At 64.1% G+C, this 206,468-nt stretch carries 195 protein-coding genes, 1 tRNA gene, 2 rRNA genes and 5 pseudogenes (2 of these 203 running past the window's edge); 77 read left to right on the top strand and 126 right to left on the bottom strand.

Annotation, left to right across the window (positions count from 1 at the left end):
- On the top strand, positions 1-128 hold the final stretch of the coding sequence (locus IPF76_RS02040; protein ID WP_293838949.1) for an acetyl-CoA acetyltransferase. The gene continues 1,375 nt to the left of window position 1, outside the view; only the last 128 of its 1,503 coding nucleotides appear in the window; its start codon lies off the left edge, out of view; the stop codon is at positions 126-128.
- Between the two features lie 68 nt (positions 129-196).
- A complete protein-coding gene (locus tag IPF76_RS02045; RefSeq protein ID WP_293838952.1) occupies positions 197-2,320 on the top strand; it encodes a beta-propeller domain-containing protein in 2,124 nt (707 codons plus the stop codon).
- 9 nt (positions 2,321-2,329) lie between these two features.
- On the opposite strand, the gene IPF76_RS02050 is transcribed toward IPF76_RS02045, so the two are convergent.
- Positions 2,330-3,832, bottom strand: coding sequence for an aldehyde dehydrogenase family protein (locus IPF76_RS02050; protein WP_293838955.1), 1,503 nt, complete (start codon positions 3,830-3,832; stop codon positions 2,330-2,332).
- Between the two features lie 97 nt (positions 3,833-3,929).
- On the opposite strand from IPF76_RS02050, the gene acs reads away from it, so the two are divergent.
- Positions 3,930-5,894: an acetate--CoA ligase gene (acs, locus tag IPF76_RS02055; RefSeq protein WP_293838958.1), complete on the top strand. Its 1,965-nt coding sequence runs from the start codon at positions 3,930-3,932 to the stop codon at positions 5,892-5,894.
- Between the two features lie 114 nt (positions 5,895-6,008).
- Here acs and IPF76_RS02060 read toward each other — a convergent pair whose 3' ends face one another.
- From IPF76_RS02060 to IPF76_RS02100, 9 genes and pseudogenes are all read right to left on the bottom strand, one after another.
- Entirely contained in the window at positions 6,009-6,740 is a 732-nt protein-coding gene (locus IPF76_RS02060) for a peptidase (protein WP_293838961.1), read from the bottom strand.
- A gap of 47 nt (positions 6,741-6,787) precedes the next feature.
- Positions 6,788-7,591 carry a transglutaminase family protein gene (locus IPF76_RS02065; protein ID WP_293838963.1) on the bottom strand — a complete coding sequence of 268 codons (804 nt, stop codon included), beginning with the start codon at positions 7,589-7,591 and terminating at the stop codon, positions 6,788-6,790.
- Positions 7,588-8,529 (bottom strand): annotated as a pseudogene (locus IPF76_RS02070) (alpha-E domain-containing protein). The gene IPF76_RS02065 and the pseudogene IPF76_RS02070 overlap by 4 nt, the downstream one beginning before the upstream one ends.
- Positions 8,529-9,926 (bottom strand): circularly permuted type 2 ATP-grasp protein, encoded by a 1,398-nt coding sequence (locus tag IPF76_RS02075; RefSeq protein WP_293838966.1) that lies wholly within the window; start codon positions 9,924-9,926, stop codon positions 8,529-8,531. Before IPF76_RS02075 ends, IPF76_RS02070 begins: the two are co-directional and overlap by 1 nt.
- 186 nt (positions 9,927-10,112) lie before the next feature.
- On the bottom strand, positions 10,113-10,847 hold the full coding sequence (locus IPF76_RS02080; RefSeq protein WP_293838969.1) for a sulfite exporter TauE/SafE family protein: 735 nt from the start codon (positions 10,845-10,847) through the stop codon (positions 10,113-10,115).
- A gap of 15 nt (positions 10,848-10,862) precedes the next feature.
- Positions 10,863-13,598 (bottom strand): preprotein translocase subunit SecA, encoded by a 2,736-nt coding sequence (gene secA, locus IPF76_RS02085; RefSeq protein ID WP_293838972.1) that lies wholly within the window; start codon positions 13,596-13,598, stop codon positions 10,863-10,865.
- A gap of 106 nt (positions 13,599-13,704) precedes the next feature.
- Positions 13,705-13,974 carry a hypothetical protein gene (locus IPF76_RS02090; protein WP_293838975.1) on the bottom strand — a complete coding sequence of 90 codons (270 nt, stop codon included), beginning with the start codon at positions 13,972-13,974 and terminating at the stop codon, positions 13,705-13,707.
- A gap of 90 nt (positions 13,975-14,064) precedes the next feature.
- On the bottom strand, positions 14,065-15,072 hold the full coding sequence (locus tag IPF76_RS02095; RefSeq protein ID WP_293838978.1) for an energy transducer TonB: 1,008 nt from the start codon (positions 15,070-15,072) through the stop codon (positions 14,065-14,067).
- Positions 15,073-15,082: 10 nt separating this feature from the next.
- Positions 15,083-15,598, bottom strand: coding sequence for a hypothetical protein (locus IPF76_RS02100; protein WP_293838981.1), 516 nt, complete (start codon positions 15,596-15,598; stop codon positions 15,083-15,085).
- 109 nt (positions 15,599-15,707) lie between these two features.
- Between IPF76_RS02100 and IPF76_RS02105 the strand changes: the two genes are divergently transcribed.
- On the top strand, positions 15,708-16,511 hold the full coding sequence (locus tag IPF76_RS02105) for an SDR family oxidoreductase (RefSeq protein WP_293838984.1): 804 nt from the start codon (positions 15,708-15,710) through the stop codon (positions 16,509-16,511).
- Between the two features lie 120 nt (positions 16,512-16,631).
- On the opposite strand, the gene IPF76_RS02110 is transcribed toward IPF76_RS02105, so the two are convergent.
- The 8 genes from IPF76_RS02110 to IPF76_RS02145 all read right to left on the bottom strand — a co-directional run bounded on the left by IPF76_RS02110 (position 16,632) and on the right by IPF76_RS02145 (position 21,703).
- A complete protein-coding gene (locus IPF76_RS02110) occupies positions 16,632-17,345 on the bottom strand; it encodes a head GIN domain-containing protein (protein ID WP_293838987.1) in 714 nt (237 codons plus the stop codon).
- Between the two features lie 43 nt (positions 17,346-17,388).
- Positions 17,389-18,156 (bottom strand): head GIN domain-containing protein, encoded by a 768-nt coding sequence (locus tag IPF76_RS02115; RefSeq protein WP_293838990.1) that lies wholly within the window; start codon positions 18,154-18,156, stop codon positions 17,389-17,391.
- A gap of 61 nt (positions 18,157-18,217) precedes the next feature.
- On the bottom strand, positions 18,218-18,868 hold the full coding sequence (locus tag IPF76_RS02120) for a DUF1109 domain-containing protein (protein WP_293838993.1): 651 nt from the start codon (positions 18,866-18,868) through the stop codon (positions 18,218-18,220).
- A 1-nt stretch (position 18,869) separates the two neighbouring features.
- Entirely contained in the window at positions 18,870-19,391 is a 522-nt protein-coding gene (locus tag IPF76_RS02125) for a sigma-70 family RNA polymerase sigma factor (protein ID WP_293838995.1), read from the bottom strand.
- Positions 19,388-19,846 (bottom strand): DoxX family protein, encoded by a 459-nt coding sequence (locus IPF76_RS02130; RefSeq protein WP_293838997.1) that lies wholly within the window; start codon positions 19,844-19,846, stop codon positions 19,388-19,390. The genes IPF76_RS02125 and IPF76_RS02130 overlap by 4 nt, the downstream gene beginning before the upstream one ends.
- A 3-nt stretch (positions 19,847-19,849) precedes the next feature.
- Positions 19,850-20,545 carry a putative DNA-binding domain-containing protein gene (locus IPF76_RS02135; protein ID WP_293839000.1) on the bottom strand — a complete coding sequence of 232 codons (696 nt, stop codon included), beginning with the start codon at positions 20,543-20,545 and terminating at the stop codon, positions 19,850-19,852.
- Complete coding sequence (locus IPF76_RS02140) at positions 20,538-21,404, bottom strand: DUF692 domain-containing protein (protein ID WP_293839003.1); 867 nt, start codon at positions 21,402-21,404, stop codon at positions 20,538-20,540. The genes IPF76_RS02135 and IPF76_RS02140 overlap by 8 nt, the downstream gene beginning before the upstream one ends.
- Positions 21,405-21,409: 5 nt before the next feature.
- Positions 21,410-21,703: a DUF2282 domain-containing protein gene (locus IPF76_RS02145; protein ID WP_293839006.1), complete on the bottom strand. Its 294-nt coding sequence runs from the start codon at positions 21,701-21,703 to the stop codon at positions 21,410-21,412.
- Positions 21,704-21,865: 162 nt separating this feature from the next.
- On the opposite strand from IPF76_RS02145, the gene IPF76_RS02150 reads away from it, so the two are divergent.
- The 5 genes and pseudogenes from IPF76_RS02150 to IPF76_RS02170 all read left to right on the top strand — a co-directional run bounded on the left by IPF76_RS02150 (position 21,866) and on the right by IPF76_RS02170 (position 26,796).
- Positions 21,866-22,342 (top strand): GreA/GreB family elongation factor, encoded by a 477-nt coding sequence (locus tag IPF76_RS02150; protein WP_293839009.1) that lies wholly within the window; start codon positions 21,866-21,868, stop codon positions 22,340-22,342.
- A complete protein-coding gene (locus tag IPF76_RS02155; RefSeq protein WP_293839011.1) occupies positions 22,339-22,518 on the top strand; it encodes a hypothetical protein in 180 nt (59 codons plus the stop codon). The genes IPF76_RS02150 and IPF76_RS02155 overlap by 4 nt, the downstream gene beginning before the upstream one ends.
- Before the next feature lie 6 nt (positions 22,519-22,524).
- Positions 22,525-23,702 (top strand): annotated as a pseudogene (locus IPF76_RS02160) (NAD(P)/FAD-dependent oxidoreductase).
- 66 nt (positions 23,703-23,768) lie between these two features.
- On the top strand, positions 23,769-25,625 hold the full coding sequence (locus IPF76_RS02165; RefSeq protein WP_293839014.1) for a DEAD/DEAH box helicase: 1,857 nt from the start codon (positions 23,769-23,771) through the stop codon (positions 25,623-25,625).
- 184 nt (positions 25,626-25,809) lie between these two features.
- The gene (locus IPF76_RS02170) at positions 25,810-26,796 is read left to right on the top strand and encodes a quinone oxidoreductase (RefSeq protein ID WP_293839017.1); all 987 of its coding nucleotides are present in this window, start codon (positions 25,810-25,812) and stop codon (positions 26,794-26,796) included.
- Positions 26,797-26,823: 27 nt separating this feature from the next.
- Here IPF76_RS02170 and fghA read toward each other — a convergent pair whose 3' ends face one another.
- Positions 26,824-27,672, bottom strand: a complete 849-nt coding sequence (gene fghA / locus IPF76_RS02175; RefSeq protein ID WP_293839020.1) for an S-formylglutathione hydrolase — start codon at positions 27,670-27,672, stop codon at positions 26,824-26,826.
- Between the two features lie 71 nt (positions 27,673-27,743).
- On the opposite strand from fghA, the gene IPF76_RS02180 reads away from it, so the two are divergent.
- Positions 27,744-28,874 (top strand): serine hydrolase domain-containing protein, encoded by a 1,131-nt coding sequence (locus IPF76_RS02180; protein WP_293839023.1) that lies wholly within the window; start codon positions 27,744-27,746, stop codon positions 28,872-28,874.
- On the opposite strand, the gene IPF76_RS02185 is transcribed toward IPF76_RS02180, so the two are convergent.
- The 4 genes from IPF76_RS02185 to IPF76_RS02200 form a co-directional block, all read right to left on the bottom strand.
- A complete protein-coding gene (locus IPF76_RS02185; RefSeq protein WP_293839026.1) occupies positions 28,871-29,368 on the bottom strand; it encodes a prolyl-tRNA synthetase associated domain-containing protein in 498 nt (165 codons plus the stop codon). The genes IPF76_RS02180 and IPF76_RS02185 overlap by 4 nt on opposite strands.
- A gap of 16 nt (positions 29,369-29,384) precedes the next feature.
- The gene (locus IPF76_RS02190) at positions 29,385-29,762 is read right to left on the bottom strand and encodes a VOC family protein (protein WP_293839029.1); all 378 of its coding nucleotides are present in this window, start codon (positions 29,760-29,762) and stop codon (positions 29,385-29,387) included.
- A 51-nt stretch (positions 29,763-29,813) separates the two neighbouring features.
- Positions 29,814-30,674 (bottom strand): formyltetrahydrofolate deformylase, encoded by an 861-nt coding sequence (purU, locus tag IPF76_RS02195; protein ID WP_293839031.1) that lies wholly within the window; start codon positions 30,672-30,674, stop codon positions 29,814-29,816.
- Between the two features lie 129 nt (positions 30,675-30,803).
- Complete coding sequence (locus tag IPF76_RS02200) at positions 30,804-31,916, bottom strand: S-(hydroxymethyl)glutathione dehydrogenase/class III alcohol dehydrogenase (RefSeq protein WP_293839034.1); 1,113 nt, start codon at positions 31,914-31,916, stop codon at positions 30,804-30,806.
- Between the two features lie 98 nt (positions 31,917-32,014).
- Between IPF76_RS02200 and IPF76_RS02205 the strand changes: the two genes are divergently transcribed.
- Entirely contained in the window at positions 32,015-32,914 is a 900-nt protein-coding gene (locus IPF76_RS02205) for a LysR family transcriptional regulator (protein WP_293839037.1), read from the top strand.
- A gap of 76 nt (positions 32,915-32,990) precedes the next feature.
- On the opposite strand, the gene IPF76_RS02210 is transcribed toward IPF76_RS02205, so the two are convergent.
- From IPF76_RS02210 to IPF76_RS02240, 7 genes are all read right to left on the bottom strand, one after another.
- A complete protein-coding gene (locus tag IPF76_RS02210; RefSeq protein ID WP_293839040.1) occupies positions 32,991-34,370 on the bottom strand; it encodes an L-serine ammonia-lyase in 1,380 nt (459 codons plus the stop codon).
- 61 nt (positions 34,371-34,431) lie between these two features.
- The gene (locus tag IPF76_RS02215) at positions 34,432-35,046 is read right to left on the bottom strand and encodes a superoxide dismutase (RefSeq protein ID WP_293839043.1); all 615 of its coding nucleotides are present in this window, start codon (positions 35,044-35,046) and stop codon (positions 34,432-34,434) included.
- Positions 35,047-35,174: 128 nt separating this feature from the next.
- Entirely contained in the window at positions 35,175-36,743 is a 1,569-nt protein-coding gene (locus IPF76_RS02220; protein ID WP_293839046.1) for a cisplatin damage response ATP-dependent DNA ligase, read from the bottom strand.
- Positions 36,740-37,753, bottom strand: coding sequence for a ligase-associated DNA damage response exonuclease (locus IPF76_RS02225; protein ID WP_293839049.1), 1,014 nt, complete (start codon positions 37,751-37,753; stop codon positions 36,740-36,742). The genes IPF76_RS02220 and IPF76_RS02225 overlap by 4 nt, the downstream gene beginning before the upstream one ends.
- On the bottom strand, positions 37,753-39,168 hold the full coding sequence (locus tag IPF76_RS02230; RefSeq protein ID WP_366498968.1) for a UdgX family uracil-DNA binding protein: 1,416 nt from the start codon (positions 39,166-39,168) through the stop codon (positions 37,753-37,755). The genes IPF76_RS02225 and IPF76_RS02230 overlap by 1 nt, the downstream gene beginning before the upstream one ends.
- An 8-nt stretch (positions 39,169-39,176) precedes the next feature.
- Positions 39,177-40,427: a putative DNA modification/repair radical SAM protein gene (locus tag IPF76_RS02235; RefSeq protein ID WP_293839054.1), complete on the bottom strand. Its 1,251-nt coding sequence runs from the start codon at positions 40,425-40,427 to the stop codon at positions 39,177-39,179.
- 50 nt (positions 40,428-40,477) lie between these two features.
- Positions 40,478-41,953 carry a GAF domain-containing protein gene (locus IPF76_RS02240; RefSeq protein WP_293839057.1) on the bottom strand — a complete coding sequence of 492 codons (1,476 nt, stop codon included), beginning with the start codon at positions 41,951-41,953 and terminating at the stop codon, positions 40,478-40,480.
- Between the two features lie 254 nt (positions 41,954-42,207).
- On the opposite strand from IPF76_RS02240, the gene IPF76_RS02245 reads away from it, so the two are divergent.
- Entirely contained in the window at positions 42,208-43,002 is a 795-nt protein-coding gene (locus IPF76_RS02245) for a response regulator (protein ID WP_293839060.1), read from the top strand.
- 6 nt (positions 43,003-43,008) lie between these two features.
- On the opposite strand, the gene IPF76_RS02250 is transcribed toward IPF76_RS02245, so the two are convergent.
- Positions 43,009-43,677 (bottom strand): sigma-70 family RNA polymerase sigma factor, encoded by a 669-nt coding sequence (locus IPF76_RS02250; protein WP_366499283.1) that lies wholly within the window; start codon positions 43,675-43,677, stop codon positions 43,009-43,011.
- Between the two features lie 73 nt (positions 43,678-43,750).
- Positions 43,751-44,344 carry a BLUF domain-containing protein gene (locus tag IPF76_RS20700; protein WP_366498971.1) on the bottom strand — a complete coding sequence of 198 codons (594 nt, stop codon included), beginning with the start codon at positions 44,342-44,344 and terminating at the stop codon, positions 43,751-43,753.
- Here IPF76_RS20700 and IPF76_RS02260 point away from each other — a divergent pair.
- The 4 genes from IPF76_RS02260 (at position 44,343) to IPF76_RS02275 (ending at position 47,345) form a co-directional block, all read left to right on the top strand.
- Entirely contained in the window at positions 44,343-44,597 is a 255-nt protein-coding gene (locus tag IPF76_RS02260; RefSeq protein WP_293839066.1) for a NepR family anti-sigma factor, read from the top strand. The two genes, IPF76_RS20700 and IPF76_RS02260, sit on opposite strands and share 2 nt — an antisense overlap.
- Positions 44,597-45,226 (top strand): sigma-70 family RNA polymerase sigma factor, encoded by a 630-nt coding sequence (locus tag IPF76_RS02265; RefSeq protein WP_293839069.1) that lies wholly within the window; start codon positions 44,597-44,599, stop codon positions 45,224-45,226. Before IPF76_RS02260 ends, IPF76_RS02265 begins: the two co-directional genes overlap by 1 nt.
- A gap of 82 nt (positions 45,227-45,308) precedes the next feature.
- A complete protein-coding gene (locus IPF76_RS02270) occupies positions 45,309-46,481 on the top strand; it encodes a PQQ-dependent sugar dehydrogenase (protein ID WP_293839072.1) in 1,173 nt (390 codons plus the stop codon).
- Positions 46,482-46,604: 123 nt separating this feature from the next.
- Entirely contained in the window at positions 46,605-47,345 is a 741-nt protein-coding gene (locus tag IPF76_RS02275; protein ID WP_293839075.1) for an alpha/beta fold hydrolase, read from the top strand.
- Between the two features lie 60 nt (positions 47,346-47,405).
- Here IPF76_RS02275 and IPF76_RS02280 read toward each other — a convergent pair whose 3' ends face one another.
- Positions 47,406-47,798 carry an acyl-CoA thioesterase gene (locus IPF76_RS02280; protein ID WP_293839078.1) on the bottom strand — a complete coding sequence of 131 codons (393 nt, stop codon included), beginning with the start codon at positions 47,796-47,798 and terminating at the stop codon, positions 47,406-47,408.
- Positions 47,795-49,045, bottom strand: a complete 1,251-nt coding sequence (locus IPF76_RS02285) for a threonine ammonia-lyase (protein ID WP_293839081.1) — start codon at positions 49,043-49,045, stop codon at positions 47,795-47,797. Before IPF76_RS02285 ends, IPF76_RS02280 begins: the two co-directional genes overlap by 4 nt.
- Before the next feature lie 59 nt (positions 49,046-49,104).
- Between IPF76_RS02285 and IPF76_RS02290 the strand changes: the two genes are divergently transcribed.
- From IPF76_RS02290 to IPF76_RS02305, 4 genes are all read left to right on the top strand, one after another.
- A complete protein-coding gene (locus tag IPF76_RS02290) occupies positions 49,105-49,983 on the top strand; it encodes an NAD(P)-dependent oxidoreductase (RefSeq protein WP_293839084.1) in 879 nt (292 codons plus the stop codon).
- Positions 49,980-51,644 (top strand): amidohydrolase, encoded by a 1,665-nt coding sequence (locus IPF76_RS02295; protein WP_293839087.1) that lies wholly within the window; start codon positions 49,980-49,982, stop codon positions 51,642-51,644. The genes IPF76_RS02290 and IPF76_RS02295 overlap by 4 nt, the downstream gene beginning before the upstream one ends.
- 1 nt (position 51,645) lies before the next feature.
- On the top strand, positions 51,646-52,902 hold the full coding sequence (locus tag IPF76_RS02300) for an FAD-dependent oxidoreductase (protein ID WP_293839090.1): 1,257 nt from the start codon (positions 51,646-51,648) through the stop codon (positions 52,900-52,902).
- 128 nt (positions 52,903-53,030) lie between these two features.
- Entirely contained in the window at positions 53,031-54,179 is a 1,149-nt protein-coding gene (locus IPF76_RS02305; protein ID WP_293841852.1) for an alpha-hydroxy acid oxidase, read from the top strand.
- Positions 54,180-54,350: 171 nt separating this feature from the next.
- Here IPF76_RS02305 and creD read toward each other — a convergent pair whose 3' ends face one another.
- The 3 genes from creD to IPF76_RS02320 form a co-directional block, all read right to left on the bottom strand.
- Positions 54,351-55,829 (bottom strand): cell envelope integrity protein CreD, encoded by a 1,479-nt coding sequence (gene creD / locus IPF76_RS02310; RefSeq protein ID WP_293839093.1) that lies wholly within the window; start codon positions 55,827-55,829, stop codon positions 54,351-54,353.
- A gap of 174 nt (positions 55,830-56,003) precedes the next feature.
- On the bottom strand, positions 56,004-56,735 hold the full coding sequence (locus tag IPF76_RS02315; protein WP_293839096.1) for a TorF family putative porin: 732 nt from the start codon (positions 56,733-56,735) through the stop codon (positions 56,004-56,006).
- Positions 56,736-57,109: 374 nt separating this feature from the next.
- On the bottom strand, positions 57,110-57,859 hold the full coding sequence (locus IPF76_RS02320) for a TorF family putative porin (RefSeq protein WP_293839099.1): 750 nt from the start codon (positions 57,857-57,859) through the stop codon (positions 57,110-57,112).
- 263 nt (positions 57,860-58,122) lie between these two features.
- On the opposite strand from IPF76_RS02320, the gene ispG reads away from it, so the two are divergent.
- A complete protein-coding gene (gene ispG, locus IPF76_RS02325) occupies positions 58,123-59,274 on the top strand; it encodes a flavodoxin-dependent (E)-4-hydroxy-3-methylbut-2-enyl-diphosphate synthase (protein ID WP_293839102.1) in 1,152 nt (383 codons plus the stop codon).
- 15 nt (positions 59,275-59,289) lie between these two features.
- On the opposite strand, the gene pip is transcribed toward ispG, so the two are convergent.
- Positions 59,290-60,384, bottom strand: coding sequence for a prolyl aminopeptidase (gene pip, locus IPF76_RS02330; protein ID WP_293839105.1), 1,095 nt, complete (start codon positions 60,382-60,384; stop codon positions 59,290-59,292).
- A gap of 78 nt (positions 60,385-60,462) precedes the next feature.
- Positions 60,463-61,179 carry a 2OG-Fe(II) oxygenase gene (locus tag IPF76_RS02335; protein WP_293841855.1) on the bottom strand — a complete coding sequence of 239 codons (717 nt, stop codon included), beginning with the start codon at positions 61,177-61,179 and terminating at the stop codon, positions 60,463-60,465.
- Between the two features lie 153 nt (positions 61,180-61,332).
- Here IPF76_RS02335 and IPF76_RS02340 point away from each other — a divergent pair, with 153 nt between their 5' ends.
- Entirely contained in the window at positions 61,333-62,991 is a 1,659-nt protein-coding gene (locus tag IPF76_RS02340) for a M20/M25/M40 family metallo-hydrolase (RefSeq protein WP_293839108.1), read from the top strand.
- Between the two features lie 76 nt (positions 62,992-63,067).
- On the opposite strand, the gene pnp is transcribed toward IPF76_RS02340, so the two are convergent.
- The 6 genes from pnp to IPF76_RS02370 all read right to left on the bottom strand — a co-directional run bounded on the left by pnp (position 63,068) and on the right by IPF76_RS02370 (position 68,520).
- A complete protein-coding gene (gene pnp, locus IPF76_RS02345) occupies positions 63,068-65,422 on the bottom strand; it encodes a polyribonucleotide nucleotidyltransferase (protein ID WP_293839111.1) in 2,355 nt (784 codons plus the stop codon).
- 193 nt (positions 65,423-65,615) lie between these two features.
- Positions 65,616-65,885 carry a 30S ribosomal protein S15 gene (rpsO, locus tag IPF76_RS02350; RefSeq protein WP_293839114.1) on the bottom strand — a complete coding sequence of 90 codons (270 nt, stop codon included), beginning with the start codon at positions 65,883-65,885 and terminating at the stop codon, positions 65,616-65,618.
- 23 nt (positions 65,886-65,908) lie between these two features.
- Entirely contained in the window at positions 65,909-66,865 is a 957-nt protein-coding gene (gene truB, locus IPF76_RS02355; protein WP_293839117.1) for a tRNA pseudouridine(55) synthase TruB, read from the bottom strand.
- 32 nt (positions 66,866-66,897) lie between these two features.
- Positions 66,898-67,314: a DUF6491 family protein gene (locus IPF76_RS02360; RefSeq protein WP_293839120.1), complete on the bottom strand. Its 417-nt coding sequence runs from the start codon at positions 67,312-67,314 to the stop codon at positions 66,898-66,900.
- Positions 67,315-67,388: 74 nt separating this feature from the next.
- Entirely contained in the window at positions 67,389-67,925 is a 537-nt protein-coding gene (locus IPF76_RS02365; RefSeq protein WP_293839123.1) for a GNAT family protein, read from the bottom strand.
- Entirely contained in the window at positions 67,918-68,520 is a 603-nt protein-coding gene (locus tag IPF76_RS02370) for a thymidine kinase (protein ID WP_293839126.1), read from the bottom strand. Before IPF76_RS02370 ends, IPF76_RS02365 begins: the two co-directional genes overlap by 8 nt.
- A 153-nt stretch (positions 68,521-68,673) precedes the next feature.
- Between IPF76_RS02370 and IPF76_RS02375 the strand changes: the two genes are divergently transcribed.
- From IPF76_RS02375 to IPF76_RS02385, 3 genes are all read left to right on the top strand, one after another.
- Positions 68,674-70,086, top strand: a complete 1,413-nt coding sequence (locus IPF76_RS02375) for a wax ester/triacylglycerol synthase family O-acyltransferase (protein ID WP_293839129.1) — start codon at positions 68,674-68,676, stop codon at positions 70,084-70,086.
- Positions 70,087-70,221: 135 nt separating this feature from the next.
- On the top strand, positions 70,222-70,704 hold the full coding sequence (locus tag IPF76_RS02380; RefSeq protein WP_293839132.1) for a GNAT family N-acetyltransferase: 483 nt from the start codon (positions 70,222-70,224) through the stop codon (positions 70,702-70,704).
- Positions 70,705-70,847: 143 nt separating this feature from the next.
- Positions 70,848-71,318 carry a nuclear transport factor 2 family protein gene (locus tag IPF76_RS02385; RefSeq protein ID WP_293839135.1) on the top strand — a complete coding sequence of 157 codons (471 nt, stop codon included), beginning with the start codon at positions 70,848-70,850 and terminating at the stop codon, positions 71,316-71,318.
- A gap of 51 nt (positions 71,319-71,369) precedes the next feature.
- On the opposite strand, the gene IPF76_RS02390 is transcribed toward IPF76_RS02385, so the two are convergent.
- From IPF76_RS02390 to IPF76_RS02405, 4 genes are all read right to left on the bottom strand, one after another.
- Positions 71,370-72,488: a S41 family peptidase gene (locus IPF76_RS02390; protein ID WP_293839138.1), complete on the bottom strand. Its 1,119-nt coding sequence runs from the start codon at positions 72,486-72,488 to the stop codon at positions 71,370-71,372.
- Between the two features lie 79 nt (positions 72,489-72,567).
- Complete coding sequence (locus IPF76_RS02395; protein WP_088440462.1) at positions 72,568-72,765, bottom strand: hypothetical protein; 198 nt, start codon at positions 72,763-72,765, stop codon at positions 72,568-72,570.
- A gap of 13 nt (positions 72,766-72,778) precedes the next feature.
- A complete protein-coding gene (locus IPF76_RS02400; RefSeq protein ID WP_293839141.1) occupies positions 72,779-73,912 on the bottom strand; it encodes an acyltransferase family protein in 1,134 nt (377 codons plus the stop codon).
- Positions 73,913-74,035: 123 nt separating this feature from the next.
- The gene (locus IPF76_RS02405) at positions 74,036-75,553 is read right to left on the bottom strand and encodes a carboxyl transferase domain-containing protein (protein WP_293839144.1); all 1,518 of its coding nucleotides are present in this window, start codon (positions 75,551-75,553) and stop codon (positions 74,036-74,038) included.
- 56 nt (positions 75,554-75,609) lie between these two features.
- On the opposite strand from IPF76_RS02405, the gene IPF76_RS02410 reads away from it, so the two are divergent.
- The 3 genes from IPF76_RS02410 to IPF76_RS02420 are packed head-to-tail and all read left to right on the top strand — an operon-like array spanning position 75,610 to position 77,797.
- Entirely contained in the window at positions 75,610-76,095 is a 486-nt protein-coding gene (locus IPF76_RS02410) for a thioredoxin family protein (protein ID WP_293839147.1), read from the top strand.
- Between the two features lie 10 nt (positions 76,096-76,105).
- Entirely contained in the window at positions 76,106-76,885 is a 780-nt protein-coding gene (locus IPF76_RS02415) for an SDR family oxidoreductase (RefSeq protein WP_293839150.1), read from the top strand.
- 9 nt (positions 76,886-76,894) lie between these two features.
- Positions 76,895-77,797 carry a DMT family transporter gene (locus IPF76_RS02420; protein ID WP_293839153.1) on the top strand — a complete coding sequence of 301 codons (903 nt, stop codon included), beginning with the start codon at positions 76,895-76,897 and terminating at the stop codon, positions 77,795-77,797.
- A 30-nt stretch (positions 77,798-77,827) separates the two neighbouring features.
- Here IPF76_RS02420 and IPF76_RS02425 read toward each other — a convergent pair whose 3' ends face one another.
- Positions 77,828-78,763: an L-threonylcarbamoyladenylate synthase gene (locus tag IPF76_RS02425; protein WP_293839156.1), complete on the bottom strand. Its 936-nt coding sequence runs from the start codon at positions 78,761-78,763 to the stop codon at positions 77,828-77,830.
- Positions 78,764-78,837: 74 nt separating this feature from the next.
- On the opposite strand from IPF76_RS02425, the gene IPF76_RS02430 reads away from it, so the two are divergent.
- The 5 genes from IPF76_RS02430 to IPF76_RS02450 all read left to right on the top strand — a co-directional run bounded on the left by IPF76_RS02430 (position 78,838) and on the right by IPF76_RS02450 (position 87,177).
- On the top strand, positions 78,838-80,580 hold the full coding sequence (locus IPF76_RS02430) for an acyl-CoA dehydrogenase (protein WP_293839159.1): 1,743 nt from the start codon (positions 78,838-78,840) through the stop codon (positions 80,578-80,580).
- A 115-nt stretch (positions 80,581-80,695) separates the two neighbouring features.
- Complete coding sequence (locus IPF76_RS02435) at positions 80,696-82,987, top strand: EAL domain-containing protein (RefSeq protein ID WP_293839162.1); 2,292 nt, start codon at positions 80,696-80,698, stop codon at positions 82,985-82,987.
- A gap of 708 nt (positions 82,988-83,695) precedes the next feature.
- On the top strand, positions 83,696-85,636 hold the full coding sequence (locus IPF76_RS02440; protein ID WP_293839165.1) for a ribonucleoside-diphosphate reductase subunit alpha: 1,941 nt from the start codon (positions 83,696-83,698) through the stop codon (positions 85,634-85,636).
- Between the two features lie 122 nt (positions 85,637-85,758).
- Positions 85,759-86,823 carry a ribonucleotide-diphosphate reductase subunit beta gene (locus IPF76_RS02445; protein ID WP_293839168.1) on the top strand — a complete coding sequence of 355 codons (1,065 nt, stop codon included), beginning with the start codon at positions 85,759-85,761 and terminating at the stop codon, positions 86,821-86,823.
- Positions 86,824-86,952: 129 nt separating this feature from the next.
- Entirely contained in the window at positions 86,953-87,177 is a 225-nt protein-coding gene (locus IPF76_RS02450; RefSeq protein WP_293839171.1) for a hypothetical protein, read from the top strand.
- Positions 87,178-87,436: 259 nt separating this feature from the next.
- Here the strand turns inward: IPF76_RS02450 and IPF76_RS02455 are convergent, their stop codons facing one another.
- Positions 87,437-88,030 (bottom strand): hypothetical protein, encoded by a 594-nt coding sequence (locus tag IPF76_RS02455; protein WP_293839174.1) that lies wholly within the window; start codon positions 88,028-88,030, stop codon positions 87,437-87,439.
- Positions 88,031-88,099: 69 nt separating this feature from the next.
- Here IPF76_RS02455 and IPF76_RS02460 point away from each other — a divergent pair, with 69 nt between their 5' ends.
- The gene (locus tag IPF76_RS02460; protein ID WP_293839177.1) at positions 88,100-88,546 is read left to right on the top strand and encodes a hypothetical protein; all 447 of its coding nucleotides are present in this window, start codon (positions 88,100-88,102) and stop codon (positions 88,544-88,546) included.
- Between the two features lie 212 nt (positions 88,547-88,758).
- Here the strand turns inward: IPF76_RS02460 and IPF76_RS02465 are convergent, their stop codons facing one another.
- The 5 genes from IPF76_RS02465 to mnmA all read right to left on the bottom strand — a co-directional run bounded on the left by IPF76_RS02465 (position 88,759) and on the right by mnmA (position 92,514).
- On the bottom strand, positions 88,759-88,998 hold the full coding sequence (locus tag IPF76_RS02465) for a DUF2171 domain-containing protein (RefSeq protein WP_293839180.1): 240 nt from the start codon (positions 88,996-88,998) through the stop codon (positions 88,759-88,761).
- A 531-nt stretch (positions 88,999-89,529) separates the two neighbouring features.
- Positions 89,530-89,841: a hypothetical protein gene (locus IPF76_RS02470; protein WP_293839183.1), complete on the bottom strand. Its 312-nt coding sequence runs from the start codon at positions 89,839-89,841 to the stop codon at positions 89,530-89,532.
- A gap of 73 nt (positions 89,842-89,914) precedes the next feature.
- The gene (locus IPF76_RS02475; protein ID WP_293839186.1) at positions 89,915-90,607 is read right to left on the bottom strand and encodes a DsbA family oxidoreductase; all 693 of its coding nucleotides are present in this window, start codon (positions 90,605-90,607) and stop codon (positions 89,915-89,917) included.
- Positions 90,608-90,879: 272 nt separating this feature from the next.
- A complete protein-coding gene (locus tag IPF76_RS02480; RefSeq protein WP_293839189.1) occupies positions 90,880-91,344 on the bottom strand; it encodes a hypothetical protein in 465 nt (154 codons plus the stop codon).
- Between the two features lie 39 nt (positions 91,345-91,383).
- Positions 91,384-92,514 carry a tRNA 2-thiouridine(34) synthase MnmA gene (mnmA, locus tag IPF76_RS02485; RefSeq protein WP_293841858.1) on the bottom strand — a complete coding sequence of 377 codons (1,131 nt, stop codon included), beginning with the start codon at positions 92,512-92,514 and terminating at the stop codon, positions 91,384-91,386.
- A gap of 153 nt (positions 92,515-92,667) precedes the next feature.
- Between mnmA and IPF76_RS02490 the strand changes: the two genes are divergently transcribed.
- The 3 genes from IPF76_RS02490 (at position 92,668) to IPF76_RS02500 (ending at position 93,800) form a co-directional block, all read left to right on the top strand.
- Positions 92,668-93,048 carry a hypothetical protein gene (locus tag IPF76_RS02490; protein ID WP_293839192.1) on the top strand — a complete coding sequence of 127 codons (381 nt, stop codon included), beginning with the start codon at positions 92,668-92,670 and terminating at the stop codon, positions 93,046-93,048.
- Positions 93,049-93,050: 2 nt separating this feature from the next.
- Positions 93,051-93,350, top strand: coding sequence for a DUF1153 domain-containing protein (locus IPF76_RS02495; protein WP_088442398.1), 300 nt, complete (start codon positions 93,051-93,053; stop codon positions 93,348-93,350).
- A 174-nt stretch (positions 93,351-93,524) separates the two neighbouring features.
- Entirely contained in the window at positions 93,525-93,800 is a 276-nt protein-coding gene (locus IPF76_RS02500; RefSeq protein ID WP_293839195.1) for a hypothetical protein, read from the top strand.
- A gap of 223 nt (positions 93,801-94,023) precedes the next feature.
- On the opposite strand, the gene IPF76_RS02505 is transcribed toward IPF76_RS02500, so the two are convergent.
- From IPF76_RS02505 to argH, 8 genes are all read right to left on the bottom strand, one after another.
- Complete coding sequence (locus IPF76_RS02505) at positions 94,024-94,671, bottom strand: GNAT family N-acetyltransferase (RefSeq protein WP_293839198.1); 648 nt, start codon at positions 94,669-94,671, stop codon at positions 94,024-94,026.
- 275 nt (positions 94,672-94,946) lie between these two features.
- On the bottom strand, positions 94,947-95,615 hold the full coding sequence (locus tag IPF76_RS02510; RefSeq protein WP_293839201.1) for an alpha/beta hydrolase: 669 nt from the start codon (positions 95,613-95,615) through the stop codon (positions 94,947-94,949).
- Positions 95,602-95,793 carry a hypothetical protein gene (locus tag IPF76_RS02515; RefSeq protein WP_293839204.1) on the bottom strand — a complete coding sequence of 64 codons (192 nt, stop codon included), beginning with the start codon at positions 95,791-95,793 and terminating at the stop codon, positions 95,602-95,604. The genes IPF76_RS02510 and IPF76_RS02515 overlap by 14 nt, the downstream gene beginning before the upstream one ends.
- A 92-nt stretch (positions 95,794-95,885) precedes the next feature.
- On the bottom strand, positions 95,886-97,709 hold the full coding sequence (gene lepA, locus IPF76_RS02520; RefSeq protein ID WP_293839207.1) for a translation elongation factor 4: 1,824 nt from the start codon (positions 97,707-97,709) through the stop codon (positions 95,886-95,888).
- A gap of 390 nt (positions 97,710-98,099) precedes the next feature.
- Positions 98,100-98,888 carry a bifunctional precorrin-2 dehydrogenase/sirohydrochlorin ferrochelatase gene (locus IPF76_RS02525; RefSeq protein ID WP_293839210.1) on the bottom strand — a complete coding sequence of 263 codons (789 nt, stop codon included), beginning with the start codon at positions 98,886-98,888 and terminating at the stop codon, positions 98,100-98,102.
- A gap of 132 nt (positions 98,889-99,020) precedes the next feature.
- Complete coding sequence (gene lysA, locus IPF76_RS02530) at positions 99,021-100,280, bottom strand: diaminopimelate decarboxylase (protein WP_293839213.1); 1,260 nt, start codon at positions 100,278-100,280, stop codon at positions 99,021-99,023.
- A 17-nt stretch (positions 100,281-100,297) separates the two neighbouring features.
- A complete protein-coding gene (locus IPF76_RS02535; protein WP_293839216.1) occupies positions 100,298-100,549 on the bottom strand; it encodes a hypothetical protein in 252 nt (83 codons plus the stop codon).
- Complete coding sequence (gene argH, locus IPF76_RS02540) at positions 100,549-101,952, bottom strand: argininosuccinate lyase (protein WP_293839219.1); 1,404 nt, start codon at positions 101,950-101,952, stop codon at positions 100,549-100,551. The genes IPF76_RS02535 and argH overlap by 1 nt, the downstream gene beginning before the upstream one ends.
- Here argH and IPF76_RS02545 point away from each other — a divergent pair.
- On the top strand, positions 101,924-102,547 hold the full coding sequence (locus tag IPF76_RS02545) for a TlpA disulfide reductase family protein (RefSeq protein ID WP_293839222.1): 624 nt from the start codon (positions 101,924-101,926) through the stop codon (positions 102,545-102,547). The genes argH and IPF76_RS02545 overlap by 29 nt on opposite strands.
- Positions 102,548-102,713: 166 nt before the next feature.
- On the opposite strand, the gene IPF76_RS02550 is transcribed toward IPF76_RS02545, so the two are convergent.
- The 11 genes from IPF76_RS02550 to zwf form a co-directional block, all read right to left on the bottom strand.
- Positions 102,714-103,052, bottom strand: a complete 339-nt coding sequence (locus tag IPF76_RS02550) for a hypothetical protein (RefSeq protein ID WP_293839224.1) — start codon at positions 103,050-103,052, stop codon at positions 102,714-102,716.
- A gap of 123 nt (positions 103,053-103,175) precedes the next feature.
- A complete protein-coding gene (locus IPF76_RS02555) occupies positions 103,176-104,177 on the bottom strand; it encodes an NAD(P)H-dependent glycerol-3-phosphate dehydrogenase (RefSeq protein WP_293839227.1) in 1,002 nt (333 codons plus the stop codon).
- A gap of 334 nt (positions 104,178-104,511) precedes the next feature.
- Positions 104,512-105,444, bottom strand: coding sequence for an alpha/beta hydrolase (locus IPF76_RS02560; protein WP_293839231.1), 933 nt, complete (start codon positions 105,442-105,444; stop codon positions 104,512-104,514).
- Positions 105,445-105,482: 38 nt separating this feature from the next.
- Positions 105,483-106,331, bottom strand: coding sequence for an alpha/beta hydrolase (locus IPF76_RS02565; protein WP_293839234.1), 849 nt, complete (start codon positions 106,329-106,331; stop codon positions 105,483-105,485).
- 1 nt (position 106,332) lies between these two features.
- Positions 106,333-107,784: a DUF3336 domain-containing protein gene (locus IPF76_RS02570; RefSeq protein ID WP_293839237.1), complete on the bottom strand. Its 1,452-nt coding sequence runs from the start codon at positions 107,782-107,784 to the stop codon at positions 106,333-106,335.
- Positions 107,785-107,806: 22 nt separating this feature from the next.
- On the bottom strand, positions 107,807-109,384 hold the full coding sequence (locus tag IPF76_RS02575; protein ID WP_293839240.1) for a wax ester/triacylglycerol synthase family O-acyltransferase: 1,578 nt from the start codon (positions 109,382-109,384) through the stop codon (positions 107,807-107,809).
- A gap of 123 nt (positions 109,385-109,507) precedes the next feature.
- Positions 109,508-111,847 carry a glycerol-3-phosphate 1-O-acyltransferase gene (locus IPF76_RS02580; protein WP_293839243.1) on the bottom strand — a complete coding sequence of 780 codons (2,340 nt, stop codon included), beginning with the start codon at positions 111,845-111,847 and terminating at the stop codon, positions 109,508-109,510.
- A gap of 105 nt (positions 111,848-111,952) precedes the next feature.
- Entirely contained in the window at positions 111,953-113,539 is a 1,587-nt protein-coding gene (locus IPF76_RS02585) for an HAD-IB family hydrolase (protein WP_293839246.1), read from the bottom strand.
- Between the two features lie 89 nt (positions 113,540-113,628).
- Positions 113,629-114,252, bottom strand: coding sequence for a bifunctional 4-hydroxy-2-oxoglutarate aldolase/2-dehydro-3-deoxy-phosphogluconate aldolase (locus IPF76_RS02590; protein WP_293839249.1), 624 nt, complete (start codon positions 114,250-114,252; stop codon positions 113,629-113,631).
- Between the two features lie 94 nt (positions 114,253-114,346).
- Positions 114,347-116,188 carry a phosphogluconate dehydratase gene (gene edd / locus IPF76_RS02595; RefSeq protein WP_293839252.1) on the bottom strand — a complete coding sequence of 614 codons (1,842 nt, stop codon included), beginning with the start codon at positions 116,186-116,188 and terminating at the stop codon, positions 114,347-114,349.
- Positions 116,181-117,584: a glucose-6-phosphate dehydrogenase gene (gene zwf / locus IPF76_RS02600; protein WP_293841861.1), complete on the bottom strand. Its 1,404-nt coding sequence runs from the start codon at positions 117,582-117,584 to the stop codon at positions 116,181-116,183. The genes edd and zwf overlap by 8 nt, the downstream gene beginning before the upstream one ends.
- A gap of 290 nt (positions 117,585-117,874) precedes the next feature.
- Here zwf and glpD point away from each other — a divergent pair, with 290 nt between their 5' ends.
- Positions 117,875-119,383: a glycerol-3-phosphate dehydrogenase gene (gene glpD / locus IPF76_RS02605; RefSeq protein WP_293839255.1), complete on the top strand. Its 1,509-nt coding sequence runs from the start codon at positions 117,875-117,877 to the stop codon at positions 119,381-119,383.
- Here the strand turns inward: glpD and IPF76_RS02610 are convergent.
- Complete coding sequence (locus tag IPF76_RS02610) at positions 119,380-120,045, bottom strand: MOSC domain-containing protein (RefSeq protein WP_293839258.1); 666 nt, start codon at positions 120,043-120,045, stop codon at positions 119,380-119,382. The two genes, glpD and IPF76_RS02610, sit on opposite strands and share 4 nt — an antisense overlap.
- 6 nt (positions 120,046-120,051) lie before the next feature.
- Between IPF76_RS02610 and fdhD the strand changes: the two genes are divergently transcribed.
- Positions 120,052-120,948: a formate dehydrogenase accessory sulfurtransferase FdhD gene (gene fdhD, locus IPF76_RS02615; protein ID WP_366498991.1), complete on the top strand. Its 897-nt coding sequence runs from the start codon at positions 120,052-120,054 to the stop codon at positions 120,946-120,948.
- Positions 120,945-121,454: a molybdenum cofactor guanylyltransferase gene (locus IPF76_RS02620; RefSeq protein ID WP_293839261.1), complete on the top strand. Its 510-nt coding sequence runs from the start codon at positions 120,945-120,947 to the stop codon at positions 121,452-121,454. The genes fdhD and IPF76_RS02620 overlap by 4 nt, the downstream gene beginning before the upstream one ends.
- On the opposite strand, the gene IPF76_RS02625 is transcribed toward IPF76_RS02620, so the two are convergent.
- Together IPF76_RS02625 and IPF76_RS02630 are read right to left on the bottom strand one after the other, a co-directional pair.
- Positions 121,449-122,099, bottom strand: coding sequence for a DUF1345 domain-containing protein (locus IPF76_RS02625; RefSeq protein ID WP_293839264.1), 651 nt, complete (start codon positions 122,097-122,099; stop codon positions 121,449-121,451). The two genes, IPF76_RS02620 and IPF76_RS02625, sit on opposite strands and share 6 nt — an antisense overlap.
- Positions 122,092-124,371: an FdhF/YdeP family oxidoreductase gene (locus tag IPF76_RS02630; RefSeq protein ID WP_293839267.1), complete on the bottom strand. Its 2,280-nt coding sequence runs from the start codon at positions 124,369-124,371 to the stop codon at positions 122,092-122,094. Before IPF76_RS02630 ends, IPF76_RS02625 begins: the two co-directional genes overlap by 8 nt.
- Positions 124,372-124,634: 263 nt before the next feature.
- Here IPF76_RS02630 and IPF76_RS02635 point away from each other — a divergent pair, with 263 nt between their 5' ends.
- Both IPF76_RS02635 and IPF76_RS02640 read left to right on the top strand, forming a co-directional pair.
- A complete protein-coding gene (locus IPF76_RS02635; protein WP_293839270.1) occupies positions 124,635-125,159 on the top strand; it encodes a S41 family peptidase in 525 nt (174 codons plus the stop codon).
- 66 nt (positions 125,160-125,225) lie between these two features.
- Positions 125,226-125,690: a pyridoxamine 5'-phosphate oxidase family protein gene (locus IPF76_RS02640; RefSeq protein ID WP_293839273.1), complete on the top strand. Its 465-nt coding sequence runs from the start codon at positions 125,226-125,228 to the stop codon at positions 125,688-125,690.
- A gap of 146 nt (positions 125,691-125,836) precedes the next feature.
- On the opposite strand, the pseudogene IPF76_RS02645 reads toward IPF76_RS02640, so the two are convergent.
- Positions 125,837-126,828: pseudogene (locus IPF76_RS02645) on the bottom strand (dipeptide epimerase).
- Between the two features lie 24 nt (positions 126,829-126,852).
- Here IPF76_RS02645 and IPF76_RS02650 point away from each other — a divergent pair.
- Positions 126,853-127,248 (top strand): YkvA family protein, encoded by a 396-nt coding sequence (locus tag IPF76_RS02650; protein ID WP_293839276.1) that lies wholly within the window; start codon positions 126,853-126,855, stop codon positions 127,246-127,248.
- A 167-nt stretch (positions 127,249-127,415) separates the two neighbouring features.
- Here the strand turns inward: IPF76_RS02650 and phaZ are convergent, their stop codons facing one another.
- Positions 127,416-128,636, bottom strand: coding sequence for a polyhydroxyalkanoate depolymerase (phaZ, locus tag IPF76_RS02655; protein ID WP_293839279.1), 1,221 nt, complete (start codon positions 128,634-128,636; stop codon positions 127,416-127,418).
- A 221-nt stretch (positions 128,637-128,857) separates the two neighbouring features.
- Between phaZ and IPF76_RS02660 the strand changes: the two genes are divergently transcribed.
- Positions 128,858-130,657, top strand: coding sequence for an ABC transporter transmembrane domain-containing protein (locus IPF76_RS02660; protein ID WP_293839283.1), 1,800 nt, complete (start codon positions 128,858-128,860; stop codon positions 130,655-130,657).
- A 25-nt stretch (positions 130,658-130,682) separates the two neighbouring features.
- Complete coding sequence (locus tag IPF76_RS02665; protein WP_366498995.1) at positions 130,683-131,219, top strand: DUF1993 domain-containing protein; 537 nt, start codon at positions 130,683-130,685, stop codon at positions 131,217-131,219.
- 24 nt (positions 131,220-131,243) lie between these two features.
- Here IPF76_RS02665 and IPF76_RS02670 read toward each other — a convergent pair whose 3' ends face one another.
- The 5 genes and pseudogenes from IPF76_RS02670 to IPF76_RS02690 form a co-directional block, all read right to left on the bottom strand.
- Positions 131,244-131,684 carry a biopolymer transporter ExbD gene (locus tag IPF76_RS02670; RefSeq protein ID WP_293839289.1) on the bottom strand — a complete coding sequence of 147 codons (441 nt, stop codon included), beginning with the start codon at positions 131,682-131,684 and terminating at the stop codon, positions 131,244-131,246.
- A gap of 259 nt (positions 131,685-131,943) precedes the next feature.
- Positions 131,944-133,059, bottom strand: coding sequence for an OmpA family protein (locus IPF76_RS02675; protein WP_293841866.1), 1,116 nt, complete (start codon positions 133,057-133,059; stop codon positions 131,944-131,946).
- Between the two features lie 130 nt (positions 133,060-133,189).
- Positions 133,190-133,423 carry a hypothetical protein gene (locus IPF76_RS02680; RefSeq protein ID WP_293842017.1) on the bottom strand — a complete coding sequence of 78 codons (234 nt, stop codon included), beginning with the start codon at positions 133,421-133,423 and terminating at the stop codon, positions 133,190-133,192.
- Positions 133,398-133,631: a DUF2793 domain-containing protein gene (locus IPF76_RS02685; RefSeq protein WP_293839292.1), complete on the bottom strand. Its 234-nt coding sequence runs from the start codon at positions 133,629-133,631 to the stop codon at positions 133,398-133,400. Before IPF76_RS02685 ends, IPF76_RS02680 begins: the two co-directional genes overlap by 26 nt.
- Before the next feature lie 660 nt (positions 133,632-134,291).
- Positions 134,292-134,618: pseudogene (locus IPF76_RS02690) on the bottom strand (phage tail tube protein); the annotation flags it as partial.
- Positions 134,619-134,667: 49 nt separating this feature from the next.
- Here IPF76_RS02690 and IPF76_RS02695 point away from each other — a divergent pair.
- Positions 134,668-135,003, top strand: a complete 336-nt coding sequence (locus IPF76_RS02695; protein WP_293839295.1) for a hypothetical protein — start codon at positions 134,668-134,670, stop codon at positions 135,001-135,003.
- A gap of 325 nt (positions 135,004-135,328) precedes the next feature.
- Here IPF76_RS02695 and IPF76_RS02700 read toward each other — a convergent pair.
- The 8 genes and pseudogenes from IPF76_RS02700 to IPF76_RS02735 all read right to left on the bottom strand — a co-directional run.
- A pseudogene (locus IPF76_RS02700) lies at positions 135,329-135,460 on the bottom strand (phage major capsid protein); the annotation flags it as partial.
- Between the two features lie 33 nt (positions 135,461-135,493).
- Positions 135,494-135,892: a 30S ribosome-binding factor RbfA gene (rbfA, locus tag IPF76_RS02705; protein ID WP_293839298.1), complete on the bottom strand. Its 399-nt coding sequence runs from the start codon at positions 135,890-135,892 to the stop codon at positions 135,494-135,496.
- The gene (locus IPF76_RS02710) at positions 135,889-136,446 is read right to left on the bottom strand and encodes a DUF1697 domain-containing protein (RefSeq protein WP_293839301.1); all 558 of its coding nucleotides are present in this window, start codon (positions 136,444-136,446) and stop codon (positions 135,889-135,891) included. Before IPF76_RS02710 ends, rbfA begins: the two co-directional genes overlap by 4 nt.
- A gap of 36 nt (positions 136,447-136,482) precedes the next feature.
- The gene (infB, locus tag IPF76_RS02715) at positions 136,483-139,017 is read right to left on the bottom strand and encodes a translation initiation factor IF-2 (RefSeq protein ID WP_293839304.1); all 2,535 of its coding nucleotides are present in this window, start codon (positions 139,015-139,017) and stop codon (positions 136,483-136,485) included.
- A 17-nt stretch (positions 139,018-139,034) separates the two neighbouring features.
- Positions 139,035-139,805: a DUF448 domain-containing protein gene (locus tag IPF76_RS02720; protein ID WP_293839307.1), complete on the bottom strand. Its 771-nt coding sequence runs from the start codon at positions 139,803-139,805 to the stop codon at positions 139,035-139,037.
- Positions 139,786-141,447 carry a transcription termination factor NusA gene (gene nusA, locus IPF76_RS02725; RefSeq protein ID WP_293839310.1) on the bottom strand — a complete coding sequence of 554 codons (1,662 nt, stop codon included), beginning with the start codon at positions 141,445-141,447 and terminating at the stop codon, positions 139,786-139,788. Before nusA ends, IPF76_RS02720 begins: the two co-directional genes overlap by 20 nt.
- Positions 141,447-141,992 (bottom strand): ribosome maturation protein RimP, encoded by a 546-nt coding sequence (gene rimP / locus IPF76_RS02730; RefSeq protein ID WP_293839313.1) that lies wholly within the window; start codon positions 141,990-141,992, stop codon positions 141,447-141,449. Before rimP ends, nusA begins: the two co-directional genes overlap by 1 nt.
- Before the next feature lie 166 nt (positions 141,993-142,158).
- The gene (locus IPF76_RS02735) at positions 142,159-142,695 is read right to left on the bottom strand and encodes a hypothetical protein (protein ID WP_293839316.1); all 537 of its coding nucleotides are present in this window, start codon (positions 142,693-142,695) and stop codon (positions 142,159-142,161) included.
- 414 nt (positions 142,696-143,109) lie between these two features.
- Between IPF76_RS02735 and IPF76_RS02740 the strand changes: the two genes are divergently transcribed.
- Positions 143,110-143,316: a cold-shock protein gene (locus IPF76_RS02740; RefSeq protein ID WP_088442721.1), complete on the top strand. Its 207-nt coding sequence runs from the start codon at positions 143,110-143,112 to the stop codon at positions 143,314-143,316.
- Positions 143,317-143,413: 97 nt separating this feature from the next.
- The gene (locus tag IPF76_RS02745) at positions 143,414-143,617 is read left to right on the top strand and encodes a hypothetical protein (protein WP_293839319.1); all 204 of its coding nucleotides are present in this window, start codon (positions 143,414-143,416) and stop codon (positions 143,615-143,617) included.
- Here IPF76_RS02745 and IPF76_RS02750 read toward each other — a convergent pair.
- Positions 143,614-144,120, bottom strand: a complete 507-nt coding sequence (locus IPF76_RS02750) for a hypothetical protein (RefSeq protein WP_293839322.1) — start codon at positions 144,118-144,120, stop codon at positions 143,614-143,616. The two genes, IPF76_RS02745 and IPF76_RS02750, sit on opposite strands and share 4 nt — an antisense overlap.
- A 177-nt stretch (positions 144,121-144,297) precedes the next feature.
- On the opposite strand from IPF76_RS02750, the gene IPF76_RS02755 reads away from it, so the two are divergent.
- Together IPF76_RS02755 and IPF76_RS02760 are read left to right on the top strand one after the other, a co-directional pair.
- Entirely contained in the window at positions 144,298-145,443 is a 1,146-nt protein-coding gene (locus IPF76_RS02755; RefSeq protein ID WP_293839325.1) for a cell wall hydrolase, read from the top strand.
- 43 nt (positions 145,444-145,486) lie between these two features.
- Complete coding sequence (locus tag IPF76_RS02760) at positions 145,487-145,873, top strand: VOC family protein (RefSeq protein WP_293839328.1); 387 nt, start codon at positions 145,487-145,489, stop codon at positions 145,871-145,873.
- A gap of 108 nt (positions 145,874-145,981) precedes the next feature.
- Here IPF76_RS02760 and IPF76_RS02765 read toward each other — a convergent pair whose 3' ends face one another.
- From IPF76_RS02765 to IPF76_RS02780, 4 genes are all read right to left on the bottom strand, one after another.
- Complete coding sequence (locus IPF76_RS02765) at positions 145,982-147,571, bottom strand: DUF87 domain-containing protein (protein WP_293841869.1); 1,590 nt, start codon at positions 147,569-147,571, stop codon at positions 145,982-145,984.
- 210 nt (positions 147,572-147,781) lie between these two features.
- Complete coding sequence (locus IPF76_RS02770; RefSeq protein WP_293841872.1) at positions 147,782-148,552, bottom strand: TIGR02186 family protein; 771 nt, start codon at positions 148,550-148,552, stop codon at positions 147,782-147,784.
- A complete protein-coding gene (locus IPF76_RS02775) occupies positions 148,552-149,460 on the bottom strand; it encodes a sulfite exporter TauE/SafE family protein (protein ID WP_293839331.1) in 909 nt (302 codons plus the stop codon). The genes IPF76_RS02770 and IPF76_RS02775 overlap by 1 nt, the downstream gene beginning before the upstream one ends.
- A 105-nt stretch (positions 149,461-149,565) precedes the next feature.
- Positions 149,566-149,781 (bottom strand): hypothetical protein, encoded by a 216-nt coding sequence (locus tag IPF76_RS02780; RefSeq protein WP_293839333.1) that lies wholly within the window; start codon positions 149,779-149,781, stop codon positions 149,566-149,568.
- 199 nt (positions 149,782-149,980) lie between these two features.
- Between IPF76_RS02780 and IPF76_RS02785 the strand changes: the two genes are divergently transcribed.
- The 4 genes from IPF76_RS02785 to IPF76_RS02800 all read left to right on the top strand — a co-directional run bounded on the left by IPF76_RS02785 (position 149,981) and on the right by IPF76_RS02800 (position 154,078).
- Complete coding sequence (locus IPF76_RS02785) at positions 149,981-150,376, top strand: hypothetical protein (RefSeq protein WP_293839336.1); 396 nt, start codon at positions 149,981-149,983, stop codon at positions 150,374-150,376.
- Positions 150,377-150,548: 172 nt separating this feature from the next.
- A complete protein-coding gene (nhaA, locus tag IPF76_RS02790; RefSeq protein WP_293839338.1) occupies positions 150,549-151,835 on the top strand; it encodes a Na+/H+ antiporter NhaA in 1,287 nt (428 codons plus the stop codon).
- Positions 151,832-153,187 (top strand): hypothetical protein, encoded by a 1,356-nt coding sequence (locus IPF76_RS02795; protein WP_293839341.1) that lies wholly within the window; start codon positions 151,832-151,834, stop codon positions 153,185-153,187. Before nhaA ends, IPF76_RS02795 begins: the two co-directional genes overlap by 4 nt.
- 126 nt (positions 153,188-153,313) lie before the next feature.
- Positions 153,314-154,078 carry a tryptophan 2,3-dioxygenase family protein gene (locus tag IPF76_RS02800; RefSeq protein ID WP_293839344.1) on the top strand — a complete coding sequence of 255 codons (765 nt, stop codon included), beginning with the start codon at positions 153,314-153,316 and terminating at the stop codon, positions 154,076-154,078.
- 97 nt (positions 154,079-154,175) lie between these two features.
- On the opposite strand, the gene IPF76_RS02805 is transcribed toward IPF76_RS02800, so the two are convergent.
- Both IPF76_RS02805 and IPF76_RS02810 read right to left on the bottom strand, forming a co-directional pair.
- Positions 154,176-155,183 (bottom strand): NAD(P)-dependent alcohol dehydrogenase, encoded by a 1,008-nt coding sequence (locus IPF76_RS02805; protein ID WP_293839347.1) that lies wholly within the window; start codon positions 155,181-155,183, stop codon positions 154,176-154,178.
- Positions 155,183-156,922: a D-aminoacylase gene (locus IPF76_RS02810; protein ID WP_293839350.1), complete on the bottom strand. Its 1,740-nt coding sequence runs from the start codon at positions 156,920-156,922 to the stop codon at positions 155,183-155,185. Before IPF76_RS02810 ends, IPF76_RS02805 begins: the two co-directional genes overlap by 1 nt.
- Before the next feature lie 124 nt (positions 156,923-157,046).
- Here IPF76_RS02810 and IPF76_RS02815 point away from each other — a divergent pair, with 124 nt between their 5' ends.
- A complete protein-coding gene (locus IPF76_RS02815) occupies positions 157,047-157,796 on the top strand; it encodes a methyltransferase (RefSeq protein ID WP_293839353.1) in 750 nt (249 codons plus the stop codon).
- 7 nt (positions 157,797-157,803) lie between these two features.
- The gene (locus IPF76_RS02820; protein ID WP_293839356.1) at positions 157,804-158,109 is read left to right on the top strand and encodes an alkylphosphonate utilization protein; all 306 of its coding nucleotides are present in this window, start codon (positions 157,804-157,806) and stop codon (positions 158,107-158,109) included.
- A gap of 205 nt (positions 158,110-158,314) precedes the next feature.
- Here IPF76_RS02820 and IPF76_RS02825 read toward each other — a convergent pair whose 3' ends face one another.
- From IPF76_RS02825 to IPF76_RS02890, 14 genes are all read right to left on the bottom strand, one after another.
- Positions 158,315-159,604 (bottom strand): acyl-CoA dehydrogenase family protein, encoded by a 1,290-nt coding sequence (locus tag IPF76_RS02825; protein ID WP_293839359.1) that lies wholly within the window; start codon positions 159,602-159,604, stop codon positions 158,315-158,317.
- Positions 159,605-159,623: 19 nt separating this feature from the next.
- A complete protein-coding gene (locus IPF76_RS02830) occupies positions 159,624-160,955 on the bottom strand; it encodes a phosphotransferase family protein (protein WP_293839362.1) in 1,332 nt (443 codons plus the stop codon).
- A 72-nt stretch (positions 160,956-161,027) separates the two neighbouring features.
- On the bottom strand, positions 161,028-161,909 hold the full coding sequence (locus tag IPF76_RS02835; RefSeq protein ID WP_293839365.1) for a TonB family protein: 882 nt from the start codon (positions 161,907-161,909) through the stop codon (positions 161,028-161,030).
- A 62-nt stretch (positions 161,910-161,971) separates the two neighbouring features.
- The gene (locus tag IPF76_RS02840; protein WP_293839368.1) at positions 161,972-162,616 is read right to left on the bottom strand and encodes a hypothetical protein; all 645 of its coding nucleotides are present in this window, start codon (positions 162,614-162,616) and stop codon (positions 161,972-161,974) included.
- A 95-nt stretch (positions 162,617-162,711) separates the two neighbouring features.
- Positions 162,712-164,049: a DUF389 domain-containing protein gene (locus tag IPF76_RS02845; protein ID WP_293839370.1), complete on the bottom strand. Its 1,338-nt coding sequence runs from the start codon at positions 164,047-164,049 to the stop codon at positions 162,712-162,714.
- A gap of 13 nt (positions 164,050-164,062) precedes the next feature.
- Positions 164,063-164,992, bottom strand: a complete 930-nt coding sequence (locus IPF76_RS02850) for an electron transfer flavoprotein subunit alpha/FixB family protein (protein ID WP_293839373.1) — start codon at positions 164,990-164,992, stop codon at positions 164,063-164,065.
- Entirely contained in the window at positions 164,989-165,738 is a 750-nt protein-coding gene (locus IPF76_RS02855; RefSeq protein WP_293839377.1) for an electron transfer flavoprotein subunit beta/FixA family protein, read from the bottom strand. Before IPF76_RS02855 ends, IPF76_RS02850 begins: the two co-directional genes overlap by 4 nt.
- A 100-nt stretch (positions 165,739-165,838) precedes the next feature.
- A complete protein-coding gene (sucC, locus tag IPF76_RS02860; protein ID WP_293839380.1) occupies positions 165,839-167,044 on the bottom strand; it encodes an ADP-forming succinate--CoA ligase subunit beta in 1,206 nt (401 codons plus the stop codon).
- A gap of 102 nt (positions 167,045-167,146) precedes the next feature.
- The gene (locus IPF76_RS02865; protein ID WP_293839383.1) at positions 167,147-167,452 is read right to left on the bottom strand and encodes a hypothetical protein; all 306 of its coding nucleotides are present in this window, start codon (positions 167,450-167,452) and stop codon (positions 167,147-167,149) included.
- Between the two features lie 6 nt (positions 167,453-167,458).
- On the bottom strand, positions 167,459-168,598 hold the full coding sequence (locus IPF76_RS02870; RefSeq protein ID WP_293839386.1) for a serine hydrolase: 1,140 nt from the start codon (positions 168,596-168,598) through the stop codon (positions 167,459-167,461).
- A gap of 127 nt (positions 168,599-168,725) precedes the next feature.
- A complete protein-coding gene (msrA, locus tag IPF76_RS02875; protein WP_293839388.1) occupies positions 168,726-169,415 on the bottom strand; it encodes a peptide-methionine (S)-S-oxide reductase MsrA in 690 nt (229 codons plus the stop codon).
- Positions 169,416-169,789: 374 nt separating this feature from the next.
- A complete protein-coding gene (locus IPF76_RS02880; RefSeq protein ID WP_293839390.1) occupies positions 169,790-171,001 on the bottom strand; it encodes a pyridoxal phosphate-dependent aminotransferase in 1,212 nt (403 codons plus the stop codon).
- Positions 171,002-171,134: 133 nt separating this feature from the next.
- Positions 171,135-172,964, bottom strand: a complete 1,830-nt coding sequence (gene pabB / locus IPF76_RS02885) for an aminodeoxychorismate synthase component I (protein WP_293839392.1) — start codon at positions 172,962-172,964, stop codon at positions 171,135-171,137.
- Positions 172,965-172,999: 35 nt separating this feature from the next.
- Positions 173,000-173,548, bottom strand: a complete 549-nt coding sequence (locus tag IPF76_RS02890) for a hypothetical protein (protein ID WP_293839394.1) — start codon at positions 173,546-173,548, stop codon at positions 173,000-173,002.
- 132 nt (positions 173,549-173,680) lie between these two features.
- Here IPF76_RS02890 and IPF76_RS02895 point away from each other — a divergent pair, with 132 nt between their 5' ends.
- The 5 genes from IPF76_RS02895 (at position 173,681) to IPF76_RS02915 (ending at position 178,935) form a co-directional block, all read left to right on the top strand.
- Positions 173,681-175,351: an AMP-binding protein gene (locus IPF76_RS02895; RefSeq protein WP_293841875.1), complete on the top strand. Its 1,671-nt coding sequence runs from the start codon at positions 173,681-173,683 to the stop codon at positions 175,349-175,351.
- Between the two features lie 177 nt (positions 175,352-175,528).
- The gene (locus tag IPF76_RS02900; protein WP_293839396.1) at positions 175,529-175,963 is read left to right on the top strand and encodes a MerC domain-containing protein; all 435 of its coding nucleotides are present in this window, start codon (positions 175,529-175,531) and stop codon (positions 175,961-175,963) included.
- Positions 175,964-176,069: 106 nt separating this feature from the next.
- On the top strand, positions 176,070-176,534 hold the full coding sequence (locus IPF76_RS02905) for a transcriptional repressor (protein WP_293839398.1): 465 nt from the start codon (positions 176,070-176,072) through the stop codon (positions 176,532-176,534).
- 34 nt (positions 176,535-176,568) lie between these two features.
- Positions 176,569-177,339 (top strand): hypothetical protein, encoded by a 771-nt coding sequence (locus tag IPF76_RS02910; protein WP_293839401.1) that lies wholly within the window; start codon positions 176,569-176,571, stop codon positions 177,337-177,339.
- Positions 177,340-177,411: 72 nt separating this feature from the next.
- Positions 177,412-178,935 (top strand): fumarate hydratase, encoded by a 1,524-nt coding sequence (locus IPF76_RS02915; protein WP_293839404.1) that lies wholly within the window; start codon positions 177,412-177,414, stop codon positions 178,933-178,935.
- A 10-nt stretch (positions 178,936-178,945) separates the two neighbouring features.
- Here the strand turns inward: IPF76_RS02915 and IPF76_RS02920 are convergent, their stop codons facing one another.
- On the bottom strand, positions 178,946-179,788 hold the full coding sequence (locus tag IPF76_RS02920) for an SDR family NAD(P)-dependent oxidoreductase (RefSeq protein WP_293839407.1): 843 nt from the start codon (positions 179,786-179,788) through the stop codon (positions 178,946-178,948).
- A gap of 154 nt (positions 179,789-179,942) precedes the next feature.
- Here IPF76_RS02920 and IPF76_RS02925 point away from each other — a divergent pair, with 154 nt between their 5' ends.
- Positions 179,943-181,421 (top strand): M20/M25/M40 family metallo-hydrolase, encoded by a 1,479-nt coding sequence (locus IPF76_RS02925; RefSeq protein WP_293841878.1) that lies wholly within the window; start codon positions 179,943-179,945, stop codon positions 181,419-181,421.
- 10 nt (positions 181,422-181,431) lie between these two features.
- A complete protein-coding gene (locus IPF76_RS02930; protein ID WP_293839410.1) occupies positions 181,432-181,893 on the top strand; it encodes a VOC family protein in 462 nt (153 codons plus the stop codon).
- A gap of 138 nt (positions 181,894-182,031) precedes the next feature.
- Here IPF76_RS02930 and IPF76_RS02935 read toward each other — a convergent pair whose 3' ends face one another.
- Positions 182,032-183,210 (bottom strand): DUF481 domain-containing protein, encoded by a 1,179-nt coding sequence (locus IPF76_RS02935; protein WP_293839413.1) that lies wholly within the window; start codon positions 183,208-183,210, stop codon positions 182,032-182,034.
- A gap of 131 nt (positions 183,211-183,341) precedes the next feature.
- Here IPF76_RS02935 and IPF76_RS02940 point away from each other — a divergent pair, with 131 nt between their 5' ends.
- The 6 genes from IPF76_RS02940 (at position 183,342) to IPF76_RS02965 (ending at position 188,049) form a co-directional block, all read left to right on the top strand.
- Positions 183,342-183,617 (top strand): hypothetical protein, encoded by a 276-nt coding sequence (locus tag IPF76_RS02940; RefSeq protein WP_293839416.1) that lies wholly within the window; start codon positions 183,342-183,344, stop codon positions 183,615-183,617.
- 298 nt (positions 183,618-183,915) lie between these two features.
- Complete coding sequence (locus tag IPF76_RS02945; RefSeq protein WP_293839419.1) at positions 183,916-184,818, top strand: SPFH domain-containing protein; 903 nt, start codon at positions 183,916-183,918, stop codon at positions 184,816-184,818.
- Positions 184,819-184,925: 107 nt separating this feature from the next.
- The gene (locus tag IPF76_RS02950; protein WP_293839422.1) at positions 184,926-185,135 is read left to right on the top strand and encodes a toxin-antitoxin system HicB family antitoxin; all 210 of its coding nucleotides are present in this window, start codon (positions 184,926-184,928) and stop codon (positions 185,133-185,135) included.
- Positions 185,132-185,374 carry a hypothetical protein gene (locus tag IPF76_RS02955; protein ID WP_293839425.1) on the top strand — a complete coding sequence of 81 codons (243 nt, stop codon included), beginning with the start codon at positions 185,132-185,134 and terminating at the stop codon, positions 185,372-185,374. The genes IPF76_RS02950 and IPF76_RS02955 overlap by 4 nt, the downstream gene beginning before the upstream one ends.
- Positions 185,375-185,595: 221 nt before the next feature.
- Positions 185,596-186,267, top strand: coding sequence for a ribulose-phosphate 3-epimerase (gene rpe / locus IPF76_RS02960; protein WP_293839428.1), 672 nt, complete (start codon positions 185,596-185,598; stop codon positions 186,265-186,267).
- 3 nt (positions 186,268-186,270) lie between these two features.
- Positions 186,271-188,049 (top strand): heparinase II/III family protein, encoded by a 1,779-nt coding sequence (locus IPF76_RS02965; protein ID WP_293839431.1) that lies wholly within the window; start codon positions 186,271-186,273, stop codon positions 188,047-188,049.
- Positions 188,050-188,190: 141 nt separating this feature from the next.
- Here IPF76_RS02965 and IPF76_RS02970 read toward each other — a convergent pair whose 3' ends face one another.
- Complete coding sequence (locus IPF76_RS02970) at positions 188,191-190,557, bottom strand: TonB-dependent receptor (RefSeq protein WP_293839434.1); 2,367 nt, start codon at positions 190,555-190,557, stop codon at positions 188,191-188,193.
- 184 nt (positions 190,558-190,741) lie between these two features.
- Here IPF76_RS02970 and IPF76_RS02975 point away from each other — a divergent pair, with 184 nt between their 5' ends.
- From IPF76_RS02975 to IPF76_RS02995, 5 genes are all read left to right on the top strand, one after another.
- Entirely contained in the window at positions 190,742-191,767 is a 1,026-nt protein-coding gene (locus tag IPF76_RS02975; protein ID WP_293839437.1) for a phytase, read from the top strand.
- Positions 191,768-191,868: 101 nt separating this feature from the next.
- Positions 191,869-193,461: a bifunctional phosphoribosylaminoimidazolecarboxamide formyltransferase/IMP cyclohydrolase gene (gene purH, locus IPF76_RS02980; RefSeq protein ID WP_293839440.1), complete on the top strand. Its 1,593-nt coding sequence runs from the start codon at positions 191,869-191,871 to the stop codon at positions 193,459-193,461.
- Between the two features lie 165 nt (positions 193,462-193,626).
- Entirely contained in the window at positions 193,627-194,280 is a 654-nt protein-coding gene (locus tag IPF76_RS02985; RefSeq protein ID WP_293841881.1) for a YqaA family protein, read from the top strand.
- A gap of 72 nt (positions 194,281-194,352) precedes the next feature.
- The gene (locus IPF76_RS02990; protein WP_293839443.1) at positions 194,353-195,294 is read left to right on the top strand and encodes an FAD-dependent oxidoreductase; all 942 of its coding nucleotides are present in this window, start codon (positions 194,353-194,355) and stop codon (positions 195,292-195,294) included.
- On the top strand, positions 195,272-195,607 hold the full coding sequence (locus IPF76_RS02995) for an FAD-binding oxidoreductase (protein WP_293839446.1): 336 nt from the start codon (positions 195,272-195,274) through the stop codon (positions 195,605-195,607). Before IPF76_RS02990 ends, IPF76_RS02995 begins: the two co-directional genes overlap by 23 nt.
- Positions 195,608-195,617: 10 nt before the next feature.
- On the opposite strand, the gene IPF76_RS03000 is transcribed toward IPF76_RS02995, so the two are convergent.
- The 3 genes from IPF76_RS03000 to IPF76_RS03010 all read right to left on the bottom strand — a co-directional run bounded on the left by IPF76_RS03000 (position 195,618) and on the right by IPF76_RS03010 (position 199,342).
- On the bottom strand, positions 195,618-196,163 hold the full coding sequence (locus tag IPF76_RS03000) for a VOC family protein (RefSeq protein ID WP_248458466.1): 546 nt from the start codon (positions 196,161-196,163) through the stop codon (positions 195,618-195,620).
- A complete protein-coding gene (hppD, locus tag IPF76_RS03005) occupies positions 196,160-197,248 on the bottom strand; it encodes a 4-hydroxyphenylpyruvate dioxygenase (RefSeq protein ID WP_293839453.1) in 1,089 nt (362 codons plus the stop codon). Before hppD ends, IPF76_RS03000 begins: the two co-directional genes overlap by 4 nt.
- Before the next feature lie 219 nt (positions 197,249-197,467).
- Positions 197,468-199,342, bottom strand: a complete 1,875-nt coding sequence (locus IPF76_RS03010; RefSeq protein ID WP_293839456.1) for an ABC-F family ATP-binding cassette domain-containing protein — start codon at positions 199,340-199,342, stop codon at positions 197,468-197,470.
- Between the two features lie 80 nt (positions 199,343-199,422).
- Between IPF76_RS03010 and IPF76_RS03015 the strand changes: the two genes are divergently transcribed.
- Positions 199,423-199,848, top strand: a complete 426-nt coding sequence (locus IPF76_RS03015) for a VOC family protein (protein WP_293839459.1) — start codon at positions 199,423-199,425, stop codon at positions 199,846-199,848.
- A gap of 17 nt (positions 199,849-199,865) precedes the next feature.
- Here the strand turns inward: IPF76_RS03015 and IPF76_RS03020 are convergent, their stop codons facing one another.
- Genes IPF76_RS03020 through IPF76_RS03030 form a run of 3 tightly spaced genes read right to left on the bottom strand, consistent with a single transcriptional unit; the run spans position 199,866 to position 203,995 of the window.
- Entirely contained in the window at positions 199,866-201,416 is a 1,551-nt protein-coding gene (locus IPF76_RS03020; RefSeq protein WP_293839462.1) for a DHA2 family efflux MFS transporter permease subunit, read from the bottom strand.
- A 3-nt stretch (positions 201,417-201,419) separates the two neighbouring features.
- Entirely contained in the window at positions 201,420-202,571 is a 1,152-nt protein-coding gene (locus IPF76_RS03025) for an HlyD family efflux transporter periplasmic adaptor subunit (protein WP_293839465.1), read from the bottom strand.
- Positions 202,568-203,995, bottom strand: a complete 1,428-nt coding sequence (locus IPF76_RS03030) for an efflux transporter outer membrane subunit (protein WP_293839468.1) — start codon at positions 203,993-203,995, stop codon at positions 202,568-202,570. The genes IPF76_RS03025 and IPF76_RS03030 overlap by 4 nt, the downstream gene beginning before the upstream one ends.
- Before the next feature lie 65 nt (positions 203,996-204,060).
- On the opposite strand from IPF76_RS03030, the gene IPF76_RS03035 reads away from it, so the two are divergent.
- Positions 204,061-204,699, top strand: a complete 639-nt coding sequence (locus IPF76_RS03035; protein ID WP_293839471.1) for a TetR/AcrR family transcriptional regulator — start codon at positions 204,061-204,063, stop codon at positions 204,697-204,699.
- A gap of 137 nt (positions 204,700-204,836) precedes the next feature.
- Here the strand turns inward: IPF76_RS03035 and IPF76_RS03040 are convergent.
- The 3 genes from IPF76_RS03040 to IPF76_RS03050 all read right to left on the bottom strand — a co-directional run.
- Positions 204,837-204,913: transfer RNA gene (locus IPF76_RS03040), tRNA-Met, on the bottom strand.
- 116 nt (positions 204,914-205,029) lie between these two features.
- A 5S ribosomal RNA gene (gene rrf / locus IPF76_RS03045) occupies positions 205,030-205,144 on the bottom strand.
- Positions 205,145-205,263: 119 nt separating this feature from the next.
- Positions 205,264-206,468, bottom strand: a 23S ribosomal RNA gene (locus IPF76_RS03050); it runs 1,587 nt beyond the window's last position.

Raw genomic sequence — 206,468 nt, forward strand, 5'->3', positions numbered from 1 at the left:
CGCTCGCGCATGTCGATGTCGCCGATGCCGCCATGCTCGCCTTCCTTACTGACGGCACCAGCGAACCCGTCGGCACGGCGGGGCAGATTGTCGCGCTCGATACCGGCTATGGATGGCGCGCCGCCTGACCCGCGCAATGCGCTAACTCTCGCTAGGCATTCATGATATTCCTTTTCCAAAAGGGAGGGGCGAATCAATGCGGGGATATTGGCTGGCGGGGATGATGGTATCGCTCGCGGGTTGCGCGGCAACATCGGGCGAGGTCACAAACATGGCCGCGCAGGTTCCGGCATTCGAAGACCGATCGTTCGACGCCATCACCGAAAAGGAACTCGTCCGCTTTTCGGGCGAAGGCGAGTTTCGCCGCTATCTCAAGACGCTGGATCGGCTCAAGGACCGCCGCGACCATGCTGACGCGGGAGCGGAAACCGAGATCGTCATCGCGGCATTCACGCAGGAAGATGTGCCCGTCTGCGAAGATCCCGAACTCTGCCCGACCGAGGACAGCGCCGCGGACGTCGTGGTGACCGGATCGAAAGTTTCGGCGCCGACCTCGATCACCAATGTCCAGACCGCCGGGGTCGACGAAGGCGATATCGTCAAGCAGATCGGCGACTATCTGCTCGTGCTGCAGGATGGCCGCATCTTTGCGATCAACGTGAAAACGATGCAACTCACCGACCGCACCGACGTCTATCGGCGCCTGCCCGCGGACCGCGTCAAGACATATCAATGGGAGGACGATTTCGAGGGTGCTGACTGGCATGACGAGATGCTGGTTCAGGGCGACCATGTCATCATCACCGCCTATAGCTATGAAGACGACGCGAGCGAAATGTCGATCTTCAAGCTCGACCAGGAAAGCGGCAAGGTTAAGAGCGAAGGCGTCTTCCTGATCACGTCCGACGATTACTACGATATCGACAATTATGCGACGCGCATCGTCGGCGATCGGCTGATCGTCTACACGCCCTATTCGCTCGAACAATTTGAGAAGCTTGAGGATCGTCCCGTGCTACGGCGCTGGGTGCCCGAGGCGGAGCGCAAGAAGCGGCAGGCCGAAGGCACCCCGCTGCTCGACGTGCGCACAATCTACAAGCCGGTGCTGCGTACGACCGACCCGACCATCCATGCGATTTCGGTGTGTCCACTCGGCGATTTCGACCGTAAGCGCAGCCTCGACTGTCGCACGACCGGCTTCGTCGGACCCGCAGCTGCCGAAATGTTCGTGTCACCCGAAACGATCTATTTGTGGAACGCGTCGGGTGGCTACGACGACTTGGGGGACGCGGACGAATGCGTGAAGGATTGGAATTATGACCGGCCCTATCCCGACCTGCCGCGTGCTGAACGGCGCGACGTTGTACCGGGCGCGCTCTATCGCCTGCCGATCGACGAGCGCGACGCCAGCGTCGCGGGCGTCTCGGGCGTGCCTTATGACCATCTGTCGATGGATGAACGCGATGGAGAGTTTCGTGCTCTGGTCGACTGGCGCACCTTCCGCTGCGAAGGCGCTTATCGCGCCCCGGCCGAAAACAGCTTTCTGAAAATCCGGACCAGCAGCTTCGGCACGCTTTTCGAACCCGTTCCCGACGGCGCTTTCACGCCGCTGCCCTCGACCGGCAAACGGGTTATCGAAAATCGCTTCGCCGACGACTGGCTGGTTTTCGGCGGGCGCGACCGGTGGGGCGGCTATCCGCCCGATGCGAAGGACGGCCCGCAGGCGTCGAAAGTGGTCGCCGTTCCCGTCCAACGCCCCCGCAATGCGGTGGTGATCGACATCCCGCACAATATCGTCCGCACCGAACGCGTCGGAAGCGACATCATCGTCAACGGCTATCGCGACGAAAAGGGGTTGAATCTGACGCTGATCGGTCTGGCCAAAAGCCCGCATATCCTGTCGTCGACCTTCCTTCCCCGCCGCTACGAAAGCGAAGGGCGCAGCCATGCGTTCAACAGCGTCGTCGATGCCGGCGGCAACGGCCTCATCGGCGTGCCGACGGTCGAGATCAAAGATGACACCGGTCGCTGGTGGTGGCGGTCGCTCAGCAGCGATTTGAGCTTTCTGACCAAATCGCCCGCAGGACAGCTCGCCGACGCCGGAGCGCTAATCGCGGTGCCCGCCGACGATGTCGAAACGCACCCCGATTACGACTGCGAAGTCTCCTGCATCGATTGGTACGGCAATTCGCGCCCGGTGTTCCTCGCGGGCCGCATCTTCGGCCTGATGGGCACCAGTCTGGTCGAAGCGCGTATCGACGCCGGCCAGATCAAGGAAATCGCGCGGATCGACCTGACTGCACCGCTGCAGCAGCGCTAATCGCGCAGCCTAGTCGATTTCGAACAACACCCCCTGCGCCAGCGGCAGCGCGTTCGAATAATTGATCGTATTGGTCGCGCGCCGCATATATTGGCGCCACGAATCGGACCCGCTTTCGCGCCCGCCGCCGGTTTCCTTCTCCCCGCCGAACGCCCCTCCGATCTCGGCCCCGCTCGTGCCCAGATTGACGTTGGCGATCCCGCAATCGCTCGCTACCAGGAACCGCTCGGCCTCGCGCACGTCAGTGGTGAAAATCGCCGACGACAGTCCCGCCGCGACGTCGTTATGAAGATCGATCACCGCATCCAGATCATCGTAGCGCATGACATACAGGATCGGCGCAAAAGTCTCATCGCGCACCGGCCCGACCTGCCCCGGCATCTCCACCAGCGCGGGCTTCACATAAAAGCTCCCTCCGTCACCGACACGCTCGCCGCCATGCACGATGCCGCCGACAGCGGCCGCCGCCCCCAGCGCGCCCTGCATCGCGTCATACGCCGCACGGTCAATCAACGGCCCGACAAGGACCTCGCTCTCCAGCGGATTGCCGACGCCAACGGTCGCATAGGCGGCCTTCAGCTTGGCGACAAAGCCGTCATAGATGCTGTCGTGCAGGAACAGTCGCCGCGTCGTCGTACAGCGCTGCCCCGCAGTCCCCATGGCGCCGAACGCCACGCCGCGCAGCGCCAGATCGAGGTCGGCTGATGGGGCTACGATCGCGCCATTGTTGCCGCCGAGCTCGAGGATCGCGCGCGCGAATCGGCCCGCGAGCCGTGGCGCCACGCTGCGACCCATCCGCGTCGATCCGGTTGCCGACACCAGCGCGACGCGCCGATCATCGACGAGCGCCTCACCCAACTCACGCCCACCGATTAGCAATTGCGAGAGGCCTTCAGGCGCATCGCCAAACCGCGCTTCGGCGCGGCCAAACACCGCTTGCACGGCCAGCGCGGTGAGCGGCGTCTTTTCGGACGGTTTCCACAGCACGCTGTTGCCGCACACCAGCGCCAGCGCAGCGTTCCACGCCCATACCGCGACCGGGAAGTTGAAAGCCGAAATCACCCCGACAACACCCAGCGGATGCCAGACCTCCATCATCCGGTGCCCCCGCCGCTCGGTTGCGATCGTCAAGCCGTAGAGCTGGCGCGACAGCCCGACCGCGAAGTCGCAGATATCGATCATCTCCTGCACTTCGCCCGCGCCCTCTGACGGGATCTTGCCCGCCTCGATCGTCACCAGCCTGGCCAGATCGTCCTTTGCTGCGCGCAATTCCTCGCCCCACAACCGCACCAGCTCGCCCCGGCGCGGAGCCGGCACGCGGCGCCAGACACGGAACGCCGCGGTTGCGGCGTCAAGGCGGTTGTCGATCGCGGCAGCATCGACGACCTGCACCATGCCCAGTCGCTCGCCGGTCAGAGGGGTTGCCGATGGCATCGACCCTTCGGTCCAAAGCGTTCGGTCCACCCCCAGCCTGTCGAGCAGCGCCCCTGTCTCCTGGCCCAGTTGAACCATCGTCTGTCCCTTCATTAATGTCTTCGCGCCTTGCAACTTGTGGCTCGCGGGTTATCGCAGCGGGCGAACAATGCAAACCCGAATGGGAGAGTCGCCTGTGTCCGAGTTGCCGCCGTCCGAGCCCTTCGTTCCCGTTCCGGCGGATGCCGCGGCCAACACCCATTGCAGCGCAGCCGATTACGACCGGCTTTATGCCCAAAGCATCACCGATCCCGACGCCTTCTGGGCGCAGCAGGCCAAACGCATCGACTGGATGAACGCGCCCACCAGGATTGGGAACTGGTCCTATGACCCGGTCGAAATCAAATGGTATCAGGATGGCGTCCTCAACCGCTGTCACAACGCGGTCGACCGCCCTGTCGCCGCGGGTCATGGTGACCGCACCGCGATCATTTTCGAACCCGACGCGCCCGACGGAGAGACGCGCACGATCAGCTATTCGGCGCTGCTCGCCGATGTCGTCCGCTTCGCCAATACGCTGAAAAAAATGGGCGTCCAGAAGGGCGACCGCGTCACCATCTATATGCCGATGATCCCCGAAGGCGCGGCCGCGATGCTGGCCTGTGCGCGCATTGGCGCGGTACACAGCGTTGTCTTCGGCGGCTTCTCGCCCGAGGCGATCCACGGCCGCATCGAGGATTGTTCAAGCGACTGGGTGATCTGCGCCGACGAGGGACTGCGCGGCGGCAAGACGGTGCCGCTCAAGGCCAATGTGGACAAGGCGCTCGAACGCGTCAATGTGAAAGCCGTGCTCGTCATCGCGCACACCGGCGGCGATATCGCGATGAAGGAAGGCCGCGACCATTGGTATGACGCACTGTCGGCCGATGTTCCGGGCGACTGCCCGTGCGAGCCGATGAATGCAGAGGACCCGCTCTTCATCCTCTATACCTCGGGCTCGACCGGCAAGCCCAAGGGTGTGCTCCACACCGTCGGCGGCTATAGTGTTTGGACCTCCAGCACCTTCCACTACGGCTTCGACTATCGCGCGCACGAAATCTTCTGGTGTACCGCCGACATCGGCTGGGTCACCGGCCACTCCTATGTCGTTTACGGCCCGCTGCAGAATGGCGCGACGACGCTGATGTTCGAGGGCGTACCAAACTATCCGGATCACGACCGATTCTGGCAGGTGGTCGACAAGCACAAGGTGAACATCCTCTACACCGCACCGACCGCGATCCGCGCACTGATGCGCGAGGGCGACGATTATGTGACACGCCATGACCTCGGCTCGCTCCGCCTGCTCGGCAGCGTCGGCGAGCCGATCAATCCCGAGGCCTGGCGCTGGTATCACCAGATCGTTGGCAAGGGCCGCGTGCCGGTGATCGACACCTGGTGGCAGACCGAGACCGGCGGCATCATGATCACCACCCTGCCCGGCGCGCATCCGATGCAACCGGGGAGCGCGGGCAAGCCCTTTTTCGGCATCCGCCCGCAACTCGTTGATGCCGAGGGCGGCGTGCTCGTCGATGAGCAGACCGGCGGCGCGGCCGAAGGCAATCTGTGCATCACGCACAGCTGGCCGGGGCAGGCGCGCACGATCTTTGGCGATCACGGACGCTTCGCCGAGACCTATTTCTCGACCTACAAAGGCAAATATTTCACCGGCGACGGCTGCCGTCGTGACGCCGACGGTTATTGGCGCATCACCGGCCGCGTCGACGATGTGATCAACGTGTCGGGCCATCGGATGGGCACTGCCGAGGTCGAAAGCGCGCTCGTTCTCCACGAACTGGTCGCCGAGGCGGCGGTTGTCGGTTTTCCGCACGACATCAAGGGCCAGGGCATCTACGCCTATGTCACCCTCAACGCCGGGGTCGAGCCGACCGACGAGGTCGCCGCCGCGCTCAGGCAGCAGGTGCGCAAGGAGATCGGCCCGATCGCGACGCCGGACCATATCCACCTGACACCGGGCCTGCCCAAGACACGCTCGGGAAAGATCATGCGCCGCATCCTGCGCAAGATTGCCGAGAATGATTTCGGGTCGCTGGGCGATACCTCGACGCTCGCCGATCCGAGCCTGGTCGACGGGCTGATCGAGGGGCGGAAGAACAGGTAAAATTTCAAAACCCGTTCGCATCGAGCGAAGTCGAGATGTCCATCGGAGCAGCGCAAGGTCGAGCGGTATCTTGACGTCGCTCGACCCGAACGAAATTAGAGCGCCGCTCTGCTCTTAAAAATGAAAGTCCGGTAATTCAGCCAGCGCAATCCCCAGCGCTTCCGCCCAGCCGTTGGCAACGCTGTCGAAATACGCATCGCCACGCTCGAAGCGCCGTTCACGCACTGTCGTAAAATCGTCACGCTCGTGGATCTTGAGATCGATCGGCAGGTCGACCCCGGCGTTGGCGCGGATCGTCGAATCGAACGACACGCAGAGAAGCTTGACGGCATCTTCAAAAGACATCGCGGGATCGTAGGATCGCACGATGATCGGGCGCCCATATTTAGTCTCGCCAATCTGGAAAAACGGATTGTCCTCACCCGCCTCGATGAAATTGCCCTCGGGATAGACCAGAAACAGCCGGGGCTCGGCGCCCGCAATCTGCCCGCCGACGATCAGCGAAGCGCGAAAGGGCGATGCCGCCGCCGGCCCTTCGGCATTGTGGCGCATGACGATCTGGCGCAGCGTTTCGCCGACGATCGTCGCGATCTGGAACATCGATGGCGCCGCCAGGATCGACGGGTGGCGATCTTCGGGCGCTTTGGTGCGTTCGTCGAGCAGGCTGACCACCGCTTGCGTCGTTGCCAGATTTCCTGCCGACATCAGCGAGATCACGCGCTCGCCCGGCACGTGCCAGCTGCGCATCTTGCGGACCTGCGCGATGTCGTCGACACCCGCGTTGGTGCGGGTGTCCGACATGAACACCAGCCCTTTGTTCAAACGCATGCCAACGCAATAAGTCATCGAATCCCGTATCCCCGCCCCGGATAGTTCATGTCGCCCCAGTCCGCTTATTGCTGGACCTGCAATTGGACAACCAGATTCTCCTGCGCCGCGCCATAACGCATGCCGCGAACGGGGGCGGCATCGCGATAATCGAGCCCGGTGGCAACGCGGATATAGCGCTGGTCGGGCGAATGGCCGTTACTGATGTCGAAACCGATCCAGCCGATATGCTCGAAATGCGCCTCCGCCCATGCGTGCGTCGCGTCCTGCTGGGTACGGTCGTTCATCATCAGATAGCCCGATACATAGCGCGCCGGATGCCCCAGATGGCGCATCGCGGCGATGAAGATATGCGCGTGGTCCTGACACACCCCGCCATCGCTGCCGAGCGCCTGTTCGGCGGTCGTTTCGGCATCGGTTACGCCGATCCGGTAGGCCAGACGGTCGATGATCAGCGCCGACAGCGCATGCGCGCGCTCGATATCATTAGCATAGTCGCGGCCGAGTTGCGCGGTCAGCGCGCGCACCTGCCGCCCCGCGCGGGTGAGCGGCGTCGGACGCAGGAAGGTCCATAGCGGCATCGCGCCGCGGTGCGCGCCGATCACGCCGTCCCAGGTTTCCAGCTCGACGGTGCCATGACAGCGAATCGTCAACTCGCTCACGCCGCCATCGATCGCGATCAGGTCGACGCCGTTACCGTGGTGATCGCTATAGTGCAGCTGCTGCGAGCCGCCTTCGATGTCGATCGCCCAGTCGACGATATGTTGCTGCCCCGGCCGGTCCTTGGGCGTCAGCTTAAGCTGCTGAAGCGCATATTTGACCGGCGCGTCATATTGATAGCTGGTGATATGCTCGACGCGAAGTTTCATTCGACAAACCGATAGTCGCGCTCGACCTGCCGCGCGAGGGTGGCAGTATCGCGAAGGAAGCCGGTCACATATTGGTGGAGACCGCCGTCGAAGATCGACTGGATCGGCGCATTGAGTTTGTCATGGCTCAGCGCATGCGCCAGCCGCCACGCCTCGGTCTCTTCGCCGTAATGGCGTTGCAGCTGCGCCAGATGCTGCTCCATCCGCTCGCTGCAAAAAGCCAGACTGCGCGGCATCTGACGATAGAGGATCAGGAACTCCGCAATCTTCAGCGCGCTGATCTCGGTACCGTAGAGCCAGTGATAGGCGCGGTGCGCCTACACCGAGCGCAGGATCGTCTCCCACTGCACATTGTCGATCGAAGTGCCAATATGCGCGACCGAAGGCAGCAGCAGATAATATTTGACGTCGAGGATGCGCGCCGTGTTATCGGCGCGTTCGAGATAGGTGCCAAGCAGCGCGAAATGATAGCCGTCGTTGCGCAGCATCGTGCCGTTGAGCGCGCCGCGCACCTGCGCACTCTGCTGGCGGATCGTCGTCAGTACGTCGGGCAGGTCGTCCTCGCGCACTTGCCGCTTGAGCAGCGCGACGAGCGTCATCCAGCTGGTGTTGACCGCTTCCCATGTCTCGCGGGTCAGCGCGGTGCGCGCAGTGCGGGCATTGTCGCGCGCCTGCCGGATCACCGAAAGGATGCTAGACGGGTTGGCAGGGTCGCGGAGCAAGAAATCGATCACCCGCGCCGAGCTATAGTCGCCATGCGCCGCCTTGAACGCCTGATTGACACCTGCGGTCACCAGTACCGATTTCCATTCGGCCGCCGCGGTCGATGATCGCGTCAGCGCGATGCGAAACCCCGCGTCGATCAGCCGCGCATTATTCTCGCTGCGCTCAAGATAACGTGCCATCCAGAAGAGGCTGCCTGCGGTCTTGCCCAGCATCAATCTTCCAACACCCAGGTATCTTTGGTCCCGCCGCCCTGGCTCGAATTCACGACCAGCGACCCCCGCGTCATCGCAACGCGCGTCAGCCCGCCCGGGGTGATCGTAATCCCTTGCGGCGACATCAGCACGAACGGCCGCAAGTCGACGTGGCGCGGCGCGAGACCCTTTTTGGTGAAGATCGGCACGGTCGACAGCGACAACGTCGGCTGCGCGATATAATTGCCCGGGTTCGCTTCCAGCTTGGCGCGGAAGGCCGTGAGTTCCTTCTTGCTCGCCGCAGGACCAACGAGCATCCCGTAACCACCCGATCCGTGGACTTCCTTGACTACGAGCTCAGGCAAGCGATCGAGCACCTCGCGCAGATGCTCAGGGTCCGAACAGCGCCAGGTCGGCACATTGGGCAGCAGCGCCTTTTCGCCGGTATAAAATTCGATGATGTCGGGCATGTAGCTGTAGAGCGCCTTGTCGTCGGCAATGCCCGTGCCCGGCGCGTTGGCGATCGTGATCCCCCCTGCCCGGTACACGTCCCAGATACCCGGCACGCCGAGCATCGAATCCGGCCGGAAGTTCAGCGGATCGAGAAAATCATCGTCGACGCGGCGATAAAGGACGTCGATCGCCCGATACCCCTGCGTCGTACGCATCGCGACGCGCCCATCGACAACGCGCAGATCATGCCCCTCGACCAGCTCGGCGCCCATATGGTCGGCGAGATAGCTGTGCTCATAATAGGCGCTGTTGTGGATGCCGGGGGTCAGAACCGCGACGGTCGGCGTGCCGCCGCACGCGGGCGGCGCGCACGCGGCGAGCGATTTCAAAAGATTGATCGGATAGTCGCTGACCTCGCGCACCGGCACTTTCGCGAACAGCTCGGGAAACATCTGGAGCATCGTTTCGCGGTTCTCGAGCATGTACGATACCCCAGACGGGGTGCGCGCATTATCCTCGAGCACATAAAATTCATTGGCGCCGGTGCGGACAATGTCGGTGCCGCTGATATGGGTATAGATGCCGCCGGGTGGATCGAGCCCCATCATCATCGGCAGGAACGCCGCGTTGCCGGCGATCAGGTCGGTCGGCACGCGTCCGGCGCGCAAAATCTCTTGCCGGTGATAGATGTCGTAGAGGAAGGCGTTGAGCGCGCGGACGCGCTGTTCGATGCCGCGCGACAGGCGGCGCCATTCGCTGGCCGAAATGATCCGCGGCACGACGTCGAAAGGGATCAGCCGCTCGTCGCCATCGACGGCGCCATAGACGTTGAAGGTGATCCCCGTTGTGCGGAACAGCGCCTCGGCCTGCACTGCCTTGTGCTGGATGCGCGCCACATCCTCGGCCTCGAACCACCCGCAATATTCGCGATAGGGCGACCGGGTTTCGCCCTCCTGGCTGTTCATCTCGTCAAAAAAGGAAATGCGCCTGCCCTTTCCACGCAACGTGCCAATTCGTGCCGCGCCCAATACCGTAGGCCTACGCGGCGTCCCGTGTTCCAGCTGCTGCGTCGCTTGTCGGCTACGTGGCCTCCAAGCTTGTGTGGGCAATGCTAGCACCGCCGCGCGGGAAGGCAAGCGTACAAAAAAGCGTTAGAATCCAACCAACAAACGGATAGCAACGACACCAACCAGCAAGGCGGTGAGCCGCCGGATCAGTGTCGCGGGCCCGCTCTTCACCGCAAGCTGAGTCCCGATAGCGCCGCCGATCAGCACCGCGATCAGCAGCGGCCAGTAGCTTGCAACGGCGCCGACCATCTCGCCGCCCTTACCTTTCAGCAGTTGGCCGGTCAGGCCGAACAGGCTGTTGACGAGGATGAAGAGGCTCGCCGTCGCCGCGACGGAGCGCTCTTCAGCCCAGCGAATGAGATGCAGGATCGGCGCGAGGAAGATGCCGCCGCCGATACCGACAACACCGGCGAGATAGCCGAGCGCCGCCGTGATCGGCAGCAATAGCGCGGGCGACAGCTTGACCGGCCTAGCCGTAAGCGGCTGGATCAGCAGCGCCAGCGCCGAGGCGAGCAGCGACAGACCGAGCAGCGTGACAAGCACCCCCTGCTTCACTGGCGTCAGCCCGCCGAGGAAGGCAAGCGGCGCCGCGACGGCGACAAGCGGAAGCGCTTTCACCCAGGGTGTCACGCCCGAACGCGCGAAGCGGATGGTCCCGCCGCTGACAACGATGACATTGCACGCCAGGCTGATCGCCGGGACAAGCCCGACCGCCACGCCGGCCAGCAACAACAGCGCGGTATAGGTCGAACCGCCGCCGAAGCCGACCGCAGCGTAAAGCAACGCGGTCAAGCCAAAGAGCGCGCCGAGCCCGGTCATCGCGTCAGAGCCGCGTCAGATCTGGCCGTGGCAATGCTTGTACTTGCGGCCCGAACCACAGGGGCACGGCGCGTTGCGGCTGATCTCCAGTGCCGCATAGGGGTTGTCGCCCTCGGGCAAATCGGGACGCGGGATCTGCATCGGCGGCAGCGTGTTCGCAATCAGCCCCAGACCGCCGCTATCGATGTCGGCGCTGTTATCTTCGCCGGTAAACGGATCGATATGCGTCGTCAAAAAATCGGGCAGATCGGGCAGCAGCATCGGCTCGGGTTCGTCGAAACGCAGGTCGATGCGCGCGACGGTGCGCGTCACATCCTCGCGGATGTTCGACAACATGCGTTCGAACAGCGCAAAGGCTTCCTGCTTATATTCGTTGATCGGCTGCTTCTGCGCATAGGCGCGCAGGAACACGACCTGGCGCAGCGCGTCGAGCGTCGCGAGATGCTCTTTCCATTGATGGTCGAGCGTCTGAAGCAGGACGGATTTCTCGATGCCCTTCCACGTGTCCGGATCGACGAGCGCCGCCTTTTCGGCCGCGACGGCATCGGCCATCGCCTGGATGCGCTCTTCGAAAATTTCGGCGTCGACCGCGTCCTCTTCCATCCACGAATCGATTGGCGGATTGAGGTCGAGGATATTGGCGACGCGCTCCTTCATTTGCTCGATATCCCACTGCTCGGGATAGCTACCGGGCGGGCAGGCGTCAGCAACGATCGCATTGACCGTTTCGGCACGCATCGCGATCATCACTTCATCGACGGTCTCACTGTCGATGATCTCGCCGCGCTGTTCGTAGATCACCTTGCGTTGGTCGTTCATGACGTTGTCGTATTCGACAACCTGTTTGCGGATATCGTAATTGCGCGCCTCGACCTTTTTCTGCGCGGTCTCGATCGCCTTTGACAGCCATTTCGACCCGATCGCTTCGCCATCCTCGAGGTTCTTGTTCATCATCTTGGAGAACAAGGTGTCGGGACCAAAGATGCGCAGCAGGTCGTCGTCGAGGCAGAGATAGAATTTCGACAGGCCCGGATCGCCCTGGCGCCCGGAGCGGCCGCGCAGCTGGTTGTCGATGCGGCGGCTTTCGTGGCGCTCGGTGGCGAGCACAAACAACCCGCCCGCGGCTTTCACTGCTTCGCGCTCGGCAGCGACTTCGGCCTGAATGCGCGCAATTCCGGCTTCGCGCTCGGGCCCTTCAGGCACATCCTTCAGCTCGTCGTCGATACGAAATTCTTCGTTGCCGCCCAATTTGATATCGGTGCCGCGGCCCGCCATGTTGGTTGCGATGGTGACCGCGCCCGTGCGCCCCGCCTGCGCGACGATATGCGCCTCGCTTTCATGGAAACGCGCGTTGAGCACGCTGTGCGCGACGCCTTCCTTTTCGAGGTAGGACGACAGCAGCTCGGACTTTTCGATCGACACCGTGCCGACCAGCACCGGCTGGCCGCGCTCGTTTGCATCACGGATCGTCTTGGCGATCGCCCCGAACTTGTCGGTGATATTCTTGTAGAACTCATCCTCATCGTCGATACGCGCGATCGGCCGGTTGGTCGGGATGTTGACGACATTCATCTTGTAAATGTCGAAGAATTCGGCGGCTTCGGTCGCCGCTGTTCCGGTCATGCCGGAAAGCTTGGGGTACATGCGGAAATAATTCTGGAAGGTGATCGACGCGAGGGTTTGGTTCTCGGGCTCGATCTGCACGCCCTCCTTCGCCTCGACCGCCTGATGCAGGCCGTCAGACCAGCGGCGCCCGTCCATCATGCGGCCGGTGAATTCGTCAATGATCACGACCTTGCCGTCCTTGACGATATAGTCGGTATCGATGCGGAACATCTGGATCGCCTTCAGCGCCTGATTGACGTGATGGACGACCTGGGTGTTCTCGATGTCGTAAAGGTTGCTGCCCTGGAGCAGCCCGGCATCCTCGAGCAACCGCTCGACATGCTCGGTGCCATCTTCGGTCAGGTTGATCGACTTGGACTTTTCGTCCTTCTCATAATCATCCTCGGTCAAATTGAGGACGACCTCGTTGACGCGAATATAGAGTTCGGACTTATCATCGGTGGGGCCAGAAATGATCAGCGGGGTGCGCGCTTCGTCGATCAGGATTGAATCGACTTCGTCAACGATTGCGAAATTGAAGGTGCGGTGGACCATCTGCTGGCGGTCAAACTTCATGTTGTCGCGCAGATAATCGAACCCCAGTTCGTTGTTCGTCGCATAGGTGATGTCGCTGCCATAAGCGTCGCGGCGCTGCATTTCGTTGAGGTTGGGGACGATGATCCCGGTGGTCAGCCCCAGGAAGCCATAGACCTGCCCCATCCATTCGGCGTCGCGGCGGGCGAGATAGTCGTTGACGGTGACGACATGGACGCCCTTGCCCTCAAGCGCGTTGAGATAGGCGGCGAGCGTCGCCACCAAAGTCTTGCCTTCGCCGGTACCCATTTCGGCGATCTCGCCGCGATGCATGACGATGCCGCCGATCATCTGAACGTCGAAATGGCGCATGCCGAGCGTGCGAACCGCGGCTTCGCGCACGGTGGCAAAGGCTTCGGGCAGAATGTCGTCGAGTGTCTCTCCGGCTTCGAGCCGGGCGCGGAATTTCGGTGTCTGCGCCTGAAGTGTCGCGTCATCGAACGCCTGCATGGTGGATTCAAAGCCGTTGATCTTGTCGACGATTTTGCGGATCGAGGCGACATAACGATCGTTGGACGAGCCGAACAGGCTCTTGGCGAGGCCAGAAATCATCGAATATTCCTTGGAATGTGAATAAAGAGGCGGCGCATGGGCCGCAAAATATGCAAAAGCCCCCTAGCAGGGCGGCGCCTGAGAAACAGGACGCTAAGGCGCCGCTCTACTCGAGCGCGCGGTCGCTGCCGGTAAGCAGGCCAGGAAGATGCGGCGGCGGGGCTTTGCGGGGTTTGCGGCCGGTGCCGCCGCTGGAACGGCGGGTCGGCGTCGTCGCAGTCGGGCGGCGTTCGCTATCGCTGACTTCGGCCTGCCCCGCCGTTTCGGCGAGCAGGACAAGCGCCCCCATCGCGGCCGGAACGGCAGGCGCAGCGACCGCCCGGTCGGCAGTCGCCAGGCCGGTCAGCAATGCCAAAAGGGTCAGCAATAACCGCAAAAATCGCCCCTGTTGTTGTCCGGAGCGTGAAATATTGCGCCCCGTTCCCTGAACATAGGGTGAAAGCGGCGTAGCGTCTAGGGGTGCATGCTATCGAGCGGTCGACGATGCATTGCTCGCGTCTTCAATTTTCAGTTCCGTCCGAAACGTAATCCGCTTCGCCACAGCTTTACCACTCGCGTCCACAAAGGGGATATAGCGCTGCGCGTCTCCGAACATATCGCAGGGTGATGCACCGGCCGGAAATCGCGCGGGGTCCGCCGTGCCAGAAAAGGTACAGCGGCTGACGGCGCCTTCCGCATCGACATGCACCGATATCCTTTCATCGGCCGGTTTTGAGAACGGGAATTTTTCCACCGGGTTTCGCGTCGTGCCACTTGCGGTATCAACGTCGTCGCGCGGTAGGATCCACTGGAACACCGCTGGCACGACACCGTTGGTCGCCTTCCCCGCGCTGTCGAGCGCAGGCTCAAATGCGCCATTCTTTCTTATTACTGCGCAGGCTGCTGCATCCAGCTCAGCCGACATACTGCTGTCGATAATGCTGCAGCCAGTCACCTTGCCCCAGGCATCAACGCTGATCGCCAAATGAACGGCTCCTTCATATTTCGCTTCACGCGCCGCGGCGGGATAGTGACTTACTGCGTCAATCATCAGCATGACTGGCAGCGGCGATGGTCCGCGCGGCCAACTCTTCCCGCTCTCGTCGATGCTGAAACCCGCACTCGCGAGCCGCGACAAATATCCGTCCGGAATCTGCCAACGGATCCGGTTGACGTAAGTGCCACCCGTCGCTTCACCCTGCGCGTTGCGCCCGGGCGTAAACCGCGCGCGCGCCATAGCTAGTCGGCAAGTTGCGCCATCAAGGTCGCTGTGACCACTGGGCGCGGTAATTTCACAGCTTGTTGGAAGTCCGTCAGCTCCAAAAGCGAGGCGAAATCCCGTCGTCCCCTCACGCCCTTCCCGCATAGCCGTCGCCGGATAGTCGACGTTCGTCATCCAGCTTCCGGGGTTCGTCGCCGGAGCCGCTGGTTTGGACAGATTTCCAGCAGCTTCTCCATCTTGAAGTGCCGCAAACATCAATACCGAAAGCAGCATAAAACGTCCTTTATTGAAGCTTCGGGTTCAGCTCTTTCACCTCGATCAAAAAACTCTTCGGCTTCTTGAACAATTTGCTCTTGCGATTGACCTTCAGCCCGACGGCCTCGGCCAGCTCCATCACGAAATGCACGCAATTGCGTTTATTCAAACTGTAACTCGGCTGTTTGCGGTCGCGCCATTCGGCGACCTTCGTCATCAACCGCGCAAAGGTCGCATCATCGACGATGACATCGAACTGGTGATCGCTCTTGGCGATATAGTCGGGCTTCGACACCTGCACCTCGCCTTTGACCGACCCGAACAGGATCGCCGGACTGACCGACGACGCGGTAAAGCCGTAATTGGCGTCGATCACCTCGTCAGTCGCGTCGATTTTGCCCCGCAGCACGACGAAGGCGTGCGGAAAGCGGTCGCCGAAATCATGGCTGTAGAAGCTGACGATCACCTCGGCGCGCGCCGGATTGGTCAGTCCGGCGCATAGGAGCAATAGCGACAGGAGGATCAGGCGGAAGCCGCGGGTCATCGCCGCCCTCTTAGCCAGCCGCACAAGGCCTTGCCAAGCCGCGATTGCCGCTTGACGCATAAGTCAACTTCGCATCAAGTCTCACTGACATAAATGTAAGGAGGGGAGCATGGCACGGAAGGCGATTTTCATCACCGGTGGCGGATCGGGCATCGGCCGCGCGGTGGCGCGCCATTTTGCCGGACAGGGCTGGTTCGTCGGGATCGCCGACGTCAACCGCGCCGGGATTGACGAAACCGCCGCCATGCTTCCCGAAGGCGCCTCGTCGCGGCACGTGATGGACGTGCGCGACCGCGACCAATGGAAGGCCGCGCTTGACGCCTTCGCTTCGTCAAGCAGCGGCCGCCTCGACGTGCTGTTCAACAACGCCGGCATCGGCACCGGCGGTCAGTTCGCCGACATGCCGCCCGCAGAGGCCGACCGGCTGATCGCGATCAATTTTGGCGGCGTCATTAATGGCATCTATATGGCGCTACCCTTGCTCAGGGCGACGCCGGGATCGACGATCCTCAATACAGGGTCAGCGTCGGGCTTCTACGGCGTCGCCGGGCTGGCCGTCTATTCGGCGACTAAATTTGCGGTGCGCGGGTTGACCGAGGCGCTTGAAATCGAATTTGCCAAACATGGTATCAAGGTCCGTTCGCTGATGCCGGGGTTCATCGACACGCCCCTCCTCGATCAGGTCAGCGCCGACAGCAACGAACCGGCACGCAATCGCCTGTCTGCCAGCGGCTTTGAAATCATCCCAGTCGAACGTGTCGCCGAGGCGGCATGGGCGGCAGTGCATGGCGACAAGGTCCATGTGACGGTCGGCAAGATGGCCAAGCGGCTGTCGCGCCTCGCGCGTTGGTTCCCGGGACTGATCATGCGCCAGTCGAAGAAGATCGACGGATTGGGAACCGCCGGACAGTAACGCGACGCCGATTCTGAATCTGTTCGTGTCGCGCGAAGTCGAGCCACCTGTCAGAATGGTGCTTGGCCGTGGGGCATCTCGACTTCGCTCGATGGGAACAGCAAATTAACGGGCCAACCGTCACCGTTTCGCCGTTCCGCATTGCACCGGCCCGGTACCGACATTGCGCACAGTGCACACGGGCTTGCCGAGCACAACGGTCTTGCCGACGCCGCGCGCCGTCACCGTGGCGGTTTTCACCGCGCGCAGGATATGGTCGCCCGCGCCTTCGCCATCAAAGTTCAACATGTCGACCGCCAGCGCCCCTGCATCGAACATCCCGGCACCTGACGTCGTCATCTGCGCCTGTTTCGCGGTGCCGGCCAGCGTCATCGTACCATTGCCGAGCATCGCGACCGACAACCGATCGGTTATGATTGCACCGACCGAAAGCGACCCGGGGCCGCGCAGCCCCACGATCACTCGCGCACCTTTCATCCGGTCGATCCGCAGCGATCCTGCGCCGCCCATTGTCGCCGAACGCAGGTTGGCAGCATTGATACGGATCGTCACCGCGCCGCGCGGCACCCGGCGATTTGCGTCGCCCGCAAACTGGCGCTGACCGATCACCAGTCGCCCGTCGCGCGCTTCGATGGTCAGCCGGTCGAGTCCGTCCTGCGGTCCGGTCGCCACCGCGCCAACCGGCGCGCGCGTCGTCACTTCGATGATATAATCGGCGTTGACCTCGATCGCCTCGAAGCTGGTCAGCCCAAAGCGTTTTTCGGCGGCTGCGGCAGGTGCGATCGCAAGCAGGACGACGGCCGTAAGCACGGCGCTATGGAGGGCAAGGGTCATGGTGCCGCCTTACCCCGTCGCGGCAGGCGGCACCAGCACCGCGTTATTTGCAGGTTACCGACCCGGACCCCATCTGGCGCGACGAACAATTCGCCCCCCCACCCAGCGTCACGTCGCCCGATCCCAGGATGTTGATGTCCGCCTTGCCAGTCGCCTGCGCCCCGACATCGCCCGACCCAGTGATCGACACGTCGAGCGTCTGTGCGACCAGCCCGTCGGCATCGATATTGCCCGATCCGGTGACGCTATACTCGCCCGCGCCAACCGTCCCGCCGCCGATTTCGATATCACCCGAACCCGACACGCTGATTTCGGCGCGCTTGCCGGTCAGTTTCGCGATCTTGAGATCGCCCGATCCCGTGACGACCGCCTCGACCGCGTCGCCATCGACGCTGTCGGCATCGATCGTTCCCGAACCGGTCAGGCGCACCGCGCTGAGACGAGGCATGGTAATGATGATCTCGACATCATCGACATCGCGGTTCGAAAAGCTGAAACTTTCCCGCTTGCGCCCGATCGACAGCGTCGGCCCATCGAGCTCGATCTCAAGCCGGTCAAGAATGGCTTGCGGTCCCTTGGCGCTGATCGAGAACGCATCGCCCTGGCGAATAGTGACATCGTCCGGGCCGGCAACCTTGACCTCGGTAAAGCCGGTCTGTGCGTAACTTTTGGTGGTGACCGGACCCGCATCGGCGGATCGCGTCGTCTCGCCCTTGCCCGACTTGTCGCCGTCTTTGTGGTCGGCACCGCTGCACGCGGTGACCGTCATTGCCAAGGCCAGCGGCAGCACCGCCATCGTCCAGTTACGCATCGCCAATCTCCTTTGTGTATTACGAACATAATACACAAAGGAGATTGTTTGTCCAGCGCCGCTACCAGCGCAGCAGCGGCGCCAACAGCACCCGGCCGACGACGCCCGACAGCGCGACCGCCAGACCATGCCACAACGCGATATGCATCATGTCGTTCGCCGCACAGTGCAGCGCGACAATCGTCGCGCCCGCTGCGCCGGCCGCGATGCCGACCACCCAGCCGGCGCGCGATGGCGACGTCGGCGCCCCGCCCTTCAGCCAGGCGAAAAGCGCTGCGCCGACGCCGAGACCGGCAAACACACCCTGCGCCAGGCAGTGCATGCCATTTTCGGGGTGCGCCGCTTCCAGCGCCGCGTGACCGTCGCTCAACGCCATCACCAATGCCGAAAAGGGCAGCGCGAGCGCCGCCAGCCCGGCCCATCGCCAACCGCTGTAATCGCGCCCGACGCCGGGCAATCCCATCCGCAGCGCGCTCCACGCCGCGGATAAACCCAGCGCGACAATCAGCCAGAAAGCAAGCAGGGGCAGCGGCGGCATCATCGCGCCGTCGGCCAGATCGTGCCGCGGGCCAACAAACCACAGAAGCAACGCGGCGCCGACGAGCCAACCGCCCGCGACCCACAAAGACCCGCGCGCGACGCGGCGAGGGCATACGGGTTCGAGCTCGCCCGCCAGGTCGTCGATCAGATCGTCGATCGATGCATTCGTCATTTCATTCGCTTTCAATCAATTGCGCCAGCTTTTTCAGCCCGCGATGGATATTCACTTTCACTAGCGACTCGCTCTGCCCGCAAATCTTTGACGCCTCCGCGATCGAGGCACCTTCGATCTTGACCAGCGTAATCACCTGCGCCTGTCCCGCGGGAAGCAGGGTGAGCATGCGGCCGAGGCTGAGGCGCGCGTGGACGACCTCATCCTCTGCCCCGACCGCCGCGTCGCCCTCGCCCAGTTCGACCTCGTCGCGCTGGCGGCGCAACATGTCGATCCACCGATAGCGCGCGATCGCCGCCAGCCAGGGCAGGAACGGCCGGCTATTATCCCAGGTGGCGAGCTTGCGATGCACCGACACCAGCGTGTCCTGCACCAGATCGTCGATCTGGTGCGGCGCGATGCGGCGCGCAAAATACCGCGCCAGCCATTTGCCCGAATCGCCCAGCAGCGCGCGATAGGCGGCGCGGTCGCCCCGCTGCGATGCCGCCATCAACCGCGCCAGCGAGGGTTCGTCGATGCTCATTTGCGCCGCAATCTAGCAATGATTGTGTCGAGCGAGAACAGCCCGCCGCCGCGTACGATCAATATCGCCGCCATCGCGGCCCACAATGAGTGGACCGGCCACCATGCGTCGGGAAACACAAAGATCTGGATCACCAGCGTCATCGCCAGCAACGCGCCCGCCGACAACCGCGTCGCCAGACCGAGAAGCAGCAGGATCGGAAACAGATGTTCGGCGTATGTGGTCAGCGGTACCGCAATCGCAGGATCGAGCGGCAGGCCTGAAAATTCCGACGCGAACAGATCATATTGCAACGGGTCGATCTGCAGCACGCCGCCTTCGACAACCTTGGTCAGCCCCGATCGCCAGAACACGCCGGCGAGCGCGAGACGTAGCAACAGCAGCGCGATAGCCTCGGGTACCCGGCCCGCCGCCAGGGCAACCGCGCGATCGTAAAATGCAATCACCCGTGTCATCTCTCAAACCCTCTCGAACGCCCCGGCTGCGATCAGTCTCGCCACGGCGGCACCGCCTTCGGGATGTCCTTCGGCGAGATGCGCAATGAGGTTACCGAGCGGTGCCAATTCCCGCGCCATGGCCAGTGCGGCGACATCGGCATCGGTGATCGCAAACAGCCGCACTTCGGCATCGGGCCGTGCGATGAGTAGCACCCGCACCTCGCGCGCAAAGCCGGGGTCGACGAGTGGCGCGATGGCGCGTGACAGGATCGCGACGCGCAACGTCGGATGGCACCGCACGGCAAGATCGAGCAACGCCGCTTCGTCGAGCCCGGCCAGATCAGCCAGCGTCAGCGCCGGAGCATCCGCGGCGTGATAGCTTTCGAGCCAAGCCCATTCGACGCGCGCCAGATCGGCGGCGACCGGATCGGCGAGCCAGCCAGGAAAGGCCTCTCCAATCAGCGCCAGCGAACGGCCAAGCGCGCCGCCGACGTCGATGAAAGCCCGCGAAACGCGGTTGAACTCGGCGGCTCCGAGATGGTCGCGCGTGCGCGGGAACGTGTCTTCGAGTGCGACCAGCCGCGCGTGCGAGATGGTGTTGGCATGGACGCGCAGTCCGCGCAGTACCGCGGCGCTATCGCCCGCGAACAGGTCGGCGGGCAGGTGGCGCGGGCCGCGAAGCAGCGTTGCGGCGATCGCAGCCTGCATTTCAAGCATTGACCGGCTCCAGCACGAGCATCGCGTCGGCCTTGGCAACCTCGGCCATCAGCGTCGCATAATCGGGAACAGCGCTGTCCCACTCGACCAGCACCGGCTTGGTTCCGGCGCGGCGCAGAAAGGCCGCGAGCAAATCCCAGCAACTGTCGCGCACCGGCGACCCGTGGTCGTCGACCGCGATCGTACCGTCCATATCGTCGTCTTTGCGGCTATGACCCGCAACATGCACTTCGCCGACCAGCCGCGGATCGAAGGCCTCCAGCCACGACGCAGCATCGCGCCCAAGGTTGAACGCCGACACCTCGACATTGTTGATATCGAGCAGCAGCGCGCAACCGCTTCGACGGCACAGTTCGTGGAGGAAATCGACTTCGTCCCAATCGTCACTGGCATATGCGAGGTAGCGCGAGGGGTTTTCGATCAATATCGCTCGCCCCAAGCGGTCCTGCACACGCCCGACTTCGCGCACGAAATGGTAGAGAGCCGCATGGCTGTAGGGAATCGGCAGCAAGTCGGGGAATTTTTCGTCCGGTCCGTTGCTCCAGCTCAGGTGGTCTGACACCATCGCCGGGTCATAGCGGTCGCATAGCGTCGCGAGCGATTCCAGCTCGCCAAGATCGACGCCCGTCGCCGACCCCAGTGACAGTCCGACCGAATGGAAGCTTAGCGGCAAACAGTCCGCGATCGCGGTCAGCCATTGGTGCGGAGGCCCGCCTGCGCCAAAGTAGTTTTGGGGATGTACTTCGGTCCAGGCGGGCGGGGATGCCCGCGCCGCCGCCGCTAGCACGTCCGCATAATGTTCGGGCTTCAACCCGAAGCCGGCGCGCTGCGGCAAGTCACGGAGCGGGCGGGGGGGCACTTGCCTCAACTCTTCTTGGCGACCGGCCTGGCGTTGCCCTTGTGCGCGGCGAGTGTACCGCCCATCTTGACGCAGCTGCCTTTCGTTACATATTTCCAGGCATTGCCCTGGTAATCGACGATCGAGGTGCCGGCGCAGCTGGTGCCCGGACCGGCGGCGCAATCATTTTTGCCCTTCAGCGACACGCCATAGCAGCGCTCCTTGGCGCCGTCGGCGGCAACCGCGGGTACGGCGACCGCACCGGCAGCCATGGCAAGAACCGCCGAGGCGGCGAGCGACAGTTTCAGGCTATTCGACATGTTGGATACTCCCTTTGAAAACGGTGATGCGGGGGGACGGCATCGACAGGAGTTTCGGTGGGCCGCGCCCAAAGGTTACGGCCGTTCGGTCCGCCGCGCCATTTTGTCGCCACCTTCGGCGCGCAGGGCCGGTTTTTGCGATTTCGACCGGAAAGTCAGACCATGAGTGTAGCGTTTCGCCGCGAGGGCGACGACGAGCATAAGGAACCTGAATTCGAGCTGCCCATCGCGGTCGGCCCGAACCTTGTGACCCCGCGCGGACTGCGGCTGCTCGGCGAAGCGGTCGAGCGGATCGAGGCCGAGATCGCGGCGACCGGCGACGAGGAGGCGCGCAAGAAATTACAGCGCCGGCTGCGCTATTTCCACACCCGCCAATCGACTGCCGACGTCCAGGAGCCGCCCGCCGATGCCAGTGTCGGCATCGGCAGTCGTGTGACCTATCGCCTGAACAAGGCCGACAAAACGATCACCATTGTCGGCGGCGATGAAGCCGACCCGGCGCTGGGATGCGTCGCCTTTTCGGCGCCGCTTGCGCGCGCGCTGATGGGCGCCGAGGCGGGGGAGAGCGTCGAATATCAGGGGCGCGAGGATGCGATCGCCCTCCTTGCCGTCGAGACCGACCCGGAGACGCAGCTATGAAAGACAAGTTCGAACGCCACAAACAGCCGTGGACCCCGACCGAAATCGACAAGCTCCACACGCTCGCCAAAAAGGGTCTGCCGCTGAAGTCGATCGCGAAGGCGCTGACGCGCAGCGAAGAATCGGTGAAGGCGCGCGCCAAGGCCGACAGCCTGCCGATTTCGAAGCTGCACTGAGCCACTATGTCGACCAATGAATATGATGCCATCGTGCTGGGTGCCGGCGCGGCCGGACTGATGTGCGCCGCGGTCGCGGGGCAGCGCGGGCGGCGCGTGCTGCTGCTCGATCATGCCGACCAGGCAGGGAAGAAGATCCTGATCTCGGGCGGCGGGCGTTGCAACTTCACCAATGTGAACACTGCGCCCGATCGCTTCATCTCCGCCAACCCGCATTTCGCCAAGTCGGCGCTCGCGCGCTATACCCCCGCCGATTTCATCGCGCTCGTCGACGGCTATGGCATCGCCTACCACGAAAAGACGCTGGGCCAGCTCTTCTGCGACGGGTCGGCAAAGCAGATCGTCGCGATGCTGCTGCAGGAAGCGGCCAAGGGCGGGGTCGATGTCCGCACCGGTCAACCGGTGAACGATGTCACCCACACCGACGGCAAGTTCACCGTCGGCTTCGGCGATGCGAGCTTCAGCGCTGTCAGTTTGGTCATCGCCACCGGCGGACCATCGATCCTCAGATGGGCGCGACCGGATCTGCTTATGACCTCGCGCGTCAGTTCGGGCTCAAGGTCGTCGAACCGCGCCCTGCGCTCGTCCCGCTCACGCTCGGCGGCGACGATGTCCTCTTCCGCGAACTTTCGGGAATCGCCGCGCCGGTCGAGGCGCGCGCAGGCAAGTCCGCGTTCCGCGAAGCCGCGCTCTTCACCCACCGCGGACTTTCGGGTCCGGCGATCTTGCAGGTGAGCAGCTATTGGCGCCGCGGCGAACCCGTGACCATCGACCTGTTGCCCGATGCGCCGCAGGGCTGGCTGATCGACGCCAAACGTGCCCGACCACGTGCCTCCCTGCGCGCGGCGCTGGGTGCGCTGTTGCCCGATCGTCTCGCCGAAACGCTCGCCGAACGCCTCGCGCTTCCTGGCGAACTTGCCGCCCTGACCGATCGCAAACTCGCCGATGCCGAATCGCGCCTCGCCCGCTGGATTTTCCACCCGAACGGCACCGAAGGTTTTGCGAAAGCCGAGGTCACAATCGGCGGAATCGCCACCGCCAGCCTGTCGTCGCAAACAATGGTGGCCAAAACCGTCGCGAACCTCTATGCGGTCGGCGAGGCCGTAGATGTCACAGGGTGGTTAGGCGGCTATAATTTTCAATGGGCCTGGGCGAGCGGACACGCTGCCGGACAGGTGATTTAAGCCCATTGAGCCCCTTTCTGTCGGCCCGCCACCGCACCGGTGGCCGCCTATATTATTGAGATAATAATGACTTTCGAAAATCTTTCCCCCGTCCTTTCGGACGCCCTGACCGCGCGCGGCTATGAAGCGCTCACCCCCGTGCAGTCGCAAGTCAGCGAAGATCAGGCCAAGGGCCGCGATCTGCTCGTCTCCGCCCAAACCGGGTCGGGCAAGACCGTCGCGTTCGGCCTCGCGATGGGCGATGAGCTGATCGAAGACGGCCGCCTGCCGTTCGCGACCTCGCCGCTGGCACTGATCATCGCGCCGACCCGCGAACTCGCGCTTCAGGTCAGCCGCGAACTGAGCTGGCTTTACGCCAAGGCTGGCGCGCGCATCGCGACTTGCGTCGGCGGCATGGATGCCAGCAAGGAACGGCGCGCATTGGGTCAGGGCGTGCAAATCGTCGTCGGCACCCCCGGACGCCTGCGCGATCATCTCGAACGCGGCGCGCTCGACCTCTCGGCGCTTCGCGTTGCGGTGCTCGACGAAGCCGACGAGATGCTCGACATGGGCTTTCGCGATGATCTTGAGGAGATCCTCGACGGCACCCCCGCGACCCGCCGCACTTTGCTGTTCTCGGCGACGATCCCCAACCCGATCGTTCAGCTCGCCAAGCGGTATCAGAAGGACGCGCTACGCATCTCGACAGTCGGCCAGGACCGCGGCCATGGCGACATCGCCTATCAGGCCGTCACCGTCGCCCCCGCCGATATCGAAGGCGCGGTGGTCAACCTGCTGCGTCTCCACGACGCCGAAACCGCGATGCTGTTCTGTGCGACGCGCGACAATGTCCGCCGCCTCCACGCCAGCCTTGTCGAGCGCGGCTTCGCCGCGGTCGCGCTGTCGGGCGAGCATAGCCAGAATGAGCGCAACGCCGCGCTGCAAGCGCTGCGTGATCGCCGCGCCAAGGTTTGCGTCGCGACCGACGTCGCCGCGCGCGGCATCGATCTGCCGACGCTCAGCCTAGTCGTCCACGTCGAAATCCCCCGCGATGCCGAAGCGCTCCAGCACCGGTCGGGCCGTACCGGTCGCGCGGGCAAAAAGGGCACCGCGGTCATCATCGTCCCCTATCCGCGCCGCCGACGCGTCGATGGCATGCTGCGCGGCGCGCGGATCGAAGCCGAATGGATGGACGCCCCGACCGCCGCCGATGTGCGCAAGCGCGACCAGGAGCGGCTGATGGAAAAGCTGCTCACCCCGGTCGAGCATGAAGCCGAAGATATCGAACTCGCACAGCGCCTGATGGCCGAACGCACCCCCGAAGACATCGCCGCCTCGCTCGTCCAGGCGCACCGCGCGCTGATGCCGCCGCCCGAAGATCTGATCGACAACGGCCCGCGCGGCCGCGACACCGCCGGCCGCCCCGAACGCGGCGAGCGCTTCGAGCGCCCCGAGCGCGGCGCCGGTGGCGATCAGCGCGAAGGCTTCGAGGACAGCGTCTGGTTCCGCCTCAACATCGGCCGCCACCAGAATGCCGATCCGCGCTGGATCCTGCCCCTGCTCTGCCGCCGCGGGCATGTGAGCAAGAACGAGATCGGCGCGATCCGCATCGGGCCCAAGGAAACGATGTTCAACATTCCGCGCGCGATCGCCGATCGCTTTGCCGAGGCGGTCATCCGCAGCGCCAATGAAGACGGCGAGGACGACAGCGGCGTGGCGATCACTCCGGCGCCCGAGGGCCCGACGTATCCGCCGCGCCGCGACAAGGCCGGGCATGGCGGCCCGCGCGACGGCACCCCGCGCAGCACGCTGGGCCGGGCGCCCGGTGGCGACCGCAGCTTCGGTGATCGTCCGCGTGGTCCCGGGGGTCCCGGTGGCAAGCCCACCGATCGCTACAAGCCCAAGCCGTTCATCCAGCGCAGCCCGCGCCGTCCAAGCAAGTAAGCTGACGGCCAACTTTTTAGACGTCGTCATTGCGAGCTGAGCGAATCAATCCAGAGCAGTCCTGCAAAGCTCTGGATTGCCGCGTCGCCTTCGGCTCCTCGCAATGACGATGTCGATGGACTGAGTTGCCCTTGCGCTCTTCTCCCAGGCCCTCCAGATGGACCGGACAGCAGGAGACAGGTGCATGCAAGCGATCGAAGCCTTTATCGAATGCCAGGGCGGACCCGAGGTCATCGACTGGCGCGAGGTGACGCTCGGCGAACCCGGCCCCGGTCAGGTGCTGCTGCGTCAGACCGCGGTCGGGCTCAACTATCTCGACACTTATCACCGCGATGGCACCTATCCGGTTCCGTTCCCCAGCGGGCTCGGAGTCGAGTCTGCCGGTGAAATCATCGCGGTCGGCGAAGGCGTCCACGGCTTCCGGCCCGGCGACCGCGTCGCGACCTTTGGTCCCGAGCGCACCGCTTATGCCAGCGCGCGACTGGTCACAGCGGCATCATTGTTCAAGCTTCCCGCTACGATCGACGACGAGACCGCTGCCGCCGCGCTGCTCAAGGCGTGCACGGTCGAGATGCTCGTCGAGCGCTGCGCGAAAGTCGAAGCAGGCTGGCCGGTGCTCGTCCATGCCGCCGCCGGCGGGGTCGGGCTGATCCTCGTCCAATGGCTGAAGGCGATCGGCGCGACGGTCATCGGCACCGTCAGCACCGATGCGAAGGCGCACGCCGCGCGTGAAGCCGGCGCCGACCATGTGCTGATGTACAAGAGCGACGATGTCGCGGCGCATGTCCGCGAGATCACCGATGGTCAGGGCGTCCCGGTGACGTTTGACGGCATCGGCATGGCCACATGGGAGGTCTCGCTGAAAGCCACCGCGCGCCGCGGACTGATCGTCAGCTATGGGAATGCCGGTGGGCCGGTGACCGGCGTGAATCTCGGCGTGCTCGCGCAGCATGGATCGCAGTTTGTGACCCGGCCGACCCTGTTCGACTATTATCTCCACTCCGGCGAACGCGCCGCAGGCGCGGCACGCGTGTTCGACATTATCACATCGGGCGCGGTGAAGGTCACCGTCGGCCAGCGTTACGGACTGCAAGACGCGGCACGCGCGCATGCCGATTTGCAGGCCGGGCGGACGACGGGATCGACGCTGCTGATTCCGGAACATAATTGACCGTGGCCCCCGAACGCGGGGCGACGGTTACGCCTTCAACCGCTCCGCATGCCAAGCCACATGCTCGGCCAAAAAGGTCGAGATGAAATAATAGCTGTGGTCATACCCCGGCTGCATCCGGATGGTCGCCTTTTGCCCGGCCAGCTCGCACGCCTCGACCAGCAAATGCGTCTTGAGCTGATCGGCCAGGAAGCTGTCGGTCTCCCCTTGATCGACGAGCAGGTCGGCCACTTGCGCACCGCTTGCGATCAACGCACAGGCATCATAGGCCGTCCACGCCTCGCGATTGGCGCCAAGGTAATGACCGAGCGCCTTTTCGCCCCACTGACATTGCAGCGGAGCCACAATCGGCGAAAACGCCGACACCGAGCGAAAGCGATCGGGCGTTCGCAGCGCGACAGTCAGCGCGCCATGCCCGCCCATCGAATGACCGGTAATCCCCTGCCGCGTCATGTCGGCAGCGGCAAATTCACGCAGCACCAGCGACGGCAGCTCGTCCTCGACATAGGATCGCATCCGGTAATTCGAGGCCCACGGTTCCTCGGTCGCATCGACGTAAAAGCCCGCGCCCAGCCCGAAATCCCAGGCGGCGTCGGGATCGTCTGGAACGCCCTCTCCGCGCGGCGAGGTGTCGGGCGCGATAAAAATGATGCCATGCTCGGCGCAGGCGGCGCGATACTCGCCTTTCTCCATCACATTGGCGTGGGTGCAGGTCAGCCCCGACAGATACCAGAGCACCGGCAGCTTCGCGCCTTCCGCATGGTCGGGAACAAAGACCGCAAAGGTCATGTCGGTGCCGGTGGTCGCACTTTGGTGCTTGTACACGCCTTGCGTGCCACCGTGGCTGCGAACGGTGGAGAGGGTTTCGATGGTCATGGTTCGTCCTGCTTGTCTTTTCACCAGCCTAGGGCATGCTGGCCAAATATCCAAAGGGGGAGACGCGCCGCATGGTCGACAACGCCATTCACGGGAACTGCCACGACCGCTTCGCTAGCGTTCGCCTCGGCATGGCGGCGAGCCTTGCCGCAGGTACCGACGTCGGCCTGTCATTCTGCGCGACGATCGACGGCGAAACCGTGGTCGACCTGTGGGGCGGCTACGCTGATGACGCGAAAACGCGGCCGTGGCAGGCCGACACGATCGTCAACGTCTATTCCACCACCAAGACGATGACCGCGCTCACTGCGTTGCTGCTAGCCGACCGCGGCGAGCTCGATTTCGCAGCGCCGGTCGTGCGCTACTGGCCCGAATTCGCTGCGAACGGCAAGGACACCGTCACCGTGGCGCAGCTGATGAGCCACAGCGCCGGCCTGTCTGGCTGGGAAGCGCCTATGACCACCGAGGATTTCTACGACTGGGACATGGCAACCTCGCTGCTCGCCGCACAAGCGCCCTGGTGGGAACCCGGCAGCGCGCCGGGCTATCACGCAATCACCCAAGGTTATCTTGTCGGTGAGGTCGTGCGCCGCATCACCGGCAAATCGCTCGGCACCGTCTTCCGCGAAGAAATCGCGCAGCCGCTTGGCGCCGATTTCCATATCGGCTTGCCAGCGTCGGAGGACCACCGCGTGGCCGACTTGATCCCGCCGCCCGAAACGCCGCGCGAATTTACCAGCGACATCCAGCGAAAGACTTTCGCCAATCCCGGCATCGACGTCCTCGCGACCCGGACGCGCGCCTGGCGCGGCGCCGAGATCCCGGCCGCGGGCGGCACGGGCAACGCGCGCAGCGTCGCCGAAATTCACGCGCTGCTCGCCAACGGCGGGGTAGCAAAAGGCAAGCGCATCCTGTCCGAAGCGGGCTGCCGCAAAGCGCTCGATCTGCAGAGCGAGGGCACCGACCTGATCTTGGGCATTCCGGTGCGATTCGGCATGGGCTTTGGCCTGCCCAGCGAGCTGGTCCCGCTGCCCAATCCGAACACCATCTTCTGGGGCGGCTATGGCGGGTCGGTGATCATCATCGATATGGATGCCTGCGCGACGTACAGCTACGTCATGAACAAGATGAACAGCGGACTGACCGGCGATACGCGCTCGTTCGCACTGATCGGCGCGATGTGGATGGCGATGGCGGCCTAACCCGCGACGGGAAGCGCCGTAACCACTGGCGTATGCCCCCAATGGCGTAGCAGGTGGAGAATCGCGGCGCCCGCGAGTGCAAGCGTCGCGGTGTTGCGCAGCGGGTGGATGTTGACCGGATCGGCGTCGGCCAGCGCCGCGTCGAGCACTACGGTGATGCTATCCGGCGCGGCGTTGATCGCCGCGAGCGGGGTTACCGACCCCGGCGTGATGCCGAGCAGGCGTGCCATGTCTTCAGCCTTGCCGAAACTGACATGCTTGCAACCGATCGCGCCGGGCAGCCGCTTCAGGTCGACCCGCGCATCGGACGGGACGGTGATGAGCCAAAACGCCCCGCCCTTGTCCTTCAGGAACAAATTCTTCGTGTGCGCGCCGGGCATCGCGGCGTGCACCGCATCGCTTTCGGCCACAGTGAACACCGCATCATGTTCATGTTCGGCGAAGGGGATCGACAGCGCACGAAGGTCCGCCCGCAATCCCGCTTCGCCGCGCATGGGTGCTATCGGCCGATTACAAGCGCTTCAGTGCGCACAGCTTGTTACCGTCAGGATCGCGCAGATAGGCAAGGTAAAGCTGGCCAAAGCTGCCTTCGCGCACACCCGGCGGATCTTCGATGCTGGTGCCGCCCGCAGCAACGCCGGCGTCGTGCCACGCCTTGGCCTGCGCCTCGTCTGCCATCGCGAAGCCGATGGTGCAGCCATTGCCCGCGGTCGCCGGCTGGCCGTCAATCGGCGGCGTCACCAGAAACAGGCCGTCATTGTGCATATAGATCAGGCGGCCCTTGTCGTCCTGGATCCCCGGCTTGCCGCCGATCGCCTGGAAGGTCGCATCAAAGAATGTCTTCGCTTTCGCCACGTCATTCGTGCCGACCATATTGTGACTGTACATCGCTCTCTCCTTTTTTGGTTGCGAATCGATACCGAACTTGTGCCAGCCTTGTCAGCGGAAGACCACCGTCTTGCGGCCATCGATCAGCACGCGCTGTTCGGCGACCCAGCGCACCGCTTTCGCCAGCACTTGCGCCTCGACATCGCGGCCGATACGGATCAAATCCTCGACGCTGTCGCGGTGATCGACGCGCTCGACCGCCTGTTCGATGATCGGGCCTTCGTCGAGGTCGCTGGTCACGAAATGTGCTGTCGCGCCGATCAGTTTCACACCGCGTTCCTGTGCGCGGTGATACGGCTTCGCGCCCTTGAACCCCGGCAGGAAGCTGTGGTGGATATTGACGCAGCGCCCCGCAAGTTTCCCCGACAGGTCCTGCGACAACACCTGCATATAGCGCGCGAGCACCAGATAATCGGCGCCGCTGCGCGCCATCAGATCAAGGATGCGCGCTTCCTGTTGGGGACGATTGGCGTCGTTGACCGGGAAATGGTGGAACGGCACGCCATGCCATTCACTCAGTCGCCGCTGATGTTCGTGGTTCGACACCACCGCGACGATGTCGATCGCGAGGTTGCCGGTCGACCAGCGGTGGAGCAAGTCGTTGAGGCAATGGCTACCTTGCGACACCGCAATGATGAAGCGCGGTTTTGCGGCGCTATCGCTAATCCGCGCGTCCATCGCGAAACGATCGACGATCGGCGCAAACGCCGCCTGCACCCCAGCCAGCCCCTCGGGAAAGCGCGGCCCGGCGCCGCGAAAGGCAACGCGCATGAAAAAACGCCCCGAACCAAGGTCGGCATATTGCTGGCTGTCGAGGATGAAGCCGTCGCGCTCGGCGAGTAGCCCCGTTACGGCGGCGACGATGCCGACCGCATCGGCGCAGCTGAAGGTCAGGACATAAGGTCCGGTCAAATTGTCACTCCCCAATTGACGTCATTGCGAGCGGAGCGAAGCAATCCATAGCGGTTTACGCAAACTCTGGAATGCCGCGTCGCTCCGCTCCTCGCAATGACGAAGCTTGGCGAGAAACGGAACTGCTTTTTAGTATACTACCACCGACCGGATGCTTGTCCCCGCATGCATCAGGTCGAAGCCCTTGTTGATCTCTTCCAGCCCCATGACGTGGGTGATCATCGGGTCGATCTCGATTTTGCCGGTCATATACATGTCGACGATCTTGGGGACGTCGGTGCGCCCTTTGGCGCCGCCGAACGCGGTGCCGCGCCAGTTGCGCCCGGTGACGAGCTGGAACGGACGCGTCGCGATTTCCTTGCCCGCCTCGGCGACGCCGATGATGATCGAGGTTCCCCAGCCGCGATGGCAGGCTTCCAATGCGGTGCGCATCACCTCGGTGTTGCCGGTGGCGTCAAAGCTATAGTCGGCGCCGCCGTCGGTCAGCTGCACGATCGCGGCGACCGTGTCTTCGCGGCTCATGCCCTTGCTATTGAGGAAGTCGGTCATGCCGAACTTGCGGCCCCATTCCTCGCGCGCCGGGTTGATATCGACGCCGATGATCTTGTTCGCACCCGCAAGCCGCGCGCCCTGGATCACGTTAAGCCCGATCCCGCCGAGCCCGAAGATGACGACATTGTCGCCGACCTGCACCTTGGCGGTGTTGATCACCGCGCCAACCCCGGTGGTCACGCCGCAGCCGATATAGCAGCTCGACTGGAACGGCGCGTCCTCGCGGATTTTCGCGACCGCGATCTCGGGCAATACGGTGAAGTTCGAGAAGGTCGAACAGCCCATATAATGGAAGATCGGTTGGCCCTTGTAGCTGAACCGGCTCGTGCCGTCGGGCATCAGACCCTTGCCCTGCGTCGCGCGGATCGCGGTGCAGAGGTTGGTCTTGCCCGAAAGGCAGCTTTTGCACTGGCGGCATTCGGGGGTGTAGAGCGGGATCACATGGTCGCCGGGGACGACGCTCGTCACCCCCGCGCCGACTTCGCGCACGATCCCCGCGCCCTCGTGCCCCAGCACGCTCGGGAAGATGCCCTCGCTGTCGAAGCCGTCGAGCGTATAGGCATCGGTGTGGCAGATGCCCGTCGCCATGATCTCGACAAGGACCTCGCCCGCTTTTGGGCCTTCGAGATCGAGTTCGACGATTTCAAGCGGCTTCTTTGCTTCGAACGCTACGGCGGCGCGGGTCTTCATAGGAGCACTCCTGCGAGAAATTGATCTGGCCCGCTGTACACCGATCCAAAGCACGATAAAGGGGCCAATCGGCAATATATTATCCCGGAGGTGAGATAATGGGCGCTTGGGAGGGCATCGACGAGATCGTCGCGATCGCCGACGCGGGAAGCTTCGTCGCCGCGGCGGCGCGGCTCGGCACCTCGACTTCGCACATCAGTCGCGCGGTGATTCGCCTCGAAAACCGCATCGGCGCGCAGATCTTCGTGCGCACGACGCGCCGCGTCGTCCCGACCCCGGCGGGCCGCACGCTGATCGAGCAGTTCCGCGGCCTCATCGCCGCGCGCAACGATGCGCTCTCGGCGGTCAGCGACGACGGTGCGCCGCGCGGCGAGGTCCGGATGACCTGTTCGATCGCAATGGGCGAACGCTTCGTCGCGCAGATCGCGCGCGATTATGCCTTCGCCTTTCCCGACGTGACGGTGACGCTCGAACTTACCAACCGCGTCGTCGACCTGCTCACCGAGGGCTTCGACCTTGCGATCCGCACCGGCACGCTGCCGAACTCGGGCCTCGTCGCGTCGCGCATCGCCTCGCGCAGCCTCTATCTATGCGCCGCTCCCGCCTATCTCGCGCGCGCCGGCACGCCCGCGTCGATCGACGATCTCGCGCGCCACGAATGCATGCTCGGTACCGCCCCCGCTTGGCATTTCCGCGCGCAGGGCAAGGACATCACCCACCGCCCCGCCGGCCGCTGGCGCTGCAACAGCGGCACCGCAGTCACCGAAGCCGCGCTTGCGGGGCATGGCGTCTGCCAGCTTCCTGACTTCTACGTGATGCCGCATCTGCAAAGCGGCGCGCTCGTCTCGCTCCTCGACCCGCTGCGCCCGCAGGGGGAACCGATCTGGGCCGTCTATCCGCAGCGCCGCCACTTGCTGCCGAAGGTGCGGCTGCTGATCGACAAGTTGCGCGAGGAACTGCCTGCGGTTCTCCAACAAACCTCGTCACCCCGGGCTTGATCCGGGGTTCCGGTTTCAACGTCGCGCAGCGGGTGCCCGGATCCAGTCCAGGGTGACGAGGAAAACGACGTGACCCTCAACACTCGACCACACTGACCGCCAGCCCGCCCTTCGACGTTTCCTTATACTTATCGCGCATATCGCGCCCGGTCTGCAGCATCGTCGCGATCACCGTGTCGAGGCTCACGACATGCGTGCCGTCGCCGATCATGGCGATACGGCTCGCATCGATCGCCTTGATCGAACCCATCGCGTTGCGCTCGATGCACGGGATCTGCACCGGCCCGCCTATCGGATCACACGTCAGGCCGAGATTATGCTCCATGCCGATTTCGGCGGCATTTTCGACCTGCGCATTCGTCCCGCCCAGCGCAGCGGCCAGTCCCGCCGCTGCCATCGAGCAGGCGACGCCGACTTCGCCCTGGCAGCCAACCTCGGCGCCAGAGATGCTGGCGTTGCGTTTGTAGAGCGCGCCGACGGCGCCCGCGGCGAGCAGGAAGGTGCGGACCCCGGCGTCATCGCCGCGATAACCGCGGCGGTAGAAGCGGATCACCGCGGGGATGATCCCTGCGGCGCCATTGGTCGGCGCGGTAACGACCTTGCCGCCCGCGGCATTTTCCTCGTTCACCGCCATTGCCCAAAGGTTGATCCAGTCCATCATCGCGAGCGGATCGGTCAGATTTTGTTCGTGACGGCTCTGGATATCGGCGGCGATCTGCGGCGCGCGGCGCTTGACCTTCAGCCCGCCGGGCAGAATGCCGGTGCTGCAGCAGCCCGCATCGATCGACGCATCCATCGCCCCGGCGATCGCGTCGAGCCCGGTGTTCACCTCATCGAAGCTGCGATGGACGAGTTCGTTTTCGAGCATCATTTCGGCAAAGCTCTTTCCCGACGCGGCGCCCATGCTCAGCAGGTCGGCGCCCGAGGTGAAGGCGAAGGGCAGCTCGACCTCGTCCTCGGCGCCGCGGCTGTTGCGCCCCGCCTCATCCTCGTCGACGACGAAGCCGCCGCCGATCGAAAAATACATGCGCTTGGCGAGGATTTCGCCGTCGGCATCGCGCGCGGTAAAGCTCACCGCATTGCTGTGAAAGGGCTGGCGCTGGCGCATCTGGAAATGCAGGTCGCGTTTCGGCTGGAACCGCACGCGCTGGCGGCCGAGCAGGTAGAGGAAGCCTTCGCTCTCCGCGCGGTCCCAATGCGCCTTGATCGCGGCGAGGCTGGTGCTCGCGGGAATTTCGCCCGCCAGACCCGCGACGATCGCGGTATCGGCAGCATGGCCCTTGCCGGTCAGCGCGAGCGATCCGTACAGATCGGCTTCGACATGCGCTGTCCGGTCGAGCATCGCCTGCTCGTCTAGCCACATGGTGAAGCGCCGCGCGGCGACCATCGGCCCGACGGTGTGCGAGCTAGAGGGGCCGACCCCGATTTTGAACAATTCGAACAGGCTGATCGTCATGGCGGCGCTATAGGGGCGGCGCCGTCATGACGATAGATAGCAGTTCAAATTTCCCTTACGGTCAGGCTGGAAAGGTCCAAGTCGTATCGCGCGCGAAATTCTCTGCGGCGAAATCCCAGTTGAGCAGTTCGTCAACGACCGCATCGACATAGGCGGGGCGCAGATTCTTGCGGTCGATGTAATAGGCATGTTCCCACACGTCGATCACGAGGATGGGCTTAATGCCCGCGACCAGCTCGGTGCCGGCGTCGTGGGTATCGGTGACCGACAGCGTCCCGTCGCGCGACACGAGCCAGGCCCAGCCCGACGCGAAATGGTTGACCGCGGTTTCCTTGAGCTTCTTTTTCAGATCGTCGAGCGAGCCGAAATCGCGCTCGATCGCGGCGAGCAGGTCGCCGTCGGGAGCGGTCTTTTCGGGGGTCAGGCTGTTCCAGTAAAAGGCATGGTTCCACGATTGGGCGGCGTTGTTGAACAGGCCCTTGTTGCCCGCGCCCTCGGCATGGTGGACGATTTCTTCGAGCGGCTTGTCGGCAAGGTCGGTTCCTGCGATTGCCGCATTGACCTTGTCGACATAGGCCTTGTGGTGCTTGCCATGATGCGTCGCGAGCGTGTCGGCGGAAATATGCGGCTCGAGCGCGTCCTGCTTGTAAGGCAGCGGGGGAAGAGCGATCGTCATGGCAGTCTCCGGTGGTTTTCTGAGGGGATGAGGGCTTTAACTCGGCATCGGGGCGCAGAGTTGCAAGGTTTGGGCGGGGAATTTTTCTTCTCGTCATTGCCAGCGAAGCGAAGCAATGACGACGAGATTTACGTCACCATCGCCAGCAACGCTGCAATCCGATCGGCCTCCTCGGCAGGCTTGTCGCGGCGGATGCGCGATATGCGCGGGAAGCGCATCGCGAGCCCCGACTTGTGGCGCTTGCTGCTGTGAATCGAATCGAACGCGACCTCGAGCACGAGCGACTTTTCGATCTCGCGCACCGGTCCGAAGCGGTTCAGCGTGTTGTCGCGGACGAACTTGTCGAGCCATTTCAGCTCCTCGTCGGTGAACCCCGAATAGGCTTTGCCGACGGGAAGCAGCTCACCGTCATCGCTCCAGCATCCGAAGGTATAGTCAGAATAGAAGCTCGCGCGGCGTCCATTGCCGCGCTGCGCGTACATCATCACGCAATCGGCGGTGAGCGGGTCGCGCTTCCATTTATACCACAGCCCAGCGCGCCGCCCCGGGACATAGGGCGCATCGCGGCGCTTGAGCATAACTCCCTCAATCGCAGCATCGCGCGCACCCGCGCGGCGTTCAGCAAGGTCATTGAAATCGCGCGCTTCAATCACCTGCGACAGGTCGAAATGGCTGTCGTCGAGACGTGGCACAAAGCTTTCCAACTGCCGCCGCCGTTCGGTCCAAGGTAAGGAGCGCAGATCGTTGCCATCGATCGCGAGCAGGTCATAAACGCGTACGAACGCCGGATAATCGGCGAGCATCTTCTTCGACACCGTCTTGCGCCCGAGCCGTTGCTGAAGCGAATTGAAGCTCGCGGCTTCGCCGCCTTGCGCTTCGCCGCGCACGAGCAATTCACCGTCGATCACCGCATCCTGATCGAACGCCGCCACCAGTTCAGGGAATGCGCCGCTGATCTCCTCACCGCCGCGGCTGTAGATGCGGGTCTGGCCGCCACCATGAACGATCTGGACGCGAATGCCGTCCCACTTCCACTCGGCGGCATATTCGGCGAGATCGACGGTGGTCTCCTCCAGTGGATGCGCGAGCATGAAGGGGCGGAAAAATGCGACATCGGCGAGATCGGGGCGTTCGGCCCTTCCCTCGCCCCATGCAAACAGCGGTGCATAGGGCGGCGGGATCGCGTGCCACAGCTCCTCGACATCGTCGACGGGCACGGCAAACGCCTGGGCGAACGCCTGCTTCGCCAGTCGCGCCGACACTCCGACGCGCATTCCGCCCAGCGCGAGCTTGAGCAGCGCATAGCGGCCATCGGCGTCGAGGCAGTCGAGGAGCGACGCGAGGATTTGAGGGGCGGTGGCGCGAGTGGCGGCGGACAGGGCGTCTGCCGCCGCCGCCACTGTGAGGTCTGCTTGTGCGCCCGGCGCGTCGGGCCACAATAGCGCCGCGGTCTCCGCGGTATCGCCCACAAAATGCCGCGACAGCCGGAACAATTCCTCATCGACCCGCGTCGCAAGAAGCGCCCGCACCATCGCCGATTTCACCGCTGGGAAATCGAGACTCTCGATCAGCGCCGCGATCGCCCAGCCGCGATCGGGGTCGGGCGTATGGCGCAGATAATCGACGAGCAGCGCCAGCTTGCTGTTGCGCGAGCGCGTATAGATGAGCCGGTCGATCAGGGCCGCGAACGCCTTCACGCCTCTTCCTCCAGATCGCGCCCGACAAGATGCAGCGCGCGCGCCTGGCGCTGATGCAGTTCGCACCAGCGCAGCAAACCGTCCTCGCTGCCGTGGGTGATCCACGTTTCCTTCGGATTCACCTGTGAAATCGTCGTCGTCAGTTCTTCCCAATCGGCATGATCCGAAATCACCAACGGCAGTTCGACCATCCGCTGGCGGGCACGCTGGCGGACGCGCATCCAGCCTGACGCCATCGCGGTGACCGGATCGGGCAATCGGCGCGACCAGCGGTCGTTCAGCGCCGAGGGCGGCGCGACGATGATCTGCCCCGCCATGTCGGTCTTGTCGGTCTCGCTGACCAGCCGCAATTCGCCCAGATCGACGCCGTGCGCGGCATAGAGCGCGCACATTTTCTCCATCGCGCCGTGGATATAGATCGGCGCGTCCCATCCCGCGGCGCGGAGCTCCGCCATCACCCGCTGCGCCTTGCCCAGCGCATAGGCGCCGACGAGCACGCAGCGATCGGGTTCGGCGCGCACTGCGCCGATCAGCTTGGCAATTTCCTGGTCCGTCGGCGGATGGCGGAACACCGGCAGGCCAAAGGTCGCCTCGGTGATGAAGATATCGCACGGTACGACCTCGAACAGCGCGCAGGTCGGGTCGGGGCGGCGTTTGTAGTCGCCGGTGATGATGATACGCTCGCCTGCATATTCCATCAGGATCTGCGCGCTGCCCAGCACATGCCCCGCAGGGAAAAAGCTGAAGCGCACCCCGCCGAGCTCGAAGCCATCGCTATAACCGAATGCCTGATTATGGCTCGCCTCGACATCGACGCCGTAACGCAGCGCCATGATCGCCAACGTTTCGGGGGTCGCGAACACAGCCCCGTGGCCGCTGCGCGCATGGTCGGCGTGGCCGTGGGTCACAGCCGCTCGCTCGACGGGACGCGACGGGTCGATCCACAGGTCGGCCGGCTTCACATACAGACCTTGCGCATGCGGTTCGAGCCAGGATTTTGCTTTTGCCATCAGGCGGCGAGCTCGCGCACGCGCGCCAGGTCGGCGACGAATGCCGCGCGCTCTAAGTCCGCACGCGCCCGGTCGGGCAGCCGCAGCAGAAAGGACGGATGGATCGTCGCGACCAGCTTCGTACCGCCGCCAAGTTCATGCACCGCGCCGCGCATCGATGCGATGCTCATGCTCTTGCCCGTCACCCCGCGCAGCGCGCTGCCGCCCAGGGTGACGATCAGATCGGGCTTTACCAGCGCGCGTTCCTTGTCGAGCCACCAGCGGCAGATATCAATCTCCCCCGTCGTCGGGTTCTGGTGCAGGCGCCGCTTGCCGCGCGGTTCGAATTTGAAATGCTTGACCGCATTCGTCAGGAACAGTCGGCTTCGGTCGAGCCCCGCTTCCTCCAGCACCTCGTTAAGCACCTGCCCCGCGGGTCCGACAAACGGCCGCCCTTCCAGATCCTCGCGGTCACCCGGCTGCTCGCCGACCAGCATTATGCGCGCCGCCTCCGGCCCCTCCCCGGCCACCGCCTGCGTCGCGTCGCAATGCAGCGGGCAGCGCGTGCAGCCGCCCATTGCGCGGGCGAGGTCATCCAGCGTGTCGATATCGTCGGTCAGGGCCAGCTCCTCGGGGACGCGGGTTCGCCATTTCTCGGTTTGCGGGTTTGCAAGCGAAACGGCGGTCGCGCGCATCCGTTCCACCCGCGCCGCGGCGCCCGCAAGCAGCGGCGCAATATCCTGCGCTTCGGGCAGGTTTTTCCAGTATTTCTTGGGCATTTCCGACCGCATTGCGTCGATCTTGACGCGCGCCGGATTGAAGATCGCGCCATAATAGGTGCGCCATTGATCCTCGACGATGTCGCAATCGGGCACCTCGTCCTTCGTCCCGCCGGGGCCATAACCGAGCGTCTCGTCCCGCCAGATCGCGCGCGCATCGGGCGTCACGATCGCCCAGTCCATGCCGTAGAAGCGGCGCTGAAAGAAAGGCGCCGTCAGCCGCAGGATGCGGTGTGAGGGTTCAAACCACGCCACGAAGCTTTCGCGCCCCGCATCTTCCCCCAAGCGCCGGAAGCGCACGAAGGCGTGCATCTTATGAATGTCGCGACGGATCGCCTTGTCGGTTCCCCGCAGCCAGTCGATATCGGCGTCGGTCGTCCGGGCGAGCAATTGCCGATCCTGCGCTGCGCGCCAGATGATGCGATAGAGCCGCGCGGGAACCCCGGCATCGCGGTGGCAAATCACTCGGTCGGCCATGACGAGCAATTCGCGCGGCAGCGATACGGTCCCGCCCGACGCGGGCGGTGCGTCGTCACCAAACAGCGACGCGCCCTCTTCAACGCTCCGCCAGCTCACATGCTCGGGCGCTACGCCGCCCCCGAGCAAACCGCGCGCTGCATCACGCCATTCGGCGAAATCGCCGGGGCGGGCGAGCACGACCTCCCTCATAACGCCAGCGACAGTTGCTCCGCCGGCGGGGCGAAACGCGCGCGCAGGCTGGCGCTGTCGGTCAGCGATCCCGGTTGCCAGTCGGGAGTGACGATGAAAGGCAGGACTTTCTTCACCGACGCGGTGAGCTTCGCAAGATCGCCAATCCGCAGTTTGCCCGTCCGCCGCACCGCCACAATCCGGTCGACCGCGCGCGTTCCGAGCCCCGGCACACGGAGCAACAGCTCACGCGGAGCGCGATTGATGTCGACCGGAAAAATATCACGCCGCATCAGCGCCCAAGCGAGTTTGGGATCGATGTGGAGGTCGAGCATCCCGTCGCTCGCCCCCTCCATGATTTCGGCGCGCTGAAAGCCATAGAATCGCAGCAGCCAATCGGCCTGGTACAGCCGGTGTTCGCGCATCAGCGGTGGGCGGACCGGCGGCAAATCGATGCTCGCGTCGGGAATCGGACTATACGCTGAATAATAGACGCGGCGCAGCCGATAGCCCGAATAAAGGTTGGTCGCCGTCGCCAATATGTCGTCGTCGCGCGACCCATCGGCGCCGACGATCATCTGGCTCGACTGTCCCGCGGGCGCAAAGCGTGGCGGCTTTGCCTTTTTGAGCAGACGCCCTTTCGCCGCCTCGTTCGCATCGTCGACGCCGACCCGCACAGATGCCATCGTCTTGCGGATCGTTTCGGGCTTTTTCTCGGGCGCAAAGCTTTGCAATCCAGCCTCGGTTGGCAGTTCGACATTGGTCGACAGCCGGTCGGCATAAAGTCCCGCGAGCGCGATCAGGCCGGGATCAGCCCCCGCGATCGTCTTGAGATGGATATAACCCTGAAAATGATGCTCCTCGCGCAGGATCCGCGCGACCTCGACCAGTTGCTCCATCGTGTAATCTTCGGACCGAATGATCCCCGACGACAGGAACAGTCCCTCGATATAGTTGCGCTTGTAGAAATCGAGCGTGAGCCGGACGACCTCCTGCGGATTGAAGCGCGCCCGCGGCACATTGCTCGACGCACGGTTGATGCAGAAGCGGCAGTCATAGATGCAGAAATTGGTCAGCAGGATCTTGAGCAGCGAAATGCACCGCCCGTCGGGCGCATAACTGTGGCAAATGCCCATACCCTCGGTCGATCCGATCCCTTTGGTCTCGGTCGAATCGCGTTTGACCGACCCCGACGACGCACATGAGGCGTCATATTTCGCGGCATCGGCCAAAATGCTGAGCTTTTCGAGAATCGGTTTTCCAGTCATTTCCTATATCTAGCATAGGAACATAGCAGGAACAAACCGCTCTGACGCGGTTAGGCGTCACGCCATCGCGCGGGCAATGTGATTTCGAGCACCAGTCCCGTCGGCTCCCAACGCCGCTCAATCGTGCCGCCCAGATTGTTACGCACGCTGCGCTCCATCAACAAGGTGCCAAAGCTGGTCTTCTCGGGCGGTCCGATCGGGCCGTCGTTGCCCGTTTCGATCCAGGTCAGGCGGAACAGCCGCGGATCGATGCCTTCCGGATCCTGCGTCCATCGGACATCGACGTCCCCTGCTGCCCCCGAAAGCGCGCCATGTTTGACCGCATTGGTGGCCAGTTCATTGAACACCAGCGCCATCGCGACCAGCGCATTTTCGGGGAGCAAAAGGTCGGGGCCGGACCAGCGGATGCGCGGAAAGGCTGCCTCGACCTCGCGCAGCAGCGCGTGCATCGACCCGGTCATGAAATTGGCGCCGAGCAGAACATTTTGGGCGCGGTTCAAGGCATCAAGGCGCCCCGTGATCCGCTCGACATAATCATCGACATCGGTCGCAGCGTGGCGAGTGAGCGAGATGATCGCGCTGACCGTCGCGAACAGGTTGCGCATCCGGTGGTGCAGTTCGCGCATCAACAGATTGGCATTTTCCTGGCGACTTTTCTGTTCGGTGATGTCGATGCTGATCCCGGTCAGAATCGCGTCGGTGGTGTTGACGTCCCAGTCAGCGCGAACGGCGATCCAGCGCACACCGCGCTCGGGATGCTGGATGCGATATTCGGTCGCATAATGGCTGCCATTTGCGACCGATTCGTCTAGGACAGCGCGCACCGCGTCGCGATCATCGGGATGGAGCCGCTCGAAAAAGCCGCCGATATCGGCAAGCGCAGTATGGAAATCGGCGCCCCATAGCTCGGCCACCGCGCCGCTCCACTGGATCGCGCCGGTTCGTGCGTCGTAGCGCCATGTGGCGATGCCCGAAAAATCAAGCGCACGCTCAAGCGTCTGCCTTGCTTCATCACGCTGCGCAACGATGCGCCGCAGGTCTGCCTCCGCCATAATGATCGCGGCAAAATCCTCAAGACGCGCCAACTCACGTTCGGCGAGAGTGCCGCGTTCCTTGCGATCGATGACGCACAAGGTGCCAAGGATAGCGCCGTTATAGGCGCGCAGCGGTACCCCGGCATAAAAGCGAATGAAAGGCTCGCCCGTCACCAGCGGATTGTCACGAAACCGAGGATCACCCAGCACGTCGGTAATGATCACCGGCTCGTGTTGGGCGAGGACATACTGGCAAAAGCTGATGTCGCGCGGCGTTTCGGAGGCGTCGAGGCCATAGGCCGACTTGAACCATTGGCGGCAATCGTCGACCAGCGATACCAGCGCGATCGGCGCGTCGTAAAGATCGGCGACCATCTTGGTCACACGATCGAACGCTTCCTCCGGGCCAGTGTCCAGAATGCGGTATTCGCGAAGCGTTGCAAGACGAAGCTGCTCTGCCCGATCCCGGTCCGTATCAGCGCCATCCGCCAATTGTTGCCCCTCACGTCCTCCGGATCCTGTGGGCCGCTCTGCCATGAATATGGTCCCTAAAAAAGTCTGTTTGCCGTCGAATCGGAAAAGCGGCGCAATTCCGCTCACTTAAACGCTGACGCGAAGGCGTCCCGGCAGACTCTACGCATCGCACGATGACAAGTTGCAGCCGGGCGTCGCGCATTTTTTGGCGCGCGCGCGCGGAACCGTCACCTGCCTGGACGCGTATGACGGGCGAAAGCGGGAGGTGCATAATGCCATTGGGTGAAGAACTTCGCGGACATTTGCCGTATCTGCGCCGTTACGCGCGCGCGCTGACCGGCAGCCAGCAACATGGCGACAATTTTGTTCATACCACTCTGGAAGTCATTGTTGCCGCGCCCGACGAATTCAGTGTCGGCAACGGCACTCGCATTGACCTGTACCGGAATTTTCATCGTATATGGGAAAGCGCCTATATCGACGATGGCGAAGGCGATGACGACGGCGAAGATCCGTTCGTTCTCGCCGCGAATAGGCGGCTTGCACAGATCACTCCATTGGGCCGCCAGATTTTGCTCCTGACCGCACTCGAAGGCTTTTCTGTCGACGAAGCCGCGATCATTACCGGCACCGATCAATTGACCGTCGAAACCCTGCTTGCCGAAGCGGTCGCCGACCTCGACCGCGAATCGCGAACGTCGGTGCTGATCATCGAGGATGAGCCGCTGATCGCAATGGAACTCGAACAGATCGTCCGCGAACTCGGGCACAGCGTTGCGGGGGTCGCCACCACCCACGCCGACGCCGTTGCCGCATTCGAAGCGACCGATGCGGGGCTGGTTCTCGCCGACATTCAGCTCGCTGACGGATCGTCGGGGATCGACGCGGTGCAGGATATTCTGGCGATCGCTCCGGTACCGGCGATCTTCATCACCGCCTTTCCAGAACGCTTACTCACCGGCGGGCGGGTGGAACCGACCTTCCTGATCTCGAAACCATTCCGCGAGAACACGGTGCGCGCCGCGATCAGCCAGAGCTTGCTGTTCACCCCGCAGCTGGCGGTGTAGCCGAAACTATTCCCGGCCAGGTCCGTTCGTGGTCAGATGGTCGACGTCGTCCATGATCGATCGAAACACCTCGCTCGACGGCAGCACATCGGAGCTGCGGCGCGGCATCGTTCCGCTTTCCAATATCGCTTGCAGCGCGGTGCGTGCGCGCGACACGCGGCTTTTCATCGTCCCAACCGCACAGTCGCAGATCGCCGCGCCTTCCTCATAGGACAGCTGGCCGGCACCGATTAGCACGAGCGCCTCGCGCTGATCGACGGGCAGCATCAGCAACGCGCGCTGGACATCGGCGAGATGCAGGCTGTCGTCCTGGTCGTCGGGTGCGACGAGAAGCCGTTCGGCGGCGAGCTCGTCATATTCGGCGGTGAACTTCTTTCGCCGCATCTGCGACAGGAAACAGTTGCGCAGGATCACGAACGCCCAGCTTTTCATGCTGGCCGGTCCCGGCACATATTGCACGCGCGCCTTCCACGCTTTCAGCATCGTTTCCTGAACCAGATCGTCGGCGAGGTCGGCGTTACCGCACAGGCTGCGTCCGAAGGCGCGCAGATGCGGCAGCATCGCCGCCAATTCCTGCTTGAAGCTGGCGTCGTCGAGCGGTTGAGCGCCGTGCGCTTGGGTCGTTATATCGTTGATACTATAGCCTTGTTTTTTGGGACAACGATCAATTTTCAGATCAGGCTTAGCGCGTCATGCCGCCGATGCAAACCGGAACGGCGGAACTGGCCGAAAAAGCCGCGCGAAGCCGTCAATCATCGGTCGCGATTGCAGAGCGAGCGCGGCGCCCAAGCGCAATGAAATTTTCGATCATTAACGCATCTTGTGGGTCGAGCCGTCCGTTTCCCGCCAAACGCGACAAGGCCTCGTCATGGCCGCGGAACTGCGGGTCATAGAGCATCGTCCATTCGGCAAAGCCGCGCTCTTCGATCGTTCGGCGGCGGATTTCTACCATCCCGCTGTGCCGCGAATCGCTGCGGATTACCGCCAGACAGGCATCGACCTTGTCAGCAGGACCTTCGAGCAATTGCAGGAAATTGTGGCCATTGAAGATCAGCGCGCCGGTCAGCGCATCGCGCTGATTGTTGCGACGCGCCTGCACGAGCAGCGCGGCGATATCCTGTTCGCCGATCATTGGATCGGCAACGCTTATATAGATGACGGAAAGCAAGCGACGACCTCCAACCTTCCGCAATGCGGGAAAGGCAAAGCATAACCCCTCGCCGCAAGCCTGGTCGCCTACGCGGCGCCCCGAATAGGGCGGCTGTGGCATCTTGGCAACGCTTTCGTCGCAAAAAACGCACGGGATTGGAACTCGCGGGGCTTTTCGTCGTTGCTGCGACATGGCTACGCAAGGCAACAACCGGTCGAACGGCACGGGCACCCCGCCCCCGGGTGCTGATGCGCCAAATCGCAAGCAGGGCAGCTTTCCCGGCACCGACAGCGACAAGTGGCATCGCACGCTGACCGGTCGCCAGGCGCCCGAACCCGTGAGTGCCAAGCTGCGGATGATCTATGGCAACATCGTGTCCGAACAGCTTCCCGATCATATGCTCGATCTGTTGTCGCAACTCGATCAGAAAAGCTCCAAGCAGTAATGTCTGGAACCGTCGCTGCGACGCCAACCGGCGGCAGCCTTTCCGACGCCGAGTTCAAGGCATTGCTCGCCGCCGTGATCCCGCATCTGCGTGCTTATGGTCGCAGCTTATCGGGCAATCCCGACCTTGCTGACGATTTGACGCAGGACACGATGGTAAAAGCCTGGGCATCACGCGAACGGTTCGAGCGCGGCACTTCGATCAAGGCGTGGACTTTTGTCATCCTGCGCAACACGTTTTTGTCGCAGATGCGCCGCAACAAATTCGTTGGCGAATATGACGAGACCGCGGTCGAGCGTACGATGTCGACCCCCGCCAGTCAGGAAGAAAGCGGCGAAATGGCCGACCTCCAGCGCGGGCTGATGGAGTTGCCGCAGGACCAGCGCGAAGCGCTGATTCTGGTCGGCGCCGGTGGCATGTCTTACGAAGAAGCGGCGAGCATCTGCGATTGCGCGCTCGGCACGATGAAAAGTCGTGTATCGCGCGCCCGGGCCGCGCTCGAAGAGATAATGAACAGCGGCCATTTCTCGCAAAAGCGTGCCGACGCGCCGCCCGCCAGCGAAGCCGTAGATGCGATCATGGACAGCGTTGAAATCATTACCGCACGCCGTGAGGCCGCGAACCGCTAGAACCGGATCGAGGTCTATCGACTTTGCCGCGCCGCCGCGCCAGATTGCAGCATCCCTCCCCTAGCAAAGTGAGCCTCTTGCCATGCACTCATTGCCGCTTCTCGCCATCGCCGCTGCGCTAGCCGCACGCGCTTGCTCAGCGAGCACCACATCGAGCAAAGCCGCCGACCCCGCCACGCTCGCCGCGTCGGGCGATCATACGGCGACCCCGGTCGCCGACGCGCCCTTCACCGTGCAAGAGGTCGCGAGCTTCAACGAACCTTGGGCGATGACCTTTGTCCCCGGTACCCGCGCCGCGCTGATCACCGAAAAATCTGGCAAACTGAAACTGTGGCAAGAGAATGGCCCGACGCTCGACGTCGCGGGCGTTCCCGCGGTGGCCTATGGCGGCCAAGGCGGCTTCGGCGACATCGTCGTCGCGCCCGATTTCACAACCAGCGGCACCGTCTATCTCAGCTGGATCGAGTCCGGCGAAGGCGGCACCTATGGTGCGGTCGTCGGCATGGCCAAGCTGGTGCAAGGCGCGACGCCGCGGCTGGAGGGACTGAAAACGATCTGGGTCCAGTCGCCAAAGGTCAGCGGCCGCGGCCATTTTTCGCACCGCCTCGCCTTTTCGCCCGACGGCAAATATCTCTTCATCGGCTCGGGCGAAAGACAGAAATTCGACCCCGCGCAGGATATGAAGGCCAATCTCGGCAAAATATTGCGCCTCAATCCCGACGGCAGCATCCCCTCCGACAATCCGTTCGCGGCGCAAGGCGGCGTCACCGCGCAGATCTGGTCGCTGGGCCACCGCAACATCCTCGGTCTAGCCTTCGACGGGTCGGGCAAGCTCTGGAATCAGGAAATGGGGCCCAAGGGCGGCGACGAGGTCAACCTCGTCGCGGCGAAGGCCAATTACGGCTATCCGATCGTGTCTAACGGCGACCATTATGACGGCAAGGACATCCCCGACCATCCGACGCGCCCCGAATTTGCCGCGCCGAAACTCTGGTGGAACCCCTCGGTCTCTCCCGCCGGTCTCGTTTGGTACAACGGCGATCTTTATCCCGGCTGGAAGAACAGTCTGCTGATGGGCGCCCTGTCGGGCGAGGGGCTGATCCGGATGCAGATCGACGGCGACAAGCTAACCAAATCCGATCGCTGGGATTTCGGCACCCGAGTCCGCGAGGTCGAAGTTGGTGACGACGGGACGGTGTGGTTGCTCATCGACGGCGAGGACGGCAAACTGGTGAAACTGGTTCCGAAGAAGTGAAACCTGCCCCTTAATCCTGGTGCCGCGAAGGCGGGGCGCCATCTCCGGTGGACGCAACCGGGAACCGGCCGGCGATCGACGCCTGCCTTCGCAGAGGGGTAAATTCTGCTATAGGCGGCCTCCATGATCCGCAGCCTCCTCACCCGGCGCGCCGAATGGCCGGCGCGCATCCCCGATCCCGACGCGCTGCCGCCGCTGGGGCTGCTGTGGCGCGAGGTGACAAGTCTGACGCGCGCGCTGTGGGGCCGAATACGGCCGATGCCCGCCGAACCCAATCCCGACAGCGACCATCCGCCGGTGATGGTGCTACCCGGATTCCTCTCAGGCGACTGGGCGACCAAGGCGCTGCGCGCCGATCTGCGCCGCGCGGGTTTTCGCTGCTACGCCTGGGGGCTCGGATTCAACCGCGGCGCCACGCCCGACATCATCGAACGTATCGACACGCGCGTCCAGTGGATCATCGATCGCACCGGCCACGCCCCGGCGCTGGTCGGCTGGAGCCTCGGCGGCATTTACGCGCGCGAATATGCCAAGCATCATCCGGGCAAGGTGGCGCGCGTCGTCACCCTCGGCTCACCCTTCTCCGGCAGCCGCCGCGCCAACCGCGCCTGGCGCCTCTACCACCTGGTCGCGCGCCACCCGGTCGACAATCCCCCGATCGACTTCCACCCCGCCCCGCGCCCCGAAATGCCGACTTTTGCGCTGTGGTCCTCCTATGACGGCGTCGTCGCGGTGAACAGCGCCCGCGGCGCCCCGCACGAAAGCGACCGCCAGATCGAGGTCGACTGCGGTCATATGGGCTTCGCCTATGCGCCGACGTCAGTTGCGGCAATTGTGAAGGCGTTGCAGGAAGAGGTGGCGTAGGGGGGGCGATAGCAGCTAGCGAACAGCAGTTGCTGTTCGCTACCCCCCAAAAAACCGGCCTCAATCCCGAAACGGCGCCACGACCTCCGCCGTTACCCGGAGCGGGCGTCCGCTCGCCTTGTCGAGCAGCGCCCACACCGTCCGCGCCCGGACATGCACTTTGCCGCCCTCGCCGGTGAAATCCATGAAGCGGTCGAACTTGGCGCCCTGCGGCTGGTCGGCGACCCACGTCCGCGCGGTCACCGTCTCGCCGATTCCCAGCGCGCGGAGATAGTCGATCTCGTGGCGCACGACGACCCAGATGTACGCGTCCTTATGCTCCTGCGGGGCCGCAGCGTCCCAATGGCCGGTCGCGACCTGTTGGATCCACTGGAACCACACAGCATTGTTGACAGGCCCAAGCTCGTCAATGCTCTCGGGCGTCGCGACGAGTTTGAGGGTGAACTCCCTCATGCGAGCTCGACAGTGGTCACCATATAACCCGCATCGCGCAGCGAGGCGACGAGGCTGTCGAGATGCTCGCGGTCGCGCGCCTCGCACTCGATGTCGGTGATCAGCCCCTTGGCGGGCAGCGTCGTAAAGATGCGCTGGTGATAGATTTCGATGATGTTGACCTGCTTCTCGTCGAACAGCTTCATCACCTTGAACAGCGCGCCGGGGCGGTCCTGCAAGCGGATGCGGAGCCGCGCGATGCGACCCGAGCGCGCGAGATCGCGGAGCAGCACATTGGCAAGCAGCCGCGTGTCGATATTGCCGCCGGTCAGCACCAATCCGACCTTGCGCCCCGCGAACTCTTCGGGATGCGCGAGCATCGCTGCGAGGCCAGCGGCGCCCGCCCCCTCGACCACCGTCTTTTCGATCTGCAGCAACAGGCTGACCGCGCGCTCGAGATGGCGTTCGGCCACCAACACAATGTCATCGTTCAATTCGGCAACAAGCTTGCGCGTGAAAGTACCCGGCTCCTTCACCGCGATACCCTCGGCCAGCGTATCGCCTTCGCACGCCATATCGACGCCGTTCAGCGCCGCATACATCGACGGATACAGCTCGGCCTGCACGCCGACAAGGCGCATGTCGTTCTTGATCCCGCGCGCCGCGGTGCCCATGCCCGCGAGCAGCCCGCCGCCGCCGATCGGGACGATCAGCGTGTCGAGTTCGGGGACATCTTCGAGCATTTCGAGCGCGACCGTGCCCTGCCCCGCGGCGACATGCGGATGATCGAACGGATGGACAAAGGTCAGCCCGCGTTCGATTTCCAGCTCGCGCGCATGCGCCGAGGCATCGTCGAACTTTTCGCCGAACAGCACGATTTCGGCTCCATGGCTTGCCGTCTGCGACACTTTCACCTGCGGCGTCGTCTTGGGCATCACGATCGTGACCGGAACGCCGAGGCGCTTGCCATGGTAAGCCAGCCCCTGCGCATGATTGCCCGCCGACGCTGCGATGACGCCGCGCGCACGCTGTTCGGGGTCCATCAGCAGCAGCGCGTTCAGGGCGCCGCGTTCCTTGTACGCCGCAGTGAATTGCAGATTTTCGAATTTCAGCCACACCTCGGCGCCGACCATCTCGGACAATGTCTGCGAATGGAGCGTCGGGGTGCGGATCACCGCGCCGTCAATTCGCTTCGCCGCCGCGCGTACATCGTCGAGGGTGATCGCCGGAAAATCGGCGGCGGAGAGAGAAGGTGCGGTAGTGCTCATAATGCGGCTGGCCCTACCCCATCTGGCGCGCTGCGCAAACTATGCTTATGAGTTCCCCCATGAACGAACAAAAATTGCGCATCAGCTTCATCGGCACCGGCGTCATGGGCGGACCGATGGCGAGTCATCTCGCCAAAGCGGGCTACATTCTCACCGTCTATAACCGCACCCGCGCCAAGGCCGATGCCTGGGTCGCCGCGCATGGCGGCGCCGCAGCATCGACCCCGGCCGACGCCGTGCGGGACGCCGATGTCGTCCTAACCTGCGTTGGCAACGACGACGACCTGACGCAGGTGACGTTAGGGCGCGATGGCGCCTTTCGGGCGATGCGCAAGGGCACGCTGTTTATCGACCACACGACCGTTTCCGCGCGCATCGCGCGCCAGCTGTCGGTCGAGGCCGAAGGGCTCGGCCTTCAAAGCGTTGACGCCCCCGTCTCGGGCGGCGAGGCGGGCGCGCAGAATGGCACACTTTCGATCATGTGCGGCGGCACCAAAGCCGCCTTCGCCGCAGCCGAACCGGTGATGCAGGCCTATGCCGCGCGTATGGTCCATATCGGCGGCCCCGGCGCGGGCCAGACGACCAAGATGGTCAACCAGATCGCAATCGCAGGTGTCATTCAGGGCCTGTCCGAAGCGCTGCGTTTCGCACAGGCGTCGAAACTCGACATCGACAAGGTGTTCGACGCTGTCTCGGGCGGTGCCGCAGCAAGCTGGCAGATGCTCAACCGCTGGAGCACGATGGCGAAGGACGAATTCGACTTCGGCTTTGCGGTCGACTGGATGCGCAAGGATCTCGGCCTCGCGATCGACGAAGCGCGCGTCAACGGCGCGACGCTGCCTCTCGCCAGCCTCGTCGATCAATTTTATGCCGATGTGCAAAAGGCCGGCGGCGGGCGAAAGGACACCAGCTCGCTCGTGACGAGGTTGCCCAAGTGAAGCGCCTGATCTTGACGGCGCTCGCGCTGACCCTCGCCGCACCCGCGCACGCCGACACGCTCGTAGATAACGTCAACGGCATCACGCTCGACAAGGACGGCAAGCTCGTCCGCTTTACCGGGCTCGTCATCGACACGCAGGGCAAGGTCAAGCAGCTGCTCGACCGTAAGGACAAGCGCCCCGAACGCCCCGATTTCAAGGAGGACGGCAAGGGTCGCACGCTTATCCCCGGACTGATCGACGCGCATGGCCACGTTATGGGGCTGGGTTTCCAGCTGATGCTGCTCGACCTCAGCGGAACCAATTCGCTCGCCGAAGCGCAGGCGGCAATCCGCAAATATGCCGCCGAAAATCCCGAAATGCCGTGGATCATCGGGTCGGGCTGGAATCAGGAGAAATGGGGACTCGGCCGCTTCCCGACCGCCGCCGACCTCGACGCCGCGGTCCCGAACCGCCCCGTCTGGCTCGAGCGTGTCGACGGTCACGCCGGCTGGGCGAACACCGCAGCGATGACCGCGGCGAAGATCACCGCCGCGAGCAAATCGCCCGAAGGCGGCCGCATCGAAATGGAAAGCGGCAAGCCGAGCGGCGTTTTCGTCGATGCCGCGATGGCGCTGGTCAACAGCGCCAAGCCCAAACCGCTCGCGCGCGATCTCGACCGCGCGCTTTACCTCGCGCAGCAGAAACTGCTCGAACAGGGGATCACCGCGATCGCCGACATGGGCACGTCGATCCTCGACTGGCAGGCGTTTCGCCGCGCCGGCGACAAGAAACAGCTGGCGGTGCGGATCCTCAGCTACGCCGGCGACATCGACAATATGGCGACGATCGCGGGCAGCGAGCCGACGCCCTGGCTTTACGACGACCGCCTCCGCATGGTCGGCGTGAAGCTCTATCTCGATGGCGCGCTGGGATCGCGCGGCGCCTGGCTGAAGGCGCCGTACAGCGACGCGCCGGGACAGAAGGGTTTGCCCCTCCTCACCCCCGCGCAGCTGCGCAACAAGATGGTCCGCGCGTCGATGGACAAGTTTCAGGTCGCGATCCACGCGATCGGCGACGCCGCCAACGCCGAGGCTTTGGACGCCATCACCGACCTCACTGCCGACCTCCCCGGCGAGCGCCGCTGGCGTATCGAGCATGCGCAGATCATCGACCCCGTCGACATTCCGCGCTTAGCGGCGCTTAAGGTCATCGCCTCGATGCAGCCGGTGCACCAGACCAGCGACCGCGTGATGGCCGAAGCGCGCCTCGGTCCCGACCGCCTGAAAGGCGCCTATGCGTGGCGTAGCCTCGAAACAGCGGGCGCTCGCCTCGCCTTTGGTTCCGACGTCCCGGTCGAAAGCGCCAACCCCTTCCCCGGCATCGCCGCCGCGATCTCGCGCACCGATGCGAAGGGCGAGCCTTTCGGCGGCTGGCGCCCCGAGGAGATCGTGACGCGCGAGACCGCACTCGACGGCTTCACGCGCACCGCCGCTTTCGCCGGGTTCGCTGAGGACCGCATCGGTACGTTGATGCCCGGGATGCGCGCCGACTTCCTGATCGTCGAAGCCGACCCGATGCTCGCCAGTCCCGACGAAATCCGCCGCATGACCCCGCTCGAAACCTGGATAGGCGGCTATCGCTATTACAAGAAAAACGAGGGGGCTAACGTTGGTCGCTGACGTGCCGACCCGTCGCGCGCTGCTCACCGGCCTCACCGCGCTGCCCGTCGCAGCCGCCGCGACCGCGGACGAGCGCAAGGAACGCCGCTCGAAGAAGCGCAAACCCGCGAAGCCCAAGGTCCCGCATGTCGATGTTGCGATCGTCGGCGCCGGCGTCTTCGGCGCCTGGACCGCGTGGCACCTGCTGCGCGCTGGGAAGAGCGTGCGACTGTTCGACGCCTATGGCGCGGGCCACGCGCGCGCCTCGTCGGGCGGCGAGAGCCGTGTCATCCGCATGGGCTATGGCGCCGACACCATCTATTCGGAGATGGCGCGCGACTCGCTTCAATACTGGAAGGACCTCTCGGACAGCGCGAGTGCGCCGATCTTCCACAACACGGGCGTCCTCTGGTTCGCGCCGCAGGGCGACGCTTATACCGCGCAGTCGCTCGCGTGGCTGCAGGCGAACCGCGTCCGCCACGAGCATGGCGATGTCCGCTGGCTGCAGGACAAATATCGCCAGATGCAGTTCTATCAGGGCGAGACGGGCGTTCTCGAAACCGAAACCGGAGCACTGATCGCCGGGCGCGGCGTGCAGGAAGTGATCGCCGACGCGCAGATCGCGGTCGAACGCGTCGTCATGCCCGCGCCGCTCTTTTCGAAACGGATCAAGCAACACGCACTCCCCGATGGCGGCACCGCAGACCAGCTCGTCTACGCCGCCGGCCCATGGCTTGCCGAACTCTTCCCGCAGCAGCTGATGAACAAGATCGTCGCAACGCGGCAGGAGGTCTATCATTTCGGCGCCCCGCAGGGCGATACGCGCTTCGCGCCACCAGAACTGCCGGTTTGGGCCGATTTCAACAATGGCCGCATTGTTTACGGCATCCCCGACCTTGAGGGCGCGGGGTTCAAAATCGCAATCGACGTGCACGGGCCGGTGATTGACCCTGATACGGTGGAGCGGCAACTGACTCCGGCGGGCATTGCCGAAGCCCGCGCCTATATCGCGCGGCGCTTTCCCGGCCTTGCCTCGGCGCCATTGATCGGCGGACGGGTCTGCCAATATGAGAACAGCTCGAACGGCGACTATCTGATCGACCGCTTTCCGGGACAGGAACGCATCTGGCTCGTCGGGGGCGGATCGGGGCACGGATTCAAGAACGGCCCGACCGTCGGCAAGCGCGTCGCAGCGCATATTCTCGACGCGAACCTCGCGGTCGAGCCGCGTTTCAGCTTCGCGACCAAGGGGACCGTGGCGGCGCGGACGGTTTTTTAGGTCACCCGTGTCTTTTTGCCGCTCCCCTCTCCGTCATCCCGGCGAAGGCCGGCATCTTGCCGGTGCGGGAAGGCGTGAGCGTGAGGTCCCGGCCTTCGCCAGGATGACGATTTGAGGGGTAAGTGAGCGTGCGCCTAACCGACTGCCACAATATCGACGACTTCCGCGCGCTCGCGAAGCGCCGCCTGCCCTGGCCGGTGTTCGACTATATCGACGGCGCCGCCGACGACGAGGTCACCCGCCGCCGCAACCGCGCGGCGTTCGACGATTGCGACCTCATCCCGCGCGTTCTTGCCGGGGTCGAAAGCGTCGACATGAAGACGACGCTGTTCGGCCGCGAAATAGCGATGCCGCTCTTCCTTTCGCCGACCGCCCTCCAGCGCCTGTTCCACTGGCAGGGCGAGCGTGCGGTTTTGCGCGCCGCCGCGAACGCTGGCACCGTCGCGGGCATTTCCAGTCTCGCGACGATCAGCCTGGCCGAAGCGGGCGCACTCACCGGCGGCCCCAAGCTGTTCCAACTCTATGTCCACCACGACGAAGGGCTAAACCGCGCGATGCTCGCCGCCGCGCGCGATGCGAAGTTCGATGCCGTCGCGCTGACCGTCGACACCATAGTCGGCGGCAACCGCGAACGCTGCCTGCGTTCTGGCTTCACCTCGCCGCCGCGCTTCACGCCGGGCAATATGCTGAGCTACGCCGCCAAGCCCGGCTGGGGACTCAACTATGTGCTGCGCGAAAAGTTCAGCCTGCCCAATCTCGCGACGCACGTCTCCGAAGGATCGAGCGTCCCCAAATCGGTCGCCGACTATTTCACGACGATGCTTGACCAAAGCCTCGACTGGCGCCGTGCCGAGGCGATCCGCCAGCAATGGGACGGCCCCTTCTGCCTGAAAGGCATCGCTGCGGTCGAGGATGCCAAGCGCGCGGTCGACATCGGCGCCACCGCGATCATGGTATCGAACCATGGCGGGCGCCAGCTCGACGGCAGCATCGCGCCGTTCGATGCGCTCGCGCAAATCGTCGATGCGGTCGGCGACAGGATCGAGGTCATCTGCGACGGCGGCATCACGCGCGGCACCCACGTCCTCAAAGCCTTGTCGGTTGGCGCGAAGGCCTGTTCGGGCGGACGCCTCTACCTCTACGCGCTCGCAGCGGCGGGCGAGGACGGCGTGAGCCGCGCGATCGCACTGCTCCGCGCCGAAATGGAACGCGGCATGAAATTGATGGGGGCCAAAACCCTCGCGGATCTCGGCCCCCACAATCTGCGCTGGCGGTAGCTGAAACCTCTCTCATCGGGAGAGGGCAGCGCGACTGGGTGGCTTTGCCACCCAGTCGCAGCGGGTAAAGGGTTCGAACCATGCCGAATAACTCAGCCTCCCATCCCTTCGCGGGATCCGCTAGCCAGCAAGCTGGCAAGCGCCACCTCCTCGCCTAAGGGAGAGGAGTCCTTACGCCGCCACCTCATCCTTTTTCCCTAGCCCGCTCCAATCGATGCTCCGCGTCATGTACATCACCCCGGCAAGGGCGAAGAACATCAGCACCGAACCGATGAGCAGCGAGTAAGCCTCAAGGTTCAGCAGCACATAGAGCAGCGCATAGAGCCCAACCAACATCGCCGCGAGGAACCGCGCCCGTTTCCAGCTTTTGAGCACTGCGGCGCTGTAAAACGCCAGCAACCCGATGATTGCCGCCGACGCCAGCATATAGGCAAAGGTAAATCCGATCACCTCGGCAAAGGCGAGCAGCAGCACGAAGAACAGCACCAATGCCACCCCGGTCAGCAGATATTCGGCCGGGGCCACACGCGCGCCCGCGATGATGTCGAACATCAGGAAGGCGACGAAGGTAAAGCCGATGAACAGGAAGCCGTATTTGATCGCCCGATCGACTTGGCTGTACAGATCAACGGGTTCGATCAGGCTGATCGCCACCGCCTTGGCGGTCCCGCCCGACGCTTCGCCCGCACTGCCGTCGCTCGGCGCCGAAACGGCAACCGCTTCGACATAGGCGTCGCGCGGGCCATAGTTTGTCGTCACCGGCGGCGACAAGTCGCCGGTAAGCACCTGCGCCTGCCCCAATGCCAGATTCGGCACCGCATAGGTGGCGGTAAAGCCGCCCGCCGTCACACTGCGCTTCGCAGGCAGAAAATCGCCGCCGAAGCTGGGGTTCGGCCAGCTCGATTTGACCGACCAGCGCGTATCGACGCCGCGCGGGATCAGCTTGAAATCACCCAGTCCGCGTACGCCGATCTTGTAATCAACCTTCAGCGGCGCCGCCGCGCTCCAATCGACAAAAGCGAAGGTGCCCGAATTGCCGGTCGAGAGCAGCCCCTTGCCCGGCTGCAATGCCAACGGCGTACCATTGACCGCGACGCTATTGCCATCGACCAACCCGCGCGCGTCGCTGACCCCAAGCCGCACCTCGGCGCGGTCGAGCATCAGCGCCTCACGCGCGACGCCAAAGCGCGCGATGTCAGCAGGCAGCACAAAATCGGCGCTGCCCGAAATCTGGCTTTCGTACACAACCGTCTCGTAAATCGCCTTCTTGCGTTTTTCGGGCTTGATGACGACGTCAGCGGCATTGGCTTGCGGCGAGAGATAGAGGTTGCGGATCGTGTTCACCGTCCGCGTCACATCCTTGCCATTCTCCGTCACCGTCGTCGTTTCGGTGGCGCGATAGGGGATAACGATCACCGGTCCGGCGATCGTCTGTTGCCCGCCCCAGCCCTGACCGATCGATGCCTGTGCAATTTCGGCCTGCTGCTGGCGATCCCAGAGCAGGCCGTAGATCATCAGGAGCGGAACCATCAGCGCGACCGCAATCAGTACGGCTATGACCAGCTTTACGCCCGGACTGCGCTCACTGCGCGCCGGAGGCGAAACGGGCGGCACGGTGACGCTTTGCGAGGTTTGAGACGCTTGAGGCATGGGGGATACGCTCCGGCAATTTCAACTCGTCGATGAAATTGCACGGTTCGCCGATTTGGTCAAGCGCGTTGTGGCAAGCGGTTCAACCAGGGAAGATGACCCGAAATGTTGCTCTTTCTTGTGACCCCGCGAAGAAAAGGGGCGGCTTCCCCCAGAAGCCGCCCCAACCTGATGTCAGAACGCCGCGCCGAGCGAAAAGACCACTGCGCCATCCGCGCCGATCGCTTCCTTGTATCCGCCGATCTTCGGCGCGTCGGTGTTGATATAGGCGACCCCCAGCGTAAGGACTTTCCAAGTGAAATCGACGCCAACCGAATAGTCGATCACGTCGCCGTCGAGACCGCCGAGGAAGCTATCGCTCTTGGCATAGCCAAGATGGGCCTTCAGCTTGACGGGGGTATCGGGGATTGCGACGCCGAGATCGGTATAGAGATAAATGGCGCTGGCATCGCCCAGCGAATCCTGACCACTCGGTGCCCAAGCCACGCCACCCTTGACCGAGGCCGGGCCGATCGAGCCGGTCAGTGCGGCATAGGGCTCGATGACCGTCGCATTGTTCGCGCCCGGATACAGGTAGGCGGTGACACCGATATCCCCGGTGAGACCGGGGGTCAGCTCAGTGGCAAAGCCGCCATAAACGTCAATTTCAGTACCGTTGGCAAAGCCGATGCTGGATCCCCAGGTACCGAGATAAAAGCCGCTGTCGTGGGCGATCGTGAAGGTGCCTTGGATCGCGGCTTCTTCATTCGACTGGCTGAAACCGCGAAAGCGATAATCGCTGACCACGGCGGCGCCGCCGGTGATGGTGATGCTATCGCTCGGCCCTTCTTCCTGGGCGAAAGCGGTAGCGGGCATAGCAGAAACGGCGAGCGCCAAGCCGAGGCATGCGCGGGAGAGATTTTTCATGGACAGATCCCTAATAGGTTAAACGGATCGTCCCTGCCTGCCGCCCGACGGCCAACCTCGTTTCGGGCCAGTCCGGTCTTGCGTGATGCTTCTGTTAGCAAAAATGCTGCATTGCACAATAAAAAAATCCCGACAACGCATGATCGCTGCGGCGATGCGACTTTTCCGCCACAGGTGATTGCGCGAATCAAGTTTCATTTGAAACAATATATCGAGATACAATCGGCGTCGTATGACAGGCCGATTTGAAAATTGTTGGTCGCAAGCCGGCACGTCAGCGTTCCGAAGCGGCAAGCTGGAAATCCGCACGAAAAAGGGGGCGGCCTCCCCCGAAGCCGCCCCCCTTAACGCGTGGTCGCTGACCCGCTAGGCGATCAGAAAGAAAAGCCCAGCGTAAAGACCACGGTTGGATCGAACAGAGTGTCGATGGCTTTGACGCCCGACTTTTGGATGTCGGTGTCGATATATTGCACGGTGAAGGTCGCAGGGCCGGCGGCGAACGAGGCGCCGAGCATCCAGTCGAGATAATTGCCACCCGGTGCCAGCGCGCCGAGCGAGCCATCGGTGTAGCCAAGCGCTGCGTTCAGCGTGACGGGGGTATCGGGGATGCCATACCCCAGGCCAAGATTTGCATAGATATTGTCATTGCTGCCGAGCGAGTTCTGGTCAGGGGCATAAGCGATCATGCCGGTCGCCGAGACGGGGCCGATGTCATGTGACAGCTTGCCGATGATTTCGATATAGTCGCTGTCACCGGCAAAATCTGAATTGCCCGGGTACACATAATAGGTCGCGCCGATATCGACCGTGGTGCCGGGGGCGATCTCGGTTGCGAAGCCGGCATAGAGGTCGAGCTCATATTTGCCGTACAGCGGGCTGTCAGGAAGGCCGGAGCCCCACGCACCGACATAAAAACCGCTTTCATGGCTGACGGTCAGCGTCGATTGAACTTCAACCTTTTCGTTCGACAGCGATATGCCGCGGAAACGATAGTCCGACGTGACCGAAATACCGCCCGAAAGCGAGACCGGACCGCTGGCTTCTTCTTCCTGAGCGAAGGCGGGCGTCGATAGCGCCGACGCGGCGAGCAGCATGCCGAAACATGCTTTGGTAAGAAACTTCATGGGTGATCCCCCCTAAACAAAACAACGGATCGTCCCAGCCTGCGTTGCGTCTTCACGCCTCGTTCTTACGGGCCTGATAGGGACGAACGCGCTTCGGATTGCCGATTCTGCTGCAATGCACAAACAAAAATTGCGCGCGGCGCGGAATAGAAGGCAGACTGTGTCTTTCACGCAACAGCCGATCGGGCGCCGCTTGCGCTTTGCCAATCGCCCGTTGCACCGCTAAAGAGCGCACCTGTCCCCTCTCGATCGAGCCCGAAACCATGAGCGATCACAACCCCGGCCTGCGCCCCTGGCGCGACATCGCGCGGCGCACCAGCCGCCAGATCATGGTCGGCACTGTCCCGGTCGGCGGCGGCGCGCCAATTACCGTGCAGACGATGACCAACACACTGACCAGCGATGCGCTCGCGACGATCGACCAGATCCGCCGCTGCGAGGAAGCCGGCGCCGACCTGATCCGCGTCTCCTGCCCTGACACCGCATCGACTGCGGCATTGGGAAAGATCGTCCGCGCCGCGCGCATCCCGATCATCGCCGATATCCATTTCCACTATAAGCGCGCGCTCGAAGCCGCCGACGCGGGCGCGGCATGCCTGCGCATCAACCCCGGCAACATCGGCAGCAGCGAGCGCGTTGGCGAGGTCGTCCGCGCAGCCAAGGCCAACGGGTGTGCGATCCGCATCGGGGTCAACGCTGGCAGCCTCGAAAAAGACCTGCTCGAAAAATATGGCGAGCCCTGCCCCGAGGCGCTCGTCGAAAGCGCGCTCGACCATATCAAGCTGCTCCAGGATCATGACTTCCACGACTATAAGGTCGCGGTAAAGGCGAGCGATGTCTTCCTCGCGGTCGCCGCCTATGTGCAACTCGCCGATGCGGTCGATTGCCCGTTGCATCTGGGGATCACCGAAGCGGGTGGGCTGATCGGCGGCACGGTCAAAAGCGCGCTCGGCATCGGCAACCTGCTGTGGGCGGGGATCGGCGACACGATCCGCGTGTCGCTCTCGGCGGAACCCGAGGAAGAAGTTCGCGTCGGCTACGAAATCCTGAAATCGTTGGGGCTGCGCACCCGCGGCGTTCGTGTCGTCTCCTGCCCAAGCTGCGCGCGGCAGGGCTTCGACGTCATTCGCACCGTACAGGCGCTCGAAGAAGCGCTCGGCCACATCAAGACGCCGATGTCGCTCTCGGTCCTCGGCTGCGTCGTCAACGGCCCCGGCGAAGCGCGCGAAACCGACATCGGCATCACTGGCGGCGGCAATGGCAGGCATATGGTTTATCTGTCGGGGGTCACCGACCATCATGTCGCCGACGCCGACATGATCGGGCATATCGTCAAGCTGGTCGAGGCCAAGGCGGCCGAGATCGATGCCGGCAGCTCGGTGAGCATGGACGTTGCGCACGGCAAGGCCGCGTAAGCGCAGATCCGCGACCTACGTCCGATCGAGCGGCGCCAATCCATCCATCACCGCGGTCAGCGCCAGCGCATTTTCGCGCTCCATCGCGCTATGTCCGGCGTTGGTGACGACATAGCTCAGCGGCCCCGCCCCCGCCGCGCGCAACGCGGCGACCAACCGCGATGCCTGGGTCAGCGGGCAAACCTCATCGAACCGGCCATGGACAATGTGGATCGGGATCGCCGCCAGCACGCCGATATGGTCGAAAAAATGCCCCGCCGGAATGAACAGCTCATTGGCGAAATAATGCGCCTCGATCTGCGCAAAACACAGCGCAAAATTGGCCTCGCCGAACTTGCCGGTGGCGGCGGCTTCGGGGATCATGTTCGAAATGACCCCCTCCCACAGCGACCAAGTCACAGCTGCTTCCATTTGCCGCGCCTTGTCCGCGGCGCTTGTCGGCACCCTGTCAAAAATCGCCTTGTACGACGCCATCACATCGCTGCGCTCGGCGGGCGTCAGCACGTTCAGCAGCGCCGCCCACTCCTCCGGATATTTGATATACGCCCCCGGCGCGGTGAGGCCATAGGGGTCGGTAGCCCACGTCGCCGCATTGCCCTGATACAGATAGTCGAGATCTTCCGCCGCACCCAGAAAGATGCCGCGCAGGATCAGGCTGGCACAATGCGCCGGGTGTTGGATGGCATAGGCCATCGCCAGCGTGCTGCCCCAACTGCCCCCGAAGACATGCATGGCGCCGGTGATCGTGAGATGATCACGCAATTTTTCGATGTCGCCGATCAGGTCGGCGGTCGTGTTCTTGGCGAGCGCAACTGCTGGCCCTGCCGACGCGACATTGGGCTCGCTCTTGCCGCACCCGCGCTGATCGAACAGGATGACGCGATAGCGTTTGGGGTCGAAAAAGCGCGCCATCGCCGGGGCACAGGCGCCGCCGGGGCCGCCGTGCAGGAACATCACCGGCTCGCCCGCGGGATTGCCATATTCCTCCCAGTAAATCCGATGCGCAGGGTCGCGATCGACCTCCAGCCAGCCGAAGTTCAGGCACGCCGGCTGCGGATAGACCCAGTCGTCGCCGATCTTGCTGCTGACCTGAAGCCGGGAAAAATCCATCGCCGCTGTCCTCGCTGATGCCGTGGGGGAGCACTTGGCTTAACCGCCGCAGCCGCCATGTCCACCCGGCGGGCGATTTTATGCGGCGTCGTGAAAGATCATGCCCAACGTGTGCCGCCGCCCCGACCGCACAGCGCTCACCCCGTGCCGCATCGCCACCCGGTAATCGCCGCGACTACCCGCGACCGGCCGCTCGTTGACCGCAAACACCACCGCATCGCCCTTGCCTATCGGCACCACCGCCGCGCGCGACTGCATCCGCGGCCGCTGCTCGGTAAGCACCAACTCGCCGCCGCCGAAATCCACGCCAGGGGCCGACAGCAATACCGCAACCTGCAACGGAAATATCTCTGCCCCATACAGATCACGGTGCAGGCAATTATAATCACCCGGTCCATAGTGCAGCAGCAACGGCGTCGGCCGCCCCTGCCCCGCCGCATGACAACGTGCCAGATAGTCGGGGTGACTGGCGGGGAAGCGCGCGTCGTGCCCCATCCGCTCGTACCAGCGGTTCGCGATCGGCGCGAGCCGCGCATAAAGCGCCCCGCGCAACCCGGCGACCAGCGGCGGCAGCGGATAGGTGAAATATCGATACTCGCCGCGCCCAAACCCGTGCCGTGCCATCTGTACGTGGCTGCGAAAGAGCGCTTTCCGCGAATAGAGCGACGCGGTTGCCTCGCATTCGGCAAAGGAGAACAGCCCCGGCAGCACCACCCACCCTTCACGGTCGAGTGAAGCAGACGTGGCGGCCCAGTCGAGCGCGGCGATGCGCGCGGCGATATCGGTCTCGGTCATCTTTTTCATGCCCCGCACGTGCCACGCCGCCACCCTGCGAACGCTCCGTTTCTTGCGGTCAAATGACAGTTCGCCGCCCAATGTCCTGTGCGCTTCAAAGTCGCTCCAAAAACTTCTACGCATGCAGTTCACCAACCGGGAAACCCCAGCCTCATGACCTTTCGCCTCGTCGCCGCATCACTTCTGGCTGCAGTTTCGGTCCCTGCCATCGCGCAAACCGCATCTGCCATCGACGCCGCCAACCTGACCCAGACCGTCCGGACCCTCGCCTCCGATCAGTTTCAGGGCCGCGCGCCCGGGACGATTGGCGAAGAACGGACGGTCGGCTATTTGATCGGGCGTTTGCAGGCACTCGGGCTCGAACCCGCGGGCGTGGACGGCGGCTGGACCCAGCCCGTGCCGTTGCTCCACACTCGCCTCGGTGCCGCGACGACGCTCGCGTTCGACCGCAAGGGTACCGAGACGCCGGTCAGCTTTGGCACCGACATCTATGTCTCGACACTCCAGCCGAAGGATCAGGCGGTCGTCGAAAACGCCCCAATGGTTTTCGTCGGCTACGGCGTCACTGCCGCTGAACGTGGCTGGGATGATTTCAAGGGCGAGGATCTGAAGGGCAAGGTCGCGGTCTTCCTGATCAACGATCCCGATTTTGTCGCCGCCAAAGGTGAGGATGTTTTCGGCAAGTTTGGCGGTCGGACGATGACCTATTACGGCCGCTGGACCTACAAATTCGAAGAGGCAACGCGGCGCGGCGCGATCGCCGCGCTGATCGTCCATGACACCGACGGCGTCGGCTATGGCTGGAACGTCGTGAAAAGCGGCGGTGGCGAAAATTACGGCCTCGTCGTACCGCCCGACAAGGTGACAAGCCTCGCGCTGCAAGGCTGGATTTCGGGCGAGACGGCAACAAAACTCTTCGCGAATGCGGGTCAGAATCTCGCCAAGTTGCGCGTCGCCGCGCGGCGCAAGGATTTCAAACCCGTCGACCTTGGCACCAGCTTCAATGCCTCAATCCCCGTGACGCAGGCAGTCGTGCAAAGCCAGAACGTCCTCGGGAAAATCCCTGGCACCAAACGACCCGACGAGGTCGTGATGTATGGCGCCCACTGGGATGCCTATGGCGAAGGCGCGCCTGACGAAGCGGGTCGCATCTATCGCGCCGGTGCAAACGATGACGCGCTCGGCGTCGCGGGATTGTTCGAAATCGCCCGGGGGTTCAAGGCCGCGCCGCCGCCCGACCGCAGTATCGTCTTCGCCTTTTGGACCGCCGAGGAACGGGGCCTCTTGGGTTCGGAAGCCTATGCCGCAAACCCGATCTTTCCGGTCGAGAAGACCGTCGTCAACCTCGGCCTCGACATTCTGCAAACCGCGGGCCGCGCCAAGGACGTGATCCTGATCGGCAAGGGACAGGGAACGCTGGAGGACGATCTCGCACGCGTCGCCGCCGCGCAGGAGCGCACGGTTTCGGTCGAAAGCTTGCCCGAACGTGGTCTGTTCTACCGCGCCGACCATTTCAGCATGGCCAAGCGCGGCGTCCCCGTGCTGTTGATGATGGGCATCGCCGGTGCCTCCGATCTCGTCAATGGCGGCAGACCCGCGGGGCAGGCGTGGGTCGATGCCTATACCGGCAAATGCTACCATCAGGCGTGCGACGCATGGGGTCCGAACTGGAACCTCGACGGCGCGGTGCAGGATATTTCGCTGCTCTACACCATCGGTGACGAGCTCGCGCGCTCGGAGCGCTGGCCCGACTGGAAAGCAGGCAGCGAATTCAAGGCGATCCGCGACAAGAGCGCCGCAGCGCGCAGATAGCGTTTCGCCGTCTGCGCAGCGCAACAAAAAAGGGGCCGCCGAAGCAGCCCCTTTCTTTGTTTCGATTGCGAAGGAATTAGTCCTTGAGGAAGTCGGGCACATGGCCCTGGTCTTCCGGACCTTCGTTGCGTTCGCGGCGCGGGCCACGATCGCCACCGGCACCGCCACCTTCGCGGCGCGGGCCACGGTCGCCGCCGCCATCGCGACGAGGACCACGGTCACCACGACCGCCACCGTCACCGCGCGGGCCACGGTCGCCGCCGCCGCCGCCGCCATCACGGCGCGGACCGCGGGGACCGCGATCGCCGCCTTCACGCGGCGGGCGCGTGTCTTCCAGTTCGGCGCCGGTTTCCTGATCGACGACGCGCATCGACAGGCGAACCTTGCCCCGCTGGTCGATCTCGAGCACCTTGACCTTGACTTCCTGGCCCTCGGCCAGAACATCCGAGACCTTTTCGACGCGCTCATTGGCGATTTCGCTAACGTGAACCAGGCCATCCTTGCCGCCCATGAAATTCACGAACGCGCCGAAATCGACGAGGTTGACGACCTTGCCATCATAGATTTTGCCGACTTCGGCTTCTTCGACGATGCCCGAAATCCACTTGCGCGCGGCTTCGATCTGCGCCGGATCGCTCGACGAAATCTTGATCAGACCTTCGTCGTCGATGTCGACCTTGGCGCCGGTGGTCGCGACGATTTCGCGGATCACCTTGCCGCCAGTGCCGATGATGTCGCGGATCTTCGCCTTGTCGATCTGCATCGTCTCGATACGCGGGGCATAATCGGACAGCTCGGTGCGGGCTTCGCCCAGCGCCTTGGCCATTTCGCCGAGGATGTGCGCGCGGCCTTCCTTGGCCTGATTCAAAGCAGCTTCGAAGATCTCGCGCGTGATGCCCGCGATCTTGATGTCCATCTGCATCGTGGTGATGCCGTTGGCGGTGCCCGCCACCTTGAAATCCATGTCGCCGAGGTGATCTTCATCGCCCAGGATGTCCGACAGGATCGCGAAATCCTTGCCTTCGAGGATCAGGCCCATCGCGATGCCCGAAACCGGACGCTTCAGCGGCACGCCGGCGTCCATCATCGCAAGCGAACCGCCGCAAACCGACGCCATCGACGACGACCCGTTCGACTCGGTGATGTCGCTGGTGATGCGGATCGTGTACGGGAACTCGTCCTTCGTCGGCAGCACCGCGTGCAGCGCACGCCAAGCGAGCTTGCCGTGACCGATATCGCGGCGGCTGGGCGCCCCGAAGCGGCCGACTTCACCGACCGAATAGGGCGGGAAGTTATAGTGCAGCATGAAGTTCGAGTAGCTGAGGCCGTTGAGGCCGTCGATCATCTGCTCGCTGTCCTTGGTGCCCAGGGTACAGGTCGCGATCGTCTGCGTCTCGCCGCGGGTGAACAGCGCCGAGCCATGCGCGCGGGGCAGGAAGTGCGTTTCGGCAAGGATGGGACGAATCTGCGTCGTCGTGCGGCCGTCGATACGCTTGCCGTCCTTGAGGATGGCGCCGCGGACGATTTCGGCTTCGAGCTTCTTCATCAACTTGCCGGCGGCCATCTGATCCTGCGGCGCGGCGTCGGCGAAAGCGGCCTTGGCAGCAGCGCGGGCTGCGTTCAGCGCGTTCGAGCGAGCCGACTTGTCGGTCAGCTTGTACGCCGCGGCGATGTCCTTGCCGATCAGCTTCTTCAGCTTGTCCTTGGCGGCGGTCAGGTCGGCCTGTTCGGCCATGTCCCAGGGATCCTTGGCAGCCTGTTCGGCCAGCTTCACGATCGCCTTGACCACGTCCTTGCACGCGTCGTGGGCAAACAGCACGGCGCCGAGCATGATCTCTTCCGACAGCTCATTGGCTTCGGATTCGACCATCATCACCGCATCGTAAGTCGCGGCGACGACCAGATCGAGGTCGCCTTCGGCAACCTGCGCATCGGTCGGGTTCAGGATATATTCGCCATCGACATAACCGACGCGTGCGGCGCCGATCGGGCCCATGAAGGGAACGCCCGAAATGGTGAGCGCGGCCGACGCGGCGACCATCGCGAGGATATCGGGCTCGATCTCGCCGTCATAGGACAGGACCTGCGCGATGACGTTGATCTCGTTGTAGAAACCTTCGGGGAACAGCGGGCGGACCGGCCGGTCGATCAGGCGGGAGACCAGCGTCTCCTTTTCCGTCGCGCCGCGCTCGCGCTTGAAGAAGCCGCCGGGGATGCGGCCTGCGCCCGAATATTTTTCCTGATAATGGACAGTCAGGGGGAAGAAGTCCTGCCCTTCCTTGACCGTCTTGGCGGCGGTAACCGCGGCCAGGACCATCGTTTCGCCGAGCGTCGCGACAACCGCGCCATAGGCCTGACGGGCAACCTTGCCCGTTTCGAGGGTCAGCGTTTCACCGCCCCACTCGATCGATACTTTTTTCACGTCAAACATGGAGTTTCCTTCGCCCGCCGGGCCCGATGCCGGGCGGGGCCTCTGATTCCGGGTAATCCGACCCGGGGCGGTGCGGGGCGTCTGTCGGCCCCAATGGCGGTCCCACCGGATGCGGGAGCGGCCCTGTGGTTCGGCAAATTTGCACGAGACCAATATGACAGCGGCCCCGGAAAACCGGGGCCGCCAGAAATTCTTACTTACGCAGACCCAGCTTCGCGATCAGTGCCTGATAGCGGCCCTCGTCCTTCTTCTTCAGATAGTCGAGGAGGCTGCGACGCTTGTTGACCATCATCAGCAGGCCGCGGCGGCTGTGATTATCCTTGTGGTGCGCCTTGAAATGGGCGGTCAGCGTGTTGATGCGGTCGGTCAGAATTGCGACCTGCACTTCCGGCGAACCGGTATCACCCTTTGCTCGGGCATTGTCGGTGATGACTTCGGTCTTACGCTCGGCGGTAATCGACATAGATATTTCCTCGAACATCCTGATTATAGGTTGAAGCCGCGCACGACCTTCAGCGTTCCCGCCAAAGCCTCGATCAGGGCAATCGGACGATTGTCATCGTCCCGTCCCCAATAGAGCCCGTCATCCGCGCTTACCCCGGTCCAGACGCGACCCTGACGGATCGCCCCTGCCGCTTCCGGGGAAAGGTTCAGAGCCGGGATGTCGACCAGCCCTGCCTCGAGCGGCAGAATGACTTCTGATTGGGCGGCGCCTTGACCGAATGCGTTGAGTTTGTCCAGCGAAATCGCGTGATCGAGGGTGAAAGGCCCGGCCTTCGTGCGGCGCAGCATCGTGACATGCCCGACGGTACCGGCCGCCTGCGCAATGTCGCGAGCAAGCGAGCGGATATAGGTGCCTTTGGAGACGTGAGCGGTCAGCGTTATGGATTCCAGCTGCCCTCCCCCGTGCTCTTCACCCCGGACGGGATCCGGGGTCCATTCTGTCGGCGCCGCAATGGATGCCGGATCGAGCCCGGCACGACGAAGCGAGAAAATGGTCACCGCGCGCGCCTTCATCTCGACCGCCTCACCCTTGCGCGCCAGATCATAAGCCCGCTGTCCGTCGATCTTGATCGCTGAGTAAGCAGGCGGCACCTGCTCGATCGCTCCGGTAAAGCGCGGCAACGCCGCTTCAATCTCGGCGAGCGTCGGCCGCACGTCGCTCGTCGCCACCACCTCGCCCTCGGCGTCTAGTCCGTCGGTTTCGGTTCCGAACTTTACAGTGAAAGCATAAACCTTGCTCGCATCGAGCATCCGCCCACACAGCTTCGTCGCTTCGCCCAGCGCGATCGGCAGCACCCCCGAGGCGAGTGGGTCGAGCGTTCCGCCATGGCCGACCTTAACCTTACCCAGCCCCGCCTCGCGGCACACGCGCTTGACCGCACCGACCGCCTGCGTCGAGCCGAGCCCCAAAGGCTTGTCGAGGATAATCCAGCCGTTCATCCGCGCCCGCTACGGCCACGGGCGGGCCGCTGTCAATTTCCGGCGGGTTTTTTGCCCATGGTGTCCTTTTCCCGGTCGCGCCGCGTCGGCGGTCCCGCGGAGGTCACGAAGGATGTCAACGGGCATCGCTCACCGCGCACCAATATGGCCGAGAAGCGATCGAGCCGCCCCGCGCCGCGCGTTTCGACGCCAATCGCCTGGGCAAAATCGACTTCGCGGCAATATCCCGCGAAGGTGCCGTAATACCAGGTGCGCTGTCGATCCTGGATCCAGATGCCGCGGCCGCGATCGGCCTGCCAGTTGCGGATCGAACTGTCGCTCGGAAAAGCGATGCTCGCCTCGACGCCGAGTTCATGCGGCGCCGCGGCGGATTGGGGGTCAGGCTCGTTGGCCGCCGCTGCAGAAAGGGGAAGCAGGACGGCGGCCAGGGAGAGTGCGAGATTCTTCATGGCGACTCGCTTAGCATAGCGAGGCTGAACGGGTGCTGACGCATATCCTCCCTGTGGCGAAGCCATGGATAGGATCACCCCTGCCATTCTTTCGCCAGCAGCGACCATAGTCCCGTGTCGCGCACATGGCCGGTCCAGGTCATGCGCTCGGCGCGCAGCACGCCTTCCTTGACCCCGCCGAGCTTCGCGACCGCCGCCTGGCTGCGCGCGTTGCGCTCGTCGATGCGGAACTCGATGCGGCGGATACCGGCCGCAAAGGCATGATCGATCATCAGCTTTTTCAAACGCCCGTTGAAGCCGGTGCCGCGCGCGGCGGGGTGGATATAGCTATTGCCGATCTCGACCGTCTGTGCCGACCAGTCGGGACGCAGCCACGCTGTCATCCCGATTAGCCGGTCGCCATCAATGATCGCATAGGGCATCCGGCCTCCCCCACCAATCAGTGCATCAAAGCTCTGGTCAAAATGATCAGGACCAAAGCTCGACGAATAAATCTCCCAGACATCGCCGTCGGCGGCGCAAACGGCGCGCAGCGTCTCGCGATGCGCTTGCGTCAGCTTGAAGAGCCGCAGGTCGCCATCGGCAAGATCGACATAGAGCCGGTCAAGCATCGGCGATCGCCGCCGCTGCCTCGCGCCGCTTGGCCATGAAATGCCGCCGGCACATCGCGACGTAGCGGTCGTTACCGCCGATTTCGGTCTGCGCGCCCTCGACCACCGCGCGACCCTGTTCATCGACGCGCAAGTTCATCGTCGCCTTGCGCCCGCATTCGCACACGGCTTTGAGCTCGACGAGCGCGTCGGCGATGCCGAGCAGCGCCGCCGAGCCAGGGAACAATTCGGCCGAAAAGTCGGTGCGCAGCCCATAGCAGAGCACCGGGATTTCAACCTCGTCGGCCAGTCGCGCGAGGTCGAGAACCTGCGCCCGGGTGAGGAACTGCGCCTCATCGACCAGCACACAGGCAAGCGGGCGCTCGGCGTTCTCGGCGTTGACCGCAGCCCACAGGTTGCTGTCGGGATCGAACTTGTGCGCCTCGGCGATCAAGCCGATGCGGCTTGTCACCTGCCCCGCGCCATAACGATCGTCGAGCGCCGCGGTCCACAGCATCGTTTCCATTCCGCGCTCGCGATAGTTGAAATCCGCCTGGAGCAGCGTCGTCGATTTGCCGGCATTCATGCTGGCGTAGTAGAAATAGAGCTTAGCCATGACGTGCTGCTAGCCTCTCCCCTTGGGAGAGGCAATCACCCCCTCGTCGTCACCCGGACGCAGGCCGGGACGACGGGCGGGCTGCTTGACTCACCCCCACCCCCCTTTCATGCTGCGCATCAAGGACGCAGCATAAACAGTGGGAGAGCTGCCATGCGGCTGATGCCGGTCACCGACGCGATGTTTCTCGTCGCGGAGACGCGCGAGACACCGATGCATGTCGGGGGGGTCAATCTCTATACCCTGCCCGACAAGGTCGACGAAACCGGGTGGCTGAACGATCAGCTCGCGAACCTGCGCCAGTCCGAAGGGCTGCGCCGCCCGTTCAGCGAGGTGCTCAAACTGACCGCGCTCGGCCAGTACGGCCCGATCCGCCTGGTTCCTGACAAAGACATCGACATGCATTACCATGTCCGCAGCGCCGCGTTGCCCAAACCGGGGCGCTATCGCGAGATGTTCGAGCTCGTCTCACGCCTCCATGGCACCCTGCTCGACCGCACCCGGCCGATGTGGGAAATCACCCTGATCTCGGGGCTCCCCGACCGCCAGATCGCGACCTATTTCAAGATTCACCATGCGCTGATGGACGGCGCATCGTCGATGCACTTCACCAACGCGATGCTCAGCGCCGATCCCAAGGAGAAGCGCAGTTTTTCGCCGATGTCGGTCGAGGCCTATGAAGCCTATAAGCGCAAATTCCCGGCGCAGAAAAAGCCGCCCACCCCCAGCCTTACCGACCTCAAGGCCATCGGCGGTTTCCTGAAAGAACAATGGGGCAACAGCGTCGGGGTGACCAAGGCACTCAACCAATATGCCGCCGCGATGTTCGGTATGGGCGGCAGCGACCTGACGACGCCTTGGTCGGTACCGCGCACCAGTTTCAATCGCAACATCACCGGCGCGCGGCGCTTTGTGGCGCAAAGCTGGTCGCTCGAACGCGTGCGCGCGATGGGCAAGGCCTATGACGGGACGATCAACGACGCGGTGCTTGGCATGTGTTCGGGGGCGATGCGCAAATATCTGCAATCGCTCAACGAGCTGCCCGACAAGCCGCTGAAAGCCATGGCACCGGTGTCGATTCGGCCGAAAGACGACATCGACGCGGCCAACTCGGTCGCTGCGGTCACCGCGAACCTCGCCACCCACATCGACGATCCCGCCGAGCGCATGCGGACGATCCAGGCGTCGATGAACGCCGCCAAAGCGCAGCTGCGCGAAATGACCGCGCAGCAGATCCAGATCTATACCGCGATCACGCAAATGCCGCAGATGCTGACCGCGCTCACCCGCACCGCCGACAAATTCCCAGCGTATAGCGTCACCATTTCGAACGTCCCCGGCCCGCGCGAACAGCTGTACTGGAACGGCGCACGGCTCGACGGCATGTATCCCGCGAGCATCCCCGTCGACGGCATGGCGATGAACATCACGCAAGTCAGCAACCACAAGAATATCGATTTCGGCATCACCGCGTGCCGCCGCAGTGTGCCGCATGTGCAGCGGCTGATCGACTATCTCGAGGATGCGCTGGTCGAGCTGGAACAAGCGGCGGGGATTGGGAAATAGGCATCGCCGCGCTACAGCGGTCATTAGGAAACAATGGCAACCACCTCACTGCGCGCGCGGTACGTCCCCGCTTATCCACCGTCGCCGACCCCACCCGGATTTGACAGCTGCGCCGCGTCCCGACACAGGGCCGCTATGACGTTATTTATCCGCTCCGCCGCCCCCACCGACCTGCCGCTGATCGCGCAGTTTATCCGCGACCTCGCCGACTATGAAAAGCTGGCGCACGAAGTCCGCTTCGAAGAGGCGCAGCTTGGCGAAAAGCTGTTCGGCTCGCGCCCTTATGCCGAGGTGGTGATCGGCGAGCTGGACGGCACGCCGCAAGGCTTCGCACTCTTCTTCCACAATTTCTCGACCTTCGAGGGGCGCCCCGGCCTTTATCTGGAGGATCTGTTCGTGCGCCCCGCGGCGCGCGGATTGGGGTTGGGCAAGGCCTTGCTCGCCCACCTCGCCCAGCTTTGCGTCGAACGTGATTGCGCGCGACTCGAATGGAGCGTGCTCGACTGGAACGCCCCCGCGATCGGGTTTTACCAAAGCCTCGGCGCCAAACTGATGGACGAATGGACCGTCATGCGCGTCGATAGCAGCGCACTGACCGCGCTAGCCGAAACCGCCTGATCGGCGCCGTTTACCGCCTACCCCCTCTGACCGTTTGCCACGACCCGCCGCTCGTGCTCTCCTGCCCGCTGGGCCGCAGCGGGTTCGCGCGTTTGCGAACGAGTCGGTTTCCCACAACGGGTGCCGGCGTCAACAGGGGAAAGATGATGCACAGCAAGTTGCTTGCCGCTTCGGCGGCCCTTTTCGTTTTGGCCATGGTGCCGATCGCCAGCGCCCAGATGCCGACCTGGTCGGCCGAACAAAGTGACGCGTGGAAAGTCGTTCAGCAAAGCTGGGTCGACGACGTCGCGCAGAACGGCAAATGGCCTGCCAACTATGCCGATCCGCAGATGGTCGTATGGTCGTCCGAATTTGCCGCGCCGCGCGGCAAGGATTCGGCTGTCCGCTGGACCAAGTTCCAGAACACGCAGGGCAAGGTCATCCAATATGAGCTGAGCCCGCTGTCGATCTCGCTCAGCGGCGACACCGCTGTCGTCACCTATGCGCTGACCATCGTCAGCCAGCGGGGCACCGACAAACCCGATTGGGGTAAGGAGGGGATCGTCGAAACGCTGGTGCGCACCACCAGCGGCTGGAAATTCCTTTCCTCGACGAGCTTCGCACTCGGCAAATAAGGAAGCGTCGCGGCGGTCAGCGCCGGCCGTTTCGGCCGCGCGGAAAAGGTCCTAACGACCCGGGCGTGGCCGCCGCCGTTCCATTGGCCAACTTGGCCTATGCGCGTCTGAAAGACGCCGCGCCGCGTCGGGCGCGACACCCATGTCGGTGAGCACGCGCAACAGCGCGTCGGCGGGCATCACTGGAATATCGGGCGCGACCCCGACGCCTTCCCAATCCTTGCCGGTCTTGGGGTCATAGGTCCGTCCGACCGGGATGAAAGCGGCGTAGCCATTCCCCAGGTCCTCGCCGGTCCCGAAGTGATTGGCTCCCGCGGTCGGTGCGCCGACAAGCGTCCCGCGACCAGTGTGCTTCATGGCCAGCGCGAAATGCTCGGCCGCCGACGCGCTGGCGCCCGAGGTCAGCACATAGACTTTGGCGTCGCGCAACCGCGCGTCGGCGCCCGGCGCCACCCAATGCTCGCGCGTCACCATCCCGGGGTTGCCCTTGACCATTCGCATCGAGGCCAGTCCGTCAATCGGCGATCCGCCGCGTGCATCGACCGACGCGCGCGTCGCCATCGTCACCAGGCGCGTCGGCTCCGAAAACAGCCAGGGAAAGATCACGTCCATCTGATCGAGTCCGCCGCCGTTGTGCGTGCGGATGTCAAAGATGATCGCCTTGGCATCGGCGTGATCGGCCATAAATTTTGCGGTTTGGGCGGTCACGTCGCAATCCATCGGAAAGACGTTGAAGCGCACAAAGGCAATCCCAGGTGCGATCCACCCTGCCTGCTCGATCGGCAGCTTCTGCGCCCGGCGTGACGGCCCTGCGTTCGCAGCGGCCGCTGCCTCGGCTGCTTCGGGTGCTTCGGGTGCTTCGGGTGCTCGCAAGCGCAAATGGCCGTCGGGCGACACTGCATTGACGTCCTGATCGATCGCCTTTCCCAGCGCCTCGCCGATCAGTGACGCATACCGCCCCGCGGCGATGCCGGCGCGAATTGCCGCGGCGTAACGCTTGCCCGTTTCCGGATAGACATAGTCGCGCTCGAGCAACGCCGCATATGTTTCGGCGATCACATTGGCGCTGACTTCGTCCGCAGCGAGCGCGGGTGGCGGCGCGATAACTGACGCGATCACCGTTCCGGCGGCGACCATCAGCGCGGGCAATATGCGTGAAAAACGAATCATACCTGTCTCCAATCGGCCCCGGCCGGTTGGAGGTGTATCATATCAACAACACAGATCAACTACATTTGTAGTCGAATCGTTAGCGCTTGCGCGCGAACCAGACCAGAAAGATCCCGACCACCGCGAGCACGACGCCGTTGCGCGTCCATGTCGTGTCGCCCAGCATGAAGCTGCTCGCCGGCCAGCGCACGATGTCGAGCCCCTGCAGCGCCCACAGTCCGCCGACCAAAATCATCGCGACCCCGACGATCGCGAGAACGCCTTTCAATGCACCCATGATGATCTCCCCCTTATTGGCGCTGCAATCCGATCAGCGGCCGCAACCAGCCGATGCTGCGCCCGATCCAGTAAAAAAGCCAGCACCCCGTCACCGTCGCCGCGATCAGGATCACAAAGGACGGCAGCGCAGCGACATTGGCCCGGAGCAGGTACCAGCCGACGACAACGATGATCGACTGGTGCATGATGTAAAAAGGGAACACCGCCTCGGCGAGCATCGCGCGTTTGGGATGGTCGCGGTTCCAATAGCGGTCGGCGATGCCAACCAGCGCAATGATCGCCATCCAGCCATTGACCTGCCGCGCGATGTGATAGGGCAGGAACACCCAGTTGGGCGCCACCGTGTCGCCCGGCCAGGTCCATTCAATCCATGCGATCGGGACGAACGCGATCAGCGCGAGCGCCAGCGCGAGCTTCCACCACCGTGCCGCCGCATCGAACAGGACCGGGCGCACGCGCAGCAGCCAACCGACCGCAAACGCCATCAGATAGTGAAGATGCGATGGTCCGTCGTCGAACAACGCATGCGTCTCGTCATGGTCCGGAAACACGAGATAAATCGCGATCCACCCGACGATCGGGACGGCGAGCAGCCCCCATCCGTTCAGCAACCGCGCCGCGCCATCGGCAATCCCCCTCCGCGTGCCTGCAGGCAACAGCGCCAGCACCAGCGCCGCAAGCATCGTGTAAACCCACAGGTACACGACGAACCAAAGATGCTGCCATGTCGGCAGCGCAATGCCATCGATGAACTTGAAACCGAAATAGTCGTGGAGCCAGAAATGCAGGAAATCGTGGGGGTAGCCATGCTGGCCCGCCAGGTCGATCCATGGCTGCGGCGGGATGACGACAACGACGGCAAAGATCAGCGGGATCAACAACCGCGCGCTGCGCGACCGCGCAAAGGAAGTGCTGCCGCCCAGTTTTGCAAACAGCGCGGCGCTCGCATAGCCCGAGACGAGGAACAGCAAGGCCAGCCGCCAGCCGTTCGTCGCGAGCATCGGGATCGCGACCCAATCGAGCGGCTGGGCGATTTTGACGTGCCATCCCCACGGCACGAAATACATGCCGATATGATAGAGGATCAGCAGCGCGAACGCCCCGATCCGCAGCCAGTCCATGCCGTGATGGCGTTGCGCGGTCATGCCGATCCTCCCTTCGTCATTGCAAGCGCAGCGAAGCAATCTCCAGCCTCCGGAACGCCTTGACGTGAGCTGGAGCTTGCTTCGTCGCTGCGCTCCCCGCAATGACGAAGTCGGTGGGGCCGTCTACTTCAACACCCGCCACGCCAATTCCGCAAACTCGCACAGCAGCGGCCGCGTGTCGCGCGGGTCGACAATATCCTCGACCCCATATTTCTCCGCCGTCCGGAACGGCGACCGCACCCGGTTCAATCGCTCACGGATCGCCGTCAGATGGGCCGCCGGGTCTTCGGCCGCCTCGAGCTCGCTCTTATACGCTACCTCGACCCCACCCTCTATTGGCAGGCTGCCCCAGTCGCCTGACGGCCAGGCGAAGCGATACTGGAAGCGCTCGGCGTTCGACATCGCGCTGCCTGCGATCCCATAGGCGCGGCGGACCACCACCGACGCCAGCGGCACCGTCGCGCGGTAGATCGCGTTCATCGCCTGCACCCCGTAACGGATCGTCCCCGTCCGCTCGGCCTCGCCGCCGATCATGAAGCCGGGATTGTCGACAAGATGGACGATCGGCAGCCGGAACTGGTCCGCCAGTTTGACGAAGCGTTCGGCCTTCTCGCTCGTCTTTGCGTCCCACGAGCCGCCAAGATACGACGGATCGCTCGCGAGTACCGCGACCGGATATCCGTCAAGCCGGGCAAAGGCGGTGATCACCGCCCGCCCCCAACGCGCCCCCATTTCGAAAAAACTGCCCTGATCGAACACCGCGCCGGTAATCCGCCGCATCGAATAGACCTGCTTCGCCTCGCGCGGGACGACCAAGAGCAAGCTCTCGTCGCGCCGATCGGCCGGATCGCTGCATTCGGTCCGCAAAGCCCGATCATGGATCGACGACGGCAGATACGACAGGAACCGCCGCGCCACCGCAAACGCCTCGGCCTCGCTCGCAACCTCGTCGTCGACCACCCCGTTGCGTGTATGGACATCGGTCCCGCCCAGCTCCTCGCGGTCCAACGTGTCGCCGATCGCCGCCGCCACCGCTGGTCCCGCCGCGAACAATTGCGACAATCCGCGCACCATGATGCTGTAATGGCTCGCCACCACCCGCGCCGCGCCCAGCCCTGCGGTCGGCCCCAGCGCCAGCGCGACAACCGGCACCGTGTCGAGATTCGCGATGATCTCGTGCCAGCCCGGAACATGCGGGATATAGGTATATCCCATATCCTCCAGCGTCTTGACCGACCCGCCGCCGCCGGTCCCGTCGATCATGCGGATCAGTGGCAGCCGATATTCATGCGCCATTGCCTCGCACTGCACGAACTTACGGTGCAACGCCGCATCGGCCGCGCCGCCGCGCACGGTGAAATCGTCGGCCGAGGCGACGACCGGCCGCCCGTCGATATTTGCGCGCCCGAAAATGAAGTTGCTCGCCGCCAGGTCTTCCAGCTCGCCGTCGGCGCCATATTTTCCGCGCCCCGCGATTTTCCCGATCTCGCGAAAGCTGCCTGCATCGACGATGCCCGCGAGCCGCGCCCGCGCATCCAACTTGCCGCGACCATGTTGACGCGCGACCTTTTCCTCGCCGCCCATCTTCTCGGCCATCGCGCGGCGCGCGGCGAGTTCGTCGATTTCTTTTTTCCAACTCATGCGGCAAAGGCTATCTTACGTTGACGGAAACGTCATGCAAAACCTATCGTCGGAAAATGATGCGCCCGATCTCCTTCGCCCTCGCAGCGCTGCTCGCGATTACGCCTGCCGCCGCCGAAATTCGAACACTTCCGGGCGTTGAAGACGCGTATAAAAGCACCGCCTTCATCGCCGACCCGATCCCCGCGATCGACGCCGCGCTCACTGCCGCAAGACAATCGGGCAAGCCCGTGCTGCTTGTTATGGGCACCGGCGGCTGCCATGATAGCGCCTGGCTCGCCAACCTGCTCGCCACCGAACGCTTCGCCGCGGTGCGCGATCGCTACGAGATCGTCTATGCCGACATCGGCATGCCACATGTCCGCGGTTGGGGCCGCAATCCTGAAGTGCCGAAACGCTTCGGGTTCAAGAAGATCAAGGGCACCCCGACCGTTGCGGTTCTCGATGCCGACGGCACCGTCCTGAACCGCAAGGCCGCGCCGAAATGGCGCGACGCCGCCAGCCGCAGCGACGACGACATCTATAACGAACTGATGGATTAGGGAGAGACAGATGGCCGGCATTAACCTTGCGGGGCGCGTCGCTCTCGTCACCGGCGCCTCGCGCGGGATCGGCCGCGGCATCGCGATCGGGCTGGCAGAGGCCGGCGCCGACGTCGCGGTGAACTACACGCGCGGTCAACTGGAAGCCGCCGAAACCGTTGCCGCGATCGAGGCGCTCGGCCGCAAGGCAAAGGCCTATCAGGCCTCGGTCACCGACGAGGCCGCGTGCGCCGCGATGGTCGCCGCGGTCGCGGCCGATTTCGGGCCAATGTCGATCCTGATCAACAACGCCGGCATCGCGAGCCGCGGGCAATCCGTGGCCGACACGACCGCCGAGGAAGTCGACAAGCTCTTCGCAGTGCACGCCGCCGGCCCGCACCGCCTGTCGCGCCTCACGCTGCCGCAACTGCGCCAGCACAACCGGTCCGACATCATCTTCATCTCCAGCGTCGCGACCTATGTGAACGCGCCGAACGGCGCCCCTTACACGATGGCGAAGGCCGCGGGCGAAGCGCTCGCGCTCACGCTCGCCAAGGAGGAGCTCAAGAACGGCGTGCGCGTAAACATCGTCGCCCCCGCGCTCACCGTCAGCGACATGGGCGAAAAATTGTCGCGCGCGATCACTGGCAATGCCGATATCCACCACCTCGACGCGAAAATGCCCTTCGGCCGCGTCGCCGTCCCCGCCGACGTCGCCGCGGCGGTCGTCTGGTTCGTCAGCGATGCAAATTCCTATTGTTCGGGCCAAAAGCTCAACATCGACGGCGCGGGACAGGCGACCTTCCGCTAAGGCGCGCCCATGCGTCCCGATTCGCCATCTCCGCTCGTCCCGTTCCTGATCGCGTGCGCGGGCATTGCGACCTTTTCGGCGATGGATGTGCTGATGAAGGGGCTGTCGATAGACATCGGAGCCTATAACGCGGTGCTGTGGCGCACCGGTGCCGGTACGATCCTCAGCGGCGCGATCTATTTCGCCAGCCGCCCCGCAATGCCCGACGCCAAAACGCTGCGCATTCACGCCGTGCGCTCGCTGTTCGTCGCAGGCATGGCGGTCAGCTTCTTCTGGGCGCTGGCGCGGCTGCCGATGGCCGAAGCAATCGCGATCGCCTTCATTGCGCCGCTCGTAACGCTCTATATGGCCGCGGTCTTCCTCGGCGAACGCATCGGACCGCGCTCGATCATCGCGTCGCTACTCGGCATCGTCGGGGTGATCGTCATCGTTGCGGGCAAGCTCGGCCGCGGCGACTATGCGCCCGAAGCCTTGTGGGCGGTCGCCGCGGTGTTCGCCTCGGCGCTGCTCTATGCCTATAATCTCATCCTCGCGCGGCAGCAGGCGAAGATGGCCGAGCCGATGGAGATTGCCTTTTTCCAGAACGGCTTCGTCGCGCTGATCCTCGCGGCGGGCGCACCCTGGTTCCTTGCCCTCCCCGGCGACGATCAGGCGCTTCCGCTCATGGGCGCGGCTTTTCTGGCGGTGACATCGCTGCTTCTGCTCAGTTGGGCCTATGCCCGCGCCGAGGCGCAGATCCTGGCGACCACCGAATATACCGGTTTCCTGTGGGCGATGCTGTTCGGCTGGATGTTCTTCGACGAAGCGGTCACCTGGCCGACAATCGCCGGGGCCGTGCTGATCGTGATCGCGTGCCTGATCGTGGCGCGGAAAACCCCGCAACTCGACCCGATCGAGCCGGCAGCGGCCTAGCCTTCCCCGTCCCCTTTATGGGAGGGGAACCTATACCGCCGCCCTCGCCAACCGATCATTGACCGCCGCGCCCAGCCCTTCAGCGGGAATCGTCGCGACCGCGATTTTCGCCTTGGCACTCGCCGCCCCCGCATGCAGCGCATCGAACAACCGCGCCGCCGCTTCGTTCAGATCGCCCCTTGCGCTCAACTGGCAATCGCCAGCGACCGAACCGAATCCGATCGCGAACTCATCGGCCGCAAAATCCACCGCGCCCAATCGCACCGGCTTGCCCGGGGCATAATGGCTCGCCAGCATCCCCGGCGCGACGATCTCTGATCCCGTCACCCCGTTCACCGGCAACCCGCTCGCCTCGGCCAGCATGTCGGCAGTCACCGGCCCCGGCCGCAGCACCTCGATCGCACCGTCCTTCACCCGGGCGATCGTCGATTCCACGCCCGCTGTGCAGGGGCCATCGTCGATCACCAGCGCAATCCGCCCGTCCAACGTCGCGAGTACATGCTCGGCCTTCGTCGGGCTAACCCCCCCGCTCGCATTGGCGCTCGGGGCGGCGAGCGGCGCGCCGGTCGCCGCCAGCAAAGCCTGCATCGCGCGGTGCCCCGGCACCCGCAGCGCGATCGTATCGAGCCCCGCCGTCGCAATGCTCGCGACCGGACAATCGGCGCTGCGCGGCACCACCAACGTCAGCGGACCCGGCCAGAATACCGCCGCCAGCGCGCGTTCGACGACACCAAATACGCCTAGCCGCTCGGCTGCCGCCAAATCCGCCACATGCACAATCAACGGATTAAAATCGGGGCGCCCCTTCGCGGCATAGATGCGCGCCACTGCGTCGGGGTTGCGCGCATCGGCGGCGAGGCCGTAAACGGTTTCGGTCGGCACGGCGACTGGCTGGCCCTGCACGACCAGTGTTAGCGCGCGCGCAATGGCGTTCGCATCGAACGGAGCGATGTCGGTTATCGCCATAGTGGAATTTGACCGCGAGCCATGCCGCGCTATAGCGCCCGCGCAACGATATTCACCAGGAAAGTCGGCCTTTCATGACCTACACGCCGCCCACCACCGAACAGCTCTTCGTCCTTGATCATATCGCGCGCATCGACGCGATGGCGGCGCACGACAAATTCGCCGCCGCAACCCCCGACATGGTTGAAGCGATCGTCAACGGCATCGGCGAATTCGCCGCAGAGGTTTACGCCCCGCTCAACCGCATCGGCGACGTCCAGAACCCCAAATGGGAAGACGGCAAGGTCACCATGCCGCCGGGGTTCAAGGAAGCCTATCAGGCATTCGTCGACGCGGGCTGGGGCAGCATCGACGGGCCGGAGGAATATGGCGGCCAAGGCCTGCCCTTCACGCTGGCGACCGTGATCATCGAGGCGCTCGGCACCGCCGACATGGGCTTTACCCTCTGCAACATCCTGACCCCTGGTGCGATCCACGCGCTGATGGCCTATGGGACCGAGCATCAGCGCCAGACCTGGCTGCCCAACCTCGTCTCGGGCGCATGGAACGGCACGATGAACCTCACCGAGCCCGCCGCGGGCAGCGATGTCGGCGCGCTGCGCTCGACCGCCGAGCTCGTCACCGAAGGCGAACATGCCGGGCTCTACAAGATCAAGGGACAAAAGATCTTCATCACCTTCGGCGAGCATGACCTCACCGACAATATCGTCCACCTCGTCCTTGCGCGCACCCCCGGGGCGCCCGAAGGGACGCGCGGCATTTCGCTGTTTCTCGTCCCCAAATACCGCCTCGACGAGGGCGGCAAGCCCGTGCATTCGAACGGCGTTCGATGCGCGTCGATCGAACATAAGCTCGGCATCCACGGCTCGCCGACCGCGGTGATGATCTATGGCGAAGACGAAGACTGCCTCGGTGAGATCGTCGGTGCCGAAATGGGCGGCATGCGCGCGATGTTCGTGATGATGAACGCCGCGCGCCTGCTCGTCGGCTGTCAGGGCGTCCAGATCGCCGAACGCGCGTCGCAACAGGCGCAGCGTTTCGCTGCCGAGCGCGTCCAGTCGGCGCTCGCGGGCGGCACCGACCGCAATCCGGTCACGATCGACCAGCATCCCGACGTGCGCCGTATGTTGTGGCGGATGCGCGCGCAGACCGAGGCCGCGCGCGCGCTGACCTATTATGCCGCCGCCCAGACCGACTTCGGCAAGCTCGGCGACGAAGCCGCCGCGATGCGCGCCGAAATCCTGATCCCGCTGGTCAAGGCGCACGCGACCGACATCGGCTGCGAGGTCGCCAGCCTCGGCATCCAGGTCCATGGCGGGATGGGCTTCATCGAGGAAACCGGCGCCGCGCAGCATTATCGCGACGCGCGCATCGCCCCGATTTACGAAGGCACCAACGGCATCCAGGCGGCTGACCTAGTCGGGCGCAAGCTCGGCATGGCGGGCGGCGATCTTGTCCGCGGCTTGATCGATGACATCGCGCACGGCGCGGGCGACTTCCCCGAACTCCAGCAGCTCGCCGACGCCTGCCGCGCGGTCACCGACTGGATGGTCGGCGCGAACACCGCCGACCGCCTCGCGGGCAGCTACCCCTATCTCACGATGCTCGCCACCGCGACCTGCGGCTGGTTGATGGCGCTGCAACATCGCGGCGCAAAGACGGCGCTCGAAGACGGCAATGGCGACCGCGCGTTCCTCGAGGCAAAAATTGCCTCGACGCGCTTTTACCTTGGGCAAATCGTCCCCGCGGCAACCGGCCTTGCCGCCTCGGCGCTAGCAGGCGACGCGGCACTGACCCCGCTGCCAAAATTTGCTTGAAACTGCCCGATTTAGGCGGGTTTCCGGCGCATTGCGGCGCTCAAGAATTTGTTCATGATTAACGCGATGATAACCATCTGGGACTAGGCACGAGCAGCAATCGCTGGAGACGTGCGTGCCCCTTCCGGTCAAAAGTCTGATTATCAGCTGGCGCACGATCGCCCTGGCGCTGTTGCTCAGCGTCATGGTGGGCGTCAGCGGTGCAGGCGAGTTGCCCGACCGGATGATCTCGATGGCGACCAGCCGCCTTGCCGCCCGCGCGGTGTCGGGCGAGACCGTCATTGTCGCGCTCGACGACAAGACGTTGCAGGCCATCGGCAACCAAGATTTCGACATCAAGCACCATATGGCGCTGGTGCGGGCCATCGACGCATCGCCAGCCAAGCGCCTGTTCATTGACTTTTCCTACGGACGCCGGGTCACGGACCGCGAATTCCCCGAATTTGCAGCGGCCGTGCGCGACATGGGCAATCGCATCGTGCTCGCGGTGCCGTCGGCCAGCTTCGAGGGTACCACGGCTACGACGCCGCAATGGCCCGACCCGCGTCTCGGGATACAGGCGCCGCGCGGCTTTATCGGCTGGGAATATGAATTCTGGCAGGTGTGGAAGGTGCCGCTCGCGGTGCACGCTGAAGGCCGCACTCTTCCCAGCTTCGCCGCGCTGCTTGCGAACCGCCCGCTCGACGAGCCGAGCAAATTTGCCCTCGACCTGTCTTACGACCCGGATACGATCACCCAATATAGCGCAATCGACGTCTTGACGGGCAAGCTGGATCCACAGCTCCTGCGCGGCAAGGATGTAATCTTCGCGCCAGCATCGACCGCATCGCCCGACCAGCATTATCTGCCCGGCCATGACAAGGTTCACGGTGCCTACATCCATCTGATCGCTGGCGAGGCGCTCAAGCGCGGCCAGCCGGTCGATGTCGGCTGGCTGGCCGCGCTTGCGTTCACCTTCATCGCCATGGTCGCCGCGCTGGCATGGCAACGCGGCCGCTGGCACGTGATGTCTGCCCTAGGGCTCACCGCAGGGCTGATCGTGGTAAAGGTGGTGGGTAGCCTGTCGCTCATAACCATTCACGTCGGCGCCGCGTGCTTCCTGATCGCGGCGATGAGCGCCAACGTGTCGCGCACCCGCCGCCGCTCCTCAGCTCAGCGCGAAAATCCCATATCCGGCCTGCCCAACTTCGAAGCGCTACGAACGCAGGCTTCGTTCGGCAGCGCGACCGTTGTCGCCGCCAAGGTCGTCAATTTCGAGGATCTTGCCGCCTTCATTCCCGGCGACGGCATCGGCAAGCTGGTCGAACAGGTCACCCGCCGCCTGCAACTGGCGTCGCAGGGCACGACGCTGCACCACGATCTCGACGGCACTTTCGCGTGGCTCGTGCCCTATTATCAGCACAGCCAGATCGAGGGGCAGCTCGCGGGGCTCGCCGCGCTGTTCAACGCTCCACTGACCATCGGCGAATTGCGCGTCGACGTCGCGATCGCCTTCGGGGTCAACGACGAGTTCGAAGGATCGAACGCCCAACGCCTCGCCGCCGCGCTCGTCGCTGCCGAACGCGCGATCCGCACGCGCGCGCTGTGGACCAAATATGTCCCGCGGCAAAAGGATGACGCCGGCTGGCAATTGAGCTTCCACTCGCAGCTCGAGGACGCGCTCACCGGCGGTGACATCTGGGTCGCGTTCCAGCCGCAATATGCCATCGCAACCGGCAAGCTGGTCGGGGTCGAGGCGCTCGCGCGCTGGACCCACCCGACCCGCGGACCAATCCCGCCTGACGAATTCATCGTTCAGGCCGAAAAGAGCCAGGATATCTATCGCCTGACCCTATTCGTCATGGATCAAGCGATCCGTTCGGCGGCACAGCTTTTCGAGCGCGGCCTGCGCATCAACATGTCGGTCAACCTGTCCGCCGCGCTACTCGACCATAGCGACCTGGTCGGGACGATCCGCGTCATGCTGACCGCGCATCATCTGCCGCCCGAAATCCTGACGATCGAGATCACCGAAACCGCGCAGATCGAAAACAGCCGCCAGGCGCGCCAGACGCTCGCCCAGCTACGCCGCACCGGCATCCGCCTGTCGATCGACGATTATGGCACGGGCCAGTCAAACCTCGAATATCTGACCGAAATCGAGGCGGATGAAATCAAGATCGACAAGCGATTCGTGATGACCATGCGCGATTCGCAGCGAAACCTCGAAGTCGTTAAATCTACCATTGACCTAGCACATCGTCTCGGCGCGGTCGCTGTCGCCGAGGGTATCGAAGATGCCGATACCATGGCACTTCTGGGCCAGCTCGGCTGTGATGTTGGGCAGGGTTATCATCTTGGAAAACCGCAATTATTTTCCGAGCTCGCGATCGCCCTTGCCGCCCCCCCGCAAAACCGCACCGGATAGCTGCCAGATTGGCGGCAATTTTATGGTTAAGACTCGATTTACCTTACCAAAGATGGTATATGCTCCGTTAACTGTTCTTCGTGGGCAGTGCCGACAGGAGATATCTTATGGGTTGGTTTTGGAGATGGATGGGCGGCGGCGGCTCCGGTAACGGCGGCGGCGAAGCTTAATCCGAATATCAGATAGAAAGGGGTCCCGGACATGTTCGGGGCCCTTTTTCTTTGCCTCTCGTGCGCACGCTCGCCGCGGAGGAGCACGACAAAATCCGGGCACGTATTGAGCCTGAAGCTCCCAGCGCTGGCACCGCCGCCGCAACCCAAAAAAGCGCGCACGGGCCCTGCTTCGCCAATCGCGGCGCTAATCCGCGGAAAGGCTGGCGCGAGGCGTCGAACTCGTCCATCGCGAGCGACGAGACGAATCAAATTATCGACGAACCGAGTCGCTAATCTGTCATTTACCGTCTTGCGTCTTCGCGCCGACGTGGCACTATAGATGGTGGGTCGGCCGAGGGGGCACCCCAAGAATTAGTGGTTAGCCAAAAATGGCGGATTTCCGTCGCTCATCTCATATGGGCTCGGAAAAGTGCTTCGTGCGGCCAAAAATATGTGCCCCCGCGGATCGAATAGATGCTAGGCTGGGGCTTCGTCCCGAGTCGAACAAGACAGGAACATATGCGCTGCGGCGCATGGGCAATCGGGGACGAACAAGATGGATTTTCGCGAGACAGAACGGGTGGAGACGAGCGACGTGGCGACGGCAGAATTGACGAAAAACGAAGCGCCTCCAGCGACCGAATCGGTCTCTGAAGCGTCCCAGACCGCCAAGCTCAATGACAGCAGCGAGGCGAAGGTCCACGCGCGCCGATTCGATATCGTCACCGATCGCAGCCGCGACGCGCTGCTCACCGACTTCGGCAAGGAAACGCTCGAGGATCGCTATCTCCTCCCCGGCGAATCATATCAGGATCTCTTCGCGCGCGTCGCGTCGGCCTATGCTGACGATCAGGAGCACGCGCAGCGCCTGTACGATTATATCTCGAAGTTGTGGTTCATGCCCGCCACCCCCGTTCTCTCGAACGGCGGCACCGGTCGCGGCCTGCCGATCAGCTGCTATCTCAACTCGGTCCCCGATAGCCTCGAGGGCATTGTCGAGACATGGAACGAGAATGTCTGGCTCGCCAGCCGCGGCGGCGGCATCGGTACCTATTGGGGCAGCGTGCGCGGCATCGGCGAACCCGTCGGGCTCAACGGCAAGACCAGCGGCATCATTCCCTTCGTCCGCGTGATGGACAGCCTGACCCTCGCGATCAGCCAAGGGTCGCTGCGCCGCGGTTCGGCCGCCTGCTACCTCGACATCAGCCATCCCGAGATCGAGGAGTTCCTCGAAATCCGCAAACCGTCGGGCGACTTCAACCGCAAGGCGCTCAACCTCCACCACGGCGTGCTGATCACCGACGAATTCATGGAAGCCGTCCGCGACGGCACCAAATTCAACCTGCGCAGCCCTAAGGACCAGAGCGTCCGCGGCAGCGTCGATGCGCGCTCTTTGTTCCAGAAGCTCGTCGAAACGCGCCTCGCAACGGGTGAGCCGTACATCATCTTCATCGACCAGGTGAACCGCATGATGCCCAAGCATCACCGCGATCTCGGCCTCAAGGTCACCACATCCAACCTGTGCAGCGAAATCACCCTGCCCACCGGTCGCGACCATCTCGGCAACGATCGCACCGCGGTCTGCTGCCTCTCGTCGCTCAACCTGGAAACCTGGGACGAGTGGAACAGCGACAAGGGCTTCATCGAGGATGTCATGCGCATGCTCGACAACGTCCTGCAGGATTATATCGACCGCGCCCCGCCCGAAATGGCACGCGCCAAATATAGCGCCAGCCGCGAACGCTCGGTCGGCCTCGGTGTGATGGGCTTCCACAGCTTCCTGCAGGCGCGCGGCCTGCCCTTCGAGGGCGCGATGGCGAAATCGTCGAACCTTCGTGTCTTCAAGCATATCCGCGCGCAGGTCGATCAGGCCTCGATGCTGCTCGCCAAGGAACGCGGCCCCTGCCCCGACGCCGCCGATCAGGGGGTGATGGAGCGCTTCAGCTGCAAGATGGCGATCGCGCCGACCGCGTCGATCTCGATCATCTGCGGCGGCACCAGCGCGTGCATCGAGCCGATCCCGGCGAACATCTACACGCACAAGACGCTCTCGGGCAGCTTCTCGATCCGCAACCCGCATTTGGAAGCGCTGCTCGTCGACAAGGCGAAGAACAGCGACAATATCTGGAACTCGATTCTGGAGAAGGGTGGCAGCGTCCAGCACCTCGACTTCCTGACCGTCGACGAAAAGGATTGTTTCAAGACCAGCTTCGAGATCGACCAGCGCTGGCTGCTCGAACTCGCCGCCGACCGCACCCCCTATATCGACCAGGCCGCGTCGTTGAACCTGTTCATCCCCGCGGACGTCGAGAAATGGGACCTGCTCATGCTCCACTATCGCGCATGGGAACTCGGCATCAAATCGCTCTATTATCTCCGCTCGAAATCGGTCCAACGCGCCGGCTTCGCGGGCGGGGTCGAGGCCGATAACACCGCCGAAGCGCCGGTGTATGAGCTGCAGACGACCGATTACGACGAGTGTCTGGCCTGCCAATAAGGTAGCGCGCTCCCTGTTCCCCGGCGAAAGCCGGGGTCCAGAGCAGCCTTACGCCAAGCCAGACGGGACCCCGTCCTTCGCCGGGGCACACGAAACGAAAAATCGAACCGAGGATAGCCGCCATGCCCCTTCTAGAAGCCCGCAACACCTACAAGCCCTTCGAATACCCTTGGGCATTCGATTTCTGGAAGCGCCAGCAGCAGATCCACTGGATGCCCGAGGAAGTGCCGCTCGGCGAGGATTGCCGCGACTGGGCGCAGAAGATCAGCGACCATGAACGCAATCTGCTCACCCAGATCTTCCGCTTCTTCACTCAGGCCGATATCGAGGTGCAGAATTGCTACCACGAAAATTACGGCCGCGTGTTCAAGCCGACCGAAATCAAGATGATGCTGACCGCGTTTTCCAACATGGAGACGGTGCACATCGCGGCGTACAGCCATCTGCTCGACACCATCGGCATGCCCGAAAGCGAGTATGGCATGTTTCTCGAATATGACGAGATGCGCGCCAAGCATGATTATATGCAGCAGTTCGGCGTCGACAATGACGAGGATATCGCCCGCACCCTCGCGATGTTCGGCGGCTTTACCGAGGGGCTTCAGCTCTTCGCCAGCTTCGCGATGCTGATGAACTTCCCGCGCTTCAACAAGATGAAGGGCATGGGCCAGATCGTCAGCTGGTCGATCCGCGACGAAAGCCTGCATTGCGAAGGCATCATTAAGCTGTTCCACACCTTCACCAAGGAACGCGACTGTCTGACCAAGGCGGTTAAGGAAGACATCATCGACACCTGCCAGAAAACCGTGCGGCTCGAGGATGCGTTCATCGACCTCGCGTTCGAACAAGGCCCCGTCCCCGGCATGACGCCCAAGGAAATCAAGCGCTACATCCGCTACATTGCCGACTGGCGCCTCGGCCAGCTCGGCTTCGCGCCGATCTACATGATCGAGGAACACCCCCTCCCCTGGCTCGCGCCGCTGCTCAACGGCGTCGAGCACGCCAATTTCTTCGAAACGCGCGCGACCGAATACAGCAAGGGCGCGACGCGCGGCGAGTGGAACAATGTCTGGTCCAGCTTCGACAACCGCAAGAAGGCCAAGGCGAACGACGACACCGCCCCGGTGATTACCGCCGAAACCGACGGCGAAGACATGTTCGCGAAGGCCGGCATCGCCGCCGAATAATTTAGCCCTGTCCCCTCCCCTTCAGGGGAGGGGCAGCGAGACTTGCCAGCTTGCTGGTTAGTCGCAGCAGGGTGGGCTAAGAGCGGCAAGACCGCCATCGCGGCGCCCGCAACAAGCAGAAGAACCCGAATGACCGAAAAACAGAAACTCATCATCCTCAGCCAGCCGCAGCGTTCGACGCTCGAAGGCCTTTCGAACCGCCGCCCCCAGCTTCCCACCGACCCGATCCGCGACGAACTCGTCACGCTGGGGCTGGTGGTAAAACAGGGCGCGAAATGGGCGCTGACCCCGCAGGGCAAGAAGGTGCTGTCGGCGAGCTCGAACCGGCGCAATGCGGGCGGGTTTTCGGTTTGAAAAGGGCGATTAGAGATTTGATTGGCTGACTTTGGACGGTCATTGCCATGTCCTTAGCGACATTGAGCGCAACCTTTTTAGCCTAATGACTGACGGGCAAACCCCGCTTGATAGCCTTCAGCGCAAATTCCGCATGGTTTGAGCTTAACCCCACGCCAGAAGACATGGACCCGTGGCCATAGGCGCTGGGCAGGTAAAAATTCAAAACAACGGTAGGCAGAGCGCCAATTTTGACGCCGCGGACGGGGGCGCACCCCGCCTAATTCAGCACCGATCCGGCCGGAAACCCACGCACTCCCGCGACTGCGAACATTACCCCGCCGCGCACCGCCTCGGGCGGGTCAGCAAGCAGCGCCAGCTTGACCAGCTCGCGCGTCACTTCGCTGTCGTCATCGACGATCAGCCGCAGCGATTCGATGCCGATTTCATTGCGCGTGATCACCACGTCGCGGATCAGGCTCAGCGGCCAGCTGTCGCTGCTACCGCGGTACAGCCGCGCGCCGTCGTGCCAGATATAGGTCTCGCGCTGGCGCCAAAGCCGGTGGAAATTCAACAGCCCTAGCGCCGCGACGCCGATCAGCGCGGTCACCATCAGGTTACCAAACAGGATGTGGCGGACGATCTCCACCGCCCCCTCGCCTTCCGCTTGGCGGATCAGCAGCCCGGTCAGCGCCAGCACGCACAGCAACTGCCCCGCCGCCAGCGGCTTCGCCATGAGCCGCCCGATCACGACTATTCTGTGGTTCAACCGCGCCATCGCCGCGCATATAGGCACCGCGGCGGCGCGGCGCCAGCCGCCGTCGCTCGTCGCGCCGACGCCGCGCCCTGCCCCATTCAGCGAAACATCGTGCAACGGGCGCCACGCTGGCGGGTTGCTCCGCCGACGCGTCCACCCCCGGACGCCCGCTCAAGGAGCCCTATCATGCGCAAGACCTTTGTCCTGCTCGCCGCCGGCACCGCCCTTCTCGCAGCCCCTGCGCTCGCCCAGCTGGGCACCGTCGCCGACGTCAATGTCGGCGGCCAGGTCGGAGTTGCCCCCGGCGGCGTCGTCGACAGCGTCACCAATCCGGTCGGCAAGACCGTCGACCGCGTCGATGGCACGGTGAACAACGCCGTGGATGCCACGACCTTGACTCTCGCCACTCGCGAACAGGTCCGCGCCGGCGCCGAAATGCACGGCCCCGACGGCAAAAGCATCGGCACCGTCCAGAGCGTTGAGGGCGGCACCGCGGTCGTGATTCGTGGCGGCAAGCTCTACAATGTGCCGCTGTCGGAGGTGTATCACGGCGCGGTCGGTGCGACCCACGGTCTGGTGACCAAGCTGTCGAGCGCTGAGATCCAGGCGCATACCACCGCCAAAGCCGAATAAGAAACGTATCGCATCGCGATCGGGGAGGGAGCCGGAACACCGGCTCCCTTTCGCCGTTTGGCAGCCCGCAGAATTCGCGTTCACGGACGTGTCAATCGCGCGCGGGCGCCGCTGGCTGATATGAAAATGGCCCGCTCCAAGGGGGGGAAGAGCGAGCCAGTTTCGGTGCCAGGATGTCAAATTACGCCGCGGATCCTCGATTATGACGCGCGCTATTCGGCTTCTTCGAACAGATCGACCGCGGTCGCGCCGGTCGCCGACAGGCGGATCGTATCGCCTTCGACGCCCGCGACCAGCCCGGCAGGCAGATAATGATGCTTTCCGTCGACGCTGTCGCTCTTCGCCATCTTGATCCGTTCGCCGTCGAGATGATCGACGGTGCCTACATGGACGCCATCGGCGCCAATGATGGTCATATGTTCCTTGATCGCGCTATGGTCATGCTCAGCCATCGTCATTCTCCTTGCCGCTTTGCGGGAAAGCCCGCGAAGTACCCACCAGATACGTTTGACAGCGGCGTTCGATCCGGCCCCGCCGACAAGCTGCCCCAAAGCAAGGCTTGTTTGCAAATCGCCCCGTTACCGCTCGTTCGGTCCTGCCGAGGTGCTGCATGCTGACGAACCGTGCAGCTGGTCGGATGCACCGCTACACGAGCAATAGCACTCGGCAGCCGACGCCGCGCGCGGTTACGCCGCCGTCGCCCGCCGAACGGCCGCGCGAGGCCGTCAAACTTGCAACAGACAACCCCCTCGCTCGCGCCAAACCGGAGCTCGTCCTGCGTTCGCGTCATCGTTTTGACGCAGATCAAGGACGCCGAAGGGCAACCGGGCGAAGGTAAGACACCGTCAGATCAAAGGAGGCGACGAATGACTCACCCACTTATGCAGACACCCGTACTCATCTTCGCATTCATGATGATCAGCTTTATGCTTACGCTGGGTCCGATCGCGATCGCCGACCTTATTCGTTCCAAGCGATAAGCATCACGGCGCCCCGCGCGGCTCATCATCGTCAATACCGCCGGGCCCCAGCTCGCCGTCCTCGTCGTCGTCGCTGCGTTCGCCGCGATAGGCATCCATGTCGATCTGACCCGAGCGTTCCATCTGCGTCATATGATCGACCAGATCCTGCACGTCATCGCTGACGTCGCCCGAGCTGACCTTTGAGCTCTCCGGCAGCGGGCGTTCGTGCCGCGCCGCCTCGGCCACTGTCTGCGCTTGCGCTTCCTCTTCGTCCTGCTCGCGGTTGATCGCTTCGGGGGCTTCGCTATCGGGATTGCGCGGGCTATCGGCCATGATCGGCTCCTTGAAAGAGGGACGATCGGGAAACGCGCCGGCGGGCCGACACGTTCCGTGGCCGGCACAGTCGTCAAGCCGCGGCGGCGAGCACCTTGTTCTCGATCACGCGAATAAACACCTCGGGATCCTGTGCGCCGGGGATCAACATCCGTCCCCCCAGAATGAACGCCGGGACCCCAGTAATATTCTGATCGGCCCAATAGACTTGTTCGGTGCGGACCATCTCACCGAACTCGCCCGATCCCAGGATCGACGCGGCGCGGGCACCGTCAAGACCGACCGATGCGGCAACGTCGGCGAGCACCACATGGTCGCTGACATCGCGATTAAAAGTGAAATGCGCCGCAAACAAAGCTAGCTTCAGCGCGGTCTGCACGCCGGTCGCGGTCGCCTGCTCGGGCTCTTCGAGCGCGCCCGCCCAGGTCAGCAGCCGGTGCGCGTCAAAACTGTTGCGCATCCGGAAATCGGGGCCGCGGTTGAACGTAAAGCCCAGCTCGGCAGCGATGCCCGCCATATTGCTGCTATTCGCGCGGCTTTGTTCGGCGGTGATACCATATTTGCGCATCACATGCTCGCCGGCATCTTCGCCCGCGGGCGGCATGTCGGGATTGAGCTCGAACGGGTGCCACTGCACGCGGAAATCCAATCGACCTTCGAAATGCTCCATTACGGTCTGAAATTTCAGCCAACCGATGATGCACCATGGGCACATCACGTCGGACACGATGTCGATGCTCAGGCGCGGTACGTTCGGTTCAGCCAACGAAAGTCTCCTGCCCGTCACGCTCCGTCAGGTGACCGGCGATCCTTGCCCGTCCGCCGGTCGTCTTTGCGACGCTCCGGTCCTTTATATGCGGGATCGTCGGTAACGCGTCTGTCCGTCGACCGTCTGTCCGAACTCGCCCGTTTGTCGTCATCCGCTGCCATACGCCCCCTCCACCACCAAAGGAAAAAGAAGCAACCCGGCGCACATTTGTTCACAAAATGACTGAAAAGACAAGACGAGCGCCTTTTCGGTGCGCCGTTAGCGGCTTTTTATCCGGTCAGATCGTCCGCGCCGCTGACATGGACTGCGGGTTCCTGAACCGTTACGGGACGCGACAGCACCCACCAGCTGGCCAGCATCAGCACAACCGTGAGCGCCTCGACGATCATCCCCTGAATAATGCCCCAATTGGTTGGATCGCCCATGGCGGCCCCAATCAGACGACCGACAAATGCCATACCGAACAGTGCGGCGGGCACCAGCAAGGCGCGCACCCAGCTTGGGACCAGCGCCCCGATGACTGCCGCACCCGACGCAATGATGAAAAAAGCCGATAAATCAGCGCGCAGCGTATTGATCGCGACTCCGGTGATGGAGAAATTAAAGGTCTCGGAATAGCTCATTGGATCGAAAAGCCCGCGCAAACCGACGATCGCAAAAAAGGCAGCCCACAACAGCACCGCGCCGCGCCAGATCCAGTTGGTCATCAAAGTCTCCCCGTTGCCGTGGTCCAAGCTGAACCAACAGGCGGGAATGTCAATGGTTGCACCGGCTTATCGCGCGTCGACGGCGAAAGTCTCTTCGATCCAGGCGCCGCCCAGCACGCGTGTGCTATCGGCGGCATCGTAAAGCACCGCCGCCTGTCCCGGAGCCACGCCATATTCGGCGTCGCTAAAGATCAGCCGCTCGCCGGCGACGCTCGCCGCCACCGGTCGTGCCATGCTGCGCACCTTGGCGAGCACCTTGCGCCCGTCGACTTCGCCCAGCCAGTTCGCTTCGCCCAGCCGCGCAGCCGACACCGCAAGCGCGCGCCGCGGACCGACAACCACCTGCTTTGCCGGTGCGTCGAGGCGCACAACATACAGCGGTTCGGCCTGTCCGCCGATCTCGATCCCGCGCCGCTGGCCGACGGTATAATGGATCAGCCCCTTGTGTGCGCCGAGCACCGTCCCATCGATATGGACGATGTCGCCTTGATCATCGGCCTCGGGGCGCAGCTTGCGGACAAGCGTCGCATAATCGCCGTCGGGTACGAAACAGATGTCCTGGCTGTCGGGTTTCGCCGCGACGCCCAGTCCCAGCTCGCGCGCGATCTCGCGCACAGCGCTCTTTTCCATGCCACCCAAGGGGAAGCGTAGGAAATTGAGCTGGTCCTGCGTCGTTGCGAACAGGAAATAACTCTGGTCGCGCGCCGGATCGACCGCGCGATGCAACTCGGCACCGTTGGGCCCCATCATGCGCCGGACATAATGACCGGTCGCCAGGCAATCGGCGCCCAAGTCCTTCGCCAGAGCGAACAGGTCGGTGAACTTCACCCCCATGTTGCAGCGCACGCATGGAATCGGCGTACGGCCATTGAGATATTCGTCGGCGAACTGGTCGATCACCGTGTCGCGAAAACGGCTTTCATGGTCATAGACGTGATGCGCAAAGCCCAGCCGGTCGGCGACCGCGCGCGCATCCTTGATATCCTGCCCGGCACAGCAGGCGCCAACGCGTTTCGCCTTGGCGCCATGATCGTAAAGCTGCAGCGTGACCCCGATCACTTCGGCGCCCGATCGCGCCGCGAGCGCGGCGACTACGCTCGAATCGACTCCGCCCGACATCGCAACGACGATTCGCCGATCTTGCAGCGGCATGGCCAGCTGAAAGTCGGCCTGGGCGAGCCCGGCAGGAGAAATCATCGTCGCCATGATGCGCGCCATCTAGGGACCCGCAGCTAAAAATGCCAGCTTTTCCGCCATCGATGTCAAGATATTGACGGGGGTTAAGCTTCGCTAACAAGGCATGAAATAGGCATTTACGTGACCTTAGGCGGTCGGCGCTAGACCGGCCTCATGAATGTCGCCCCGTCCGAATTTCCGCGCCTTGCCGGTGCGGCCAGACTGTCAAAGCCCGGCTTTGACATCATTCTGGCCGTCACCGGCGCGCGGCAGGCTGCGCAGCCCACCGTTCGGTTGCTCCGGGCGCAGGCGACGCGTCAGGCGCATGCCGCAACACTTAACCAATTGCGTTATTTGCTCTGCGCAAAGCGGCGTACGCCGGAACAAAATGGGCAGCATGTTGTTCGTTTCTTCGACCTGTCGGACAGTGTGAACGCCCTGCCCGAAACTATGAACGGCCTGTTTACCAGAGGATTTCAGCCGATGTTGAGCCCCTCTGATTTAGAGACAAATGCGTCGGACCAAATCCCCCCCGACGATGAAACCATGGAATGAATATGATCGAGAATCAGAAAATCCGGCCGGCTCAGGTCATCGGCCCCCTCGGTGAACCGCTGACGATCGACTCGCTGCCGCCGCCGTCGACGACTCGGTGGGTCGTGCGCCGCAAAGCCGAGGTCGTCGCGGCGGTCAATGGCGGTCTGCTCAGCGTTGACGAGGCGTGCGAACGCTACAGCTTGACGCTCGAGGAATTTGCCAGCTGGCAACGATCGATAGATCGCAGTGGCATGCCCGGGCTGCGCGTCACGCGTATCCAGCACTATCGCGACCTCTACGAGCGCCAGCAGCGCTTCTGATCGCACTCGGAACAGGATCGACGAGAGAGGGCGCTTATGGCGCCCTCTTTTTTTGGCTGTCGCCGACACCGCAACGCGGAAAGTAAAGGACTTTCTGCAATTTGACGTTTTCTTTGCAACCCTCGCGTTCACCCCGCGTTAAGCCCCGGAGTCAACTTTGGGAGTCACTCGATTATGCGTAAGATGTTTATTACCCTCGCCGCCACCTCGGCCCTTGCGCTTGGCGCCTGCCAGAGCCCTGCTGCCGACAAGGTCGAAGATCAGGCCGAAGCGCAGTCCGAAGCCATCGACGATCAGGCTGACGCTATGCCCGAAGGGCCGACGAAGGAAGCCATGGAAAACAAGGCTGACGTCGTCGAAGAAATGGGTGAGGAAAAGGCGAACGCCATGGACGATAATGGCGAAATCGCTCCGTCCGAAACCGGCGTCGGCGACACGCAAACCAAATAAACACTGCCTCCCCTAATGGGCAGTGCGAAGGGCGCCGGCAGCAATTCCGGCGCCCTTTGTCGTGAGCGGGACATTTTTCATCAATTTGTGACCTCATGTGACGATCGTCACCACTTTGTAATCCCATCATCGCTATGCGAGCGGGGTGGCCGGAGCGTTTCGGCGATTTCGCGCCACGGCCTACCCTCCCGCCGTCGGTAGCGACCCCCGACGGCGGGAGGGACTAGCCAGCTCTCTTCCCGCCAACTTCCAGTGCGCGCAGGACATCCTGCACCCCGGGCACATCGACGTCGGCCCGCAGCGCGGCCAAGCCTGCCGCAACGTCGAGCCGATATTCGGCAACGCCGACCGACTCGCCGGTCCATTCGGCGTTGAGCGATTTCACTAGCCGTTTTGCTGCGGAATTTTCCGAGAGGATATGGACATCGAGCACCGCCAACCCCTCTGATAGGCAGTGGACCAGCAGCGCAGCGGTCATCATCTGCGCCAGCCCCTGTCCCTGGAATGCATCGACCACCGCGATCGAAAACTCGCCCGCGCGGCCGCCGTTGCCATAACGCACCGCATGGACCGCTCCGATCGCCGGCTGCCCTTCGCACTCGGTGCAGATCGCTCCCCAAGCGATATGGTCGTGGCCGTCGACATCAACCAGCCGCTCGATCACCGCGTCGGGCAGGACCGGGACGGGAGAGAAAAAGCGCAGATAGCGCGACTCTGCCGACAATTTGGCGATCCCGTCGCGCAGCAACTGCTCGTCGTCGGGCGTGATCGTTCGCAAGCACACCACGGTACCGTCGTTCAGCGCGCTATGTACCGCGATGTCCTCGATCGCCTTCGCCCGTCCCGGTGCCTGTCTGTCCGTCGCGTTCATTGCGGCCTCCCAGCCCCCATACGATAGGGACCGCCGATGCCGCTGGCAATTCGCCGCTCACCTATTGCTCTCGGATGAACGCGAGGGTGAAAGCAGTTCAACTTCTGCCAAAGGCAGCGCAGTTCTAGGCGCCGACGCAGCGGCGCAACGCCTCGTCCGTCGGACCGCTCAGCAGCGCCGATTTGACCGAAAGGTAAAGCTCGTCGACCGGATCGTGCGCGCCCGCGCCGAAATCGCGCGCGTCGCCGGCACCAATCCGGCGAAGGTGCGAATCGCTATCGAGATGTAGGCGCGGCGGCTGGCCGCCCCAGCGCCGCCAGGATCGCCGCGCGCTGTTTGCTCCAGCTGACTCCGTCGGGCGCAATCAGTTCGACATGACCTTCGCCCGGGGTCACCTCCATGGGCACCGTTACGCCGCGCTTCGCCATTGCGGCGCTGTAAGCTGCGCCGGTTGCAGGCGGAGTGACGGGGTCGCGGTCGTTGTTGAACTGCATCTCGCGCGCGCTGCCGAGCGGCATTTCGGGGGGTGAGGTGCGCGCATAGTCGCCGCGCGCCATCGCCGCGGGGGCGTCGGCACCGCACGCATGGCCGCTGCTCGCCGCACCCGCGCGCAGGTCGGGGAGTCCACCCTGGCTGATCGCGTGGTCGATCCGGATCGGATCGGCGCCGCGCAGCGCATCGTCCGCCGCCAGCGCTGGGCGCCGCGCCAACCACAGCGCCAGATGCCCGCCCGCGCTATGCCCGATCGCAATCCGCGTGCCGCCGGTGTCGAGCCCATGTCTGCCACCCTCGGCAACGAACAGATCAGCGGCGCGCGCCACATCCTCATAGGTGCCGGGCATTCCGCCGCCGCGGTCGACGCCGCGATACTCGATGTTCCACACCCCGACGCCGTGCGCGCGCAGGTCGTCGGCGATCCAGTTCATGATGTCACGCTCGGCCACCGCGGTTTGCCAGCAGCCGCCGTGGATCATGATCACCGCGGGGTGCGGCCCCCTGTCCCTTCGGCACCCAGACATCGACCAGCTGCAACGCCTCATCGCCATAGCGGACGGTCGCATCGGCGACCGGCTTGGCGCGGGTCAGCAGGTCGGGCCACGTCATGATCGGCTTGTCGTCCACCGCCCGCTCTCCATTCACTGGTCCAACCGACGCCGGGGCGCAGGCGGCTAGCAGGAGCATCAGCCCGGGCACCGCGCTTTTGCCAAGCCTGATCAGGCGTCATCGCCCATCCGCAGCGCGGCAATGAACGCCTCTTGCGGGATGTTCACATTGCCATATTCACGCATCCGCTTTTTGCCCTCTTTCTGCTTTTCGAGCAGCTTTTTCTTGCGGGTCGCGTCGCCGCCGTAGCATTTGGCGGTGACGTCCTTGCGCAGCGCGGCGATGGTTTCGCGCGCGATCACCTTGCCGCCGATCGCGGCCTGAATCGGGATCTTGAACATGTGGCGCGGGATCAGGTCCTTCAGCCGCTCGCACATGCCGCGGCCGCGCGTTTCGGCGGTGCCGCGGTGGACGATCATCGACAGCGCGTCGACCGGCTCGTTGTTGACCAGGATGCTCATTTTGACGAGGTCGCCGGGGCGGTGGCCGATCTGGTGATAGTCGAACGACGCATAGCCGCGGCTGATGCTCTTCAGCCGGTCGTAGAAATCGAACACCACTTCGTTGAGCGGCAGTTCATAGGTGATCTGCGCCCGGCCGCCGACATAAGTGAGGTTCTTCTGCACCCCGCGGCGGTCCTGGCACAGCTTCAGGATCGAGCCGAGATATTCGTCGGGGACATAGATCACCGCTTCGATCCACGGCTCCTCGATCTCGTCGATGCGGTTGGGGTCGGGCATATCTGCGGGGTTGTGGAGTTCAATCTCCTTCGCAGCCTCATTCTTGGTGTGGCCGAGCTTGAGCTTATACACCACCGACGGCGCGGTGGTGATCAGATCAAGGTCATATTCACGGGTCAGCCGCTCCTGGATGATCTCGAGGTGGAGGAGGCCGAGGAAGCCGCAGCGGAAGCCGAAGCCGAGCGCGGCGCTGCTCTCCATTTCGAAGCTGAACGACGCATCGTTGAGGCGCAGCTTCTGGATGCTCTCGCGCAATTTCTCGAAATCGTTCGCGTCGGTCGGGAACATGCCGCAGAACACGACCGGCTGGACTTCCTTGAACCCCGGCAGCGCCTGCGCCGCGGGGCGCTTGGCGTCGGTCACAGTGTCGCCGACGCGCGCCTGTGCGACGTCCTTGATCTGCGCGGTGATGAAGCCGATTTCCCCTGGGCCAAGCTCGGAGAGCTGCTCGATCTTGGGCGTGAAACAGCCGACGCGGTCGATCAGGTGGGTGGTCCCCGCCTGCATAAACTTGATCTGCTGGCCTTTTTTCAGCACCCCGTCGATGACGCGGATCAGGATGACGACGCCGAGATAGGGGTCGTACCAGCTGTCGACGAGCATCGCGGTCAGCGGCGCATTCGCGTCGCCTTTGGGCGGAGGGATGCGCGTGACGATCGCCTCGAGCGCTTCCTCGATCCCAATCCCCGATTTCGCCGACGCGAGCACTGCATTGTCGGCGGGCAGCCCGATGATATCCTCGATCTCGGCTTTCACCTTGTCGACGTCGGCGGCGGGCAGGTCGATCTTGTTGATCACCGGCACGATTTCATGGTCGTGCTCGATCGACTGATAGACGTTCGCCAGCGTCTGCGCCTCGACCCCCTGCGCCGCGTCGACAACCAGCAACGCGCCCTCGCACGCCGCCAATGACCGCGACACTTCATAGGCGAAGTCGACATGGCCCGGGGTGTCCATCAGGTTGAGCTCATAGGTCTCGCCATCATGCGCCTTGTATTTCAGGCGCACCGTCTGCGCCTTGATGGTGATTCCGCGCTCTTTTTCGATGTCCATATTGTCGAGCACCTGCGCCGACATTTCGCGCGCGGTGAGCCCGCCGGTGAACTGGATCAACCGGTCGGCGAGCGTCGATTTGCCATGATCGATATGCGCGATGATGGAGAAGTTACGGATGTGGGACATGGGCGTGGTCATGCGGGCGCGTTAGCAGGGGAAATGCGCGCTGTCAGCAGGGAGCGGACCGCCCCGAGCGGACGGCGCGCTTTTCGGTCCAGGTACGGGCAAAGTTCAGGGAAAGTCAGCCCAACGCGCCCAAATTTCGGCCCCTGAATGCCAACGGAGCGCCCGGCAGGCGAAACTCGTCAAATTTGTCACCGCATCGACCCCGCAAACAAGGGGTTGGCGGCCAGCCATGCGCCAAGATCGTCAAGGTCGCGCATCGCGGCGGGGGCATGAAAGATCGCAAAGGACGCGCGCGGCCGCGATGTTTGGCGCGCGGTGGAGCAGAGGCAGAGGCCGCACATATCCGACCGGGAGAAGCGGTCGCCGCCGACAGGGCTAGGAAGCGGCTTCCGCCGCTGCCAGTTAACTTCGCATAATGTCGTGCGGTGGGGCGAGCCAGATCGACAGGCCGGGCCGCGGATCGTCCGGCGCGGCATCGATGACGTGCCGCACCGCATCGGCGCGGGCGCGGGCGAGGATCGCGGCGGGGATGCTCGCGGGGTGGAAGATATGGTCAGCCTCGCCCAGCAGGCGCGCCGCCCGCAGGGTGAGGTCGTCGGGGTCGGCGCTGGCGAGGTGGATCGTTTCGAGGCGCGACGGCCGGGTGGCGGTGTCGCTTGCCAGCCATGCCGCGACCTTGTCCGCCGCAGCCGCGTCGAGCGGGTCGAGCGCGCCGCCTGGCGCCAGCGCGACGTCGATGGCGCGGCGGCGGTCAGTGGCGGCGGGCCAGCGGGCTTTCATCGCGTCGCGTGCGGCGTAGAGCGCCGATGCCAGCGCGCCGAGGCGGGCCGGTAAATGTGCCTCGATCCGCTGGCGCACCGCCTTGGCGAGCCCGGCCGAGGCGCCGCCGGTGCCAATGGCAATGGTGACGGGGGCGCGATCGACGATCGCAGGTGTGGTGAAATCGCAGAGGTCGGGGCGGTCGACGACGTTCACGAGCAGGCCGTCGGCGCGAAGGGCAGCGGCGGCGTTGCGCGCTTCGCTCTCGTCGTCGAGCGCGACGAAGGCGATGGTCGCACCTTGTTCCCACGCCGGGACAATGCGCCCGCCCGCCCGCTCGATCAGCCGGGCCTTGGCGTCAGCCGCCTCTCCCACCCCGACCAGCACGACCGTGCGGCCGGTGAGGTTGAGGAAGATCGGGAGTTGGTGCATTGGACGGTTCTAAACCCTGCCGATTTCATAGCAATCGTCATTGCGAGCGAAGCGAAGCAATCCAGAGCGGTTTACGCCACTCTGGATTGCAGCGTCCCCCGGCCTTCGCCGGGGCCATCGCAATGACGAGGCTCAAACGATCCAGTCGGGCACGCGCTCGGCCGCCATGATCGTGCTGGCGGCGATGCGGTCGGCGACCTTGATGTAGCGATCGCCGTCGACGAGCACTTCGGGCACCAGGCTGCGGCTGTTGTAGGTCGACGCCATCGTCGCGCCATAGGCGCCAGCGGTGCGGAATACCGCGAGGTCGCCCGATTCGACCTTGTCGGTAACGCGGTCGCGCGCGAAGGTGTCGCCGGTTTCGCATACCGGGCCGACGATCGACGCGGTCATCTTTTCGCCGGTCGGCTTGACCGCGACGAAATCATGATAGGCGTCGTAGAGCGCCGGGCGCGCGAGGTCATTCATCGCGGCATCGACGATAACGAAGGGGTTGGTCGCGCCGGGCTTAACCCAGAGAACCTCGGTCAGCAGCACCCCGGTGTTGCCCGCGATCACGCGGCCGGGTTCGAACATCAGGGTAACGTCCCAATCCTTCGTCACGCGCGCGACCATTGCGCCATATTCGGCCATGGTCGGCGGATTGTCACCGGGCTTGTACGACACCCCAAGTCCGCCGCCGAGATCGACATGGGTGATGCTGTGCCCCGCGGCGCGCAGGTCGGCGACCAGGCGGCCGACGCGGGTGAACGCCGCTTCGAGCGGATCTAGGCTGGTTAGCTGGCTGCCGATATGCACCGCGATGCCGCGCAGCTGAAGCCCCGGCAGCGCCGCTAGGCGGTCGAACATCGCGGGCGCGACGTCTATCCCGACGCCGAACTTGTTGTCGGCCTTGCCGGTCGAAATCTTGGCGTGGGTACCGGCATCCACATCGGGATTGACGCGCAGCACCGCGCGCGCGGTCATTTCCTTGGCGAGCGCGATTTCAGCCAGCGCGATACCTTCGGGCTCATGTTCGATATTGAACTGGCCGATGCCGCGGTCGAGCCCCTGCGCCAGCTCGGCACGGGTCTTGCCGACACCCGAAAAGACGATGTCCTCGGGCGCCATACCCGCGGCAAGCGCGCGTTCGAGCTCGCCGCCCGACACGACGTCGGCGCCGTAACCCTGCCGCGCGAGGACGCGTAGCACGCCGAGGTTGGGGTTGCTCTTGATCGCAAAGGCGAGGTGCTTGCGCGGCACGTCCTTCAATCCGTCGCGAAATTCCTGCGCGTGGCGTTCGAGCATCGCGCGCGAATAGACATAGACGGGGGTGCCGACTTCTTCGGCGATGCGGGGCAGCGGAATGTCTTCGGCGTGAAGGACGCCGTCACGTAGTGCAAATTGATCCATTATTTTAGTCCTGAGGCTCAGCCCGGAGGCGGCAAGTCGAAATCATCGGGTTCGCGGCGTTCGGACCGTTTGAGAAGTTCGTCGCTGCGCGCAGGCCGGGCCTGCGCGTCGGGCGTCGTAAGCTCCTCGGTAGTCGGGGCGCGGGGCGCGCCGACGGGAACGACCGGCGCAGGCTGGCCTGCAACGGCCTTCAAATCTTCCTTGCTGCCGCACGCGCCGAGCAGCGCGGAAGCGGCAATTGTTGCTATGATGAGGCGCTTCATCGCCATCAACTTGTTCCTTTCAGCGCGGCGCGGGCCGCGGATATGGCCTGCCTTACCCGCTCGGGGGCAGTGCCGCCATAGCTGGTGCGACTGGCGATCGACGCCTCGACGGTCAGCGCCGCGAGCACATCGGATGTCACCGCCGGATGGATCGCGGCGGCATCGCCCTCGGGCAGCGCGGAGAGTTCGACGCCCAGCTCTTCGGCGCGCTTGACGCACGAACCGACGACATGATGCGCCTCACGGAACGGCAGTCCCGCCTCGCGCACCAGCCAGTCGGCGAGGTCGGTCGCGGTCGAATAGCCCGATGCAGCGAGCGCGCGCATGCGGTCGGTACGAAAGGTCAACGCTTCGATCATTCCGGTCATCGCGGCGAGCGACAGCGCAAGCGCGTCGAAGGCGCCGAAGACGGTTTCCTTGTCGTCCTGCAGATCCTTGGAATAGGTCAGCGGCAGGCCTTTGACGATCACCGCCAGCCGCTGGAACGCTCCGAGCAGCAGCCCGGCGCGACCGCGCACCAGTTCGGCGGCGTCGGGGTTGCGCTTTTGCGGCATGATCGAGCTTCCCGTCGACCACGCGTCGGGCAGGCTGATGAAACCGAAGGGCTGGCTGGCCCAGATGACGATTTCTTCGGCGAGCCGCGACAGGTGGATCGCGGCGATCGAGGCCGCGGCGCAAAATTCGAGCGCGAAGTCGCGGTCGGACACCGCGTCGATGCTGTTCGCCATCGGGCGGTCGAAGCCAAGTGCCGCGGCAGTGGCGGCGCGGTCGATGGGAAAGCCGGTGCCCGCAAGCGCGGCGGCGCCGAGCGGCGATTCGTTGAGGCGGCGGCGCGCGTCGGCAAAGCGGCTGCGATCGCGGCCGAGCATTTCGACATAGGCGAGGAGATGATGCCCGAGCGTCACCGGCTGCGCGACCTGAAGATGCGTGAAGCCGGGCATGATGCTGTCGGCATGTTCGTCGGCGCGCGCCAGCAGCGCGGCCTGCATCGCGGCGAGCCCGGCGTCGATGCGCTCGCACGCGGTGCGCGTCCACAGGCGGAAATCGGTCGCGACCTGATCGTTGCGCGAGCGCGCGGTGTGGAGACGTCCGGCGGCTTCGCCGACGATGTCCTTCAGCCGCGATTCGACGGTCATGTGGATGTCTTCGAGCGCGAGATCGACGGGGACGCCGTTCGCGGCGAATTCACCGGCGATCTGTGCGAGTCCGCGGTCGATCTGGACTGCGTCGTCGGCTCGGATGATTCCGGCGGCACCAAGCATCGCCGCATGCGCGCGGCTGGCGGCGATATCTTCTTCCCACAGGCGCTTGTCGACGGGGATTGAGGCATTAATTTCTTGCATGATCGCGGCCGGACCGCCACCGAAGCGGCCACCCCACATGCTGCTCTTGTCCGGAGTAACCGTCATTCGCCGCGTCCCAAACCCGTATCTTGCGATCCTCGCCTTGCTGCTGGCCGGATCAATCGCGGGCTGCGATAGGGAAAAGCAGGACGGCGGGCAAGCGGCAGAGGGTCAAGCAAATGTTTCGGCGGGCCAAGCGACAGGACTGCGGCAGTTTCAGTATCAGATCGACCGCAGTCAAAGGGGCAAGACGGCGCCCACGGTAGCGTTCCGCGGCCCTGACGATGCAGCGGTCACACTCGCGGCGTTCCGCGGCAAGCCGCTGCTGGTCAACCTGTGGGCGACCTGGTGCGCGCCGTGCGTGGCCGAAATGCCGACGCTCGATGCGCTTGCCGCGAAAAGCGGCGAGCGGATGACGGTGATGGCGGTGGCGCAGGATTTGCAGGGCTCTGAGGTGGTTGATCCGTGGTTCCAGAAGGCGGGGCTGAAGGCGTTGCAGCCGTATCTCGATCCCGAGAACGGGTTGCTCGATGCCGCGAACAGCGCGTTGCCGACAAGCATTTTTTATGACGGCGAAGGACGCGAGCTGTGGCGCGTTGTCGGGGCGATTGATTGGCAGGGCGCCGAGGCGCAGGCGTTGTTGGCGGAGGGCGGAGTTTAGATCTCCGTCGCCCGCGCGAAGGCGGGGACCGCCGTCGTTTTAATCGGTGATGCCGGGTCAGGCCGCTCGCGACCCCCGCCTTCGTGGGGCGAGGAAAAATATGAAAAGGGCGGACGCCCCATGACGCCCGCCCTTCCCTTGCGACCCGGAACAGCTCCGGGGAAACTTAACCTCCGACCGTCACGCGGCCGCTGCGATAACCCTTCTTACGCATTTCCTTCACATAATCCTTGTCGGCGTCGACAATCTCGGTTTCCCATTCATCCCACGCATCCCAGCGATCTTCGCGGTCGGTGGCGCGGCGCAGGTCGCTGGTCAGCTCCTTTTCCGCCTCGAGAATGTCGGTTTTGTAATTATACCATTGCTGGTTGACGACGCCCGCGATTGGCCGCTCGCGGATCGGCGGCGCTTCGAACCCTGGCGGCATCGATTTATAGGGAACGGCAGCAACCGCGGCGGTGGCGGGGAGCGCCAGAATGACTGCAAGGGTGGTCCATTTTTTCATCGTCCATCTCCTGATTGTCCGGCCGTTGCCGGGCGGTCAGGGGAGTCAACGAAGCAGGCAGCGAATGTCTTCGCGGCTAAACGGACATTCGGCACGGTTGGCGGTGGATTTGGCGCCGACGAGTCAGCCGGGGTGCGCTTCGTCGCCCACCGCCGAGCGGAGCAGCCCGCGAAACACCTCCTGCGCGCTGCGTTTGCCCTGCGTGACATCGAACACGTCGCGCGCGATCGGCATGTCGAGATTGTAGCGCTCGGCGAGCGCGATCACGGTCGGCGCGCTCTTCACCCCCTCGGCGACCATATTCATCCCCGCGATGATTTCGTCGATCGGGCGTCCCTTGCCGAGTTCGACCCCGACATGGCGGTTGCGGCTGAGCGGGCTGGTGCAGGTCGCGATCAGGTCGCCCATGCCGGTGAGGCCGGCAAAGGTTTCAGGACGCCCGCCCATCGCGACGCCCAGCCGCGTGATCTCGGCCAGCCCGCGCGTCATCAGAGCCGAGCGGGTGTTGTCCCCCGCCCCCAGCCCATCGCCCATGCCGACCGCGATCGCGATGATATTCTTGAGCACCCCGCCAAGTTCGCAGCCGAGCAGGTCGGTGTTGGTGTACACGCGGAACAGACCCGAATGGAACACCGGCTGGAGCGCGCGGACGACGATCTCATCCTCCATCGACAACACGCTTGCCGCCGCCTGCCCCGTCATGATCTCGCGCGCGAGATTGGGGCCGGTGAGGACACCGACGGGGTGGCCGGGGAGCACTTCCTCGATGAGTTCGGTCATCCTTTTGCCCGACGAGAGTTCGAGGCCTTTGGTCAGGCTGATGACGGGTACCCATGGGCGGAGGTGCTCGCGTGCCTCCTCGAGCACCGCGCGAAAGCTGTGCGAGGGGACGCCCATGATGAGGACGTCGGCGCCCGCGACGACCTCGGCCATGTCGCTGGTCGCGCGCAGCGTAGTCGGCAGTTTGATGCCGGGCAGGTATTTGCGGTTCTCATTGTCGCGGTTGATGCCCTTGACGGTCTCGGCATCGCGCGCCCACAGGGTGATCGGGGCGTTGCGCGACACCACCGCCGCGACCGTCGTCCCCCAGCTGCCCCCACCGAGCAGGCCGACCTTCAGGCGCATATTTCTCTCCCCTGTTTTGTGGGGAGAGTGGCGAGAGTTTTACAGCTTGGCAAGAATGGTTGGCCAAGCGTGTTGTCTTACATTTCGGGAAGGTGGGCCAACGGCTGGGTCAGCTTCAAAAACCGTCCCTTCCGGTTCCCCAAGGCGTTCATCAAAAAAATCATCGCCCTGCGACCGACACCGCGTGACGGCGAGTTCGATGCCTTCTTCCGGCATCAGAAAATCAAATCCATATCACTCCACGGCATTCCCAATGAAACGCGAGACCTGTAAACCATGTCTCCGAACACCTGTCTGTCATGTCCCCAGTCTGAACACGTCGCCACAGGGAGGATCAGTGTTTGGCCAGAAATGCCTTCATCACCGCGGCGGTCGCCTTGGGATCCTCAATCATCGGGACATGGCCGACATGTTCGAAAATGTGGCTCTGGCTGCCCGCGATTCCCGCTTCGAGCACGGGCACGCAGCTGACGTCGAGCAGGCGGTCGTGGCGGCCCCAGATGATCAACGTCGGCGCCTTGACCTCGCCGAGCCGCTCGTTGAGCGGATGGTCACGGCCTTCGTTGGCGATCGTCCAGAATATGCCGTCGAGTTGGTCGCGATATTTGAGCGCGTCGGCGTAGAGCACCGGTTTGAGCCGCGCCGGGATATAGGGCGGTTTGTGGACGACCATGCCGACCAGCCGGTCGGCGTCCTCGAGCCCCGCAAGGACGAGCGGGTTATAATCCTCATTCGCCGCCTGTTTCTGCAGATCGCTTTCGTTCGCGCCGTTGACCCCGGCGTTGTTGAGCAGGATCAGGCTGGCGAGCGCTTCCGGATAGTCGATCGCGTATCGCAGCGCGATCCAGCCGCCCATGCTGTTGCCGCCGACATGCGGGCGGTCCAGACCGAGCGTGTCGGCGAACTGCTTGAGCCGCGCGGTCTGCGCGCCAAGATCATAGGCCAGGTCGGGATTGCGCTCATTCTCGCCGAAGCCCGGCAGGTCGGGCGCGATGACATGATAGTCGCGAGTGAGGTGCGGCGCGATCATCGACCAGTTGTCCTTGTCGCCGGCAAAGCCGTGGACGAGCAGCAGCAAGGGTTTCGCCGGGTCTCCACCCTCCAGATAGGGCCAACTGCGGCCATCGACGGTGATGCTTTTCTGCACCATCCGTCCGCGCTGGCGCAGCAGCGCCCGCCCGAGCGCCACGAGGCGGCCCGGGAAGATGAAATACATCAGCCCGAGCGCGATGAGCGGGGCGAAGAGGAGGATGAGGAGGATTTTCATGGTCTGGTCCTTTAACCCCTCCCCTTCAGGGGCGGGGTTTATTCTGCTTTCGACACGCGCGCGTCGAACCAGCCGATCAAATCGTCCAGCACCGCATCGCGTTCCGGCTCGTTGTAAATTTCGTGGAACAGGGCTGGGTAGATTTTGAGCGTCTTGTCGGCCGAGCCAACCTGATCGAACAGATATTGAGATCCTTGAGCCGACGCGAGGCTGTCCAACTCACCATGCTGGAGCAGGATCGGCAGCGTGATCCGGGGAGCGCCCGCCTGCGCCGCGGCCATCGCGTCCATGAATTCCTTGCCGAGCCGCGCGCCGATCTTGCCGGTGTAAACGAGCGGGTCAGCGAGATAGGCGGCGACCACCGCGGGATCGCGGCTGACGCCATTGGCGTCGAGCGACAGCACGCCGAGGCGCGGGAAGAAGCGTGACAGGAAGCGGCTGATCCAGACTGTGAAGCGCGAGGGCGGCGTGGCGGGGACGATCGCGGGGCCGGAGAGCGCAGCAGCAGCGAACGCTTGCTCGCGCTCGATCAGGAACAAAGTCGAAATCAGCCCGCCCATGCTGTGGCCGAGCAGCAGGCGCGGGGTGGAGCCATGGTTGACCTCAACCAGGGTCAGCAGTTCAGCCATGCCGTCGGTGAATGCCGAAAAGCGCGGGACGAAACCTCCGTCGCCGTCCGACAGGCCGTGCCCCCAATGGTCGATCGCATAGACCGCATAGCCCGCGTCGGTCAGCCGCTGCGCGACATGGCCGTAGCGCCCCGCATGTTCGGCATAGCCGTGCGCGAGCAGCACCACGGCGTTTGGCAGGCCTGCGGGCAGCCAGTGCGTGACGTGGAGCTTTGCCCCGGCACCGACCGATCCCGCGGGCAGGATCACCGCCGACATATTAGCGGACGGCCTTCTTCAGCGCCGCGGTGCTGCGGTGGCCGGGGCCGTCGTCGCCCGCGCGGTCGATCCTGGCCAATATGCCTTCGAGCGCACGGCTGATCGCGGTCTGGGTACGGACCATTTCGACCTTGGGCCAGGCGGTGCGCTCGCCGGTGTCAATCAGTTCGTCGATATCCTCCTGCCCCAGATCGCTCAGGATCTTCGCGGGCGACCAGAATTTGGGCGGGCGGATGATGTTGATGTCGCCGGTATATTCCTGATTGATCACCGAACGCGCCATGTTGGCGAGACTGTTGAGCGGTGGCACCCATTCGAGCGGTTTCTGGAAAATGATCATATTGGCATTCAGCCACGCCTTGAAGGTCGCCATCGACGCATGTTGAATGGCCTCGATCGGCGCCATCTGCTTGCGCGTATCGGTCGCGAAGGGCAGCGCGATCGGGTTGGCCTGGCTGACGATATGGTGGTTGACCCCATAGAGGCGTTCGAGCCGCTTGGTCGGGATATCGTGCGTCACCGACCCGTCGACCCAGCGCCGATCGGGCTGGTACGCGATCCGCTCGCCCTTGTCGTCGCGCGCCATCAGCATTACCGGCGGGAAGACGCCGGGAACCGCGCACGATGCGAGCACCGCTTCGCGGATCAGCACGTTGGGCGCGGTGATTGCGTTAAGGAGGCGGCCGTTCTGATGCTTTTCGGCGGGCGCGACCGAGACGTTTAGGTGGCGGCCGCTGATTTCGAACGCTTCCTGAAAGGTCAGGTCGGGGATCAGGTCGGCAAGCCGGTCGCGCACCTCGTCCGACGCCAGCCGCTTTTGTTTGGGATCGCGCGCCGGATTGGCGAGACGCTCGCTTTCGAGCAGCGCGCCGATTTCGCTGTCCTTGCGGGTGCAGACGACCGCGGCAACGATCGATCCCCCGCTGGCGCCCGACATGATCGCGGGGAGCACGCCTTCGGACCACAAAGCTTTCACGACGCCGATGTGGAAGAACAGGAAGCTGCCCGAGCCCGACAACAGCAGCGCCGAGCGGCCGTAGCAATGCTGGGCGCGGCGGAAGAAGTCGCGCTTTTCCTCGCGGGGGATGCTGCGCGCCGCGGCGATCTTGCCCAATGAGTCGACGACCTCGGCGACATAATCCTCGATCAGCGTCTTCGTGCCGAAGCGCGCCTTTTGATAGAGGCGCTCGTGGCCCATGCCGTCGATATTGCCGTGAATGCCCTCGTTGAGGACGAACAGCAGCCCCTTGACGTCGCCCGCCGCCGACAGTTTGCGCAGCCGTTCGAGCCGGGCGCGGATCGCCTTGTAATCGAAATGCTTGCTCTCGTCGGCGTCGCGCCACGTCTGAAGCCCCGATTTCTTGTCATGCTCGCGTGCGGCCTTGGCCCAGGCGATGTAATCGGGCGCAGTCACAAGATCGCGGTCGGCGCTGAGCGTCGGGGTGAAAAGCATCTAGTCGTCCTGCAGAACATGGTTATTTTTTCGGAGTCTTGCGGGTTGCGTTGCCTTTGGCAACCGGTTTCGCCCGCGGTTTGGTGGCAGGTTTCGGGACGGCTTTCGGTTTCGCCTTCGGTTTTGGCGCCGTCTTGGGCGCCGGTTTCGGCGTTGCCGTAGCGGCTTTGGTCTTTTCGGCTTTCGGCACCCCCGCCATCAGGTCAGCAAAACTTTCCTCGATACATTCGCGGAAAAAGGCGATGTCGGGCATGATCGCGCGCTCGCAGATGATCGAAAAGGCGATGCGGCCGTTGTAGCTGGGGGTCGCGACGAACAGCCCCATATTGTTCGCGAGCGGCGCCATGCCATGCTGCATGACGAGCTGCGCGCCCGCCAGATAGAGCGGAACCTGCGCGCCGGGGACGTTCGAGATGAAGAGGTTGGTGCCGCGCACCGCGAAGCGTTCGCTGGTGACGAGCCGCGCGACCGCCGCCATCGTCGCGCCGGGGATATGCTGCGACAGGTCCGTCATGATCCGCGCGCTGACCCCAGCCTTCGCCTCCTTTGCCTGAACCGTATAGTCGCGGATCGCCGCGAGGCGCGCGAGCGGGTCGGCGATGTCGGAGCGCACCGGGACGCTCATTGCCGAGACCTGATTGCCGGGGGTGCTGGCTTTGCCCGCTCCCTTTTCCTTGCCGCGCAGATTGATCGGCGCGACCGCGACCAGGCTGTCCTTGGGCAGTTCCTTGTGCTTCACCAGATATTTGCGCAGCGCGCCGCCGACGGTGGTCAGCACGACGTCGTTGACCGTCGCGCCCGGCACCTTCTTACGGACTACCGCGACATCGGCGAGCGCCACTGAAGTGCCGTCGAACATCTTGTGTGGGCCGACGGGCACGTTGAAGCGCGTTTCGGGTACCCCTGCGGTCATCCCGCCCTCGGCCATCGCCTTGCGCGCCGACGAGATGATGGCCGGCGACATTTTCATCAGCGCGTTCATGAACTTCACCGGCGATTGCAGCGATGCCGACCAGGCGCGCGACAGCGTTTCGGCGCTCGATGGCGCATCGCCCAGATCCTCGACCGGCGGCGGTTCGGCGATCGCGGGGGTGCCCTTGGCATCGAAGTCGCTCATCGCGATGAAGGCATGGGCCCCCGACGCGCCATCGACCGCGGCGTGGTGGACGCGGTGGAGCATCGCGAAGCTGCCTTTGGGTATGCCCGGAATACGGTCGAGCCCCTCGATGATATAAATATCCCACAGCGGGCGGTTCATATCCATCGGTTTCGAGAAATAGCGCGCCACGGCGATGCAGAATTGCCGCCAGTCGCCGGGCTCGGGCAGGCGCGCGTGGCTCATATGCGCCTCGACATCGAAATGCTCGTCCTCGACCCAATAGGGATGGTCCATGTCGAACGGCAGGCGGTGGAGGCGGCGCTTGAACAAAGGCGAGGTGTGGACGCGGCTTTCGACGTGGCGGATGATGTCCTTGAAGCGCACGAAGCCGCCCGGGGCGGTCGAGGGGTCGTAGATATAGACCCCCATGATGTGGGTCAGGTTGTTAGCCGTCTGGGTGTAGAGGAACTGGGCGTCCTGCGCGCTGAGCTGTTTGAGCATGTTAGGGTCCTCTGAAATCAATTCTGCCGTCATCCCGGCGAAGGCCGGGATCTCGACCTCGATATATAATGCACCGCCGAGTTTCCGGGCTTCGCCGGGATGACGAGGTTGGGCGAGGCGCGCTCATTGATCGCCCCCCGGCAACCGATCCGCCAGCGCGACAGTCGACAGCCGCATCGTCTCCATCACGTTCGCCAGCCCGCGCAGTTCCATCAGTAACGCGCGGCGCGCCGCGAGGATGTCGGGCGTCGCGGGCTCGGCGAACCCCATATGGCGCATCAGCGACAGGCCGTTGGCGAACAGCAATTTGCCGATAGCGGCTTCGCTGCTGATCCGGCGGAGCAGATAGGCCTGCTTGCCCTCGGTCAGCGCGGCGTCGAGCAAGGCCTTTTCATCGACCGCATCGCCAAGCCGTGCGCGCGCGAGCAGATCGGCGACAACCGAATAGGCCTCGGCATAAGGCAGCAGGATCGCGTGGCCGACAACGGGCTGGCAACGGCGCAGCAGCTGCACGATGCCGCGGTCGCCGCTGGCGAGGCGACGGTCCCACAGCGGGTCGATGCGTTCAAGTTCGGCGCGCAAGGCGGCCATATGCTCGTCGCGCGGCGGATAGAAGAATTCGAATTTGAACAGGTCTCGCAGGCGATCGATCTCGTCCCAGAACGCCGCTGTCGCGTCGCGGCTATCGGCGTCGCGCAGTTCGAACAGCGCGAGTTCGATCATCGCGCGGTTGAGGAAATGATGCGCAATGATGTTGCGATAATAGCTCGCCATCGGATGTTTGGCGGGGTCGATCGAATAGACATTTTCGCTGCCCGCTTCGTAGCGGGTGAGCAGCCCGCTGGTGACGAGCGTATCGACGGTGGCGGAAAGCGCGGCGTCGTCTCCGCTGCCCAGTTCGCTGCTGATCCGGATGCCGCGCGCCCGCGCCCAGTCGGTCACCGCACCGATCGCGCCGAGCAGTTCGGCCGAGGTGGCCCCGCGCGGCGCCATGCCGAGCAGGATCAGGCACATCACCGAAGTCACCGTCAGCGGCGTCACCCGGTTCGCCTCGACCGCGACCGCAAAGGCGATTTTTTCGAGCGCGCGCTTGTCGTCGGCACCGGGCGCGGTGTCGATCACCACCGGGTTGCCGATGTCGAGCCGGATGCGCCCTGACGGTTCGCGCAGGCTCTTCATATAGCCAATGAACCACGACAGGCTCTCGGGCTTTTTGCTGCGCCCCGTCTGTTCGGCGGCATATTCCTCGACATCGCGGATCAAGTCGAAGCTGGTGACAAAGGGGACAAAATGGACCCCGCGTGTCCCCGTCGCGTGGGCGGCGTCGAGGACATATTTCATCAGGCCATATTTGGGCGGCATCAGCTTGCCGAGCCGCGAGCGCGTGCCCTCGAATGCCCAGCTGAGCGGGAAACGCTTCGCGAGCAGCCAAGCGATATAGTGGCGCAGCACGAGCTTATAGACCGGCTGGTCCTGAAAGCTGCGGCGGATGAAGATCATCCCCGAGCGGCGGAAAAATTCGCCCATCACTGCAAAGTCGAGATTGGCACCGCCGAAGCTGTGCAGCATCGGCATGTCGTTTTCGTAAGTGAGGCGGCTGGGCGTCGCGCCATCGATATAGGTTTTGTGGGTAAAAAGGATCGCGGTCGGATGCTCGCGCAGGATCGCGCGGAGCCGCGCGAGCTCGGCGGCGTCGACCTCCATTTCGGGCGCGTAGCCGCCGAACATCATGCGGTCGAGCCGGGCGCGCAGGTCGAGGAACAGCGCGCTGGGCCGCGCGACGACCTCTTTCATTAGCGGGCGGGCTTCGCGAAACAGATCCGCGACCGGGCGGCCGGTTGCCTCGGACAATTCGGCGAGTGCGGCGCGGAATTTGGGGCTGGTGCGCAGGCCATCGGCGACGAAGCGCGGCACCTTGTAGCGGGTGCCGCGGATGCCGCGTTCGGCGACGTCGAGCGCGAGCCCCGCCTGCCGCGCGACGAAACCGGCGAATTCGGCGCCATCGGGGCCAGCCGCATCGCCGCCGCCGGTTTGCGCCGCGAACCGGCTACGCAGCGCGTCGAGCGTCGCCGCGTCACCGACCAATATTTGCGCGCGGCGGCGGTCGCGGAGCAGGATCAGCCGCGCGCGGAGCGGCCCGGGATGGCGCGGGTCGCCGAAGATGATGTGGCGGAATTTGAGTGCGCGGTCGCGCTCGAAGCCCGGAATGCGCCACGCGACGCGCAGCGGCACCACCTGGCGTGACGGCTGCCCGTCGAGCCGAGCGCGGAGCGTTTCGAGCGGCAGGGCATGGTCGTCGTCGGCGATCGCAAGGCTGGCCCATTGCGGCTCAGTCTCGCCCGCAGTGGCATGAACCCAGTCGAGCAAGAGCTGGCGTTCGACACCGTTGCGCGCGTCGATGATGTAGAGCCGGTCGGCCGCATCCTCCGTTATAATGGGGGTGCGGGCGGTTCCGTCGGCCACTGGTTAAAACCCCTCCGTTATTGCGAGCGTAGCGAAGCAATCCAGCGTGGGGCGGGCCGCCCTGGATTGCTTCGCTACGCTCGCAATAACGAGGTGAACCATGCGCTAGGTCGCCCTTCCCTTTCTCGGGGAGGCTTTCTTGGTGGCCGCCTTTGTCGCGGGCGCCTTTTTCTTCGCGGCGGGTTTTTTGGCCACTGTCTTCTTGGACTTGGCTTTTTCGGCCTTCACCTCGGGGACAGCAGCCTCTGGCGTAGGTTCCTTCGCCACCGATTCCGCCACGCTTTCCTCGGGCTGGCCGAGGGTACGCAAGAACATGTTACGGACATCGCGGACATGGTTGTTAATCGTCCGCGGGGTCCACCCCGCCGTATCGACCGGCGGCAACACGGTGACGCGCACCGTTGCGGGCCGCATCACGAACTCGTTCTTCGGCGCGACGTCGGTGGCGTTATGGATCACGATCGGGACGATCGGCACCCCGGCCTGCATCGCCAGGTGGAAGCCACCCTTCTTGAACGGTTCAAGCTTCGGGGTCAGGCTGCGCGTGCCTTCGGGCGAGATGCAGATCGACTTGCCCTCGATCTTGATCGCGTCGACCAGCGGCTCCATCGCCTTGATCGCGCTCTTGCCGTCGGCGCGGTCGACGAAGACAGTGCCGCCCCATTCCATCAGCTTGCCGAGGATGGGGATGTTCTTGATCTCTTTCTTGCCCACTCCGCCCATGTCGCGGCGGATGAGCTTGGCGAGGATCATCACATCGGCCTTGCTCTGGTGGTTGAAGATGAAGACGCAGGGTCGAGAAGACCACAGGTTCTTTTCGTCCTCGACCTCGAGTTCGACCCCGGTGATCGCGGTCGCGAAATCGCCGAACAGCCCGATCGAGAAATTCGCTGCCTCGCGCTGTGAGCGCGTCAGCGCCCAGATCGGCAGGCCGGCGGCAAAGGCGCCAACAAGCGAGCCCGTGGCGTAAATGGTGCGGGTGTAATCGACCCAGCTTGGCGTGCCGCGGCTGCCGAATCGCTGCACCGGCCAGCCATTTTCCTCGGCAATGGCTTTCAGTTTCAAATTCGGGTTGAGCGGGCGCGGCTTGCCGACGCGTTCCAGCAGTTCGATATCGTCGTCGCTGTCCGAATAGAAAAAGCTCTGGTCGAGATCGAGGCCATATTCGACGGCGAGTTCCTCGGCGGCGAGCACCTTGCCGTCCCCGAAACAGAGCGGGCGGATGATGTCGCCGGTGAAGACACCATCCTCGATTTCATAGGCCGAGCATTTGATGTCCGTGATACCAAGGTCGCGCGCGGTCGGTTCGATTTGATAGATCGTCGCCGACGAGATGATCGCGACGCGGTGCCCCTTCGCCTGATGCGCCTCGATGATCGCGCGGGTTTCGGGGTAAATCTTGCGCGCGATATGCTTTTTGTAGAGCTCTTCGCCGAACTCGATAAACCTTTGTTCCTCGACGCCTTTCATGAATTTCGCGGCGCCCGACATCAGGCCGGAAAATCCGATGGTGCCGAGGCTGTGCTGCGCGATAACCTGCACGGTTTCGGCGATCTCTTCCATCGACATTTCGCGGCGCTGGAATTTCTCGCGCAGCATCGCCGTGGCGGAATAGCCCGAGATGATGGTGCCGTCGAAATCGAACAGCGCGGCGATATGCGACCCCGGCTCCGATGCTAGAACTTCATCCAAATGCGGTTGCGGCCTCGCCACGTCTGTCTCCCCACCAACGGCTATAATGCCGCTTTACCTAGGCACAGTGACAGTAAAGATGGCGTTTATCAATGGCGCGAAAGTGCCGCTGCCTCGCGCGCCAGCGTCTCGATCCGCGCGGGATCGAGCGGCCCCGACGGGACCACCCAGCTGCCGCCGACGCACACCACCGCTTCGAGCGCGAGCCAGTCGGGTGCAGTCGACAGGCTGATGCCGCCGGTCGGGCAGAAGCGCGCCTGACTGAAGGGACCGGCAAGCGCTTTCAGCGCCGGAATGCCGCCACTGGTCGCCGCGGGAAAGAATTTGAAGCGGTCGAGGCCGAGGTCCATCCCGCGCATGATGTCGCCGGCGTTGGCGGTACCTGGCAGGAACGGAATGCCGCTGGCGACTGCGGCCTTGCCGAGATTGTCGGTGAGCCCGGGCGAGACGATGAACTCGGCGCCGGCGTGGATTGCGCCCGCCAGCATCGCAGGGTCGAGCACGGTCCCCGCGCCGACGATAGCGCCTTTCACGGCTTTCATCGCGGTGATCGCGTCGAGCGCGGCAGGGGTGCGGAGGGTGACCTCCAGAACCGTCAGCCCGCCCGCGACGAGCGCCTCGGCCATCGGCACCGCGTCTTCGACCCGGTCGATGACGATCACCGGGATGACGGGGGCAAGGCGCATGATCTGGTCGATCGATTGGTCGGTCATTTCTATTCCTTCGTCGCCCCCGCGAAGGCGGGGCGGTTGGCAAGTTGGCGCAAAGCCGATGGCGGCCCCCGCCTTCGCGGGGGGGGGCGCCGGACTAAATCACGCTCTCCATCGCCGCCAACACCGCCGACCCGCCCTTTTCGGCTTCGTCGGCGTGGTGGCGGAACAGGGCGAACAGTTCGCGGCCTACGCCGAGCGCAGGCGGCGGCGCAACGGCGGGGGTGCGCGCGGCCCAGATTGCGGGGTCGACCAGCGCCAGCACTTCGCCCTGGCGCGCGCAGACGCGGACGATGTCGCCGTCGGTGAGGAAGGCCAGCGGGCCGCTGACCCCGTCGGCGCCGGGCAGCGCCTCGGGCGAGAGGTGGATTACCGCGGGCACCTTGCCGCTGGCGCCCGACATCCGTCCGTCGGTGAGCAGCGCGACGCGGAAACCGCGGTCCTGCAGCACGCCGAGTGCGGGGGTCAGCTTGTGAAGTTCGGGCATACCGTTGGCGCGCGGCCCCTGAAAACGGACGACGACGATGGCGTCTTGTTCGAGTTCACCCGCCTTGAACGCCGCCAGCACCGCGTCCTGATTGTCGAAGATCCGGCACGGCGCCTCGATCGTCCAGCGATCTTCGGCGACCGCGCTCGTCTTGATAATCGCGCGGCCGAGATTGCCCGTGAGCAGGCGCATCCCGCCGTCGGGCGAAAAAGGCGCGATAACGGGACGCAGCATCGTGTCGTCGCGGCTTTCGGTGGGCGCGGGTTGCCATTGCAGCGCATCCTCGGCGAGCACGGGCTCGCTCGCATAGTCGGCCATCGTCCCGCCCACCGTCAGCACATCGCCGTGCAGCAGCCTCGCATCGAGCAACTCGCGCACGATATAGCCGATGCCGCCTGCGGCATGGAAATTGTTCACATCGCCCGCGCCGTTCGGATAAACGCGCGCGAGCAGCGGCACCGCATGGCTGAGCTCGTCGAAATCCTGCCAGTCGATGATGATCCCCGCCGCGCGCGCGATCGCCGGCAGGTGGATCGCGTGGTTGGTCGACCCGCCCGTCGCGAGCAGCCCGATCGCAGCGTTGATGATCGCCTTCTCGTCGACGCAGCGCGCCAGCGGGCGATAGTCGTCGCCGTCCCAGCCGATCGCGGCCACCCGGTGCGTTGCGGCGCGGGTGAGCTCTTGGCGCAATTTGGTGCCGGGGTTGGTGAAGGCGCTGCCGGGGATGTGGAGCCCCATCAACTCCATCATCATCTGGTTGCTGTTGGCAGTGCCGTAAAAGGTGCAGGTGCCCGCGCCATGATAGGAGGCCGCTTCGGCGTCGAGCAGTTCGTCGCGGGTCGCCTTGCCTTCGGCATAAAGCTGGCGGACGCGCTGTTTTTCCTTGTTGGCGAGCCCCGAAGGCATCGGCCCGGCGGGGATCAATATCTGCGGCAGATGGCCGAAGCGCAGCGCGCCGATCAGCAGACCGGGGACGATCTTGTCGCAGATGCCGAGCAGCAACACGCTCTCGAACATCGCATGGCTGAGCGCGATCGCGGTCCCTTGCGCGATATTGTCGCGACTGAACAGCGACAGGTCCATGCCCGCCTGCCCCTGCGTCACCCCGTCGCACATCGCAGGGACGCCGCCCGCGACCTGCGCGGTGGCGCCGACTTCGCGCGCAAAGAGTTTGATCTGCTCGGGGTAGCGGCCATAGGGCTGATGCGCCGAGAGCATGTCGTTGTAGCTGGTGACGATCCCGATGTTCATCGCGCAGCCGGTGCGGATCACCGGCTTGTCGTCGCCCGCCGCGGCGAAGCCATGCGCGAGGTTGCCGCACGACAGATTGCCGCGGTTGGTCCCCGCTTGGCGCTGGCGGTCCATCAGGTCGAGATAGGCGGCGCGGCCCTTGCGGCTGCGCTCGACGATCCGCTCGGTCACTTTTGCGATGGCGGGGTGAAGATCAGTCATGCCAGCTTGCCCCGTCGCGTTCGATCAGCGCGATCGCGCTCGACGGACCCCAACTGCCCGCCGTATAGCTCTGCGGCGCCATGTCGACCGCGGCCCAGGCGTCGCGGATCGAATCGATCCACTGCCATTGCGCCTCGACCTCATCGCGGCGCACGAACAGGGTCTGGTCGCCCTCGATGAAATCGAGCAGCAGGCGTTCGTACGCAATCCGCCGCCGTTCGCCCGCGAAGCTGTGCGAGAGCGAGACGTCCATTGTCACCTCTTTCAGCTTCACCCCGTCGCGGTCGAGCCCTGGCTGTTTCGCCATCACCTTAACGCGGATATTCTCTTCGGGCTGCAGGTTGATGATCATCATATTGGCGTCGAGCTTGCCTGCCCCGACCCGCGCAAAGATGTTGTGCGGTACCGGCTTGAACTGGATCAGCACTTCGGACTTGCGCTGGGGCATGCGCTTGCCGGTGCGCAGATAAAAGGGCACGCCCTTCCAGCGCCAATTGTCGATATAGGCCTTGATCGCGACGAAGGTTTCGGTGTTCGACGGTTGACCCAGCTCGTCGGCATAGCCCGCGACCGCGCTGCCATTGACCGCGCCGCTGCTATACTGCCCCTTCACGCTATGCGCCTTCACGTCCTCGGCGGTCAGCTTGCGCAGCGAACGGAGCAACTTGACCTTCTCGTCGCGCACCGCGGTCGACGACACGCTCGACGGCGGTTCCATCGCGATGATCGAGAGCAGCTGGAGCATATGGTTCTGGACCATGTCCTTGAGCGCGCCGACCCCGTCATAATAGGAGACGCGGCCTTCGAGACCGACGGTTTCGGCGACGGTGATCTGGACATGGTCGATCGCCTGCGCATTCCACAGCGGCTCGAACAACATATTGGCAAAGCGCAGCGCGAGCAGGTTCTGCACCGTTTCCTTGCCGAGATAATGGTCGATGCGGAACACATGGTCCTCGGCGAAGGCATCGCCGACCTGTTGATTGACTTCGCGCGACGAAGCGAGGTCGTGGCCGATCGGCTTTTCCATCGCGATGCGGCATTCGGCGCAGGCGATGCCCGCGGCCTTCAGCCCCTGCGCGATCGGTCCGAACATCGATGGCGGGGTCGAAAGATAGACACCGATCGGGCGCTGCATCCGGTCGCCGAGCAGCGCGGCAAGCTCGTCATAGCCCGTGCCCGACCCGGCATCGATCGCGCAATAGTCGATGCGCGCGAGAAAGGCCGCGACGGCAGCGTCTTCAATTCGGTCGTCGGGCAGATGCTCGGCCAGCGCCTCGCGCACCTGCTGCTGGACCGCGTCACGGTCCATCTTCGAGCGCCCCGATCCGATGATCGTCAGCGCGTCGGCGAGCAGCCCGTCGAGGTGGAGATTATAGAGCGAGGGAAAGAGCATGCGCTGCGCGAGGTCGCCCGTCGCGCCGAACAGCACCAATGTTTCGACTTTCACGCTCACGCCAGTCCCCTTGGATATCCATCAGGGGAAATGGCGGAGCGGGGGCATGATTGCAACGCGCATACGTAAGCCGCGGCGATTCCCTGCCCTTCGTCAACCCGGACTTGAATCCGAGATCCATGCAAGCGGCGACGTCATCGACCCCGGATCAAGTCCGGGGTGACGATTGCCGGCCGCACCGCCTAAAGGATGGGTTCAATCCCGCGAAGAAGGATTCTAAGAACACTCCCATGCCCGACAGCGCCCTTCCCTATGATGTCATCGTCGTCGGCGGCGGGGTCAACGGCGCCGGAGTCGCGCGCGACGCCGCGGGACGCGGGGCGCGAGTGCTGCTGCTCGAGGCGGGCGATCTGGCGCAGGGCACCTCGTCGGCATCGACCAAGCTGATCCATGGCGGGCTGCGTTATCTGGAGCATTATGAATTCGGCCTGGTGCGCGAGGCGCTGAAGGAACGCGAGACCCTGTGGGGCATCGCGCCGCACATCATCTGGCCGCTGCGCTTCGTGCTGCCGCACCGGCCGGGGCTCCGCCCGCGCTGGCTGCTGCGGCTCGGGTTGTTTCTCTATGACCATATCGGCGGGCGCAAAAAGCTGCCCGCAACGCTCTCGATCGACCTTCGCCGCCACGTCGCGGGCGAGGTGTTGCAGCCGCAATATACGCATGGCTTTGAATATTCGGACGGCTGGGTCGATGACGCGCGGCTGGTAGTACTCAATGCGCGCGACGCCGCCGAGCATGGCGCCAAGGTCCGCACCCGCACCCGCGCCGACATGCTGCGCTGCGAAGACGGGCTGTGGGTCGTCGAGGCGAGCTGCGACAACGGTCATAGCTATCGCTTCACCGGCCGCGCGATCGTCAATGCGGCCGGACCGGCAGTGCTCGACCTGCTCAAGCGCGCCGATGCCGAGCCCGATCATAAGATGCGGCTGGTGCGCGGGTCGCATATCGTGGTGCGGCGGTTGTTCCAGCACGACTATGCCTATTTCTTCCAGCTGCCCGACGGGCGGATATTCTTTGCGATCCCCTATGAGCGCGACTTCACGCTGATCGGTACGACCGACGTCGATCATGATGGCCCCGCCAGCGAAGCGCGGGCAAGCGCCGACGAAATCGCATATCTGTGCGAGGGCGCCAGCCTGTATTTCCGCGACGCCATCACCTCCGCCGACGTGATATGGACCTATTCGGGAGTGCGGCCGCTGATCGAGGATGGCTCAGGGCGTCCCGAGGCAGCGACGCGCGGCTATCGCATCGATCTCGACATGGCAGAGGGCGCTCCGCTGCTCACCATCTATGGCGGCAAGATCACCAGCTATCGCCATGTCGCCGAGGCAGCAGTCGACGCGCTGGTGGGCCATGTGCCAGCACTGTCGGGGAATCCCTGGACCGGCAAAACGGCGCTGCCGGGTGGCGATTTCCCGATCAGCGGCGCGGCGGCGCTCAAGGCCGAAATCAAGCTCGCCTATCCCTTCCTGGCCGCAGCAACGGTCGATCGCATCGTCAAGGCCTATGGCACCGACGCGCGGAGCTGGCTGGGCGATGCCGACGGCTGGGACGCGCTCGGCGGCGAGATTGCGAACGGACTGAGCGTGGCAGAGGCGGCGTGGCTGGTCGAGCAGGAATGGGCGCAGACGACCGACGACATATTGTGGCGGCGCAGCAAGCTGGGGCTGCATTTCAGCGCGGAGGATGTGGCGAAGCTTGCCGCGTGGCTCGGCCGCAGGAGCGAACGCCCTTAAAGGTCGGCGCCATATTGCTCCGCGAGCTTGGCGCGGCGGACTTTCCAGCTTTCGGCGAGCACCGGAATCTCGCGCAACGCGCGCAGGTCTGCGGGGCGATCCTTCGCTTCGCCGCCGATCAGCAGGCCGAACAGCGATGCCAGCGGCCAGTCGGGATAGGGGCGTTCCAACAGTTCGAGACTGTCGCCCGCGCGCACCTGCCCCGCCTCGATGACGCGGTAATACCAGCCGGTCCGCCGCGTCTTCACCACCGCGGCCATAACGCCCTTAGTGCCGAAACGATGGTCGAGTTTCCAGCAGGGCTGGCGCGCCTGGCTGACCTCGACGAGCGCGGTACCGAGGCGGAAGCGGTCGCCGAGGCAGACGTTGGTTTCGTCGAAGCCTGTGGTCGAGATATTCTCGCCGAACGCGCCTGGTGCATCCAGCAACGGCGCATTGCCCAGATGCTGACGCCACCACGCATAATGATCGGCAGGATAATGGTGGATCGCCTTGTCGACGCCGCCATGGACGGTGCGATCGGCCTGCTCGTCGCCGGCCAGCCCCGTCGTGCCGACCGCGACCGCATGCTCGACGGGAAGTTTGCCGATCGCGCTCGGTTCGCGCTCGCCTCGAAAGGGGCGCACCTCGCCCAAAAGGACCGCGAGAATCGGCGTTTGCATGGGCGATTGATACGCTGCACGCCGGAAATCGCAATCGTCCCACGCCAGACAAGCTGGCTTGCCATTGGCGTCGCCGCGCGGGACAAGGCTGCGATGAAACCCGAGCAGCAATCAATCAATCTCACGGTGCAACGGCTCGGCCTCGCTGAACCCGGCGACGCGGCGCTGGTCCGCAGCCTTGCGGTGGAGGCGCCGGTGTCGATCGAGGTCGGCGGCATCGGCTATGCGGTGATGATGGCGACCCCGGTCGATCTGGAGGATTATGGCCTGGGCTTCGCGCTGAGCGAAGGGCTGGTCGAAACGCCAGACCAGATCGAGCGCATCGACATTCACCCGGTCGAGGGCGGCTGGGCGCTGCGCATCTGGGTACCGTCAGAACGCAAGGCGATCGCGCTCGAACGCGCGCGCCAGCGGGTGAGCGAGAGCAGCTGCGGGCTGTGCGGGATCGAGAATATCGAGCAGGTCCTGCGCCCGCTGCCGCCGCTGACCGCGCGCATCGCCACCGACCGCGACGCGATTGCTGCCGCGCTGGCGGCGCTGCGCGATCATCAGCCGCTGGGCCAAGCCACCGGCGCGGTGCATGCCGCTGCTTTTTGTGCGCCGACGGGCGAAATCCTGTGCGCGCGCGAAGATGTCGGGCGGCACAATGCGCTCGACAAGCTGATCGGAGCGCTGGCGCGCGCAGGGACCGACCCGGCTACCGGCTTTATCCTGCTGTCGGCGCGGTGCAGTTACGAACTGGTCGAAAAAACGGTGCGCGCGGGGTGTCCGATGCTGGTGACCATTTCGGCACCGACCAGCCTCGCCGCGGAGCGCGCGGTGCAGGCGGGGCTGACGCTGGTCGCATTGGCGCGCGCGGATTCGGCGCTGGTCATCAACGACGCGCGGGGGATGATCGCGTGAAGACGCTGGGCGCGGTGCTGGCGGGCGGTCAGTCGCGTCGCTTTGGCTCCGACAAGGCGGTCGCGATGTTGGACGGGCAGACGCTGCTGGATCATGCGCTGGCGGCGCTACGCCCGCATTGCGACGCGGTCGTCGTTGTCGGCAGAGGGAAAATCGCCGACTGGCCGCGGGCGGACATGGGGCCGCTGGGCGGCATCGCCGCGGCGCTGATCCACGCAGTCGATCAGGGTTTTAATCAGGTGCTGACCGTTTCCGTTGATTGCGTGCGCCTGCCACCCGACGTGCGCGAACTGCTCGAACCGGCTCCGGCTTTCCTCGCCACGCAGCCGGTGATCGGCCTTTGGCCCGTCTCGGCGCTCGACGACCTGAAGGCGGTGTTGACGGATGGCGACGATCTGGCCGTCCGCGCTTTTGCCCGCCGGATCGGAGCGCGCGCGGTGGCGAGCGATTTCGTGCCGCCGAACATCAACGGCATCGCAGACCTGCAGCAGCTGCGGAGTCTATGACCCGCCGATGGCGTTCACGGTGAACGCCAATATGCCCATGTTGAAGATGAACGCCGCCATGCAATGGCCGAGCACGACGCGGCGCATATGCGCGCCCGATATGGTGATGTCCGACGTCTGGAAGGTCATCCCGAGCGTGAAAGCGAAATACAGGAAATCCCAATATCCGGGCTCTTTGATCCCCGGCACCTCAATACCACCCTGGTCGTGGCCCTCCATCTGCAGATAATAGAGATGCGCATAGTGGAGGGTGAATACCATGTTCGCGAACAGCCACGCCAGCGCCAGCGTCGCGATGATCAGAACAATCGCGCTGCGGTCGAGCGCGTCCGGACCGGCGATCAGCGTCCCCACCGCGAACAGGATCACCAGCGACAGCAGCACCGCAATCGCGAGCAGCCCGGCGCGGTTGGCGTCGTTGCTTTCGGCCGTGCGCCGCATCCGATCGGCGTCGGCACCGAGCAGGGGCGCGATGGCGCCCAGAAAGACAAGCGTGGCGATGTCGAAACCGATGAGCAGCGCGGTGCGCGGATCGCAACCGAGCACCGACGCGCCGCCGCCCGCGACGATTAGCGCGCCAGCAAAGAGCAGGAAGCGTGCCGGGGCGATGCGGTGACCGACGGCGATTTGCGTGCGCTTAGGCAACGGCGCCGACCGCCACGACGCGGACCGGGATCGCCTTCGCCGCCGGACAGCCGCTGGTCTTGTCGTAAAAAGCGAGCGGCAGCAGCGGGTTGAGCTCGGGATAATAGCCCGCGACCGACCCGCGTGACATCGGATAGTCGATGATCGTCAGCCCTTCGACGCGGCGGACGATGCCATCGTCGGTGATGGTTTCGAGCGCGACTTTCGCCCCTGCTGCCAGCTGGCGGTCGGCGATGTCGTCGGCGTTCATGAACAGCACCATCCGATCATTGTACACGCCGCGATAGCGGTCGTTGTAGCTGTAGATCGTCGTGTTGAACTGGTCGTGCGAGCGCACGGTGGCGAGCCGCAGCATGGTCGGGTCGGCGACCGGCGCGTTGACCGCGAGCCCTGGCAGGATCAGGAAATTCGCTTTGCCGTTCGAGGTCGCCCACGCGCGGCGGCGCGGCGGGATGTCGAGGTGGAAGCCGGTTGGCGCCTTGATCCGCTCGGAGAAGTCTTCGTAGATCGCGGGATAGACTGCAGCGATCTTGTCGCGGATCAGGCTGTAATCGTCGATATAGCCGGCCCAATCGACCTTGCTGTTAGGCAGCGTCGCCACCGCCATGCGGCAGACGATTTCGGTCTCGGTCAGCAGATGGGGGCTTGCGGGTTCGAGCACGCCGCGCGAGGCGGTCACGTTCGACATCGAATCCTCGATCGTGACGAACTGTTCGCCCGCCGCGGTTTCGATCCGTTCCGAGCGAGCGACGACGGGCAGGATCAACGCGTCCTTGCCATGGACCAGATGCCCGCGATTGAGTTTTGTCGCGATCCCGACGGTCAGGTCAAGCTGACGCATCGCGTCATAGGCTCGGTCGGTATCGGGCACCGCGCGCACAAAATTGCCGCCAAGGCCGATGAAAACCTTGGCGGTGCCGTTCAGCATCGCCTCGACCGATTCGACAGTGTGATGCCCGTTTTCGCGCGGCGGCTCGAACCCGAGCACCTCGCGCACCTTGTCCAGATAAGCCTGGCTCGGTTTCTCATCGATCCCGACGGTGCGGTCGCCCTGGACGTTTGAATGGCCCCGGATCGGCGAGATGCCGGCCCCAGGCTTGCCAAAATTGCCCCTGAGCAGCAACAGATTGGCGATCTGCTGGACCAGCTGCGAGCCCTGCTGGTGCTGGGTTACTCCCATACCGTAGCAGATGATCGTCGCTCGCGAGCGGATATAAATGTCGGCGCAACGGCGGATCTGCGCCTCGTCGAGCCCCGATGCTTCGACGATCGCGGGCCACTCCTGCCCTGCGATGTCGGCCTTGAGTGCAGCAAAACCATCGGTGTGCTCGGCAATGAAGTCATGGTCGAAAACCGCCTCGCCCGCGGCGTCGCGCTCGAACATGACCTTCATCATGCCCTTGATCAGCGCCAAGTCGCCGCCGATCCGGATATGGACAAACTCGCTGGTGACCTCGGTCGATGCGAAGGTCGCCATCTGAACGATGTCCTGCGGCTCGGTGAAGCGGACGAGCGCGCGTTCGGGCATCGGGTTGACCGCGACGATCGGGACGCCGCGCTTTCGCGCCTCGACCAGCGGGGTCATCATCCGCGGCGCGTTGGTTCCCGCATTGTGACCCATCAGGAAAATTGCCTCGGCATGTTCGAAATCGTCGAGGATCACCGTGCCCTTGCCGATCCCGATCGACGGCGGCAGCCCGCGGCTTGTCGGCTCGTGGCACATGTTCGAACAGTCGGGGAAATTATTGGTGCCAAACTCGCGCACGAAGATCGAGTAGAGGAACGCCGTCTCGTTAGCTGTGCGACCCGAGGTGTAGAATTCGGCCTGGTGCGGGCTGTCGAGCGCGCGCAGATGCCGACCGATCAGCGCGAAGGCATCGTCCCAGCTGACGGGTACATAATAGTCGGTCGCGGGGTCATAGCGCATCGGCTCGGTCAGCCGACCCTGCATCTCGAGCCAATAATCCGACTGCTCCATCAGCGCCGACACGCTGTGCGCCGCGAAAAATTCGCGCGTGACGCGGAACTTTGTCGCCTCGTGCGCGAGCGCCTTGGCACCGTTTTCGCAGAACTCGAGCTTCTTGGTGCAAGTCGCGTCTGGAAAGGCGCAGCTCGGACATTTGAACCCGCCCGGCTGGTTCATCGCCAGCAGCGCGCGCGATCCCTTGCCGACAACGCTTTGTTCGAGCAGCACCTTGGCGGTTGCCGCGGCAGCGCCCCAACCACCCGCGGCGCTGGTATAAGTTCGATAGCGGGGTCTCTGGTCGGGCATGGCGACAGGATTAGACCATATCAGCGCGATTTTCTATCGTCGGCGAATAATTGCGTGAAACGGGCGCCGCGCCTGTGCGGTCCAACACCGCTGGTCAGGCCGATGCCGGCGGCGGCGCACAACCGCCGCGAAGTATCGAGACCAAGCCCACTGCCTTCGCTCGTTTCGCCTTTGATGAAGGGCCGAATATATCGGTTGTCGTCACAAGGCCGGGTCCGTCATCGCAGATCGTCAGGCAGCCACACCGAAACTCGATACTCAGATTGGCAGCGGCGGCGTGCTGGAACGCGCCGCCGACCAGATTGTTCGCGGCGATCAGCGAGCCCGGCGTATCGCGGCTGATCATTGACGTGCGCGGCAACACCGGCGGCCAGAGCGACGCGGGTGCGCGTATCATCCAATCCGTCCAGAACCCTCCCGCCGCACAGGTGTCGCGGGCGCGCGAGCGGCTGCACGACGAGAATAATGGCCTGCTCGATTATCGCGGCGCCGCTGGGTCGATGCGCGAACTTGTCGTCGATGACAAACTGATCCAGCCCGCGCCCGCCGACACGCGATTCAAAGGCCGCGTTGCCGTGCTCATCGACGAGCTGACCTATTCGGCCGGCATTTTGTTCGCCACGACGATGCAGGATCACAAACTCGCCACCGTGGTCGGGCGACCGACCGGTGGCTTTGCCAACCAGACTGATAACATGATGCCAACCCGGCTTCCCGCGACGGGCTTTACCGCCTTCATCGCCCAGCCCGGCTGGATCGAACGTCAGTTAGACGCGCCCGCGAGCTGAGCGGCGCAACATTGGGGGGCAGTGGCGCGTTAGGCACTCATCCACGCGCAAAATAAGGAGCACCCGATGAGCGACGACATCAAAGAACAGTTTTGGAAAGCCTTGGCCGACAGCCCCTATGTGATGATCGGCGCGACTGGCGAGCGCGAGCATCATATTCCGATGAACGCCCAGCTCGACAAGGACGCCAACAGCGCCTTTTGGTTCTTTACCTCGACCGACAACCGCTTATCGGGCGGGGGTCCCGCGATGGCGCAATTTGCGTCGAAGGGTCATGAGCTGTTCGCCTGTATTTCGGGAACGTTGGTCCATGAAAGCGACCGCGCGGTGCTCGACAAGCTGTGGAGCAATGGTGTCGCGGCCTGGTACGAAGGTGGCAAAGACGATCCCAAGCTGGTCCTGCTGCGTTTCGAACTCGCCGACGCCGAAATCTGGACCGCCGATCCGGGGATCAAGGGCATTTTCAAGCTGATGACTGGCATGACGATGAAGGAAGGCGAACTTGGTCAGCATGCCGAGGTAGCGCTGTAATTTCAAATCCTCCCTCCGGCGTAGCCAGGGGGAGGTGGCAGCGCGAAGCGCTCACGGAGGGGCTTTGACGTAGCCGTCGTGGCCCCTCGACCACCGCCTGCGGCGGCGGTGTCGTTCCCCATCGCTGCGCGACGGGGAGGAACTTGTCAACCGACTGGCGGACCGATCCGCCCCTCGCGAAACTCGAAGCCACCCTCGCGGTCGCGCCCCAGCAGCGCCGGACCGTCGAGATCTACCCAGCGCGCGCGCTGCGCCAGCACGAACGCGGGTGCGATCGCCAGGCTCGTCGACAGCATGCAGCCGACCATGATCGACAGGCCCGTCGCGTCGGCGGCGTCGGCGATCCGCAGTGCCTCGGTCAGCCCGCCCGCCTTGTCGAGCTTGATGTTCACCCCATCGTAGAACGCCCCGATCCGCGCGACATCGGCCGCGGTCTGACAGCTTTCATCGGCAACAAAGGGAATCGGCGCATAGATGGGGTCGAGCAGCGCGTCGGCGCCGACCCCGACCGGCTGCTCGATCATCTCAACGCCGAAATCGGCAAGAGCCTCGGCCTCCGCCAATATGTCGAGCTGCCCCCACATTTCATTGGCGTCGACGATCAGCCGCGCCTCGGGCGCCCCTTGCGCACCGCCGCCACCCGCAGCCGATCATTCTCTCCGGTCAGCTTGATCTTGAGCAGGCGAAAACCATCGGCTTCGGCGGTCGCGGCCTGTTCGGCCATTGCCCCCGGCGATCCGAACGAGATGGTGAAGGCGGTAACCCGCGCGGTCGGCGCGCCGTCGCAGCCGGTCACTTGCCAGAGCCGCAGCCCGCGCTGTTTCGCTTCCAGATCCCACAGCGCGCAGTCGAGCGCGTTGCGCGCGGCGCCGGGCGCCAGCAATTCCTGCACCGCGGCCCGCGCCTCGACCGCACCCATGTCGCCGATATGGGGGGCGGTGCGCAGAATCGCATCGCGGCACCCCGCGGCATCCTCGCCCAGATAATAGACTGGGGTTCCTTCGCCACGCCCGATCGCGCCCGCACCCTCGACCTCGGCGATGACGACATCGACAAAGGTCTTGGCGCCGCGCGCGCTCACGAATGATCCCGCGACCGCCCAACGCTCGACGCGTGCGCTTTTCAGTTGGATAGCCATGCGGGAAGGCTAGGGTAGATCGCGATGACCGGCAAATCCCTTTCCGAACGCATCGGCGACGTTGGCCACCGTCTCGCGGTGGAGGCGCACGCCGCATGGTTCGCTGCACGCGATCCGCGGGTGCCGCTGCTTGCGCGTTTCCTCGCGATCGCGGTCGCGGCTTATGCGCTGTCGCCGATCGACCTGATCCCCGATTTCATTCCGGTGCTGGGATGGCTCGACGACCTGATCATCGTGCCGCTCGGCCTGTGGGCGGTCCGCCGCCTGATCCCCGCCGCGCTATGGGCCGAACTCCACGCCGCCGCGGAAGCCGCCAGCGAACGCCCGTCGAGCCGCACGGGGATGGCGTTTATCCTGCTGCTGTGGGCGGGATCGCTCTATCTGGTTTATTGGGCGGTGCGGACGTCGCCGATGCATTGAATCCCGCAATTATGCGTCGGAACGTCCGTCAAGGGGGTGGAGCAGCCCTCATGCCCCCCGGCGAAAGCCGAGAGCCCAGCGGGTTTGACAGCAAGCGTTACTTGGTGACGCTCTAGGCCGCGGCTGGCGCCGGGCAACCGCAATTACTGATCATATGCGGACAAACATTAACCCCCGTTGCTGCGAATCCACGCTTCGACGACCGGCGCAATATTCTCGCGCCATTTGCGGCCGTTGAAGATGCCGTAATGGCCGACGGTCTTGGCCATCAGATATTTCTTCTTCCCGGCGGGGAGCGATTTGGTCAGTGTCAGCGCCGCCTTGGTCTGCCCGATCCCCGAAATATCGTCGCGCTCGCCCTCTATAGCCAGGATCGCGATATCCTCGATCGCATTGAGGTCGACCGGCTGGCCGCGATGCAGCATTTCGCCCTTGGGCAGCGCATGGCGCTGGAACACGACATCGACGGTTTGCAGATAGAATTCAGCGGTCATGTCGCAGACCGAGCGATATTCGTCGTAAAATTCCTTGGTCTTGTCGGCCTCTTCGCCGTCGCCATCGACCAGATGTTTGAACATCGTCCAATGGCTCATCATATGATTACCCAGGTTCATCGACATGAAGCCCGCAAGCTGCAGGAAGCCGGGATAGACGCGGCGGCCGGCGCCCGGATACCAGGCGGGAACGGTCACGATGACATTTTCCTGAAACCACGCATGCGGGCGCGTCATCGCATGCTGGTTGACCGCGGTCGGCGCCTTGCGCGTGTCGATCGGGCCGCCCATCATCGTCAGCGTCTTGGGCCGGCACTCGTTCCTGTCGGCGGCCATGATCGCCGCAGCGGCTAGCGCCGGGACCGACGGCTGGCACACCGCCAGCATATGCGCGCCGGGGCCGATATGCTCCATCCAGCCGATCAAATAATCGATATAGTCGTCGAGGTCGAACTTGCCCGCCTCCAGTGGTACATTGCGCGCGTCGCGCCAGTCGGTGATCCACACGTCGTGACCTGGTAACATCCGCTCGACCGTGCCGCGCAGCAAGGTCGCATAATGGCCCGACATCGGTGCAACGATCAGCAGCTTGGGCGCATCCTTTGTGCCCTTGTGCTTAAAATGCTTGAGCTGGCCAAAGGGTTTGCGCGCCTCGACCGCCTCGGTCACCCGCACGATTTCACCATCGACTTCGGTTTCATACAGTTCGAACCCGGGCTTGCCGCGCGGCGCGGCAGCGTGCGCGAATACCTCCAGCGCCGACGCGAATTGCGGGCTGCCGCCGAAATAACCGAGCGGGTTCGCTGGATGCTGCATGACCTGCGCGCCCGCAGTCGCCAGCGCGCTCGCGCCCGCGAGCCAGCTCTTTTGCATTTCAAAAGCGTGATACAGCATATTCGTTCGGATCCTTGGCAAGCCCGACGCTCTGTGAGCGTCCATTCGTTGGCGCCAGTCTAGGGCATCCGATCCATTGTGCAATGCGTCATAAACGCCGCTTGCGATCATCTTTGTCCGAAATGACGCCGCTCATTATGCAATCGGGCTTCATAATCCATGAAGCACAGCACTATTCTGCGGCGTTGAGCGCGGGCGCCGCCACTGCTAGGGCCGCTGCGATGGCCAGTACCCCCGATCTTCCCGCCGCGAAAGCTCCCGCCGAACCGCGCCGCAAGCTTGGCAGCCTCAGGATGATCTGGCACCATGCCAGCGCCTATCCGCTGCAACTGGCGATCGCGGCGGTCGCACTCGGCGTTGCTGCGCTCGCGACGCTGGCGATCCCCTGGCAATTCAAGGAAATGATTGACAGCGGCTTTGTGGCTGGCGGCGGCGACGTCGCCCCGCATTTCCGCTTATTCTACGGCATCGTCCTGACCCTCGCGCTCGCCACCGCGCTGCGTTTCTACTTCGTCAGCTGGCTCGGCGAGCGGACCGTTGCCGACATCCGCCAAGCGGTGCAGCGTAACCTGCTCCGCCTCGCCCCCGGTTTTTTCGAAGAAAATCGACCGTCCGAAATCGCCTCACGGATGACGTCGGACACGACGATCATCGAGCAGGTGGTCGGCACGACCGTGTCGGTGGCGCTACGTAACATGGTGATGGGGATCGGCGGCATCGCTTATCTGTTCACCCTGTCACCCAAGCTGACCGGTGGGATCCTGCTCGGCATTCCCGTCATCATCATGCCGATCGTGCTGCTTGGCCGCCGCCTCCAGAATGTCTCGCGGTCGAGCCAGGACCGCGTCGCCGACATCGGCGCCACCACCTCTGAACAGCTTGGCGCGATGAAGATCGTCCAGGCTTTCGGTCAAGAAGAGCGGGAGGCGGCGCGCTTCGCGAGCGCCGTCGAAGCGACTTTCACGACCGCCAAGCGCCGCATTCGCCTCCGCGCGATCATGACCGCGATCGTCATCGGTCTGCTGTTCGGCGCGATCACCACCCTGCTTTGGTATGGGGCCGAGGGAGTTGCCGCGGGGACGATCACCGGCGGCACGATCGCCGCCTTCGTCCTCACCGGCGGGCTCGTCGCGGGGGCGTTCGGCGCGCTGACCGAAGTCTATGGCGACCTGCTGCGCGCCGCGGGCGCCGCCGAACGGCTTAGCGAACTGCTCAATGCCGAAGCGAGCATTGCCCCCCCGGCACAGCCGCGCGCCTTTCCCGAACCGTCACGCGGCACGCTTGAGTTCGCCCACGTCGACTTCCACTATCCGACCCGCCCCGACGCCCCGGCGCTGCATGATTTCAACCTCGCGATCCAGCCGCGCGAAACCGTCGCGATCGTCGGCCCCTCGGGCGCAGGCAAATCGACCCTGTTTCAGCTCGCCGAGCGATTCTATGATCCGCAAGCGGGGCACATCCTGCTCGACGGCGTCCCCTTGGTCGATGCCGACCCCGCCGACATCCGCGCTCGGATCGCGATGGTGCCGCAGGAAACGGTAATCTTCGCCGCTTCGGCACGTGACAATCTGCGCTACGGCAATTGGGACGCCACCGACGACCAGCTTTGGGACGCTGCCCGCGCCGCCAATGCCGAGGATTTCTTGCGCAAACTTCCCGAAGGTCTCGATACCTTCATGGGCGAGGGCGGCGCCCGCCTGTCAGGCGGCCAGCGTCAGCGCGTCGCGATCGCGCGGGCACTTCTCCGGCGCGCCCCGCTGCTGCTGCTTGATGAAGCAACCTCGGCGCTCGACGCCGAATCCGAAAAGCTGGTTCAGGACGCGCTCGAAACATTGATGCACGACCGCACCACGATCGTCATCGCGCACCGGCTCGCGACCGTCCGCGCTGCCGACCGCATCATCGTCATGGACAACGGTCGCATCGTCGAGGAGGGCAAGCACGATACACTCGTCGCCGCTGACGGCCTCTATGCCCGCCTCGCGCGCCTGCAATTTCAGGATAATCTCGCCCCCGCCTGACCGGCACCCTGTAAAGGATATGACGATGCTCTACGACATGACCGTTCCGGCCTATAGAAACGGGCTGCGCGCGCTGTCCGCGCAGCTCGACAAGGCTCTCGCCTGGGGCGCCGACAACGGCGTCGGCGAATTGCAGCTCATAGTCGCGCGGCTGGCGCCCGACATGTTCCCGCTCGCGGCACAAATTCGCTCCAGCTGCCTGCAGGCGCTCCAGCCGCCGTCACGGCTCGGCGCCACCGGCGCTCCCACGCTGCCCGACGACGCATCCGACTTTTCCGGGCTGCAGGCGCAGATCGCATCGACGCTCGCGTGGCTCGATAGCGTCGATGCCGCCACCATAGACGCCGACCCGGATCGACCTGTTAGCTTCGACCTGCCCAATGGCATGGTCTTCGACATGACCGCGCGCGCCTATGTTCGCGACTGGGCGCAGCCGCAGTTCTACTTCCACCTCGTCGCGGCCTATTCGATCCTGCGCCACATGGGCGTCCCGCTCGGCAAGGCCGACTATGTCGGTTATATGCTGGCGCATCTCCGCTCCGGCACCGCTCCCACCGCCTGACCGCCGCCAAGCGCAGTTGAGCGATCAGATCGCCGCGGCATATCGCTGGATGCCGCGAAAGGCGATGGTCGATCCCCCGTTGCGCCGGATCGCCCCTATCGCCTCGTCGACGCGCAGGTACCGAGCCCGCGCTTCGGGTTCGAACATCAGCGTCGCAGCATCGGGCCGTGTCGATGCCGTCTTCACCAGCTCACCCAACTGCGCCAAATCGATCGCCTCGCCGTTCCAGCGGATTACGTCCGCGGTGTCGATGGTGATGCGGTTTTCGTTGCGCACCTCGGCGCGGCCAGCGTCAACCGCCGGGAGAGTGATATCCACGCTATGCGTCGGCGGCGGAATGGTGATGATGAACATCACCAGCATCACCAGCATCACGTCGATCAGCGGGGTCGTGTTGATATCGGGGTCGCCATTGGGGTCAGCTCTGAAAATGCTGCGATGAAACATGCTGCGGTGTCGACGCATTAGCTGTCTCCCCATTGGGGCACCGCTATCGTCGGTTCGTCCGACAGCTGACTGCCCGCACGCAGGTCCGGCATCGGACATTCGCGCTGCCGCCTACCGAACCACCAATGTTATGATATACCATTTTTCCAACAGCGCAATAGAAATCCGGCCGTGGCGCTTTACGCCAACATCCCGCACTTGAAAAAAGAAAGGGCGGCACCTTCCGGTACCGCCCTCACTTGTCTCTTCCAGTCCCGATCGGGAATGGAAACCGGTCTTACATGCCCGAGTTCGGACCGTAAGTGATTTCCACACGACGGTTCTGGTCGTTGCGGACGCCATCGGCGGTAGCAACAGCCGGGCGGCTTTCGCCGAAGCCCTGCGCGCTGATCGAACCATCAGAGATACCGCGAGCGGTCAGATAGCTGCGAACCGCAGTGTTGCGGCGTTCCGACAGGCCGACGTTGTACGTGGCTGCACCCGAACGGTCAGCGTGACCGGCGAGCATGACCTGCGTACCCGTGCAACCACGGTTATAAGCGCTGATCGCGTTGTCGAGCGTCGAAGCCGCTTCCGGCGTGATGTTCGACTGATCCCAGTCGAAGTACACGATGTACGGCCCAGGTTCGCAAACCACCGGCGGAGGCGGCGGGGGCGGCGGGGGCGGCGGGGGCGGCGGGGGCGGCGGGGGCGGAGGTGCCACAACCGGCTCCGGTGCGCCGCCGAAGTTGAAGGTCAGCGTCCCGAGGATCGAGTGCGAACGGAAGCGCGTCGAAACGTCGCGACCGATTTGATCGACCATATCGACATTGTCGACGTTGAAGAAGCGATACTTCAGGCCAACGTCGATGGAGTCGCTGAGCGGCGCGCGAATACCGGCGATAGCCTGCCACGCGAAGCCCGTGTCCGAATCGTCGAGGAACGCACCGGCGAACACAGGTTCGACCGACACGCGAGCAACACCGGCGCCACCGCCGATAAAGCCCTGAAGCCCGTCGTCGTCACCGAAGTCGAGCATACCATTGACCATGAAGCTCAGCGCGTTCGTATCGCCGTTCAGTGCGGTCGAGCCGGTGTACAACGCACCTGCGCCGCCAACCGACTGCGGAATACCCGGTGTCGTGAAACGGCCCGACTTGATGTCGGCTTCACGATAACCGACCTCAACTTCGGCGCGGAAGCCGCCAAAGTCATAACCGACGGTACCTTCGAAATCATAACCAGCCCGATGATCGAGCGAACCGGCGTTGCTAAAGGTGCCGATATCGAGATCCAGGTCTTCAACGATCATTGCGCCGGCACCAACGCCAACATACCAAGAGTCGTCGCGCGCCAAAGCAGGCGACGCCAGGGCAGTGGAGGCTAACGCCACAGCTACGGCAAGCTTCCTCATAGTAATTCCCCTTTCAAATTGAGATATACGTCTCGGCAGACGTCCTACTCGCCGCTTTGGTTCCGTGCAAGTGAACAAATCGTCAATCTGTTGCCAAAAAGTCGCACATTTAAAACCAACGGGAGGAAATTCAGCCTGAAATCAGAAGGCCCTGCGCTTCAAGGTGCAGGATCAACGTTGCAAGAGCGCTACGCGCTTCGGCATCGATTGTCGAGCCGCCCGATGGGGTGACAATGGTTGCTGGCGCGACCCATTCGCGGTGGTCGAATCGCAGCCGCGCGCCATCGCCCAGCCGCACCACCGCGATCCCGGCGCGCGGCGCGCGGCGCGGCAAATCGTCAGCCGCCGATAGTCCGTATCGCAATCGCGTTCCCCTGCCCGATCCAATCGCCTGCGGGGACCGCGCCGACCAGCCAGCATCGCTTCGAATCCGGATCGGCGGGCGGATCGTTCAACGGCCTGACTTCGACCGCGGCATGGACCAACGAGTCGATCAGCGTCAGCGCCCCGTTGTGCGTGACTTTCTCTGCCTGCGCCACCCTCAGTAGCGGCAATGCAAGGCGCCGGGTCATCGGTATTTTGCTCAGGGTTTCATCCTCTTATGTCAGCGCAAAATCACCGGACTGGCGAATCGCGATCATCGTGTCAGGCGGCAGCGCCGCGAGAACGGCAGCCGCGATATGCAGATCCGGGCTTGCGGTCTCCCAAGGCGCAATACCCCGAACGGGGGGCGACTATGTGATCCGCCACGCCTATTGCCCCTCACCAATCGGCAGACCGACTTGATCGCGCCAGCCGGCGTCGACGAGGCTGCGTCGCCGCTACGAAATGAAAACACCGCCCGCGCGGTCGGACACGATCCGCCCATGGGCCGGCGCCAGCGGCCGCAGCGCCGCGCCGCCAATTGGCACTGCCACGTCGGTCAGCACGCTTGAGCCGCGCGCCGCGCCCACTGCAACCGCGCGGCGCCACCCTCCGCTGCAGCAAGCGCGCCAGCCGCTAAACGCCCGCCGCGACAGGTTGGCGACCGCAAACTGCAGCAATTCGTCGCCCGCCATTACCCGATTGGCACCGCCCAGCAGCGCAGCATCGTCGAACGATTCCAATGACATCGACGGATTGACGAGCGCGACCAGCGCCGCGTTGACGTCATCGAGGAGATATCGCTGCCCGGCGCCAACGGTTCCGCCAATTGCCCGGCGCCGCTGCGGACCGTTCTGCGCCGAGCGCGATCGGCTCACCAGGAAACGCCTGCGCAGCCGCTCACCGCTTTCGAAACTCAGTTCAAAATCGTCAATTGTCCCGGCCAGCGCATGGCCGCGCACCCGCACCTCTGCGGCAGACCCGGTACAGATCCCTACCGCGCTGACCGACACCGAACTTACCCCGGCGCCCGACAACAGCGTCCGCCGGCTGCGCGAATCCTTGGTCGTGACGGTCACCGCCTCGCCGTTCACGGACAACTGGGTCGTGCGCAGTCCCGCCACCGTCCGATAGCTGGGCGGCGCAGCGCCGTCGCCGACCTTCAGCAGAAAAGCGCTCCCATTTTCAGTCGCCATCGTTTATTCTCCTCATCACAAAAACCATCCGAAACTGGGGAGTCACGGGATGCTGATTACGACATTGCTTTTGGCCGCCATGGCGCCAGCGCCCACCGCCGCGGTCGACACGACGCGCGCCGCCTTCACCAAATGCTTACGCGACGACATGAAAAAGTCGCTTGAGGCCAAGGTCGAAGAGGTCGAATATGAAATGGCGCTCAAGGCGAACTGTTCGACCGAACGCGACGCGTTCCGCAAAGCGGTGATCGCGCTGGGTCGCTCAGGCGGCGATTCAGAGAAGGTCGCGTCGGAAGACGCCGACATGCAGATCGAGGATTACCTCGCGAACTTCACCGACAAGTTCAAGGATTACAAAGCGAACAACGCGCTTCCGGGCGAGTAAGACGTACAGAATTTTCCTCTTCTGGAGAGGGGAGCGGGCGGCGCCGGATCGGTGCCATCGCGGGCGCCGTATAAACGCCGCGTCATTCGCACGATCCCCTGCCGGATCGCTTCGACGACACCCGGGCCATCGTCTGCGATACCCGCCCAATAGGTCACGCGCACCCGTTCAGCGTCGCCGGGGGATTCGATCGCTATACGCAATCGCGCGCGCCTCGCTCAGGCTCATGGTCATCGCCATGTCTCTATCAAGAAAAGTAAGCGCCCGGTCCGCCCCGAAAGGGGGAAGGGAGCATGGACCGGGCGCCCATCGCGCCAGCGCGAAATCAGCTGGCGGCGAATTTCATCAGTTTGATGGCCTGCAAATCGATGATCGCACCGCAGACCCTTTTGGTTGCATAAGAACGCACGATCGGCTTGTTGCTGAACGGATCGCGCAGGATGCGCGTCTCGCCCCGGCTGGTTATCGCGATTAATTCGGAAAGGGGCGCCTATTCGCTCTCGCGGCCCGCGAGATCACGCGCGACTTTTGGATCGCGCAGCAATTGTTCGATATGGCTTGCCTCGTCAAAGCTCTCGTCCGACAAGAATTTCAGCTTTGCGGCATATTTCAGCGTCATCTTTCCGGCGACGCTCTTTTGCAGCCAGGCGGTGTTGGTGCGCAGCGCCTTCAGCACTGCCTCCTCTTCCTTGCCGAGCAGCGACTTCACGAACACCGTCGCATGACGCAGGTCCGACGACATGCGCACTTCGGTGACGCTCACCGGATGTTTTGCCAGCAGATCGTCGTGCACGTCACCGCGCGCGAGAATGTCCGACAGGATGTGGCGCACCTGTTCGCCAACGCGCAGCGCGCGGACCGTAGGGCCTTTGGTGTCTGCCGCTTTCATGCCGCACCCTTTTCCAATTCATCCAGTTTCGCGACGATCCGCGCGATCGAGCGCATGTTGCGCGATGTGCCCTTATGTTCCAGCCGCCGCTCGATAAGCCGCGCGGTCAATTTGCTGTCGCCGACGCCGTCGCCATAATCGATATAGAGCGCGCGGTCGCCGAGTGCGAGGCGCTCGTTCGGCTTGATCCACTTGTCGGCCGCCAGCCCATCGAACTGCGCCTGCGTCGGCTGCCCGTCGAGGAACATGGTGTGGACGAACCTGTCCTCATTCGTCCCCCCAAACGGATTGTCCGCAATTCCCGCCGCCAGTTCGTCGCGACTGCGCACCAGCGCCGCGCACTGCATGTCAAACCGGTCGTCGACCATCAACGTGAGCTTTTCCTCCAGCCCGCGCGTCGGCCGCGCCGGGTGCGAGAAGATGACATTGCCGCTGGCCACGACGGTCTCGACGTCGGCAAACCCCTCGGCCTCGAACGCCGCGCGCAGATCGGCCATCGTCAGCCGGTTGCCCCCGACGTTGATGCTGCCGAATAAGGCCACATAGCGAGCCATGCCGACGCCTCCTGATCCGCGCCGAGCGGACGCGTGTTAAAGCGTCCGATCGCGCATTTCGACTTCAAAGACTTCCAGATTATCGCCCGCCTTGATGTCGTTGGTATCCGACAACACGACACCGCATTCCAGACCCGCGCGCACTTCGGCGACGTCATCCTTGAAGCGACGGAGTGACGCAATCGTCGTCGCCGACACGATGACGTCGTCGCGGGTAAGACGCGCGTGCAGCCCCTTGCGGATGGCGCCTTCGAGCACGAGCAGGCCCGCGGCCTTGTCGCGCTTCCCGGCCGGGAACACGTCCTTGACCTCGGCGCGGCCAACGACGGTTTCGATCCGCTCCGGACCCAGCTCGCCCGCCATCTCTTTCCTGATTTCGTCGGTCAGGTGATAGATGACGTCATGGTACATGAAGCGCACATTTTCGCGCTTCGCGATCTCGCGCGCCTTGGGATTCGGGCGGACATTAAAGCCGATGATCGGCGCCTTGGTCGCCGCCGCCAGCGTCACATCGCTTTCGGTGATCGCCCCGGCGCCCGACTGGAGCACGCGGACGCGGATCTCGTCGGTCGACAGCTTGTTCAAGGCGTTGACGATAGCTTCGACCGACCCCTGCACATCGCCCTTGATGATCACCGGGAACTGGATGACGTTTGTCTTGTCGGCCAGTGCTTCGAACATGCCTTCCAGGCTGACCGGCGCCTGGACAGTGCGCTTGCGCGTCGCCTGTTCCTGACGATAGGTCGCGACTTCGCGGGCACGCGCTTCATTCTCAACGACGGTGAGCGTATCGCCCGCCATCGGCACGCCGCCCAGACCCAACACTTCGACCGGCATCGACGGGGTCGCCGATTTGATCTGCTTGCCCTGATCGTCGATCAGCGCGCGGACGCGGCCACTTTCGGCGCCGCAGACAAAGATGTCGCCGACCTTGAGCGTCCCGCGACGGACGAGGATCGTCGCCACCGGACCGCGGCCCTTGTCGAGCTTGGCTTCGATCACCGTGCCTTCGGCGGCGCGGTCGGGGTTGGCTTTCAGCTCCATGATTTCGGCCTGCACCGCGATCGCGTCGAGCAACTTGTCGAGGCCGGTTTTCTTGAGCGCCGACACTTCGACATTCTGCACGTCGCCGCCCATTTCCTCGACCACCAGCTCATGCTCGAGAAGGCGTTCGCGGACGCGCTGCGGGTTGGCGCCTTCCTTGTCGATCTTGTTGATCGCAACGATGATCGGCACGCCCGCCGCCTTCGCATGGGCGATAGCCTCGATCGACTGCGGCTTGAGGCCATCATCGGCCGCGACGACCAGGATGACGATGTCGGTGACATTGGCTCCGCGCTGACGCATCTCGGTAAAGGCTTCGTGGCCCGGCGTATCGAGGAAGGTGACAAGCGATCCGTCGGGGGTTTTCACCTGATAGGCGCCAATATGCTGGGTGATGCCGCCAGCTTCGCCCGCCTGCACATTCGCCCCGCGCAGCGCGTCGAGCAGGCTGGTCTTGCCGTGATCGACATGGCCCATGATCGTGACCACCGGCGCGCGCGGCTTCAGATGCTCGGCGTCGTCGATATCTTCGTCATGACGGATATCGACATCGCCTTCGCTGACGCGAATGATCTCGTGCCCGAATTCGGTGACCAGCAGTTCGGCGATATCCTGGTCGATTGTGTCGGTGCTCGCCGACGGACTGCCCAGCTTGAACAGCGCCTTGACCAGGTCGCCGGTCTTCTCGGCCATGCGGTTGGCGAGTTCCTGCACCGTGATGCTTTCGGGTACCACGACTTCGCGGACCTGCTTCTCGCGCGGACCCGACGATGCGGTGTGCGAACGCTTTTCCTTTTCGCGGGCGCGCTTCAGCGCCGCAAGGCTGCGGGCGCGCGCGCCTTCATCTTCGTTGAGCGCGCGCGTGACGGTCAGTTTGCCCGACTGCCGGCGCGCGTCGCCGCCACGGCTCGGCTTGGGCTCAGGGCGCTTGGGCTCAGGCCGCTTGGGCGCCTCGACCGGGGTAAAGCGTCGCGGGGCCGGGGCGGCGCTGGGCGCGGCGCGCGGGGCGGCCTCGGCCCGCGGCGCTTCCACCGCGGGTGTATCGGCAACCGTCTCGGCGGCGGCCGGCGTCGGGGCGGGCGCGGGCGCGGGCGCGGCGGGCTTGGCGGCGGTCTGTTCAGCGCGCTGTTTCTCTTCGTCGGCGGCGCGGGCGCGGGCGGCCTCTTCGCGGCGGCGATTGTCCTCGAGCGACGACATGCGCGCTTCTTCGGCCTCGCGCAGCAACTGCACCTGACGTTCCTGACGCGACATCAGGCTGTCATTCTCGCTCGCGCGCGGCGCGGCGGGTTTCGGCGCGGGCGCAGGCGCAGCAACCGGCGCGGGCGCCGGAGCGGCCTCAACCTCTTCGACCACCGGTTCGGGCGCAGGATCGCCAGGACGACCGAGCACGCGGCGACGCTTCACCTCGACCACCACCGTGTTGCGGCGACCGTGGCTGAATTGCTGCTGCACCTGTCCGGCCTCGACCGTCCGCTTCAGCCCCAAAGGCTTGCGGGTCAGGGTCGGTTTGTCCTGTTCGTCACTCATCGAAACTCATCATTCCTTCAAAACGCGTCCGAAGCGGCGGAGCCTGTCGGCGCCGCCCCAATTTTGTCCTCGCCAGCAAGCGGCGGGGCATGCGGGTCGGAATCGCGGTTGGCCGCGTCCCTACTCCATCCTGTAAAAAACTGCCAGCGGCTCAAATGCGCCAGCACCCGCGCCGCGGCGCGGGCGTCGGTCAACGCCAGATGCACCGCATTCTCGCGGCCTAATGCCATAGATAGGGTGCTGCGGTCCACCGGCAAGACCCGCCCCTCGCGCCCCGACCCTTCGGCATCTTCGCCGACGCGCCAGGCCTGCGCCAGTTTCTTGCGCCCATCCTCGCCGGCATCGCTGGCGTGGAGCAGCAGGCGGACCTGCCCCTTGCGCGCTGCAGTCTCGATCTTTTCATTGCCGCTGAGCAAAGTGCCCGATCGCGATTCCAGCCCCAGCCGGTCAAGCGTCGCGCGTGCCAGCTGCGCCTCGATCCGCGCGCCCAGATCGTCGGGGATGGTGAAATTGCCGTCCTGCAACGCCCGCGCGAGCCCGCTCTTCAGCTTGCCCTTCGCTTGGCTCGCTTCGAGTGTGGCGCGATCGACGCCGATCCACGCCCCGCGCCCCGGCGCCTTGCCGAGCACGTCGGGCGCTATAGTGCCGTCGGGGCCAAGCGCCAAGCGCACAAGCCTTTCGGCCGGCGAAACCTCGCCGGTTATGACGCAGCGCCGTTCAGGCACATGCTGGCCGCGCCGACCAGCGCGGTCTGGTTCGCTCAGCTGATCATTGTGCGGGGTCCGCATCAGCGGCCTCCCCGGTTAGCGGCTCCGCCGCGGGCCCAGCTTGCGGTGCGGTTACCACCGGTTCGTTCGACTCTTCGTCGTCGAACCAGTGGGCGCGCGCCGCCATGATGATCTCGTTGCCCTGCTCTTCGCTCAGGCCATATTCTCCCAGCACGCCGCCCTTGTCCTCGGCTCGCTCGCTGCGCGGCGGACCGCGGCGGTTGTCGGTGCGCTTCTTGGCGATCAGCTCGTCGGTCGCCAGATCGGCGAGGTCGTCGAGCGTCTTGATGCCCGCCTTGCCCAGCACGACCAGCATCGCTTCGGTCAGGTGCGGGATCGCGGCCAGATCGTCCTCGACGCCCAGCTCGCGGCGTTCGGCGCGCGATGCTTCTTCGCGGCGCTCGAGCCCTTCGAGCGCGCGGCTTTGGAGTTCCTGCGCCAGTTCTTCGTCAAAGCCTTCGATCCCAGCAAGTTCCTCGATGCCGACATAAGCGACTTCTTCGAGTTCGGTGAAACCCTCGGCGACCAGCAGCTGCGCGAGCGTTTCGTCGACGTCCAACTCTTCCTGGAACATCGTCGAGCGTTCGACGAATTCGCGCTGGCGCTTTTCGCTCGCGTCGGCCTCGGTCATGATGTCGATCTGGCTGCCGGTCAGCTGGCTGGCGAGACGGACATTCTGGCCGCGGCGGCCGATGGCGAGCGACAGCTGGTCGTCGGGAACGACGACTTCGATACGGCTGTCATCTTCGTCGATAACGACGCGCTGGACCGTTGCGGGCTGGAGCGCGTTGACGACGAAGGTCGCCGTATCTTCAGACCAGGGGATGATGTCGATCTTTTCGCCCTGCATTTCCTGGACGACCGCCTGGACGCGGCTGCCCTTCATACCGACGCAGGCGCCGACCGGGTCGATGCTGCTGTCATAGCTGATGACGCCGATCTTGGCGCGCGAACCCGGGTCGCGGGCGGCGGCCTTGATCTCGATGATGCCGTCGTAGATTTCGGGCACTTCCTGCGCGAACAGCTTCTTCATGAAGTCGGGGTGTGCGCGGCTGAGGAAAATCTGCGGACCGCGCGTTTCGCTGCGCACCGACAGGATCAGCGCGCGGACGCGGTCGCCGACGCGCATCAGTTCGCGCGGGATCTGCTGGTCGCGGCGGATGACGCCCTCGGCGCGACCGAGGTTGACAACGATGTGACCGAATTCGACCGATTTGACGACGCCGGTAATCAGCTCGCCGGCGCGGTCCTTGAACTCTTCAAACTGACGCGCCCGGTCGGCTTCGCGGACCTTCTGGAAAATCACCTGCTTCGCCGACTGCGCGTCAATGCGGCCCAAGTCGACCGCGGGCAGCGGATCGACAATGAAGTCGCCAAGCTGCGCGTCCTTTTGCAATTTCTGGCCGGCGGCGAGGTCAACCTGTTTGAAATAATCCTCAACCGTCTCGACGACCTCGACGACGCGCCACAGGCGCAAGTCGCCGGTCTGGACGTCGAGCTTGGCGCGGATGTCGTTCTCGGCCCCATAGCGAGCGCGCGCGGCGCGCTGGATCGCTTCTTCGATCGCCTCGATGACGATCGTCTTGTCGATCATCTTCTCGCTGGCGACGCTGTTGGCAATCGCCAGCAGTTCGGCGCGGTTGGCGGAAATGGCAGTGGCCATCAGTCCTGTCCTTCTTCTTCCAGTTCGTCGGCGCCTTCGGCTGAAAGCGGGACGGTTGCAGCAATGAGTTTGTCGGTGAGCACCAGCTTGGCCGTGTCGATCGCGTCGAATGGCAGCATGTGCTCGACCTCTTCCTTATCCAAAATCGTGACGACATCGCCGTCGATCCCGACCAGCAGGCCGTTGAAGCGCTGGCGGCCGTTGAGTTTTTCCTTCAGCGCGACCTTCGCTTCATGCCCCGCCCAGTCGGCAAAGTCGCTGGGCCGGGTCAACGGCCGGTCGATGCCCGGTGACGATACCTCGAGCCGATACGCCAGCTCGATCGGATCCTTGCCTGCTTCCTCCAGCGCGTCGAGCTGCCCCGAAATGCGGCGCGACAGGTCGGCGCAATCGTCGATCGTCAGCTGACGCGTCTCGGGACGCTCGGCCATTACCTGCAGCGTCGGATCGCTCTCGCCGCCAAAAAAGGCGACGCGCACGAGCGACAGGCCCATCGCCTCGGCTTCGGGCGCGATGATCGCGGTCAGGGCATCAAGATCGGCCAAGTCAGTCTTTCAAATCAGATGACCGGCAAGCATGTGGGTATAGCCGCCGCGGCCCGCGGCCCCGACGTCCCAACTGGCTAACCATGTCAAGAAGTGCGCTGCATATAGGCTGCGGCGCGTGAGTCGGCAAGGGGGAATGAGATAGCGGGAGCGCCGACTTCCCACGTCAGCCCTTTGCGGAGCGACGTGCCCGCCGGCGGATGACCAGTGCCGTGATTATACCGAACAGGCTGATCAGGAACGCTGTCGACTTGATCGGCTGCGCTGCCGCGGCAATCTCGGCCAATCTGTCATCGCCGGCAAACCGCAGCGCCTGGATAAACTGACAGATCGTCTCGATATAATCGGCGACCCCAACAATGATCGCGGCCGCGATGATCATCCAGCCCAGCCTTCGCAGCGCCGGTTGCTGTGCGGCATGAAACATCTGCCCGCCACAATAGGCCCCAAAGGAATAGATGGCGATATAGACAAGGTCCAACGCGATGGCCCACTGCGCAATGTCCATCACCCCCGCCGCCCGCCAAGCCGCCTGAATGGCATCGACGCGCATGGCACTACCGGCCGATTGATGGTCCCTTATCCCCCCTGGCGACACATCGTTCACAAACAGGGGGTTCATCGCGATCATAATAGCCAGGATGAGCAAACCGCCCAGCCAGAAGCGCCAGAAGCTTTGCTCGAGCTTGTTGCCGTCACGCATGCGGCCCCCCCTACAATTGATCCAATATCGTCCCCATACGTCGCCGGACCGTCACCGCGCCCGCAACGGCAACATCATGGCGTCCACGGATGCATTTGGAAAGCAACCGATACAATGTCACGCCGACACCCAGGAGCAGAAGTCGCTTTTCCATCGCGGTGAAACACGCTTTTGGGGACGGCATAGCGAGGTGAGGCAGCAGATGATTTGCCGAATCCTTATGTTTGTCCGCGATCAGGATTCCATGACCGGCGCAAAAGCTTGACTTTTCGTCAAATTTATTGCAGTCCGGTTCCGCTAACGTCGCCTGCGACGGAAATTTGATGCCTACGGCTGATACTTCCCTTCACGCGCTACCAGCTCCTCCGGCGCTTTTGCCGGTTGATTATCTGTTTTCGTGAAAGGAAACATCCCATGCCCATCGGCACCGTAAAATTCTTCAACAGCGACAAAGGCTATGGTTTCATTGCCAATGAAGATGGTTCGGGCGACAGCTTCGTCCACATCACTGCCGTCGAGCGCGCCGGCATGTCGACGCTGAACAAGGAACAGCGCGTTTCTTACGAGCTGGAAACCGACCAGCGCGGCAAGACCTCGGCTGTCAATCTTCAGCCTGCATGAATGAACTCCGGCCCGGCGTCCTTGGGCGCCGGGCCGGACCATTCGCCGTTCGCTCAGCACCCAGCTCGATCCGGCCCCAGAGGATGATCCAATGGACATGAACGAGCTTTTCTACCATCACCAGATGGCGCTAATGACGCTCAGTCAGCCGCGCGGCCGCGGCGCCAGCGCCCGCCATGCCAGCTTTGATCTGCCCGGCCATTATGCCCAGCGCATCGATGCGTATCGCGCCAAGCGCGGCTTGCGCAAATATTTCACCGGCCCCCCGCACCCGGCCGCGGTTCCGATCATCATCGGTTAGTCGACTCGTTCGACCTCGATATGCGGCCAGCGCGCTGCCAGCCGCACCGCCCAGCGATCATAAGGCCACGGGATCACTTCCTCATCGAACCAGGACAGCCGGTCGCCAGCGCGGTCATAGAGGTGCACTGCGTCGCCATTGTCTTCCTGTCGCACGATGCGCAACATGCTGATCTGCGAGGGATGGATTCGTCCCTCATCGCCGCCGCTGCTCCCGATCCGCCCCTTCCACCACACGAGGTCGCCCGTTGCGGGATCGATAAAGCTGCCGCGGTTCGGATTGGCGAGCATGTTGAGTCCGGCGCCAAGTGCGACCAGCGCCCCGAAGCCTTGTGCCAGTGGCACCAGCCAGGGCGCGCATTCGCGGCCGTCCTCGCTGCAGTTATCGGCCGGATCGATGATCGACCCGGTCCACAGAAATACCAGTCCGAAAGCCAGCAGCAACCACATGCGCCAATCGGTGCGCGCGCTGCGCCAATAGGATGGAATGTCGGCGATGGTCATGGAACCCGCCTACCCGAACGCACTCAACAGGGCACTAACGGCTAGCATAGCCGCATTAAGCCTGTGCACGGTGGTTGTTCCGCTGTGGGCCAACCGACACATTGCAACATTTTGTTCGCGTTTGCGGGTATAAGGCGGTTCGGCAGCCGTGCGTGCGAATCATCCGCGGGCGCGGCGATGGAATTTATCGCACGCATGAAGCCCGAACTGTCCCTGACCGCCCGCTCGACGTGGCGCGACCCGGCGCCGGAAAAACCGGCGGGACCGGGGCGTGGCTTTTGGGCCGCGATCATCGCCGTGATGGCGGTCGCATGCCTCGCCTTCCTGCTGTCGAGCGGACAGCTCCGCCCGCCCGCGGTGTTCGGCCCGTACAGCGTGTCGGTGCCGCTCGAATTTCGCGCGTATGACCCGGCGCGCTGGGCGATCATGAATGCCGAGGATTATGAGGACGCGCTCAAAATCGATCCGACGCTGCCCGATCCCGCGAGCATCGGCTTTGGCGATGCCGCGGCGCGGCCCCCCGCCGACCCTGCGTTGCTGCGCGACGAGGCCTTCGTCGGGCCGCCGGCCAAGCCCTATGTTTTTCGCGGCGTCACTGCGCTCGATCGCGAGCGCGCCCATTACTGCCTGACCGCTGCCATATATTATGAGGCCGCGTCGGAAACCGACGACGGGATGCGCGGCGTTGCGCAGACGGTCATCAACCGTGTTCGCCACCCGAGCTTCCCCAACACCGTGTGCGGCGTGGTGTTTCAGGGTTCGCAGCGCGCGGGCGTCTGCCAGTTCACCTTCAGCTGCGACGGCGCGATGGCGCGCGCACCCAGCAAGCCCAACTGGTTACGCGCCAGCCGCGTCGCATCGGCGGCGCTCGGCGGATATGTCTTTCCGAAGGTCGGTCTGGCAACCCATTACCACACGCAGGCGATCTGGCCGCGCTGGGGCAAAAGCCTGGTGATGACCAACATCGTCGGCGCGCATATCTTCCACCGCTGGCGCGGCCGCTGGGGCATGGTCGATGCGTTTCGGGCGCCGTACCTTGGCCGCGAGCCGGTACCGGGTCCCTATCTGCCGCTCGCACAGCAGTTGGCAATCCTCAAGGGTCTGGGCGTTCCGCCCGGCGCCGGTCCCGCCCCGATGCTCAGCGGCGTCGGCGCAGCGCTGCCCGATGTCGCCGCGGCGCCGCTGCCCGGCACCCTGGCGCCCGCAGCGCCGATCGCAACACCGTCAACGGCTCCACCCACACAGACTTACGCCGATCCGCGGCTCAACCAGTCAGGCCAGGTCCGCGAAGAATTCCGCGCCAGCGGAGAGTGGAAACGCTGACGCAACCGGGCTAGGCTGCCTGCCACACGACAGGGAGGCTGGGATGGGACATGTTAAAGGCATCGGCGGGCTGTTTTTCCGGGCGCGCGACCCCGACGCTCTGAACACCTGGTACAAGGAAAGGCTGGGTATCGGCGCCGGCTGCAACGCCGACGACACCGGCCCGATCGACGAGTGGGCGTGGAACGTGACCGCTGGCCCGGTGGTGTTCAGTGCGTTCAAAAGCGACACCGACTATTTCGCTGCCGACAAGCAGCATATGCTCAACTTGCGCGTCGCTGACCTCGACGCCGTGCTCGCGCCTTTTCATGCGGCGGGTGACGAAGTGATCACCAAGGGCGAGTGGAACGACCCGGCAATCGGCCGCTTCGCGCGCGTTCACGACCCCGAGGGCAATCCGATCGAATTGTGGGAACCGCCGGAAAGCTGACGCCTATGTCCGTTCGTGTCGAGCGAAGTTGAGACACTGTGAGAGGATGCGCGACCGATGGGCATATCGACTTTGCTCGAAGCGAGCGGCGTTTGTCGTCGCAGTGGCTTACCGCCCCTGACTGCGCCAGCGTTTGACCACCCGCTCGAGGATCTCGGCCTCGCCGCCGGTCTCCTTCCACAGCTTCGAGAACAGCGGGTCGCTCGAGGCGGGTCGCTTTTCTTCTTCCAACGTATCAAGATACACGCGGATCGGGATCGACACGCCTTCGCCGCAAACGATACATTCGCGGTTGCGCAGCGCGGGGATCGAATCGATGAATCCGCGCGCGCCTTCGGGCATCGCCGCTTTGACGAAATGCTGGTCGCGCTCGTTGTTGAGGCGCATCGAAATGATCGTGCCGCACTGTGACAGCACGCCTTCAGCCAGATCGGACGGGCGCTGGGTGATCAGCCCCAGCGACACGCCATATTTACGGCCTTCTTTGGCGATCCGTTCCAGAATCTTGCGCACCGCCTGCCCGGTCCCGACGTCTTTCGACGGGATATAGCGATGCGCTTCTTCGCAAACGAGCAGGATCGGGCGTTGCGGTTCGCCGCGCGACCAGATTGCATAGTCAAAGGTCAGGCGCGACAGCACCGCGACGACGACCCCGGTGATATCCGAAGGCACCCCCGAAACGTCGATGATCGAAATCGGTCGCCCGTCCGACGGCAAGCGAAAAATCTTGCCGAGAAAGCCCGCCATCGTGTCGGCGACGAGCATGCCCGAGAACATAAAATTATAACGCGGGTCAGCGCGCATTTCTTCGATCTTGCCCTTGATCCGCATGAACGGCGCGGTTGAAGTGGCCTTGTCGAGCCTGCCCATTTCATTGGTCAGGATGCCGAGCAGGTCAGAGAGAAGATAGGGTATCGGCGAATCGACAGTGATTTTCGACATGCCTTCGGCCAGCCGGTTCTTCGTGCGTGCCTGCAACAGGCAGCGCGACAGCACGTCGCAGTCCGCCTGACGGTCACGACCTTCGGCGGTGACGAACACTTCACAATGTTCCTCAAAGTTCATCAGCCAATAGGGCATGGCCAAGTTATCGACGTCGAACAGCGCGCCGATACCCTTGAACGCCGCCGAATATTCGCCGTGCGGGTCGATCATCACGATATGACCCTGCGGCGCGAGTTCGCAGATCTTGTGCAGGATCAGCGCGGCGCTGGTCGATTTACCCGTACCGGTCGAGCCGAGCAGCGCAAAATGCTTGCCGAGCATAGCGTCGACATAGAGCGAGCCGCGAATATCCTTGGTCGGATAGACGGTGCCGATTTCGACATGCGCGCGTTCGTCGGCGGCATAAATTTGCTTGAGGTCGGCGCTGGTCGCGGCGAACACCTGGCTGCCCGGAATCGGATAGCGGGTGACGCCGCGCCGGAAATTCGAAATTCGGCCGGTGATCTTTTCTTCTTCGCCTTCGCCCAGAAAATCGATCGTCGCAACGATCAACCCTTCGCCGCGGGCGTGCAATTGCTGGTCACGGATGCTGGCGATCAGCCAGATATTGCCAACGCGGACCTTGACCTGCGCCCCGACTTGTCCGGCCATGGCTACCGCAGCGTCGCTCGATCCCGCCAAATTACCGATCGTCGCGGCGTCCAGCAGGATGCGTGAAGCCGAACCCGAAATATCGGTGACTTCGCCGATCATCAGATCGTCGCGATGATGGTTGATCACCGGGGCCACCGAAGCCGACGCACCGCCGCCGGCGAGCCGAACATGCTGCGCCGCCGTCGAATCACCGACGGGAAATCCGCCACTCTGCATATCCATCAAAACGCCCCGCCTAAAATGGTCCCGGACGTCGGTATCGCAGGTCAGGGTAAATATAGGCTAAAGACTTCCTGTCCGGACCCTGGTTCAACGACGGCGGAAAATCGCCGACGCAGCATAGCCGAGCAGCAGCGACAAGATCACCGCCGTCAGGCCATAAAGAAAGCCGTGGCGTTGCGCCGCCAGCGCAACAAAGCGTTCGAACCCCGCCTTGCGGATCTGCACGTCGCGCGAGGCGACGGCAAGCACCCGGCCGCGACTGATCAAAAATGTCTCGGCACGATAAGTACCCACCGGGACGCGCGCCGGCACCGGGATACGTGCGCGATAGAGGACCCCTTCGGTAATTTCGACCGCTGCCGGATTTTCATAGAATAGCCCGAGCCGACGATAAAGATCGGTCAGGCCCGCTTCAAAGCGTTGCAGCTTGCTTGCCTCCGAAAACTCGGTCGGCGACATCGACAGATTGGCGAGCCCCAGTTCGAAAATCGCCGCGGTACGTTCGTCGACCAGCTTGTCGATCGGGCGCGACGATCCGATCGCGTAAAATCCCGGCGATGTGCGAAGCCGAATGCTGCTCGCGTTAACCCATATCCCGGCAACCCGCCGCTTTTCGCGCAGCACGATCGGGCGCATCGGTCCTTTCAGCACGACGACGATGTCGGCGCGGTCGTCGGGCAGTCGCTGGTCGGGATAGAGGATGGCGCCGAACAGCAGCAACTCCTCACCGGTAAAGCTGTACTGGATATCGATCGCGCGGCTCGACACATCGGGAACCAGCCGCGGATCGGCCGCCTTCGCCGTGCCAACCGGAAGCATCAGCGCCGCGAGCCACAGGATCAAGGCGGCCCGACACATCATTGCACCGAGTAAATTTCATCGGGCCGGATGAACAGGCCGACCGCCATTTGCAGCGCCACCAGCAGCACGATCACCGCCAGCGCGAGCCGCAGATATTCGGGCCGCGCCTTTTGCGCAAAGCGCGCCCCGAATTGCGCCCCGACGACGCTGCCGAGCAGCAGCAGCCCCGCGAGTACAATGTCGACCGCGCCGGTGGTGAGCGCGTGAACCATCGTCGTTGCGATCGTCACGAACAGGATCTGGAACAGCGAGGTGCCGACGACGACCTGCGTTCCCATGCCGAGCAGATACAGCATCGCCGGGACCATGATGAAGCCACCGCCGACTCCGAGCAGCATCGTCAGCACCCCGCCGATCATTCCGAGCAGCAGCGGCGCGAGCGGTGAGATGTAAAGGCCCGAACGATAGAAGCGCCAGCGCAGCGGCAGATTGGCAACCATCGGATGATGGCGCCGCTTGCGCGCGGGAGCGGGCAATCCGGCCTGCGCAGCACGATAGCTGCCCCACGCCTCGCGCCCCATGAACGTACCGACCGTACCGAGCAGCGCGACATAGAGCACCGAAATTACCGTATCGATTTGCCCCCAGGCGGTGAGCAGTTCGAACAACCCGGCGCCGATCAGCGACCCCAGCAGCCCGCCAGCGACCAGCACCGCGCCCATCCGCAGATCGACCCCGTCGCGTTCCAGATGCGCCATCACCCCCGACACGCTCGCGCCGGTGACCTGCGTCGCCGCTGACGCAGCGGCGACGGTCGGCGGGATCCCGTAAAAGATCAGCAAAGGCGTGGTCAGGAACCCGCCGCCGACGCCGAACATACCCGACAGAAACCCGACGCCGCCGCCAAGCAAGACGATGACCAGTGCATTGACCGACAGATTGGCGACAGGAAGGTAAAGGTCCATGGGCCTCGAAACATGCGTCTGCGGCGTAAAACTGCGCCGAGTCCGATGACCCTAGAGTATTTTTTCGGTGCGGGGAATCGGCTGTACCGCTATTTTTGCGGCAGCTTAAAAGTCGCTCGCAAGCGTCAGCGCCAATCCGCGTTTGCGCCGCGCATTTACCGCAAACCGCTGGCGCCGGTCGAGCGCGATCCGGCTGCCGTCGCCGACATTCGGCAGGCTCAGGGTCAACCGCGGCCCGACGTCGACGCGCGCCGCACCCGGCTGAACCGCCCCCCGCCGCCAGCGCACCGATCCGCAACGGCGCGTCCTCGTCGGGGCCAAGTCGGCGGTCGATCACATTCGCCCCATCGGCAAATCCATCGCGCTGCGCCCCAACCATGCCCGCCTGTCCATTAGCTTCGAGCCGGAATCCACACGGTAGCGCGACATCGCCGACCCCGCCGGTGACCTTCGCGGCGAACGCGGTGCCCCGTTCTTTGCCCACTGCCAGGCGCTGTTCAACCAAGACATCGACCGCCCAATGCCCGACCGGAGCAAAAGCCAAAGCAAGCTCGCGCGGTTCACGGCGCCGCACCGCCAACGTCGCGCGGCCATACGCGCGAGCGCGACCGGTATCGCCGAACCCCTAAGCGACCCGAAATCCGGCCTGACTGCCGCCCAGCTGGCTTGCTGCCGCGATGCCTTCAGGCGCGCACAAAGCGCCATCGCGCAGATTGAGCCGGCCGCCGAGCAACCAGCCGGCGATCTGGCGCCGCATCCAGAATGGCTTGCCCTGCCCCGGCGCCGCCTGTTCTGTTCACTGACCGAGTACCAGTCGGCCTTGCTGCGCCGCACGGCCATCCGCAACGCTCCGCCCAACAGGTCGTCGAGCCCGATCAACAGGATGCTCACCGACGCAAACAGCATCCGTTCGTAGCTGGTCCCACGGCCGAGCCATTCCAGCCATGCGGTCGATAGCGCGACCCACCGGCCTCGTGCCGGCGTGGCACCCACACCGACAGTGCTAAATCCCAAGGTGAATTTGTAAAGACAGGCGCCAAGAGCTAGGACACCGGCACCGCTGACGGCACAAGAGGAATGATCGTTCGATGAATGGCAGAATTGCGCCGCCTTCGGCGCTGCGCGACTTTCTTGAGAGCGAAAGCGCCGGCGGCATGCTGCTGATTTTCGCCGCCATAATGGCGATGATTATTGCTAATTCGGCGCTGGGCGATGCGTACCATCATGCGATCCATGCGGTGACGGGTCCGGTGCTGACCGACAAGCTCGGGCCGATGACGGTCCATCTGTGGATAAACGACGGATTGATGGCGGTTTTTTTCCTGCTCGTCGGGCTCGAAATCAAGCGTGAGTTCGTTGACGGACGGCTCGCCAGCTGGGACCGGCGGCGGCTGCCGTTCATCGCCGCGGCGGCGGGGATGGCCGTGCCCGCGGCGCTGTATCTGATGTTTGCCGGCTCGACGCCGGGGCTGGCGCAAGGCTGGGCGATTCCCGCCGCCACCGACATCGCCTTTGCGATGGGGGTGCTCGCGCTCCTCGGCAAGCGCGCGCCGACATCGCTCAAGCTGTTCCTCGTAACTGTCGCGATCGTCGACGACATGGGCGCGGTGGCGATCATCGCGCTCTTCTACACCGCCGAAATCAACCTGGCCGCACTCGGCGCCGCCGCCGCAATCCTGAGCGCGATGTTCGTGATGAACCGGCAAGGGGTAAAAAGCCTGCCGCTCTACCTGCTGATGTTCCTGTTGCTGTGGTACGCGATGCTGCTGTCGGGCGTCCACGCCACCATCGCCGGTGTGCTGGCGGCGATGGCGATCCCGTTCGAGCGCACCCCTGGCGCCCCCGACAGCCAGACCTCGCCGCTCCACCGGCTCGAACATGGGCTCCACCCCTGGGTCGCCTTTGCGATCGTGCCGCTGTTCGGTTTCGCCAACGCCGGGGTCGATGTCGGCGGACTGACCGCCGAACAGCTGTTCGCGCCGCTGCCGCTCGGCATCGCGGCGGGGTTGTTCTTCGGCAAGCAGATCGGCATTTTCGGCAGCGTGTGGCTGGCGGTCAAACTCGGCATCGCGGGAAAGCTGCGCGGGGCGACCTGGCTGCAAATTTATGGCGTCGCAATGCTCTGCGGGATCGGGTTCACCATGAGCCTGTTCATTGGCGGGCTCGCCTTCCCTGGCAATGCGCTGCTAATCGAAGAGGCCAAGATCGGCATCCTGATGGGATCGCTCGCCGCGGCGCTTGTCGGTTTTACCGTTCTGCGCTTTGCCCCGCTCCATCACCAGCATGAAGCGGTCGAGCGCGAATCCGATGCCGAAATCGCCGCCGACGGCGATGTCGAGGACACCTCCGAAGACGATGAGCCCCTAACCGCATGATGTGCAAGTCAACGACGCTGGCGCTGGCCGCCGCCACCATCCTGTCGGGCTGCGCAACCGGCCAGACCGCGCGCGTTTCCGGCACCTCCGACATCGCCGCAATTAACGTCCGCCGCACTCCGGCCTCGGCGCAGGCGCTGAACGACATTGCCGCAACCTACCTCCGGCTGACACTCGAGATCGGTACCCACGAGGACGGCTATATCGACGCCTATTACGGCCCGCCCGAGCTGAAGACCGCGGCCGAGGCAGCACCGCGCGACAAGCCGGCCTTGCTCGCCGCAACGCGCGATCTGACCGCTCGGCTCAACGACACCGCGCGCCGCCTGTCCGACCCGCAGGACCGCCGCCGCGCCGCTTTCTTGCGCGCCCAGCTGCGCGCCGGCGAAACGCGGCTCATGATGATGCAGGGCACGCGCTTCGCCTTCGCCGACGAAGCTGAGCGCCTGTTCGGCGTCCGCCCGCAGCTCCAACCCTTCGCCAGCTATGACCAGCATCTCGCCGCGGTTGAGGCGCTCGTTCCCGGCATCGGTCCGCTCGCGACGCGGGTCGAGGCCTTTCTCGATCGTTTCACCATTCCCAAGGGCCGGCTGCAAAAGGTGTTCGACGTCGCGATCGCGCGCTGCCGCGGCCGCAGCCTCGCGCATATTCCGATGCCCGATGGCGAGAGCTTCCGGCTCGAGTTCGTCACCGGCAAAAGCTGGAGCGGCTATAATTATTATCAGGGCGCCTACCACAGCCTGATCCAGGTCAACACCGACCTGCCGATCCGCCTGTCGCGCGCGCTCGACCTCGGCTGTCACGAGGGTTATCCAGGCCACCACCTGCTCAACATGAAGCTCGAGGAAAAGCTGGTCAAAGAGCGCGGCTGGGCCGAATTCAGCGTCTATCCGCTCTACAGCCCGCAAAGCCTGATCGCCGAAGGCACCGCCAATTTCGGCATCGACCTCGCCTTTCCCGAAGCGAGTAAGGCCGCGACCGAGCGCGACGTGCTGATGCCGCTCGCCGAAATCCCGGTGCCGTCAGACGATCGTTACTGGCAGCTGCTCAAGGCGATCGACGCGCTCGCCGGCGCGCGGCTCACCATCGCGCAGCAATATCTCGACGGCGTGATCGACCGTCCCACCGCGGTGACGCTGACCCAGAAATATCTGCTGGTGTCGGAAAAACGCGCCGAACAATCGGTCAGCTTCACCGACCAGTATCGCAGCTATGTCATTAACTACGGCCTCGGCGAAGCCATAGTCCGCGCGCATATCGAACGCGGCAAACCGAGCCGCGACGAGATGTGGAGGCGGATGGCCAAGCTGGTCAGCGAACCGACGCTGCCCGCGGACCTGCTGACCAAATGAAGGGCGCCGCGCCCTTGCTTTGGCTCGGCCAGTCGGGATCACCGCGACGCCCACCCGCGGGGGTGTATCCGCTCGGCTGATTGCACCGATCCGCTCAGCCGTGCCATTTTTGCAAGGGAATACCCCATGCTCGACAAAACCGATATCCACGCCCGCCTCGAAGCCCCCGTCCTCAAGGATTATGGCGTTTACCTCGCGGTCGACCGCCTCCTCGCCTGCCAGAAACCGCTCGCCGACCTCGTCACTCCCGACGAACTGCAATTCCAGATCGTCCATCAGGTCGAGGAATTGTGGATGAAGCTCGCCGCCTTCACGCTCGCCGAAATCGACCAGCATTTGCGGGATGGTCAGATCATGCGCGCCATCACCCTGTTCGGCCGCGTCCATATGCTGCTGCGGATGATGACCGACCAGCTGGCGCTGATCGAAACGATGAGCCCCTATGACTATCAGGCGATCCGGCTTCAGCTCGGCAACGGGTCGGGGCAGGAAAGCCCGGGGTTCCAGATGCTGTTGACCCTGCCCGCGGGGCTATGGGACTGCTATTGCACCCTCTATCTGGACCCGCAAAACCGGACGCTCACCGACATTTACGACACCGGCTATGCCCACGACGAAGCCTATCTGGTCGCCGAGGCGCTGATCGAGTTCGACGAGCTGTTCCAGAAATTCCGCGCCCACCACATCTACCTCGTCCACCGCTCGATCGGCATGGGATCAAAAGCGATCAGCGGTCGCGCGGTCGACCTGCTCGACGCCGGCGCGCGGCACCGTTTCTTCCCCGAGCTATGGGCGATCCGTGCGCAAATGACCGACCGCTGGGGCGCCGAATATGGGGTGAAGCGCGATAGCATCCGGCACGGCGAAGCGGGGCATGGTAGCGGGGTTTAAGAGCTCCCTCTGCCGTCGCCATTGCGAGCGCAGCGAAGCAGTCAAGGGCGGAGTACGCGGGCTCTGGTTTGCGTCCCTGCGCTCGCAATGACGAGGGTTAGATATCCACCACGATCTTCCCGAAATGCGCATTCGCCGCCTGATGCCCGAATGCATCGGCGAGGCGTTCGAGCGGGAAATTATCGCTGATAATCGGGCGAATGCCGTTCGCCTCGATCCCCGCGATCATGTCGAGCTGTTGCTGGCGGCTACCGACGGTCAGCCCCTGCACGCGCAGATTCTTTGCCATCAGTAACCCGGTCTGCACCGGTCCGGCGAAGCCCGCGAGGACGCCGATCAGCGCGACATGGCCGCCGACGCGGGTCGCCATCATCGACTGGTCGAGCGTACCTGCACCGCCGATTTCGACGACGGTATCGACCCCGCGCCCGCCGGTCAGCTCGAGCGCACTGGCGCCCCACCCGGGCACATCCTTATAATTGATCAGCTCGTCGGCCCCCAGTGCCTTCAGCCGCTCCAGCTTGGCGCCCGACGAGCTTGTCGCGATCACCCGTGCGCCCGCGGCCTTGGCGAATTGCAGCGCGAACACCGACACCCCGCCGCTGCCCTGCACCAGCACGGTCGATCCCGGCTGCGTCACCCCGTCGACGAACAAAGCGCGCCATGCGGTGAGTCCGGCGCAGGTCAGAGTCGCGGCCTCGGCGGCGCTGTACCCCTGCGGAACGCCCGTAAACCAGTGCTGCGGCGTCACCACCACTTCGCGCGCGTAACCGTCGATACCGTCGCCCGGCACGCGGCGAAACGCCGTCGCGGGCGGGGCACCGTCGATCCAGTCGGGAAAGAAGATCGACACGACGGTGTCGCCCGGTTTGAACTGCGTGACCCCCTCGCCCACCGCCTCGACCGTCCCGGCGCCGTCGGACATCGGGATGCGGCCGTCGGCAGCGGGAATCAATCCGACGACGACGGCATAATCATGAAAATTGAGCGACGACGCAGCGAGCCGCACCCGGATCTCGAACGGCCCCGGATCACCGGGGTCGGCCAGATCGACCAGCGTCAGATTATCGAGCGAGGCGGGGGCGCGAAGCTGGACCGCCCGCATTATTCGGCCGCCATCGCCATTTCGACGCGCTGCGGGCCGCGGATCACCCCGCCGGGGGTCGGCCCCTGCATGGCGCCATCGCGGAAGGTGACGTCGCCGGACTTGATCGTCGCGACATAGCCGTCGGCCTTTTGCAGCAGGCGCTTGCCGCCCGCGGGCAGATCGAACGCCAGCCACGGCTTGCCGAGCTTGATCGCGTCCATGTCGATGACGTTGAGATCGGCGAGATAGCCGGGCGCGAGTATGCCGCGATCCTCAAGCCCGTAAAGCAGCGCAGTATCGCGGCACTGGCGCTTGACCGCATGTTCGAGCGCGATGCGTTTGCCCGCCCGGTCGCGCACCCAATGCTGGAGCATGAATGTCGGCGAGGCTGCGTCGCAGATCGTTCCGCAATGCGCGCCGCCGTCGGACAGGCTGTTCACCGTGTCGTCGGCATGCTGCAAATCCTCAAGGAAATTGAGGTTGCCATCGCGGTAGTTGAGGATCGGGAAATAGATGAAGCCCTTGCCCTCGTCCTTCATCAGCAGGTCATAGGCATACTCGGAAGAGCTGACCCCGGCGGCGGTGGCGCGCGCCATGATGCTTTCGTCCATCTTGGGTTCGTAGTTGAAGTCGGGGTCCATCTCGAACTGCACCGGCCAGCCGAGTGCGACGATTTTCAGGAAATCGATGATATCGCTTTCGGGCCAGACATTCTCTTCTGCGATCATCCGTGCCTTGAACGCCGGGTCTTTCAGCTTCGCGAGCTGCTCAGCCCACTGCAGGTCAATGATCTCGTTCCAGGCCGGTTTGAAGCGGAACGGATGCACCGTGCCCTGCCACGCCATGATAATGCCGTTGCCGCGCAGCGCGATCTGCGCGACGATGTTGGCACCGGTCGCGTTCTGGCGCCGCATTTCCTCGATCTGCTCTTCGAGCGGCAATTCCTTGGCAATCGACTGGAGCGCGGCGAAGGTCACCGGCAGCCCGGTTTCGCGGCTGAGGTCGCCCATCCACTGAAACTCGTTCCACTCGCGTTTCAGGTCGCTCGCCATTTCGAACACGCCGTAACCGACGCGCCCCATCGCGCGGCCGATCGCGATCAGCTCCTCGGCGGTCGCAGTGGTGCCGGGGACGAGTTCGCCGTCGATCGATTTGTGGAGCACGGTGCGGCTGGTCGAGAAACCGAGCGCACCGGCGCGGATACCCTCCTCGACGATCCGCGACATCTCCGCAATATCGGCGTCGGTCGGGATCGCGCCGGGCTTCTCGCGGTCGCCGAGCACATAGGCGCGCACCGCGCCGTGCGGGACGTGGCAGGCGACGTCGACGGTGCGCGGCAGTTTTTCGAGCGCGTCCATATATTCGGGGAAGGTCTCCCAGTCCCAGCTCATACCCTCGGCGAGCGCCGTGCCCGGGATGTCCTCGACCCCCTCCATCAGCGAGATCAGCCATTCGTGGCGGTCGGGCTTGGCAGGGGCAAAGCCGACCCCGCAATTGCCCATGACGACGGTGGTCACGCCGTGCCAGCTCGATGGCGCCATTTCGGCGTCCCATGTCGCCTGGCCGTCATAATGGGTGTGGACGTCGACGAAGCCGGGGGTGACGATCTTGCCGCTGGCGTCGATTTCGTCGCGCCCCGCGCCGAGGTTTTCACCCACCGCGACGATCCGGTCGCCGTCGATCGCGACGTCGGCGACAAAGGGCGCGCCGCCCGAACCATCGACGACGGTGCCGCCGCGAATCACCAGATCAAACATCCCGACTCTCCTGATTTTTTAGTTTCACGAAGAAACCTATCATCAAATTCGCGATATGCAAATAAACGGGCGAAGGGGACGCGATGCTGTTATACTGGCGCGATACACCACGGGAGTCGATGCCATGATCCGTCCGCTTACCCTCGCGCTGCTGCTCGCCCTGTCGGCGACCCCGCTGACCGCCAAAGAAGCCGCTGCGACCGACTATGCCGCCGCGCTCGCCGATCCGGCGCGCCCCGCCGCCGACCGCGAGCGTGACGCGGCGCGCAAACCCGCCGAGCTGCTGGCCTTCGCGCAGATCGCACCCGGCGAACAGGTCGGCGATTTCGTCATGGGAGGCGGCTATGTCACCCGCCTGCTCGCCGCCGCCGTCGGCCCCGCGGGTAAGGTCCACGCCTTCCAGCCTGCCGAGTTCATCGCATTCAAGGCGCAATATGGCACCGATCAGGCCGCGGTCGACGCCGCCTATGCCAATGTCGAAGCCGTTGCCGGTCCGTTCGCCGCGCCCGCCTTTGCCCGACCGCTCGACACGATCATCACGGTGCAGAATTTCCACGACCTCTATCTGAAGCCCTTTCCCGAAGGCACCGGCGAAAAGGCGAGCGCCGCGCTGTTCGCGGCGCTGAAACCCGGCGGCGCGCTGATCGTCGTCGACCACAGCGCCGCCGACGGGACGGGGACGACGCTGGCCGACAGCCTGCACCGCATCGACAAGGCGGCGGTGGTCGCGGCGCTGACCAAGGCCGGGTTCAAGCTGGAGGCCGAGAGCGACCTCTACCGGCGCGCCGATGACCAGCGGACAACGAACGTCTTCGACCCTGCGATCCGCGGCAAGACCGACCAGTTTACCCTGCGCTTCCGCAAACCGAGTTAGGACCAGCATGGCCGACGATGATTATGTCTATGACGAAGCGAGCGGCGAATGGCTGTCAGCGGGCGACATCGCGGCGCGCGATGCCGCCGCTGCCGCCGGACCCGAAGTCCGCGACGCGGTCGGCAATCTGCTCGCCGATGGCGACTCGGTCGTGCTGGTGAAGGATCTGACCGTCAAGGGCGCGGGGCAGACATTGAAGGTCGGCACCGTGATCAAGTCGATCCGCCTGACCGGAGACACGCAGGAAATCGATTGTCGACACGAGGGGATCAAGGGGCTGGTGCTGCGCGCGGAGTTTGTGCGCAAGCGCTGAGCGCCTACGTCCCTTCCCCCTTGATGGGGGAAGGATATGTAGCCCCTTATCGCGCAGCGATTAGGCGAAGTTGGATGGGGGTGAGGCGCGTCCTTGCACTGCTGCTTGAGGCCGGAACGGCACCCCCGTCGCTGCGACTGGGAAGCAAGCTTCCAAGTCTCGCTGCCTCCCCCTCCAGGGGGAGGGAACATAGTCCGCTTTCAACTTACCCCAGCGTTCCCTTGCGCGGCCCCAGATAGCCGAACAGATATGCCCCGACCTTCCTCATCTGAATCTCCTCCGCCCCCTCGGTGATCCGGTAGCGGCGGTGGTGGCGATAGATATGCTCGAAGGGCTTGTGCCGCGAGTAACCGAGGCCGCCATGCACCTGCATCGCACGGTCGGCGGCTTCGCAGCACAGCCGGTTCGCCCAGTAATTGCACATGCTGACCTTGTCCGACAGCGTGTGCTCGATCTCCTTGTGCGGGGCGTTGTCCATGTCCCACGCGGTCTTGCGGATCAGCAGGCGCAGCATTTCGGCCTGCGTCGCCAGCTCGACGAGCGGGAACTGGATCGCCTGATTGCGGGCGAGCGCCTCGCCGAATGGCTTGCGCGTCCGCGCATATTTGACGCTTTCCTCGATACAGAACACCGCGGCGCCCAGCGACGACGCCGCCTGCCGGATACGGTTCTGGTGGACGAAGCTCTGGGCGATCGACAGCCCGCCGCCGACCGGGCCGAGGCGCGCACTATCTGGCACCCACACATTGTCGAAGGTCATGCGCGGATGGTCGGTCGGCATGTTGAAGGTCCACATATATTCGTCGACGGTCATCCCCGGCGTGCCAGTGGGGACGAGCAGGCAGGTGATCCCCTTCGCATCGCCATCCTTGCCATCGGTGCGGCAAAAGGTCGCGCAGTGGGTCGCGACATGCATGCCGGTGATCCACATCTTGCGCCCGTCGATCCGCCAGCCCTCGACTCCATCGCGCGTCTCGCGCACCCCGCGCGTTTCCATATGCGTCGCGTCGCTGCCATGATCGGGTTCGGTGAGGCCGAACGCGGTGCGCCGCTTGCCCTCGAACCCGCCGATGATGAACTCCTGCTTCTGTTCGTCGCTCGTCGCAAATTGTTCGAACATCTCAACGAACGGGAAATTGCCGACGATGCTATGCTCGTTCTGCAGATCGTTGTGGAGGCCCAGCCCTTTGGCCGCAAAATGCTCGCGGATTACCGCCATCGCGAGGTTCGACCCGTCATTGCCGCCATATTTTTTCGGCGCCGAGAAGCGCCAGTGCCCCGCGGCGTCGGCCTTGCGCGTCGCCGCTTTGAGCAACTGCTCCCAGTCGCGGCGCGGGAGCCCCTGATTGTCCCAGTCGGTGCGCGCATGTTCGCGGCGATGGTCGAAGAAGCGGATATTGTCGTCGGCGTCCTCCAGCGGCTTGATCTCGGCCGCGATGAAGGCATCGAGTTCGTCCAGATAGGCCTGCAACTCGGCGGGCATCGCAAAATCCATGTCTCTCTCCCTTGTCCTGTTATCCGCGCCAGTCGGCGCGCGCCGCGCAAAACGCAGCATATTTGGGGCTGTCGACCGCGCATTTATCGAGCACCGCGCGGCGCAGTTTCGCGAGCAGGCCGGGTTCGGCGAGGGTGGTCGCGCCGCTGAGCAAGGCGGTCGCCAGCGCCTTGTCCTCCGCGCGCACCCCGGCATCCAGATCGCGCATCACGATCCCGAGCGCATTCATCGCCACCGCGACCTGAAACTTCGCATGGCCCTCGGCGTTGGGCTTGATCTCCTCGGCCAGCCAGTCGCGCACCGCCTGCACCACCTCGCGGTTGGTCGGCTCGCCCGTCGGTGCCGAAACAGCCGGTGACAATGACGGCAGCGCGCGGTCGCACTCGGCCGCTGGCGCTTCGGCCTCCAGCAACAACAGCAGGTCAAGTTCCTGTTCGGCGGTGCGCCGCCCAACGACGACGCGTTCGACTGTCGGATCGGCGCCGCTGCGCCACGCCTGCCCCATCTGCAAACAGCCGAGCGCCCACCACAGGGTGCGATACACCAGCCAGAAGTGGAAGCGCTCGCGGTCGACCGCGCCCCCGCCCGCGGCCTCATAAGCGGCGAAATAATCATCGAGGCTACCCACCCCAAACGCCGACTGGTCGATTCGCCCGAACCGCCACACCGTCATGCAACCGAACGCCAGATCCTCATGCGCGTCACCGCGGTGCGCGAGCTCCCAGTCGAGCACGACGGCGAGACCGTCCGCATCGACCATGATGTTGCCCATGCGGTAGTCGCCATGGACGAGTACGGGGTCGGCGGGCGGCGGCAGATGATCCTCGCACCATTTGATTGCGAGCGCGATCACCGGCCGATCGCCGCCATAATCGAAAAAGCGCGCCTTCAGCTCGGCGAGCGCGGCGGCGGTGTCCATCAGCGGGATGGCGGCCGGGATCGTCGCCGCCGGAATGGCATGGATGCGCGCCAGCTCGCGACCCAGATCGGTCAGCAGCGACGGCGGCGGATCGGCCAAAATCTTCGCGGGGTTCACTTCGGCGATGACCCGCCGCATCACATAGCCGGTGCCCATGCCATCGCTATCCGTCAGCACTCCGACGACCTCGGGCGCCTTCACCCCCGCGTCATGCGCCGCGATCACCAGCGCCGCTTCGTCGGCATGGCCATAGGGCCGCCCCGCCATATAATCCGCTGACGGCGCACGCCGCAGCACATAAGCGCCGCCCACCCAGTCGAACGCCCAGCTTTCCATATTGGCGCCGCCCGACAAGCGGATCAGGCCCGACACGCCTCCAGGACCGACGGTCCGCACCATGAAAGCGGATAGCAAAGGGCGCAGATCGATCATCGCGCCAATGGTGCGGGCTACGGACCGCGAGCGCAAGCCGGCAATCGCGTCAGGATGGCGCGCTTGGCGGCATCAAGGAACCATGAAACGCGCCAGGTTCAAATAATAGGACGCAACCGGCCGCCCGTTCTCATCGAGTGCAGGCTCGAATTCGGCGCGGCGCATCAGGGCTTTGCAAACGGCCGCGTCGAATCCCTCAGGATTGGTCGACTGCTGAATATGACAGGATTTGGGGCGCCCATCCTCGCCGATGACGAGCCGGAACTGGACCAGACCTGGCTGATATTTGCGGATCATATCGGGCGGATAGTCGTTGGGCCTGAGCCAGGTCGCGGGTGAGCTCATCGGTTTGGCCGGCCGCGACAATTTTCGATTCTGCTCGGCATCGACGCCCCAGGATGCGAGCAACTGATCGGTGCAGGTGCGCAGCGCGGTGAAGGCGCCCTTCATCGACCCCGTTCGCAACCGCACCGGTTTGCGCAGTGGCCGTCCGATGCCGATCTCGGTGACCGATGCCTCGTCGTTTTCGGCAATGATGGCCGGGGCCGGAATAACCCCCGCGGCACTCGCGGGCGCCGGCCGCAGGTAAACACCCGAGCGGAAGATCCAGGCGGGCTGACCCTCGCCAAAATCGCCCATGTAAAAGTCGAGCTTCTGTTCGGGCAGGTCGGGGCCGAAACGGATCGTCGCCGTGCCATCGGCCGCGCTCCGCTTCATCGGCGGACCGACCAGATTGAGGCGAAAGACGCTACTTGGCGCAAAACGGTCGATCAGCAACGTGATACTTTGATCGCCGGTTCCGAAATTGCGCGCCAGGCGGCAATAATCATCCGCATAATGCACATTCCACTTCGACGACGGCTCAAGCGTCGTGATTGCGTCTGTGACCGGTGGAGGGGCCGGCTGCAGCGCCAAAGCCAGCACCGTTAGCGCGCCATTTTGTGCAATCATCATAAGGACATCCTATCGGCCGACATTGCGGGTCGCAAGTGGGTGACAATCCCGTGCGGTCGTTTTCAGCGCAGGCGCTTGATCCGCCGGTCATACCATTTTGCGGCAAAATGCAGTCCCCACGCCAGCGGGATCGCGGCGAACACCCAGCGCCAGTCGGCACGCTCAATCAACCCTTGGTCGAGATGCGAGGCGTAAGCGAACAGGATGAGCGCCGCGACCAGCAGGAGCATGCCCGTCTGGAACCCGTTGTGCCCGCTGCCCAGCCGCGCCGGATCGATCGGCAAAGGCGCGCGTGCGGCGATCGCCGCTTCGATGCCGTCGCGGCGAGCCCGCCAGCCCGCGACATAGTCCCAGATTTCGATGCCGATCATGCCAACCTCGACGATGAACGCGCCCAGCCCGATCGCGGGGCCATGGTATCGCTGCGGGATCGCCAGCAGGTCGAGCAGCCAGCCGCCGCCGAACACGATGATGAGCAGCGCGCCGATCGCCCATGCAGCCTGCACCGGGATCGCCGCGATCATCGCATCGACATGAGCCTCGACCTCGCCGCGCCAGCGCGCGACCTCGTCGGGCTTCACCCCCCGCGCTCGCCCGTCACGGCAGCGGTACGCCGGACCCATCGCTGTATCGACGAACCAGCGGTCGAAACGCCGCAGTTCGGTGTCGCGCATCTGCCGCTGCTGATAATCGCTGATCAGGGCCATATTGCCGCCACTAGGACGAAGGGTTTACCGTTCGGATAACGACGCACGACCGTCGCGAGGGGATGACGGGCACCATGATGCCCGTCAAATGCGCATCATTCGGCAGCGGGGCTCTCCGCCGCGGTCAAGGCGCCATTCTGGATCAGCCATTGCGGATGATCCGCCTGCACCGATGCCATGATCCGGTCGACCGCGGCGGCGACCTGGTCGCCTTCGGCCTCGCGATCGCGCTGGACGACGACGCGGCGTGCCTGCGCGTCGATCATCACGCGGTCGCGGCGCACCAGTTCGCCGACCGTCAGCTTTGCGAGGATCGTGCCGCTATCGGCTTCGCGTTGCTCGAGCGTTGCGATGCGCTGGTTCAGCCGTTCTTCGAACTGCACCGCGGCGTTGGTCTGCTGGCGCAGCTGGACAATACTGACGCGCACATTGCGGGCGAGCTCGTTGCGGACGTTGCTGGCCAGCCGCTGGTTGAGCTGCGAGGCATATTGATCGACCAGCACGACGCCGTCCACGGCGATGTCGTCATTTTCGACGCGCACGGTCAGCGTGTCGATACGGTCGCCATCGCCCAGCAGGGTGTCAAGTTCGGACTGTACCGTGGTGCGCGCCCGCAGCTCGCGCGCGATGTTGTTGAGCGACAGCGCGAGCGGGATCGACAAGATGCCCAGCGTGACGATGATCCCGATCACCTGCATCGCCGTATGCTGCGGCGTCAGCGACGGCCCGAAACGGTTGATCCGCGCGATGCCGGTCGCCGCAAACGCAATCGCCAGCGTGTTGGTTAGGAACAGCAGCGCCGCTCCCAGCGCAAAGTCGAAGCGGCCGGTCGCCAGACCAAAGCCGATCGTCGACAATGGTGGCACCAGCGCGGTCGCAATCGCGACGCCGACCATTACCCCCGACAGCTTGCGCATGATCGCATACACGCCCGCAATGCCCCCGACGACCGCGACCCCCAGGTCGAGCAGGGTCGGCTGGGTCCGCGCGCGCAGTTCAGCCGTCACGTCCTGAATCGGCGATATCCAGATGATCAGCATCGCAACAATGATCGCGAGCGCCATCCCGGCCGCCATCGTCACCAGCGATCGTTTGATCAAATTGCTTTCGAGCGTCGCCAGCCCGAAGCCGACCCCCATGATCGGGCCAAGCAGCGGCGACACAAGCATCGCGCCGATCACCACCGCCGCCGAGCTTTGCAGCAGGCCCAGCGTCGCAATCGCCGACGACAGCGTGATCAGCAGCAGGAATTTCTGATTGAGCCGCGCGTCGCGCGCCACACTCGCCAAAATCAGCGCGCGACCGTGATCGTCTTCTTCGCCATTGTCGTCGTCATCGACTTCGCGGCCGATCCCGGGACGCGCCGAGCGGCGACCCCCGGCATTAAACGGGGCGTCGCCAAGGCCGGGGACTCCGGGATGGTTGCCGGCCACCGACAGGACCGTTTTAGATCTTGCCGGTCAGTTCGGGAACCGCGCTGAACAGGTCGGCGACGAGGCCGAAGTCGGCGACCTGGAAGATCGGGGCGTCTTCGTCCTTGTTGATCGCGACGATCGTCTTCGAATCCTTCATCCCCGCGAGATGCTGGATCGCGCCCGAGATGCCGATCGCGAAGTACACCTGCGGCGCGACGATCTTGCCGGTCTGGCCGACCTGATAGTCGTTAGGGACATAGCCGGCATCGACCGCGGCGCGGCTGGCGCCTAGCGCGGCGTTCAGCTTGTCGGCGAGCGGAACGATCACTTCCTGATATTTCTCGGATGAGCCGAGCGCGCGGCCGCCCGACACGATGATCTTGGCCGAGGTGAGCTCGGGACGCTCCGACTTGGCAATTTCGGCGCCAACGAAGCTTGAGATACCGGCATCACTGCCAGCGCCAACGGCTTCGACCGTACCCGAACCGCCCGAGGTCGCGGCCTTGTCGAAAGCGGTACCGCGCACGGTCAGGACGAGCTTGGCGTCCGACGATTCGACCGTAGCAATCGCATTGCCGGCGTAGATCGGGCGGGTGAAGGTCTTGGGACCCTCGACTGACAGGATCTCGCTGATCTGCATCACATCGAGCAGCGCGGCGACCCGCGGGGCAATATTCTTGCCGGTGGTCGTCGCGGGCGCGAGGAACGCGTCATGGTGGCCCATCAATTCGGCGACGAGCGGCGCGACATTTTCGGGCAGATTGTGGCCGAAAGCAGCGTTGTCGGCGACATGGACCTTGCCTACGCCGGCGATCTGCGCGGCTTCCTTGGCGACCGCATCGACACCGCTACCGGCGACGAGCAGATGGACTTCGCCGAGCTTCGATGCGGCGGTGACCACCGCGAGCGTGGCGTCCTTGACGGCCTTGCCGTCATGTTCGACCCAAACCAGAGTTTTCATGAGTGCACTCCCATCGCCTTCAGCTTGGCAACCAGTTCATCGACATCGGCGACCTTGACACCGGCCGAACGGACGGGCGGTTCGGACACCTTGACGACCTTGACCCGCGGCGCGGTGTCGACCCCGTAATCGGCGGGGCTCTTGGTATCGAGCGGCTTCGACTTCGCCTTCATGATGTTCGGCAGCGACGCGTAGCGCGGCTCGTTCAGACGCAGGTCGGTGGTGACGATCGCGGGAAGCTTCAGCTTCACCGTTTCGAGCCCGCCATCGACTTCGCGCGTCACATTGGCATGATCGCCGTCAACATTGACCGCGCTGGCGAAGGTGCCTTGCGCCCAGCCGGTGAGCGCGGCGAGCATCTGGCCGGTCTGGTTGTTGTCGTCGTCGATCGCCTGCTTGCCGAGGATCACGAGACCCGGTTGTTCGGCATCGGCAATCGCCTTGAAAATCTTCGCCAGCGCCAGCGGCTCGACCGCGTCGTCGGTCAGCACGAGGATCGCACGGTCGGCACCCATCGCGAGCGCGGTGCGCAGCGTTTCCTGCGCCTTCGCCGGGCCGACCGACACCGCGATGATTTCGGTCGCGACGCCCTTTTCGCGCAGGCGGATCGCTTCTTCGACCCCGATCTCGTCGAACGGGTTCATCGACATTTTGACGTTCGCCAGGTCAACGCCGGTGCCGTCGGATTTGACCCGCGGCTTCACATTGTAATCGAGCACCCGCTTCACGGGGACGAGGATTTTCATGGGCCTAAAGCTCCTCTCAGCAAATTGTGCACTGCGCCATAATTGCGCTTTACGTAAACGTCAACCTGAAGCCTCCCCCTCGCGTAAAGAGGCAATCGGCTTAGGCAGCGCGGACCTCCGCGACAATTTTCTTTGCCGCATCGCCCAGATCGTTTGCCGCGACGATCGGCAGCCCCGAATTGGCAAGGATGTCCTTGCCCTGCTGCACGTTCGTGCCTTCCAGGCGCACGACCAGCGGCACCGACAGATTCACTTCCTTCGCCGCGGCAACGATGCCATCGGCGATGATGTCGCACTTCATGATGCCGCCGAAGATGTTGACGAGAATGCCCTTCACCGCCGGATCCTTGAGGATGATCTTGAACGCCGCGGTGACCTTTTCCTTCGAAGCGCCGCCGCCGACGTCGAGGAAGTTGGCGGGGAATTCGCCGTTGAGCTTGATGATGTCCATCGTCGCCATCGCCAACCCTGCACCGTTCACCATGCAGCCAATATTGCCGTCGAGCTTGATGTAGGCGAGGTCATATTCGGACGCTTCGACTTCGGCCGGATCTTCCTCGGTCAGGTCGCGCAACTCGGCGAGATCCTTGTGGCGGAACATCGCATTACCGTCGAACGCCACCTTGGCGTCGAGCACGAGCAGTTCGTCGCCATCCTTGCCTTCGCACACCGCGAGCGGGTTGATTTCAATCTGTTCGGCATCGGTACCGAGGAACGCGGCATAGAGACCGGCAAGAACCTTGGCCGCCTGTTTCGCCAGGTCGCCCGACAGGCCGAGCGCCGCGGCGACGCTGCGGCCATGGTGCGGCTGGAGGCCGGTGGCGGGATCGATGGTGATCGTGTGAATCTTTTCCGGCGTGTCGTGCGCGACGGTTTCGATGTCCATGCCGCCTTCGGTCGAGGCGACGACCGCGATGCGGCTCGACGCGCGGTCGACGAGCAAAGCGAGGTAGAATTCCTGCTTAATGTCGGCGCCGTCGGTGATGTAGAGTCGATTGACCTGCTTGCCCGTGTCGCCGGTCTGGATCGTCACCAGCGTATTGCCGAGCATGTCCTTGGCGTGCGCTTCGACCTCTTCGATCGTCTTGGCGAGGCGGACGCCGCCCTTCGCATCGGGGCCGAGTTCCTTGAACTTGCCCTTGCCGCGGCCACCCGCATGAATCTGCGACTTTACGACATAGAGCGGCCCGGGCAGCTGCTTTGCCGCGGCGACGGCTTCCTCGACGGTCATCGCAGCAATGCCCTTGGGCACCGCGACGCCGTATTTCGCGAGCAGTTCTTTCGCCTGATATTCGTGGATGTTCATGAGGTCTGCCGGGCCTTTCGAGTCTTGGGGCGGGGAGAATTGCCGCCGCCTAAGCACAAGTTGGCGAGCAAGGCTACCCCGCAGCGCCGCAGATATTCTTGCCTAGCGAAAAGCGCAGAGCGCCGCCGAGCTGGTCGTGACCGTCAATATCTCGGGGTCTTTGAGCGCGCGGACCTTGCGGAGGAACTGATTGAGCGACAGATCGCTTATCTTCTTATCCTTCAGGCTGGAGAGCGAACCGAGGCGGCGCAGCTGAAGTAGCGACAGCCGGTCGACCATCCGTTCGGACATGCACGACGCGATCGATTGCGACAGCCCGGCGTTGACCAAGCCAGTGCGGAGCCGCGCTTCGGGGGAGGCGCAGGCGGCCAGCGCGAGCAGCGACAAGGACAGAACAGCGATCCGCATCAGCGATTATCTTCCATGAAATTCCGCGACCGCGCTCGAAACCGACTGCATCAGCGCCATGCGTGCGGGAATCGGCGACGTCGTGGTCCCCATCATCACGACAATAGCATAGCGGGTGCCATCCGGCGCGGTGGCGATGCCGATATCGTTATAGCCCGCGGTCATTCCGCCCAGATTCTGGCCCGTCCCGGTCTTGTGCAGGAATTTCCAGCCGGGTGGCAGGCCGGCCTTGAGCCGCTTCGGCCCGCTTTTCGTCCGGCTCATCACATCGAGCAGATAATCGGTTGATTCGGGTGCGAGCAATGTCCCGCGCGCCAGCCGGGCGAGCGCGCTAGCGATCGCCGTCGGGCTTGCGCCATCGATCGGGTTGGCGAGATAATTGTCCATCGCCGCGCGGCGGGTTGCCGGGGAGATTGCGGCGCGCGCGGTTTCGAAATTGCGCGCGACCGAATAGCTTTGCTGCCACGTCATCCCGGCGATCCCGCTTTGCAGCAGGCGTTCGCCGGGACCGAAGCGGATCGCTCCCAGATCTTTCTTGGCCATGAAGGCGCGCACCGCGCCCGGACCGCCGACGGTGCGCAGCAGGCTGTCGTTCGCAGTGTTGTCACTTTGCGTGATCGCTGTTTCGATCAGGCTGCGCACGGTCATCGTCACCGACCCCTGCGCGCGGACACGCGCGGCGAGCGGCTGATAGAATAAGGTCAGATCCTCGGGACCGATCCGCACTTGTTGGTCGAGCCGAACGCGTCCCTGATCGACCGCATCGAGCGCCGCCAGGCTGACCCAAAGCTTCGACACGCTTTGTTGGGGAAAAAGGTCACCCCCGCGCTGCGCAATCGCCCATTCGCCGTCGATGCGCTGCACCGCGATCCCGGTCTTGCCCGGAAAGGCGCGCCATAGAAAATGGATGCGTTCGGTCAGTCCGGCCGGGGGGCGGCGAAACCCGGGATCGAGCGGACCGGCGGGGCGCGGCATCGTCGATCGCACCGGCTGGCCGATCGGGACGGTCACCGATCCCGTGGGTCGCGGCACCGCCGCCTGCGTTCGCGGCGCCGGGACGATCGCCGCGCTGCTCACGCAACCTGCGAGCACGGCGGCGCTCGTCGTCATGGCGAGAAGCGGCCGACCCGATAACGCTAACTTCATGAAAACCCCGCAACCTGCGTCTTGTACAAAATCCCCGAGCCATCTGGTCTCGCAGGCGTGCAAGGGGGACCAGCAGTTTGCGATGAATGATTCCTCAGGCGCGACGAGTGGCGGAGCCGCGCGGCCGTCAGGGTGCGGGGGTGGGCCGTACCATCGCCGGGAACAGCCGCTTAAATGCCGCGAGCTTGGGCGCGTCCCAGCGGACGATATAGCCGTTCGACGGATTGCGGCGCATGAAATCCTGGTGATTGGTTTCGGCGGGGTAAAAGCGCTTGTAGCTTTCGACCGGTACGACGATTGGCCGGACGAAATATTTGCCCTTGCCGATCTGCGCCAGGTAGGCGGTCGCGACCTGACGTTGCGTTGCGTCGAGCGGGACGATCGCGGCGCGATATTGAGTACCCGAATCCGGTCCCTGACGATTCTTCAGGGTCGGATCAGCAACCACCGAAAACAGGACGCGGAGCAAGCTGCCGTAGCTGACCTGCGTCGGGTCATAAACGATCCGCACCGCCTCGGCATGGCCCGATTTGCCGTCGTGGGTCAGTTCATATTTCGCGGTCGCGGCGCTGCCGCCATGATAGCCCGATTCGACCGATATAACGCCCTTTACATTGGCAAAGACCCCCTCGACTCCCCAGAAACAGCCACCCGCAAGCACCGCGGTCGCGCGCTTTGCATTCACCGCCGGATCAACCGCCGCAGCAGGGAGCTTGACGACGCTTTCGGCCTGCGCCGGCGCGCATTGCGCGACGATCGCACCAGCGACGAGCGTCGCGATGATCCGGCTGAACGGTGCGCCGCAGGCGTGCTTCACGCGGGGATCAGCAGCGCGGGCTGGTTGAGCACGATATAGGTCGCGCCAATTGCGAAGCCGGCGAGCATCGACAAAAACCAGTCGGAGCGGAAGAGATTGAGCATGGGGAGCCTCTTTTTTCATCTATGGTTATTCGCGGCCAAAACCGCTTTGGTTACACCGACGATATGGCGCGCCCCGACCAACCGTGCAGTGATCTCCGTCACCCTAAACAGGATGGCTTACTATCCGGTGAACCGCACGCTTAGCCGCCGTTCAGGTTGAGATAGGCTCCGCCGCCAGCATTACAAGACCGGTCGGTACAGAATTGCTATGCTGGCGTAAACCTTTTGTCCATCCGGGGCGAAAGCCGGGATGGACCAAAAAGCATAGTGTTAGCGCAGCGCCGCACACGCCTGCTGGATGCGCACGCACGCTTCCTTCAGCACCGCTTCCGATGTCGCATAGGAAACGCGGAACGCAGGCGACAGGCCAAAGGCCGCACCATGCACCGCCGCGACTTTCGCACTATCGAGGAAATAGTCGATCAGCTTCTCGTCGGTGTCGATCAGCGCGCCATCGGCCGCCTTCTTGCCCATGCAGCCACTCGCATCGGGATAGACGTAAAAAGCGCCATCGGGGGTCGGGCAGCTGAGGCCCGGCGCATCGTTGAGCATCGCGACCACCATGTCGCGGCGCTTCTTGAACGCCGCATTGCGATCGTCGAGGAACTGCTGCGGCCCGCCAAGCGCCGCGGCGGCGGCAGCCTGTGCGATCGAACAGGGGTTCGAGGTCGACTGCGACTGGAGCTTGCCCATCGCCTTGATCAGCCAGGCTGGACCACCGGCATAACCGATTCGCCAACCGGTCATCGCATAGGCTTTCGAGCAGCCGTTCACGGTCAGGATGCGGTCGATCAGGTCGGGGCAGCGCTGGGCGAAGGTCGAAAAGGCGAAATCGGCGTACCAGACATGCTCGTACATATCGTCGGTCATTACCATCACATGGCTGTGGCGCCGGATGACCTCGCCGAGCCCATCGATCTCTTCGCCCGAATAAGCGGCGCCCGACGGGTTCGACGGCGAGTTGAGCATCACCCAACGCGTCTTGGGCGTGATCGCGGCGTCGAGCTGGGCGGGCGTGATCTTGTAATTCTGCGCCGCACTGCCCTCGATGATCACCGGGGTGCCGCCCGCGAACGCCACGATGTCGGGATAGCTCACCCAATAGGGCGCCGGGATAATAACCTCGTCGCCCTTGTCGACCGTCGCGACCAGCGCGTTGAACAAGGTGTGCTTGCCGCCAACATTGACCGTGATCTGGTCAAGCCCGAAATCGAGCCCGTTGTCGCGGCGGAACTTGCCGCGGATCGCTTCTTTCAGCGCGACGGTGCCATCGACCAGCGTATATTTGGTCTGCCCATTGCGGATCGCCTCGATCGCGGCTTCCTTGACGAAATCGGGTGTGTCGAAATCGGGTTCGCCCGCGCTCAGCCCGATCACATCGACGCCCGCGGCTTTCAGCGCCGAAACGCGCGCGGTCATCGCAAGCGTGGCCGACGGCTGGATGCGGTTGAGGGCGGCGGAGATATGCGGCTTCAGCGACATGGGACTTCTTTCCGTGGCTTGCGCGGACAGGCGGCGATTTGACAGGAAATTGCGCGGGGCCGCGCCTAAAGCCTCCGTCCCGAATTCGCAAGCGCAGCGTGGGATAATTTACCTATGCAGCGTGCAGGTGAGACTATTCCGTTGCCGTAGCGTCCAGCAACCGCGCCGGGATCAACCCGCGCAGCGAATTGCCGACGAAGAAACCGGCTGCCAAATCGCCAAGTCGCAGGTACGATTCAACCGCGCGGCCTTTGTCGATCAGCTCCGCGCGCAGCACTCCGGGCAGCAGCCCCAGCGCCAGCGGCGGGGTCAGCAGCTGTCCGTCGCGTTCGACGAAAACGGTGCTCCAGCTGCCCTCGGTCACAAACCCCGGCTCGTCGACGAACACCACCTCGGCGGCGGCGCTGTCGTGCCGCGCCGCGTCATAGGCGGCGCGCTGGCTGGTCTTGTGCGCCAGGCGGAAATCGTCAGCGGCCATGGGCGCGGGGCGCACCGCGACCGGCACCGGCAGTTCGGCCAGCCGCGGCAGCGGCGATACCTCGACCGCGAGCGCGCCCGACGGCGCCAGCCGCATCCGCACCCGCGCCGCGCTGCGCAGGCGGAACGTCGCCGATTGCAGGCTGTTGCGCGCACCATGGCGGTCGAACGCAAAGCCAAGCGTTTCTGCGCTCGCCTTCATCCGCGCCAAATGCCCCTCCAGCCGCTGGACCCCCTCGACGGGATCAAAGAACATGGTCTCGATCAGGTCGAAACGCGCGCCCGCTGCCCCCACAAACTCCCCCTTCGCCAGACATTCGCGCCATTCCTCAGCCGGTTGGCTGTCGGCAACAATTCCAGAACCCAATCCCAGCGTGGCGCGATTTGCGCCGCCTTGCAAGTCGTTGGCGCCGGGAAGCACCAGCGTGCGGATCGCGACATTGAACGCTGCGTCGCCCCCAGCCTCGATGAAACCGATCGAGCCCGTGTAAAGCCCGCGCGCGTCGCCCTCCAGTTCGTCGATGATCTCCATCGCGCGCACCTTGGGCGCGCCCGTGATCGATCCGCAGGGAAAAGCGGCGCGCAGCACATCGACCGCGCCGACGCCATCGGGCAGGCGCGCACTGACGTCGGAGACGAGTTGGTGAATTGTCGGAAAGCTTTCGACGCGAAACAGGTCGGGCACCGCGACCGACCCGGGCACCGCGACGCGCGACAGATCGTTGCGGATCAGGTCGACGATCATTAGATTTTCGGCGCGCTGTTTGGGATCATCGGCAAGCTCGCGCGCCGCTGCCGCATCGGCCGCGGCGTCGACCAGCCGTGCCGCCGTGCCTTTCATGGGGCGCGCCATCACCTGCCGCCCACGCAGCGCAAAAAACAGCTCGGGCGAGTGCGAAACAATCGCCTGCTCGCCGGTCCAGATAACCCCGCCATAGCCCGCGCGAGCGGTCTGCCGCAGCCGCGCGTGGATCGCCAGCGGGTTGCCCAGCAGCGGCACCTCGGCGCGAAAGGTCAGGTTCGCCTGATAAATGTCGCCCGCCGCGATATAGGCGAGCACCGCCTCGACCGCGGCCAGATAGTCGGTGCGCGTAACCCGCGGCGTCACCGCACCGATCCACGCCGATGCCGGATCGGGCAGCACGGCTGGTACCGCATCGGCATCGATCCGCTCGACCCGCTCGAACAGTCCGAACCAGGCCAGTGGCGGCCTATCTGCCTCGACCATATCCGGCGCCCCGCGCCACGCAGGCGACAGCCCCTTGCCCGCTTCATAGTGCAGATAGCCTGCAGCATGCAGCCCCCGGACCCCGCCGGCTTCCAACGCGTCGAACAGGGCAGGAATTTCCGCGGTGTCCCGCGCGGCCAGAATTTCGACCGGGTTCTGAAACAGTCGTGCGGGCGCCGCCCCCGCCACGCGCGCATCATCGAGCAGGACAAAGGGAGAGCTATCGCCCGCCGCGCGCATGCTCTGATCGCCTGACATCGTTTGTCTCCATCCGCCTCGCGCTCCGGACGGCGTCAGCGCTCACGGCGAACGCGAATGCGTTTGAGACTGCCAATCTCAGCAAAATAGCTACCCACCGCGCCAGGGGTGATCACGACCTTTTCACCCGCCTTGGGATCTCGCGGCAGGTCCGTTTGGTCAGTCTGAAGCCAAATCGCGCCGTCCTCGATTTCGAAGCGCATCTTGTTAAAGCCCTCGCGGCGCGCCCATTTTATCGTCGATTCAAGCCGCGACATCTTTTCCCTGTCATCGTCGCCACCGCCAAAGAAAGGCAGGTCGCGCAGGGTGAAACCGAAGAGTCCGCGCCTTGCTTTTTGCGCTGAATTGCGGTCGAAAAAGGTGATGTCGTTGGCCGTCTGCGCCTGTTCGAGCGCCGCGACCTGCCGGTCGAAACACGCGAGCCGCGCGGCAGCATCGGGAATTGCGCGGCAGTCATATAGCTGCTGAATCTGCGCCGGCGTGGTCGGGGCGTCCTTGTCCTTCGCCGTAGCCGGCAGCGCACTCAAGACCGCTAACGCGAGTGCGCAGGCCCCGATGGTCGAACGCGATTGCACCAAGTTCATGACCGTCCCCTTTGTTGCTACCCGCACGACTAGCCGCAGCATAGCGGCGCCGCAAGCGCGGCCCGGTTGCGATGTCGGCTTACCGACCCTAGTGTCAGGAAAGCCACAAGAATGAGAGGTTTTATCCCCGCAATGAATAGCGAATTTTCCTGGTCGACCGATTATCATCACCCCACCGACTGGGACCAGTCCTTCGCACCGCTGACGCTTCCCGACATGCTTGCCGCCAGCGTGACGCAGCGCGGAGATGCGACAATGCTCGACTTCATGGGCCGCCGTTTCAGCTACTTTGAAGTCGCCCGCGGCGCCGCGCGCGTTGCGCGGGGGCTCCAGCTGCTCGGGCTCGGCAAGGGCCGCCGCGTCGGCCTGTTCCTGCCCAACGTCCCGCATTATGTCGCGGCCTATTATGGTGCGCTCGCCGCCGGGGCGACCGTTGTCAATTTCTCGCCGCTCTACACCGCCCGCGAGCTTGAGGAACAAGTCGAAGATTCGGGCACCGACACGCTGTTCACCGTGAGCGCCGCGGCGCTGCTGCCCACCGCCTTGCAGGTGCTCGACGGGTCGAGCCTGCAGCGCCTCGTGGTCGGCTCGGTCGCCGGCGGACTATCGGCTCACAAATCGATACTCTACCGCCTGTTCAAGCGCGCCGAGATCGCGCGGCTGCCCGCCGATCCGCGCGTCATCCGCTTCTCGGCGCTGATTGCCAACGATGGCCGAGCCGAACCGGTCGCGATCGATCCCGAACAGGATGTCGCATTGATTCAATATACCGGCGGCACCACCGGAACTCCGAAAGGCGCCAAGCTCACCCATCAAAATCTGACCGCTAATGCGCGGCAGGTGAACGCAATCGACCCCGACCACGATGCCGAGGACCGCATCCTCGGTGTGCTTCCCTTTTTCCACGTCTTCGCCAACACCTGCGTCCTCAACCGTACCATCCTGAACGGCGGAACGATTACGATGCTGCCGCGCTTCGATGCAAAACAGGCGCTTGCCGCAATCACCCGCACGAAGACGACCGCGCTCCCCGGGGTGCCGACGATGTATCAGGCACTGCTCGACCATCCCGATCTGGCGAAGACCGATTTTTCCAGCCTGCGCATCTGCATCTCGGGCGGCGCGCCGATGCCCGCTGAACTGCGCGAAAAATTCACCGCCGCGACCGGCGCCTCGCTCGTCGAAGGCTATGGCCTCACCGAAAGCTCGGGGGTCGTCGCGACGAACCCCTATGACGGCCCCGTCCGCCCCGGCACGATCGGCCAGCCGCTGCCCGCTACGCACGTCCGCCTTCTCGATAAGGAAAATCCGGCCATGACCGCCCCCGCGGGCGAGCCCGGCGAACTGGCGGTCAAGGGGCCACAGATCATGCAGGGCTATTGGAACCGCCCTGACGCCGATCTCGACAGCTTCACCGCCGACCGCTGGCTGCGCACCGGCGACGTCGCGATGGTCGAGGAGGGCGGCTATATCCGCATCGTCGACCGGCTGAAGGACATGATCGCGGTCGGCGGCTTCAAAGTCTATCCCAGCGTTATCGAAGCGCATCTTTACGAGCATCCGGCGGTCAAGGAAGCGATCGTGCTGGGCGTCCCTGACGCCTATCGCGGCGAATCGCCGAAAGCGTTCGTTACGCTGGAGGAGGGCTTCGAAATATCAGGCGAAGCACTCGCCGCCTGGCTCAACCCCCAGCTCGGCAAACATGAACGCGTAAACGCGGTCGAAGTGCGGCTAAATCTGCCCAAGACGATGATCGGCAAACTGGACCGGAAGGCTTTGCGGGCGGAGGAAGCGGTCAGCTAAGTCCTTTCGTCATTCCCGCAAAAGCATGAACGCAGAATCGACGCCTGTTCGCTGGGTTCCCACTTTTGCGGGAATGACGAAAAAGGGACGGCGACAGGATTTCGCCGCAATGAGACATTGTAACCTCTGTCATGTTATGCCATATCCAACACCGCAATTGCCCCAATGGAGAATCGGGTGACCCAAGTCGCCAGCCCTGCCCCTGTCCTGACGCGCCTTGGCGCGGTGGTGCGGGCTGCGCGCGACGCCCGGCCGCTCACCTCGCTTTCGGGCGACCAGCTGGCGATGGGCCTGTCGGGACTTTGCCTCGTCCATTGCCTGGCGACGACGGTCTTTTTCGCGTCGATCGCGTCAGTCGGCGGCGTGTTTCTCGAAAATCACTTGTTCCACGAGATCGGGCTGATCATCGCGATCGGCTTTGCGCTCATCACCCTCGTCTCGGGCGTGCTCAGCCACGGTTATATGATGCCGTTCGCGGTCGGCAGCTTCGGGCTGGGGATGATGGCAGGTGCGTTGTCGCGGCCGCACGACGGCAGCGAAGTGATCGCGACAATGATCGGCGTCGCCGTCGTCGCGCTCGGGCACGATCTTAATCGGCGCGCGCGGCACTGATCGCGGCGCCGGAATGGACCGGTCCGCGGCTTGCGGACCCCCCCTAAACAGCCTACATTATTCCCAAGAGTTGGCGCGAACAGCCGCGCGGCAAAAGGAAACGCCCATGGGCAAGCATGACCACCCGCACGTCGAGGCCAGCGGCGCCTCGCTCGCCAAGGCAGCACAAACTGCGCTCGAGGGCGCGGGCGAAGCGTGGACCGACATGCGCGCGCAGATTTTCGACGCCGTCGCCGAAATCGGCAAGCCCGCCAGCGCCTATGAAATCGCCGATATGGTCTCGAAGGCGCGCGGCAAGCGCGTCGCGCCGAACAGCGTCTATCGCATTCTCGACCTGTTCGTCGCCAATAACCTTGTCCGCCGCGTCGAAAGCGCCAACGCCTTTGTCGCGAACAGCCATCCCGGCTGCCTGCACGACTGCATCTTCCTGATCTGCGACACTTGCGGCAGCGCGGTGCATGTCGATGACGACAAATTGTCAACCGGCGTTCGCGCCGCCGCCAACGCCACCGGCTTCGCTGCCGAGCGCCCGGTAATCGAAGTCCGCGGCAAATGCGCCGAGTGCCAATAAGGTGAGCCGGCGCGCTCCACCGGACATCTAGACGATGGTCGGGTGGCTGCAACACTCGATCAAAGCGCAGCAGAGCCGTCCGTCTGCACCGACACGCTGGTGGGTCGCCACGCTCGCATTCGGGATCGCGGTACTGCTGTTTGGCCTCTATCTCGGACAGGTCTTCCCGCAAAGCGGGCATGACATCGCCCCGGGCTTTGGACCACCGGTCCTCGCCTTCGAATTTGCCAGTGGGCAAGCCGACCTTGAAGCGATCTTCGGCTTCTTTACCGATCCGCATCAGGTCACGCGTCTCGCGGCGATGCGCGCCGGGAACGAGCAGGATTATTTCTACATGCTGCTCTACGCGGGCTTCCTCGCCAGCGGCTGTCTCGCACTGTGGCGCGAGCTTCTCCTACGCGCGCTGCTCGCGGCGGCGGCGCTCCCGGTCGCCGCGGCGCTGTGCGATGCATATGAAAACTCGCTGCTCTTCGACATTCAGGCCGCCTTTACCGCGGGCAATTATTCGCCTGCAATGGCCAGCCTGCCCTATCCCGTCGCGGCAAAGTTCATGCTCCTTGCCGCGACCAATGTCGTCATCGGCGCCGCGGCGACGAAGCTGGGGCGCTGGTGGGCGCTGGTCGGCTCGGTCGCGATCCTCGCCGCGATCCCCACGGTGATGGCGCTCATCACCCCCGCCGCCTTCGCCTGGGCGCTGATCCCGTCGGCCGCGGGTGGTTGGCTGTTGCTGCTCGCGCTGGCCGCGACGGGAAGCTGGCGCGCGCTGGTCCAGAAACGCCCGCTCGGCGATTTCGGCCGCGCCTGACCCCCTTCCCACTCCGCGCATGCGGGTCTAGGGAAACCGCGAATCCCGCAAACAGGGCGAAAGGCTGCATCCATGAACACCGTCATGATCCGCGAGGACGATTTGGTCGAAACCATCGCTGACGCGCTCCAGTACATCAGCTATTTTCACCCGATGGACTATATTCGCGCGCTCGCCGCCGCCTACGAGCGCGAGGTCTCAGCCGCCGCCAAGGACGCGATGGCGCAGATCCTCTCGAACAGCCGCATGTGCGCCGAGGGACATCGCCCGATCTGCCAGGACACCGGCATCGTCACCGTGTTCATCAAATGGGGCATGGACTGCCGCCTTGATTCGCCCCGCAGCCTGCAGCAGGTCATCGATGAGGGCGTGCGCCGCGCCTACCTGCACCCCGAAAACAAGCTTCGCGCCTCGATCCTCGCCGACCCGGCTTTCAGCCGCGTCAACACCAAGGACAACACGCCCTCGGTGCTCAACGTCGAAATGGTGCCCGGCAACAAGGTCGTGATCGACGTCGCCGCAAAGGGCGGCGGCAGCGAGAACAAGTCGAAGTTCAAGATGATGAACCCGTCGGACTCGATCGTCGACTGGGTGCTCGAAATGGTGCCGCAGATGGGCGCGGGCTGGTGCCCGCCGGGCATGCTCGGTATCGGCATCGGCGGCACCGCCGAAAAGGCCATGCTGCTCGCCAAGCAGTCGCTGATGGATCCGATCGACATGACCGAGTTGCTTGCGCGCGGGCCAAGCAATCCGACCGAAGAGCTGCGCATCGAGCTCTATGAAAAGGTCAACGCGCTCGGCATCGGCGCGCAGGGGCTGGGCGGGCTCGCCACGGTTCTCGACGTCAAGATCGCCGACTGGCCGACGCATGCGGCGTCAAAACCCGTCGCGATGATCCCCAATTGCGCCGCGACGCGCCACGCGCATGTGACGCTCGACGGCAGCGGTCCGGCCTTCCTCGAGCCGCCGGTGCTCGCCGACTATCCGCAGATCGACTGGAAGCCCGACCAGGCGGCGATCCGCGTCGACCTCGACAATCTGACGCCCGAAGTGGTCGCGAGCTGGAAGCAGGGCGACCGGCTTCTCCTCAATGGCAAGATGCTCACCGGCCGCGACGCGGCACACAAGCGCATCGCCGAGATGCTGGCCAGGGGCGAGGAGCTGCCCGTCAGCTTCCGCGACCGTGTGATCTATTATGTCGGCCCGGTCGATCCGGTCGGCGAGGAAATCGTCGGCCCCGCTGGCCCGACGACCGCGACGCGCATGGACAAGTTCATGGACATGATGCTCGATCAAGGCCTGCTCGCCTGCGTCGGCAAGGCCGAGCGGGGGCCCGCCGCGACGCAGGCGATCGCAAACCACAAGAGCGCCTATCTGATGGCGGTCGGCGGCGCCGCCTATCTCGTCGCACGCGCGATCAAGGGCAGCCAGGTTGTCGGCTTCGCCGACCTTGGCATGGAGGCGATCTACGAATTCGAGGGGCAGGATGTTCCGGTGAAGGTCGCGGTCGGCAGCGAAGGCCAGAATGTCCACGTCAACGCGCCGATGCTGTGGCAAAAGCGGATCAAGGATGAGGGGTTGCGGGAAGGGGTGTAGCGAACGCCGCCTACCCTGCGGTCTGCGCCGCCTGCATCCGTTCGATGAACAGCTGGACGTCCATTTGCTCGTCGCCCGCTTCGCGCGGCGCATATTTGGAAAACGCGGCATAGGCTTCAGCCCAGCGCTCTTCCATCCGAACGACATTATAGGGGTGGCTGACCAGGTAAAATCCGCACGCTTCCATCTGCGGGACAATGCGCGCCGCAAAAGCGTCGGCGTTCATTGCTGCGTCGGCGTTGCGCGTCATGTCGGATTTCACCCATCCCGGGATGATGACACCGACCTCAACATTCGCCGGAACCTCGTTGCGGACAATGTCCATCAGACCGAGGACCGCGTGCTTGCTGGCAACATAGGCGCCGCCGCGCGTGCGGACGGCGTTGAACAAGCCATTTTCGGACGCGGTCGCATAGATGGCGGCGGGCAAGCCGTCATCGCGAAAACGACGTCCAAAGGTACGAATGCCGTTCCAGACGCCCCAGAAATTGACCTCGAATAGCGCGCGCGCTGCATCGGGGTCCGTATCGAGTACCGGCGCGCGCGGGCCGGACACGCCCGCATTGTTGATGATCACGTCGGCGCGCCCATGGACGTCCCAGGCGAAATCGGCAAGCGCCTCAACCGCTGCCGCGTCGGTAACATCGCCAACGAATGACCGTGCCTCGACGCCCAGCCGCGCCAGTTCGGCGACCGCCTCGTCCAGCTTGGCCACGCGCGGCTCGAACAGGATGATCCGCCCACGCGCCGCGCCGATGCGCTTCGCCAGCGCGAACCCGATCCCGGTTGCGCCGCCGGTAACGACCACGCTCTTGCCCGCAAAGTCCATCGCCCGGCCTCCCTCAACGGCCATGCTACGCAGCGCCAACCGGCAACGTCAATCATCGCCTTGCCTTCCGTAGGATATCCGCCAGACTTGCCATCAATCGAAACAGCCTAGGGGACGAGCCGTGGATTTCCGTTACATCGATCGACCGAACCGCCGCGAGCTGATCCGCGGTGCCGTCATGCTCGGCGCCGGCGCAGCCATGATGAGTCCATTGCCCATCCTCGCCGCGAGCAGCCAGACCTCAGCGATCCGCAAGGCGGCCGAGGCCGGCAAGGACGCGTCGATCAAGCGCATCCGCGATTGGATCGCCCTCCCCTCGATCGCCGCCGAGAACCGCAGCATGGCCGAGGGCGCGGCCTATATGGCCGAACTCGCGAAAGACGCGGGTTTCACCAATGTGGAGATCGTGCCGACCGACGGTCATCCCGGCGTGTTCGGCACGATCGACGTTGGCGCGCCGCGCACGCTCGGCATCTATTTCATGTACGACGTCAAACAGTTCGACCCCGCCGAATGGTCGTCGCCGCCGCTCGAGGGCAAGATGGTCGACCGCCCCGGTTTCGGACAGGCGATCATGGGCCGGGGCGCGGTGAACCAGAAGGGTCCCGAGGCCACCTTCCTCGCCGCGCTCCACGCGATCCGCGCCGCCAAAGCGAAATTGCCGGTCAACATCGTCCTCGTCTGTGAAGGCGAGGAGGAGATCGGGTCACCGCACTTCCGCCAAATCGCGACCAAGCCCAACATCCTCGCTGCATTGAAGAAATGCGAAGGCATCTTCATCCCCTTCGCCTCGCAGGGCAAGACCGGCAACGTCACGGTTAACCTGGGGTCGAAGGGTATTATCGAACTCGAACTGATCGCGAGCGGCGAGAAATGGGGCCGCGGCCCAAAGGGCGACGTGCATTCGAGCCTAAAGGCGATGGTCGATTCGCCCGCCTGGCGGCTCGTGCAGGCACTCCAGACGCTCGTCAACCCCGATGGCAACAAGCCCGCGATCGAGGGCTGGTACGAAAATGTCCGCCCGCTTACGACACGCGAAAAGGCGCTGATCCGCGAAGCCGCGAAGGCAGGCGACGAAGCGCAGCAAAAGGCGGTGCTCGGCATCACCCACTGGATCGACAACCTCGCCTATGACGATGCGCTGATCCGGCTCGCGCAGGAACCGACGGTCAATATCGAGGGGCTGGTTGCTGGCTACACCGGCCCCGGCGGCAAAACGATCCTGCCCGGCCGCGCCGTCGCCAAGCTCGACTTACGCCTCGTCCCCAACCAGACTCGCGCCGAGGCCGAGCAGAAACTGCGCGCGCATCTCGACAAGCATGGCTTCAAGGATGTCGAGGTCAATGTGTCGGGCGGCTATGATCCGACCGAGGTCGCCGAAGACAGTCGCCTCGTCCGCTCCGAACTCGCGACCTATAAACAGCTCGGCATCGCCACCAGCCTCAACCCGCGGATGGCAGGCAGCTGGCCGGGCGCAACCTTCACCGCGCCACCGGTGTCGATCCCCGCCGCCCATTTCGGCATCGGCCACGGGTCGGGGGCTCACGCCCCCGACGAATATTTCCTGATCGATTCGGCCAACCCCAAGGTCGCGGGGCTAGTCGACGCCACAATGGGCTTCGCCGAATTCCTCTACACGCTGGCGGCGATCAAATAGGGAGAGGCCAATGACTGCCCTCAACGGCGTCGCGCATGTCATCCTGACCGCGGGCGATTTCGCCCGCTCGACCGCCTTTTGGCGCGACCTCATCGACCATTTGGAGCTCAAGATCGTGCTCGACAGCGAGCATATGCTGTATGGCGTCGGCGGGCGCACCGCGATCGGCATCCGGACGCCCAGCGCAGACAATGTCGGCCGGCGGTTCAACCAGGGGGCGCCGGGGCTGCATCACGCCTGCTTCCGGATGCGCGACCGCGCCGCGGTTGATGCCGTCCACGCATTTCTGATCAGCCGCACCGACATCCATATCGTCCACCGGCCGCAGGAAGAGCCATGGGCACCGGGCTATTATTCGGTGTTGTTCGAAGATCCCGACGGCATTCGGATTGAGTTCAACCATGTCCCCGGCATCGGCCTGCTGGTCGATGGGCAGGAGATCGGCGGCGCGAACGCCTTCAACGATGACTGATCCTCCCTGGGGAGAAAGCCGTGGGGAGGTGGCAGCCTCAAAGAAGCTGCCGGAGGGGCTTTGGCGCAACTGCTGCGGACCCTCCACCATTCGCTTCGCGAACGTCTCCCCTCCCCACCGCTTCGCGGCAGGGAGGATTCAGAAGCCATACACCAGTGTGAACCGCGTCTGGGTATCGACGCTTTCAATGCCCGGCGGCGGGCTGGTGTCGATTTGCGCCGAATAGGCTATGCGCGCTGACAGCGCGCCGGTCAGCTTGGCGTTGAGCGCGGTCAGCGAATTGGTCGAACTGTTCGCCTCGCCGACGATCGTCGAGGCAACCTGCGTCAGCCGCAAGGTCGGCGACAATTGCCAGCCGAAGTCGAGCCCGCCCAGCGCGGTCAGTTCGCTGTCGCGCGCGCCGCTGATAAAATCGGTCTGCCGCCACGCCGGACCGCCCTTCAGGCTCAGAGACATTGTCTTGCCGTCGATCACCTTGTACCCAAGCCCGCCCGACACGTTCCAGCGCGTATCATAACCCAATATCCGGTCATGCTCCCACCGCCCGAATCCGAACCCAAAGGCACGGTCGTTGATCCTATATTGCGGCTCAAGCTCGACGAGATAGCGTTCGACCGAGGTTCGCCCGTTGGTCCGCTGATAATCGGTCTGCGCGCGCACTTTGTGCGTCCAGTCGATCCCCTGGCGCGACAGCGCCAGTCCCGCGCTCAGCCCCGCCGATTTGGTGTTGCCGCTGCTTTGCGCAGCGCCGATCTGCCCCTCGCCCTTCCAGTTCTGCCAGAATTTCGCCGATGCCAATCTGGCGCGCTCGGCCGCCGCGGCCGCGTCCTTTAGCCGCTGACGCTCAGCACGATAGGCAACCAGCCGCGTTTCGATCTCAGTCGCGTCGTCGGGATTGGCCTTTTTCGCCAGCGTCGCGACTGCCTCGACATCGGCATCCTTGCCGGTCGCAATGGCGGCGGCGAGCATGTTGCGCACTGGGTTGGGCGGAACCACCGGCGGATGTCCGGCTCGATAATGCGCGAGCAGCGCATGGATTTCGCCGACGTTGCCGGGGTGGGTCATGCGGGCGACTTTGGCCACCGCTTCGACATCGTCGTTTTGGCCGCTCGCGAAAGCAGCGTCGATCATAGCGCGGACGGCATCGGGCAATGGCGGGTCGAGCGGAACCTGAAAGGTCGGAACCGGATTGGCCAGCACCGGATCCGCCAGCGCGGGATTCGGCTGCGGCGGGTTCACGGGCTCCTGCGCCGCGTTCGCAGGCTGAACCGCTAGGGCAAACAGGCCCATAGCCGCAAAGCGGGGAGAAAATGCCATCGAAGAGTCCTTCTCTGGGGAGGCAGAAGCCGGGTTCGTTCGATCATTGGCGCCGCCACGGCGCGTCCGACACCTCTCTATAGCCTGAAAGTGACTGGCATTTCCACCCCGGCTCCCCCATTTGCAAACCTATGGTTATAGCCCTTGTCGCCATTTTTTTCGCCGGCATCGCCAATTTCGCGATGCACCGCGCCTTTATGGAAAGCGACGACCCGCTGATCCAGCAGATGGTCAAACCACTCTCCGACAAGGCGGGACCGCATATCACCTATGTCTTCGAGTTTCTCCTGCTCGTCGGCGCCATGGCGATCGCGACCCGGGGCTGGTTCACCGCACTGATCCTCTATGGGCTTTACACGCTATTCAACGCGATGGCGTTCAGCTGGATCATGCAACGGCGCGATTGATAAGCGGCAGCTTGCTATCGATTGCAGACATTGATCCTCCCTGTCGTGCGGCGATGGGAGGTGGCCGCGCGCAGCGCCGACGGCGTGGCCATGGCGCCGCCCTTGCGGTCCCTCCACCACCCGCTGCGCGCGAGTGCGGGGTTGTCCAGTCCCCCGGACTGGACTTGGACCGCCCCGGGTAACCCATCCCTGCACTCCCAAAGCTGCGCTCCCACCACATCCTTCCGAAACCAATTGACCACAGCCAATTTCGATATAAATATGATATCATCTTTATATCGAGTCGGAGGGCAAAACCATGGTTGAGGGAACAACACCCGCGCTGAACCGCAGTCGCGAGACGCGCGCGCTGACGCAGAGCGGTTATCTGATGCTGCTGATCTGGGCGGTGTTGCTCGGCATCGCCGTTTGGGCGGGGGTGAGCAATGCAACTGCTGAATATCAGGTCGCATGGAAATGGGCGGTCGTCGCCGTCTCGGCGGTGGTCGGCTTTCTGATCCTGTGTGGCTTTTACCTGATCAACCCCAATGAAGCGGCGGCAATCCAGCTTTTCGGTGCGTATAAAGGCACCGACCGCGAGGAAGGGCTGCGCTGGGTTCTCCCATGGCTGACGCGCAAGAAGATCGCGGTGCGCGCGAACAACGTCATTTCGGACAAGATCAAGGTCAACGACCTGCGCGGCAACCCGATCGAGATGGCGGCGCAGGTCGTGTGGCGCGTCACTGACACAGCGCAGGCGCTGTTCGACGTCGACGATTACAAGGAATTTGTGATGGCGCAGATCGAGGCCGCGGTGCGCTCGATCGGCTCGCGCTATCCCTATGACGATATCGAGCATCAGGAAATCACGCTGCGCGGCAATCATGACGAGGTCGGGGTCGAGCTGCGCAAGGCGCTGATTGAGCGGTTGAGCGTCGCGGGGATCACCGTCGACGAATGCGGACTAACGCACCTCGCCTATGCGCAGGAAATTGCCGGGGCGATGCTGCGCCGTCAGCAGGCGGAAGCGGTGATTTCGGCGCGCAAGAAGCTGGTCGAAGGCGCGGTCACAATGGTCGAAATGGCGCTCAACCTGCTTGCCGAAAAAGGCGTCGTCGAACTCGACGACGAACGCAAGGCTGCGATGGTTTCGAACCTGATGGTCGTGCTTTGCGGCGAACGCGATACGCAGCCGGTGGTGAACGCCGGGTCGCTTTACTGACGAAAGAAACGCGTTCGTGTCGAGCGAAGTCGAGACAACCGCCGTGAGCATACGACCTCCCGGCATCTCGACATCGCTCGATGCGAACGGGGATTGAGGTTTTTCCTATGCCTTCGCCGCCAAAGAAAGCCTTTGCCCTTCGCCTCGATCCGGCGCTCTACGCCGCGGTCGAGCGGCTGGCGGCGGACGAGCTGCGCAGCGCCAATGCCGAGATCGAAGTGCTGCTGCGCGAGGCGCTGGCGCGGCGCGGGGTCAAGCCCAAGGCCGCCGCGTCGGCACGGCGCGGGCGACCGCCAAAAGAGGAGAGTCAGTCATGATGCACCTGTTCATGCGCAAAGGGCCATGGTTTCGCGCCAAAAGCCACGGGTTCGGTACCGGGCTGCCGGTTGCTTGGGAGGGTTGGTTTTTCATCGCGCTGCACGTCGCGATGATCACCGGGTTGGCTCTGGCGCTGCAGGGCCGTCCAATCGCGATGACGATCGCGGTCATCGTCGCGGGACTGGCGCCCATGCCGATCTATCGCGCCAAGACCGAGGGCGGCTGGCGCTGGCGGTAAATGGATTTCCCAATCCTCCCTTTCGCGCAGCGGTGGGGAGGTGGCAGCCCGCAGCGCTGACGGAGGGGTTTTGACGCCGCGTCGCTGCCCCTCCCCCATTCGCTTCGCGAACGGTCCCCCCGCCCCATGGCTTTGCCACAGGGAGGGTCGCTAACCTTTTCCACCGCTGGCGCCGCTACCCCGCTTGCCCCCCAATGGGTTGATGGTTAAGGCCGATGGTCATGACTAACACCCCCGCCCCCTTCCGTATCGCTCCGTCGATCTTGAGCGCCGACTTCGCGCGGCTGGGCGAAGAAGTGCGCGCGATCGAGGCCGCGGGGGCCGATTGGGTCCATATCGACGTGATGGACGGGCATTTTGTGCCGAACCTGACGATCGGTCCAGCGGTGGTGAAGGCGTTGCGCCCGCACTCCACCCTGCCCTTCGACGTCCATCTGATGATATCGCCGGTCGATCATTTCCTCGACGCCTTTGCCGCCGCCGGCGCCGACATCATCACCGTGCACCCCGAGGCTGGGCCGCACATCCACCGCAGTATCCAGCACATCAAATCGCTGGGCAAGCAGGCGGGGGTGTCGCTCAACCCCGCGACCCCGGCCAAGATGCTCGATTATCTTATCGACGACATTGACCTGGTGCTGATTATGAGTGTCAATCCGGGGTTCGGCGGCCAGAGCTTCATCACGGCCCAGCTGCGAAAGATCGAGGCGGTTCGCAAGATGATCGACAAGACCGGCCGCGACATCCGGCTGGAGGTCGATGGCGGGATTGATGCCGCGACGGCGCCGCTGGCGATCGCCGCGGGGGCTGACGTGCTGGTAGCGGGGACCGCAACCTTCAAGGGTGGCCCGGATGCCTATGCCGACAATATCCGGCGGCTGCGGGGCGCCTGAACGATGGAAGGGAGACCGTTGACTTCGGCCCCTGCCGTTCCGCCGCTCGATCTGGCTGACGACGCGCCGCCGATCGACGATTCGATTGAGCCCGGCAAACGGCTGATCCGCCTGCCCGCCGACAAGGGACTGTCGCTGGGCGACCGCGTCGCCAATGCAATCACCCGGCTGACCTGGCGCACGCCGCTCCATGCGTTCCGGCTGAAAGGCCGCTTTCCGCTAAAATTGCTCGGGGTTCCGGCCGACCCGGTGCCGGGCGACACCCGCGCCGGGACCGCGATCCGCGCCGGGCATTTCCTGCACCGCGGCTTGAAGCTGCCGCTCGGCGAACTCGATTTTGCGGCGCTGACCGTCGCGCCGACCTTTGCCGATTATCTGCACAGCTTTGCGTGGCTGCGCGATCTGGCTGCGACCGGCACCCGCGTCGACGGCGCGCCGATCGCCGAAGCGGTGGTTCGCCACTGGCTCGGCGTGCATGGCGAGACGGTGAGCGAACCGGCGTGGAAGGCCGACAACACCGCGTGGCGTATCCTGTTCTGGGCCGCCCACGCGCCGCTGATCCTGTCGTCTAGCGACCTTGTCTATCGTTCGGCGGTGCTCAATCACCTTGCGCGCGCGGCGCGGCATCTTGATCGCGTCGCCGACAAGACGCGCCCGGGCACCGGCCAGATGGTCGCGTGGATCGGCATCGTCGCCGCGTCGCTGCTGATGCCCGGCGGCGAGCCGCGGCAGATTTTCGGCGAGGCGGGTCTGCGCAAGGTGCTGGAGACAAGCTTCTACGCCGACGGCGGCAATATCTCGCGCTCACCGCAGGCGCAGCTCGACGCGGTGATGGCGCTGGCGATGCTCGCCAAAGTGTATGACATGCGCCGGATGGAAGTGCCCCCCTTTGTGCAGGAAGTGCTGACGCGCGCGGTTCCGGCGCTGCTCGGGCTGCTCCACAGCGACGGCGGCATGGGCAGCTGGCAGGGCAGCGGCGCGACGTCGGCGGCGCATGTCCAGGCGATCGTCGCGGCGAGCGGCGTGCGCACCCGACCCCTGAAACAGGCGCGCGACTGGGGCTATCAGCGGCTGGTCGCGAACAAGGTCGTGCTGCTCGCGGACGCCGCCCCGCCCCCCATTGCGCGGGTGACCGAGGCGGGTTGCGCCTCGACGCTGGCGTTCGAGCTGAGCGATGGCGACGAGCGCATTGTCGTCAATTGCGGCGGCGCGGCGCTGACCGGCGCGACGATCCCCGCCGACCTGGCGCGCGGACTGCGCACCACCGCGGCGCATTCGACGCTGATTCTGGCCGATACCAATTCGACCGCGATCCTGGCGAACGGCTCGCTCGGCAAGGGCGTGACCGAGGTCGAACTCGACCGCCGCGAGACGCCACAGGGCAGCCGCGTCGAGATGAGCCACGACGGCTATGCGCGGCGTCACGGGCTGATCCACCGCCGCCTGCTCATCCTTTCGCCGAACGGGCGCGAGCTGCGCGGCGAGGACATGCTTCTCCCCGCCCCGCGCACCCGGCGCAAGGGTGACAAAGGATTCGCGCTGCGCTTTCATCTGGGGCGCCATATTTCGGCGAGCCTGACCGCCGACAAATTGGGGGCGCTGCTGCGCATCAACGGTGGGCCGCTGTGGCAATTCCGCACCTCGGAGGGCGCGCTGGACGTCGAGCAAAGCCTTTGGGTCGACGGCGAAGGCCGCCCGCACCCGACCGAACAGTTGGTCGTGACCGGCACCGCGCCCGCGGGCGGGGCGAGCATCGGGTGGATTTTCAAGCATATCGGCTGAAATACGCCGTGATTGCGGGCGAAGCGAAGCAATCCAGGGGCTGTCTTGCGCCGCTCTGGATTGCGTCGTCGCTTCGCTCCTCGCAATGACGAAGGGGCCAAAAGGCGGCGCCCCAGGGACTGAGCGCCGGCCGCCGAACCTTCAGAAAGCGTAGCGCGCCATCAGCTGGAACACCGGTCCGGCTTTTTCGCTTTCGAGTTCATATTCGTCGAAGGTGCCAAGCCCGCGGTCGTTCTGATCGCCGATCGTCGTGAACTTGTTGAACGCCTCGCGCTTCGCACCGTTGAGCAGGTTCGCCCCGACCGCGCGGATCGTGAAGCTTTTGCCGAATCGCTTTTCGACGAAAATTTCGAGATCGGCGCCATAGGTCGTGAACACCTCTTCGCCGACGGTGCGGTCGAATGCCCCACCCTGCTTGCGATAGGTCGCGCCGAACGCCGCGCCAAGCGACGGGATGTCCTGAATGACCCCGAAATTATAGACATATTTGCTCTGGCCATTGAAGCGCCGCTCGCCGAATTCGTCGTCGATCTTGCTGTCGAGCCACGAGATATTACCGAACACGCCGGTGTCGGGCAGGCCGACGAAGCCAAGGTCGGTCGACAGGTCGAATTCGACCCCCCACACCTTGCCGTCGCCGATATTCTGCGGCTGATAGTTGAAAGTGCCCGCGCCTTCCGAGCCCGGGCCGCCGATGTTGGTGAGCTCGATCAGATCGTTCACCTTGCGGTAGAACATATTGACCCCCGCGATGCCCGCGCGGCCTAGCCGCTGCTCGTAGCCGAGGTCAAAACCCCACGCGGTTTCAGGATCCAGCAACGGATTACCGATCAGGTCGTTGTCGCCCAGTTCCGCCTCGAGCTCGGCGGGCGAGAGGAAATTGAACTCCGGACGGCGGCTAGTGCGGGCGGCCGAGGCGATGACGCGGCCGCGGGGGCCGACATCGATCTTGACCGACGCGGAGGGCAGCAGCTTGGCGTAATCGTTGGTCGTGCGCTGCACCGCCGCGGGGACGGTGAAATCGTCGATCGTCAGATCGGTGGTTTCATAGCGTACCCCGGCTTCCCACTTAAGGCCGGGCATGTCGCCCTCGACCAGCGCAAAGCCATCGAGTCGCTTTTCCTCGATCGTGTTGAGCCCGCCCGGCCCCGGCGTGAAGGCGCCGAACGTCCGCACGAACTCGGTCGGGTTGCGAGTGAACTGGTCGTAGCCCTGCCGATTGGCGGCGGTCAGATTATAGCGGTCGCGCGGCGCGGCGGTGATCGACGTATCGCGATCCTTATCCTGCCACAGCCCACCGAACAGCAGTTTGGTATCTTCCCTAAGCGCGATTTCATGTTCGAGCCGCACCGAAAATTCCTTGTCGGTGATGCCGGTCAGCGTCTGGTCACCGGTAAAGCGCGGCAGCGTGCGGTCGAATTCGACCTCATATTCGGTTTCGAAGCGGTCTTCGTCGAAATAGGCATAGCCGACTTTGAGGCTGGTCTTGCCCGCCGACCAGCGGTGCGCGAGCTTGCCGTTGACGCTGTAATTGTCCTGGTTGATCGTCGCGATATTGGCATTGTCGACGGTCAGATTGCCCGGCGGTGTCGCGCGGATCGGACCGTTGATGTTGGTCGGGTGATTATATTCGAAGCTGCGTTCGGTCTCGGTGCGGTCGGTGTGGACGTAAAAGCCGTTCACCGAAAAATCGGTCGCATCGCCCTTGATGTCGTAGGTCGCGTTGAACGAATAATCCTTGCCGTCGCGCGTGTCGGTCTGGTCTTCGCGGTTCTGGAAATTGTTGGTGGCGAACTCCGGGTCGTTCTCGGGCGATTCGTCGTAGCGCAGCGAGAACTTCTTCTTGGGATTGTGCCGCCCCTGGAAATTGGCGCCAAGCAGGAAGCGCCCCGGGCCGAGCGCGCCGCCGAACACACCGCCGACGCTAGGTTCAAGTTCCTTGTCGTCATAATAGAGGCCGCCTGCTCGCAGATAACCGCCGTCGAGTTCGTAGCCGTCGCGCAGCTTGATATTGAGCGTGCCTGCGACTGCATCGCCGGTGCGCCGCGCCGACGACGAGCGGACGATTTCGACGCGGTCGATCAGTTCGGCAGGGATGCGGTCAAGGAAAAAGCTGCGGTCGGCATTCGACCCGGGCACTTTTTCGCCATTGATCAGGATCTGGGTATAGCCCGGCGGCAGACCGCGCAATCGGGCGCCGTCGCTTTCGATCACGTCGGAGAGGAAGGTCACCGACGGCACCCGCTTCAGCGCATCGCCCGCGGTCAGCGGCTCGAAGCGCTGAAAAAACTCGCTGTCGTAGGAAAGAACGGGCTCGGCTTGATCCTCGCTGCGGTTGCGATAGCCGATGCTGCCGAGGACGACGATGTCCTGCGAGGTGGTGATGCTGCCATCCGAATTCTGGATCGGCGCCATGTCCTGCGCGTCCTGCGCGGCGGCGGGAGTGGACATCATGGCGGTGGCGAGCGCAAGCGCCGCGGCGGAATTCAGGCTGAAAGTACGAATCATGTTGGTCAGGCCCCCTTTGTGGTTGCCGCGCCTCTAGGGGCGCCATGTGACAGTTTGCGGCGAGCATCGAGACGTTTACGTGACCGTTAAGTGACGGAAATATTATGGGATTGACGCGCGCGTGCTTTGCTGGAACGGGGCGCGCCAATCGCCTTGGGCACCAATGGAAACAGGGGAAATCGTGATGACCGCCACCAGCAAAGGGAAGCTGCTGACTTCGCTCGCATTTGCATCGCTGCTGACCGGGTGCGCGGGGCAGGCGGCGCCTGTCATCACCGGGTTGCCGCCCGTGCAGGTGACCGCGACCGGGGAAACCGCGCCGGTCGGGACCGGACGCGCCGATGCCGCCGACGATCCGGCGATCTGGGTCGATCCCGCCAATCCGGGCCGCGCGCTGATCATCGCGACCGACAAGAAGGCGGGGCTGCACGTTTATGACTTGGCGGGCAAAGATCTGGCGTTCTTGAAAAGCGGGCTGGTCAACAATGTCGATGTCGTCGGCGACATCATTGTCGCGAGCGACCGCAACGACGGGCTGAACGCGCATCTGGCGGTCTATCGCCTCGATGGCGCCACGCCCGCGCTGACCGCGCTGGGCCGCGCGGCGGCAGGCAGCGGCGAAGCCTATGGCCTGTGCCTGAAGAAAGGAGCGCCGGGCGCTCCGATCACCGCGGCGCTGATCGTCAAGGACGGTACCGTGCGCGTTGGTACGCTGGCGATTGATGGCGCGCCTACCTTCACCGTTCAGTGGGAGCACAAGATCGCGACCCAGTCCGAAGGATGCGTGTTCGACGGCGACACCCTCTATGTCGGCGAAGAGGTCGGCGGCTTGTGGGAGCTGAAGCAGGACGGCAAGGGCGCCGCGGGCCGGCTGGTCGCGCCGATCGACAACGAGCGGCTCGTCGCCGACCTCGAAGGCCTCGCCACAATCGACCATAAGGGGCAGCGGTACCTGATCGCCTCGAGCCAGGGCGACAATGCCTATGCGGTGTTCCGTCTGCCGTCGGTCGAATATGTCGGCCGCTTTGCCGTTGCGGCGGGTCAGTTCGGTGCGACAAGTGAAACCGACGGGATCGAGGCGATCGCGGGCAATTTCGGCCCGGCCTACCCGGGCGGCATCTTTCTCGCGCAGGACGGCGACAATGCGCCCGAGGCGCAAAATTTCAAGCTGTTGCGCTGGGATATGATCGCGGCGGCGCTGGGGCTTTAATGCATCGTCGCCCCCGCGAAGGCGGGCGACGATACTTGCTCTTGTGGAGTGACCCGACTAGGGGGACCGCGTCTTTCCCGTCTTCAAAGGCCGCCCTTCCCATGACCGATCTCGTCCCCGTCCGCCGCGCGCTTTTGTCCGTCAGCGACAAGGCGGGGCTCGCCGATCTGGCCACCGCACTTGTCCGCCACGGGGTCGAACTGGTGTCGACCGGGGGAACGGCGAAGGCGCTGCGCGACGCAGGGCACAATGTCCTCGACGTCGCCGACCTCACCGGTTTTCCCGAGATGATGGATGGGCGCGTCAAGACGCTGCACCCCGCCGTCCACGGCGGCATCCTGGCGGTGCGCGACGATGCGGCGCATGTCGCGGCGATGGACGAACATGGGATCGGCGCGATCGACCTGGTGATCGTCAACCTTTACCCCTTCGCGGCGACGGTCGCGAAGGGCGCAGCGCGCGACGAGATCATCGAGAATATCGACATCGGCGGCCCGGCGATGGTGCGCTCGGCGGCCAAGAACCACGCTTTCGTCAACATCGTCACCGAGCCCGGGGATTATGCCGCGGTGATCGCCGAGATGGACGCGAACGGCGGCGCGACCACGCTGGCGCTGCGCAAACGCCTTGCCGCGACGGCCTTCGCGCATACCGCGACCTATGACGGCATGATCGCGAGCTGGTTCGCCTTTGCCGATCAGGGCAAGCTGTTCCCCGACACGTTGCCGCTGACCGCGAAGCTGGCAAGCGAGCTGCGCTATGGCGAGAACCCGCATCAGAAGGCGGCGCTTTATCTCTCTGCCGGCCCGTCCTCGCGCGGGATTGCGCAAGCTGAACAGGTGCAGGGCAAGGAGCTGAGCTACAACAATATCAACGACGCCGACGCTGCGCTCGAATTGGTAGCCGAATTCCGCCAAGCCGACCCCACCTGCGTCATCGTCAAGCACGCCAATCCGTGCGGCGTCGCGAGTGCGGCGACGATCGCCGAAGCGTATGACGCGGCGCTGAAATGCGACGATGTGTCGGCTTTCGGCGGGATCATCGCGGTCAACCGGCCGCTCGACGGCGCCACGGCCGAGGCGATCAGCAGCATCTTTACCGAGGTCGTCTGTGCCCCCGACGCCGACGCCGACGCGCGCGGCGTGTTTGCGAAGAAAAAGAATTTGCGCCTTCTGCTGACCGGCGAGCTGCCCGATCCGGCGCGCGGCGGGTTGATGATGAAGACGATCGCGGGCGGCTGGCTGGCGCAGAGCCGCGACAACGGCCGCATCACTCGCGCTGACCTGAAACTGGTCACCGATCGCGCCCCGACCGAGGAAGAACTGGCCGACGCGCTGTTCGCGTGGACGATCGCCAAGCATGTCAAATCGAACGCGATCGTTTACGCCAAGGGCGGATCGACCGCGGGCATCGGCGCCGGGCAGATGAACCGCCGCGACAGCGCGCGCATCGCCGCGGTGAAGGCGCGCGAAGCTGCCGAATCGCAAGGCTGGGCGCAGCCGCGCACGGTCGGCAGCGCGGTGGCGAGCGATGCCTTCTTCCCCTTTGCCGACGGGCTGCTGGCGGCGGTCGAGGCGGGCGCGACCTGCGTGATCCAGCCGGGCGGATCGATCCGCGACGACGAGGTGATCGCCGCGGCGAATGACGCCGGACTCGCGATGGTGTTCACCGGCATGCGGCATTTCCGGCACTAAGAAAACCCGAACCCCATGCGTGTCGAGCGAAGTCGAGACACGCTTGAGGAGCGGGTGCTTCACGTATCTCGACTTCGCTCGACGCGAACGGCATAGCAGCAGCGACGGTCGCGAGCGCGGCGTTTGACAAGGACCAGCATGACCGCCACCCCCCGCAACAAGTCGCTGATCCAGAATATGTACAACTGGACGATGGACAAATCGGCGCATCCACACGCCGAATATTGGCTGGCGCTGGTGGCCTTTGTCGAGGCGAGTTTCTTCCCGATTCCGCCGCACCCGATGCTGGGGCTGATGTGCTTGGCCAATCCGCAAAAAGCGGTGCGCTATGCGCTGATCTGCACTCTCGCGTCGGTCGCGGGCGGCGTGTTCGGCTATGGGATCGGCTTTTTCCTGTATGAAAGCGTTGGCCTGTGGCTGCTCGGGGTGCTCGGTCTGACCGAAGCGTTTCCGCCGGCCGCCTGCTATCTGCGCGAATTCGGCGCCGAGATTATCCTGATCAAGGGCGCGACCCCGATCCCGTTCAAGCTGCTGACGATCACCGCGGGGTTCATCCATATGAACTTTTGGACGTTCCTTTGGGCCAGCCTCGCGAGTCGCGCCTTTTCATTCATGCTGGTCGGCATTTTGTTCAAGCTGTTCGGCGCGCCGATCAAGGCGTTTATCGACAAATATCTGATCTGGGTCACCGGCGCGTTCGTCATTGCGGTAGTCGCCGGGTTCCTCGCGATCGGCGCGCTGTCGGGCGACGGCGGGGCCAAGGAAGCCGACAAATGCAGCAGTGCGACGCTGCAGAGCATCGGGCTCGACCAGAAATAGCAGCTGCGGCGCAACCGGGAGCCACCCCGTGAATTACGTGCGTGTCGCGTCGGCCGCGGCACGGAGCATCCCATGATGAAGACCACCGCGCGCCCGAACCAGGCCTCGGCAACCCACCATCGCGATTTACGGACCGGCCAGTCGATCTGGTCGGCGCGGCGGCGCCCGACCGTTCCGACCCGGCCACTGACCCGCGACATCCACTGTGATGTCGTGGTCATCGGCGCCGGGATTTCGGGGGCGCTGATCGCCGAAACGCTTTCGGAGGCGGGGTTACAGGTGGTCGTCGTTGATCGACGCAGCCCGCTCGACGGATCGACCGCCGCCTCTACCGCGATGCTGCAATATGAAATCGACACGCCGCTGTCGCTGTTGTCCGAGCAGATCGGCCGCGATCGCGCCGAGCGGCTCTGGCGCCGGTCGCGCCAGTCGGTCGATGCGCTGCGCGACCGCACCGAGCGGCTGGGGCTGAAGGTCGATGCCGCGACGCGCGGGTCGATCTACCTACACGGCAATGTCCTCGACGCCGAAGGCCTGGCGCGCGAAGCCGATGCGCGGCGGCGCGCGGGGTTCGAGATCGAGCTGCTGAAACCCGCGGCGGTGCTCGATCGCTATGGCATCAAGGGCCGCCATGCGATCATCGGGTTCGGCAATTACTCGGCCGATCCGCGGCAGCTGGCCGCGGGCTATCTGAACGTCGCGATCGGGCACGGCGCGCGGGTCTACAGCCCGGTGGACATTTGCGACGTGGCGCCGAGCGAGAGCAGGGTGACGCTGCAGAGCGCCGATGGCCGCGAAATCCGCGCGCGCACTTTGGTCGTCGCGACCGGCTATGAGATGATGAAGGGGGTGCCGCGCAAGGGGAACACGATCATCTCCAGCTGGTCGATTGCGACCAAGCCACAGCCGCGGGCGATCTGGCCGACTGCTGCGATGATCTGGGGAAGCCGCCGACCCATATCTCTATATCGCCACCACCCCGGCGGGCGAAGTGATCTGCGGCGGCGAGGATGAGGAAATCAGCGACGCCGACGAGCGCGATGCCAAGATTGCTGACAAGACCGCGGCCTTGTCGCGCAAGCTTGGCGCGCTGCTGCCGATGATCGACGCGACGCCGGTGCATGCCTGGGCGGGCAGTTTCGGCGATAGCAAGACCGGCACCCCGACGATCGGGCGGATCCCTCGGATGCCGAACTGTTATGCCGCGATGGGCTATGGCGGCAACGGCATCACCTTTTCGATGATGGCGGCGCAGATGCTGCGCGCGCTGATCTGCGGCGACGGCGATCCCGACGCCGATCTGGTCAGCTTTTCGCGGAAGTTCTGATCAGCGAGGCCTATTCGTTCGCGGCAGTGTGCAGCCAGTCGGCGTGGCGCGGCGCTTTCTTCGTCTGGCTCCATTCTTCCAGCATCAAAGGCGCGACGCGCTTCAGCTCGGCATATTGCTCCGCCGTGCCGATATCGCACGCCAGCTCGACGCGATGGCCGTTGGGGTCGAAGAAATAGATCGACTTGAAGATGCCGTGGTGGGTCGGGCCCAGTACGTCGACGCCTTCGCTTTCCAGATGCGCCTTCGCCGCGACCAGTTCGTCGAAGCTGCCGACCTTGAACGCCAGATGCTGCACCCATGCCGGCGTATTCTCGTCGCGCCCCATGACCGGCTGGTTGGGCAGCTCAAAGAACGCCAGAATATTGCCGTTCCCCGCTTCGAGGAAGACATGCATATAAGGGTCATATTCGCCGGTCGATGGGACATGATCCTCGGCAAACGCGGTGGTGTAGGTCATGCCGAGCATCCGCTCGTACCAGTCGACCGTTTCCTTCGCGTCCTTGCAGCGATAGGCGGCGTGGTGGACCCCGCCCAATTTGATCGGGCTGGTCATTCGGCGGGCTCCGTTACGTTAAGCGCGCCGCGACGGATCTGGTCCATCTCCATCGATTTGAACAGCGCGGTGAAATTGCCCTCGCCGAACCCTTCATCCTTTTTGCGCTGGATGAATTCGAAGAAGACCGGGCCGATCACGGTCTGGCCGAAAATCTGGAGCAGCAGGCGCGGGTCGCCATCTTCGGTCGAGCCATCGAGCAGGATGCCGCGCGACTGCAGCGCCTCGACCGGCTCGCCATGGCCGGGCAGGCGATCGGCGAGCATCTCGTAATAGGTCGCCGGCGGCGCGGGGGCGAAGGGGTTGCCGAGCGCTTTGAGCTTGTCCCACGCTGCGTAAAGATCGTCGCAGCTGAACGCGATATGCTGGATGCCCTCGCCATTATAAGCGCGCAGATATTCCTCGATCTGGCCGCCGCCACCGGCGCCCTCTTCGTTCAAGGGAATGCGGATCTTGCCGTCGGGGGCCGTCATCGCCTTTGAGGTAAGGCCGGTATATTCGCCCTTGATGTCGAAATAGCGGATCTCGCGGAAGCCCGCGATGCGCTCGTAAAAGGCCGCCCAATGCGCCATGCGGCCGCCATAGACATTGTGGGTCAGGTGATCGATCAGCTGCATTCCGGCGCCCACCGGATGGCGATCGATGCCGTCTTCGTAAACGAAGTCGATGTCGTAGATGCTGAGGTCGTCGCCGTAGCGGTCGATCAGGTAGATGATCGAGCCGCCGATGCCGCGAATCGCGGGCAATCGCAGTTCCATCGGGCCGGGATTGACCTCAACCGGCTCGGCGCCGCGTCCGATTGCTTCGGCATATGCCTTGGCGGCGTCGCGGACGCGCCAGCCCATGCCGCATGCCGACGGGCCATGCTCGGCGGCGAAATAGGCCGCGGGCGATTTGGGTTCGTAGTTGGCGATCAGGTTGATCCCGCCCTGGCGCCACAGCTGGACGTCCTTCGAACGGTGATGCGCGATCTGGGTGAAACCCATCGCCTGGAAAACCGGTTCGAGAATACCCTTTTCGGGTGCAGAGAATTCAACGAATTCAAAACCGTCGAGGCCCAGCGGATTGTCGAACAGGTCGGTCATCGTCATCATCCCATCTAGTTTCAATTGAAACTATTATGATGGATTGGGGCGCGGGAGTCAATGCGCGGCGGCACCAAACCGCCAAGTCCATCGGTAGAAACGACCTGTCATTGCGAGGAGCGCAGCGATGCGGCAATCCAGCGTGGTCCAAACCGCTCTGGATTGCTTCGCTTCACTCGCAATGACGGGTTATGCGACGTTACGGCACTGCAACGCGCTTTACGCCCCCGCGCCCTCAAATGCCTCCAGAGCTTCTCCCGCCGCTACCCAGCGTGCTTCGGCGGCTTCCTGCGCCGCGACGATCTTGCCGCGCCGCTGCGACAATTCGCTCATCGTCAGGCCCTTATATTCATTCTCCGCACCCTGCGGATCAAACATCGCGCGGTCGATGGCCGACAGAATGACCTGATATTTTGCGAGATCGGCCTCGGCGTCCGACACTTCCTTGCGCACCTTCGCCGCGGCCTCGCGCGCTGCGGCGGCGGCCTTGCGGTCTTCCTTCTTGTCGGCTTTCGACACCCGGTCCTTTTGCGGACCCTTGCCGAGGATCATGTCGACATAATCGTCCATGCTGCCGTCATATTCGCGCGCGGTGCCGTCATCGACGAGCACCAGCCGGTCGGCAGTAAGTTCGAGCATGTGGCGGTCGTGGCTGACCAGCACGACTGCGCCGTCGAAGCCATTGAGTGCCTGTACCAGCGCCTCGCGCGCATCGACGTCGAGGTGGTTGGTTGGTTCGTCGAGGATCAGCAGATGCGGCGCGTCCCGGGTGATCAGCGCCAGCGCCAGCCGCGCCTTTTCGCCGCCCGACAGTTTGGCGACCTCGGTCATCGCCTTGTTGCCCGAAAAGCCGAAACGGCCGAGCTGCGCGCGCACCGCGCCCTGCGTCTTGCCTTCCATCACCCGCGTCATATGCGCCAGCGGGGTGTCCTTGCCGTCGAGTTCCTCGACCTGATATTGGGTGAAATAGCCGACGCGCATCTTGCCCGATGCCGCCATGGCGCCGGCCATAGGCACCAGCTGCGCCGCGAGTAAGCGGGCGAGCGTCGTCTTGCCATTGCCGTTGCGGCCGAGCAGCGCGATGCGGTCATCGGGGTCGATCCGCAGGTTGAGCCGCTGGAGAACCGGCTTGTCGGCGTAGCCGACGCTGGCGAGATCGAGCGTGATCAGCGGCGGTTTCAGCTCGTCGGGGCTAGGAAAATCGAACGCGAGCGTCTGATCTTCCGCCAGCGCGGCGATCGGTTGCATCCGCGCGAGCATCTTGGCGCGCGACTGCGCCTGCTTGGCGGTCGAGGCGCGCGCGCTGTTGCGCGCGACATAGTCCTGCAGCTTGGCGCGCTGGGCATCCTGCGATGCCTTGGCGGCTGCGAGTTGGGCGGCGCGTTCGGCGCGTTGGCGCTCGAACGCGTCATAGCCGCCGGCATAGAGCATCACCTTGCCGCCCTCGAGATGGAGGATATTGTCGACGACATTGTTGAGAAGGTCACGTTCGTGGCTAATGACGACGAGCTGCCCCGGATAGCCGCGCAGAAAGTTTTCGAGCCACAAGGTCGCTTCGAGGTCGAGGTGGTTCGACGGTTCGTCGAGCAGCAGCAGATCGGGCTCGGAAAACAGCAGCGCCGCGAGCGCAACGCGCATCTTCCACCCGCCCGAGAAACTGTCGAGGGGCTGGCCCTGCATATCCTCGTCGAAGCCGAGCCCGATCAGGATGCGCGCGGCGCGCGCCGGGGCGGTGTAGGCGTCGATTGCGATCAGCCGTTCGTGGATATCGCCGAGCTTGTCGGGATCCTGCTCGGTTTCCGAGGCGGCGAGGAGCGCCGCGCGTTCGGTATCGGCGGCGAGCACGGTGTCGAACGGCGTCGCGGTGCCGCTCGGTGCTTCCTGTGCGATATAGCCGACGCGCGTCCGCCGCGGCATGTCGACGCTGCCTTCGTCCGCCTCGAGCTGGCCGATCATCACCTTCATCAGCGTCGATTTGCCCGCGCCATTGCGCCCGATCAGCCCAACGCGGCTTTTTGCCGGTAGGCTAGCGGTGGCGCGTTCGAGGATGGTGCGCCCACCAAGGCGTACAGTGATTCCGTTGATCGTCAGCATGGGCGCGCGCCTAGCATGTTGCGGCGCACAACCCAAGTCCTGCACTGGTATTCTGCTCAAAGGTGCGGCAGATGCAAAGAATGACCGACCTTGCCCCCTTCCACATCGCCTTTCCCGTCGACGATCTCGACGCCGCACGGCATTTCTATGGCAGCGTGCTCGGCTGCCCCGAGGGGCGCAGCGATGCCGACTGGATCGACTTCAACCTCTATGGCCACCAGATCGTGGCACACCGCACCGAGCGGCGCGAAGCGGTGGCGGGGCATAATCCGGTTGACGGCCATGCGGTGCCGGTGCCGCATTTCGGCGTCGTTCTGCTCCCCGCCGACTGGCAGGCGCTGGCCGACCGGCTGGTCGCGCACGGCGTCGCGTTCGTCATCGAACCGCAGACGCGTTTTGCCGGACAACCGGGCGAGCAATCAACGATGTTCTTCATCGACCCCGCGGGTAATGCGCTGGAGTTCAAGGCATTTGCGGATATACGCCAACTGTTCGCGACCGGATGATCGTGCGGGTGACACGATTAGTGTGCGGTCCCCATTGACACCCGTTTGGGTAGCGGCGCGCACCATACCGCGGCGGCGGCAATGAGAAAAATTGTTCCCGACGCCAGGAATAGGTGCAGCACGCCCTGCGTCGCCGCCTGAACCTCGACCAGCCGGTCGATCACGCCGCGCGCCTGCTCGAGGGTCAGCCCCGCGCGCTCCAACGCGCTCATCGTCGCCCCCGGATCGTTGAGCGATGACGCCAGTTCGGACCGCGAGGTGCGACTGGCGCTGTCCCACGCTGTCGTCGCCATAGCGGTGCCCATCGCGCCGCTCAGGGTACGCAGGAAGCTCATCAACCCGGCTGCAGAAGTCTGATCCTTTTCGGGTACCGAACTCAGCGCCAGCGCGGTCAGACCGACAAAGAAAAAGGGCATGCCCATCCCTTGCAACAAATGCGGCAGCGCCAGCGTCCAATAGTTTACATCGGCATTCCAACTGGCGCGGAGGACCGAAGTCATCGCCATCCACAAAATGCCGGCGCAGATCGAAATCCGAATGTCGATCTTGCCGATCAGACCCGCAGCAATGGGCGAGAACAGCACCGCGAACACGCCGATCCACGCAACGATATAGCCTGTCTCGGTCGCCGTATAGCCCGCCACCTGCTGGAGCCAGAGCGGAGTTAGCACGACCTGCGAGAAGAAGGCGCCAAAGCCAAGCGATATGGCAACCGTCGCAAAACTGAACCCGCGAAACCGGAAGATGCGCAAGTTCACGACCGGATTGGCGTCGGTTAGTTCCCAGATTACAAAGGCGGCGAAGCTGATCGCGGCGAGAACCGCGAGCCCGACAATCCATGTCGATGCGAACCAGTCATGCTCGCGCCCGGTATCGAGCATGATCTGGAACGCGCCGACCGAGACGACGAGCAGGATCAAACCGACCGTGTCGATTCGTGCTTTTTCGCGCTTGGTTTCGAACGGCGTCAGCAAGGAAAACACGCCAAAACCGCATATCGCGACGACCGGCAGATTGATGAAAAAGATCCACGGCCAGGTCCAATTGTCGCTGATCGCGCCCCCCAGAATCGGCCCTAGGATCGGCGCCGTCGTCGTCGTCATCGCCCAGATCGCAAGGCCGATTCCAGCTTTCTTTTTCGGGAAAATCCGTAGCAACAATATCTGCGACAGCGGCATTAGCGGACCGCCCGCAAGTCCCTGCAGAACGCGGAACAGGATCAGCGCGTCAAGGGTGCTTGATATCCCGCACAGAAATGAGAAAATTCCGAAGCCGATGATCGAGATCATGAACCAGCGCACGGTCCCGAACCGCATCGCGAGCCAGCCGGTGAGCGGCACTGCGATCGCATCGGCGACCGCATAGCTGGTGATCACCCAAGTGCCCTGGGTCGGCGACACCGCGAGCCCGCCCGCGATATGCGGCACCGACACATTGGCGATCGTCATGTCGAGCACGACGACGAAATTGGCGAGCGCGAGAGCGAAGGCGGCGACGATCAGACGCACGCCGGTAAGCGGTTGCGGCTCGGCGGGTATCGCGGCGGCAGAGGCGGCGGCGCTGGCCATCGCTTATCGGCCGCGCGTGTCGATCGTGGCTTCCATCGATAGCCCGACCCGCAGGGGATACTCTTTGAGCTGCTTCGGATCGAGCGCGATACGCACCGGCAGGCGCTGCACCACCTTTACCCAATTGCCCGTCGCATTCTGGGCCGGGATCAACGAGAAAGCCGCGCCGGTACCGCCGGCGATACCGACGACCTTGCCACGATAGACGACGTCGCCGCCGTAAAAGTCCGAGGTCAGCTCAACCGGCTGGCCGATGCGGATGTCTTGGAACTGGCTTTCCTTGAAATTGGCATCGACATAGGCGGTCGCGACCGGGACCAGGATCATGATCGGCGCGCCCGCGGCAATCCGCTGGCCGACCTGAACCTGCCGGTTGGTGACGATGCCGTCGACCGGGGCGCGCAGCACGGTGCGGGCAAGGTCGAGGCGGGCTTTTTCGAGCCGCGCTTCGGCCGCCGCCACATCGGGGGCGGTGTTGATCGTCGTCCCGCGCACCACGGCTTCGGCGGCGCCGAGATCGCCGCCTGCTGAACCACGCGTTGCTTCGGCCGACACGATACCGGCGGCGGCGAGGTCGCGCGCCGCCTGCGCCGAGGCAAGCGCCGCGCGCGCCGCCGAAAGTTCTTCGCCAGACACAGCGCCGGTCCCCGCGATGCTCTCACGCCGTGCGAATTCGGCGCGGGTGCGCATCACCGCCGCGTCGGCATCGCGGAGCCGCGCACGCGCCTGCGCAATATCGGCGCCGCGAGCACCTACCCGGGCGCGGGCCGCGTCGGCGGTCGCGCTTGCCTGACCATAGCGTTGACGTGCCAGACGCAATGCGGCTTCGGCGTCGGCGACCAGGATCCGCTGATCAGCGTCATCGAGAATGACGAGGATGTCGCCCTTCTTCACCGCCTGCGTCCCGCTGACGCGGACTTCCTTGACAGGTCCGGAGATCAGCGCGGTCACCTGCGCGGCGTCAGCGCCGACATAAGCATTGTCGGTGTGGACACGGCCAGACTGCGTCAGGAAGTACCAGAGCCCCCACAAGATCGCGGCCGTCCGGATGACAACCCCGAGAATGCGGAACGCCTTGGTGCGCTTCGCCGTGCGTTCGGGCGGGGTGGCTTCGGGAGCGTCGGTCGGCGACGCAGCCGTTTCATCGGCCATCATTCGTCTCCTGTTGGATTGGCGGACCGATATCCGCCGCCGAGCGCGCGGATAAGGGCGATGTCGAGCGAAAGGCGCCGCGCCTCGAGGTCGGCGACGGCGCGGCGCAAGGCGACCATATTGTCCTCGGCGGTCAGCTGATCGAGTTGGTTTGACAGCCCGGCCCGATAGCGCAGCCCCGCGAGCTTCGCGCCTTCTGTGGCGGCGGCGAGCGCCTCTTGTCGTTCGACCAGCTGGCGGTCGGTCGCGGCGCGGCTCTGCGCGATGTCGGCGACGTCGCGCAGCGCGCCGATCAGGCTACGGTCATAATTCGCAACCGCGATGTCATAATCGGCGCGGACGCCGCGGTAACGCCCCGCGAGCCGTCCGCCGTCGAACATCGGCAGGCTGATCGCGGCGCCGCCATTGCCATATTCGGAGCCCGCGCTGAACAGGTTCGATAGCCCGAGCGACTGAAGACCGACCAGCGCCGAGAGACTGAGATTGGGGTAGAAATCCGCGCGCGCAACGTCGATGCGCTTGGCGGCCGCTTCGGCGCGCAGGCGAGCCGCAACGATGTCGGGTCGCCGCCCGATCAGGTCGATACCGGCGCCGCTCGGCAGGCCAAGCGGCGGGCGAGCCAGCATGGGCCGCGTAATCACCAGACCGCGGTCGGGACCGGCGCCGACCAGCGCGGCGAGCCGGTTGCGAGTCAGCGCAATCGCTTCATTAAGCGCCACGATATCGGCGCGCGAAGACGCGGCGCGGCTTTCGGCCTGCCGTTCGCTTGCCTGATTTTCGATACCGGCGCGCGCGCGGGCGCCCGACACGTCAGCGCTTGCGGTGCGCACGCGCACCGCTTCTACGGCAACGTCGCGCGCCGCGTGATACCCGGCGAGATCGGCGTAGGCCGACGCCACCGCGGTGGTCAACATCAGCCGCGCTTGCGCCGCGTCGACAAGCGCAGCTTCGACCTCCGACGTCGCCGCCGCGAGCGCGGACCGATTGCGGCCCCACAGATCGAGATCGAACACAAAGGTCGCCGCGATATGGCCGGTATCCTGTATCCCGTCGGGGACGAATTGCGGCGGGATCCCCAGATTCTTGCTCTGCTGGACGCCGCCAACGCTACCCTCTGCCACAACCCGCGGCGACAGGGCGGAACCCGCCTGCTGCGCGAGCGCCTCGGCGGCGCGGAGCCGCGCCGCGGCAATTGCGACATCGGGCGAACCATCCAACCCTTCGGCGATCAGCGTCGACAGCTGCGCATCGCCAAAACCCTGCCACCAGCCCTCGGCAGGCCACGGACCTGACGCGTCGGTATAGCTGGCGCCCGACGCAAGCGCCGTAGCGGACGCAGGGACAGGAGCCGGCCCTAGGTCGGGAACGTTCGTGCACCCTGCAAGCAGGCCGAACACGGCGGGTGTGAGAAAAATCGATCGGGGCATGGCTTCCAACGATACTAGCTGGTATCATGCGCCAATGAACTTCAGAAAATGGGTTGTCAATCGAAATGATACTAGACCGTACACTTGCCGTCGATAACGCCGCGGCGGCGCGGCGCAAGGCCTTTGTCGATGCGGCGCGCGCGCTGTTTTTCGCCAATGGCTATGCCGGGACGACCATGTCGTCGATCGCCGGCAAGGTCGGCGGGTCGAAGACGACCTTGTGGACCTATTTCCCATCGAAAGAAGATCTGTTCGCCGCCGTTGTTGACGATATCGTTGCCAGCTATGGGCAGGCTCTGCAGATCGACCTGCCTGTCGATGAGCCGGTGACCGACGTTCTTGGCCGCTTCGGCCATGTGCTTATGGCGACGCTGATGTCGCCGGCCTTGCTCGCGCTCTATCGCCTCGTCGTTGCCGAAGCCGAGCGCTTCCCGCATCTCGCCGAAACCTTTTATGATCGCGGCCCACGCCGGGGCAAGGCGCGGCTTGCCGAATGGATGGCGGAAAAGATGGCGCGCGGCGAACTCCGCCCGGGCGATCCGATGCAGGCGGTCTACCATTTCGCCGGTCTTTGCCAGTCAGGCATCTACCAGCACGCAGTGCTCGGCCTGCCCGAAGGTCGTGACCACCAGCGGATCGCTGCCGAAATCGACGCTGCTATCGACACATTTTACCGTGCGTGGGGAGCGACGATGCCCCCATAGCCCGGTGCCCGCAATAGCGACCACACCGACGATATGAGGGCAGCTTGCCTCCCATGTCGGTCATTTCGCGCCGCCATCAAGAAGCGAGCGACAGACGCAAAAAAGCCCGCAATCCCCTGGGGAACGCGGGCTTTTGTTGGTTGCGGGAGTAGGATTTGAACCTACGACCTTCAGGTTATGAGCCTGACGAGCTACCGGGCTGCTCCATCCCGCGCCACCAATGTCACGGCGCCGTAGCGTTCCGCGAAAACAGCAAAAGGCCGGCATTTCTGCCGGCCTCTAACTTTGTGAATGGGTTTTTCCAAAATTCGTCCACACGCCGGCTACAATGCCTGGCGACGTCCTACTCTTCCAGGGCTTGAGCCATAGTACCATCGGCGCTGTCAGGTTTCACGGCCGAGTTCGAGATGGGATCGGGTGGGTCACTGACGCCATGGTCACCAAGCAATGAAGCCGGCGTGGGTCGAATTTGGGTTTCAATCGAATGCCCGTGCAATTTGGACTATATTACAATCATCCACTTCGCGGACAATCCTATCAGGACTGTCGTTGATGGTGGGACTCTTAAGTGCGAATAGAGCAATTAGTATCGGTTAGCTCCACACGTTACCGCGCTTCTACATCCGATCTATCAACGTGGTGGTCTTCCACGGCTCTATGAAATCTTATCTTGAGGGAGGCTTCCCGCTTAGATGCTTTCAGCGGTTATCCCGTCCATACATAGCTACCCTGCTGCGCCACTGGCGTGACGACAGGTACACCAGAGGTATGTTCAACCCGGTCCTCTCGTACTAGGGTCAACTCCTCTCAAATTTCGACGCCCACGGCAGATAGGGACCAAACTGTCTCACGACGTTCTGAACCCAGCTCACGTACCACTTTAATTGGCGAACAGCCAAACCCTTGGGACCTGCTCCAGCCCCAGGATGTGATGAGCCGACATCGAGGTGCCAAACGATTCCGTCGATATGAGCTCTTGGGAATCATCAGCCTGTTATCCCCGGCGTACCTTTTATCCGTTGAGCGATGGCCCTTCCACTCGGGACCACCGGATCACTATGACCGACTTTCGTCTCTGCTCGACTCGTCAGTCTCGCAGTCAGGCAGGCTTATGCCATTGCACTCGACGGTTGATTTCCGACCAACCTGAGCCTACCTTCGCACGCCTCCGTTACTCTTTAGGAGGCGACCGCCCCAGTCAAACTACCCGCCACAGAGGGTCCCTGATCCAGTTTCATGGATCGAGGTTAGACATCAGAAAACAACAGGGTGGTATTTCACCTATGGCTCCACCAGATCTGGCGACCTGGCTTCAAAGCCTCCCACCTATGCTACACAGTTCTTTCCTAATGCCACTCTGAAGCTGCAGTAAAGGTGCACGGGGTCTTTCCGTCTAACCGCGGGTACTCCGCATCTTCACGGAGAATTCAATTTCGCTGAGCATCTCCTGGAGACAGTGGGGAAGTCGTTACGCCATTCGTGCAGGTCGGAACTTACCCGACAAGGAATTTCGCTACCTTAGGACCGTTATAGTTACGGCCGCCGTTTACCTGGGCTTCATTTCGCAGCTTGCACCACTCCACTTAACCTTCAGGCACCGGGCAGGCGTCAGGCCCTATACGTCGTCTTGAAGCCGACTTAGCAGAGCCCTGTGTTTTTGCTAAACAGTCGCTACCCCCTGGCCTGTGCCCCCCACAACTGGTTGCCCAGAAGTGGGGCCTCCTTCTTCCGAAGGTACGGAGGCAATTTGCCGAGTTCCTTCAGGAGAC

The sequence above is a fragment of the Sphingopyxis sp. genome (assembly GCF_016704835.1).
In the GTDB taxonomy this organism is placed as follows: Bacteria; Pseudomonadota; Alphaproteobacteria; order Sphingomonadales; family Sphingomonadaceae; genus Sphingopyxis.

Excerpts from the sequence above, each read along its gene's own strand:
- IPF76_RS02045 (WP_293838952.1), top strand. The coding sequence starts at position 197 with ATGCGGGGATATTGGCTGGCGGGGATGATGGTATCGCTCGCGGGTTGC.
- IPF76_RS02050 (WP_293838955.1), bottom strand. The coding sequence starts at position 3,832 with ATGGTTCAACTGGGCCAGGAGACAGGGGCGCTGCTCGACAGGCTGGGG.
- IPF76_RS02060 (WP_293838961.1), bottom strand. The coding sequence starts at position 6,740 with ATGACTTATTGCGTTGGCATGCGTTTGAACAAAGGGCTGGTGTTCATG.
- IPF76_RS02065 (WP_293838963.1), bottom strand. The coding sequence starts at position 7,591 with ATGAAACTTCGCGTCGAGCATATCACCAGCTATCAATATGACGCGCCG.
- IPF76_RS02075 (WP_293838966.1), bottom strand. The coding sequence starts at position 9,926 with ATGAACAGCCAGGAGGGCGAAACCCGGTCGCCCTATCGCGAATATTGC.
- IPF76_RS02080 (WP_293838969.1), bottom strand. The coding sequence starts at position 10,847 with ATGACCGGGCTCGGCGCGCTCTTTGGCTTGACCGCGTTGCTTTACGCT.
- secA (WP_293838972.1), bottom strand. The coding sequence starts at position 13,598 with ATGATTTCTGGCCTCGCCAAGAGCCTGTTCGGCTCGTCCAACGATCGT.
- IPF76_RS02095 (WP_293838978.1), bottom strand. The coding sequence starts at position 15,072 with ATGCTGCTTTCGGTATTGATGTTTGCGGCACTTCAAGATGGAGAAGCT.
- IPF76_RS02100 (WP_293838981.1), bottom strand. The coding sequence starts at position 15,598 with ATGACCCGCGGCTTCCGCCTGATCCTCCTGTCGCTATTGCTCCTATGC.
- IPF76_RS02105 (WP_293838984.1), top strand. The coding sequence starts at position 15,708 with ATGGCACGGAAGGCGATTTTCATCACCGGTGGCGGATCGGGCATCGGC.
- IPF76_RS02110 (WP_293838987.1), bottom strand. The coding sequence starts at position 17,345 with ATGACCCTTGCCCTCCATAGCGCCGTGCTTACGGCCGTCGTCCTGCTT.
- IPF76_RS02115 (WP_293838990.1), bottom strand. The coding sequence starts at position 18,156 with ATGCGTAACTGGACGATGGCGGTGCTGCCGCTGGCCTTGGCAATGACG.
- IPF76_RS02120 (WP_293838993.1), bottom strand. The coding sequence starts at position 18,868 with ATGACGAATGCATCGATCGACGATCTGATCGACGACCTGGCGGGCGAG.
- IPF76_RS02125 (WP_293838995.1), bottom strand. The coding sequence starts at position 19,391 with ATGAGCATCGACGAACCCTCGCTGGCGCGGTTGATGGCGGCATCGCAG.
- IPF76_RS02130 (WP_293838997.1), bottom strand. The coding sequence starts at position 19,846 with ATGACACGGGTGATTGCATTTTACGATCGCGCGGTTGCCCTGGCGGCG.
- IPF76_RS02135 (WP_293839000.1), bottom strand. The coding sequence starts at position 20,545 with ATGCTTGAAATGCAGGCTGCGATCGCCGCAACGCTGCTTCGCGGCCCG.
- IPF76_RS02145 (WP_293839006.1), bottom strand. The coding sequence starts at position 21,703 with ATGTCGAATAGCCTGAAACTGTCGCTCGCCGCCTCGGCGGTTCTTGCC.
- IPF76_RS02150 (WP_293839009.1), top strand. The coding sequence starts at position 21,866 with ATGAGTGTAGCGTTTCGCCGCGAGGGCGACGACGAGCATAAGGAACCT.
- IPF76_RS02155 (WP_293839011.1), top strand. The coding sequence starts at position 22,339 with ATGAAAGACAAGTTCGAACGCCACAAACAGCCGTGGACCCCGACCGAA.
- IPF76_RS02165 (WP_293839014.1), top strand. The coding sequence starts at position 23,769 with ATGACTTTCGAAAATCTTTCCCCCGTCCTTTCGGACGCCCTGACCGCG.
- IPF76_RS02170 (WP_293839017.1), top strand. The coding sequence starts at position 25,810 with ATGCAAGCGATCGAAGCCTTTATCGAATGCCAGGGCGGACCCGAGGTC.
- fghA (WP_293839020.1), bottom strand. The coding sequence starts at position 27,672 with ATGACCATCGAAACCCTCTCCACCGTTCGCAGCCACGGTGGCACGCAA.
- IPF76_RS02180 (WP_293839023.1), top strand. The coding sequence starts at position 27,744 with ATGGTCGACAACGCCATTCACGGGAACTGCCACGACCGCTTCGCTAGC.
- IPF76_RS02185 (WP_293839026.1), bottom strand. The coding sequence starts at position 29,368 with ATGCGCGGCGAAGCGGGATTGCGGGCGGACCTTCGTGCGCTGTCGATC.
- IPF76_RS02190 (WP_293839029.1), bottom strand. The coding sequence starts at position 29,762 with ATGTACAGTCACAATATGGTCGGCACGAATGACGTGGCGAAAGCGAAG.
- IPF76_RS02200 (WP_293839034.1), bottom strand. The coding sequence starts at position 31,916 with ATGAAGACCCGCGCCGCCGTAGCGTTCGAAGCAAAGAAGCCGCTTGAA.
- IPF76_RS02205 (WP_293839037.1), top strand. The coding sequence starts at position 32,015 with ATGGGCGCTTGGGAGGGCATCGACGAGATCGTCGCGATCGCCGACGCG.
- IPF76_RS02210 (WP_293839040.1), bottom strand. The coding sequence starts at position 34,370 with ATGACGATCAGCCTGTTCGAATTGTTCAAAATCGGGGTCGGCCCCTCT.
- IPF76_RS02215 (WP_293839043.1), bottom strand. The coding sequence starts at position 35,046 with ATGACGATCGCTCTTCCCCCGCTGCCTTACAAGCAGGACGCGCTCGAG.
- IPF76_RS02225 (WP_293839049.1), bottom strand. The coding sequence starts at position 37,753 with ATGGCAAAAGCAAAATCCTGGCTCGAACCGCATGCGCAAGGTCTGTAT.
- IPF76_RS02235 (WP_293839054.1), bottom strand. The coding sequence starts at position 40,427 with ATGACTGGAAAACCGATTCTCGAAAAGCTCAGCATTTTGGCCGATGCC.
- IPF76_RS02245 (WP_293839060.1), top strand. The coding sequence starts at position 42,208 with ATGCCATTGGGTGAAGAACTTCGCGGACATTTGCCGTATCTGCGCCGT.
- IPF76_RS02260 (WP_293839066.1), top strand. The coding sequence starts at position 44,343 with ATGGCTACGCAAGGCAACAACCGGTCGAACGGCACGGGCACCCCGCCC.
- IPF76_RS20700 (WP_366498971.1), bottom strand. The coding sequence starts at position 44,344 with ATGTCGCAGCAACGACGAAAAGCCCCGCGAGTTCCAATCCCGTGCGTT.
- IPF76_RS02265 (WP_293839069.1), top strand. The coding sequence starts at position 44,597 with ATGTCTGGAACCGTCGCTGCGACGCCAACCGGCGGCAGCCTTTCCGAC.
- IPF76_RS02270 (WP_293839072.1), top strand. The coding sequence starts at position 45,309 with ATGCACTCATTGCCGCTTCTCGCCATCGCCGCTGCGCTAGCCGCACGC.
- IPF76_RS02275 (WP_293839075.1), top strand. The coding sequence starts at position 46,605 with ATGATCCGCAGCCTCCTCACCCGGCGCGCCGAATGGCCGGCGCGCATC.
- IPF76_RS02280 (WP_293839078.1), bottom strand. The coding sequence starts at position 47,798 with ATGAGGGAGTTCACCCTCAAACTCGTCGCGACGCCCGAGAGCATTGAC.
- IPF76_RS02285 (WP_293839081.1), bottom strand. The coding sequence starts at position 49,045 with ATGAGCACTACCGCACCTTCTCTCTCCGCCGCCGATTTTCCGGCGATC.
- IPF76_RS02290 (WP_293839084.1), top strand. The coding sequence starts at position 49,105 with ATGAACGAACAAAAATTGCGCATCAGCTTCATCGGCACCGGCGTCATG.
- creD (WP_293839093.1), bottom strand. The coding sequence starts at position 55,829 with ATGCCTCAAGCGTCTCAAACCTCGCAAAGCGTCACCGTGCCGCCCGTT.
- IPF76_RS02315 (WP_293839096.1), bottom strand. The coding sequence starts at position 56,735 with ATGAAAAATCTCTCCCGCGCATGCCTCGGCTTGGCGCTCGCCGTTTCT.
- IPF76_RS02320 (WP_293839099.1), bottom strand. The coding sequence starts at position 57,859 with ATGAAGTTTCTTACCAAAGCATGTTTCGGCATGCTGCTCGCCGCGTCG.
- ispG (WP_293839102.1), top strand. The coding sequence starts at position 58,123 with ATGAGCGATCACAACCCCGGCCTGCGCCCCTGGCGCGACATCGCGCGG.
- pip (WP_293839105.1), bottom strand. The coding sequence starts at position 60,384 with ATGGATTTTTCCCGGCTTCAGGTCAGCAGCAAGATCGGCGACGACTGG.
- IPF76_RS02335 (WP_293841855.1), bottom strand. The coding sequence starts at position 61,179 with ATGACCGAGACCGATATCGCCGCGCGCATCGCCGCGCTCGACTGGGCC.
- IPF76_RS02340 (WP_293839108.1), top strand. The coding sequence starts at position 61,333 with ATGACCTTTCGCCTCGTCGCCGCATCACTTCTGGCTGCAGTTTCGGTC.
- pnp (WP_293839111.1), bottom strand. The coding sequence starts at position 65,422 with ATGTTTGACGTGAAAAAAGTATCGATCGAGTGGGGCGGTGAAACGCTG.
- rpsO (WP_293839114.1), bottom strand. The coding sequence starts at position 65,885 with ATGTCGATTACCGCCGAGCGTAAGACCGAAGTCATCACCGACAATGCC.
- truB (WP_293839117.1), bottom strand. The coding sequence starts at position 66,865 with ATGAACGGCTGGATTATCCTCGACAAGCCTTTGGGGCTCGGCTCGACG.
- IPF76_RS02360 (WP_293839120.1), bottom strand. The coding sequence starts at position 67,314 with ATGAAGAATCTCGCACTCTCCCTGGCCGCCGTCCTGCTTCCCCTTTCT.
- IPF76_RS02365 (WP_293839123.1), bottom strand. The coding sequence starts at position 67,925 with ATGCTTGACCGGCTCTATGTCGATCTTGCCGATGGCGACCTGCGGCTC.
- IPF76_RS02370 (WP_293839126.1), bottom strand. The coding sequence starts at position 68,520 with ATGGCTAAGCTCTATTTCTACTACGCCAGCATGAATGCCGGCAAATCG.
- IPF76_RS02375 (WP_293839129.1), top strand. The coding sequence starts at position 68,674 with ATGCGGCTGATGCCGGTCACCGACGCGATGTTTCTCGTCGCGGAGACG.
- IPF76_RS02380 (WP_293839132.1), top strand. The coding sequence starts at position 70,222 with ATGACGTTATTTATCCGCTCCGCCGCCCCCACCGACCTGCCGCTGATC.
- IPF76_RS02385 (WP_293839135.1), top strand. The coding sequence starts at position 70,848 with ATGATGCACAGCAAGTTGCTTGCCGCTTCGGCGGCCCTTTTCGTTTTG.
- IPF76_RS02390 (WP_293839138.1), bottom strand. The coding sequence starts at position 72,488 with ATGATTCGTTTTTCACGCATATTGCCCGCGCTGATGGTCGCCGCCGGA.
- IPF76_RS02395 (WP_088440462.1), bottom strand. The coding sequence starts at position 72,765 with ATGGGTGCATTGAAAGGCGTTCTCGCGATCGTCGGGGTCGCGATGATT.
- IPF76_RS02400 (WP_293839141.1), bottom strand. The coding sequence starts at position 73,912 with ATGACCGCGCAACGCCATCACGGCATGGACTGGCTGCGGATCGGGGCG.
- IPF76_RS02405 (WP_293839144.1), bottom strand. The coding sequence starts at position 75,553 with ATGAGTTGGAAAAAAGAAATCGACGAACTCGCCGCGCGCCGCGCGATG.
- IPF76_RS02410 (WP_293839147.1), top strand. The coding sequence starts at position 75,610 with ATGATGCGCCCGATCTCCTTCGCCCTCGCAGCGCTGCTCGCGATTACG.
- IPF76_RS02415 (WP_293839150.1), top strand. The coding sequence starts at position 76,106 with ATGGCCGGCATTAACCTTGCGGGGCGCGTCGCTCTCGTCACCGGCGCC.
- IPF76_RS02420 (WP_293839153.1), top strand. The coding sequence starts at position 76,895 with ATGCGTCCCGATTCGCCATCTCCGCTCGTCCCGTTCCTGATCGCGTGC.
- IPF76_RS02425 (WP_293839156.1), bottom strand. The coding sequence starts at position 78,763 with ATGGCGATAACCGACATCGCTCCGTTCGATGCGAACGCCATTGCGCGC.
- IPF76_RS02430 (WP_293839159.1), top strand. The coding sequence starts at position 78,838 with ATGACCTACACGCCGCCCACCACCGAACAGCTCTTCGTCCTTGATCAT.
- IPF76_RS02440 (WP_293839165.1), top strand. The coding sequence starts at position 83,696 with ATGGATTTTCGCGAGACAGAACGGGTGGAGACGAGCGACGTGGCGACG.
- IPF76_RS02445 (WP_293839168.1), top strand. The coding sequence starts at position 85,759 with ATGCCCCTTCTAGAAGCCCGCAACACCTACAAGCCCTTCGAATACCCT.
- IPF76_RS02450 (WP_293839171.1), top strand. The coding sequence starts at position 86,953 with ATGACCGAAAAACAGAAACTCATCATCCTCAGCCAGCCGCAGCGTTCG.
- IPF76_RS02460 (WP_293839177.1), top strand. The coding sequence starts at position 88,100 with ATGCGCAAGACCTTTGTCCTGCTCGCCGCCGGCACCGCCCTTCTCGCA.
- IPF76_RS02465 (WP_293839180.1), bottom strand. The coding sequence starts at position 88,998 with ATGGCTGAGCATGACCATAGCGCGATCAAGGAACATATGACCATCATT.
- IPF76_RS02470 (WP_293839183.1), bottom strand. The coding sequence starts at position 89,841 with ATGGCCGATAGCCCGCGCAATCCCGATAGCGAAGCCCCCGAAGCGATC.
- mnmA (WP_293841858.1), bottom strand. The coding sequence starts at position 92,514 with ATGATTTCTCCTGCCGGGCTCGCCCAGGCCGACTTTCAGCTGGCCATG.
- IPF76_RS02490 (WP_293839192.1), top strand. The coding sequence starts at position 92,668 with ATGAATGTCGCCCCGTCCGAATTTCCGCGCCTTGCCGGTGCGGCCAGA.
- IPF76_RS02495 (WP_088442398.1), top strand. The coding sequence starts at position 93,051 with ATGATCGAGAATCAGAAAATCCGGCCGGCTCAGGTCATCGGCCCCCTC.
- IPF76_RS02500 (WP_293839195.1), top strand. The coding sequence starts at position 93,525 with ATGCGTAAGATGTTTATTACCCTCGCCGCCACCTCGGCCCTTGCGCTT.
- IPF76_RS02505 (WP_293839198.1), bottom strand. The coding sequence starts at position 94,671 with ATGAACGCGACGGACAGACAGGCACCGGGACGGGCGAAGGCGATCGAG.
- lepA (WP_293839207.1), bottom strand. The coding sequence starts at position 97,709 with ATGACCACGCCCATGTCCCACATCCGTAACTTCTCCATCATCGCGCAT.
- IPF76_RS02525 (WP_293839210.1), bottom strand. The coding sequence starts at position 98,888 with ATGCACCAACTCCCGATCTTCCTCAACCTCACCGGCCGCACGGTCGTG.
- lysA (WP_293839213.1), bottom strand. The coding sequence starts at position 100,280 with ATGGATCAATTTGCACTACGTGACGGCGTCCTTCACGCCGAAGACATT.
- IPF76_RS02535 (WP_293839216.1), bottom strand. The coding sequence starts at position 100,549 with ATGGCGATGAAGCGCCTCATCATAGCAACAATTGCCGCTTCCGCGCTG.
- IPF76_RS02545 (WP_293839222.1), top strand. The coding sequence starts at position 101,924 with ATGCTGCTCTTGTCCGGAGTAACCGTCATTCGCCGCGTCCCAAACCCG.
- argH (WP_293839219.1), bottom strand. The coding sequence starts at position 101,952 with ATGACGGTTACTCCGGACAAGAGCAGCATGTGGGGTGGCCGCTTCGGT.
- IPF76_RS02550 (WP_293839224.1), bottom strand. The coding sequence starts at position 103,052 with ATGAAAAAATGGACCACCCTTGCAGTCATTCTGGCGCTCCCCGCCACC.
- IPF76_RS02555 (WP_293839227.1), bottom strand. The coding sequence starts at position 104,177 with ATGCGCCTGAAGGTCGGCCTGCTCGGTGGGGGCAGCTGGGGGACGACG.
- IPF76_RS02560 (WP_293839231.1), bottom strand. The coding sequence starts at position 105,444 with ATGAAAATCCTCCTCATCCTCCTCTTCGCCCCGCTCATCGCGCTCGGG.
- IPF76_RS02565 (WP_293839234.1), bottom strand. The coding sequence starts at position 106,331 with ATGTCGGCGGTGATCCTGCCCGCGGGATCGGTCGGTGCCGGGGCAAAG.
- IPF76_RS02570 (WP_293839237.1), bottom strand. The coding sequence starts at position 107,784 with ATGCTTTTCACCCCGACGCTCAGCGCCGACCGCGATCTTGTGACTGCG.
- IPF76_RS02575 (WP_293839240.1), bottom strand. The coding sequence starts at position 109,384 with ATGCTCAAACAGCTCAGCGCGCAGGACGCCCAGTTCCTCTACACCCAG.
- IPF76_RS02590 (WP_293839249.1), bottom strand. The coding sequence starts at position 114,252 with ATGACCGACCAATCGATCGACCAGATCATGCGCCTTGCCCCCGTCATC.
- edd (WP_293839252.1), bottom strand. The coding sequence starts at position 116,188 with ATGACTGATCTTCACCCCGCCATCGCAAAAGTGACCGAGCGGATCGTC.
- zwf (WP_293841861.1), bottom strand. The coding sequence starts at position 117,584 with ATGCTCTTTCCCTCGCTCTATAATCTCCACCTCGACGGGCTGCTCGCC.
- glpD (WP_293839255.1), top strand. The coding sequence starts at position 117,875 with ATGCCCGACAGCGCCCTTCCCTATGATGTCATCGTCGTCGGCGGCGGG.
- IPF76_RS02610 (WP_293839258.1), bottom strand. The coding sequence starts at position 120,045 with ATGCAAACGCCGATTCTCGCGGTCCTTTTGGGCGAGGTGCGCCCCTTT.
- IPF76_RS02630 (WP_293839267.1), bottom strand. The coding sequence starts at position 124,371 with ATGCCCGACCAGAGACCCCGCTATCGAACTTATACCAGCGCCGCGGGT.
- IPF76_RS02640 (WP_293839273.1), top strand. The coding sequence starts at position 125,226 with ATGAGCGACGACATCAAAGAACAGTTTTGGAAAGCCTTGGCCGACAGC.
- IPF76_RS02650 (WP_293839276.1), top strand. The coding sequence starts at position 126,853 with ATGACCGGCAAATCCCTTTCCGAACGCATCGGCGACGTTGGCCACCGT.
- phaZ (WP_293839279.1), bottom strand. The coding sequence starts at position 128,636 with ATGCTGTATCACGCTTTTGAAATGCAAAAGAGCTGGCTCGCGGGCGCG.
- IPF76_RS02660 (WP_293839283.1), top strand. The coding sequence starts at position 128,858 with ATGGCCAGTACCCCCGATCTTCCCGCCGCGAAAGCTCCCGCCGAACCG.
- IPF76_RS02665 (WP_366498995.1), top strand. The coding sequence starts at position 130,683 with ATGCTCTACGACATGACCGTTCCGGCCTATAGAAACGGGCTGCGCGCG.
- IPF76_RS02670 (WP_293839289.1), bottom strand. The coding sequence starts at position 131,684 with ATGCGTCGACACCGCAGCATGTTTCATCGCAGCATTTTCAGAGCTGAC.
- IPF76_RS02675 (WP_293841866.1), bottom strand. The coding sequence starts at position 133,059 with ATGAGGAAGCTTGCCGTAGCTGTGGCGTTAGCCTCCACTGCCCTGGCG.
- IPF76_RS02685 (WP_293839292.1), bottom strand. The coding sequence starts at position 133,631 with ATGACCCGGCGCCTTGCATTGCCGCTACTGAGGGTGGCGCAGGCAGAG.
- IPF76_RS02695 (WP_293839295.1), top strand. The coding sequence starts at position 134,668 with ATGCTGATTACGACATTGCTTTTGGCCGCCATGGCGCCAGCGCCCACC.
- rbfA (WP_293839298.1), bottom strand. The coding sequence starts at position 135,892 with ATGAAAGCGGCAGACACCAAAGGCCCTACGGTCCGCGCGCTGCGCGTT.
- IPF76_RS02710 (WP_293839301.1), bottom strand. The coding sequence starts at position 136,446 with ATGGCTCGCTATGTGGCCTTATTCGGCAGCATCAACGTCGGGGGCAAC.
- infB (WP_293839304.1), bottom strand. The coding sequence starts at position 139,017 with ATGAGTGACGAACAGGACAAACCGACCCTGACCCGCAAGCCTTTGGGG.
- IPF76_RS02720 (WP_293839307.1), bottom strand. The coding sequence starts at position 139,805 with ATGCGGACCCCGCACAATGATCAGCTGAGCGAACCAGACCGCGCTGGT.
- nusA (WP_293839310.1), bottom strand. The coding sequence starts at position 141,447 with ATGGCCACTGCCATTTCCGCCAACCGCGCCGAACTGCTGGCGATTGCC.
- IPF76_RS02735 (WP_293839316.1), bottom strand. The coding sequence starts at position 142,695 with ATGCGTGACGGCAACAAGCTCGAGCAAAGCTTCTGGCGCTTCTGGCTG.
- IPF76_RS02740 (WP_088442721.1), top strand. The coding sequence starts at position 143,110 with ATGCCCATCGGCACCGTAAAATTCTTCAACAGCGACAAAGGCTATGGT.
- IPF76_RS02745 (WP_293839319.1), top strand. The coding sequence starts at position 143,414 with ATGAACGAGCTTTTCTACCATCACCAGATGGCGCTAATGACGCTCAGT.
- IPF76_RS02750 (WP_293839322.1), bottom strand. The coding sequence starts at position 144,120 with ATGACCATCGCCGACATTCCATCCTATTGGCGCAGCGCGCGCACCGAT.
- IPF76_RS02755 (WP_293839325.1), top strand. The coding sequence starts at position 144,298 with ATGGAATTTATCGCACGCATGAAGCCCGAACTGTCCCTGACCGCCCGC.
- IPF76_RS02760 (WP_293839328.1), top strand. The coding sequence starts at position 145,487 with ATGGGACATGTTAAAGGCATCGGCGGGCTGTTTTTCCGGGCGCGCGAC.
- IPF76_RS02765 (WP_293841869.1), bottom strand. The coding sequence starts at position 147,571 with ATGATCGGCGAAGTCACCGATATTTCGGGTTCGGCTTCACGCATCCTG.
- IPF76_RS02770 (WP_293841872.1), bottom strand. The coding sequence starts at position 148,552 with ATGTGTCGGGCCGCCTTGATCCTGTGGCTCGCGGCGCTGATGCTTCCG.
- IPF76_RS02775 (WP_293839331.1), bottom strand. The coding sequence starts at position 149,460 with ATGGACCTTTACCTTCCTGTCGCCAATCTGTCGGTCAATGCACTGGTC.
- IPF76_RS02785 (WP_293839336.1), top strand. The coding sequence starts at position 149,981 with ATGCCCGACCGGAGCAAAAGCCAAAGCAAGCTCGCGCGGTTCACGGCG.
- nhaA (WP_293839338.1), top strand. The coding sequence starts at position 150,549 with ATGAATGGCAGAATTGCGCCGCCTTCGGCGCTGCGCGACTTTCTTGAG.
- IPF76_RS02795 (WP_293839341.1), top strand. The coding sequence starts at position 151,832 with ATGATGTGCAAGTCAACGACGCTGGCGCTGGCCGCCGCCACCATCCTG.
- IPF76_RS02800 (WP_293839344.1), top strand. The coding sequence starts at position 153,314 with ATGCTCGACAAAACCGATATCCACGCCCGCCTCGAAGCCCCCGTCCTC.
- IPF76_RS02805 (WP_293839347.1), bottom strand. The coding sequence starts at position 155,183 with ATGCGGGCGGTCCAGCTTCGCGCCCCCGCCTCGCTCGATAATCTGACG.
- IPF76_RS02810 (WP_293839350.1), bottom strand. The coding sequence starts at position 156,922 with ATGTTTGATCTGGTGATTCGCGGCGGCACCGTCGTCGATGGTTCGGGC.
- IPF76_RS02815 (WP_293839353.1), top strand. The coding sequence starts at position 157,047 with ATGATCCGTCCGCTTACCCTCGCGCTGCTGCTCGCCCTGTCGGCGACC.
- IPF76_RS02820 (WP_293839356.1), top strand. The coding sequence starts at position 157,804 with ATGGCCGACGATGATTATGTCTATGACGAAGCGAGCGGCGAATGGCTG.
- IPF76_RS02825 (WP_293839359.1), bottom strand. The coding sequence starts at position 159,604 with ATGGATTTTGCGATGCCCGCCGAGTTGCAGGCCTATCTGGACGAACTC.
- IPF76_RS02830 (WP_293839362.1), bottom strand. The coding sequence starts at position 160,955 with ATGATCGATCTGCGCCCTTTGCTATCCGCTTTCATGGTGCGGACCGTC.
- IPF76_RS02835 (WP_293839365.1), bottom strand. The coding sequence starts at position 161,909 with ATGATGATTGCACAAAATGGCGCGCTAACGGTGCTGGCTTTGGCGCTG.
- IPF76_RS02840 (WP_293839368.1), bottom strand. The coding sequence starts at position 162,616 with ATGGCCCTGATCAGCGATTATCAGCAGCGGCAGATGCGCGACACCGAA.
- IPF76_RS02850 (WP_293839373.1), bottom strand. The coding sequence starts at position 164,992 with ATGAAAACTCTGGTTTGGGTCGAACATGACGGCAAGGCCGTCAAGGAC.
- IPF76_RS02855 (WP_293839377.1), bottom strand. The coding sequence starts at position 165,738 with ATGAAAATCCTCGTCCCCGTGAAGCGGGTGCTCGATTACAATGTGAAG.
- sucC (WP_293839380.1), bottom strand. The coding sequence starts at position 167,044 with ATGAACATCCACGAATATCAGGCGAAAGAACTGCTCGCGAAATACGGC.
- IPF76_RS02865 (WP_293839383.1), bottom strand. The coding sequence starts at position 167,452 with ATGCGGATCGCTGTTCTGTCCTTGTCGCTGCTCGCGCTGGCCGCCTGC.
- IPF76_RS02870 (WP_293839386.1), bottom strand. The coding sequence starts at position 168,598 with ATGAAGTTAGCGTTATCGGGTCGGCCGCTTCTCGCCATGACGACGAGC.
- IPF76_RS02880 (WP_293839390.1), bottom strand. The coding sequence starts at position 171,001 with ATGTCGCTGAAGCCGCATATCTCCGCCGCCCTCAACCGCATCCAGCCG.
- pabB (WP_293839392.1), bottom strand. The coding sequence starts at position 172,964 with ATGTCAGGCGATCAGAGCATGCGCGCGGCGGGCGATAGCTCTCCCTTT.
- IPF76_RS02890 (WP_293839394.1), bottom strand. The coding sequence starts at position 173,548 with ATGAACTTGGTGCAATCGCGTTCGACCATCGGGGCCTGCGCACTCGCG.
- IPF76_RS02895 (WP_293841875.1), top strand. The coding sequence starts at position 173,681 with ATGAATAGCGAATTTTCCTGGTCGACCGATTATCATCACCCCACCGAC.
- IPF76_RS02905 (WP_293839398.1), top strand. The coding sequence starts at position 176,070 with ATGGGCAAGCATGACCACCCGCACGTCGAGGCCAGCGGCGCCTCGCTC.
- IPF76_RS02910 (WP_293839401.1), top strand. The coding sequence starts at position 176,569 with ATGGTCGGGTGGCTGCAACACTCGATCAAAGCGCAGCAGAGCCGTCCG.
- IPF76_RS02915 (WP_293839404.1), top strand. The coding sequence starts at position 177,412 with ATGAACACCGTCATGATCCGCGAGGACGATTTGGTCGAAACCATCGCT.
- IPF76_RS02920 (WP_293839407.1), bottom strand. The coding sequence starts at position 179,788 with ATGGCCGTTGAGGGAGGCCGGGCGATGGACTTTGCGGGCAAGAGCGTG.
- IPF76_RS02925 (WP_293841878.1), top strand. The coding sequence starts at position 179,943 with ATGCTCGGCGCCGGCGCAGCCATGATGAGTCCATTGCCCATCCTCGCC.
- IPF76_RS02930 (WP_293839410.1), top strand. The coding sequence starts at position 181,432 with ATGACTGCCCTCAACGGCGTCGCGCATGTCATCCTGACCGCGGGCGAT.
- IPF76_RS02935 (WP_293839413.1), bottom strand. The coding sequence starts at position 183,210 with ATGGCATTTTCTCCCCGCTTTGCGGCTATGGGCCTGTTTGCCCTAGCG.
- IPF76_RS02940 (WP_293839416.1), top strand. The coding sequence starts at position 183,342 with ATGGTTATAGCCCTTGTCGCCATTTTTTTCGCCGGCATCGCCAATTTC.
- IPF76_RS02945 (WP_293839419.1), top strand. The coding sequence starts at position 183,916 with ATGGTTGAGGGAACAACACCCGCGCTGAACCGCAGTCGCGAGACGCGC.
- IPF76_RS02950 (WP_293839422.1), top strand. The coding sequence starts at position 184,926 with ATGCCTTCGCCGCCAAAGAAAGCCTTTGCCCTTCGCCTCGATCCGGCG.
- IPF76_RS02955 (WP_293839425.1), top strand. The coding sequence starts at position 185,132 with ATGATGCACCTGTTCATGCGCAAAGGGCCATGGTTTCGCGCCAAAAGC.
- rpe (WP_293839428.1), top strand. The coding sequence starts at position 185,596 with ATGACTAACACCCCCGCCCCCTTCCGTATCGCTCCGTCGATCTTGAGC.
- IPF76_RS02965 (WP_293839431.1), top strand. The coding sequence starts at position 186,271 with ATGGAAGGGAGACCGTTGACTTCGGCCCCTGCCGTTCCGCCGCTCGAT.
- IPF76_RS02970 (WP_293839434.1), bottom strand. The coding sequence starts at position 190,557 with ATGATTCGTACTTTCAGCCTGAATTCCGCCGCGGCGCTTGCGCTCGCC.
- IPF76_RS02975 (WP_293839437.1), top strand. The coding sequence starts at position 190,742 with ATGACCGCCACCAGCAAAGGGAAGCTGCTGACTTCGCTCGCATTTGCA.
- purH (WP_293839440.1), top strand. The coding sequence starts at position 191,869 with ATGACCGATCTCGTCCCCGTCCGCCGCGCGCTTTTGTCCGTCAGCGAC.
- IPF76_RS02990 (WP_293839443.1), top strand. The coding sequence starts at position 194,353 with ATGATGAAGACCACCGCGCGCCCGAACCAGGCCTCGGCAACCCACCAT.
- IPF76_RS03000 (WP_248458466.1), bottom strand. The coding sequence starts at position 196,163 with ATGACCAGCCCGATCAAATTGGGCGGGGTCCACCACGCCGCCTATCGC.
- hppD (WP_293839453.1), bottom strand. The coding sequence starts at position 197,248 with ATGACCGACCTGTTCGACAATCCGCTGGGCCTCGACGGTTTTGAATTC.
- IPF76_RS03010 (WP_293839456.1), bottom strand. The coding sequence starts at position 199,342 with ATGCTGACGATCAACGGAATCACTGTACGCCTTGGTGGGCGCACCATC.
- IPF76_RS03015 (WP_293839459.1), top strand. The coding sequence starts at position 199,423 with ATGACCGACCTTGCCCCCTTCCACATCGCCTTTCCCGTCGACGATCTC.
- IPF76_RS03020 (WP_293839462.1), bottom strand. The coding sequence starts at position 201,416 with ATGGCCAGCGCCGCCGCCTCTGCCGCCGCGATACCCGCCGAGCCGCAA.
- IPF76_RS03025 (WP_293839465.1), bottom strand. The coding sequence starts at position 202,571 with ATGATGGCCGATGAAACGGCTGCGTCGCCGACCGACGCTCCCGAAGCC.
- IPF76_RS03030 (WP_293839468.1), bottom strand. The coding sequence starts at position 203,995 with ATGCCCCGATCGATTTTTCTCACACCCGCCGTGTTCGGCCTGCTTGCA.
- IPF76_RS03035 (WP_293839471.1), top strand. The coding sequence starts at position 204,061 with ATGATACTAGACCGTACACTTGCCGTCGATAACGCCGCGGCGGCGCGG.